Genomic DNA, 228,581 nt, shown 5'->3' on the forward strand with positions numbered 1-228,581 from the left:
TTGCGCGCCTCGATGCGGCGCGACTTGCCCTCGATCGGCGCGTCGGCGGCGTCGCGCTTGCGCTTGCGGTAGGCGGCATAGGCCAGCAGGCCGATGCCCGCCGCCGCCGCGACGGCCACGACCGGGTTGCGGCGGATGAACTTGCCCGCGGTCTTCGCGCCGGTCTTCGCCGCGCCCAACACCACGCCGGTCTGCAGCAGTTTGTCGGCGTTCTTCGGCACCGCCTGCCTGAGGCTGCTGCCGGCCTGGCTGACCAGTTCCAATGCGCGGTCGGTGATGATGGTGAGCTTGCTCATCGTCGTTGTCCTGTGGGAGATGACGGGATCCAGTGTCCATCCACGGATGTTCACGGCCCGTTAGCGGACCACGCGGGCGCCGACCGGTGGCTGAATGGCTGCGACCGCGTTCTTGTGGCCCTGTGGGAGCGACGTGAGTCGCGAAGGGGCTTTCCCGCGAAGTCCATCGCGACTCACATCGCTCCCACAAGCGGGAAAGAGCTGATCTCAGGTCCCGCGCGGCTTGGCGCGATGGGTGGCCTGCGCGGTCCAGGGATCGTCGGGCCAGGGATGCTTGGGGTAGCGGCCCTTCATTTCCTTCTTCACTTCCGGATAGGTGCGTTCCCAGAAGCCGCGCAGATCCTGGGTCACCTGCAGCGGCCGGCCCCCCGGCGACAGCAGATGCAGGGTGAGCGGGACGCGGCCGTCGGCGATGCGCGGTGTCTCCGCCAGACCGAACAGTTCCTGCAGCTTCACCGCCAGCACCGGCGGTTGTCCGTGCGTGTATTCGATGCGCCGCTCCATGCCCGACGGCACGGTGATGCGGGTCGGGGCGAGTGCGTCGACGCGTTGGCGCACCGACCAGTCCAGCGGCGACTTGAGCGCTTCCGCCAGTTCGGATTCGTCGAGCGCGTCCAGCCGGCTCTTGCCGGCGAAGGCGGGCCGCAACCAGCGATCCAGATCCGCCAGCAGGGCCTCGTCGGAAAGATCCGGCAGGCCGAGTTCCGGCATCCATTCGCGCAGGCTGCGCACGCGTTCGCGCCATTGTCCCAGTGATTCGGTCCACGGCAGCGCATCGATTCCCAGTTCGCGCACCGCGTCGGTGAGCGCCTGCGCGGCCTGCGCGGGATCGACACGGCCGGTCGAACGCGCCTCCAGGACGATGCGATCGAAACGGGTTTCACGCTGCGCGCTCAATGCACGCTTGCCGGCGTCCCAGCGCACCGCGTCCTCGGTGACGAAGCGGTCCGGAAATTCCGTGCGCAGGAAACCCTCGTCGACCGGGGCACCCCGCTGGATCAGCGCATCCTTGGCCTCGTAACGCAGTTCGCTGGCGACAATCCAGGGTTCGCCGAACAGGGCGCTGTCGTCGAACAGGCGCGCCATGCGCCCGTTGGCCAGCGCATAGCGGCGCGGATCCTGCGGGTGCCGGTAGCCGATGCGATCGGGATAAGCATGGGCGAGGCGATCGCCCAGCAGGTGCGCTTCGAGGGTCGCTGGCGGCGCGGCGTCCTCGCGCAGGCGGCGGCGCCATTGCTTCGCGGCCGCGTCGATCACGGCCAGCGCGGAGCGATGGGCGTCGCCCGGCGTCCGGCCCTGGCGGAAACCCGCGAGCGCGCGCCAGCGCGCGGCCAGCGCGTCACCGCCTCCACGCAGCGGATCCCGCGCTTCGATCAGCGCCGCCAGATCGCAGACCAACGCGCGGGTCGCACCCGCCGGCGCTGACAGCAGCATCGCCGCCAGTCGTGGATGCGTGCCCAACGCCAGCATGCGCTGGCCCAGCGGGGTCACCCCGCCGCCGTCACCGAGCGCGCCCAGCCGCTGCAGCAGTTCACGCGCCGCGCCGAGCGCGCCGGCGGGCGGCGGATCCACGAAGCGCAATTGATCACTGCCCCAGGCCGCCAGTTCCAGCGCCAGCGCGGCGAGTTCCACCTGGGCGATTTCCGGGCGGCGCTGCGGTTCCAGCCGCTGCGATTGCGGCCACAGCCGATACGCCCAGCCCTCGGCGACACGCCCGGCGCGGCCGGCGCGCTGATCCGCCGACGCCTGCGAGATGGCGACGACTTCCAGCCGCGCGAAACCGCTGTTGGGGTCGTAGCGCGGCTCGCGCGCCAACCCGGCGTCGATCACCACGCGCACGCCCGGCAGGGTCACCGAGGATTCGGCCACGTTGGTCGCCAGCACGACCCGGCGATGGCCCTGTGGATCCGGCTGCAACACCTCGGCCTGTCGCTCCACCGGCAGCTCGCCGTGCAGCGGCAGCACCGCGACATCGCGCGGCAAGCCATCGAGGAGCGATTCCAGCCGTGCGATCTCGCGCTGGCCGGGGAGGAAGACCAGCAGATCGCCCGGATGCGACGCCAGCGCCTGTTCGATCGCGCGCCGCGCCTGTACTTCGGCGGGTTCGTCGCGACGCGCGGGGAAATGCGCCAACGTCACCGGAAAGCTCCGCCCTTCGCTGCTCAGGCGCGGCGCGTCCAGGAAACGCGCCAGGCGTTCGCCGTCCAGGGTCGCCGACATCACCACGATGCGCAGGTCCTCGCGCAACTGCGCCTGCACGTCGAGTGCCAGCGCCAGACCGAGATCGGCCGACAGATGGCGCTCGTGGAATTCGTCGAACAGGATCGCCGCCGCCGATTCGAGCATCGGGTCGTCCTGGATCATCCGGGTCAGGATGCCCTCGGTGACGACCTCGATGCGGGTGCGCGTGGACACCTTGTTCTCGAAGCGGATGCGGTAACCGACGGTCTCGCCGACCGCCTCGCCGCGCTGCTTCGCCATGAAGCCGGCGGCCGCGCGCGCGGCCACCCGGCGCGGTTCCAGCATCAGGATCCGGCGCCCCTGCGTCCACGACTCGTCGAGCAGCGCCAGTGGCACCTGGGTGGTCTTGCCGGCGCCGGGCGGCGCTTCCAGCACCAGCCGCGGATGCGCGGACAGGCTCCGCCGGATCTCCGGCAGCAGCGGGGTGATGGGAAATTCCGGCAAAGGCGCGGGCGACGGCATGGCCCGCTAGGATACCGGCTCCGCGCGCCGGGCCGACTACAATGACGCGCCCTCCGCTCCACGACTTCCGCTCCATGCAACTGATCGACATCGGCGCCAACCTCACCCACGAAAGCTTCGGCCACGATCTGGACGCGGTGATGCAGCGCGCCCGCGCGCACGGCGTGGCGCAGATGGTGGTGACCGGCGCCAGCCGCGAACATTCCCCGCAGGCGCTCGCCCTGGCCCGGGCGCATCCGGGCGAACTGTTCGCCACCGCCGGCGTGCATCCGCATCACGCGATCGAGTACACCGACGAATGCGATGCCGAGATGCGCGCGCTGCACGCGCATCCGGAAGTGGTGGCGGTGGGCGAATGCGGGTTGGACTACTTCCGGGATTTCTCGCCGCGGCCGGCGCAGCGGCGCGCGTTCGAGCGCCAACTGCAGATCGCGGCGGAGAACGGCAAGCCGCTGTTCCTGCACCAGCGCGACGCGCACGCCGATTTCATGGCGATGATGAAGAACTTCGACGGCCGGCTGGGTCCGGCGGTGGTGCACTGCTTCACCGGCAGCCGCGAGGAACTGTTCGACTACCTCGACCAGGACTGGCACATCGGCATCACCGGCTGGCTGTGCGACGAACGCCGCGGCCAGCACCTGCGCGAACTGGTGCCGCACATCCCCGCCGGGCGGCTGATGATCGAGACCGATGCGCCCTACCTGCTGCCGCGCACGGTGCGGCCGCAGCCTTCGCACCGCCGCAACGAACCGATGTACCTGGCCCACATCGTGGAGGAGCTGGCGCGTGACCGGAACGAACCGGTGGACGTCACCGCCACCGCGACCACCGCGACGGCGCGCGCGTTCTTCCGGTTGCCGCCGCGCGAACGTTCCTAGGGCCGTCCGGCCAGGCCGCGCCCAGGCACCTCGGCCGGAGGCGGCATCCTCAGCAGCACCGTCCGGATGCCCGGCTTTTGGCAGGCCCGCCTGACTTCGGCCATCAGCCGCTGGCGCGACGCATAGGCCTGGCCGGCATTCGCCTGGCCCAGCCAGCGGCCGGTTTCATACTGGGGCGGCAGGCGCGGTTGCGCGCACTCCACGCGCAGTTCGGCCGCCGCCTCGGTGGTGCCGGCGTGGGCCGAGGAAATCAGGACCGGCACCAGCAGCAACGCGCGCAGCAGGATCGTGGGCAGGGTGTTCATGGCGGTTTCCTTGATTGGCCGGGGCGCCAGATTCGCGCCGCCGCCGCCGCCGGGTCTTGAGGACGCCGGGAGGAAACTCCGATGAACGGCTTGGGATGCTTGGGAAATGCTTAGGCCGGCACGGCCACCCTTCCGCGTATCCCTAGGATGTACGTGTTTGGCCGGGTTCCTCCTGCGCAGAACGCCATGTCCCTTTCCCGCTCCGCCCGCATCGTCCTGGACGACGTGATCATCGATCTCGCCGGTCGCCAGCTGCTGCGCGACGGCGAAGCGAGGCCGCTGGAGCCCAAGGCCTTCGACGTGCTCGCGCTGCTGGCGTCGGAACCGGGCCGCGCCTTCAGCCGCGACGAGATACTGGATGCCGTCTGGGGTCACCGGCATGTGACTCCCGGCGTACTCAACCGGGTGATCACCCTGTTGCGGCAAGCGCTGGGCGAGGACGCCCACCATCCACGCCGGCTGCATACCCTGCATGGTGTCGGCTACCGGTTCAGCGGTGATCCCGCGCCCGGGGATGCGCCACGCGCCGACGATGCCGCGGCGTCATCGGCCATGTCCGCGACCGCCGTGCGCGGGTGGTCCTGGATCCTGTCCTCGGTGCTCGGCCTGCTGTTGTTGCTGGCCGCGGCGCTCGTTCCACGTGCGCCGGTCGCGTCGGTGGCCGCGACTCCACGCACGCTGATCGTGATGCCGCTGACGGCGGTCGGCGAGGGCGATCGCGATATCGCTTTCGGCCTCAGCGAGGAACTGATCAGCACGCTCTCGCGCATCCACGGACTGCGGGTGATCGCGCGCGATTCGACCCGCCTGGCCACCGCCGATGGCGCCGATCTGTCCCGGCTGGTGCGGCAACTGGGCATCAGCCACGCACTGGAAGGCAGCGCCCGCCAGGCCGGCGAGCGTCTGCGGGTGCACCTGCGGCTGGTGGACGCGGCCAGCGGACGGACGCTGTGGACCCAGGACTACGATCGCGACGTGGCCGACGTGTTGATGTTGGAACGCGACATCGCCCAGGCCGTCGCCGGTACGCTCGCGCTCAATCTGGGGCTCGCGCATCCGATCTCCCCGACGCGTGGCGGCGGCGCGGATTTCTACCGTCGCTATCTCGCGGCCCGGGCCATGCTGCGCGCGCCTCCGCCGGTACCGGCGGAGCGGGTCGAACTGGCCGAAGCGCGCCTGCGCCAACTGGTGGCCGAGCAACCGCGGCACGCGCCTTCGCACGCCGCGCTCGCGGTTGCACTGGATGGGCGCGCCTACCTGCGGCCGGAACTGGCCCTCGAACTGCGCCAGGAGGCCGCGCAACACGCGGCGCGGGCGCGGCGGCTGGATCCCGCTTTGCCGGAACCCTATCTGGTGGAGGCCAGCGCGGCCTGCCGCGAGAACCAATGGGAACGTTGCCTGTCGCTGTATCGCCACACCACCGAACTGTCTCCCAGCGAGATGCGCGCGCAGTTCCAGTACGCCATGGCGCTGGCCTCGCTGGGCTATCTGGATCGGGCCGAGCAGGTGATGCGGCGCGGCACCCGCCGCGATCCGCTCAACCAGGGCTGGCATTTCGGCCATGGCCGCATCCTCGACACGATGGGCAGGCATCGGGAGGCGCATATCCAGTTGCAGCGCGCGGGCGGTTTCGGCCGCTACGGACGCTGGTTCAACGCGGTGTGGCGCGGGGACCACGCCGCGCTACCGATCATCGCCGCCAGCATCGGCGGACCGGATGACACCGCCAGCCGGATCTATGGTCCTCTGTTGCGACAGTCGTATCTGCTGGCCAGCCAGGCCCAGGTGGATCCTTCGGTCTGGCCGCAGACGCGGATCGCGATGAGCGAATTCGAACGACGCACCGGACTGATGAACTTCCTGCGGGTACTGGATCCGCAACGCGACCCGGCTACGGTGATCAACGGCCTGAATCAGGTGCGGCGGCGTTCGTACTCGTCCTGGGATCTGCTGCTGTGGACCCGTGATCTGGCCTATCTGCGCAGGGATCCCGCATTCCAGGACTACCTGCAGCGCAACGGCATCGCCGCATACTGGGAACGGCACGGCCTGCCGGTGCAATGCCGCAGGCAGGGGGAGCGGTATCGGTGCGAATGATCCCGCACGCCGGAGGTGATCACGGTTTGCCGGCGGTGTCCCGCGCGCTCCATTCGCAGATCCCGCGGGTGCGTTCCAGATCGCAGCGCATGTCGACATGGCGGGGTGGCCAGCCAATGGCGCCTTCCCGGAAACCTTCGACCCATCGCCCGTTCTCCTCGATGCAAATGCCCCACGTGTTGATGCGGTCGCCCATGGGGACAATCACCCCGATCTTGCTGTCGCCCTCAATCGTGAACCCGCCCGCGGCATCGGTGATGGTGATGTATCGGGACGGATGGCAACCGGCCTTGAACATGTGCGGCAACACATGGATCCGTACGCCCGCCATCGGTGTCCCGCCCCGGACCAGCCGGCCATCGATCCGCGGGACGATCTGCTCACGGTGCGGAAAACATCCCGCCAGCAGGAACACGCCGGCATACAGCGCCAATGCACGTCCCGCGCGGAAGTCGCGCATTCGCATGCGACGCGGAATCGAGGACGTCGCCCCGGCGGGGAGCGAAGCAGGATGAGGTTGTTTCATGTCCTGGTTACCAGCGCCGAAAAAAGGTTTCGAACCGTCTCAGGCGCACGGCAAGTCGCGAGTGCATGGGAGGGAAAGACCGCCGGGTACCGTAGGATGATCGACATCCCCGCGCCATCGGAGCATTCCGAGCCGACGAGCCTGCGCTCGTCGCGGGGAGCCATCCAGCGGCGGCGCCTCCCGAGTCTTGACCGGGATCGTCAGTGGGTCGGTCGCGACGCCTCGTAGGCCTGCAGATGGCACCAGGCGGTGGACAGCAGGGGTACCGGCAATCCGGACTTCTGCGCACGATGCACCATGTCGCCGACGATCTGCAGGCCTTCCACGCGCTGGCCGGCTTCCAGATCGCGCAGCATCGAGGCCTTGATGTCCGATCCCGATTGCCGCAGCGTCGCCAGCGCGTTGCCCTGGGCGGCCTGCGGAATCGGCTGACCGGATGCCACCGCCACCGCGGCGCATTCGGCGTACAGCGCGGTCATGAAGGCCTCGCCGCCCTCGCCCGCCACGATCCGCCCGATCGGCGCGCGCATCAGGCAGGTGCCGGCGGCCAGCGCGGTGAGGAAGCTGTACTTGATCCATTGCTCGCGGGCGATGTCCGGCGCCAGCAGGTGATCGATGCCCGCCTTCGCGCAGGCATCGGCGAAGGCGTGCAGGCGCGCGCGCGGCGCGGTGCCATCGCGTTCGCCGAAGGTGATCGAGGCGGGCTTGCCCAGGTGCAGGATTTCGCCCTGCGGTCCCTTGGTGGCGCTGATGAAGCACAGGCCGCCGATCACGCGACCATGGCCGAACCGCTCGTCCAGTCGCACGTAGTGCAGCAGGCCGTTGAGCACCGGCAGCACGTCGGCGCCGGCCTCGATCGCCGGTGCGATCGCGTCGATCGAGCTATCCAGGTCGTAGGCCTTGCAGCTGAGCAGGACCAGGTCGAACGGCCGCGACGCGACCAGCCCGGGCAGGGCTTCGGCGGTCACCGTCATCACCGGCAGGTCGGCGTCGCCGAGCGGGCTGCGGATGCGCAGCCCCTCGCGTGCCAGATCCGCGGCGCGCGGTGGACGGACCAAGAAAGTGACGTCGGCACCGGACTGCGCCAGGCGTCCGCCGAAATAGCCGCCGGTGCCGCCGGCGCCCAGGATCAGGATTCGCATCCGCACAACTCCTCGCATCGCGCCGGATCGCGCCGGCGCGAATTCAACTGCGCAGGCCGACACCGCGCTTCAGCAGCCACAGCGCCAGCGAACTGAGCGCCAGCACGAACACCAGCATCAGCGCGTAGGCCACCCACGGCGGCACGTCGCTGCTGCCCAGCAGGCCATAGCGGAACGCGTTGACCATGTAGAAGATCGGGTTGGCGTGGGTCATCGCCTCCGCCCATGGCGGCAGCAGCTTGACCGAATAGAACACGCCGCCCAGGTAGGTCAGCGGGGTCAGGATGAAGGTCGGCACGATCGCCACGTCGTCGAACTTCTTCGCGTAGACCGCGTTTATGAAACCGGCCAGCGAGAAGATCGTCGCGCCCAGCAGCACCGTGGTCAGGGTGACCAGCGGATGCGGGATGCGCACATGGGTGAAGCACATCGCGATTGCCAGCACGATCACGCCGACCATCAGCCCGCGCAGCACCGCGCCGGCCACATAGCCCCACAGGATCACCCAGTTGGGCATCGGGCTGACCAGCAGCTCCTCGATGTGGCGGCCGAACTTGGCGCCGAAGAAGCTGGAGGAGATGTTGCCGTAGCTGTTCTGGATGACGCTCATCATCACCAGGCCCGGCACGATGAACTCCATATAGGTGTAACCCCCCATGTCGCCGATCCGCGAACCGATCAGGCCGCCGAAGATCAGGAAATACAGGGTCATGGTGATGGCCGGCGGCACCAGGGTCTGGCCCCAGATGCGCAGGATGCGCGCGACCTCGCGGCGGACGATGGTGCCCAGGGCGATCAGGTTGGGGTTGCTCACGCCGCCTGCTCCTTGCCGTTGCCGGTCATGCGCACGAACAGTTCCTCCAGCCGGTTGCTCTTGGTGCGCATCGAGCGCACCCGGATGCCGGCTTCATTCAGCGCGGCGAAGATGCGGTTGAGATCCATCGCGCGCGGCATGTCCAGATCCAGCGTATGCGGATCGGTCGCCACCAGCGTCGCGCCTTCGATCACCGGCAGTTGCGCCGGCAGTTCGCCATCGATGTCCAGCAGGAAGCCTTCCACGTCGAGCTTGGCCAGCAGCGCGCGCATCGGGCCCTGTTCGACGATGGTGCCGTGGTCGATGATGGCCAGGTTGCGGCAGAGGCTCTCGGCCTCTTCCAGGTAGTGGGTGGTCAGTATGATGGTGGTACCAGCCGCGTTGATGTCCTTCAGGGTCTTCCACATGCCGCGGCGGATCTCGATGTCCACGCCAGCGGTGGGCTCGTCGAGGATCAGCAGCTTCGGCCGGGTCATCATCGCGCGGGCGATCATCAGCCGGCGCTTCATGCCGCCGGACAGCGTGCGGCTCATCATCTGCGCCTTGTCCCACAGCTGGGCGCGCTTGAGTTCCTCTTCCGCCAGCACCAGCGCCTCGGCGCGCGGCACACCGTAGAAGCCGGCGTAGTTGACCAGGATGTCGATCGGCTTCTCGAACATGTTGAAGTTCAATTCCTGCGGCACCAGTCCGATCAGGCGCAGGGCGTCATCGCGGTGGCGCGACAGGTTGATGCCGAACACCTCGACCTCGCCGCCACTCTTGTTCACCAGCGAACTGACGATGCCGATCAAGGTCGACTTGCCGGCGCCGTTGGGGCCAAGCAGGGCGAAGAAGTCGCCGGGCGCGACCTGCAGCGAGACGCCCTTGAGCGCCTGCACGCCGTTGTCGTAGACCTTGCGGAGATCGGAAATGGCGAGCGCGGGCGCGTTCGCGGAAACCACGGGTTGGGACACGTAGGGACCTTGCGGCGCCGGCATGGGCGCCCGGGGGGACACGAACGCTTATTATAGGCACCCCGCCGGGCCGGCCCCGGCACCACACCGTTCCATCGCCCAGCACCTTGGCCATCGTCCATTTTCCGTTGAAGCTCGTGGGGCGCCGCATGCTGGCCCCCAGCGTCGGCCACTATGTCTTCGTCCGCGACGACGGCCAGCCCCTGGATTTCATCCCGGGCCAGTTCATCCAGGTGCATTTCACCTACGCCGACGGCACCCCGGCCAAGCGCAGCTATTCGCTGGCGACCATCCACGACCACCGGCTGGGGCCGGGCGAGGCGGTGGAGATAGCGGTCAGCTACGTGCCCGGCGGCGCGGCCACGGCCCTGTTCGAAGGCCTGCCCGAGGGCGGCCACGTCGATGCGAGCGGACCCTACGGCCGGTTCTGCCTGATGCCCAACGACCGCAACCGCCGCTATCTGCTGATCGCCACCGGCACCGGCGTCACGCCCTATCGGGCGATGCTGCCGCAGATCGCCGAGCAGATCGCCGGCCGCGACATCGAGGTGGTCCTGCTGTTCGGTGCGCGCACGCCGGCCGAACTGCTGTACGGCGACGATTTCCGCGCCTTCGCCGATCAGCACCCGCAATTCCGCTTCGTGCCCTGCTTCTCGCGCGCGCTGCCGGACCATCCGCATCCGGATGTCCGCCAGGGCTACGTGCAGCAGCATCTGGCCGAGTTCGCTCCGGACGCGGAGGGCGACATCGCCTACCTGTGCGGCAATCCGGACATGGTCGATGCCTGCTTCGAGGCGTTGAAGGCCGCAGGCTTGCCGATTCCGCAGATCCGGCGGGAAAAGTACGTCAGCAGCAAATAGCCGACAGCCGACCCGCTGACGACATCCGGTGGCAGGGCGCCGCCGCCCGGAAACTCCACGCGGGCTGCCCCGCCATGGCTTTGTCGTACATCCGGGTGGACTGAAAAAAAACACCGCACTTTGGTCACATCCGCCGGCCGGTGTCGTCATGGCATCCTGAAACGCATCGCAACCAGGACGAACGCCCATGCGACACCACCGCAAGACCCTGCTGGCCTGTGCCGGCCTGCTCGCGCTCGCCGCCTGCAGCAACGACCCCGCGCCCGACAAGGCCGCCACCGGCCGCCACTATGGCCGCATCACCTTCCAGCCCTGCACGCTGGCCGAGCCCGGAACCGGCGGCAACGTCGAGGCGCAGTGCGCGACCTTCGAAGTACCGGAGAACCGCCAGGCCCCGCAGGGCCGCAAGATCGCCCTCAACCTCGCCTGGCTGCCGGCCACCGACGAAGGCGCGGCCCTCGAGGATCCGGTGTTCTTCCTCGCCGGCGGTCCCGGCCAGGCCGCGACCGAGCATGCGGTACTGGTCGACGCGGCCCTGCGCGAGGTCCGCAAGCAGCGCCACGTGGTGCTGGTGGATCAGCGCGGTACCGGCCGCTCCAATCCACTGGAATGCAAGGGTCCCGAGGACGGGTCGGTCGCCGACATGGATTCGCTGGACGAGGCGGCCCTGCAGGCCATCTCGCGTGACTGCGTGAACGCGCTGTCCGGACACGCCGATCTGCGCTACTACACCACCACCGACGCGATCCGCGATCTGGATGCCGTGCGCGCCGCGATCGGCGCCGCGCGGATCAACCTGATTGGCGTGTCCTACGGCACCCGTGTCGCCCAGCAGTATGCCGGCACCTATCCGCAACACACCCGCGCGATCGTGCTGGACGGCGTGGCGCCGAACACGCTGGTGGTCGGCGGCGAGTTCGCCCGCCGGTTCGACGATGCGCTGGCGCTGCAATCCAAGGCCTGCGCCGCCGACGCCGCCTGCCGCGCGCACTATCCGACCGATCTGCGCACCCGCCTGCTGGCGCTCAAGCAGCGGTTGTCCGCCGCGCCGGTGGAGGTGACTTACCGGGATCCATCCAGCGGCCAGGAGAAGCGGGACAAGCTGTCCGCCTCGACGGTGACCGGACTGACCCACGCGTTCTCCTACATGCCGGCGACCACCTCGCTGCTGCCGCTGGTGCTGGATGAAGCCGATCAGGGCCGCTACGGGCCGCTGATGTCGCTGGCCAAGTTCATGGACGGGCAGGTGTCCGGACAGATGGCGCGCGGCATGCAGCTGTCGGTGATCTGCGCCGAGGACGCGGATCGCTATCAGCCGGATCCGGCCGACGCCGACACGGTGATGGGCGACGATCTGGCGCGGCTGTTCTTCAGTCCCTGCGCGGTCTGGCCGAAGGGCGAGCGTCCGGCCGGCTTCACCCGGCCGCTGGTGTCGAAGGTGCCCGCGCTGCTGATGTCCGGCGAACAGGATCCGGTCACCCCGCCCAGCTACGGCGAGTCCGTGCTCAAGGGACTGTCCAACGGTCGCCACCTGGTCCTGCGTGGCCAGGGCCACAACGTGATCGGCCAGGGCTGCATGCCCAAGCTGGTCAGCCAGTTCATCGAATCGACGGATGCCAAGGCGCTGGACGCCAAGTGCCTGGATGCGATCGACGGCACGCCCGCCTTCACCGGTTTCAACGGATGGGAGCCGTGATGGACTTCCGCATCCCCTTCCCATCCACCGGCGCGATTCCAGGAGAGATTCAATGATCGTTGCACAGGATCTGCACAAGAGCTTCAAGACCAAGACCGGCCTGGTCAACGCGGTGGACGCGGTCAGCTTCCAGGCGCGCGACGGCGAAATCACCGGCCTGCTCGGACCCAACGGCGCCGGCAAGACCACCACCATGCGCATGCTGTACACGCTGATGTCGCCGGATCGCGGCAGCGTGCTGGTCGACGGCATCGACGCCGCCCGCGACCCGGTCGCGGTGCGCCGCGCGCTGGGGGTATTGCCGGACGCCCGCGGCGTCTACAAGCGCCTGACCGCGCGCGAGAACATCGCCTATTTCGGCGAGCTGCACGGCCTGTCGCGCGAACTGATCGCCGAGCGCACCCGCAAGCTGTCGCAGGCGCTGGACATGGACGACATCCTGGATCGGCAGACCGAAGGCTTCTCGCAGGGCCAGCGCACCAAGACCGCGATCGCCCGCGCGCTGGTGCACGACCCGAAGAACGTCATCCTCGACGAGCCCACCAACGGCCTCGACGTGATGACCACGCGCGCCATGCGCGGCTTCCTGCGCCAGCTGCGCGAGGAAGGCCGCTGCGTGATCTTCTCCAGCCACATCATGCAGGAGGTCGCCGCGCTCTGTGATCGCATCGTGGTCATCGCCAAGGGGCGCGTGGTCGCCGCCGGCACCGCCGACGAACTGCGCCAGCAGGTCGGCGAGGACAACCTGGAAGACGCCTTCGTCAAAGTGATCGGGTCCGAGGAGGGACTGCACGCATGAGCCTGTTCGGTACCGTCATCACCGTGATGCGCAAGGAACTCAAGGATCTTTCGCGCGATCGCCGCACGCTTGCCCTGGCCCTGTTCCTCGGCCCGCTGCTGTACCCGGCGCTGATGCTGGGCATGGGTTCGCTGGCCGAGAAGCGCGCCCGCACCCAGATCGACAAGCAGCTGGACATCCCCGTGGTCGGCAAGGAGAACGCGCCCAATCTGGTCGCCTTCCTGGCCAGCTACGGCCTGAAGGCGGTGGATCCGCCGAAGGATCTGTCCGCCGCGATCCGCAACCAGGACATCGACGTCGCCCTGCGCATCAGCCCCGACTACGCCAGGGACTGGCGCGCCGGCAAGCCGGCGCTGGTGGAAATCATCAAGGACAGCACCCGCCGCGACGCCGAGATTCCCAGCCGCCGCCTGGAAACCACGCTGGCGATCTACAGCCAGCAGGCGGGTGCGCTGCGCCTGATGGCGCGCGGGCTCGACGCCTCCGTGGCCAAGCCGGTGAACATCGGCGCGCAGGATCTGGCCACGCCGGAAGCCAAGCGCGGCGTGCTGCTGTCGGTGCTGCTGCCCTACCTGTTGATCCTGACCTCGTTCATCGGTGGCGCCTACCTGATCCTCGACGCCACCGCCGGTGAACGCGAGCGGCAATCGCTGGAGCCGTTGCTGGCCACGCCGGCCTCGCGCGGCGCGGTGGTCAGCGGGAAGATCGCGGCGGCCTGCGCGATCGGCATGGGCACCCTGATCCTGACCCTGCTGGCGTTCCGCTTCAGCGCGCAGATTTCCTCGGGCGTCGGCCGGCAGTTGAACGTGTCGTTCCCGGCGATGGCGCAGATGCTGCTGGTGCTGTTGCCGATGCTGTTCATCGGCACTTCGCTGCTGACCTGGCTGGCCGCCAGCGCCAAGAGCATGAAGGAGGCGCAGAGCCACATGACCTGGCTGCTGCTGCTGCCGATGGTGCCCACCTTCGCGTTGATGGCCAGCCCGGTGAAAAGCCAGCTGTGGCAGTTCGCGGTGCCGTTCCTGGCGCAGAACCAGCTGATCCTCAAGGTCATCCGCAATGAGGCCATCACCCCGCAGATCTGGGGCATCTACCTGGTCAGCGCGTTCGGTCTGGCGGCGCTGCTGTGGTTCGCCGCGGTGCGCCGCTACCACCAGGAGCGGCTGGCGATTTCGGGCTGAGGCGCTTGCGATGCCGGAATGAAGAAGGGGCGGAAATTCCGCCCCTTTTTTTGTTGCCTGGTTCCGCGGATCAACCGCCCGGATTGAAGCCGATGGTGCGGCGGGTGGTGACCGGCTCGCTGACCGGCTGGAACTTCCAGCGCTTGGCCGCGTTGACCGCTTCGCGATCGAACACCCGCGCCGGTGTGGCGCGCACCACCCGCGCGGAGGTGACCGAGCCATCGGTGCCGACGGTGAATTCCACCAGCACTTCGCCAGCGGTACCGGCGCGCAGGGCTTCGGGGGGATAACGTGGCGCCGGCGTGCTGATCGGACGCAGTTGGTTGCTACCAGCCGAAGTCGCCGCGGTACTGGCCGGCGCCGAAGCCGGCGCGGCGGGTGTCTGCGCGGCGGCGGCGCGGGCGGCGGCTTCCCGTTGCTCGGCCTCGCGGCGGGCCGCGGCCTGCCGTTCGGCTTCCTGTCGGGCCGCTTCCTGCTGCTGCACCAGCTGCTGCGCCGCGGCCGCTTCGGTCGCGCGCTGCTGTTCGGCCTGCTGCGCCAACCGCTGCTGTTCCTTCACCCGGTTCTCTTCGGCCGCCTTGGTCTTGGCTTCCGTGTCCTGCGCGCGCTGGGCGACCGCTTCCTGCGCCGCGGCGATGCTCTGCTTCAGACGCGGCAGCGCCGGCGCCTTGGGATCGGCCTTCTCGATGATCGCCGACAGACGCTGCGCCTCGGTGAACTCCTCGCGCGCGATGCTCTGCTCCGCGGCGATCAGCGTGTACGGCATCAGATCGGTCAAGGCGCTGGTCACGCCCGGATCATTGGGCAGCTTGTCGCGCAGGGCCAGGTAGTACTCCATGGCGTTGTTGCCGCCGGGCGCGTAGATGCGGTTCTCGCGCAACGCATTGGTGGCGGCGTCGCGGAGCTGATCCACGTTCATGGCCTGGACTTCCGCCGAAACCGCCGGCGGCGGTGGCGCGGTCTGGCCGGTGGCGGCGGCCTGGCCGGCGGCGGGTGCCGGGGCCGGTTCATCCTTGGAGCATGCGGCGATGGCCAGTACCAGCAATAGCGGTACCGCCAAACGCGACTTGGCGTAGTGCATGTTCGACAGCATCGGTTGTTTCCCCCAGAAACACGAAAGTGAATCAATGGATCCCGCGTGCCCAGCACACGGGATCACGCCCCGTCTGTCAATCTTGTCACCTTATTTGCCGATGCAGAAGGTCGAGAAGATGTACCCCAGCATCTCGTCGGCGGAGATCTTCCCCGTGATCTCCCCAAGCGCGTCGTGCGCCAGCCGCAGCTCCTCGGCGGCCAGCTCCAGCATTTCGTGATTCAGTTCACCGTTTGCCCGTTCAGCATGCGCCGCCGCGCGGCGCAGGGCATCGACATGGCGGGCTCGGGCCGAGAACTCCCCTTCGCTGCCCTCGCCCGTCCCCTGGCCGGCCAGTTCCCGCAGGCGCGCGTGCAGGGCCGGCAGGCCTTGTCCGGTCGCGGCCGAGACCGCCACCACCTCCGGATCGATGTCCTCCGGCGATACGGGCAGCAGATCGATCTTGTTGTGGATCCACAGCCGCCGGGGCACGTCGGCAATCACGTCGGCCACCGCCGCCGCGCCGGCCTGCACGTTCCGCGCATCGACCACGACCAGCGCCAGATCGGCGCGCTGCAGCTCGGCGCGGGCGCGGCGCATGCCCTCGCGTTCGATCGCGTCGCCGCCCTCGCGCAGGCCGGCCGTATCGACCAGATGCAATTCGAGACCGTCCAGGCGGATGGTTTCGTGCAGGGTGTCGCGGGTGGTGCCGGCCACGTCGGTGACGATGGCACGATCGCTGCCCGCCAGCGCGTTCAGCAGAGAACTCTTGCCGGCGTTGGGTGGCCCGACGATCACCGTGTGCAGTCCATCGCGCAGTTTGCGTCCGCGCTCGGCGTCGGCGAGCAATTGGTGCAACTCCGCCTGCGCCGCTTCCAGACCGGCGCGGACTTCGCCGCCACCGAGCGTCTCGATCGATTCGTCGGCGAAATCAATCGCCGCCTCGACATGCACGCGCAGGCGCAGCAGGGCGGTGGCGATCGCATCCACGCGGCGCGAGAACACACCGTCCAGCGAACGCCGGGCGGCGCGGGCGGCGCGGGTGTCCGACGCGGCGATCAGATCGGCGACCGCCTCGGCCTGCGCCAGATCCAGCTTGCCGTTGTGGAAGGCGCGTTCGCTGAATTCGCCGGGACGGGCGCGGCGCGCGCCCAGCGCGCAGGCGCGATCCACCAACGCATGCAACACCACCGGACTGCCATGCGCCTGAAGTTCGGCCACGTCCTCGCCGGTGAAACTGGCCGGACCGGGAAACGCCAGCGCGATGCCGTCGTCCAGGGTGCCGCCTTCGCCGTCGTCGAAGCGCACATGGTGGGCACGCCGGGGCTGCAGTCCGCGTCCGCACATCGCCGCGGCGATGGACAGCGCGCGCGGCCCGGACAGGCGCACGATGCCGACCCCACCCGCTCCGGGCGCGGTGGCGATCGCGGCGATGGTGTCCTGCGGCGCCATCACGTTCATTGCCGCTGCCTGAGCTGCTCGCGCACGGCATCGGCCGAAGCGCCGGTGGGCTGGAGCTCGAGATAGGTGCGGTAGGCCTTCTCCGCTTTGGCGACGTCATCCAGATGACGGTAAGCATCGCCCAGATTGAGATAGGCGACCGCGCGCGAGGGATCGATGCGGACCGTGTTCTCCAGCCACCGCGCCGCCTGCGCGTACTTGCCCTGGCGGTAATAGACGAAACCCAGGTTGTTCGCCGCGAGCGCGAAATCGGGACGCAGCTTCAGCGCCTCGGCAAAGGCTTCCTCGGCTTCGGGATAGCGCTTTTCCTTGTACAGCTGCAGGCCGCGATCATTGGCACGCTGCGCCTGCTGGCGCTCTGATACGCGACCGGCGGCGGCCGGCAGCGCGACCTGGCGCGCGTCACCCTGCAGATCCCGGATCGTCACCTGGCCCGTCCCCGCCTCGGGCGTGGAGGCCTCGACCTTGCCGTTGAGCGCGATGGCCTCGCTCGACAGCTGCTGCGTGCCGGCAGTGAGGAATTCGTCGCCGGCCGGCACTTCGAACACGAACTCGCCACCCTGCGATCCCGGCAGCGATCCGAATGCGGGTGTCTGCGGCGAGATGCCCGATACCGCCGGCGCCACGTAGGCCGCCAGTTCGGTGCCGGTGATCAGGCCGTCCCCGTTGAGATCGCCCTTGCCCGACAGCGCCTGCAACAGCACCCAGGTAAACACCGAATGGCCATTCGGCCCGCTGTCGGCGACCTGCTGGTCGGCGCCGCCGGCGGTCAGCATCTGCCGCGCGATCCGGCGCGCGTTCTCGCGCAGGTAGGCGCTGGCGCCGTTGCCGCCCCGGGTCAGGCCCAGGCCGCTGTAGCAGGCGTCCATCACGAACATCACGTGCTTGGCCTCCAGGCTTTCGGCGATGTTCTGGATGTCGGTCATGGCGATGGCGTCGTTGGCGAACTGCGACGGATCCGAATCGGCCGGAATGATGTAGCCCAGCTCGCGTCCCGATGCCAGCCGGCGGGTCGCGCCATGGCCGGCGAAGAACACGAACACCCGATCGTTCTTGCCGAGCCCGCCATGACCGAGCCGGTCGTGGAAAGCCGCGAGGATGTTGTTGCGGGTCGCTTCCCTGTCCTTGAGCACGATGACCTGCGAGGACGGAAACCCGAACTGTCCGGTCAGGGTATCGGCGATGGCCTGGGCATCGTTGCCGGCATAGCGCAGCTTCGGCCAGCGCGCGTAGTCGTCGATGCCGATGACGATCGCCCAGGAACGCGCGTAGCCGGTGGTGACCGCGGGCTCCTGGCTGCGGGCGGCGCGGGCGACACTGAAGTCGCGACCGTTCCAGGCGGCGAACTGGTAACCCTCGGCGGACAACCGATCCAGGATTTGCGGCAGTGCCTTGACCGTGCGCTCGTGGATGTCATGGAACAGCACGATACCGCGCTGCTCCTTCTGGACCTGGTCCAGCACGCGCTGGACGATCGATTCCGGCACCGGATCGGCCCAGTCCAGCGAGTCGATGTTCCACATCACCGAACGCAGTTTGGCCTCGCCGAGGATGCGCATGCCTTCGGCGTTGCGCGCGCCATAGGGAAAGCGGAACAACGGCGCGCGGCGCGCATCGATATCGCGAAGCAGGGTGTCGGTGTCGAGGATCTGGCTGCGCAAGGCGTCGCCGGTCTGCCTGGACAGCTGCGCGTGGGTCAGGCTGTGGTTGCCGACCGTGTAACCCTGCGCGATCAGATCGCGGGTGACGCCGGCCAGTGGCCCGAGCGCCGCCTGCCCCTTGTCGTCGAGCTTGCCCAGGTTGCGACCGACCTGGAAGAACGTGGCCGGCACGTCGTAGCGCTTGAGGATCGCGATGATGTCCTCGGTGTAGGCGCGATGCGGGCCGTCGTCGAAACTCAACACCACCGTCTTCGGCGGCAGATCGCGGCCGAACACCTCGCGATCGCCATCGGCCATCGACATCGGATAAGGGGCGATCACCCCGTATTCGCGCAGCAGCGCGTCGCGGTCGTGGCGCTTGCGCAGGCTGGCGACATAGTCGTCCCACTTCTCGCGCTTGAGCTCGATCGCCCGGGTGGTGTCGAAGCGGCTGAAGATGCGGGTGATCTCGCGGTTGTAGTTGCGCTCGATTTCCTCCAGCGCCTCCAGGTCCTCGCCGATGCGCTGGTGCAGCTTGATCGCCGGCAGCGAGGAATCCTTGCCGACCAGTGTCTGCAGATCGCGCAGGATTTCGCGGAACGCCAACCGATCGGCGTCATGCAGATCCGGCGCCGATTCGATGTAGTCCAGTCGCCCGCCGAGGGCGGCGAAGCGTTCGGGTTCGGACCGGGCCAGCAACGCGGCGAACAGCCCCTGCAGGCGTACGGCGCGTTCCAGGTTGTCGTGGAACAGGCTCTGGCCGATCGCGCTGGCGCTGGCCCGCGCGGCGGCCGGCAGGGAATCCTCGTCGTCGAGCAGGACGATGATCCGCCGGTGGTTCTCCAGCTGCGCCTTCAGTTCGGCGTCGATCGCGCGGGTGTCCACCGCGCCGGCCGTACCCGCCGAAGCCGGCGTCGACGCGCCCTGTTTTCCGACGTCCGTGCCACCGTCGCCCTTGCCGCAAGCCACCAGCGCGAACCCCGCGGCCAACACGAACAACAGGCAAAGAAAACGGCGGAATGGCATCGCGGCAGGTCCGGAAAAACAGCGGAAGGGGTGGCCGCGCATGTTACCCCGGCAAAGAAAAACCCGCCTTGCGGCGGGTTTTTCTCGGAGTGGCGCGGCTTACTTCTTGGCGGTGGCCGTCGCGGTGGCGGGCTCGCCATGCCGCTTGGTCATCCACCATTGCTGCAACAGGCCGAGCGCGCCGTTGGTGACCCAGTACAGGACCAGGCCGGACGGGAAGAAGGCCATCATGACGCCGAACACCAGCGGCATGAACTGCATCATCTTCTGCTGCATCGGGTCCATGCCCGGCGCAGGCGTCAGCTTCTGGGTCAGCCACATCACCAGCATGTTGAGGACCGGCAGGATGAAGTACGGATCCTGCGCGGTCAGGTCCTGGATCCAGGCGAACCACGGCGCCTGGCGCAGTTCCACCGATTCCACCAGCACCCAGTACAGCGACAGGAAGATCGGCATCTGCACGAGGATCGGCAGGCAGCCGCCCATCGGGTTGATCTTCTCCTTCTTGTACAGCTCCATCATGGCGACCTGGAACTTCTGCTTGTCGTCGCCGTAGCGTTCCTTCAGCTGCTGGATGCGCGGCTGGAACTTGCGCATCTTGGCGAAGCTCTTGTACTGCGCCGCCGACAGCGGATACAGCGCCGCCTTCACCAGCAGCACCAGGCCGATGATCGACCAGCCCCAGTTGCCCAGCAGCGCGTGCAGGTGGGCGAGGATCCAGAACAGGCCCTGGCCGATCAGATCGAAGATCTGGAACTGGCTGTAGTCGACCGCGCGGTGCAGGCCCGGCACCTTCTCGGCCTTGATCTTGTTGACCAGCTTGGGACCGACCCACAGGCGCGCGGTGGTCGCGACGGTCTGGCCCGGCGCGACGTTCAGCGCATCGCCCATGTCGCGGATCAGCGGGCGCGGACCGGTGGCGTACTTCGGCTCATCCAGCGAGATGGTGGTGTGGTCGGCCGCCTGCGGAATCCATGCGGTGAAGAAGTGGTGCTGGAGCATCGCGATCCAGCCGCCAGTGCCACGCCAATCGACGCGGCCATCCGCCACGTAGTCCTCGTCGAACTTGCGGCGCTGGTAGCCACCGTCATACCAGGTGGCGCCGCTGAAGCTGAAGGATTCGGGGTTGGTCATGCCGCGCTTGACCAGCGGCGGGTTGCGGGTCAGCTGGCGGTAGATCGCGCCCTGCCACGGTGTGTTGCCGGCATTGACCACTTCGTCGCGCACCTGCACGGCGTATTCGCCGCGCTTGAGCGTGTAGGTGCGGCGGATGCTGACGCCATCCGGACCACGCCAGATGAAGGGCGCGGAGATTTCATCGCCGCCGGCCGCAAGCGCGAAAGCGGTGCCGGCTTCGGGGACGAAGCCCTTTTCATGGTTCGGCGCGGCGCGCGTGCCGCCGGCCGGCACCCAGCCGCTCTCGGCGACGTAGTAATGCGCGGGATCCTGGTTGAACAGCTTCACCGCCGGGCTGCCGGGGCGCTTGTCCTGCGGGTAATGCAGCAGTTCCGACTCCAGCACGCTGCCACCGTCGAGCACCAGCTTGAGCACGTCGCTGCTGATCGTCACGCGCTGGCCGGTCGAGGGCGTGGCGGAAGCGATTGCCGTCGCGGGCGCGGCAGCGGGCACCTGCGGAACCGTGCTTCCCGGCTGCGCGGTGGGGGCAGCGGTCGGCACGGTGCTGCCCTGCGCCGCGGGGGCGGTCACCGCCGGGGTAACGGACGCGGCGGCGGGCGCATTGAACTTGCCCCACTCCATCCACAACAGGATCGCCACCATCAGCCAGGCGAAAATCAGGAAAACACGGGTCTGGTTCATCGGACAGGCAATCTCAACCGGCGTGGGGTTCCGGTGTCGTGGAGGAAGAAGAAGGGGAATTCAAGGCCGCCGGCATTGTGCCTACCGCCGGAGTCGGCGGCAATGCGCCGGCGCGGACGAGGACACGGACGAAGGTGTCCAGCAGTTGCGCGTTGCTGGCCGTCCTGGCCGGTGGACGCGCCACCACGACGTAGTCGCCGCCGGGCAGCTGGCTACGCAGGCGGCGGAACTGCTCGCGCAGTTGGCGCTTGATTCGGTTGCGGCCCACGGCGCGGGTGTCGACCTTGCGGGAAACGGCCATGCCGAGCCGGGCCGGGTGTTCACCAGCCAGCCAATGCAGGCTCAGCAACGGATCCGAGCAGCGGCGCGACTTCTCGAAGACGCGGGCATACTCCGCGCCCGTACGGACCCGGGCAGGACGTGGAAATGCTGCGCTCATGACAGCAAGAAGCCCGCACCGTTCAGTGCGGGCTCCTGGCAAGGGCATCGCATGATTGATGTCTCGGCCGCGAATTGCGGCAAAGCCATCAGGCGGTGAGGCGCTTGCGGCCCTTGGCGCGGCGACGCGACAGGATCTTGCGACCGTCTGCGGTCTTCATGCGGGCACGGAAGCCGTGGTCGCGCTTGCGCTTGAGATTGCTGGGTTGGTAAGTGCGCTTGGTGGCCATGGGGCCCTCGTGCGGGGTTGCGGATGGAAAGAACCGGAAATTCTATAGGTATCCGCCGGTTACGGTCAACACCGGCGAAGAAGATCGAAATGGGCGACGCAAGGCCGCGCTCCGGTTGGGATCGCCGCCGGTCCATTCATCCACATCTTATGCACAGGAGCCATTGGCGCGGCCGGGTGGCGGTGGTAGTCTGGCCGACCCCTTCTTTACAGGCTCCCGACCGCGCAGGCGCGTGGCGTGGACGCCGTGTTTTCCACACCTTATCAAGAACGAGTTGTTTCACGCGATGGATGCCTGGCCCCGCTGCCTTGAACGCCTGGAAGCCGAATTTCCGGCAGAGGATGTACACACCTGGTTGAAGCCGCTGCAGGCCGAACAGCGCAGCGATGCGGTGGTCCTGTACGCGCCGAACGCCTTCATCGTGGAACAGGTCCGCGAGCGTTACCTGGACCGGATCCGGGAACTGCTGGACTATTTCGCCGGGCATGCCGAGGTTTCGCTGGAAATCGGTTCGCGCGCCCGCGCGCCGGAGCCGGTCAGGCCCGCCGCGCCGGGTCTGTCGATGGCGCCCGTCGCCACGGCCGAGCCCTATGCCGGCAATCTGGATACCCACTACACCTTCGACAACTTCGTCGAGGGCCGCAGCAACCAGCTCGGCCGGGCGGCCGCCTGGCAGGCGGCGCAGAAGCCGGGTGACCGCGCCCACAACCCACTGCTGCTGTACGGCGGCACCGGCCTGGGCAAGACCCACCTGATGTTCGCCGCCGGCAACGAGATGCGCCGGCAGAATCCCAATGCGCGGGTGCTGTACCTGCGTTCGGAGCAGTTCTTCAGCGCGATGACCAAGGCGCTCATCGAGAAATCGATGGATCAGTTCAAGCGTCGCTTCCAGCAGGTCGACGCGCTGTTGATCGACGACATCCAGTTCTTCGCCGGCAAGGATCGCACCCAGGAAGAGTTCTTCCACACCTTCAACGCGCTGTTCGACAGCCGCCAGCAGATCATCCTCACCTGTGATCGCTATCCGCGCGAGGTCGAAGGCCTGGAACCACGGCTGAAGTCGCGCCTGGCCTGGGGCCTGTCGGTGGCGATCGAACCGCCGGATTTCGAGACCCGCGCGGCGATCGTGCTGTCCAAGGCGCGCGATCGTGGCGCCGAGATTCCCGACGAAGTGGCGTTCCTGCTCGCCAAGAAGATGCGCAGCAACGTGCGCGATCTGGAAGGCGCGCTCAACACGCTGGCCGCGCGCGCCAACTTCACCGGCCGCGCGATCACCCCGGAGTTCGCCCAGGAAACCCTGCGCGATCTGTTGCGCGCGCAGCAGCAGGCGATCAGCATCCCGAACATCCAGAAGACCGTGGCCGATTACTACGGCCTGCAGATCAAGGACCTGCTGTCCAAGCGCCGCACCCGCTCGCTGGCGCGGCCCCGCCAGGTCGCGATGGCGCTGGCCAAGGAGCTGACCGAGCACAGCCTGCCGGAAATCGGCGATGCCTTCGCCGGTCGCGATCACACCACCGTGCTGCATGCGTGCCGCCAGATCCGCAGCCTGATGGAGACCGATGGCAAACTCCGCGAGGATTGGGATAAGTTGATCCGTAAACTCAGTGAGTAAGACGCCTGCACCCCTGTGGACAAACTGTGGCTGGAATTTTCGCCAGAATTTATCCACAGGTTTCAGGGTCCCTCCCGAGGGGCTTGTCCACGGGGTTGGATCTGTCGGAAAATCTTTGCGATTCAAATGTTTGTGATGGTTCTCCACTGATTTCGGCGAAACCATCACCACCAGTTTTTAAGATCTTTCACTTCTTTTTAGAAGCACAAGGCACAAGGGGCACCCACCGACATGCGTTTCAGCCTTCAGCGCGAAGCATTCCTCAAGCCGTTGGCCCAGGTGGTCAACGTGGTCGAACGGCGGCAAACCCTGCCGGTCCTGGCGAACTTCCTGGTGCAGGTGCAGAACGGCCAGTTGTCGCTGACCGGCACCGATCTCGAAGTGGAAATGATCGCGCGCAGCGCGGTCGATGACGCCCAGGACGGCGAGACCACGATTCCGGCCCGCAAGCTGTTCGAAATCGTCCGCGCCCTGCCCGACGGCAGCAAGGTCACCGTCAGCCAGTCGGCCGACAAGGTCACCGTGCAGGCCGGACGCAGCCGCTTCACCCTGGCGACCCTGCCGGCCAACGACTTCCCCTCGGTGGATGAAGTCGAGGCCACCGAGCGGGTCGACGTGCCCGAAGCAACGCTGAAGGAACTGATCGAACGCACCGCGTTCGCGATGGCCCAGCAGGACGTGCGCTATTACCTCAACGGCCTGCTGTTCGACCTGGCCGACCGCACCCTGCGCTGTGTGGCCACCGACGGCCACCGGCTGGCGCTGTGCGAGGCCACGCTGGAGGGCGCGCCGCTGTCCAAGCGCCAGATCATCGTGCCGCGCAAGGGCGTGACCGAACTGCAGCGCCTGCTGGAAGGCGGCGATCGCGCGCTGGAGCTGGAAGTCGGCCGCAGCCACATCCGGGTCAAGCGTGACGATGTGACCTTCACCTCCAAGCTGATTGACGGCCGCTTCCCGGACTACGGCGCGGTGATTCCGATTGGCGCGGACCGCGAAGTACTGCTGGATCGCGAGGTGCTGCGCGCGGCCCTGCAGCGTGCGGCCATCCTGTCCAACGAGAAGTATCGCGGCGTGCGGGTGGAAGTCTCTCCCGGCCAGCTGCGGATCAGCGCCCACAACCCGGAGCAGGAAGAAGCCCAGGAAGAGATCGAGGCAGACACCAAGGTCGACGGCCTGGCCATCGGCTTCAACGTCAACTACCTGCTGGACGCCCTCAGTGCGCTGCGCGACGAACAGGTGGTGATCCAGTTGCGGGACGCCAACTCCTCGGCGCTGGTTCGCGAAGCCAGCAGCGAGAAGTCCCGTCACGTGGTCATGCCGCTGCGTCTCTGACGTCTGGTTTCACGTGGAACACGTATTTCGCCCGGCCCATGCCGGGCGATTTCGTTTTGGGGCGGTGCAACTCCACAGAGCTCCGGCACGACGCCGATGCGGGCATGGCTCCCCCACATCTTCGATCCGGCGATCCGGAGACGGATTCACGGGGCGCGCGCCATCCGGAATCCCGTCCATCCCGGCAGGGCGATCCCGTAAGATCCCGCCATGCTCCCCCGCCCGCTTCCACCGTCCCGGGTGGCTTCCCGACTTCTGCCTGCCCTGACCGGAGTCCCCAGCCTGTGCGCGTGACCCGCTTGACCGTGGCGAGACTGCGCCGTTTCGAGCAGGCCAGCCTGCGGCCCGCGCCCGGGTTGAATCTGATTACCGGAGACAATGGGGCCGGCAAGACCAGCCTGCTGGAGGCGCTGCACCTGATGGCGTACGGCCGCAGCTTCCGTGGACGGGTGAGGGATGGACTGGTCCGTACCGGTGCCGAAGCGGTCGAAGTCTTCGTCGAATGGGAGGAAGACGGAACCACCCGGCCCCGTCGCGCCGGACTGCGTCATAGCGGCCAGGCCTGGACCGGGCGTCTGGACGGCGAAACCGTGGCTCAGCTCGGTGAGCTGTGTGCCGCTCTGGCGGTGGTCAGCTTCGAGCCGGGCAGCCATGCCTTGGTCACTGGCGGCGGGGAACCCCGCAGACGCTTCATCGATTGGGGCTTGTTCCACGTGGAACAGGACTTCCTCGGGTTGTGGCGGCGCTATGCCCGTGCCCTGAAGCAACGCAATGCCCTGCTCAAGTCCGGTATCGGCGGCGCCCAACTGGACGCCTGGGACCACGAGCTCGCCGAGGCCGGAGAGCCGCTGACCCAGCGGCGCCTGCAGTACCTGGACCAACTTCAGCCACGTTTGAGCCGGATGGCGGGCGAGCTGGTGCCGGCGCTGGGGCGCGCCAGCCTGGAATTCCAGCCCGGCTGGCGGCGGCACGAAGTCTCCCTGGCCGATGCCTTGTTGCTGGCGCGGGACCGGGACCGTGCGGCCGGCCACACGTCGGTAGGGCCCCACCGCGCCGACTGGCGGGTGGACTATGCCGCCTGCCCCGCCCGGGAAGCCCTGTCGCGTGGCCAGGCCAAGCTCACGGCGCTGGCCTGCCTGTTGACCCAGGCCGAGGATTACGCCGCACGTCGCGGCGAATGGCCGGTGATCGCGCTGGATGATCTGGCTTCCGAACTCGACCGCAGCCACCAGCGGCGGGTACTGGAGCGTCTGCTCGGCAGCGGCGCCCAGGTATTCATCACCGGTACCGAGCTTCCGCCCGCCCTGCTGGAAATGGACGCGCAGCCAACCCGGTTCCACGTGGAACACGGGCAACTGTCCCCTGTCTGACAGCGGCAGCGCATCGGGGGCGCCTGCGCCCGGGATGCTATAATTTCCGCTCGTATCCCTATAGCTTGCGTGCCAGCCCGGCGTTCTCCGGTCTGGCACCAGCGGCTATGCAGCCGACCACGAAGCGAATGACCGACGAAACGATTCCTGCACCGAACGGCAATTACGACTCCAGCAAAATCACCGTCCTCCGGGGCCTGGAAGCGGTCCGCAAGCGCCCCGGCATGTACATCGGCGACGTGCACGACGGCACCGGCCTGCATCACATGGTGTTCGAAGTCGTCGACAACTCGATCGACGAAGCCCTGGCTGGCCACGCCGACGATGTGATCGTGAAGATCCACGAGGACGGCTCGGTGTCGGTGTCGGACAACGGTCGCGGCATCCCGGTCGACATCCACAAGGAAGAAGGCGTTTCAGCGGCCGAAGTCATCATGACCGTGCTGCACGCCGGCGGTAAGTTCGACGACAACAGCTACAAGGTTTCCGGCGGCCTGCACGGCGTCGGCGTGTCGGTGGTCAACGCGTTGTCGAACAAGCTCACCCTCGACATCTGGCGCGATGGTTTCCACCACGAGCAGGAATACCACCTCGGTGAGCCGGTCTATCCGTTGAGGCAGCTGGAAGCGTCGAACAAGCGCGGCACGCTCACGCGTTTCTGGCCGTCGGCCGAAATCTTCACCGATGTCGAGTTCCACTACGACATTCTGGCCCGCCGCCTGCGCGAACTGTCGTTCCTCAACTCGGGCGTGAAGATCACCCTGATCGACGAGCGCGGCGAAGGTCGCCAGGACGTGTTCCAGTACGAAGGCGGCATCCGCAGCTTCGTCGAGCATCTGGCCCAGCTGAAGACCCCGCTGCACCCGAACGTCATTTCGGTGACTGGCGAAACCAATGGCATCACGGTGGACGTCGCCCTGCAGTGGACCGACGCCTACCAGGAAACGATGTTCTGCTTCACCAACAACATCCCGCAGAAGGATGGCGGCACCCACCTGGCCGGTTTCCGCGCGGCCCTGACCCGCACCCTCAGCAACTACATCGAACAGAACGGCATCGCCAAGCAGGCGAAAGTCAATCTATCCGGCGATGACATGCGCGAAGGCATGATCGCCGTGCTGTCGGTGAAGGTGCCGGATCCCAGCTTCTCCTCGCAGACCAAGGAGAAACTGGTCAGTTCCGACGTGAAGCCGGCTGTTGAGGCCGCGTTCGGTGCACGTTTGGAGGAGTTCCTGCAGGAACACCCCAACGAGGCCCGCGCCATCGCGGAAAAGGTGGTCGATGCCGCGCGCGCCCGCGAGGCCGCCCGCAAGGCCCGTGAACTCACCCGCCGCAAGGGCGCGCTGGACATCGCCGGCCTGCCCGGCAAGCTGGCCGACTGCCAGGAGAAGGATCCGGCGCTGTCGGAACTGTTCATCGTCGAGGGTGACTCGGCAGGCGGCTCCGCCAAGCAGGGCCGCAACCGCAAGAACCAGGCGGTGCTGCCGCTGCGAGGCAAGATCCTCAACGTGGAACGCGCGCGCTTCGATCGCATGCTGTCCTCGGCCGAAGTCGGCACGCTGATCACCGCGCTGGGCACCGGCATCGGCAAGGACGAGTACAACCCGGACAAGCTGCGCTACCACCGCATCATCATCATGACCGACGCCGACGTGGACGGGTCCCACATCCGCACGTTGCTGCTGACGTTCTTCTACCGGCAGATGCCGGAACTGATCGAACGCGGCCACGTCTACATCGGCCTGCCGCCGCTGTACAAGCTCAAGCAGGGCAAGCAGGAGCTGTACCTGAAGGACGACGCGGCGTTGAACGTCTATCTGGCCAACAGCGCGGTCGAGGGCGCGGCGCTGATTCCGGCCGCCGGCGAACCGCCGATTCCGAGCGAAGCGCTGGAAAAACTGTTGCTGGCCTACGCCAACGCGCGCGAGGCGATCGCGCGCAACGCGCACCGCTTCGATCCGCAGTTGCTGGAAGCGTTGATCGACGCGGCGCCGCTGGATGCGGAGTTCGTCGCGCGCAACCAGGAACAGCGCGCCGAACTGGATGCGCTGGAAGCCAAGCTCAACCGGGGCGGCCTCGGCAGCCCGCGTTATTCGCTGCAGTTGCAGGCCGCCAACGAACAGCGTCCTGCCGCGCTGCTGTCCACCCGCCGCCACATGGGCGAGGAACTCACCCAGGTGCTGCCGCTGTCGGTGTTCGAGAGCGGTGAACTGCGTGCATTGCGCGAGTCGGCGGATCTGCTGCATGGCCTGGTCCGCGAAGGCGCCAGCGTTGCGCGCGGGAACAAGTCCCAGGTGATCGAGAGCTTCGCGGAAGTGCAGACGTGGTTGCTCGACGAAGCGAAGAAGGGCCGCAGCATCCAGCGCTTCAAGGGCCTGGGTGAAATGAACCCGGAACAGCTGTGGGACACCACGGTCAATCCGGATACGCGTCGTCTGCTGCAGGTCCGCATCGAGGACGTGGTGGCCGCGGATCAGATCTTCAGCACGCTGATGGGCGATGTGGTGGAACCGCGCCGCGATTTCATCGAAGCCAACGCGCTGAAGGTCGCGAACCTCGACGTCTGATCCGATGCAGGCGGCGCCCGACGCGGGACCACCGCCCGTACCGCCGGCGCGGCTGCGGTCGGCACTGGCCGGCTTCGGCATCGATACCGCGCTCGCTCTGGTCATCACCTTCGCGCTGATGATGGGGGCCGGCGTTGTCTGGGGCATCCTGCGTGCGATCCAGCTGGCGGCCGGCGGCGCGGAGGAAGCCGAGATCCTGGCGGGACTGGCGCAGCCCGGCGCGCTCGCGCAGATCCTGATCGCGCTGTTCTCGATGGGCAGCACCGCCCTGCTGCTGTATTTCTGGCGGCGACCCGCCACGGCCCTGGAACGCCAGCATTCGTGGCAGGCCCTGCGCAGGACCGGCACCTGGATCGCGGTGGCGGGCGTGGCGCTGCTCACCTTCCTTTCCAGCAGCGCCGCGGCCTGGCTGGGGGAGCGGCTGGGCGTTCCGCCGAATCCCAGCAACCTCGCACCCATCCGCGAACTGACCAGCACCACGCCGGTCTTCACGATGGCGTTCGCGGTCCTGCTGGCGCCGCTCTACGAGGAACTGCTGTTCCGGCGCGTGCTGTTCGGCGGCCTGTGGCAGGCGGGCTATCCGATTCTTGGCATGCTGCTCAGCGGCCTGGTCTTCGCGCTTGCCCACGAGGCGCCCGGCCTCAACGGCAACGGCCTGGCCCCCACGCTGCTGCTGCTCGCGGTGTACACCGGAATGGGCGCGGCTTTCGCCTGGTTGTACCGCCGCACCGGCACCCTGTGGGCGCCGATTGCCGCCCATGCGCTGAACAACGCCCTGGCCATGGGCGCCCTGCAGCTGACGGCGGCGTCCGGTTGACGGAATGTTAAGACGGTCTTGCCGACACTAAACCCGATTCCGTGCTGGAGTGCGCCGTCATGAAACCGTGGTTGCTTGCCGCCGCCATCGCGGCCCTGCTGGTCGCCTGCGCCACCACCACCTCGCCCACCGGGCGCACCCAGGTGGTTGGCGGTATCTCCCAGCAGCAGCTGGATCAGCTCGGCGCCCAGGCCTTCGCCGAGACCAAGGCCAAGGAACCCGCCAACCGCGACGCGAAGCAGAACAGCTACGTCACCTGCGTGGTCAACGCGCTGGTCCGCCAGCTCCCGCCCCAGCAGCGCGCCGTCGCCTGGGAAACCGCGGTGTTCGTGGACAAGGAACCCAATGCCTTCGCCCTGCCCGGGGGCAAGGTCGGCGTGAATACCGGCATCTTCACGGTGGCGAAGAACCAGGATCAGCTCGCCGCCGTGCTGGGACATGAAATCGGCCATGTCATCAGCCGCCACCACGAGGAGCGCATCACCCGCCAGATGGGCACCCAGACCGGCCTGAGCATCCTCGGCGCGCTGGCCGGCGCCAAGTACGGCCAGACCGGCGTGGACGCGGTCAGCCAGTTCGGCAGCCTCGGCGCCCAGGGCCTGATCCTGCTGCCCAATTCGCGAACCCAGGAAAGCGAGGCGGACGTGGTCGGCCAGCGCCTGATGGCCCAGGCCGGTTTCGACCCGCGCCAGGCGGTCAATCTGTGGGAGAACATGATGGCCGCGGGCGGCGGTCGGCCGCCTCAGTGGCTGTCCACCCACCCCGATCCCACCAACCGCATCCGCGAGCTCCAGCGCGATGCTCCCGCCCTGGTGCCCACCTACGAAGCCGCCCGCAAGGCCGGAAACACCCCCCGCTGCGGCTGAGATCGGTTGCGTATTGCTGCTCCGCAGCAACAAAAACCTTACCTGTTTCACTGGAGTTTCTGATAGCTTTTCCGGCCCCGGAAGGATCCGACCACCCCCTACAGACTTCTGCCGTTCGCTTTGAGGTGACCCCCATGCTGCATCGCAAGTCCAAACATGCCCTGCTTTCCCTCGCCATCATCGGCCTGCTGGGCGCCGGGGTTGCCGCGGATGCCGCGGCCCAGATGAACCGCGACGACAGCAGTTCCATGCGCCGGCAGAAGAAGGAAAAGGTCGAGATCAAGTATCCCGAGGCGACGCGCCAGGAGCCGAAGGAAAAAGCGTCGGCCAAGATGCAGAACCAGCTCAACAAGCTGTTCAAGGCCTACGAGAAGGAAAACAACGAAGACGAGACGATGACGCTCGTCAACGAAATCATCGCCAGCGACAAGGCCAACGCCTACGACAAGTCGGTCGCCGCGCAGATCGGCGCGCAGGCCGCTTACGGCAAGGATGATTCCAAGCTGGCCAAGGACTACGCGAACAAGGTCCTGGAGTTCAACGGCCTGGACAACAACAACCACTACCAGACGATGTTCTTCCTGGCCCAGCTGCAGATGCAGGATGACCAGTACACCGAAGCACTGGCGACGATGGACAAGTTCTTCGCCGAGACCAAGTCGCAGAAGCCGGAGGAACTGGTCGTCAAGGGCAACATCCTGTATCGCGCCGAGCGTTACGCCGATGCGATTCCGTTCCTGAAGCAGGCCATCGAGGCCTCTCCGGAACCGAAGAACGATTGGATGCAGATCCTGATGGCCAGCTACGCCGAAGCCGGCCAGAACGACGCGGCCGTCAAGCTGGCCGAGCAGCTCGCCGCCAAGAACCCGGCCGACAAGAAGGCGCAGATGAATCTCGCCTCGGTCTACCTGCAGGCCGACAAGACCGATCAGGCCGCCGGCGTGCTGGAGAAAATGCGTTCCTCCGGGCAGCTCACCGATGATCGCGAATACCGTCAGCTGTACAGCATGTACGCCAACATGGACGGCCGCGAAAAGGACGTCATCTCGGTCATCAACGAGGGTCTGCAGAAGGGCGTGCTGAAGGACGACTATCAGGTCCAGCTGGCCCTGGCACAGTCCTACTACTATTCCGAACAGATCCCGCAGGCCATCGAGGCCTGGAAAAAGGCCGCGCCACAGTCGCCCAATGGCGAAACCTACCTGAACCTGGCGCGCGTCCTGTGGCAGGAAGACCGGATTCCGGAGGCCAAGCAGGCTGCCAAGTCCGCGTTGGACAAGGGGCTGAAGAAGCCCGAGGACGCCAAGAAGATCTTGGCCCTGCCCTAACGGAAAACCAATATTCGCACGCCCAGAAACATCGAAAAAACGATGGTTTTGGCACCACGGAATGGTATAAGCTGAGAGTTCCCCCTGCCAAAAGTCAGGTGGGGGGAACCTAATACGACGCGGACGTTCCGACGTCCCGCACCAACCTTGAGTTCATTGGCGCATGGCTGAACAACTGGTCATCAATCGGTACCGGGAAGAAGAAGAGGACAAGAGCCTCAACTGGCCCCGTATCATCGGCATAGCTTTCGTGATCGCGTTGCACGCGGCCGCACTGCTGCTGCTGCTCATTCCTGCGGTTGCCCCGCCGGCGGACAAGGAGGAAACGCAACGTACCTCCGTGGTGATCGTTGACGCACCCCCGCCGCCGCCGCCCCCGCCGCCGCCGCCGCCGAAGCAGGACACGCCGCCGCCGCCGGTCAAGAACCTGGCGCCGCCGAAGCAGACTCCGCTGCCGCCGCCGCCGGAAGCGCCGCCGGTCGAAGTGTCCGAACCGCGCCCGACCGACGTCTACCAGCCGCCGGCCCCGCCCGCGCCGCCGGCCCCGGTCGCCGATATCGGCGCCAGCGTGGACATCTCGTCCAAGAACATGAATCCGCCGCGCTACCCGCCGTCGGCTGCCCGCGCCGGCATCGAAGGCACGGTCATCCTGATCATCGACGTGGATGCCAGCGGCAACGTCACCAACGTCTCGGTCGAGAAGTCCAGCCGCAACCGCGACCTGGATCGCGCCGCGATGGAAGCCGCCCGCAAGTGGCGCTTCAATCCGTCCGTCGTCAACGGCCAGAAGGCCGCCGGTCGCGTCCGCGTCCCGGTCGACTTCAAGATGGGCGGCTGACGCCGCCCGTCCCGAGTTACCCCATCCGTTTCGTCACCCGCAACACCCTCAATCAACACACTTAAATAAAGGTAAGCGTCATGCTGCAGGAAACCATCATCGCCGCCGCAGCCGGGGGCAACAACGCCGCGAGTGCCCTCACCAACATGGGCTTCGAGCACCTGATCACCGAAATGGTGCAAAAGCCCGGCGAGTACGCCGTCTCCTGGGCAGTGCTGCTCATCCTGGTCGCCATGTCGGCCATGTCCTGGTACTGGACCGTCATCAACTCGCTCAAGAGCGTTCGCCTGAAAGGTCAGGCCGACCGCGTCGTCAGCACCTTCTGGGAAACCCCGAACGCGCAGGACGCCATCCGCCTGATGGAAGAACAGCCGAAGAACGAGCCGTTCTCCAAGATCGCCCTGGACGCTGCCCAGGCCGCCGCGCACCACCAGCGCGCCGAGGGTTCCAGCACCGGTCTGGGCGAAGCCCTGAGCCGTTCCGAGTTCGTTGACCGCGCCCTGCGCCAGGCCGTCACCCGCGAGAGCTCGAAGCTCCAGAGCGGCATGACCCTGCTCGCCACCGTCGGTGCGACCGCGCCGTTCGTGGGTCTGCTGGGTACGGTGTGGGGCATCTACGGCGCCCTGATCCGCATCGGCGCCACCGGCCAGGCCTCCATCGACGCCGTCGCCGGCCCGGTGGGTGAAGCGCTGATCATGACCGCCATCGGTCTGTTCGTCGCGATCCCGGCCGTGTTCGCGTACAACTTCTTCAGCAAGACGAACAGTTCGACCATCTCCAAGTTCGATACGTTCGCCCACGATCTGCACGACTTCTTCGCCACCGGCTCGCGCGTTCGCTGAGTCAACGGCAACAGCAGTCCCAGGCATATCGACAAGCATTGACGGAGCCCGAAAATGGCTTTCAGTAGTGGTAATAGCAGTGGCCCCATGGCCGAAATCAACGTCACGCCCCTCGTGGACGTGATGTTGGTGCTGCTGATCATCTTCATCATCACCGCGCCGCTGATGTCGCATAAGGTGAAGATCGAACTGCCCGAGGCGAACCTCGTGCAGAGCGAAGACGACAAGAAGGCCCCGCCGGTTCCGCCCATCACCGTCTCGGTGAAGGAGGATGGCTCGCTGTATTGGAACGACGAAGCGATCAGCAAGGAAATCCTGGAGTCGCGCCTGTCCAGCACGGCTCAGCTGCAACCGCAGCCCAAGCTCAATCTGCGTGGTGATCGCACCACCAAGATGCGCACGATCAACGAGGTGACGAAGATCGCGCAGGGCCAGGGCATGCTGGATATCGGCTACGTCGCCACCAAAGAAAAGGGGCAGTGAGCCATGGCATTCAGTAGTGGTGGAAGCAAGGGCCCCATGGCCGACATCAACGTCACGCCCCTCGTGGACGTGATGCTGGTGCTCTTGATCATCTTCATCGTGACCGCGCCGATCATGACCTACCCGATCGACGTGGCCCTGCCGCAGCGTGTGATCAACCCGCCGCCGCAGTTGAAGGAACCGCCGCCGCCGATCGATCTGCGTATCGATGCGGGTGGCTCGGTTTACTGGAACAACTCTCCGGTCAACGTGCGCGATCTGCAGCAGCGCATGGAGCAGGAGATCCAGCGTGATCCGACCAACCAGCCGGAACTGCGCATCGATGCGAACCCGGACGCCCAGTACGACGTGATGGCGAAAGTACTGGCCGCCGCCAAGAACGCACAGATGCTGAAAATCGGTTTCGTGCAGTAAGCACACATAGACGCAAACCTATTGAACGCCGCCCTCGGGCGGCGTTTTTTTTGCATCTTCGCGGTGATTTCCTGTGGGAGCGACGCAAGTCGCGACCGGGAAACATGGTCAGTTGAAAAGCCGGGGCGCGCGAAACGGGGCTCCCGGCGGAGAGGCCGCTCCCGGTCGCGACTCACGTCGCGCTCCCACAAGATTTTCGGCTCCCCCCTTGCCAGGAGGTTGCGGTCGGGCGTAGCGTGGATTCCGACCCGACGCGAAAGGAGTACGCCATGGCTTTCTCCGCAACCGCACGTCCCTCCGCCCTGGCGGAGATGAATGTCACCCCGTTGGTCGATGTCATGCTGGTCCTGCTGATCATCTTCATGGTCACCGCGCCGCTGCTTTCGCGGCCGCTGGATCTGGCCTTGCCGCAGTCGACCCCGCCGATTGATCAGGCCAAGCCCCTGATCCTCAGCCTCGACATATCCGCTGACGGCACACTGATGCTGGACGACCGCGCGCTGTCGGCGTCGGACCTGCGCCAGCGCCTGGACGATGCGTTGCGCAGCGATCCGAAGGCCGTGTTGACCCTGCGCGCTTCGCCGGATGCCAGTTATCAGCAGGTTGTCACCGCCTTGGCGCAGGTACGGGCCAGCGGCATCCAGCAGGTCAGCTGGCGGGAACGCTGAGTCGAACCGCGGGTAGTTCCGGGCGGGCCGCCTTCAGCTGGTTGCCCGCTCGGCGCGGACCGATTCCAGGATGGCCAGGTAGTTCTGCACCGTCCGGTGCAGACCGGCGTACAGGGCTTCGCCGATCAGCGCGTGGCCAATCGACACTTCGAGTACGTCCGGGACCGCTTCCAGGAATTCCTGCAGGTTGGCCTGGCTCAGGTCATGGCCGGCATTGACGCCCATGCCCAGGGAGTGGGCATGCCGGGCGGTCTGGATGCAGCGGGCGAGTTCGGCGTCGGCTTCCCCGGCCGCCATCGCCTCGGCGAACGGACCGGTGTAGATCTCGATGCGATCGGCTCCGATCGCGGCGGCTTTTTCCAGTGATGGACAGCCGGCATCGACGAACACGCTGACCCGGCAGCCATGGGATTTCAGTTCCGCGATCAATGGCTGCAGGCGCCCGGCGTCGCGATCGAAATCGAAGCCGTGGTCCGAGGTGATCTGGCCGTCGCTGTCCGGCACCAGCGTCGCCTGTGCGGGACGCGCCTGTTCGCACAGTGCGAGGAAGCCGGGATAGCCCTCGCGCGGAGGCGCGAACGGATTGCCCTCCAGATTCAGTTCCACGTGGCTGCCGCGGGTGAGTTCGGCGAGTGCGTGGACATCGTCGGCCCGGACATGGCGCTGGTCGGGGCGCGGATGCACGGTGATCCCATGCGCGCCGGCGTACAGGCAGGCGCGCGCCGCGCGCACCACGTCCGGTTCGTCGCCACCACGCGAATTGCGCAGCACGGCGATCTTGTTCACGTTGACGCTCAGGACGGTCATGTCGACCTCCCTGCGAAGCGGAGGGTGGCCCTCACAGCGGAGGGGGTCCCGAGGGCGGCGCCGTCCCCTGCTTGCGTGCCTCCGCCAGCTCGCGCAGGCGGCGCAGTTCGGCAGGATCGATCATCTGCGATTCGTCGCGCTGCGTGTCGCCCATCCGCGCGGCGTACCAGCTGACGATCCATGCGACGAACAGGCCCAGCGACGCGAGCAGGCCGACCACCATCAGCGCGGTCGACGTGGTGCGCATGGACAGCACCAGCGCGCCCACCGCAAACAATAGATAGAGCCAGTGCATGACCGTCCCTCCCCTGGATGGCGGGAGTGTACAACGCCGGGCGATGGCGGGCAGCGGCGCCGATCACAACAGCGGCGACGTCAGCCGCGCCAATGCCTCGGGCAGGCGATGCCGCCACAGCGAGCGCCGACGCTGCAGATGCACGGGGGCGGACGCGGCGAACTCGCCTTCAAGCAGCTGGGCCAGCCGGCCGGCGAGGCCGCGATCGCGGAACAGCATGGAGATTTCGAAGTTCAGGCGGAAGCTGCGGTGATCGAAATTGGCACTGCCGATCAACGCCAGGTTGTCATCGCACAACAGCGCCTTGCTGTGCATCATCCGCGGGCCGTACTCGTACACCTTCACGCCGGCCGCCAGCAGCTCGTCGAAATACGAACGGGCGGCATAGGTGACCAGGCGTGAATCACTCATCTTCGGCACCAGCAGGCGCACGTCCAGGCCGCCCAGGGCGGCCGAGGTCAGCGCCATCCGCGCCGCCTCGCCGGGCACGAAATAGGGTGTCACCAGCCAGACCCGCGACTTCGCTTCGTGGATGGCGGCCACGTGCGTGCGATGGATCGGCTCCCACGACGAATCCGGGCCGGACACCAGGGTCTGCGCCGCGATGCCGCCCTCGATGCCGTTGTCGGTGGCATGCCACAAGCGCGTGCCCTGGAAGTCCTTGCGCTTCTGGCCGGTGGCATACACCCAATCCTCGACGAAGACCTGCTGCACGCTGCGCACGACGTCGCCCTCCATCCGCAGATGCAGATCGCGATAGGCGTCGGGCCGCAGCGATTCGTCCTCCTCGTCGGTGATGTTGATGCCGCCGGTGAAGGCGATGCGACCGTCGACCACCACGATCTTGCGGTGGGTGCGCATGTTGACCCAGGGCCGGGTGAACGGCCGGAATCGGGTCGGATGGAACCAGGCGCTTTCGCCGCCGGCCTCGTGCAGCGGCTGGAGGAAACGCCGGCCTACCCGCGAGGAGCCGACCGCATCGAGCAGGAGCCGCACCTTCACCCCTTCCCGCGCCTTGGCGATCAGCGCCTCCAGCAGGCGCTGGCCGCAGCGATCCGGGTTGTAGATGTAGTACTCCAGGTGGATATGGTTGGTGGCCTGCCGGACCGCGTCGAGGATGGCCTCGTAGGTGGCCGAACCATCCACCAGCAGCTGCACGGACGTGGCCGTGGACGGCGGCAGGCCGGTGGTGGTCTGGGCCAGCATCGCCAGTTCGGTACAGCCCTCGTCCACCGGGCAGAACACCTCGTAGGTGTCCAGACCGGTGCGCGACTGGTGCCGGCGCAATTGCTGGCGCTTGATTTTCTGCGGCCCGAGCAGGAAGTAGATCAGGTAGCCGACGTAGGGCAACAGCGATAGCGACAGCACCCAGCTGAGGGTGGCGACCGGCTCGCGCTTCTGCAGCACGATCCATCCGCACAGCGGAATCAGGTAGAGCAGCCAGGCTGCGGTGAGCCAGCGGCTCAGGTGCGGGATGGACAGGAAGGCATCCCACCAGTGGTTCAGGGTTTCCAGCATGCCCGGATTCTATGCGGTGTCGCCGTCGTTGAGACGACCCCGACGTAATCTGCGCGGATGGGTGATGCGATCAAAGGGCGTGGTTCCACCGGCTACCTGCCGGGCCGTTTCGCCGTGACCGTCGCGCAGACGGCGGATGACGGCTGGCACGAGCGGGATCGCGAGGACGAAATCGAGTCCGCGCCGGCCACCCGGGTAACCGAGGAGCGCGCGCGCAGCATCATCAGCCGCAACCAGTCGCCGGACATCCCGTTCCAGCAATCGCTCAATCCCTATCGCGGTTGCGAGCACGGCTGTTCGTACTGCTTCGCCCGGCCGAGCCACGCCTATCTGGACCTTTCGCCGGGACTGGATTTCGAAACCCGGATTTTCGCCAAGACCAACGCGCCCGAGGTGCTGCGCGCGGAGCTGGCGAAGCCGGGCTACCGTTGCAGCCCGATCGCCCTGGGCATCAATACCGATGCCTACCAACCGACCGAGCGGAAGCTGGGGCTGACCCGGCGCATCATCGAGGTGCTGGCCGAAACCCGGCATCCCTTCTCCCTGATCACCAAGAACGCGCTGGTCGAGCGCGACCTGGATCTGCTGGCGCCGATGGCGCGGGATCACCTGGTGCAGGTGTACTTTTCGATCACCACGCTGGACAACCCTCTGTCGTCGCGGCTGGAGCCACGGGCGTCGGCGCCGCATTCGCGCCTGCGCGCCGTGCGCCGGCTGAGCGAAGCCGGCATCCCGGTCGGGGTGATGTTCGCGCCGGTGATTCCCTGGGTGAACGACAGCGAGCTGGAAGCCGTGCTGGAGGCGGCGCGCGGGGCGGGTGCCGATTCAGCCGGCTATGTGCTGCTGCGCCTGCCGCACGAAGTGTCGCCGCTGTTCCGCGATTGGCTGCAGACCCACCTGCCGCAGCGCGCCGAACACGTGATGAGCACCATCCAGCAACTGCGCGGCGGCAGGGACTACGACGCCCGTTTCGGCAAGCGGTTCAGTGGCGACGGGGTCTACGCGGATCTGCTCGCGCGCCGATTCGATCTGGCCTATCGGCGGCTGGGCTTCGATCGGCGCAGGCATCAGGGACTGGATACAAGCAGGTTCGTGCCGCCACGACCGCCCTCGCCGCAGGGGGAGTTGTTCTGATTTGCTGGCGGGTCTTGTAGGAGCGACGTGAGTCGCGACGCTACCTGGAGCCGGGATGCTTATGGTTGCGACTTGGGTCGCTCCTGCAAGGACGAGGATCAGCGGGTTTCGAGGTGATACCGCGCCGCCGCTTCCACCTCGTTGCGCGAACCCAGGAACACCGGCACGCGCTGGTGCAGGTGGCCCGGTTGCAGGTCCAGGATCGATTCGCGGCCGGTGCTGGCCGCGCCGCCGGCCTGCTCGACCAGCAGGCCCATCGGGTTGGCCTCGTACATCAGCCGCAGCTTGCCCGGTTTGCCGGGATCCTTGCGGTCCCAGGGATAGATGAAGATGCCGCCGCGGGTCAGGATGCGGTGCACGTCGGCGACCATGCTGGCGATCCAGCGCATGTTGAAGTCCTTGCCGCGCGGGCCTTCGCTGCCGGCCAGCAGATCGGCGACGTAGGCCTGCATCGGCGCCTCCCAGTGGCGCTGGTTGGACACGTTGATGGCGAATTCGCGGGTGTCCTCGGGGATGCGCATGTCGCGCTGGGTCAGTACGAACGCGCCCTGTTCGCGGTCCAGGGTGAAGGCGTGGGTACCGTGGCCGGTGGTCAGCACCAGCATCGTGCTGGGCCCGTAGATGCAGTAGCCGGCGGCGACCTGCCGGCGGCCCGGTTGCAGGAAATGTTCGTCGCCCGGGCGGCCGACGCCCTCGGGGCTGCGCAGGACCGAGAAGATGGTGCCGACCGAGACGTTGACGTCGATGTTGGAGCTGCCGTCCAGCGGATCGAACAGCAGCAGGAAGCCACCGCGCGGATAGGCGTCCGGAATCGGCTGGCTGTGCTCCATTTCCTCCGAGGCGCAGGCCGCCAGGTGGCCGCCCCAGGCGTTGGCCTCCAGCAGGATGTCGTTGCTGAGCACGTCCAGCTTCTTCTGCGCCTCGCCCTGGACGTTGCCGGTGCCGGCGTCGCCGAGCACCCCGCCCAGCGCGCCCTTGCTGACCGCGATGGAGATGCTGGTGCAGGCCCGCGCGACCACCGCGATCAGTTGGCGCAGCTCGGCGTCGATGCGGCCGGCGCGCTGCTCCTCGATCAAATAGCGGCTGAGGGAGACGGTATGGGCGGTGGGCGTGGGCATGGCAGGATGGCGGGCGGAAGAACCGCGCATTGTCCGGACATTGCGGACCAATGCAAGACCAATTTCATGGACCTGAGGTCGCGCCTTGATTCCCACGCCCCCGGCGGTATGGCTGTCCCTGTCCTCGGCGCTGGGGCTGGGCCTGTTGATCGGCCTGGTCCGCGAGCGGGCCGGGGGCGAGGCCAGCGCCATCGCCGGCCTGCGCACCCATGCCCTGACCGCGCTGGGCGCGGCGGTCGCCGCCCAGCTCGGCCTGCCGGTGCTGCTGGTGATGCTGGCCGGCGTGGTGGTCCTGGCCGCCCTCGCCTATCTGGGCACGCGCGAACACGATGTCGGCCTGACCAGCGAGGTCGCCCTGCTCCTGACCGCGCTGCTGGGCGCGCTGGCGGTGCGATCGCCGCCGCTGGCGACCGGCCTGGCCGTGGTCGCGGCCCTGCTGCTGTACGCCAAGGAGCCGCTGCATCGCCTGACCCGCCAGGTGCTGAGCGAGCGCGAGGTGTTCGACGGCCTGCTGTTGCTGGCCTCGGCCCTGGTGATCCTGCCGATCCTGCCGGACGAGGCAATCGGCCCGTTCCAGGCCATCAATCCGGCGACCCTGTGGAAGCTGGTGGTGCTGGTGATGGCGGTGAGCGCGCTCGGCCATGTCGCCCTGCGCCTCATCGGCAACCGCTGGGGACTGGCCGTCGCCGGTTTCTTCGCCGGCTACGTCTCGTCCACCGCGGCGGTGATCGGATTCGGCCAGCGCGCCCGTGAAACCCCCGCGCTGCGATCCTCGGCGGTGGCGGCGGCGCTGTTGTCCAACCTGGCTTCACTCAGTCTGTGCGTGCCGATCCTGTGGGCGGTGTCGCCCCCGCTGGTCATCGATCTGTGGCCGGAGCTGGCGGCGATCGGTGCGGTGCTGCTGGTCGGTGGCCTGCTGGGTCTGCGCGCGGGGCGCGATGATCCCGCCGCGCCGCCGACCGCGGAGAGCCGGATGTTCCGATTCGGGCAGGCGTTGGGATTCGCGCTGGTGGTGGCCGTGTTGACCTTCGTGTCGGCCGCGCTGGCGGCGTGGATCGGCCCGCGTGGCGCGATGGCCGCGGCGGTGATCTCGGCGACCGCGGAGCTGCATGCGGCGGTGGCGACGCTGGCCAACCAGTTCGCGCGCGGTGGACTGAGCGACATCGAAGCACGCTGGCTGATGCTGGCGCTGCTGGGCGCGAGCCTGGCGACCAAGTCGGTGATCGCCTGGATCAGCGGCGGTGCCGCCTACGGCGTGCGTGTCGCGGCCGGTCTGCTGGCGGCGCTGGCGGCGGGATTGGCGGTGCTGGTGCTGACCTGAGTGAATGTAATCCCGTACCCCTGTGGGGGCGAGGAGAGTCGCGACCGTCATTCAATCAGATACGGAATCGTCGCGACTTGCGTCGCTCCCACAAGGAGAGACTGATCAGATGATCCGCAGGGTGATCGCCTTGAGGACGGCGCGGGTGCGGTCGCGGGTGTCGAGCTTGTCGAGGATGTTGGATACGTAGTTCTTCACCGTGCCTTCGGCGAGGAACAGCGTGCGCGCGATTTCCTTGTTGGAATAGCCGCCGGCGAGCAGGCGGAGGATGGCGACTTCGCGCTCGCTGAAGCGTTCGCTGGGAGGCGACTCGTCGTGGAACCGATAGCGCGCGCGCACCGGCTCGGTGGAGACCGGCTGCAGCAGCGTGTCGCCTTCGGCCACCCGGCGGATGGCGGTGCGCAGATCCTCCGGCGCGGCGTCCTTGAGCAGGAATCCCTGCGCGCCGGCCTCGGCCGCCCGCAGCAGCAGATCGCCGTCATCGAAAGTGGTCAGCAGCAGCACCGGGGTGCGATCGCCGCGCGCGCGCAGCTGCTGCAGGGCGTCGATGCCGTCCACGCCGGGCATGCGGATGTCGCTGAGGATCACGTCCACCGGGGAGGTGGCGATCCGCGCCAGCAGTTCGGCGCCGCCGTCGGCCTCGAACGCCACCTGGATGCCGTCCGGGCCGTCCAGCAGGGCGCGCAGACCGGCGCGGACCAGGGCCTGATCGTCGGCCAGCGCGATCCGCACGAGGGCGGATCCGGATGCATCGTTCATGCGGGAAACTCCACGGTCAATTCCAGGTTGCCGGCCAGGCCGCGGCCGATGTGCAGCTGTCCACCGACACCGGCGACGCGCTCGCGGATGCCGGCCAGGCCATTGCCTTCGCGCAGCTGGGCGGGGGCCTGGCCGTCGTCGACGATCCGCAGCGCCAATTGACGCGCATCCCGTCGCAGGTCCACCCACAGCGTACTCGCGCCGGCATGGCGGGCCGCGTTGGTCATGGCCTCCTGGACGATGCGCAGCACCGTCTCGGCCAGTTGTGGGTCGCGGATCACGGCATCATCGGCGATGCGCAACTGCATGCGCAGCTGCGGCAACGGCGCGGCCAGCGCCCGCAGCGCGGTCTCCAGATCCAGGCCACGCGAATCGCGCAGCGCCTGCACCACGCTGCGGATGTCCTCGAGCAGTTCGCTGGCCAGTTGTTCGCTCAGGCGGATCTGGGGGCGTTCGGCCAGCGCCGGATCGGCGGCCAGCGCGCGCAGGTTGAGCTTCATCGCGGTGAGCTTGTGTCCGGCGACATCATGCAGTTCGCGCGCGACCCGCAGGCGTTCGGCGTCGCGCGCGCTGTCGGCCAGCAGGGCACGGGTGGCCAGCAGGTCGGCATTGACCAGCGCCAGCCGATCGCGCGCGTTCTCGGCGCTGCGCGCGTAATGGCCGATCAGCGCGGCGAAGGCCTGGAAGCCGGAATAGATCGCCACCATGAACCAGGCCGCGTCGTGCCCGGCGCGGACCATCAACAGGCCGAAGATCAGGTTGGCCCCGAGCATCACCAGCAATGCGTGCAGCGGCCGCCAGGTCATCGCCAGCTGCGCGGCGACCACCACCAGCAGGACCGGCGCGGTGCCGGTGCGCGGAGCCAGTCCGATCATGAGCAGCGCGACCAGCAACTGAAGCCACAGCAGCGCATCGCGCAGGCGCCGGCCCACGCCGGGCTGGTCCAGCAGCAGGAACGCGGCCAGGAACACCAGCAGCGCACCCAGGCGCGCACCGTTCAGGCCGCCCGTTTCGCCGCGCATCGCCAGCATCACCGCGGCCCAGGTCAGGACGCCGGACAGGTTCAGGGGTTGCAGCAGCAGTTTGAGGCGTTCGTGCATGCGGACATGCTGCCTGCCGCGACCTCCGCGCGCCACGGCTGTGGCGAAAGTCGTGACTTCCGGCAGGTCGCGGGCTGCTGACACCACGCTGTCAGCAGCCCCCCGCCAAGATGCATGCCTGCCATTTCAGGAGGAAAGCGCATGAGTCCCCGGAGCTTGACGACCCGTGCACAGGAACTGCTGCCGCGTGCCTTCCAGGCCTACGTCGCGGGGCTGGGCCGCAGCCTGGTCAGCGGTGACCAGATCACCTATCCGGCCTCCCCCGGCCACGCCCTGCCCGCCGAGGGCCGCCACGATTTCGACTTCCTGCATGGCCTCTGGCGCGTGCGCAACGTGCGCCTGAAGGAACGGCTGGCGGGCTGCGACGAATGGGAAAGTTTCGAAGCGCGTCAGCAGTGTGGTCCGGTGCTGGGCGGCGTCGGCAACGTGGACGAGTTCGTCACCGACTGGGCGGGTGGCTACCGCGGCATGACCCTGCGCCTGTACGACCCACTCCAGCGCCAGTGGAGCCTGTACTGGGCCAACAACCAGCAAGGGCTGCTCGAACCACCGGTAACCGGCCGTTTCGAGAATGGCGTGGGTACCTTCCATGGCCGCGATCGCCACAAGGGCCGCGAGATCCAGGTGCGGTTCCGATGGCATGAAATCCAGCCGGACAGCGCGCACTGGGAGCAGGCGTTCTCGCCGGATCGCGGTGGTCACTGGGAAACCAACTGGCATATGTACCTGACCCGGGAGGCCGCGTGAGCGCCACGTCCTCCCTGCGGACCGTCGAAATCCGCAGCTATCGCCTGCGCCCCGGTACCCGGGACGCCTTCCACCGGCTGATCACCACCACGGCCGCGCCGATGTTGCGGCGCTGGCAAACGGATGTCGTGCGGCATGGGCCTTCGCCGCATGACGGCAGTTCCTACCTGCTGATCCGCGCCTATGCCGACCTGGAGGCACGTCAGCGTGAGCAGGACGCTTTCTACGGCGGCGCGGAGTGGCGTGAGGGACCGCGCCAGGCGGTGCTCGACATGATCGAGGAATACCTGTCGGTGGTGCTGGAGATGGATGCCGCCGTCGTCGATACCCTGCGTCAGGAGTGAAGTCATGCTGGAGACCCTTTCCCCATCCGTGATGCGCGCGCCCCGCCGGAGCCCGCTTGCACCGCCGACCGCTTCGCGGGTTCCCGGCGTGATCGAACTGCGCCAATACACCCTGCATCCGGGCCGCCGCGATGATCTGATCACGCTCTTCGAGCGCGAGTTCGTCGAGACCCAGGAAGCCGAAGGCATGATGCTGCTCGGCCAGTTCCGCGATCTGGACGAGCCGGATCGTTTCGTCTGGTTGCGTGGCTTTGCCGACATGGCGGCGCGGCGCGAAGCGTTGGCCCGGTTCTATCAGGGACCGGCCTGGCGCGCCCACCGGGACGCGGCCAACGCGACGATGATCGATTCGGACAACGTGCTGTTGCTGCGGCCGGCGGTATCGGGTCCCGCGCTGCGTGTATCCGCACCGCCGCCGGCCAGGGATGCGGCCGCACCGGAACAGGCGCGTGTCGTCATCTGCCTGCACTACTTCGACGCGCCGGTGAATGCGGAGTGGCTGGCCCACTTCGAGCAGATCCAGCGGCCATGGCTGGAAGGCATGCATGCGCGGGTGCTCGCGACCCTGGTGACCAGCAACACGCCCAACGACTATCCCGCCCTGCCGGTGCGCGAAGGCGAGCATCTGTTTGCCTGCATCCTCCAGTTCGCCGACGAGGCCACCCACGAACGTTGCGACCGGCAACTCCAGGCCGCGTGGCGGATAGGTGCGCAACCCCACCGCACCGAGCTGCTGCGGCTGGCGCCGACCGCGCGTTCGCGGATGGGCCGCGATTTTCCGCATGCGAGGGAGGACTGAGATGCCCATGCCCCTTTGCGCCCGTCGCCGCCGGCAAGGGATGATGCCGGCATGCGCCGCGCCGACCGCCTGTTCCTGATCATCCATGCCCTGCGTGGACGCCGTACCGCCCTGCCCGCCCGCACCCTCGCCGAGACCCTGGCGGTCTCGTTGCGAACGGTCTATCGCGATGTCGCCGACCTGCAACTGTCCGGCGTGCCGATCGAAGGCGAGGCCGGGGTCGGCTACCTGCTGCGCAAGGGCGCGGACATTCCGCCGCTGATGTTCAACGCCGACGAACTCGAAGCCCTGGTGGTCGGCACGCGCTTCGTGCGGGCCTTCGGTGGCCAGCGATTGTCGGTGGGCGCGCGCTCGGCGCTGCTGAAGATCCAGGCGGTGTTGCCGCCCGAATTGCAGGCGCGCGCGCAGCGCACCCGCATCTATGCGCCCGAACTCAAGGACCGCTTCGAATCCACCGGCCTGCTGGATCGCCTGCACGACGCCATCGAGCAGCGCCATGTGCTGCGGCTCCGCTACGCCGATCATTCCGGCGAGGAAACCGGGCGCGACGTGGAGCCATTGTGCCTGGCGTTCTGGGGCGGCAGTTGGACCCTCGGCGCGTGGTGTCGCTACCGTGGCGACTTCCGCAACTTCCGGCCGGACCGCATCTTCCAGCTCGATGAAACCGGCGAAATTTTCGCGGACGATCCGGAACGTGGTCTGGAAGCCTACTTCCGCCGGGTCGGACCGCCGCCGTCGGATGCCTGAGCCGCGGCGTCAGGGGGCTCTGCGCCACTCCAGACCGAGCAGGACGCCGCGATCGGGTCCGGGCTCGTAATAGCGGCCATTGCCTTCGTTGACGATCACCGAGCCGGCATAGCGCTGGTCCAGCACGTTGTCCACGCGCAGGAAAGCACGCAGCGTGTCGTTGCCGAAGCGCCAGCGGCGAGCGGCTTCCAGATGCAGCAGCGCGTAGCCGGGCGCCTGCTCGCTGCCGATGTCGTTCACGCTCACCTGCTCCTGGGCGACGGCCTCGGCGGCGGCGCTCCAGGTGTCCGACTGCCATTCGAGCCGGCTGAAGAACTGCTGGCGCGCGGTGCCGGGAATGGCCGTGCCGGCCCGCACCGGCGTGTCGGGTACCGCGCAGCCGCTGCGTGCGCAGGTCAGGAAACCATCGCGGAATTCCGCGTCCAGCCAGGTCCACGCGGCCTGCCAGTGCCAGTGCTCGCCGAACGCCGCGCGCAGGCTCGCTTCCGCACCCTGCCGGCGTGCCCGGCCGACGTTGCGGTAGGTGCTGCGGCCGCCGAGGTTGCTGGCCACGGACAGTTCGTCGTCGGTGTCCGCGCGGAACAGCGCGACCGCCAGTTCGCCGGCGCCCCAGCGCCATTTGCTGCCCAGTTCCCAATGCCGGCTGATCGCCGGACGCAGGTCCAGCGCCAGGCCGGCGCCACCGTCGGCGCGATAGCCGAGTTCGTTGAAGGTCGGGGTCTCGAAACCGCGCCCGCTCGACAGATAGAGACGCCAATCGGCACCGGCGTCGAACATCACACCCGCGACCGGCGTGGTCTCGGCGTAGCGCACCCGGCCACTGTCATCGGGATTGGAGGCGGTGACGTAGTGATCACGCGAGGCGAACCGCACCGCGCTGTGGCGCGCACCGGCGAGCAGCGACCAGCGATCGGCGAATCGCCACCACGCCTGCGCGTACTGGTCCACGTTCTCCACCCGGTTGCGCTCGTCGCGACGCGGCCGGCCCCGCACGCCCCACTGCGTCCCGATGAAATTCTCGTAGCCGCGCCGGTGCTGGCGCTGGCGATCCGCATTCACGCCCACGGTGGCCTCGAACGGCCGCGTCGCGAGTTCGCCCCGCCACGACCAGCGCGCGTCGACGCCGGCCTGGTCATTGCCCAGATCGATGACGCCGCCGCTGTTGAGCGGATTGCCCTGCGCGCCGACCGGGAGCGGCAGGAACTGCGCCACGTCACGGGTGCCGGCATAGGCCGTCGCGCGCAGGCGATGGCTACCGGCCAGCGGCTGATCCAGCACCAGTCCCAGTTGATCCTGGCGCACCGACTTGCGGGTGTTGAACTGGTGCGCGGCGGCGACCGCCTGCGTTGGATCCGCGCGCCACTGCGCGCGGGTCAGGCCAAGCGGGTCCTGTGCGCGCGGTGAGTCGAAATGATTGAACACCAGATCCAGGGTGCCCTCGCCTGCCAGATCCAGACCCAGCTTGCCGTTGAAGGATTCGCGCCGCGCGGCACTGTGATCCCGGTAGCCGTCGGTATCGAACACGCTGGCCGCGAGGTTGTAGTGCACCCTGCCCTGCGCGCCCGACCAGCGCGCGCCCAGCGTGCGGGTGGCATGGCTGCCGGCCGAGCCCTGCACGCGCAGTTCGCCCGGCGCTTCGCCGCGCGCGCTGAACAACTGCACCACCCCGCCCGAGGAGTTGCCGTACAGCGCCGAGAACGGACCGCGAAGTACTTCCACCCGCTCCGCCCCCATCAGGTTGAAATGCGAAAGCTGGCCCTGCCCGTCCGGCAGCGTGGCCGGAATGCCGTCCGCGTACAGCCGCACGCCGCGCACGCCGAAGGTCGCGCGCGCGCCGAAGCCGCGGATGGACAGCTGGGTGTCCTGCGCGTAGTTCTGCCGGTCACGCGCAAGCAGTCCGGGCACGCCGCCCAGTCGCTCGGACAGATTGACGCCCGCGCTGGCGGCGTCCTCGCGCAGATCGATGAGATCGAGTGACGCCGGTGTGTCGAACGCGGAGACACCATCCAGGCGTGCAGCCTGCACGGTGACACGGTCCAGGGTGCGCGCGGTGTCCTGCGCGGCCGCTGGCAAGGCGACGAGAAGGGCCAGCGCCAGCGTGGCGCGCGGTAAGTGCATCATGCGCGCATTCTAGGGCCTGTCCGCGCAACCGTTGGAATGTCCGGGTATGCGTGTTGTGGGAGCGACGTCAGTCGCGACAGCGATGCAGGTGACCCGCCATGGACTCGACCGCGAGATGGCCGCGAATCGCGACTGACGTCGCTTCCACAGGATGGATCTCAGATGTCGCCGCCGGCCAGCCAGCCTTCGCCGGTGCCATGGGTGAACACCCGGTCGCCCTCGCGCACGTCGCCGGCCGGAATCGCTTCCTGGTGCGCCAGGCGCGCGTAGATCGGAGTGAAGTCCGGCGCGGTGGCGTTCATCAGCTGTTCGAAGCTGTCGATGACGAAATAGGTCTTCTGGTAGGTGTCGATGCGGTAGCGGGTGCGCATCAGCCGCTCCAGATCGAAGCCGATCCGGTTGGGCGCCTCCGATTCCAGCGAGTACAGCGATTCGCCCTTCGACGACACGATGCCGGCACCGTAGATGCGCAGGCCGTCCGGCGTGTTGATCAGGCCGAATTCCACCGTGTACCAGTACAGCCGGGTCAGGTGGACCAGCGCCTCCGGACCGATGCCGTGTGCCTTCACCCCGCCCCTGCCGTAGGCCGCCATGTAGTCGGCGAACACCGGATTCATCAGCAGCGGCACGTGGCCGAACAGATCGTGGAACAGATCCGGTTCTGCGATGTAGTCGATCTGGTCGGGACGGCGGATCCACCAGGTCACCGGGAAGCGCCGGTTGGCCAGGTGATCGAAGAAGTCCAGTTCCGGCAGCAGGCCCTCGACCCCGATCAGGGTCCAGCCGGTGGTCGCCTTCAGTACCCGGTTGAGCTCGCTGAAGCGCGGAATCCGGTCCGGGGTCATACCCATCGCGTCCTGCGCCTGCAGGAACTCGTCGCAGGCGCGACCGACCAGCAATGCGCGCTGGCGGGCGTAGAGCTTGCCCCAGGTGTCGTGGTCGGCGTCCGCGTATTCGGCCGGCTGCTCCACGACGGCGGTCGTATAGACCGGCACGTATCCCTTGTCGGTCTGCTGGCGCTCGACGCGGCGGGGTTCGTTCATGGCGGGCTCCGGGGCGGAAATCGGTCGGTTGCATGCTAGCGCCGGAGCCGCGCAATGGGGTTGCAAAGTTGCGTATGAAAGGGGTTATGGCGCAACCTTGTTGCGTCAAATGATGTTGCGAGGCAACAAATGGCCGAATCCCTCCCCTTGGACCGGACCGACCTGCGGCTATTGGCGCTGCTGCAAAAACAGGGACGCGCGCCCAATTCCGAAATCGCCGCCCAGGTGAACCTGTCCCCGTCGGCCTGCCTGCGCCGGATCCAGCGACTGGAAGCGGCGGGCGTCATCGGGGGCTACGCGGCGCTGGTCGAGCCCAAGAGCGTCGGGCTGGGTTTGCAGGCCTTCGTCCGCGTGCAGCTGGAGAAGCATGGCCAGAGCGGCATCGCGCTGTTCGCCGACAACGTGCAGCGCTGGGACGAAGTGGTCGCCTGCCACGCGCTGACCGGTGACATGGACTATCTGCTGCATGTGGTGGTGCAGGATCTGGAACACTTCTCGCGCTTCCTGCTGGACCGGTTGCTGGACGCCAGTGGCGTGGCCGACGTCAATTCCAGCTTCGTGCTGCGCACGGTGAAGGCCTTCGGCGGCTGGCCGCTGCCGAAGGCATGAGGATTTCCACGGGAGCCGAAATGGATCAGCTGCATATCCGTGCCGCCACGCATGACGACCTCGACGCCATGTGGGCGATCTTCCGCGCGGTGATCGCGCCGGGCGACGCGCTGCCGTTCGACGAGCACTTCGATCGCGACACCTTCCGCGATCATTGGTTCGGCGCGCACGCGGCCTGGGTGGCGGAGCAGGGCGGCCAGGTGATTGGCATGTACAAGCTGGGTGCCAACCACGCGGGGCGGGGCGCGCACATCGCCAGCGCGACGTACGCGGTCGCGCCCGAGGCGCAGGGCAGGGGCGTGGGCAGGCGACTGGTCGAGCACAGTCTGGCCCGCGCGCGTGCCGCCGGGTTCCGCGGCATCCAGTTCAACTACGTCGTCAGTACCAACGCGGCGGCGGTGGAACTGTACCGGCGTCTCGGCTTCGACATCGTCGGCACGCTGCCGGGCGCGTTCCGTCACGAACAAGCCGGGTGGGTGGATGCGTACGTGATGTTCCGGACCCTGGAACCGTCGGAATCCGATCTGGCGCGATGACCTGGATGTCCGACGCCAGTCCGGCGCGCGGATCGCATCCGGTGAGACCGGCCGCGTGATGATGGTGCGTGAATCGATCGCGCCGGTGCGGCAATGAGATGCACCGGTGGCGATCAACCTTCCTGCCTCCGGCGCGGATGGACGCGCCGGGACGAATGAGCGGACACCATGATCGAAATCCAGTTCTCCCCGGAAGAAAAGGCGCTGATCGTCAACCGGATCCAGCTGTATTTCAGTGAGGAGCTGAAACAGTCCATCGGCCGGTTCGACGCCGAGTTCCTGCTCGACTTCTTCTCCCGGGAGGTCGGCGCCTACCACTACAACCGTGGTCTGTACGACGCACAGGTCGCGCTGGCGGCGAAACTGGACGATGTCCAGGACGCCATCCACCAGCTGGAGCGTCCGACCGACTTCAAGCGCTGACGCCGCACGCGCGGCAGGGGAATCCGGCATGGGCATTCCGCTTCGCAACCTGGTCGCCATGGCGCACGTCGCCGACGTGGCACGTTCCATCGCGTTCTATGCACGCCTGGGCTTCGAACTGCGCGATACCCACGTGCCCGAACACGGCGACGCGCCGGTCTGGGCCTGGCTGGAGGGCGGGGCAGGGCAGTTGATGCTGGCGCGGGCCAGCGATCCGGTCATTCCCGGCCAACAGGCGGTGTTGTTCCATCTGTATTTCGACGACATCGCGACGGTGCATGCGCGGTTTAGCGCGGAAGGACTGGCGGTCGGCCCGATGACCCATCCGTTCTACTGTCCGCGGGGCGAGTTCAGGTTGACCGACCCCGACGGCTATTGCCTGATGTTGACCCATACATGAGCCGCCGGGGCCCTTGTCACCCGCCGCGTACTACACTGGCGCTCCGCCGGCGCGAAAGGCCGGAACACAGGACAGGTACGGCATGATCCGCGAAGTCGGTGGTGTTTCCATCCAGCCGACCCATCGCGCGCGCTGCCATTGCGGCGCGGTGGTGCTGGAACTGGATCTGCCCGACGGCATCGTCAGGCCGCGCCGCTGCGATTGCTCGCTGTGCCGGCGCAAGGGCGCCATCGTCGCTTCCGTGCCACTGACCGGTCTGCGGGTGGTGCAGGGCGAGAACGTACTGAGCCTGTATCAGTTCAACACGCGGGTCGCGCGGCACTACTTCTGCTCGCGCTGCGGCATCTACACGCATCACCAGCGCCGCTCCGACCCCAACGAATACGGCTACAACGTCGGTTGCCTGGATGGCGTCAATCCGTTCGCGCTGGGTGACGTACCGGTCGAGGACGGAGTGAACCATCCGTCCGACCGGAAACCAGCGGAGACATGAAATGAAGCGCCGCGATCTGTTGGCCGGAGCGGGCGCGGTGCCGGTGATGATGTCCTCGCCGCTGCCGGCGAACACCCACGGAAAAGGCTCGATGTACGGATTGATTGGCAAGATGAAAGCGGTGAGCGGTCAGCGTGATGCGCTCATCGCCCTGATGCTGGAAGACGTCGGCGCCATGCCCGGCTGCCTGAGCTACATCGTCGCCCGTGATCCGGCCGATACCGACGGCATCTGGATCACCGAGGTCTGGGACAGCGCCGCCAGCCACAAGGCATCGCTGTCGCTGCCGGCGGTGCAGCAGGTGATCGCCCGCGCCAAGCCGCTGATCGCCGGCTTCGGCGAACATTTCGAGACCATGCCCGTAGGTGGCCACGGCCTGGCACGGGCGTCGGTATGAAGCCGCAGCCACTGATCGCGGTGCGGGACATCGCGTCCAGCCGGCGCTGGTACCAGGCCGTGCTTGGTGTGGACAGCGGTCACGGCGGCGACGAGTACGAACAGCTGATGGCCGGCGACGAGATGGTCCTGCAGTTGCATCGCTGGGAAGCACACGCGCACCCGCATCTGGGCCAGGCGGATATCGCCCATGGCAATGGCGTGCTGCTGTGGTTCCTGGCCGGGGATTTCGATGCCGCGCTGCATCGTATCCGGCAGGCGGGCGCGGAGGTGCTGGAAGGACCGAAGGTCAATCCGAATGCGCGGCATCGGGAGATCTGGCTGCGCGATCCCGATGGCTATGTCGTGGTCGTCGCCGGACACTACGGCGATCTCGGCGCATGAGCCGGATTCTCTACAGCGGCACCCGCAATGCCTCCAGCTGGGCGTTCCGCGCCTGGCTGGCGCTCCGCGAGCAGGGCATCGAATTCGAGGAACGCATCGTCGACATCCGCAAGCCGCAGCGATTCGAGAATCTCGCGCGCATCGCCGTGTTCTCGCCACCCGCCGCCGTGCCGGTGCTGGTGGATGGCGGGACGGTCATCCACGACTCGCTCGCGATCATGGAATACGCCAGCGAACTGGGGGCGTCCCCGCTGCTGCCGGCCGACATCCGCGATCGCGCACGGGCGCGCGCGCTGCTGGCCTGGGTGCATTCCGGTCTGTCCGGCCTGTGTGGTCACCTGTCGTTCGAAAGCGCCTTCTATCCCCAGCGGCGGCGCATGACCGCGCAGGAACAGGCCGAGGCGGGGCGCATCCTGGCGGCCTGCCAGCAGGCGCTGATTCACAGCGGTGGGCCTTATCTGTGCGGTGCGCTGTCGCTGGCGGATCTGGCCTTCGTACCGGTCCTGTGGCGACTGTTCGCGCACGATGTCGACGCCAGCGCCTGGCCCCATGCCGTCGACTGGACCGAACGCCTGCTGTCCCGGCCAACCGTGCGCGAATGGCTGCGCGAGGCCGAAGCCTTGCCGCCGGTGTACTTGGACGACTACGAACCGTAGGCGCGCGTCCTACGCTTCCAGCCAGCGCAGGCCGACGATGCCGAGCAGGATCAGCGCCATGCAGCCCAACCGAGCCGGCGAGGGACTGTCGCCATACGCGAAGATGCCGAGCGCGGCGACGCCGATCGCGCCGATGCCGGTCCATATCGCGTAGGCGGTGCCCGTGGGCAGATCGCGGATCGCATGGGTCAGCAGGAAGATGCTGACCAGCGCCGCGACGATACCGATCACGCCGGGCAGGGGACGCGTCCATCCCTGCGCGGATTTCAGTGCGCCGGCCATGACGATCTCCATCAGGCCAGCGAGAATCAAAAGCCACCACGCCATCACGGACTCCGTTGGGTTCACTTGAAGGGCGCCCAGCCTGACCACACACTGTGGGCGGTACAAGTACGCACTTCGAGGTGCCTGTGGACAGTGGTCAGCCGAGCCCGCCCACCATGGTGGAATCCGCAAGCGGCGCCTGCCCGTCGCAGGCCGTGATGGCGTTGCTGGCGGGCAAATGGGCGTTGCCGCTCCTCACCGAACTGGCACGCGGTCCGGTGCGCAACAATGCGTTGCTCCGGCGCATCGACGGGGTATCGCAGAAGGTGCTGACCCAGAACCTGCGCGAACTGGAACGCAACGGCCTGATCGAACGCATCGACCACGGCACGGTGCCGCCGAGCGTGGAGTATCGCCTGACCGCATTGGGGCATTCGCTGGACCGCACCCTGACCGGCCTGGACCGGTGGGCGGAGCAGCACAAGGCGGCACTGATCGAGGCGCAGGCGCAGCATGACCGGCGCCGGGCGGACGCGGAATAATCCGCGGGCCCGATCCCGGGTAAATGAATTAGACACCATGCACCGCAAGGCTACCGATACCACCGAAGCCGTCGATGCCTTCATGGCCGCGCTCGCGCATCCCTGCAAGGCTGAGGTGGAAGCATTGCGCGGGATCGTGACCGGCGTGGATTCTGGCATCGCCGAAGGGATCAAATGGAATGCGCCGAGCTGGCGCCTGGGCGAGTACTTCGCCACGACCCACCTACGCGCCAGACAGGGCATCGGCGTGATTCTCCATCTCGGCGCGAAGACGCGGGCGCCGGGTCAGAGGCCCGCGATCGATGACCCGGACGATCTGCTGGAATGGCTGGGACCGGATCGCGCGCGGGTGGCATTCATCGACATGGATGAGCTGCGCCGTCGGCAGCCGGCGTTCGAAGCCGTGCTGCGGCAGTGGATCCGCCTGCTCTAGTCGGGCGTGTTCCGCGCGATCAGTCGCCGGTGCCCTGAGCGACGGCCTTGCTTCGATGCGCCAATGCCAGTTCGCCCACACGACGCCGGCCGGGGTTGTCGCCGGCGATCCACTCGGTCGGCGGGAACAATTCGAACAGGCCGACCTTGAACAGGGTCGGGATGGCCGCGGCCAGTTCCGTTTCCACCGGGCCGCGTTCGCCCGCGTTGTACAGGGTGATGTTGTGCAGCAGCGTGGCCACCGTGCCGGTCTGCACACGGCTGCCGTCCTTGAGGGTGACGGCGGGCAGCAATTCGCCGTCGGCGACGATCTTGTGGTTGATGGCGGCGAGGTCGGGAGGCGGGGAGGGCGTGGACATGCGGAGGTTCCTGCGACGGGTTCCACCGCAAGGATGTGGGCGGATCACGTGCGGGCAAGAGGCGTAGACTCGCGATCATGAGAGAACACCTGCAACCGTCCTGGCAGCGTGCCTGGCAGGGCATCGGCGCCGTCGGCGACGGATTGGCCTGGTTCGAACAACTGCTGGCCTGCTACCGGGAGCCGCATCGCCATTACCACTCGCTGCAGCATCTCGGCGAATGCCTGGTGGCCTTCGACGGCGCGCGCGGATTGGCCCGGCGCCCCGACGAGATCGCACTGGCGCTGTGGTTCCATGACGCCATCTACGATGTGAAGCGCTCAGACAACGAGGCGCGGAGCGCCGACTGGGCGCGCGAGGCGCTGATGGAGGCGGAGGTCGATGCCGCCGCCGCGGATCGCGTGCATGCGCTGATCATGGCGACCCGTCACGACGCGGTGCCGCAGGACGCCGACGCGCAATTGCTGGTGGATGTGGATCTGGCGATTCTCGGTGCGACGCCGGACCGGTTCGCCGAGTACGAGGGTCAGATCCGGCGCGAGTACGCGTTCGTTCCCGGCTGGCTGTTCCGGCACAAGCGGCGCGAAATCCTGCGCGGATTCCTGGAACGCCCGCGGCTGTACTCGACGCCGCATTTCCACGACCGTCTGGAAGCGCGGGCGCGGGAAAACCTGGTGCGGGCGATCGGTTGATCGCGACGCCGGATCCGTTCCGGCGTCCAGGACATCTCAGCGGGGGAAGCTCCGCACTATTCGCATTTCTTCTTGCCGCCCCACAGCTTGCCCAGGTGGAAGCCTTCGTCGTCGCATTCGGCAGGCTTGGCCGGCGCGACCGGGGCAATCCTGGCGGCATGCGCGGCCAGGCGCTGCCTGCGCAACTGCTCCAGCTTCTCGCGGATCTGCGGCATCACCGCCATCGCCGCGCGCTCGCCTTCCAGGATCGCGTTGTTCTTCTGTTCGAAATCCGCCGGACCGATCTCGCTGACCCGGGGGCGGATGACGACATCCGCGCGCGCCAGTTCCTGCTCGCCGAGCTTCTGGCCCATGATCGTGATCGACTGGTTGACGATGCCCAGCATGCTGCCCGGCCGCGTGCCAGGCGCCTTGCTGGAGATGTCCACCGCGATCACGAAGTCCGCGCCCAGCTGGCGCGCCGCGTCCACCGGCACCGGGCTGACCACGCCGCCATCGATGTAGGTGGCCTTGCCGATCACCACCGGTTCGAACACGCCGGGAATGCTGCTGGAAGCGCGCACCGCCTGGCCGACGTTGCCGCGCACGAACACGGTGCGTTCGCCGGTTTCCAGCTGCGTGGCGACCACGGCGAAGGGCTTTTTCAGTTTCTCGATCGGGCGCTTGCCGAGCAGCTCGTTGACGTAGTCCTGCAAGGCCTGTCCCTGCACCAGCCCGCCGGAGAACAGGCGCACGTCGCGGATCTTGGTTTCATCGAGCGCGAACGCCTGCTTCTGCATCTGGAACGGATCCATGCCGCTGGCGTACAGCGCGCCGACCACGCTGCCGGCGCTGGTGCCGGAAACCACCACCGGCTGGATGCCGTTGGCTTCCAGCATCTTGATCACGCCGATGTGGGCGAAGCCCTTGGCCGCGCCGCCACCGAGGGCAATGCCGACCTTCACCGGTGCCGGTGGGGGCACCGGCGCGACCGGCGTCACCGCAGCGGGCGGTGGCGAGGGCTTGGTATTGCCGCCGCAGGCGACCAGCAGCAACAGCGGCAGCAGCCAGGGAAGGCGGGGGTGTAGCGCATTCATGAATGTGCAGGCGAGCTGGATGGGTCGCGCAGGATACCGCGTGCCGACCCAATGGCTTCCAACCAGGACGGGGCGGCGAAGAGGTTCAGGGCTTCTCGGCGGGTTTCGCACATGGCTGCCGCGCCGCCGGAAAGGCATGGCGATCGGGGAGGCGGGCCCGCAGCATCACCAGTTGCGGCTGCAATCCCTTGAACAGTGGCCCAAGCCCACGCGAGCGAATGTCGCAGCCGGCTTCGAACGAGCGCAACGAAAGCACGGTCATGTCGCCCGCGGTGCCGACCTGGAAGATGGCGTCGACAAACCCGCACCGCGCATCCTCGAACGCGATCTCGAGGCGATCGTCGTAGGCCACGGCCGAGCCGCCCTGCGCCTGGAGCGTGGCCACCAGTGCTTCGGGGACGACAGGGGAAAGATAGGACACGGGCGCCGGCAGCCGTTCCGGCGCGCGGCTGGTGGCGGTAAAGGCGAATACCGAGATCAGGGCGATGACCGGATGCCACGGCCGGGTCACCGGCATCCGGCGGGACTTCTGCGAAGCCCGGCGGAACAGGACGAACGAAAACGGAAGCACCACAAGCGCGATCAGATCGGTCGCGTCCACGGTGCGAGCCATCGCCATGGGCATCCAGGTGTTCCACAGGGTGATGACCGGCTCCGACCCCGGCGATTTCCACCAGGCGAAAGCGCCGGCGATCAGGACATGCGCGAGCCGCGAGGATCGTCCGGTGATCGCGGAGACGAACCACGCGAGCGCGAACAGGCCGGCGAAATCCGACAGCTTCCCGGTCAGCGCGTTGTGCCACAGCGGCTTGAACAGATGATCATTGAGAAGCAGCGTCAACAGCGCGGCCAGGAACGCCGGATGAGACAGCGCCGCCAGGCGCGGCCTCATCCGATGCATGCGTGGTTCCGTCGACACGGCGTCGTCCATGATCGATGGCGGCTCAGAAGCTGTTGTCGCCGTCCAGGATCCGGCCCAGCCCGCCCAGCACCGAGCCCTCGCCGCGCGCCTGCCCGCCGGCCTGCGGCGCGGCCTGCAGCATGCGGCCGGCCAGGCGCGAGAACGGCAGCGACTGCATCCACACCTTGCCCGGACCGGTCAGGGTGGCCAGGAACACGCCCTCGCCACCGAAGAACATGCTCTTGATGCCACTGACTGGACGCACATCCATGTTCACGCTGGCGTGGTAGGCGACCACGCAGCCGGTATCGACGTCGATGCGCTCGCCGGCCTGCAGGTCGCGCTCGACCACCGTGCCACCGGCATGCACGAACACCCAGCCGTCGCCTTCCAGCTTCTGCATGATGAAACCCTCGCCGCCGAACAGGCCGGTGAGGATCTTGCGCTGGAAGTGGATGCCCACGCTGACGCCGCGCGCGCCGGCCAGGAAGCTGTCCTTCTGGCAGATCAAGGTGCCGCCGTGCTCGTCCAGCTTCATCGCCAGCACCGTGCCGGGGTAGGGCGCGGCGAACGCGACCTTGGCCTTGCCGGTGCCGGTGTGGGTGAACACCGTGGTGAACAGGCTCTCGCCGGTGAGCACGCGCTTGCCGGCGGAAAGCAGCTTGTCCATGAAACCACCACCCTGGCCGCTGTGCGAACCATTGCCGAACACGGTGTCCATCTGCACCGTGCCGTCCTTGAACATCAGCGCGCCGGCTTCGGCGATCGCGCTCTCACCCGGATCCAGTTCGACTTCGACGAACTGCATGTCGTGGCCGACGATGCGGAAATCGATCTCGTCGGCGCCGCGGCGACCACCGGAACCCGGCAGCGGCGGCGCGTGCGGCGGGGCGCTGGCGGCACCGCCCAGCTCCGGCACCTCGCGTACCGCCTTCCACTCGCGCATGCCCTCGCGCCAGGCCAGCGCGCCGGGGTTGAGCTGGGCGTGGCGGCGGGCGGCTTCATCGTCCAGCGGACCGACCCGCTGCTGATCATTGGGACTATGGAAATACCACTGGCTCATGAGGGTGTCCGGGGGTGGAAAGAGCCGCGAGTCTAGCCGCGTGGCTCCTGCTGCGACATACCCGGAAGTCCTGCCCGGTATGGTCGGAACGCGACCGTGGTCGCGGCCTGGCGGGATCGCCGTTACCTTCGGCATGAACAGGACTTCCGGCCATTGCCCCGCCTGTTGCTGTAATGCAACATTCGCATGCTAGGCGGCGCCCGCCGCTCCCGACCACCCACCGGAAAGCCATCGCCATGTCCCGACTCCGCTCCACCGCCGTGCGGCCGCACCGCCTTGCCTTCGCCATCGCCGCGTTGCTGCCGTTCGGCAGTGCCCTCGCCCAGGAAGCGACCACCCCCGCTCCCAGGACAGAGGCTTCCACGCTGGACACCGTGCAGGTGACCGCGCAGCGCAAGGTCGAGAACATCCAGGACGTCCCGGTCTCGATCTCCAGCGTCAGCAGCGAGAAGCTGGACGTGCTCGGCTCCGGTGGCAACGACATCCGCTTCCTGTCCGCGCGCGTGCCAAGCCTCAACATCGAATCGTCCTACGGACGCGCGTTCCCGCGCTTCTACATCCGCGGCCTGGGCAACACCGACTTCGATCTCAACGCCTCGCAGCCGGTCTCGCTGGTGTATGACGAGGTGGTCCAGGAAAGCCCGTTGCTGAAGGGCTTCCCGATTTTCGACCTGGAGCGCATCGAAGTGCTGCGCGGTCCGCAGGGCACGCTGTTCGGCCGCAATACCCCGGCCGGCGTGGTCAAGTTCGAGTCGGCCAAGCCGACCCGCGAACTGGACGGTTACGCCCAGCTGTCCTACGGCACGGACAACATGTGGAACTTCGAGGGCGCCATCGGCGGTCCGCTGAGCGAGCGCTGGTCCGCACGCGTGTCGGCGCTGTACCAGCGCAAGGAAGACTGGGTGAAGAACCAGAATCCGGCGGGCCCGGATCGCGGCGCCGAAGGCTACGACGAATCCGCCGCGCGCGTGCAGTTCCTGTACGAGGGCGACGCGTTCGAAGGCCTGTTCAACCTGCACAAGCGCCACCTCAACGGTACCGCCCGCCTGTTCCGCGCCAACATCATCAAGCCGGGCACGAATGATTTCGTGCCGGGCTTCGACAAGGACAAGATGTACACGGACGGCGTGAATTTCTCCGAGCTCGACACCTGGGGCGGCAGCGCGCGCCTGCGCTGGGATCTGGGCGACTACAACCTGTACTCGATCACCGGCTACGAGACCGCCGAATCGCTCAACCGCGGCGACATCGACGGCGGCTATGTGTACACCTTCGACTTCAACCCGGCCGACGGCATCGACGCCGGCCAGCCGCTGATCGGCGCGCGCTTCCCGTCCGAATCGGCCGACGGTCTGCCGCACCACAAGCAGCTCACCCAGGAATTCCGCCTGGAATCGGATTACGCCGGCAAGTTCAACTGGCAGGCCGGCCTGTTCTGGTTCAAGGAAGACATCCGCATCGACAGCTTCAACTACGACTCGCTGGCCTCCGGCAATCCGCTGAGTGGCCACGCGATCCAGGAGCAGGAGAACAAGGCCTGGGCGGTGTTCGCCTCCGGTGAATACCAGGCTACCGACAAGCTGAAGCTGCGCGGCGGCGTGCGCTACACCCAGGACAAGAAGGATTTCAGCGCCAGCGTGCTGCGCGCCGTGCCGGGCGGGTCGCCGGTCGGCGGTCCGTTCCGCGAGCACACCGATGTGGACGACGTCAGCTGGGATGGCAGCGCGGTCTACGCTTTCAACGACAACGTGAACTTCTACGCCCGCGTCGCCAAGGGCTTCCGCGCGCCGTCGATCCAGGGCCGCGTGGCCTTCGGCACCGTGACCAAGGCCGACTCGGAGGAAGTGATCTCCTACGAGGCCGGCGTAAAGGCGGACCTGTGGGACAAGCGTGCGCGCGTGGGTTTCAACGTGTTCCGCTACAACGTCGACGGCCAGCAGCTGATCGCGGTCGGTGGCGGCACCAACCAGGCCAATCTGCTCAATGCCGACAAGACCATCGGTCAGGGTTTCGAGCTGGATCTGGAAGCCTACGTACTGGACAACCTGCTGGTGACCTTTGGCAGCAGCTACAACGACACCGAGATCAAGGACGCCGATCTGGGCGTCGCGCCCTGCGGTGGCGGCTGCACGGTGACCGATCCGATCGTCAATGGCTTTGCCCGCATCAACGGCAATCCGCTGCCGCAGGCGCCGAAGTGGGTACACAACCTGACCGCGCGCTACAGCGTGCCGATGGGTGACGGCGCCGAGCTGTACTTCTACACCGACTGGGCCTACCGCAGCGAAGTGAACTTCTTCCTGTACGAGTCGGTGGAGTTCACCGGCAAGTCCTCGCTGGAGGGCGGCCTGCGCATCGGCTACGGCTGGAACTACGGCGACTACGAGGTGGCGCTGTTCGGCCGCAACATCACCGACCAGACCCGCATCGTCGGCGCGATCGACTTCAACAACCTGACCGGCTTCATCAACGAACCGCGCACCGTCGGTGCCGAATTCACGATGAAGTTCTGAGGCATCGCCTTTCCCACCGGTGCCTCCACCGGTGGGAGAACCAAACTCAATGTGAGTCGCCAAGGTCGGGGCCCCATGCTAGGGTCCCCGCCCTGGCGGGCGGCGCTTGCCCGCGCGCAAGGATCAGCCCGTTGTCCCCATCGCATCGTTTCAAGAGCGGCCTGTCCGCCATCCTGCTCGCATCGGGGCTGGTCGCCCCCTCCGCGGTTCCCACCGCAGCCGCAAGTGATTTCGGCGCCATCATCGAGCACGCGATGCTGGATCGTTTCGCGGTGGATCCGGGCGAGCGCACGCTTGCCCGCTCGTGTGCCGATCGCTGCACCTTCTCGATGGTGGGCACGCGCTGGGGATTCCTCAATCGCTACGACTCCGGTTTCCGCCGCGTATGGCGCTCGCCGCCGATTGCGGTACGGGGTTGCGACCGTGTCGATGAAACCTCGCTGGCCAGTTGGGGGCGTTGGGACAGCGGCTTCAATTACCTCGACCTGGGCCGTTGCAGGGAAGACCAGCCCAACCTGTGGTTGTGGCAGGCCGACAACGGGCTGCTCGCGCTGAAGGTCCAGGAGCGTGATCCGGCAGACGACACGCGCAAGGTGCTGCAGGTGGAACCCGTCATTCACGCCTATCTTCCGCCGCAACGGCCGCTGGCTGATGCGATGGCGGCCATGCAGGCGCAGTGGCAGAAGCAGAGACCCAGCCACGGCAACGCATACCTGGATGTCGCGTCGCCTTCATCGCCGCGCGTTGAAGCGGGACACGAACCCGATGTGTCGGCGTTGCGCGCCGCCCATGCCGAAGCCGGGCGTATCTGGCGCGCGCGTGCCGCCGGCAAGCCGGAAGATCGCGCCATCGCCGCGGTGGCGGCGATGCAACCGGTGCTGGCGACCCTGGATTGGCGGACGCTGCCCGAAAGCGAGCTGGGCCTGCTGAACGATGCCGGCTTCTGGTTGCAGCAGACCCTGCGCTGCGAAGATGCGGTGGATGCGACCGTGCTGCTGGAAGAGGTCGTCCATCGCGCGCCCGCCCGCGCGCCCGCCTGGCTCAACCTCGCGGACGCGCAGGCGTACACGCGATCGCCGGCATGCGAGGCGAGCCTCCGCTGGACGACAGTCGCCAGTGGAATCGCCGTGCAGGAGAACGCCCGTCGCTATTGCACGGCGCAGGGCATCACCCGGATGCCGGCCGACATCTTCATTCGGGTGGCGGGCATGCTCGGGGTGGTAACGCTGGATGCAGCGGTGTGCCGGCCCCGCGGCGATATCATCCGCGCGGTGCAGGCGAGCGACGCGGCCGCGCTGACGCGGGCGCTGCGGGCGCATCCGGAGGACCTGGAGCAGCCTTCCGCACGCGGGTACCTGCCACTGCGCGAAGCCGTCGAACAGGGTTGGCTGGAGGGCGCCCGGCAACTGCTGGCGGCCGGTGCCGATCCCAATCGCTCGCGTCCATCCGACAGGGAATACGACCTGGTTCCGCTGGTGGCGGCGATCTACCGCTACGACCTGGCAATGGTGGATCTGTTGCTCGGGCACGGCGCCAATCCCAATCCCGGCCTCGTGAGCAGCAAGCCCCTGCTGATTGCCGCCAGTCTGTGGAAAAAAAGGGACCGATCGGCCACCGCCAACGCCACCGCGATGGTGCAGGCACTACTGGATACCGGCGCCGATATCCGCCAGAAGAACCAGGATGCCGAAACCGCACTGATGCAGGCCGCCTCCAGCGGCAATCTTTCAACCGTGGATCTGCTGTTGGCGCGCGACGGTGGTGCCTTGCTCAACGCCACCGACCGGTATGGACGCAACGCGCTTCATCACGTGCCGCCGTTCGATAATGATCGCGCCATCGTGTGGAAGCGATTGCTGGACGCGGGTGCCAACATCAATCAGCAGGACAAGAACGGATATACCCCCTTGTCGAGACTGTTCGAGTTCAGTGGCAGCAACCGCGACATCATCGCGGCGATGGTGAAGCAGGCGTTGCGTCATCATGCCGATACGCAGCTGGCGGATACGGAACGCGGCCAGACCGCGCTGCATCGCGCCGCCGCCGCCGGCAACCTTGCCGCCGCGCGCGCGCTGATTTCGGCGGGGGCGCCGCGCTGCCCGCGAGACCGCGAAGGCAAGACCCCCGCGGACTGGACCCGCCAGCGGATTGCGAGCATGGAGGCCGACGGAAGCTGCACGAAAAATCCGTCCTGCTCCCGGCAAATCAAGGACCTGAAAGCCATCGTCAAGCGCCTGAACTGCCCGGTCCGCGAAGGGCCCTGAGCGACCCGTCTTCCAGTGAGGAGAGAACCGGCTACGGCTTCACGGGCGAATCGGTCAACAGGGCTTCGCGCGCCACGTCCAGCAGCTGCTCATCCGGGTCATTGCTCTGTTCCCAGTACATCACGCCGGCCAGGCCCTTTTCTCGCACGTAGGCGACCTTGGCTTTCAGCGCCTGCGGATCCTCGTAGCTGATCATCTTGCGCAGCGTCGGATTCCACAGCCACGCCGCCTGCGCCTGCTCGTCCCAATGGCGGACATAGCCTTCCTTGTTCAGGCGTGAGCGGGCGATCTCCCGCCAGGAAATGAAACCGCCACCGCTGGCGAACGGCTGGTCCAGGCCGTTGTTGCCGTCGGTCACCTCATCGAAGGTGCGGCCGTAGAACGCCAGGCCGACGTGCAGCTTGCGCGGCGGCGTGCCGCCGGCGAGGAACTCCTCCACCGCCTGCACGGTGTTACGGCTGCCCGGCTCGGCCGTGCGCGACGGGCGCAGGCCGGCGTGATGGCCGGTCGTGCGCTTGAGGCTGCCGTAGAAGTCGTAGGTCATCAGGTTGATCCAGTCTAGGATCGCCGAGATGCGGGGAATGTCCAGGCCGCGCGCCGCGTCGCCATCGGCGGCGGCGATGGTCAGCAGGTAATACCGATCCCCCTGGGTCTTGCCGAGCGCGTCGAGTTTCGCGCGCACGGCTTCCAGCATCAGCGGGAAGTTGGCCTTGTCGTCGGCGCTGTAGCTGATGCCCGGGCCCGGATGGCCGGGATACTCCCAATCGATGTCCAGGCCATCCAGATCATGCCGGCGCACCAGTTCCACCGCGGTATCGGCGAAGCGCGCGCGCGCGGCTTCGGTCGAAGCCGCTTCGGAGAAATTCCCCGCGCCCCACCCGCCGATCGACAGCACGATCTTCAGATCCGGATTGTCCTTGCGCAGCGCGGTCAATCCCGCCAGCGAGCGCGCCGCGGTTTCGCGGGGCAGGAACACTTCGTGCTGCGGATTGACGTGGGCGAAGGCGAAGTTGATGACGTCCAGCTTGCGCGCGCTGATGGGCGGCAGCTTCTCGCCATCGGACACGTAGCCAATCACGCGGTAACCGGAATCGTTTTTCGCCTGCGCAGCCTGCGTTTCGACGACGCCGATCGAGAAAGCGAAAGCCAGCGCCAACCACCCTGATCGAATCAATCTGCTCATGTAATCGCGACTCCCAGCGGGGCCGTCACTATACGATTACTTCCACATTGAGGAAGCGACGCGAATCGCGGTGGCGATGAATGTCCGGGACGACGTCATCCCTTCGCGAGGGAAGGTCATGCGATGACTGCCGTACGCCTTCGGATGTCCATTCGGATGACGGCAGGACAGGGAATGGACAGTGGGCGGGATGCGGGCGGCGTTCCGTCCTTCCATTGAACGGCTGTGGCGACTGACGTCGCTCCTGCATGGACGGGCCCGTGGCACCGCTTTCTGCGGGAGCGACGTCAGTCGCGACACTCCCATTTCGTTCGATGGGTCAAAAGCTCGCGACTCACGTCGCTCCCATGGGAAACAGTGCCGCGAATGCCGGCCGTGTGGGAGCGACGTCAGTCGCGATTCCCAACCTGTTCGAACAACTACCGGACCGCGGTTGAATCGCTTCGAAGGAGGCTGACGGCCTACCGCCCCGGCGGATCCCGTGGCGGAAAGCGCAGGACCACCCCGCGCACGCCGTCGTCCTGCGGGCGCACCCACAGCACCGGCACTTCACGCGGCGCCGGCGGTTCCAGTTCGTCGTCGTTCGGCGCGATCGATTCTTCCTCGTCCTCCCAGCTGTAGCGCCTGCGCGGCAGCGGTGGATCCAGCCGGCGGAACAGGAGCGCGGCGATGAAGCCGCCGATGGCGCCGCCCATGTGCGCCTGCCACGACACGCCGGGTTCCTGCGGCAGGATGCTCAGCACCATGCCGCCGTAGAACAGGAAGGCGATCATGCCGGCCGCGATCGCGGCGCGGTCGCGTCGCAGCAGGCCGAGCATGAAGATCATGAACATCAGGCCGTGGGTCAGCCCGCTGGCGCCCAGATGGTGCGAACCCGGATCGCCCAGCAGCCACGGCCCCAGCCCCGCGCCCAGCCACACCAGCGGCACGGCGCAGGCGGTCGCGCGCGGGTACACCGCGCCGGCGAGAGTGCCGAGCATCAGCAGGGCGGTGGCGTTGGCGGCGATGTGTTCGACCGAGCCATGCAGCAGCGGCGCGGTCAGGATGCCGATGAGGCCCTGCACCTGCAGCGGCGCGATGGCGAACGGCGCCCAGTCGAAGCTGGACTGCGCCGAGAACACCACCGCCAGCAACAGCACGAAGGCCAGGCTGAGATTCAACGCCCACAGCAGGCGCCGGCGATCGTGCCGGCGCTGGGTGTCCGGATCGAAGGCCGGGTGATCGGGATGATGCGTGTCCATGGATTCCTGCATGGCGCCCCGCCCGGGGCTTTGCAAGGGCCAAGCGCCGGGGACAGACCATCCCGTGGACGGGATGGCCGTCCGGGGGCGTCAGGCGTGCCGGTCCGGGCTGGCCGGACGCGCCAGGCTCAGGGCGATGGTCACGCCCAGGATCGCGGCCACACCGGCCAGCGACCACAGCACCGGGATCTTGAACACGTCGATCAACAGCATCTTGGTGCCGATGAAGGCCAGCACCACCGCCAGGCCGTAGGGCAGCAGGTGGAAGCGATCGGCCATGCCGGCCAGCAGGAAGAACATCGCGCGCAGGCCCAGCACCGCGAACACGTTGGAGGTCAGCACGATGAACGGATCCGCGGTGATCGCGAAGATCGCCGGGATGCTGTCGACCGCGAAGATCACGTCGGTGACGCCGATCAGCACCAGCACCACGAACAACGGCGTGTACCAGCGCTTGCCGTCGCGGACGACGCTGATGGCCTCGCCGTGATAGTCGGGCGAAAGCGGCAGATGCCCGCGCATCCAGCGCAGCACAGGATTGCGTTCCAGGTCCGGCTCCTTGCCGGCGGCGAACCACATCTTCACGCCGGTCAGCAGCAGGAACGCGCCGAACACGTACAGCAGCCAGTGGAAGTGGGCCAGCAGGGCGGCGCCGGCGAAGATCAGGATGCTGCGCAGGACGATCGCACCGAGGATGCCGATCACCAGCACGCGCTGGCGCTGCTCCTCCGGCACCGCGAAGTAGCTCATCACCATCAGGAACACGAAGATGTTGTCGACCGCCAGCGACTTCTCCACCAGGTAACCGGTGAGGAATTCCAGGCCGACCTTGTTGGCCATCGCCACGCCGGCGGTTTCATTGACGTACCACCACAGGCCGGCGTTGAACAACAGCGCCAGGCCGATCCAGCCCAGGCTCCAGTACAGCGCTTCCTTGAACGTCACCCGGTGCGCGCCGCCATGGCGCATCAGCACCAGATCGACCAGCAGCGCGATCACCACCACCCCGGCGAAGCCGGCCCACAACCATGGATTGCCTATCGTTTGCATCGAATGTCCCGTCGGAAAGAGTCAAGGCCAGGCCGCAGGGCGTCGGGCATGCACGGGATCGAGGGGACTCCGGGGCAGATCTTCGCCGTTGCGGCGAAGGTCTCGCTCACAGCCAGGTTTCTGGCTGCCGTGGGACCGGAGCGTGAATGCTCGAAATGACGGCCGGCACGTTGGGAGCTACTCCCCTTCTGGCGGCGATTTTCAGGGCAAGGGGCCGGGCCGGTCAACGGGAAAGGTAAAATGGCGTTCATGAACAGCCCGCTCCCCGTCGTACGTCTCAAGAACGCCTGGCGCTCCAGCCACCCGTGGATTTTCCAGAAACTGGTGGAAAAGCCCGCCCAGAAGCCCAAGCCGGGCAGCCTCGTCGATGTGGTCGGGGTGGACGGCGAGTGGATTGGCCGGGGCTTCTACAACGGTCATTCACGCATCGCCGTGCGCATCCTGGAGACCCATCCGGAGGTCCCGATCGACGCCGGCTGGTTCTCGCGCAAGATCGCCGAGGCGGTGTCGCTGCGGCGTGACGTGCTGGAGCTGGATGCGACCACCGACGCCTGGCGGGTGGTGCATGCCGAGGGCGATGGCCTGTCGGGTCTGGTGGTGGACCGCTACGGCGACCTGCTGGTGGTCGAGTTCTTCAGCGCCGGCATGTTCCGCCACCGCGAGTGGGTCTACGAGGCCCTGCAGGAACAGTTCCCCGGCGCGCGCTTCTACAGCTTCGCCGAGGAACACATCCAGAAGCAGGAGAGTTTCGACTTCCGCGGCAGCGATCCGGTCCCGCCGGCGGTCATCAGCGAGTACGGGGTGAAGTTCCGCGCCGATCCGGCCGGCGCGCACAAGACCGGCTTCTTCGCCGACCAGCGCGAGAACCGCGAATGGCTCTCGCACCAGTGCGGCGGCAAGCGGGTGCTGGACCTGTGCTGCAACACCGGCGGTTTCGCCGTCTACGCGGCCGCGCGCGGCGCCAGCGAAGTGGTCGGCGTGGACATCGACCAGGACGTGATCGAGATCGCCAAGGGCAATGCGCGGCTGAACGACGTGCGTCCGAAGTTCGTGCAGGCCGATATCTTCCCGTACCTGCGCGACGCCGCGAACCGGGGCGATCAGTACGACGTGGTGATCCTGGATCCGGCCAAGATGACCCGCGACCGCGAGCAGGTCATCGCCGCGCTGAAGAAATACCTGGACATGAACAAGCTGGCGCTGGGCGTGGTCAAGCCGGGCGGCCTGTTCGCGACCTTCTCCTGCACCGGGCTGGTCAGCGAGGAACAGTTCCTCGACATGCTGCGCCGCGCGGCTTATTTCTCCGGCCGCACCATCCAGATCCTCAAGGTGGCCGGCGCCGGCGCCGACCATCCCTTCATGGCGCACGTGCAGGAATCGCGCTACCTGAAGGCGGTGTTCTGCCGGGTGGTGGACTGAGCGGTCGGCGGGACACCCCTACAAAAGCAAATCCCCCTCATTCCCCCTTTTGCAAAGGGGGAGGTCAAAGCAGATCCGGGTGATGAGGCTTTTTTTAGCCCCCTTTTTGAAAAAGGGGGCGGGCGCCGCAGGCGACGGGGGATTGACCAGCCATGCGGCTGTTGAGAAGTGCTTGCTCTTCGCGCAAACAGCAAATCCCCTCAATCCCCCTTCTCCGAAGGGGGAGGCAGAAGCAAAAAGCTCGTTGGCCCCTCAGCCTTCCGGTGACAGCTCGATGCAATCGAACTTCACGTCCGGATCCACGTCGGCGTCGTAATCCACGTCGCTGCGTTCGAAGCCGAACAGCTTGAGGAATTCGTGCTTGTAGTTGGCGTAGTCGGTCAGCGCGAACAGGTTCTCGCTGGTGATCTGCGGCCACAGCGCCTTGGCCTTGGCCTGCACTTCCGGGCGCAGTTCCCAATCGTCCAGACGCAGGCGGTTCTCGTCGTCGGTCTGGGCCGGCTGGCCATCCGCGCGGTACATGCGGTCGCGGAACAGGCGGTCGAGCTGTTCGATGGTGCCTTCGTGCAGACCGAGTTCCTTCATCACCTTGAATACGATGCTGATGTACAGCGGCATTACCGGAATCGCCGAGCTGGACTGGGTCACCACCGACTTCAGCACGGCGACGTTGGCGCCACCACCGGTGGCTTCCAGGCGCTTGTCCAGGCGATGCGCGGTCTGGTCCAGATCGACCTTGGCCCGGCCCAGCGCGCCATGCCAGTAGATCGGCCAGGTGATGTCGGTGCCGATGTAGCTGAAGGCGACCGTGCGCGCGCCGTCGGCGAGCACGCCGGCCTTGGCCAGCGCGTCGATCCACAGTTCCCAGTCCTGGCCGCCCATCACGGTGACGGTGTCCTCGATCTCCTGCTCGGTGGCCGGCTCGATGGTCGCGTGGATGATGGCGTCCTTGTTGGTGTCGATGGCGGTGGAGGTGTAGGCCGCGCCGATCGGCTTGAGCGCGGAGCGCTTTAGTTCGCCGGTCGAGGGCAGCTTGCGTACCGGCGAGGCCAGTGAATAGATCACTAGGTCGACCTGGCCGCCCATTTCGTTCCTGATCAGTTCGATGACCTTGGCGCGGGCTTCGTTGGAGAACGCGTCGCCATTGATCGAGCGGCTGTAGAGGCCGGCTTCCTTGGCGAATTTGTCGAACGCGGCGGTGTTGTACCAGCCGGCGGTGCCGGCCTTCTTCTCGCTGCCCGGCTTCTCGAAGAACACGCCCAGGGTGTCGGCGCCGAAGCCGAACGCGGCGGTGATGCGCGCCGACAGTCCGTAGCCGCTGGAGGCACCGATCACCAGCACTTTCTTCGGGCCATCCGTGCGCACGCCCTGCGCGCGCGTGGCGGCGATCTGGTCGCGCACGTTGAGCTCGCAGCCGAGCGGATGGGTGGTGGTGCAGATGAAGCCGCGGACTTTGGGATGGATGATCAACGTCGTTACCGGGAATGTGCCTGCCCGGCATCTTAATGGCCGCTCCGGCGGGAAAGAAGCCTGAGGACGCTCCGCCGAAAATCCGTTCGCGCCGTTCGCAGGCGTACTGTTCCGGCGGGACAAAGAAAAAGCGGGCTTTCGCCCGCTCTTTCCATGCCGGTTGACCGACGTTGCGCGATCAGGCGTCGCCGCCCTTCGCCAGCAGGCTGCTGCGGCGGCTGTAGAGCAGGTAGACCACCACGCCGATGGCGTTCCAGGCCAGGAACCACAGCTGGGTCGTGCGCGGCAGGCTCCAGAACAGGTACAAACAGCCGCCGATCGCCAGCGGGCCGACCAGCCAGGCCGCCGGTGTGCGGAACACGCGTGGGCGATCGGGATCGCGCTTGCGCAGCACCAGCAGGCACACCGCCACCGCGATGAACGCCGCCAGCGTGCCGGCGTTGGCCAGCGCGGCGATTTCGTCCAGGCGCGCCACGCCGGCCAGCGCGGCCACCAGGATCGCGGTGAACACCGTGATGGCCACCGGCGTGCCGGTGCGCGGGTTGACCTTGGAGAGGCCGCGCGGCAGCAGGCCGTCGCGCGACATCACGAAGAAGATGCGGCTCTGGCCGTACAGGAACGCCAGCAGCACGGTCGGCAGCGCGATCACGGCCGCGCCGGCGATCACCTTGGCGGCGGTGCCCTGGCCGAGTTCGCGCAGGATCAGCGCCAGCGGCTCCGGACTCTGGCCGAACACGGTGTAGCTCATCGCACCGACGGCGGCCGCCGCGACCACGATGTAGATCAGGGTGCAGCCAATCATCGAACCGACGATGCCGATCGACAGATCGCGGCCCGGGTTCTTGGTCTCTTCGGCGGCGGTGGAAATCGCGTCGAATCCGTAGAAGGCGAAGAAGATGATTGCCGCCGCGGCCATCACCCCGCGTTCGACGCCGTCCGCCCCCATCGACTTGACGAAGCCGTAGGGCATGAAAGGTTCCAGGTGGGACGCATCGAACTGCGGCAGCGCGATGGCGACGAACACCGCCAGCGCGATCACCTTCACCACCACCAGGACCGCGTTGAGCGTGGCGCTCTCGCGGGTGCCGGCGATCAGCAGGCCGGCCACCACGAAGGTGATCAGCACCGCCGGCAGGTTGATCAGTCCGCCGGCGTGCGGACCCACCGTCAGCATCGTCGGCATCTCGACGCCCATGCCTTTCAGGAAGCCCACCGCGTAACCCGACCAGCCCACCGCCACCGTGCTGACCACCAGCGAGTACTCGAGAATCAGGCTCCAGCCGACCACCCAGGCGATGGATTCGCCCAGCACGGTGTAGCTGTAGGTATAGGCACTGCCGGCGGCCGGCATCAGTGTCGCCATTTCGGCATAGGCCAGCGCCGCGCAGGCGCAGACCACGCCGGCGACCACGAACGACAGCAGCACGGCGGGACCCGCCAGGTTCGCGCCCACTCCAATCAGGGTGTAGATGCCGGTGCCGACGATCGCGCCGATGCCCAGCGCCACCAGATGAGGCCAGCTCAGCGTGGGTACCAGCCGGCGGCCCTCTTCGTGCACGGTGACGCGATCGATGGACTTGCGCCGGAGCCAGGTCTGCATGGAGTGTCCTTGAATACGGAAGGGACCCGGCAGGCCGGGCGGGTCTCGATGTCAATGCGAGTCGAGGCGCGTGCAGGCTAAAGGCCGGCCGCCCTGCTGGCAATCGGCAGCGCACCACCGGTGTCCGGGTTTGCGGTTGCCGAGGAGCGCCAAGCGCTTGTGCGAAAAGCAGGTGCTTCTCAACCGCCGAATGGCGGGCCAATCCCCCGTCGGCCGCTGACGCGGCCGCCCGCCCCCTTTTCAAACGCCTTTCAACAGCTGCATGGCTGGTCAAGGGGGCATGCAGACGAAGCCCAGCGCCGGGAACTGGCTTTTCCTCCTCCGATAAGGGGACACACAGACCATACCCAGAGCGGAGAACCCGCTTCTCCTCCCCCTTCGCAGAAGGGGGACCGAGGGGGATTTGCTCCCGCTTCCGGCGCCGGAACCCTACCGTCCGTGATGCTTCTTCAGATACTCCGCCAGCGCCACGGCTTGGTTGTGCTCGGGATCGCGCGCACCGTAGACCAGGGTCACCCGACCGTGCCGCAAGGCTTCGCGCAGGGGCGCCAGCGCATCGGGCCGGGCGTCCAGTTCGGCGAAGTAGCGCTCCCGGAATCCGTCCCAACGCGACGGCTCATGGCCATACCAGGTCCGCAGTTCGGTGCTGGGCGCCACCGCCTTCATCCACTCCGCGTCGAGCTTCTCCTTCGACACCCCGCGCGGCCACAGGCGGTCGACCAGGATCCGCTTGCCGTCCGTCCGTGAGGCGGGTTCGTAGGCACGCTTGATCCGCAGGTCCATGGAAACCTCCTCAGCCGGTGCCCAGCCGCACGCCGAAGCCGACCAGGAAAACGCCCGCCAGTGATTGCAGCCAACGCCGCAATCGCGGCTGCTGGCGGACCCGTTGGCTCATCGCATGTCCGGTCAGGATCAGCAGCGAGCAGTACAGCAGGGTGATCACGGCGATCAGCGCGGCCATGGTAGCGAACGTCACCAGGCCCTGGTGATGCGCCGGATCGATGAACAGCGGGAAGAACGCCATGTAGAAAATGATGGCCTTCGGATTCAGCAGCGTGACCAGGATGCCCTGGCGGAAATAACGTCCGGCCTCCATCCGCACCGGGCCGGTACCTTCGCCGCGTTGCCACAACAGCTGCACGCCGATCCAGATCAGATAAGCGGCGCCGGCGTACTTGACCAGCCCGAACAGCACCGGATTGGCCTTCAGCAACGCCGCCACGCCGATCACCGCCAGCCACATCAGGATCTGATCGCCCAGCGCCAGACCGGCCAGGGTCGCGTAACCGGCGCGCGGTCCACCCTTGCCGGTGGCCGTCAGCAGCGAGAAGGTGCCGGGGCCGGGAATGGCGAGAAAGACGATCACGGCCGCCACGAAAGTGCCGAGATCCTGGATGCCCATCCACTGCATGGCGGAATCGTTTCGAAGAGGGGAACCCGGATTCTGCGCCCGAAAATCCGGCGTGTCATGGGCGCGCGCCGCCGGCTCGCCGTGACTTTGGTATCAAGGCCTGAGACGCGCCCGGCTACACTGTCCGCCATGGAAACCCAGACCCTGCTCGTCCTGCTCCTCGTTCTTGCCGCGGTGACCATCGCGCTGCTGGTCGCGCTGCTCCTGCGCCGGCCGGAAGAGCGCCTTGGTGCGGTACTGGAGCGCGCGCTGCGAGACGAGCAGCGCGACGGGCGCGGCGAGCTGCGCGAGCAGCTGGAAGGGCTGTCGCGCCAGCAGGAAGTCCGCATCGAGGGCTTCGGCCGCAGCCTGGCCGATCTGAGCACCCGCACCGACCAGCGCCTGGACATCCTGCGCGAGGCATTGAACGAGGATGCCCGCAAGGGACGACTGGAGGCGGCCGAGTCGCAGCAGCGTTTCGCCGACACCCTGGGACAGCGGCTGGCCGAGCTCACCCAGCGCAACGAGCAACGTATCGGCGAGATGCGAACCACCCTGGAAGCGCGACTGAAGGAGTTGCAGGCCGACAACACCGCCAAGCTCGAGCAGATGCGACAGACGGTGGACGAGAAGTTGCAGACCACGCTGGAAGCGCGCCTGGGGGCGTCGTTCAAGCTGGTGTCCGAGCGACTGGAACAGGTACAGCGCGGTCTGGGCGAAATGCAGCAGTTGGCGACCGGCGTGGGTGATCTCAAGCGCGTGCTCAGCAACGTGAAGGATCGCGGCGGTTGGGGCGAAGTGCAACTGGAGAACCTGCTCGAGCAGGTGTTGACCGGCGAGCAGTTCGCGCGCGGCGTGCGGGTTCGTCCCGACAGCGGCGAAGCGGTCGATTTCGCCATCCGCCTGCCCGGGCGTGGCGAGGACCAGACGCCGGTGTGGCTGCCGATCGACGCGAAGTTCCCGCGCGAGGATTTCGAGCGCCTGCTGGACGCGCAGGAGCGTGGCGATACCGAGGCGATGCGCGGCGCGGGCGCGCAGCTCGAACGCGCGATCAAGGTGCAGGCCAAGTCAATCAACGAAAAATACGTGGTGCCGCCGCATACCACCGATTTCGCGGTGATGTTCCTGGCCACCGAGGGCCTGTACGCCGAAGCGATCCGGCGGCCGGGATTGGTCGACGCGCTGCAGCGCGAGCACCGCGTCGTCGTGGCCGGCCCGACCACGCTCGCCGCACTGCTCAACAGCCTGCAGATGGGGTTCCGCACGCTGGCCATCGAACAGCGCTCCAGCGAGGTCCGTCATCTGCTGGGCGCGGTGAAGACCGAATTCGGCAAGTTCGCCACGGTGCTGGAGAAGGCGCACAGCCAGCTCGACACCGTGCAGAACAGCATCAAGGCCGCCGGTGTGCGCACCCGCGCCATCGAGCGCCAGCTGCGCAACGTCGAAGCGCTGCCCGGCGAGGACAGCCAGAAGCTGCTGGGCGCCGACGAGGCGGAGTAGCGTCGCGCGGGAACCCCAACCTGTGGGAGCGACGTCAGTCGCGATTGTCCCATCGTTCGAAAAGCCAAAAGCTCGCGACTCACGTCGCTCCCGCAGGAAGTCATCCGTAGCCGGTCGGGGCCATCGGTAAACCAGAAGGGAGCCGACAAGAAAAAACCGGCGCATCGCGCCGGTTCTTTCGGGACTTCTCCGAACTTCTCCGATTCGCGACTGACGTCGCTCCTGCAGAAAAGTGGCCTCAGCCGCCCGGAGTGATCTGCGGCATCGGCATCGCGTTGGCCGGAACGGTCGGATCCGGATCCTCGTCGTTGAGATAGTCCGGCAGCGACTTGTCCTCGTCCTGCGAGCGCGTGCCTTCGATCTGGTAGGCGCGGCGCTGCATCCACGAATCGCGGACCAGGGTGTAGTCGTCGACCGCGCCTTCGCGAAGGCTGTCCAGCGACAGCAACTGGGCGCGGGTGTCGACCAGATTCAGACCCTGCAGGAAGATGCGGGTCTTGTCGTTCTCGATGTAGCGGACCGGGCTGAGCGGTATGTCGCCCGCCAGGCCGAACACGTCGCGCACGGTGCGCGGGCCGAAGAACGGCAGTTCCACGTAGCGCGATTTCTTCCAGCCCCAGACACCGAGGGTCTGGCCGAAATCCTCGCTGCGGCGGGGCAGTTTGGCGTCGGAGGCCGGATCGAAGATGCCGCCGATGCCCAGCGTGGAGTTCAACAGGAACCGGCCCAGCGCCTGGCTCGCCTGCACGGGGCGACCCTGCAGCAGGTGATTGATGGCGGCCAGCGGCTGGGTCAGGTTGTCGAAGAAGTTGCTGACGCCCAGGCGCATCGGGCGCGGCACCACGTTCGAGTACGCGCGCGCCAGCGGCCGAGCGACGCCGCGGTCCACCGCGTTGTTGAAGCGATGCACCTTGCGGTTGAACTTCTCCCAAGGGTCGTACACCACCGGCGAGGACACCGCGGCGGGCAGGGTGGGATCGGCGACGCTGCCACCGTAAATGGCGGCAAAATCGTCCTCTGCGCTGGTGGCGGGCGCATCTCCGGCGACGGCGACCGATGCTTCCACCGGTGCAACGTCGGTGGTCGCTGTGTCCGGAGTCGTTCCGGTGGCGACCGGCGCGGTCTCGACCGGAGTCGTGGATGCCGCCACGCCGCCATCGATCACGGTGGATCCGGCGGTGGAATCGGAGGCTGGGGCCACCGGCTTCGGCGCCGACGCGCAGGCCGTGGCCAGCGCGGCGAACAGGAGCACGGTGCAGAGTCGGAAGGTGTTCATCCCGTTTCCTTGGAATCTCGGGGGGAGAGGGTCAGACCGGGAACTCCAGTCCCGGCGTCAGGCGGTACGCGGCGCACAGATCGGTGAAGCCGGCGGGCTGGCCTTCGATGGCCACCGCGCCGCCGGACGCGCGCATCTGCGCGGCCAGTTCGGCCAACAATGCCAAGCCGGCGCTGTCCACGGTAGTGACATTGGTCAGGACGATGCGTTGCACGCCGGTGGTCCTGGCCAGCTGCGGCCACAACGCGACCGCCGCGGCGCGATCCAGCGCGCCGCGGAAGACCAGCGCGTCGCCCTCGCGGGCGACGCCGGCGTCACTTCTTGCCGCTGGCGTTGGCATTGGTCTGCAACTTGCCGGCACGCAGGTCGGCGGCGACCTGGCTGATCGACTTCTGCCGCAACGGGGTATCGAACTGGGTCTTGAAGGTCTGCACGAACGAAACGCCCTCGACCATCACATCGAACACCTTCCACTTGCCGCCGGCCTGGCGCAGCAGGTAGTCGATCGGAATCGGCTCGCCGTCCGGACGCAGCATTTCGCTGGCGACCTTCACGCCACGGCCGCCGGGCAGCGCGGATTCGGACTTCACCCGCACCTTCAGCTGGGTGTTGAAGTCCAGCAGCGCCGAACCGTAGCGGGTCATCAGGCTGTCGCCGAGCGCGTCGGCGAAGGTCTTGATGTCGGCGTCGCTGGCGCCGCGACCGTGGATGCCCAGCACCAGCCGGGCCGCGTACTCGCGGTCGAACAGGTTGTTGAACTCGCCGGACACGTACTGGCGCAGCGTGGCCGGATTGGCCTTGAACTCGGCGCGGCGCTTTTCCAGCGTACCGATGATGCGGGAACTGTTGGTCAGCACCACCTGGCTGGCCGAGCTGGGCGCGGCCTGGGCGGTGGCGGTCTGCGCGCTGGCGATCAACGGCGTCGCGGCAAGCAGCGCGGAGGCCAGGGCGAGCGGGAGGAGGGAGCGTTTGATGATCGTTTTCATGGCTGGGGTTGTTCTTCCGTCGGTTGTGCGGGCGGAGCGATTTCTTCGCCGGCGTTGCTGCCGCCGGCACCGCCGCCGCCGCTGAACATGTATTTGCCGGCCAGCTGGAGCAGATCCACGGCTGGCTGGGTGAAGGCGATTTCCTCGCCCGGTTTCAGTACTTCGGGATCGCCGCCGGGCGAGAGGCCCACGTAGTTCTCGCCCAGCAGGCCGCTGGTGAAGATGCCGGCGGAGGTGTCGGCGGGCAGATCCTTGAACTTGGAATCGAGCGACAGGGTGACGAGGGACTCGAACTTGACCGGATCCAGCTGAATGTCGGCCACCTGGCCGACCACCACGCCGCCGATCTTCACCGGCGCCTGTTTGCGCAGCTGGCCCAGGTTGGTGAAGCGCGCCTTCAGCTCGTAGCTGCCGCCACCGATGCCGAAACGCTTGTTGGTGGAAGCGATCGCCAGCACCAGCAGCGAGGCCAGGGCCAGCAGCAGGAAGGCGCCGACGGCGAATTCGAGACGGGGTCCACGGACGGCCATGGCATCAACTCCGGAAAAGCAGGGCGGAAAGGACGAAATTGAACATCAGCACCAGCAGCGAGGCGTTGACCACCGCGCGGGTGGTCGCCACCGAGGTGCCTTCGATGGTCGGTTCGGCGTGGTAGCCCACGTAGGCCGCGACCAGCGCGCTGGTGCCACCGAACACCGCCGACTTCAGCAGCGCCACGCCGAAGTCGTCCCACAGATCCACGCTGTTCTGCAGCGCGGACCAGAACGTGCCGTTGTCCAGGCCCAGCACGTGCACGGCTTCGAAGTAGCTGGCGCTGATCGCCAGGCTGCAGAAGAAGCCGGTCAGCAGCGGCACGGTCAGCACCGCCGCCCAGAAGCGCGGCGCGACCGCCTTGGCGACCGGATCGATGGCCATCAGTTCCAGCGCCTTGATCTGATCGGTGGCGCGCATCAGCCCCAGCTCGGCGGCGATCGAACTGCCGGCGCGGCCAATGAACAGCAGCGCGGTCAGCACCGGGCCCAGTTCGCGATACAGCGACAAGCCCAACAGCGTCGACAGCGCGTCGGAAGCCCCGAAGGTGGTCAGCGTGCGATAGCCCTGCAGGGTCAGCACCAGGCCCACGAACGCGCCGCCGACCGCGATGATCGGCAGCGAACGACCGCCGATCTTGTAGATCTCGCGGGTCAGTTCGGCGAAGAAATCGCGGGTCGGTGCCGACGCGCGGAACACCGACAGCGAAAACAGTCCCGCGCGGCCGAGCGAACGGGTGGCGGCAACGAACGGCATCAGTGAATCCTCCCCTTGGGCAAAAGTCCCTTCCCCCGCGTGCGGGGGAAGGTGCCCGAAGGGCGGATGGGGGCAAGCGCGAACATCTGGACGAGCACCTTTTCGCCTTCGCCCCCACCCCAACCCTCCCCCGCGTTGCGGGAGAGGGAGCTGTTCATGGGCGCCGCAAACCGGCCGCGCGCGAAGCCGGCTTCGATTCCCGATTCCCGATTCACGACTCCCCGCTTCAAGCCGCTTCCCCCACGCGCTTGATCGCATCGAACGCGATCGGGCCGTCCGGCTCGCCGCGCAGGAACTGGCGCACCAGCGGATCGGCGGTGTTCTCCAGTTCGGCCGGCGTGCCGGTGAACACCAGGCCGCCGTTGGCGATCACCAGCGCCTGATCGGCGATCGGCAGGGTTTCGTGGACGTGGTGGGTGACGATGATGCTGGTCAGCCCCAGGGTGTCGTTGAGGCGCTGGATCAGGCTCATGATCACGCCGCTGGCGATCGGGTCCAGGCCGGTCAGCGGTTCGTCATAGATCATCAGCGGCGGGTCCAGGGCCAGCGCGCGGGCCAGCGCGACGCGGCGGGCCATGCCGCCGGACAGCTCGCGCGGATACAGGTCGGCGGCGGCGCGCAGGCCGACCGCGTTCAATTTGAATTCGACCAGGCGCCGGATCAGCGGCGCGGCCAGCCGGGTGTGGGTGCGCAGCGGCAGCGCCACGTTCTCGGCCACGGTCAGATCGGTGAGCAGGCCATTGCCCTGCAACAGAACGCCGATACCCTTGCGCATCTCCAGCAGCGCGTGGCTGCGGCGCGGCACGGCTTGTCCGAACACTTCGACCTGGCCCGCAGTCGGCGGCAATTCGCCGGTCAGCGCCGCCAGCAGCGTGGACTTGCCGCTGCCGCTGGGGCCGAGCACGGCGGTGATGCTGCCACGCGGCACCGTCAGCGCGATGTCGCGCAGGATGGCGCGTCCGCCGCGATCGAGGCGGACATCGGACAGGCGCACGGCGGGTGTGTCGGCGGATGTCATGGCGGGCGGGCGCTTAACGGAAAAGCAACGAGGAAGCTTCGCGGCTGGCGGCTGAACAAAACCGAACTGGCCGGTACAGGTATTGTGCCGGAAACCCATGCGCAAACGCCGGCCCCGGACGGGAAACACCATCCCGAACCGGCGATGCGTACCGTGCTCGCCTCGGCGACCGCGGCCACGCTGCGGCAAGATAGCCGGATGCCCGACGCCGCCACGCCCGACTTCCGCCTCTATCACTCCAACTCCCTGGATGTCCTGGCGGGCCTGCTGGCGGACGAGCTGCGTCGACCCCTGCCCGACCAATCCCTGCTGACGCCGGAAGTGGTGCTGATCCCGCAGGTGGCGATGCGCCGCTGGCTGCAGGCCACGCTGGCGGCCGAGCATGGCGTGTCCGCCAACCTGGAGTTCCTGACCCCGGGCGAGTTGGTCGCCCGCGCGCTGGCCGCCAACGTGCTGGGCGAGAGTGACGACCTGGACGCCGCCGGTCTGCGCTGGCGGCTGTATGCCGCGCTGACCGACCCCGCGCTGCTGGCGCGACCGGCGCTCGCGTCGCTGCGCGGCTATCTGGCCGGGGGCGACCCGGTCAGGCCGTGGACGCTGGCGACCGAACTGGCCAGCGTGTTCGAGAAGTACCAGGCCTGGCGCCGCGACTGGCTGCTGCGCTGGGAGGCCGGCGCCGACCCGGACGATCCGCAGGCGCTGTTGTGGCGGCACATCGCCGCCGGCAGCGAGCATCGCGCGCGCCGCATCCAGCAATACCTCGACCGCTTCGCCGGGCCGGCGTCCGCCTTGCCGGACGGCCTGCCGAAGCGCCTGTTCGCTTTCGCCACCCTCAACATTTCGCCCGACGTGCTGCGCGTGGTCGCCACCCAGGCGCGGGCGGGCACCCTGCATTTCTACCTGCCCACGCCGACCCGCGCCTATTGGGGCGACCTGCAGACGCTGGGCGAGCGCCTGCGCGGCGGCGACGCCGATCCGTTCGGCGAGGCGTTGGGCGAGAACCCCCTGTTGCAGGCCTGGGGCGCGGCCGGTCGCGATTTCATGGCGGTGCTGGGCAGCTATGAAGTGGTGCATCCGGCGGGCGAGATCGCCGCCTACGCCGATCCCGCCGACGATGCCGCGCCGACCCGGGCCGAAGGCGGACTGTCCGACAGCCTGCTGCGGCACATGCAGCAGGACCTGTTCCATCGCCGCGCCATTCCCTCCGGCCCGGCGCGCGCCGAGCTGGATCGCCACGATCCCGGCCTGCAGGTGCACGCCTGCCACACCCGCCTGCGCGAAGTGCAGGTGCTGCACGACCAGTTGCGTGCGCTGCTCGACGACAAGCGCTTCGACCCGCCGTTGCAGCCGCGCGAAATCGCCGTGCTGGCCCCGGACATCGATCCCTATGTGCCGTACCTGGACGCGGTGTTCGGTGGCGATGGCCATGGCGACGCGCTGCCGTGGGCGCTGGCGGACACCAGCCCGCTGGCCAGCGAGCCGCTGGCCGAAGTGTTCCTGCGCCTGCTGGATCTGCCGGTCTCGCGGTTCGGGCTGGACGAAACCCTCGACCTGCTCGCCAGCGCGCCGGTCGCCGAGGCGGCCGGACTCGACACCGACGCCATCGAGCGCGTGCATGGCTGGCTGCGCGAAGCGGGCGCGCGCTGGGGCCTGGATGCCGCGCATCGCGTCGCCGCCGCCGCGCCGGCCGACGATGCCTACACCTGGCAGTTCGCGCTGGATCGCCTGTTGCTGGGCCACGCCAGCGGCGCCGGGGACGACATCGCGGGGGTCGCGCCGTGGGCGCAACTGGAAGGCGGCGCGCTCGACGCGCTCGACACCCTGATTCGCCTGCTGCGCGAACTGGCCCGCCAGCGCCGCGACCTCGGCCAGCCGCTGCCGCCCGCGCAATGGCGCGAACGGCTGCTGCGCCTCCTTGATGCGCTGTTGCCCGAACGTCCGGCCGCGCCGCGCGCGCAACGCGCCCTGGATCGCCTGCGCACCCTGGTCGATCGCTTCGCCCGCGATGCCGAAACCGCCGGCTACGCCGACGAGGTGCCGGCGGAAGTGGTGCGCGCCTATTTCGCGGATCTGCTGTCACAGGCCGACACCCGCGCGCCGCTGCTCACCGGCGGCATCAGCGTGGGCCGGATGGTGCCGATGCGGTTGCTGCCGTTCCGGGTGACCTGCTTGCTGGGCATGAACGATGGCGATTTCCCGCACCGGGACCCGGCCGCCGGCCTCAACCGCCTGACCGCCGAACTCGGCAGCGAGCGGCGCCGCCATGGCGATCGTTCGACCCGCGAGGACGACCGCTATCTGTTCCTGCAACTGTTCGCCGCCGCCCAGGACGTGTTCTATCTCAGCTACCAGGGCGCGGATCCGCGCGACGGCAGCGTGCGCGAACCGTCCGTGTTGATCAGCGAGCTGCTGGACGCGGCGGCGGCGTGCCACGCGGATCCCGCCGCCGCGCGCAAGGCGCTGGTGGTGCAGCACACGCTGCAGCCGTTCGCGCCCGCCGCGTTCGGTGGCGGAGAAGAGCCGCGCCGCTTCAGCTATCGCGCGCAATGGCGCCCGGCAGCGGATCGCGCCGGCGGCGCGCGCCAGCCGTTGTCTCCGTGGTTCGCCGAGCCGTTGCCTGTGATGGAGCCGGAGGAACCCGATCTGTCGCTGGATGCGCTGCGCCGTTTCTTCGTGGACCCGCAAGGCCAGTTCCTCGCCCGGCGCCTGGGCCTGCGCCTGCCCGAGCCGATCACGGTCGCGGAGGATGTCGAACCGCTGGTCCTGCCCGGAGGCGGACTGGAGCGCGCGGCCCTGCAGCAGGCGGTGGTCGAGGCACTTGATCAGGGCCGGGAAGCCGGGCTGCGCGAACGTCTGCGCGCGCGTGCGCTGTTGCCGTCCGGCGCGCTGGGCGAACGGCAGTTCGAGGCCTTGCTCGCGGAGATCCGTCCATTCGCGCAGGCACGCCGCGAATGGCTGGGAGGAGAGGCCACGACGTCGGAACGCCATGAGGTCGAACTCGACGGCATCCACCTGTACGGACACGTCGCCGATCAGCATCCACGCGGCCTGGTGCGGTTGCGCGCGGATGCGGTCAACGGCAACGCCGCGTTGCGCTGGGGCCTGGACTGGCTGCTGGCCAACGCCGCCGGCGCCCGCTTGCCGCTGGTCCAGTTCCACGACAGCGGCGACGGTCCCGGGCCGCACGTGCTGGAAGCGCTGGACGAAAGCCAGGCGCGCGCCGCGCTGCGCCAGTTGCTTGCCCTGCAGGCGCAGGGCCTGCGCGAACCGCTGTGGTTCGCGCCCTATACCGGCTGGGACATCTGGAACGCCGAACCGGAGAAGCGCCGCACCGTTGGCTGGAAGCGTTGGCACGGCGACGGCAACGGCGGCTGGGCCGAAGGCGAGGGCGAAGCGATCCGGCTGGCGCTGCGCGGCCGCGATCCCTTCGCCAGCCAGGCCGACTACCAGCGGTTGGAGCAGATCAGTCTGCGCATCTACGATCTGGTGCGCCGGGGCCACGCGCGCGCCGATGGCGGGGAAGAAGGGGAAGCCGCATGAGCGCACCCGATCCCGCCGGCAATCCCTACCTGACCCGCGCGCTGGATGGCGTCCAGCTGATCGAGGCCAGCGCGGGCACCGGCAAGACCTACACGCTCGCCACCCTGTTCACCCGCCTGATCGTCGAACAACGCCTGCGCATGGGACAGGTGCTGGCGGTGACCTATACCGAGGCGGCCACCCAGGAACTGCGCAAGCGCATCCGCGAACGGCTTGCGCTGGCCGCGCAACTGGTGGACACCGACGCCGGTGACGGCGACAGCGCCGAAGTCGCGCTGACCCGCCGCATTCTTCAGCGCCACCTCGCCCGGGGCGGGGAAACGCCCGATCAGCTTGCCCGCCGCCTGCGCATCGCGGCGGAGGAAACCGATCTGGCCGCCATCTTCACCATCCACGGCTTCTGCGCCCGCGTGCTGCGCGAGCATGCGCTGGAAACCGGGCAGGGTTTCGATGCGGTCGAACTGCTCGGCAACGCGCGCGAGCTGCATGCGGAAGTCGCCGCCGATCTGTGGCGCGTGCATGCCGCGGGCGCGATCGATGCCGACGCGCTGACACGCCTGTGGAATGGCCCGGATGCGCTCGCCGCGGATCTGCCGGCACTGTGCGGGCCGCTGCCACTGTATCCGCAGCCACCGGTGGAAACGCCGGGCGACGACGCGCTGTCCGGTCTGACCGGCGCCTGCGAGCGCCTGGCGGCCGGCATCGCCACGCAGGGCGATGCGTACTTCGCGGCCGTGCTGGCGGCGGTCGGCGGCGGCGTGCTCAACAAGACCTCGTACAAGCCCGACTGGTTGTCCGCCCTGCAACGCCAGCTGCGCCAATGGAGCGAGCGGCCGGATCCTCTGGCCGAGCTGGACGAACGCATCGCGCGGCTCACCCACGAGGCGTTGGCGGCCAAAACCAACAAGGCCCATGCCGACAAGACCCCGCTTTCGCCGTTGCAGCCGCTGATCGCCGACTACCTGCAGGCGCTCGATCGCTGCGCGCGCTGGCGGCGCGACCAGGCCATCCGCCTGCTGCACCGTCTGCGCGGCGAAGCACGCCAGCGCCTGGACGCGCTCAAGCGCACCCGCCGCGTGCGGACCTACGACGATCTGATCGAAGGCGTCGCCGAGGCGCTGGAGGGTCCGGACCGGCAGACATTGGTGGCGCGGCTGCGCGCGCAGTACCGGGTCGCGCTGGTGGACGAGTTCCAGGACACCGACGAACGCCAATGGCGGATCTTCGCGCGCGTGTTCGGTGATTCCGACGAGGTGCGCGCCATCGGCGATACGCCGGCGTTGTTCCTGATCGGCGATCCCAAGCAAGCCATCTACGGGTTCCGTGGCGGCGACGTGGACACCTATCTGCTTGCGCGCGGCGTGGCAGACGAAGCGCCGCGGCTGGCCCACAACTTCCGCTCGCGCCCGGCGGTGCTGCGCGCCATCCAGGCGATGTACGACGGCGCCGATGCCACCGGCCAGGACGCCTTCGCCCATCCCGGCATCCGTTTCGAACCGGTGCGGCCCGGCGACAAGCGCGCCGATACCGATCACCTGCGCGACAACGCGCCCGCACCCGCGCTGACCCTGCGCCTGCTGCGCAGCGAAGAGGGCCAGCCGCTCGGCGCCGATGGCTCGCGCGACGCCGCCACCGCGGCCTGCGTCGCCGATATCCATCGCGTGCTGGGCGACGCGCGTCAGGGCCGCGCGCTGATCGACGGACATCCCGTGCAGCCGGGCGACATCGCGGTGCTGGTACGCAACCACAAGGACGCCACCCGCATGCAGCAGGCGTTGGCGCGCGCCGGCGTGCCCGCGGTGGCCGCCGGCCGCCAGAGCCTGTTCGAGACCATCGAGGCCGGCGAGTTGCGCACCCTGCTGCTCGCGCTGCTGCAGCCCGCCGACAGCGGTCGCCTGCGCGCCGCGCTGTCCACCGTATTGCTCGGCGAGGACGCCACCGCGATTGCCGCGCTGGAAATCGAAGGTGACGCGCAGCGCCATCACCAGGCCCGGTTGCTGCACTGGCGCGAGCGCTGGCAGCGCAGTGGTCCGCTGGCGCTGGTTTCCGATCTTTGCGCCGAACAGGCCGGACGCCTGCTGGAACTGGTCGACGGCGAACGCCGCATGACCAACTACCTGCAACTGGGCGAACAGTTGCAGGAGGCCGCTGCGCGCACGCTCGGCCTGCACGGCCTGCTTGATTGGTTGCAGGCACGCATCGCCAACGCGGATCCGGACGACGAGACCCAGCTGCTGCGGCTGGAGTCGGATGCGCGCCGCGTGCAGATCGTCACCCTGCACAAGAGCAAGGGCCTGGAATATCCACTGGTGTACCTGCCCTTCACCGGCATCGGCACCCGCCGCCCGGACAGCGGCCGCTATCGCGTGCTGCATGAAGGCGGCCACCGCGTGCTGCTCTGGCGCATCGACAAGGACGACCCCGCGTGGAAGGCCGCCGGCGACATCGCCCGGCAGAACGCCGAAGCCGAGGACGCGCGCCTGCTCTACGTCGGTCTCACCCGCGCCGAACATGCGCTGTGGATCGCGGCCGGCGATCTCGCGGACATCGGCAAAAGCCGGTTGGCGCCGTTGCTGGCCGGCATGGCCGTGCCGGGCGACCACACCGATGTCCGCATCGTCGAAGGCCCGGCCGAACCACCGCCGCCACGCCTGCCGTCCGAGCACGAAACCGCGGTCGCGCCCGCGCGCACCGCCACGCGCCGCATCGCCGCCGACTGGTGGGTCTACAGCTTCACCCAACTGGCGCATGCGGAAGCCGGAGGCGATCCGCTCGCCGCGGCGACCCAGGCCGATCCCGGCGGCGAGGATGAAACCCCGGCGTCGGATCCCGACGCGCCCGCCACCGCATCCGCGCTTCCCGTCGCCGCCGACCCGCGCTTCGCCGGCAGCCGCTTCGGCGTGGTCATGCACGCCGCGCTGGAAAACGCCGACTTCGCCGCCTGGCGCGACTGGCGCCCGGACGACGCCGCGCCCGTCGGGCAGGATCGCGTCATCGCCGATGCGCTGCGCGCAGGCGGTTATGCCGAAGCTGACATCGCCGAGGGCCTCGACGTGCTGGTCCCGCTGATCGGCCACACTCTCGGCACGACGTTGCCGGAAGGCGTGCGCCTGGTGGATCTGCCCGCGGATGCGCGTCGCGCCGAAATCGAGTTCCACTTCGCCATGACCGCCACGCCGGTGCCCGCGCTGCTCGCGCTGCTGCATCGCCATGGCGTACTGCGCACGCGCAGTGCGTTCGGTGCGCGCCAGCGGCTGGAAGGCCTGATGACCGGCCTGATCGATCTGACCTACCACCATGACGGCCGCTGGTACGTGCTCGACTACAAATCCAACCAGCTGCCCGGCTACGACGCCGCGGCCATGCAACAGGCGATGGCGCACAGCGAATACGATCTGCAGGCGTTGATCTACACCCTGGCCCTGCACCGCTGGCTGCGTTTCCGCCTGGGCGACACCTACGACTACGCACGCGATTTCGGCGGCGTGCGCTACCTGTTCTGCCGTGGTCTGGACCTGTTGCAACAGCCTTCGCCCGGTGTCCACGCCCAACGCTTCGATCCGGAACTGGTCCACGCCCTCGATGCGCTGTTCGCCGGTGCCGCCCACCCTGCGCGGGATCCGCTCCCTCGCCCGCCAGCGGGGGAGAGCCGGGGCGGGGGCAACCCGGATACCCACCAGGCCCCGGGTAACCGCGCATGACCACCGCCCACCTTCTCAACGCCCTGTGGCTCGGCGGCCATCTGCGTACCCTCGATCACGCGCTTGCCCAGAGCTTGCGTCGCCTGGATCGCGAGACCCCTGATGACATCCTCGCCGCCGCCGCGCTGGCCTCGCTCGCCGTGTCCAAGGGGCACGCCGGACTCCTGCTGGCGCAACCGCGGGCGCTACTGGAGACGGATGCCGACATCGCCTGGCCGGAAGCGGAAACATGGGCGGCAAGTCTGGCGGCGTCGCGTTGGGTCGCCGCCCCGGATGATCCTGTCGCCGTTGCCGATCCGCACGCGCCCCTGGTGCTGGAACAGGGACTGCTCTACCTGCGCCGCTATCGCGAATACGAGCGCCAGTTGGCTGAGGGGCTGCGGCGTATTGCGGCGCACCGGATCGATGGGGGGGATGTGTCTGCGCTCGATCCCTTGTTTGCCCGACTGTTCCCGGATGCCTCCATCCCAACCCGCCCCGGCCAGGCGCAGCACGCCGGGCGTTCGGATCATCCACGCGGCAGTGCCGCGCAAACGGATGCTCCACACCCCCCGCAGGCGGGGGAAGGGCCCAGGGCGGAGCGGAACCAGACGCTTCCTTTGTTCGCAGAGGAACACTTCAAAACCAGCGCCATCGACGAGTCCCTTCCCCCGTCCGCGGGGGAAGGTGCCCGAAGGGCGGATGGGGGCAACGCGATCCTCGATCACCAGGCACTCGCCGCCATCCTCGCGCTCCAACATTCCCTCCTGCTCGTCACCGGCGGTCCCGGCACCGGCAAGACCACCACCACCGCGCGCCTGCTGGTGCTGCTCGCCGCGCAGGCCCGCGGTGCGGGCCGCGCGCCGCCACGCATCGCCCTGGCCGCACCCACCGGGCGGGCCGCCGAACGCATGGCCGAAAGCGTGCGCCATGCCGTGCAGGCGCTGGCCGCTGCCGGCATCGACGCCGACCTGCTGGCCGCACTGCCCAGCACCGGCACCACCCTGCATCGCCTGCTTGGCACGATTCCCGACTCGCCGCGCTTCCGACACGACGCCGATCACCCGCTGCCGTTCGACGTCGTGGTCGTGGACGAAGCCTCGATGATCGATCTGCCGCTGATGGCCAAGCTGGTCGACGCCGTCGCCGACGGCACGCGGCTGGTGCTGCTGGGTGATCCGGATCAGCTCCCGTCGGTGGAAGCCGGCGACGTCCTGTCCGCCATCCTCGGCGCCGCCATCGACGGCAACCATCCCCCTGAACCCCGTCATCCGCATCCCGATGGCGCCGACGCGGGTTTCGGTTCGGATACCCAGGCCAGCTTCCCCGCCGTCCGCGTCCACCTCCAGCGCGGCTGGCGCCAGAGCGAATCCCTGCAACTGGCCCCGCTTGCCACCGCCGTGCGCGACGGCGACGCCGATACCGCGCTGTCGCTGCTGCGCGCCGGCCAGCTCTCCAACGTCCACTTCCATGAAAACCTGGAAGATCCACTTCAGGGCCAACAGGACAGGCTGCTCACCCATTGGCGCGCACTCGCCACCGCTCGTTCGCCGGCCGAAGCCCTCGCGCTTTCCACCCGCCTGCGCATCCTCACCGCGGTGCGTGAAGGTCCGCAGGGCGCGCGCACGCTCAACGCCCGCATCGAGCGCCTGCTGCTGGAAAGCCAGGGCGCCGGCCTGCCACGCCCCGGGCAATTTCATTTCCACGGCCAGTTGCTCATCGTCACCGAGAACAGCTATCGCCATCGCCTGTTCAACGGCGACATCGGCATCTGCCTGAAGGACGAACAAGGCACGCTCGCCGCCTGGTTCCCCGGCGACGATCCGGAACAGCCACGCGCCTTCCATCCCGCCGCGCTGCCCGCGCACGAGTCCGCCTTCGCCATGACCGTGCACAAGGCCCAGGGCTCGGAATTCGATACCGTCTGGCTGCTGCTTCCCGCACGCGGCAATCGCGTGCTCTCGCGCGAACTGGTCTACACCGGCATCACCCGCGCACGCCGCGAACTGCATCTGGTGGGCGGCGAAACGGTAATCCGCGAAGCGCTGGCGAGGCACGCGAGCCGATGGTCGGGGCTGGGGTGGCGATTGGGGGCGGAGGGACTAACCTGATGGGCGTTTGCAAAGAAGCTTGCACGGAGGTGGCATGAAGTCGCAGGATGCAGAAGGACCCACATCGGAATTGCTGTTGTACCGCACCGAAGACGAGAAAACCCGTATCCAGGTGCGGCTGGACGGGCAATCGGTATGGCTGACGCAACGTCAGATCGCGGATCTTTTCGAGGTGACGGTCCCGACGGTCAACGAGCACTTGTCGGCCATCTACGAAGATGATGAGCTTGAACCTGAACGAACTATTCGGAAATTTCGAATAGTTCAAAACGAAGGACAGCGTCAGGTCCGTCGCCAGGTGGACCATTACCATCTCGAAGCCATCCTCGCGGTCGGTTATCGCGTCCATTCCGCCCGCGGCACCCAGTTTCGCCAATGGGCCACCGCGCAGCTCTCCGAGTATCTGGTCAAAGGCTTCGTCATGGACGACGCCCGCTCAAGGATCCGGGAGGTTGGGACTATTTTGATGAGCTGCTGGCGCGCATCCGCGATATCCGCGCGTCGGAGAAGCGCTTCTACCAGAAGGTTCGCGACCTCTTTGCCCTCAGCGTGGATTACCGCGACAGCGAGCAGCAGGCGTCGCTGTTCTTCCAGCAGGCGTCGCTGTTCTTCGCCGAAGTCCGGAACAAACTGCTGTATGCGGTGACCGGCAAGACGGCCGCCGAACTGATCATCGCGCGTACCGACCCCGGCCAGCCCAACATGGGGCTCAACGCCTGGGAAGGCAATCGCGTCCGCAAGGCCGACGTCATTGTCGCCAAGAACTACCTCACCGCCGACGAGATCGATTCGCTCAATCGCCTGGTGGTGATATTCCTTGAACAGGCGGCACTTCGGGTCAAGGATCGCAAATCGCTCACCCTCGACTACTGGCGCGAGAACATGGACAAGCTGCTGGCCTTCAATGATCGTCCGGTCCTGGAAGGCGCCGGTGCGGTCAGCCATGCTTCAATGAAGACGTTGGCATACGAGCGTTGCGACCAATTCTCCGCCCAACGGCGCAGCACGGAAGCGACGATGGCGGATGCGGAGGATCTGCGGGCACTGGAAGCAGCGGAGAAAGCACTCAAGATCCGTGCAAAAGGAAAGCATCCCTGACAGAGGAAATCCCGATGCGCCTTGAAAAAGTCTTCGCAATGAAATTCTCCAGCGTGTATCCGCTGTACATCGCGAAAGTGGAGTCCAAGGGGCGGACGAAGGAGGAGCTCGATCAGGTCATCCGCTGGTTGACCGGCTACGACGAAGCGGGATTGCGCAAACAGATCGAAACCGATCCCAGTCTCGAATCATTCTTCGCGGACGCGCCGCAGCTGAATCCCAACGTCACGCTGATCACCGGCGTGGTGTGTGGCATCCGGGTGGAGAACGTCGAGGATCCGCTCATGCGGAAAATCCGCTACCTGGACAAGCTGGTCGATGAGCTGGCGAAGGGCAAGGCGATGGAGAAGATCCAGCGGAAGTGAGCCGCGCCGGCATGGCGGCGCGGCGGGTTCCATCGGCGGTCACTCTGCCGCGACGCGCGCCAGATCCGCCCAGTACGGGAACATCGCCATGCTTTCGGACGTCTTGCGCCAGGCGACGATCTCGCCGTCGATCCGGTCGCCACGCAGTTTCAGCGCGAGCGACAGCTGGTCCAGGCGCTCGCGGCGCGTGTCGGGACTGCCGATGTCGCCCTTGACCTCGCCCGACACCAGTCCGTCGATCAGGCCGAAATCGGCGATCGGGTTGGCGGGGCCGTCGCCTACCGAGAGCGTGGCCTTGCCATCGTCCGACACCGTGAGCACGACCGGCAGGCGCTTGCCCTGGGCCAGCAAGGCGCCACGCCAGGTGCCGCGGTAGTCCCGCACGGGTTGCAGCGGCAGCAACGGCGAGTTCGCGGGCCGGGGCAGGGTGGTCCAGTCGGGCACCACCGTCTTCAGCAGCCGGTCGCGCACGTCGCCGATGAAGCCGGGCGCACCGCGCTGATTGCTGAGCACGATCACGCCCGCGTTGGCGGAAGGCACCAGCACGAACTCCGCGTTCACGCCCGACTGTCCGCCGCCGTGATGCAGCACGCCGATGCGTCCGGGTTCGTTGTAGATCTCCCAGCCCATGCCGTAGTGGAAGTGGGGTGCAACGAGCATGGCGGGGCGATGCAGCTCGTCCAGCCGCGCCGGCGAGAGGATGCGCGCGGACGCATCCAGCCCTTCGCCCCCCAGGTGCAGCATGGCGAAGCGCGCCAGATCGTGCGCGCTGGCATACAGCTCGCCGGATCCGGGCGTCGCGGTCAGGTAGAACGGCAACGGCTTGCCGTCGTCGGCGTAGCGGACCGCCATCTCGGCGCGTCGCGACCGATCGGTGTCGAAGAAACTGTCCTTCATGCCCAGTGGCAGCAGAATGCGATCACGCAGGAAGGCACCCAGTTCCTGTTGCGATTGCCGCGCGACGATTTCGCCGAGGATGCCCATCGCCAGGTTGGAATATTCGTAGCGCTCGCCGACCGGCGCGATCAGGTGGCCGTAGTCGCGGACCAGTTCGGGAATGGTCGGCTGCTTTCCGGCCCCCCCGTCCGGATACATCGCGAAGAACGTGGGCAACCCCGACGAATGGGTCGCCAGCCGGCGCACGGTGGCTTCGCGCGAGGGTCCGTTCGCGTCCACGATCTTTTCCGTGCCCAGGTAATCGTTGGCGGGACGATCCAGATCCAGCTTGCCTTCCGCGGCCAGCAACATCAGCGAGGTCGTGGTGAACGGTTTGGTCGTCGATGCCACCGAGAACGCGGTATGCGACGTCGCCGGCGTGCGTGCGCTGCGATCCGCCCAGCCGAAACCCTGCTCCCAGACGATCCTGCCGTCCTTGACCAGCGCCACCGATACGCCGGTGAGCCGGCCGGCGGCGATTTCCTTCTCGATATCGGCGCGGATCGATGTGTAGGCATCCGGCTGCGCGGCGTCGGCGGCGAATGCCGCCGGGACCCACAGCGCGGCGCTGAGAAGGAGGCAGAGCAGGCGAAGCGTGCGTGCTGTTTTCATGGGCGTCTTCCGTATGCGCGATCGTTGACGATGGGATGCGAGGACGACCGTGGAGGTTTAAGCGCGGAGCGATATCGCGCCACCGGCGCACTACCTGAACATGGTCGGGCCTGCTTCGAGATGAGGGGCGCGCGGCCTGGCGCGGAGAACAACGATGCGCAGGCGTGCCGCCACCGCGCCGGCGCCTCCCGGGCACGTCGGCGGCTAACCGGAAGTTTCCTGATCGATGGGTTCGACGATGATGCTTGCGTTTGCCTTGACCAGATCCGCCTGCCCGGAAACGGGAGCGGTTCCGTCGATGGAATAGGACCAGTTGATCCAGTGCCTGCGATCCGGAGTAGGGCATAGGGTCCGGACAAACACGTTGTCCATCGCTCCGGGCCCAAGCGGGACTTCGTAGAGGCGGATGAAGGGCAGGGTGCCGGGACGCCAGGTGCTTTCGGGGGCGAAGTCATCCGGATCGGGCCGTTCGAAGCCCGAACCGTAGAACGACTTGATCAACACGGTGACCGGTTGGTGCGTGTGGTTTTCCACTCGAACCGTCTCTCCGCAACTGGTCGCCTGCGCCGTGCCGCAGACAGCCAGCGCCAACAGGAACGAGATGCCCGCACATCGGGTCCGCAATTCGGTCATGGTGGCAAGCCGTCGGCCGGAAGGCATGAATCCTAAGCCAATCCCCGCCGATGGGGAGCCGTGCCCGGCTCCGCTCGGGTTACGATGCGGCACTTCCCACGTCGCCCGCTGTCGAACCCGTCCATGAAGGCCCGCACCCCCGACGCATCCACGGCGGCATGAGCAAACTGACCCGCGTGAAGACCTGGGCCGCCCCCAGGGTCGAACGCCTGCAATCATGGATCGCCGGGCTCGCCAGCGCGCTGCTGCATCTGCTGATGCTGCTCATCCTGCTGTACTCCTCCAAGCCCACGGTGACGACGCCGCAGAGCGCCGCGGGCGGCAGCCGGGTGCGGGTGGATTTCATCGGCGAGCCGAACCAGTCCGACAACCCCGTGGAAGCGCCGCCGAGCCCGCCGCCCACGCGCCCCCCCGAGCCCATTCCGCCGCCACCCGCCGCCTCGCGCGTCCAGTCCACGCTGGTCGACCGGTCCGACAATCCGTTGCCGCCCGACGGATCCGTCCCCTCGGACAGCCGGAGCGCGCGACGCGTCCCGCGTTTCGCCCAGCGTCCGAGTGAATCGCCGCCGCAGCCTCCCAGTCCCTCGTCCTCGGCGCGGCGCCGCCCCGAAACCTGGACCGGCCGGCCACCGGGCCTGATCGCCGAAGACCTGGCCCCGGAGAACGCGGGACTCAGCAACAGTCCCGCGATCCGCAATGGCCGTGGGCGCGATGCCGCCGCCAACGGGCCGAGCATGGAACTGGGTGGCTACCTGGTCTACTACGACGTACTCAGCGAGGAACGACTGCGTGCATGGGCCGCCCAGGGTATGAAGGAACTTTCCATCCCGCTGCCGGGAACGCGCTACTACATGGTCTGCCCGCTGGAGATCGCGCTCCGGCGCGGCTCCGGCAAATGCCGCGCGCTGGATCCGGACTCGCCGGAAATGCAGGCCATCGGCGATGCCCGCCAGGCCGTCACCATGCTGCAGGTCTACAAGCAGGGCGAGCTGGTCTGGCGGGGGCCGGGGCCGTATCGGTGAATGTCGAGGTGTCGTGACAGGGTTGGCAGGGATTGTACGAAACATATATGATTCGTATACTCCTTCCCGGCCGGACATCCCCATGGGCATCGTCAACATCGATGACGACCTTCACGACCAGCTGCGACGCGCCTGCACGGTGAGCCATCGCTCCATCAATGCGCAGGCAAACTTCTGGATCAAGGTCGGCATGCTCTGCGAAACCAATCCGGAACTCAGCTTTCAGGAAATCGTCGCCAACGAACTCCGTGCCGCGGGAGTGAAGCCACGGCCGCTGCGCGCGACGCGCACGTGATCAAGAGTCACGCCGAGATCGCGTTGATGGCCGAAGCCGGTACGCTGCTGGCCCAGGTATTCGACGCGCTGGGCCGGATGCAGTTGGAGGGCAGGAGCACGCTGGCGATCAACGAATTCGTCGAACGCCTGATCGTCGATGAACTGAAAGCGCGCCCCGCCAGCAAGGGACAGTACGGATTCCCGTACGTGCTCAATGCCTCCATCGATGATGTCGTCTGCCATGGCATGCCGTCGAAGGATGACGTGCTGCGCGCCGGCCAGATCGTCAATCTCGACATCACCCTCGAGAAGAACGGCTACATCGCCGACTCCAGCACCACCTATCTGGTGGGCGAAGTCGCCTATCCGGCGCGGCGGCTGGTTGCGACCGCCTATCGCGCCATGTGGCAGGGCATCGCGGCGGTGCGTCCGGGCGCCCGGCTGGGCGACATCGGCCATGCCATCGCGCGTTGCGCCAAAGCGCATGGCTACAGCGTGGTGAAAGAGTACTGCGGCCACGGTATCGGCCGCGAAATGCACGAAGACCCGCAAGTGCTCCACTACGGCAGGCCGGGAACCGGCCTGGAACTGGAGGAGGGCATGGTGTTCACCATCGAACCCATGCTCAATGCCGGCCGGGCGGCCATTCGCTCCCGTCCGGACGAATGGCCGGTGTACACCCGCGACCGCAAGCTGTCGGCACAGTTCGAACACACCGTGGCGGTGACCCGGACCGGTGTGCGGGTGCTGACCTTGCGTTCCGGAGAGACGCCGCCGTGTGCGGTGGACTAGCCCTTCTCTGGAATCCGTCCGAAACTTCGGCATGGCATGAATTGAACCAACGCACGAACCGGAAGTTGACTGGCCGAATGCTGTGCAGGTGGGTGGCTATACTGGGGCCTTCGAGCACTTGGGGAGCCCGCATGCCAGGCCGACACGCCATGAAAGCAGTTTTCGCAATCCTCTGCTTGCTTCTGGCGAATCCAGGTTTCGCGGGGACCTGGGGCCTCGGTCAGTTCGAGAATGATCAGGCGCTGGACCTTTCTTCCAATTGGGCCGAGTCGGGTTCTGTCGCCGACATAAGGAAGGCGTTGGACGCCGTGCACAAGGCCACCTACATAGACGCATCGGAGGCGGTCACGGCGTTGGTCGCCGCGGAAGTCGTGGCTGCTTCCCTGGGAAAGCCGGGCAAGGATCTTCCTCAAGATCTCGGATCCTGGATAGAACGGCAGCCCGCAAGTGAACTCCAGGCACTTGAGCCACTTGCACGTGCGGCCATCTCCAGAATCACCTCGCCCAGGAATTCCGAGTTGTACGAGCTATGGGGAGAAGAGGATGTCGCAGAGTGGCTGGCAACCGTAGCCGAACTCGATGCGCGGTTGGCACAGCCCTAAAAGGAAATGCACACGTTATCGGCAGAACGCCGACTTCCAGCTCCTAGATCCACCCGCCAGCGGCAGGGAGTTTCCATGAGACGTGCAGGGCGCATCACCGAATGGAATGACGAACGCGGATTCGGCTTCGTCGTGCCCAGTGGCGGCGGCGACCGGGCCTTTGTTCATGTCAGCGAATTCCAGCGTAGTTCGCGGCAGCCGGTGGTCGGCGACTTGATCTCCTATGAAACCACGCGGGACGCGAGGGATCGTCTGAACGCGAGGACCGTTCGCTTTGCCGGACAGAAGATCGCGGCGCCGGTAAACAGCCTGCGGCTCCCGGGTTGGCAGATTGCGCTGGCCTTCTTCTCGCTGTTGGTACTTGCCACTTACTTCGGAAAGACACCCATCCTCGTTGTCCTGATCTACCTCGCGGCCGGTCTGGTGTCATACATGATGTACTTTCTGGACAAGGCCGCCGCGGAAAAGGGCTATCGCCGCACACGAGAGTCGAGCCTGCATCTGATCGACGTGTTGTGCGGCTGGCCCGGTGGCCTTGTTGCCCAGCAGCAGTTCCGGCACAAGACCGCCAAGGCCCCGTTTCAGCGGATGTACTGGCTGACCGTCCTCCTGAATCTGGGAGGTGTCGCCTGGCTGGCCGCGAGCGGCAAGGCGCAATGGTTGTCCGACGTCCTGTTGGGTGGATGATTGACGGTTTTGAGCTTGACGGCTTCAACCATCAGAACGCGATCGAAAGGTTGCGAACGGAAACTATCGACGACAAACGCCTTGCGGTAGCGCACGACGCAGTCTATGGCCTGGACTGTGTCTTCGAATGCCATTCCGTATCCGTGCCAGGCGTGGAACCTGGAATCCCGCCGCATAGCGTCTATCTCGCCTGAGGGCGTCCGGAACAACGGATTCTTGGCGAACAGCGCTTCCTTTCCGGAATCCGCTTGTCGTCCCGCACGTGCCATCCTCACCCCGCCTGCGACGCCTCGAATACCGCCAACTGCGCCGCGAACGCCCGCTGATATGCCGGCCTCGCTTCGCCCCGCGCCACGTAGGCGGCCAGGTTCGGATACTCGTCCACCAGATTCGAACTCCGCAGCCGTTGCAGCACCGAAATCATCAGCAGATCGCCGGCGCTGAAGGCGCCATCCAGCCAGTCGGCTTCGCCCAGACGCGCGGAGAGCTGTTCCAACCGGGTACGGACGCGCTGCTCGATCATGGCGATACGCGGTTCGAACCACGGTTCGCGGCTCTCGAAGATCCTCATCATCCCGTGCTCGACGATGGGCGGTTCCATCGTGCTGACGGCGGTGAACATCCAGGTGATCGCGCGTGCGCGGCCGTCCGCGTCCTCCGGAAACAGGCCGGGATGGCGCTCCGCGATGTGGAGCACGATCGCGCCCGAATCGAACAGCGTCAGCTCGCCTTCCTCGTAGGTCGGAATCTGACCGAACGGCTGCAACGCCAGATGCGCGGGCTGTTTCAGCGCGCCGAACGACAACAGCCGTACGTCATAGGGTTGGCCGGCTTCTTCCAGCGCCCAGCGCACGCGCACGTCGCGCGACAGGCCCTTGCCGCGGTCCGGCGAACTTTCGAAGGCGGTGATGGTGGGGCTCATGGCAGGACTCCGGGTGATTCCGCTGGTGGATGATCGTCCAGGCCAGGTTTCCGGCCTTCATGAAGTAGACGAACGAACAGGCGGGGGATCGACACATCGCTGAAAACAGCCCCGGATACCAGCACCTCATCCCGCCATCGAATGCGCCACCAGATTCCGCCGCCACGCCGCTGGCGGCAGGCCGTACTCGCGCCGGAACGCGCGGCTGAACGAGGTGTCGTTCTGATAGCCGACTTCTTCGGCCACGCGCGCCAGCGGGGTGTTGCCGCAACGCAGGAGATTGGCGGCCATCACCATGCGCCACTGGGTCAGGTACTGCATCGGCGAAGTGCCGACCAGTTGCTGGAAGCGTTCGGCCAGCACCGAGCGCGAGGTGCCGGCGGCGTGCGCCAGCTCGGCCAATGTCCAGTCGTGACACGGCTTCCGGTGCAGCGCGTTCAACGCGGCGCCGACCACGCGATCGCCCAGGCCGGACAACCAACCGGCGTGGTTGTCCGACTGGTGCACGTACTGGCGCAGCACTTCGATGAACAGCAATTCCGCCAGCTTGGCGAGCAGGCCGGCGCCGCCGGGACGCGGCGCCTTCGCCTCGGCCAGCGCGTAGCTCACAGAAGATTCCAGCCATTGCCCGGCGTCCGAATCGCGCAGGCTCACCCGCACCACCGGTGGCAGGCCGTTGAGCAGCAGCTTCGCCAGGCGCGTGTCGCAGGCCAGGTAACCGCAGACGATGCGGGTCGGCGCGCCGCCGCCGCCGTAGGCCAGCCGGCGCGGACGCGCGGACAGCAGCTTCTTCAGATCCACCGCGCCGCGCGGTGGCGGCAGCCCGGCGTGCGAGGTCATGCGATGCGCGCAGCCGGTGGGAAACAGCACCACGTCGCCGGTATGCGCGCGCAGCGGTGCCATGCCATCCATCTCCACCAGGCAATCACCCTCGGTGATCAGATGGAAGATCACGATCTGTTCGGCCGACGGCGCCAGCCATGGCGCGGCCAGCGAGGCCTTCGGCGACTGATAGCACCACGGCGCGCTGAAGCGCGCATTGACGAAGAACGCGCCCGACATCTGCACCACGCGCAGGATTTCCGACAGCGCATCCATCTCAACCGGCCTGGCCTTCGCCCACGCGCACCTCCACCGTCACCGGCGGGTGCCGCAGCAGCGCGTCCATCATCGGCGAACGCTTCATGCCGTCGTCCACCAGCTGTCGCAGCCGCGTGTCGTCCACGCCGTCGGCCTGAATCCGCACCTCCACCCGCAACCCCAGCGGACCCGCCGGAATCGGCGTGCCGTCCACTTCGCGCATGCCCAGCACGCCGCGCGTGTCGGACTCGCTGCCCACCACCACTTCCAACGCATCCAGCGCGATGTCTTCGCTCGCCGCGACCATCGCGATGACGGTCGCCGCGCAGGCCGCGATGCCGGAGCGGAACAGCCAGCCCGGTGAGACACAGTCGCCGCTGCCGCCCAGTTCGGTCGGCATGTCGGTGTCCATGTTCACGCCCAATGCGTGGTGCGAGGTGATGCGGGTGCCACCGCGCCAACTTGCGCGCGCGGAAGCATCGTCGTGCACGCCCCTGTCGGGACGGCGGGTCAGTACCGTCACGGCCCGCTCCATGGCCTGTGCGATAGCGCTGGTGTTGTTCATGTTTGTGTGTTCTCCGGCCACGGCATCGTGGCGACGGGGATTCTGACGAGCTAACGCGGCGCGACAGGCCATGCGGCCACGCGTCCGGACGCACGGCAAGGAATCCCGGCGGCGCGGCGAACCCGCGGCTCGGCACGGCGCACATCCGGACGCCATGGCAATTCGCGCGGACGCGGCGTCAGGACGCCACGCGGCGACGCCCGCAGTCTGGGCGCCCCCTCGCCACGTTTCCGGAACACACCGCATGAATGCCATGACCCACCCCCTCCCCAACACCCCCGACCTGGCCGCGGTCAAGCAGCGCCAGCAGGCCGCATGGTCCAGCGGCAATTACGCCGTGGTCGGCACCACCCTGCAGATCGTCGGCGAGCGCCTCGCCGAAGCCGCCGACCTGCGCTGGGACGAACGCGTGCTGGATGTCGCCGCCGGCAACGGCAACGCCAGCCTGGCCGCCGCGCGTCGCGGCTGCGTGGTCACCTCCACCGACTACGTGCCCGCCCTGCTGGAGCTCGGCCAGCAGCGAGCCCGCGCCGAACAACTGGACATGACCGTCCAGGAAGCCGACGCCGAGGCGCTGCCGTTCGCCGACGCCAGCTTCGACGCGGTGCTTTCCACCTTCGGCGTGATGTTCACCCCCGACCACGCGCGCGCCGCCAATGAAATGCTGCGTGTGTGCCGCCCCGGTGGCCGCATCGCGATGGCCAACTGGACACCGCAAGGATTCATCGGCCAGATGTTCAAGGTGCTGGGCAAACACCTGCCGCCGCCGGCCGGCCTGCAACCGCCGTCGGCGTGGGGCACGCTGGCGCACCTGCAACAGCTGTTCGGCGATCGCGCCGCCGCCATCGCGGTCACGCCGCGCACGTTCAATTTCCGCTACCGCTCGCCCGCGCACCTCATCGATGTGTTCCGCACCTGGTACGGCCCGGTGCAGAAGGCCTTCCAGGCGCTGCCGGCGGACAAGGCGGCGGAACTGGAGCGTGACCTCATCGAACTGCAGGACCGCCTGAATGTCAGCACCGCCCGCCACGGCCGCGACGCCGCGCTGCTGATTCCCAGCGAATACCTGGAAATCGTGATCACCCGCGCATGAGCCTCGAAGCCCGCCTGCAACGCCGCATCCAGCGCTACGGCTGGGACCTGGCCGCCGACGCCTACGAAGGCCTGTGGCAAAACCAGTTGTCGCGCGCGCATCGCCGCCTGCTGCAACTGGCCGCACCCGAGCGTGGTGAACGCGTGCTGGACGTGGCCTGCGGGACGGGCCTGATCGCGCTGGCCGCCGCCGAAAGCGTCGGCCCGCGCGGCCACGTCACCGGCGTGGACATCTCCGAACGCATGGTAGAAGCCGCCGCCCGGCGCGCCGCCGCGCTCGGCTTCGACAACGCCCGCTTCCTGCGCATGGAGGGCGAACGCCTGTCCTGCCCCGACGCCAGCTTCGACCTGCTCTACTGCGCGCTGGGCCTGATGTACATGCCCGAATTCGACCATGCTCTGGGCGAAATGCACCGCGTCCTGCGCCCGGGCGGCCGCATCGCCCTGGCCGTATGGGGCGAACGCGCCCGCTGCGGCTGGTCGGCGATCTTCCCCATCGTCGACGCCGAAGTCGCCAGCGACGTCTGTCCGCTGTTCTTCCAACTCGGCCACTCCGGCATGCTCACCGACCTCTGCAAGGCCGCCGGCTTCGCCGACATCCGCGAAGAACGCATCGACGCGCCGCTCTACTATCCGACCGCCCAACACGCCTGCGACGCCGCCTTCATCGGCGGTCCGGTGGCGATGGCCTGGTCCCGGTTCGATGCGGACACGCGGCGGCGGGTGCAGGCGCGCTATATCGACGCCATTGAACCCTGGCGGGAAGGCGACAGCTATCGCCTGCCGGGCGAGTTCGTGGTGCTGGTCGCGAAGAAGCCGGCGGTCTGGGAGGGACGATTGGAAGCCTGAAAGAAAGCACGCCGCGACAAGAATGGCGTTCCAAGCCATGCATTGTGTATATAGGTGGCACGAATGGATTCCGAAATCCGACCAGTGGGATGGCGAAATGACGGAATTCCGATTCAGGTCTTTGCGGGGTGATCAATGGATATAGATTCGATACGGCCCGCCATCAGCGGCGTGCTGGGTGGAATCATCGCCACCTGGTTGACCGCGAGATTGTCCCGCGGTCTTCCGCATTCATACAACGCGAAGTCCCGTGACCATCTCGCGAAACATCATCGCACCGCGATAGGGATGGCAAATGCCCTGTTCTTTGTTGGGCTCTGCTTCGGCGTCGCGCTTTATCCGATCGGCGGTTTCGCCTCGACCGACCATCGCCCATTGCTGTGGGGATTCGGCCTTGCATCGGTCATGCCCTTGCTGTCGCTTTGGCTGGTTTCGGTCATGTCCGGCCGTGAGACAAAGGAAGCGTTCGTGGCGTTCGCGTGGGGCCAGGGCAGCCCACTGTGGGCCACCTATGGAATATTGGGTGCCGGGGTTGTCGCGTTCCTGTTCGCGCTTGCGAGTCTTCGAGGCTGACCATCGCATCATCAACGACCTTGACCCGGTTCCGGTTGCGGCTGGTCGAACAGCTTCGGGCGCTACCCGCGCCGCCATGTTGTTCTTCTCGCTGAACCCGCATCCGATAGTCATGCACATTGTCCCCGGTGATGCGGGTTTCCCGCCGTATCGATCTTCGCGTCCGAACCGGTCACTGGCTATGTCGACGCCATCGAACCCTGGCGGGAAAGTGACAGCCATCGTCTGCCGGATGAATTCGTGGTGCTGGTGTCGGAGGCGTGTCGATTCCGCGCCCCACCTCACCCCAGCGCATCCCGCCAGTTCAGCCACCACGCCTTGGGCGGACGCGGGATTTGTTCCCACCAGAGGTTCATGGCGTGCACGCTGCCGTGCTGCCAGGCTTCGCGGTGGTCGGGATCGGGCGCAGGTCCATCGAACATCGTGGCCAGCCGGGGATAGATCGGGCCGGACGCGAGGGCCGGATAGCGGGTGAGCAGGGTGAGCAGGGTGAAGCGATCCGATGCCGTCGCGGTGCGGGCGACGACGGCTTCGATGTCGGACATGCGTTGCCCTTCGGACATGCCTTGATCCAGGCGCGCGACGGCGCTTGCGAATCCGCTGGTCGCGGTGGTCGCGAGCGGAATGCCGCTGCGCCGCGCGTTGAAGTCGAGCGTCGAGCCCGCCGGCACCAGGGTCTCCTGGCCGTTCACGCGATGCATGATCCAGCCGCTGGTGACGTGGATGGTTCCTTCGCCGCGTGGATCGCGGCTCATGTCGAACTCGCAACCCAGATCGACGGTTTCGCTGGCGCCCGCCGCGATGCCGAAATGGCCGGGCGGCGCCCAGATGCGCGCACGCACGCGGCCTTCCAGCAGGTCGAGACGATGGTGCCCGGTGCGCGTGTCCGAAAGCGTGATCCGCGTGCCCGGCAGAATCTCCATCCGGCCGATGCGTGCGACCCGGATCGTGGCCGACTGATCGGCGGGAGTCGCCAGCGTCTGGCCGACCGCCCACGTTTGCGGCAACGCCTGGGCGCCCGTTTCGACCGCCCACTGCCGGCGATCACTCCATTGCAGACGCCACGGCAGCCACGTCGCGATGCCGATCGCGCACGCCGCGAGCGCGGCGGCGGCGGCGAAGACGACACGGCGCCTGCGCCGGTCCGCACGTGATGGACGCGGCTTCGACCAGACCACATCGGCCCCGGGTACATGGCGATATGCGCCCAGCGCGGACGCCAGCCGTTCCAGATCCGGATCACCGGGCAGATCCGGATCCCACAGCGGGTCGGGTTTCTCAGTCATCGCTCATCTCCTCTTGCCGGACGATGCCCAGTGCCTTGCGCAGCCGGCCCATGCCGCGATGAAGATTCACCCGCACCGATTGCGGCGTCAGGCCGGTCAGCTGCGCGATCTCCGGGCCGCTCAAGCCTTCGACCAGGCGCAGGATCAGGGTCTCGCGATAGGCCTCGGGCAGTCGCCGGATCGCGCGCAGTGCCTCGCTCGCCTGCGCCATCGATTCGGGTCCCGCGCCGGGCCAGGCCGGATCATCCGCGTCCGCGAGATCCCGTTCCTCGACGGCGATCGCCGGCCGGGTGCGTCGCGCGATCATCGCGATCCAGGGGCCGAAGCGTTCCGGCTCGCGCAGTTGGTCCAGCTTGCCGAAGGCGACGGCGAAGGTTTCCTGCGTCAGTTCCTCCGCCCGCGCCCGCGAGGTCGTGCCCAGATGGATGGCGTGCACCAGCGGCGCGAAGCTGCGGTAAAGCCACGCGAACGCCACCTGTGACCCCCGTTGGGCCGCTTGCACGTGCCGGGCGATGTCCTGGGGCGGTGTCGCGGCCTTCATGTCCTGGCGAATCCGGGCGGTGTGGAAAGAGAGGGCATTCGCGGGCGAAGTGTTAACCGCCGGGATGGCGTTAACGCCGCCACGGGAAATCCGCTCTTCATCAGCGAACCCACCCGGAGCGCACCCATGCCTCATCCCCTGCCGCCCATCTTGAGCCTTGCCGTGGACACCGCGCGAGCCTCGACCCTGTTTCTCCTGCTGGCCGCGTGCGGTCGGGCCGACGCCGGCACCACGCCGGTGGTCGGATTGCCCTGCGAAGACTGCGACGTGCCCATGATCGGCCTGCCCGCCGCGCCACCGACGGAAGTGCGTCTGGCGCCGGAAGCCGAACCCGGCGAGCGCCTGCGCCTGAGCGGGCGGGTGACCGACGCGCAGGGCCGGCCGCGCCAGGGCGTGATCGTGTATGCGCACCAGACCAACCGGCAGGGCGTCTATCCGGGTGAGAAATCGGACCGGGATCCCGGCATCCGCGGGCATGGCCGGCTGCGCGCCTGGGCCAGCACCGATGCCGACGGCCGATACACGTTCCTCACCATCCGTCCCGGCAGCTATCCGGGCACGCGCATGCCGCAGCACATCCACCTGTACGTCATCGAGACCGGCTGCGCGCTGTACTACATCGACGACGTGCTGTTCCGCGACGACCCGCACCTGACCCCGGCGGTGGCGCGCAGGATGGATCAGGGGCGCGGCGGCTCGGGCATCGTCACGCCGGAACGGATCGCGGACGGATGGCGGGCGACCCGCGACATCGTGCTTGGCCGCAACATTCCCGGTTACCCGGACTGCGCGCGATGAGGGTCGAATCCGCCGGGCGGTATCCGCTCGCATTGCGGCTGTTGCACTGGCTGCTCGCGGTGCTGCTGTTGGCGCAGGTGATGCTCGGCTTCGCGGCCGAGCGCTGGACGTCGCGCGCGATCTCCGACGCGCTGTTCCCGCTCCACTTCAAACTGGGTGTCCTCATCCTGTGCCTGATGGCCCTGCGCCTCGGCCTGCGCCTGCGCTTGCCGGTGCCCGATGACAACGACGATGCCCCGCGCTGGCATCGCCGGATTCGATCCTGCATCCACGCGTTGATCTACCTGCTGGTCCTGGCACTGCCGATCAGCGGCCACGTCATCTGGGTATGGATGGGCGCCGATCGCACCCTGCTCGGCGGACTTCAGATACCCGCGTTCTTCGTCCCGCCGGACGACGACGAAACCGGACGCGCGATCGCCTGGTACGTACACGTCTACGGCGCCTGGACCTTGTCGGTGCTGGTCGGTCTGCACGCGGCGGCGGCGGTGTTCCGTCAATGGCGGCGGAAGGATGGCTTCATCGCCCGGCGCATGGGATTCGGCAGGGTCAGGCCGGCCTGAGTGCGCGCTTCGGGCCGGCCCCGCAACGGCGCCCGGCGCCAAATGGCGCCTCCGTCCGGACTTCGCTATCGTGGCGCCACCGCCGCGCGGCGGGAGGGGCAAGGAAATCGGGGAGGCAGGATGCAAGCGAGTCACTGGATGTGCCTGACGGTCATCGTCGCGGCACTGGGGCTGGTGGGTTTCGGCGGCAAGTCGCGGCCGGCGATACCGATGCTCACTCCCGTGCAGATCCAGTATGTCGACGAGCCGCTGAGCGCGATGCAGCTGCCTGCCGATACAGTGCGCGTGCCGGATAGCCAGATGATCGTGGCAGGCCCCCACTACTCCGCCGGATCGATGCTGTTTGGTGGTGCCCTGGGAGCGCTCGTCGACATGGCGCGGAGCAATCGCGAGTCGCAGCGCCTGATGAAAGAAAATCCGGACGTCGCACTACATTTTCAACTGAATGAGCGGGCGCGCGAAATTACCCGGACGCGACTGGCGCAGATGTCACCGGGCAAGGTCAACACATTCGCTGCTGACGGCACGTCGCGCCTTGAGGTGCGGGTGATGGTGGTTCTCAATTTCACCCATGACAATGCTTACGCACGGCCCTACGTTTGGCTCAAAGCAGGCCTGGTTCCGGCAGGGATAAATCATGCGACCTGGCAGACCAACTACTTTGCATCCTGGGGACCGGCCCGGCCGATGCAGGGTGAGGATGGCTGGTCGGCGAAAGGCGGAGCAGAACTCCGCCGCACCGTGGATATCGCGCTCGAAGAGGCCATCCGCGTCATGCTGGCGGATGTGTCCCAACCGTTTCCCCGTGAGGCATCCACGATCCAGATCATCAAGATGGACTACCCGTACGAGCGCGAGGCCATGAGCTCCAAGGTCTATCGTCTGGGCGAGGACGAAAAGTTCGTGTACTTCATGCCCAAGGTGGGTGATGCCTGGGGCAAGGCCGGTGTGCACGCGGTCGACAAGTACATGCTGGAGTACTACACGGGGACCGGTCGCTTCGCACCGAAGGCGACGGAGCCGGCCGGACATTCCGATTGATCCCACCCCCGGCGTTTGGCCGGTTGCCGCAAACCCATCGATCTGGAGGTCTGGATGATCAAGCCCGCATGCATGCTGACACTGTTCCTGTTCGCCGGCACGGCACAGGCCGGAGACGATTTCGATGCGCGCGTTGCCCGCGCGAAAAAGGTGGAGCGCTCATCGCCTGTCGGGCGCGAATACCTGATGCGGTACATGCCGGAGACAAATGCGACGTTCGAAAATATATACCGCGATTGCCGCCAACACGGCATCAAGGGCAAAAAGGAAATCTTCACGGTGGTGTTCGATATTGACGCCGAAGGCCGAATTACCAATATCGCCATCGCGGAGAAGGACCGGGACGAATACGCACAGTGCTATGCGAAAGGCCTTGCCCAGATAAAGGGGCCACCACCACCGGCATCGTTCGCGGAAAAAGGATTCCCGGTCGTGATTCAGGCCTCACACGACATCCGCTGATGCTTCCATCGACAGGCCAGGGTTACCGATAGCCGAAGCGGCCGTCACAGGAGAACGGCTCGGTTGAGACCGCTGCCTGTGCCGAGGATCCATCGAAAGCCGTGACCTATGACGCTTGAGGCGGGAACGGGAATAGCGCCCAATCAGGTCTGCTGAAGCGGAGGCGTTGGGCCATGAAGCGGATCCGGTTCCTGATGACTGCGTTGCTCCTCGTGGCCGCAGCGGCATTGCAGGCCGCCGAGAACGATGAAGCGCAGGTCCGCGCCGCCGACACACGGTTCTGGGCCGCCTACGACGCCTGCGACATGACGAAAATGGGCAACCTGCTCACCGCCGATGTCGAGTTCTATCACGACAAGACGGGATTGACGGTTTCGCGCGAGGCGCTGATTGATTCGTTGCGAAAAGGCGTCTGCGGCACCGCCGGCATGCGGTTGCGGCGTGAGGCGGTGGAAGGAAGCCTCACGTTCCATCCCCTCAAGGACGGCTACGCCATCCTGTCCGGTACGCATCGGTTCCATGTTCATGAAACAGGAAAGCCCGAGCGCCTGGATGGGCAGGCCGAATTCACCACCGTCTGGAAGTTCGCCGACGGCCAATGGCGCATGCATCGCGTACTGAGCTACGGCCATGGCCCGGTCCCTTACACGCCGCCGTCCGTCACGTTCGCGCTCGATCCATCGACGCTCGCCACCTACGCGGGCCGCTATCGCTCAGCGCGGATTGGCGACATTCTCGTTTCCGTCGACGGGGACCACCTCAAACTCACCGCCGGCAGCTTTGTGGCCACGCTCTATCCCGAGACGAAAACCCGCTTCTTCGCCCGGGAGCGCGACCTGCGCTTTGAATTCGAAAGCGACGAGGCGGGCAGGGTGCGCGCGCTGGCGGTGTTCGAGAACGACGCGGCCAGCGAACGGGCCGAACGCGCCGAGCCTAACTAGGACAGGCGGGAAGCGATTCCCGGCCAGCACCCGGCAACGAACCCGGCACCGGAATCGGCCGCATGCCGAGCCCATCCGTCCATTAGAACAACTCATGCGTCACACAAGTTTTGGTGATTTGTGCGCCGGGGCCCGCCGGGGCAATGTCCCGATCCTTCCAGACAGAGGACGGCGGTGGGCATGAACACAGGTCATGGGTTTCGTTCGGTGGTTCGGATTCTTGCGATGGTCATGGCCAGCGTCGTGGCGCTACCGGTCCTGGCGCACGATCCTCCGGAATGGTCGGAACCCATCAAACCCTTCCGCATCGCCGGCAATGTCTACTATGTCGGCACACAAGGGCTGGCCGCCTATCTCATCAAGTCGAATGAAGGCGCCATCCTGCTCGACGCCACGCTGGCGCAGAACGCCAGCCAGATCGAACGCAACATCGAAAGCCTGGGCGTGCCGCTGCGCGAGGTGAAGCTGCTGCTCAGCGACCACGCCCATGCCGATCACGTCGGCGCCATGGCGCAACTCAAGCGGGACACCGGCGCGCGCTTCCTCGCCAGCGAAGGCGACCGCTGGGCGCTGGAGAACGGAAGGAACGAGGGCGACAACAACTACGGCGTCATGCCCTTCGAGCCCATCCCGGTGGACGAGGTCATCCGCGATGGCCAGATCGTCCGCCTGGGCGACGTCGAACTGACCGCCCACCTCACTCCCGGCCACACCCGCGGCTGCACCAGCTGGAGCATGACCGTGGACGATCGCGGCACACCGCGTCGGGTGCTGTTCCTGTGCAGCATCACCGTGGCCGGCAACACCCTGATCGGCAACAAGGCCTATCCCGGCATTGCCGAGGACTACCGCGCCACCTTCGCCAAGCTCGCCGCCATGCGCGCGGACATCGTGCTGACCAGTCACCCCGAGATGGCGGATGTGCTGGAGCGGGCGGTCAAGCGCGATTCTGGGGAGGCGGATGCGTTCATTGAACCCACCTTGCTTCCCACGCTGGTGAAGGATTTCAGCGCGGCGTTCGAGGAGGTGTTGAAGGAACAGGAAGCCGCGAAGCGGCCTTGACTGAGGGGTTCGTGAAGCATTTGGACAAAGCGGCGTGCGGTCCCGGATGCACGTGTGAATGACGGCGCCGGTCCGAAGAGCATGTGGCTATACTCTCCCCACACAATGGGGGTTTGCATGTATGAAGACCGCATTGATTCCGTTTCTCTTCGTTGTCGCCACCTTGACTGGGTGCGGTTCCGCGCCCAATGAAGAAGAACTGGTGGCATTTGCCCAGGCCGCTTCAAAAATATTGAAGACCTCTGGAGAGGGCGAGCTTTCACCGGAGAGTTGGTCGTCTCCACTTTCCGATCTGGAACCCACTCGGGTATACGTTACGAAAGAGGGGCTCTATCTAGTCATCTCATCGTCCTTTGCCGACGAGCGCGGACTTTTCGTACCCCGCAATCCTGACTTTGCTCCGCAGGCTGGAACCGACCCCGCCTATACCCCTGTACGAAGCGGCGTATTCGCCTACCGTATCAAGGGGTAGCCTGGGTCCCCGAAACGCCCGACCGCACGAGGGAAGTAATAGCTCCTCGAGTGATGCTTCTGTTGTGTCCATCCGTTTAAAGGAGTTCAGTTTTGCAATCCTGGGGGCCGATTTCCGTCAGCGAATTGGAAGCGCTCGTAGCAAATCAGCTCAACGAGTGTTCGCAAGCCCAACGGACGTACTTCGATACTTATCGAGTAGTGCCCTATGCGGTGCCATTCCAGCGTCGATATGGGTTGGAGCATGTGCTGGTCGTGGCCAATCTTCCCAATGGGCTTCTGTACTTCGAGGATATCGAAGAAGGTTTCGAGCTGGGAAAGCTGGATGCCAACGGTAGGCTTCACGACAGCGGCTGCAATCAGATTTCCCTGTCCCAGGCATTGGCTCGGTCGGGCATTCAGTAGTTCAAGGTCTCACTTCAAACAGCCGGACCGCCCTTCCGATACGTCGGCAGGTCACCCGATAGACGGCGTGGCCGCACCCTTCAATAGCGCCCAGATTCGCGCTATGGTCCGCCCGGGGTAATGGGGAAGGCCACATGGGACGTGGTAAACGCAATCTCATCGACGCGCTGGCGGGCCTGCCTTGGCCGGTCGGTCTGGTGGTCGGTGCGCTGGGCTATCTCACGCTCGCTCACGGCGTGCCCATGTGGTTCGCCCGTCAGGGCGGGCCCTTCGCGCAGGCGTCCGCCGGTGCGTCCAATCCCTTCGGGCTGCTCGCCTGGCTTTTTCTTGCGCTGTGCACCATCGGCGCGCTTGCCTCATTTTTCAGGGCCCGGCGCACCCGCCGGCTGCTGGATACACGCACCGGTCTGGAAAGCATCGCCGCGCTGGGCTGGCGCGACTTCGAGCGGCTGGTCGGCGAAGCCTTCCGCCGTCGCGGCTACAGCGTCGAGGAAACCGGCCTGGTCGGCGCCGACGGCGGCATCGATCTGATTCTGCATCGCGACGGCCGACGCATCCTGGTGCAGTGCAAGCAATGGCGACGCCAGCGCGTGCCGGTCAATGTGGTGCGGGAAATGTATGGGCTGATGGCCCATCACCGGGCGGATGAGGTGCGGATTGCGGCATTAGGAGGGTTTACGCCGGATGCTGAGCGGTTTGCCGAGGGGAAGCGGATAGAGCTGATCGACGGTTCGACTTTGTTGATGATGATCGAAGAAGGACGTGCTGTGAGCTCGGGGGTAATTGACGCAAGGCATCGGATAGAACCAAAGCTAGTTGCGGCCGAAGAAAAATTGATAGACGTACCGTCATGTCCACGATGTGGCGAAACAATGGTTCACAGAGTTAATCGGCGGAGTGGAAGTGGATTCTGGGGATGCTCAACGTTTCCTACGTGCAAAGGAATTCTTAATTGAGTGCATCGAGTACAGATTGGAGAGTGGAATGACCGCTTTCGACCCGAAGCGGACGTCGAAGCAAGTTCGGAAAATAGCGGAATGCCTTGGAGAAGGGTCTTGGTAGTGTGACTAATGATCGATCCATGACGTACTGGCAGAGCTTCGCACGCCCCATAGAGATAACGCATGTACCCAGAGCTATTCTCATCCGCGACGTCTTCCGCAGTGTTTTATCCAAGCTTGACCTCAGCCTCCTCCAGTAGAAACTGGATAAAGTCGCAGGAGTAAATCGAGATCCAGCCGGCCCAGAAATTCCCTTCGCACTTTTATTGTTTTCGCATTGCTTCGCTGAACGCAGAGGCAAGGATGCCTGTCGGCATGGCGATGAGGCCAATTCCGGATACAGAAACCAAGCCGGCAACAAACTTCCCGGCCGGTGTGATGGGGTAGACATCGCCATAGCCTATCGTCGTGAGGGTAATGACAGCCCACCACAATGCCCGCGGAATGCTGCCGAACTTGTCGGGCTGCACATCACCCTCAATCCAGTACAGCGCCGACGCACCGAAGATCAGCAGGGTGCTCGCGAGACCAAGAGTCACCATCAGTTCGTACTTTCGAGACGAAACTACGCCGTAAAGCAGCCTCAGGGCGCTCGACATCCGACCCAGCTTGGCAAGGCGAAAGATGCGCAACAGTCGCACTAGGCGCAACGCCATGACGTTGATGGCGAAGAAAGGTACCAACGTAATGACGATGATGGATAAGTCCAGCAGGGCACTAGGCCTAAGCGCGAAGCGAAGACGTTCAACGGCGGGACTAACCCCCGGGCTCCTTCGCTCAACTACGCTCCACAGACGGGCGATGTACTCGATCGCGAAGAGGATCCCAAGGCCAAGCTCAAGTGCGCTGAAGGTCTTGGCGAACCTTCTAACTAGGCTGGGTTCGGTTCCAACGATGGCACTAGCCGTGGCCAATATAATCGCGCCCACCAGAATGATGTTGGTAGGAGACAGTCCTCGCGTGGGCCAAGCCCTCGGGTCCAGCTGGACGTGGACCCACTCTCTGAGAGTTTGCCGAGACATACCAGTCGCACCCCTTCTCCATCTTGGTCGTGAGCCAACATTGAGCTAATAGCCTGGTCACGCCTTCCGAAGGGAGAGGCATGGGTACCCCTCCGCGAAGAGGACTCAGACCATCCCACTCATCCTTGAGAACCTAAGGACAGACTCCCGGCTCGAAGCTCAAGACGTCCTTTTGATACCAGCACATCGGCCCGTGCAACTATAGCTGCCTTGAGCTGTGCGCTGGTGGTGCGGTACCCGAGCTTTCTGGAGACATGCAGTGCGACCTCGTCAAGTGTGGCGCCAAGGTTCTCTTTGACCAGACTCAGGATCGCCGCGTCAATCTCCATCGGAGGCAGAAGCTCCGGTCTGCGGAGAGTGTTTGACTCGGCCCCGCTACGATCTCTGGGGATAGCCTCTCGACCTGGCCATAGCAAGAAGTCACCATCGCGCACCACGAGAAGGTCTCGTACAGCCTGCGCGATGCCATCATCAACCGCTGCCTGAATTCTTCCGCCCGTTCGCTGCAGATCCCAGAGCGATCGGATTCTCACCGCGACTTCAGAGCAGTGCACCGGACCCTCTATCTGAACCACGTCTCGAACGATGGTCGCCATGCGTCCGGGCGGGACTAGATGGAGTTCGTACTGGTGCTTGGGAACCGAGAACGAGGCTTCCACATAGGCTTGCGCTGAAGGCGTCTCCAGAGCAACCAATCCGACCTCGACGTAGTCCTCGTGCTCAACAGTCTCAAAGTCGACCGGTACAGCACGAGAGCGCGGCGAATGGTCAGTAGCTAGAGGATCGGGCTCTGACTTCGCTGCCTCGATGATGGCGACAAGCTCATCGAGCTGTGCCTTCGGGCGGCGGAACCACTCAGAGCTCCAAATCCTATGAATGTTCCAGCCTTTATCGCGAAGCGCTTGTTCACGCAAACGATCACGATCTCGCGCGCTCTTAGCCACTCTGTACGAGTCGCCATCGCATTCAATACCAAGAATGTATCGCCCCGGTTCGGCCGGATCATAGATGGCGATATCAACGAAAATGCCAGCCTCACCAACATTCGTATGGAAGTCGTACCCGCGAGAACGGAGAGCGGAGGCCACCTCCTGCTCGAACACGCCGTTCTTGTGTTCCTCTGCGCTCCTGTCGATGTGCATGCGGCCCGTGCGCGCATAGTGCATAAATAGCTTCAGCGCCGCGGTACCCTTGCCCCTACCGCGCTTAAGGTCGATATCCTCGTCGGTGATCGAAGAGAAGACTTCACAACGGGACTTTGCCCGACTGATCAAGACGTTTAGGCGCCGCTCGCCACCCTCGTTGCTCACGGGGCCAAAGTTCATGCTGACGTTACCGTGCGCGTCGCGACCATAACCGATCGAGATCAGGATTACATCGCGCTCATCGCCCTGAATATTTTCCAGGCTCTTCACGAAGAAAGGCTCGTGCGCATGAGCCCCGAAGAAGCCTTCAGTCTCGGGGTGCTGGCGCCGCAGAAGCTCAATCTCGTCAAACACCGCGCGTCGTTGCTGGGTGGAGAAGGCGGCAACACCGAGGGTCAGATTGGGTGTAGTCAGCGCGTGTACGATGACAGCCTGCGCAATCGCCTTTGCTTCCTTCGGATTGGTGCGCGTGTTGCCTCGGTCGTAGACCGCATCGGAGAGGTGGTGAAAACGAAGGCCAACACCGGCTTCGCCTGTATAGGGGCTCGGGACGATGAACAGTTTGTTCTCGTAGAACTGCTGGTTGGAGACGGCGATCAGAGACTGATGGCGACTGCGGTAATGCCATCGCAACATGCGTTCGGGCAGACCCCTGGCCCTGCAAAGGCCCAGAATGCTCTCGACGTCAGCTGCCTGGGCGCCGTCGCTATCTGCACCATCGTTGCCATCACCCAGTGCTTTGGAGAAGAACCGGGTAGGCGGCAGTTGGCGCTCATCACCCACAACCACGATCTGCTTGGCACGTGCGATGGCCCCCAGCGCGTCGATCGGCTGGACCTGGCTAGCTTCGTCGACCACGAGCAGATCAAATTCGATCTTGCCGGGTGGCAGGAACTGTGCGACCGACAGAGGGCTCATCATGAAGACGGGCTTGAGTGCTTGGATCGCTCGCGCCGCGCGCTCCATCAGGACACGGATAGGCCAGTGGGCTCGCTTCTTCGCCATTTCACCCATCAGTACCGCCGTAGGGCCGGCGGCACCACCCCGCTGGGGGATATTCGCACGATGGACCTGACTGACCTGGCGTCGCGCCAGATCGATGCGGTCGCGGTCCAAGGTGGTGAAGCTTTCAACAAGTGCCGTTTGCCGCTTTCCGTCGAACTGACCTAGCTCACGATCTCGAGCGATCATCGCAGCCAACAAGGACTCCATGTAGGCTAGGTCAAAGGTGCCTCGTGTGCGCTCTGGCTCGAGGTTCCCGCTCTGAAGCTCCTTGACGATGGAGCTAAGCCCTTGCCGCTGAGCGCGCTTGGCTTGAGCCAGATAGCCAACCCATTGCGGTAGCCCCTCGGGGTCCGACTCCCAAGCGTTGAGTTGTTTGACGGCCTCGGCGACAGAGGCCTTAGCAGGATCCGCACTTAATAGCTTTGTTCCGGAGAAGGCGAGCGTCGCGAAAAGACCCATCAGCTCGCCCGCCAGGCCCTCACCCTCTGCCAGCAGCTCAAGGCCATGGGCGCGCTTTGCGGCTGGGTCTCGGACGGCGGCGGCCAGACCACGCAGTTCGCCATTCTTATGCATCCACGACAAAGCAGTGCTCAGAGTTGCAGCATCGGACTCGATGTCCAGCCATAAGGGCCCGAATACGGACCGACCGGTAGATGCTATGTCAGCAAGTTGCATACGAGCGGCTTGGTCCTGCTCAAGTAGGCCAAGGCGCTCAGCTACTTGGGAAACTGTCAGCTCGTTGCGATCCGCCAAGTGCTGGACGTCATCGAACAAAGATGCAAAAGGGGCGAGCCGTTTGGTGACAACTGACAGCGGCAACGCCACGAGCGATGTTTCCCCACCCCACAGCTCCTTCTCGCCAGCCAGTAAAGCTTCGTGCACTGGCGCTAGTGACTTCTGGGCACGCTCCAAGATAGGACGAATGCGTAAGGCAAGTTCGACTGCCAAGCGCCTGTCGGAGACGTCCGCGAGCTGTTCGCGAACGCCGGAACCAAGAGGACGCAGAGTGCGCATCCAGGCGACGACGCCACGCATATACGCTGGATTGGAGCGATCCCGCTCCCAACTAGATCCAAATGCCTCGAGGCCCTGGGCATCGCTGTCCTGAACACGCTGAAGCGCGGCCTGGCCGTCAAGCAACTGATCGAGCGTGGCCAGCATCTGTTCAGAAGGGAGCTTTGGATTAGCAAGCTGCGCGCGAACCGAACGATTCGCGTTGCGCCATTGGCCGCTAAGAAACCTCAGCCAGCTCCCGCTCCGGCTCGCCAATTCTTCCCGTGCAGTTTCAAAATCTTTCGACCATGCACTGTCACGGAATACGCCTGCGACTTGCTTGCGGGCGCTCTGCACACGCTCGACGGATTCGACAACCCCTTCCACTGTATCAACGCCCCGCTCCCAGATACGGGCTACCAGAGCGTCGCGATCGAGCTCGGGTATCGTGGCCGCGCGCTCGCCGATGGCCACGAGCCTGCTGGAACTGGCGAAGGTAAGTTCGGCGCGCTCTGATAGAAGTTGGCGCAGGCGCGCCAGATCGGGTGTTATAGAGGTGAGGTCTCGATACGCAGCGGCAAGGCTCTGAAACTCCGATCCAACAGTGAAGGACGGCAGAAGATCTTCAAGGCTAGCTTTCGCTCCAGACCAGTCCAAGTCACGGGCTTCGTCCGCGACCAGCGACCGAGTGCTGTCCCTAAGCGTCTGCGCAAGATTAAGCGCTCGCAGCGCCTCCTCGACGGCAGCAATGTCCTCCCAAGCAGCGTTCCGGAAAGCGGCCGCATCAAGAGGTGGTGCGGTGAGCAGCAGATCACAGCGTGTGACGGCCTGCGTGCAGGAACCTAATTGATCCGGTAAAGGCAACGCTAGTTCGTCGTGAAGGCGCGTGACTGACTCCCGCCATGACTCCAAGCGTTGCTTCAAGGCTCCGATGTCTTTGCCTAGCCGCTCAACGTCGTTGGGCAGAAGCACGTCGTTATCCACGCCCGACCAGGTGTGGTGGGCGGGAACACCCATGGTTCTGATGCGATCACAGATATCTGCCAGCAACTTGCGTCGCGCATCGACTTCGTGAGGTGCCCACTTCAGCGGGTCAGTGAGCGGGAGATGCTCTGTAGTGAAGCCTTCTCTGCGCAGCCTGACGAGCTCGCCGAACACAGTGTAGGGTGTCATTGCGGCAGGCAACAGGACGCGATGCAGCCGCTGTACGTGGGCGTTCAAATCTGCCTGGCGCTCAGCTAACTGCTCGACAATTGCGCCACCTGGGTCCTGCGGCATCTGTGCCAGCTGCCATGTAAGACGAAGGTCCTCGAGGAGGGTTCGCTTATTAGCTTTATTACTATGAAGCTCAAGACAAGCATTACCGATTCTGACTTGGTCGAGTCGACGCTTGACCACTTCCAGAGCGGCCAGCTTCTCGGCTACAAACAGGACTCGCTTGCCGGCAGCCACGGCACCGGCAATGACATTGGCGATCGTTTGGGACTTGCCGGTGCCAGGCGGTCCTTGGACCACCATGCTGTGTCCATTCAGTGCGTCATAGACAACCAGTGATTGCGAACTATCGGCATCGACGACATGCCGCATGCGATCGGGCGTGATCTCCTTATCGATATCGAAGTTATCCCCCGACAGCGCCGCTCCCGGGAAACCATCCGATACGACGCCCCGAAGCATGGGAATGGACTCCATCCCCCCAAACTCAACCCACAGTGACGGATCGAGGTCGCGATACATCATAAACTTGGCAAACGAGAACAAGCCAAGCACAGCGTCGTTGGGGAGCACCTCCCAATCCGGAGTACCCTCAATCAACTTCGCCACCGAGGCCAAGTAAGCATCGATGTCGAGAGACTCGAAATCCTCGATGTCCGGCAGCTTCACGCCGAACTGCCGCTGCAGGAACAATTGGAGCGAGAGGTTGGCTTGGATTTCATCTCCCTGCCAGCGAAGATGAAACTTCTCACCGGCGTTGCTGCGCTCCAGCGCTACCGGAACTAGAACAAGTGGGGCGTAACGATCTACCTTAGGGGCACCTGGCGCACGCCACTTTAGATAGCCGATGGCCAGATAAAGCACGTTGATGCCCTGTTCTTCTTGGAGCGTACGCGCGTCGATGTAGAGATCAAGAAGGCGCTTCTGCAAACCGGTGGGCGTTAACCGCGTGGTGAGATGAGCATCCCACTGGCTAACCACGCGGCCATGCTCGTCTAGTTCGAGATCTGGCTGGGCGAGGAGCTCAGGGTCTTCTGGCGCTTCATGTATCTCGGGGAGCGGTTCGCCGTCGAGCATCACTTCTATCGAGAGCCCGGGCAGTTCTTCATCCACTTTCGTCGGTTCGGCCCGACCTGCGACGAACGTAAACCGCTTACCGTCGATGACCAGGGTCTGATACATCACCTTGGCCAGCTCGTTGATGACTTCGACAGTCTTGGCGCGGCCGCTGCGTGGTGTATTGAGCAGGCGATTACGCGTGGAGAGGTCTAACAACTCGAGCCGTGCCCGGTTGACCTTGTCAACCAGTGGACCTGTTTCTCTTAGGACCGAGCCACTCTCTGGGGCGGGGGTACCCGCCTCCTCTTCAAGTCGTTCCATCGCACTTATCCCCTGCCGCCCCCCGGCGGCCGACATGGCGCTATAGTGCTCCCAAATGAGACTGCCATCCACTATTGGAAGGCCCGGGGAGGGGCGCCATGGAGGGGCTTAAATCAAGTGAGATCCATTGGGTAGTTAACAACTACATCGGTGTATCGGGTGGGTATCTGGGCGACTTTAGTTACGCCTCTCATCGCGAGTTCTACGCGAACTACTGCGACCTTGAGGTGGATGTCGATGCGTTCGCTGAGACTACGACCAGAAAGAAGTTCATCGCCATTCTGGGTGCTTCAGAGGCACGCGACCAAGCCGCCATTCTGATGGGCATCGCCCGTCGATTCCCGGCCGGGTCTGAGATGCAGCGCAGCGCCTCCGCCTATCAGACGCTGCTAGCACTGGCCAGGCGTTGCCAGCGGGTCGCCGCCGTCGACGGAGAAGAGCCGAAGATCACCAGCGACATCGTTCAGCGTGCACTTGCTGAGGCAACGACACTCCTCAAAACACACGGTTCCGTTAGTGCCATCGATCGGCTCCACACCGCGCTACATGGGTATCTGAGGACAGCCTGTCGTGTTGCCAACCTCGACCTCACAGATGCCCCGGCAGATCCTAGGATCGTTTACTACTTCAAAGTGCTTCGACAGCAACATCCAGGCTTCGAGGTTCCGATGGCTCAGCAGGCGGCCATGAAGAACATTCTCAACAGCACGGCAACGTTGCTAGAGCAACTTGATCCAATCCGGAACCGCGCCACTCTTGCTCATGCGAACGAGGAGCTTATCTCTCACGACGAAGCAGTCCTAGTAATAAATCTTGTTAGAAGCTTGATGCAGTACTTCGACGCTAAGTTGCGGCCACAAGAGCATCCACATTGATCGACGCGATCATTAGCACGGCCGAGAACGTAGCGGAATAGTCAGTGCCAACTCGTTGCCGAAGGCTAATGTCCTGATTCGGGTGTCGACTATTGGCCGATAGCCGTAGTACTACAGAGCGCTCCAAAGTCATTTGACGTAACACCATCCCCGTAGCACCATTCCCCCGCTGCCCTAAATCCGGCAGCCGGGTTTAGCAGCCCGAACAACCGAGGCGCACCAGCGCCCATCAACCGATGACCGGCGCTTTTTTCATGCTTGGTCATCGGGGCATGGAAGCGTGCCTGTCATATGGCGGGCGGTGCGCGGAGACCGCAAGGTCTGCCGGTCCTCGGTCCGGTCTGCTAACCGCGTACCGTCCGTCACCTCGTTTAGCAGCGAGGCGACGGATTCCAGACAAACCGAGGAATCCCACATGACCCGTCGCAAGTCACCGGCGCGCACCGCCGCGCCCAAATCCCTCCGCAAGCTCCGCCGCGCCCGCTGCGTCTGGACCATCGCGGAAGATCCGCCCGTCCGGGAAGCCGCACCACCCGAACCGCCGCCGCCCACAAAGCCTCCACGCCCACCCCGCCGTGGCTTCCGCATCCCGCACCGCTGCACCATGGGTTTCCAGTATTACGACGAACGCCACGACGAGCAGGTCGTCAGCCGCCGCGTGCCCAAGCTGCACCTGTCCGGCCGCTGGCTGGAGCAATGCGGCTTTGCCGTCGGCGACGACTTGCAGGTAACGGTCGGACGCGGCGTGTTGCTGGTGAGTCGGCGCAAGCGTGATTGAACGTCCGGGGATTCCGGACCATCGCTCAATCGGTACCTGCGGCAACGTTTCGCCCAATGAGCGCCGCGTTGCCATCGGTCGCCGGAGTCCAGCACTTGCCGGAACAGACTAGGCCGCCAGCAACAGAATCTCCGACGAATCGGATTCAAGCAGCGTGGCCGCTTCCGGCTGCTGGCGGATGAAGGCCACCAGGTTCGCCTGGTACTCCAGCGCGGGCAGCATGTCCTTGCCGCTCTGGAGGAAGGACAGCAGCTGCGGTTCGTGGTCGCTGGCGGCGCGGAAGGCGAAGGCTTCGTCGGACAGCAGGGCGACGCGGGTCTGGTTCAAGGTGGCGACGTCTTCGGCCACCCGGCGCAGCGCGTCTTCCGCATACTTCGGCGCGCCGATGCACAGCTGCACGCGTGACAGGAACAGGCCGAGGTGGACCAGCCGGTTCTGCAGCAGCTGGCCTTCGTCCATCCACTGGAAGGTGCGGTCGGCGTCCGCCGCGAGTTTCTTCAGCACGAGCAGGGTGAACTCGTACTGCTCGCGGAAATGCAGCACCAGCGATTTGAGCTGCTCGACATCGCCGCTTTCGCTGAACTGCTTTGCGCTGTCGACGAGGGCGAGGAAGCGGGCCTCGTCGCGGAAGCGTTCGCGCTGACGGCCTTCCAGCGCCAGATCCAGCAGCTGGTCAAGCCTGGCGGACTGCGCGTCGATCTTGCGCGAGATTTCGCCCAGCTTGTGGCAGACGATGGCGAAGCCGGCGGCGGACACGGCGAGGTTGAGCCCGGACAGCGCCAGATTGGCGGCCTGCAGCGATTGCAGCACGCCCAGGCTGCCCTGGATGGCGTCGAAGCCCGCCTGGGTGGTCTGCATGCCCTGGCCGACCATCTGCCTGAGCGTGTTGAGGCCTTCCTCGATCTGTTGCGGGTCGGACGGAAACTTGAGATGGGCCACGATCTGGCCGGCGTTGTCCGTGCCCTTCACGTGGCGGATGACGCCGCCCCAGATTTGCAAGGTGCCGTTGCGGATGCCTTCGATGATCTCGGGGGCGTTGCCGATGGTCCGGATCAGTTCGTCCATGCTTACAGACATGCGTTGAGTCTCTGGCGGAATTGTTGGAGGTCGTGCGCGATCTGCGCGCGACGGATGCAGGCCACCTGCACCACCAGCGGCACGGTCACCCGGAAGGCGGGTCCGCTGGCTTCGTAGACGGCGCTGGCGGCGGCGCCCACCGCCAGCACGGGATTCAATGCCGCGATGGCACGCCCACCCACGACGCTGGCGCCCGTGCGCACGACCGCACCCACGCCGCTCGAGGACAGCGCGATTCCGGCGGCCAGGCTGGCGGCGCCGGCGCCGCCCAGCGCCTGCATGAGCCGACCGCCGGGGCGGTCGGTATCGGGTGGCGGTGGCGCGAGGTGAAGTCCCTGTCCGCGATGGATGAGGAACGTCCGCTGGCCTTCCTCATCCAGCGGTTGCAGCTCGGCTTTGAGCGCGTGGTGGACGACGGCTTCCTCGATGGTGTGGACATCGCTGGTCTTGTGGAGGCCTTTCAGGCCCAGCTTGCCGGCCACGTCCCGCGCCAGTTCTTCGTAGGCGACGCCGCGCGAACGCACTGCGTTGACGAGCGTGTTGCCGCCGAACCGGCAGATCTCGTCCTCCAGCTCGGCGGCGATCTCCGCGAGCGTGCCCTGCGAGCGGTGATGCAGCAGGCGGGTCTTGACCTCCTCGCCCAGCGACACGCGGCCCTTGCCGTGGTCGGTCAGGATGTCGGCCAGTACGGCCAGTGCTTCCGGTCTGGCGAGCGGGAGCAGCTCCCGCAGCGGCCGGTTTCTTTCCACGATGGTGCGCATGCCTTCATCCCTGCGGGCGGGACCGGGCCGTTCCGGCGCGCGGGACGACACCTTCCCGACGCTGGCGCCGCTGGCGCCGGCCCCATCAAACCGCGTTGTGATTCCCCGACCGGAATCATAGCGCAGTGGCACGCCAGGCTTGCGGCGTCCATGGCCGTGGCAATGGCACGCCACCCTTGGCGACCCGCGACGGAGCGCCGCCGGACATGGCATGCTGCGCGACGGCGGTCGGGTGACGGGACACCCGACACGCGTTCAATCAAGGGAGGGGACATGGCGACGGACAGCAGCGGGGCGTTCGGCAAGGAATTCCTGGAGGCCTATCTGAAACTGGGCCTGGGATCGATGACCAAGTCGGACATCGACGCGCTGGTGATGTGGCTGCTGGATCGGCACGGCTACAACGGCAGCGGTCCGCTGTCGGTCTACAGCAACCAGAGCACCAGCGAGCGGCTGCGGACGCCTGTGGCGAAGGTGAAGAAGCTCCGCTACGAGGCCGCGCTGAAGTTCGGCGCCAGCTTCACCTCCGTCGAGGACATGGCCCGGGCGCGCCTGCTGTATTCGCTCTCCACCGCGACCTTTGAACTGGAGCAGGACAAGATCTGCCTGATCATCGAGGACGCGCTGGTCAAGTACTGGTTGCAGGGCCAGCTGAAGATCAACCGCCAGATCTTCGACCACCCGTTCAACACCGAAATCCTGCGCCTGTCCGCCAGCGCCCTGTTCGACGTGCTGTCGTCGCTGTTCGACGCGAAATCCGTCGCCACCCTCCGTGCGGACTACGATGCGGCCAAGAAGATCAGGGACGATAAGAAGCGCAACGAGAAACTGAAGAAGCTCGCCGAGGACTTCGCCAGCAGCGCCGCCAAGGCGGCCGGCAAGGGTGTGGTGGGGCTGTTCATGCCGGTGCCGACGCCGTGAGATCGCTTTGCGTGGCAGCGTGCAGGGTAAGCCGATGACGAATGTGGTGGTGGTGGGCGGCGTGCCGGGCAGCGGCAAGACGTCATTGGCGCGGCTGCTCGCCTCGGAAGACCCGCAGGGCGTGCATCTGGAGATGGATGGCTTTTTCCGTGCGCTGGCGCACCGGCGCGACCCGTCCCTGCCCGAGGCCGACACGCAGAACCGCACCGTCGTCCGCGCCTGTCTGGCGGCCGTCACCGAATACACGGCGGGCGGTTACATGGCCTATCTGGACGGCGTGATTGGCCCCTGGCTGCTGCCGGCCATCACGGCGGCGGTGCCGACGTTCCAGTACGTCCTGCTGCACGCGCCCCTCGCGACGGCGCTCGCGCGTGCCCGCGAACGCGTCACCCAACCCTCGGCCACGCCGGAGGTGGTGACCCGCATGCACGCGCAGTTCGAGGCCGTGCTGGATGCGCACCGGCGCCACGTCATCGAGACGGACGGCAGAACCGTTCGACAGGTGGCGGACGCGTTTCTTGTTCGCCGCACCAGTGGCATCCATGACCTGCCCGGAAAGGGATAGCGGGACGCGAGACGTGGCGCGCGTCGGGGAAACCCGCTGGAATAACCTGCAGCCGCGCGTCATCGGTGCGCTTGCGTTCTCATATGGCCGGATGGTTTCTTCTCCGTGTCACTATCGATGTAGACGAGGGCGGGATTTCTGGCCGTGCGCCTGCGCTTCGCGGAGGCAAGGGAACGAAAGGGGAATCGCGGGAATGGCATTCGGAGGGAGAGGACCATGAAATCGTTATTCGCACGAATCCTGATGCTTCTGGTGCTGGTGACCCCATCGGTCGTCGCGGCCGACTGGCGAGTGGATCCCGTCGAGTCGAGGGCGGGTATCCATGTGGTGTCGAGTTTCGGAGACGAAGAAGTGTTTTTCTCCGCGGAAATTTCCACACAGGCCATCCGAAGGGCACTCCAGCTTGTGGACTGGGCAGGCGGCTTCCACGCGGTGACAGTGGTGTTGGCACCGGGCGTGTCCATGGACGTCAGCGGAAGCCTCGACCCCCAACATGGACTGTCGGCGATGTACCGGAACCGGCATGAGCATAGGGAAGCGGTCATCCGGGAGGCACCCGAATCGGTCGAACAGATGGAGGCCATCCTCCTCGCCTTCATCGAGCCGGGTGACGGATGGAAAGACAAGTGGACATTCGATTTCGCGGAAGTGCCGATCCGGGATTGATCGCCACGGCATGGCTGCGGATCGCACCCGGAGTCAATCGGCCAACCGGACATTTTTTCAAGGACATGAACATGCCGAAAGGAAACACCCTGCGCGTCGTGATGATCGCGGCGAGCCTCGCGTTGGCCGGCTGCGGAAACGGCACGCCAGCGGTATCAGCGGATGCGCCAATCCATGAAGCCCCCTCCTCGGGCGACCCGGCCGCCGATCTGGTGCGCAACTTCAGGATGGGTGCCAACCTGGAAGAGATGGCGAACGAAGTAGCGGCTTCCACTCATGCCTATGCCACCGTTTCACCGACGGACGTCAAGGCGCAGATAAGCCGGCTGACGCCCAAATACCAGGCCGAATGGGATGCGAACCTCGCCAAGGCCCATGCGGCGCACCTCTCCCCGGAAGAGCTGCGCTCGCTGGCGGCCGAAGGCCGCAGGTCGCCGTTCTATCCGAAACTGGAGCAGCAGCGGCCGGCGATCGCGGCGGACATGAAGGCCGCGTCCGGCGCGCTGCTGCAACGGCTTGTGACCGAGGCACTGGCGAGCGCGGCCAAGCGTTCGTGATCTTTCACGCCGGTCCAACGCGACGGCAGTACGCTCACCCTCCCGAACCCGACTCACGAGGCCCGCCATGATCCCGCGTATCCAGCCCTGCCTGTGTTTCGACGGCAACGCCGAGGAAGCCGCCGACTTCTACGCGGCCACCTTCGCCGATACCCGCATCGACAAGATCAACCGCGCGCCCGGTGACTATCCCGACGGCAAGCAGGGTGGCGTGCTGACCATCGAGATGACGATTCTGGGCAAACCCTTCCTGCTGTTGAACGGTGGCGCCTCGTTTACCTTCAGCGATGCGATGAGCTTCCAGGTGTCGACGGAGGATCAGGCGGAAACCGATCGCTACTGGAAGGCCATCACCGAGGGCGGCGGCCAGGAGATCATGTGCGGCTGGTGCAAGGATCGCTTTGGCCTGTGCTGGCAGATCACGCCGCGCCGGCTGATCGAACTGGTGAGCGGCGGTGGCGAGCAGGCCGAACGTGCGTTCAAGGCGATGATGGAGATGAAGAAGATCGACATCGCGGCACTGGAGAAGGCGGTCGCCGGTTCCGGAACATAGCCATGTCGCGTGGCTGCGGTGAACCTCCTGTGGAAACAGCTTAAAGACCGCATGCCAACGGTCGATATCAAGCCATGTCTTTCCAGCCACGCGGAAGTGAGATGACGAGTCAGCAGGGACAAGCGAACGGAAATGATGATTCCGGCATCAACAATGTAAAGACCGGAGATCAATCCAGGCCACCAAGAATGAAGTTCTTGGAGGGCGTCCTGGAGCTTGGGCGCAACTGGGCGGTTGCGGTTGCCGTTGCGGCCTTCGGTGCAGCCGCCTACCACAGCGAAGCTGTCACAGGACCATGGCAGGAAAAAGGCTGGATGCTTGCCACGACATACATATTCGCGCTGATCTGGGTCTGTATGGCGATACTTAGATTCCTCGATGTTATGGACGTCAAGACAAAGGGCATTCGCCAGACGATGAAAGCACTTCTCATCGCTTCAGTACTGGTCGGAATAGGTCTTGCCTTGGTGATTCAGACGGCAACTTACGCCGATAACGCCATGTTGGTTCGTCTTTGCAAGGATTATCGAGATAAGCCAACGAGTGCGGTTCATAGCGACGCTCGTTGCCAACGCTTGTACAAGCACCTGGCTGAAAGGGAGAGAATCTATCTGGGCCAATAGGGCTCTGCCTTCGTGTTATCTAGCGTTGCAGGATGGGCGTAGAGGAGCAGAACCTGTTGCGTTCGGCGGTGCTTACCCCTCCATGGTCATGATGCTATCTTTCGCTCCCATGAGCACAGCCACCGACACCGTCAAATTCAAGGCGAAGCTGGCTCGCCCGGCGGAGCCGAAAGGGGCGGCCTGGACCTTTCTGGTCCTGCCGGCCGAGGCCAGCGCCAAGCTGCCCACGCGCAGCCAGGTGACCGTGGACGGCAAGCTTGACGGGCACGCCTTCCAGGCCACGCTGGAGCCGGATGGGCAGGGCAGCCACTGGCTCAAGGTGGAAAAGGAACTGCGCGAGGCCGCCGGCGTGTCGGTGGGCGACACCGTGGCGCTGGAAATGGCGCCGGTGGCGGTCGAACCCGAACCCAAGGTGCCGCCCGACATCCGCAAGGCGCTGGCCGAGCATCCGGCCGCCAAGGCGCAATGGGCCACCCTCACCCCGGTCGCGCGCCGCGACTGGATCCAGTGGATGACCTCCGGCAAGAAAGCCGAAACCCGCGCGAAACGCATCGCAACCGCGTGTGATCAGCTGGAGTCCGGCAAGCGCCGTGCCTGCTGCTTTGATCGGTCGGGGATTTACAGCAACGCGTTCTGTGCGCCGGAGGCGGCGGAGTAGGATCTCGCACCACTTCTCGGGCGGGAGCTCATCAATGTGCCGGTGCGGCTTCGATCCGTGTCAGTAGCTTGAAGATCTCATCTAACGAAGAGGGGTTTCCCGTGCGCCGCACACGGGAAAACGAAGGACCGGCTGATGCGGTAGGATCTCCACCCCCGCAAGCAGGTCCAGATGCCATGAGCCATTCCGACGACAAGCCCGGCAAGGTCAGCCAGGAGCAGGCCGAAGACGCGGTCCGCGTGCTGCTGGAGTGGGCCGGCGAGGATCCGTCGCGCGAGGGATTGCTGGATACCCCGAAGCGGGTGGCGAAGGCGTATCGCGACTGGTTCAGCGGCTACCGGATGGACCCGCGCGAGTATCTGGCGCGCACGTTCGAGGAAGTGGCCGGCTACGACGAGATGATCGTGCTGCGCGACATCGAGTTCGAAAGCCACTGCGAGCACCACATGGCGCCGATCATCGGCAAGGCGCACGTGGGCTATCTGCCCAACGGCAAGGTGGTGGGCATCAGCAAGCTGGCGCGGGTGGTGGACGTGTACGCGCGCCGCTTCCAGGTGCAGGAGAAGTTGACCGCGCAGATCGCGCAGTGCATCCAGGATGTGCTGCAGCCGCGCGGCGTGGGCGTGGTGATCGACGGCGCGCACGAGTGCATGACCACGCGCGGCGTGCACAAGCGCGGCGTCAGCATGGTCACCTCCAAGATGCTGGGCGAGTTCCGCGAGGACGCGCGCACCCGCGCCGAGTTCCTGCGTTTCATCGAGACCGGCGGCCGCCGCTGAGCCTGCGGGCCGGCATCGCGCAGGCGGATGCCGGCCCGGGCACGCAACCAGAACACGGACATCCCGCACCGCGCATCGCCACCGGAGGGCCATCGCATGACCGTCAGTACGTCCACCCGTTTCCAGCTGTTCGCCGGCCTGCTGCCCCTGCTCCTGGCGGCCTGCGCATCGCCCACGCCACCGGATTCCGCCAAGCCGCTGGACGTGACGACGCTGTTCGCCGATGCGTTGCATTGCCGCACCGATTTTCCCGATGGCCGTGATCCGGCGCTGGCCGGGCGTCTGCGCGCCAGCGGAGTCGATGTACTGGACCGCGCACCCGGCGAAACGCTGGACCTGCTGTACCGTTTCGCCACGCCGCTGCGCATCGATGGCACCGAAGTGCCGGCCGTGGTGGTGCGCGGCGACAGCGGTACCATCGTGGTGGCGCATGCCCGTGGCGACATGGAGGACTTCGCACGCCGCATGCAGGCCGCGCCGCATGCCCCGGATCGGGCGGCGATCGACGGTTTTGGCGAGTTGGATGTGCAGTACAGCCGGGTCATGCCGGTGCGCGCCGGCGTGGACGAGACCGCGCCACGGCTGGTGATTGGACGCGGCATCGAGGCGGCCGCACAGGCATTCCGCTGGGGTTGCCGCGCTTATGACGGCTGAGCCTGTCCGGCTCCGCAGGTGAAAAAATGAAGTGCGGAATCTGACATTGAAGGCCTTGTCGCTTCGGATCGGCGTGGGCGCGCGCAAAATGGCGCTTTGTTTTCAGGAGATGCCGGTGCCGCATCGTCATGCAAATCCGGGTCGTCATGCGCGCCTTCGCGCCTGCGGGCTTGGCCTGCTGTTGTTGACGGGGGCCGCGATGGCCGCCGACGAACCGTATCTGCAATTGGAGGCGCGCATGTCCGGCGAGCCCTATCAATGGCAGTTGCCCGATGGCGAAGTCATTCGCAAAGGCTTGAGTGACAAAGCCGCGCGGGTCGCGGTGTCGGCGCGCGACGGACACGAAGACTATGTACTGGAGATGGTTTGGGGCCGGTTTCCGGTGAAGGTCCCGGCGGGTTGCTGGCAGCAGCCGGCGGACGCGTTCGAGCGCTGCGTGACCATCCGCCCGCGCGAGGATTCGGCATGGCAGCGGGAACAGCAGGCCGAGAGCGATCGCGAATCGGATCTGCGGCAACGGACGCGGGAAGCCCGCGTCGCCTGGGTGTTCGAGTCCGTCCCCGCGCGCAAGGTGGCGGGTGTCCTGGGTGAAGCGCAGACCTCGCATCGGCGTTGGCTGGCCTCGCCCGAGGGCCGGCAGGATCCGGGCACATTCCGGTGCGCGCGACTGGATGCGAAGCTGGCCAGCGCCCCCTCGCAGCGGACGCTGCCGCGCGCCGGCATGATGCTGGACGATGCCGGGGCGATTGCGGCGTATGTACGCGCCGCGCGCACCGGCAACTGGCGCGCGGCCGGAGGTCTCTTCGACGCGATGATGGCGGACGAGGACTGGGAATCGGCGCAGGCGGTGGTCGCATGGCTGCTGCGCAAGCGTGTTCCGGCGGGCTACAACAAGCTCGCCACGCTGGTACAGGCCATGTCGCAGCATGAAGGGCCGACCTACGACGGCTCGCTTTCCACGGTGGTAAGCCTGCGCTGGCATGCCGCCCAGCTGGGCGACCCCGCCGCGCAGAGCGATCTGGCGGACATGCTGTCGCGCGCCGGCAAGGACGCGGCCGCCGAACGCTTGCGTGCCTGCGCGGTGGCGCAGAATCCGGCGTTGGGGCTCTAGGTGACGAAGGCGGGATTGAACTAGGCTGTTTCTTCCCGCCCCATGACCCTTGATCCGATGAGCTCCCCGGTTGATACCTGTCCCTGCGGTTCCGGCGCGACGTATGCGGCCTGCTGCGGTCGCTACCACGCCGGTGAATCCGCTCCGGATGCGGAAGCGCTGATGCGCTCGCGTTACAGCGCGTTCGTGCGCGGCGATGCGGTCTATCTGCGTGCGACCTGGGATCCGGCGACCCGCCCAGAGGACCTCGGACTGGACGCGCCCGGCGGCGTGCGCACCCGATGGCTGGGCCTGACGGTGAAGCGGCATCGCCCGACGGGCGAGAACGCCGCCGGGGAAAGCACCGCCGAGGTCGAGTTCGTCGCGCGCTACCGCGCGGGAGGCGGTCCGGCGGTGCGGCTGCATGAGCTCAGCCGTTTCGTGCGACGCGACGGACGCTGGTTGTACGTGGACGGCGATCACCCCTGAATTGACGCGTCGGGTTCGGCACTTCGGGCCGTTCAGGCTTGTGGTCGCCAATCGACATCGGGCAGGGCAGAGTAGAAGGCCCCACCGGCCAGGAGGCCCATCGATGAAACCGCTGCTGTTGTGGGCGCTGCTGGCGCCGCAGGATCCGCCGCCGCTTCCTCCGACCGCGCCACCGGTGACGCCGCCGGCGCAGTCGCTGCCCGCGCCCTTGCCGCCGTCCACTCCGCCCGTGCCGGTGCGGCGCGATCCGGTGTTCGACGCCTGCCTGGCGAAACTCCGGCCGCTGGCGACCGCGCGCGGGATCACGGCGGATGGTTTCGATCGGCTGACCGTCGATCTGGCGCCGGATCTGTCGGTGCTGGATCTGCTGGATGCGCAACCGGAATTCACCACGCCGCTGTGGGACTACCTGGCCGGACTGGTCGATGACGAACGCGTGGCCGATGGCCGGAGCCAACTCGACCTGCATCGCGCTCTGCTCGCCACGGTGAGTACGCAGTCGGGCGTGGATCCGGCGACGGTGGTGGCGGTGTGGGGCGTGGAGAGCGACTACGGCCGGGTGTCGGGCAAGCGCCCGCTGCTGGTGTCGCTGTCCACGCTGTCCTGTTTCGGGCGTCGGCAGTCGTTCTTTCGCGGCGAATTCCTGTCGTTGCTCGGCCTGCTGCAATCGGGCGATCTGCGGGATCCGAATCTGACCGGCTCCTGGGCGGGCGCGTTCGGCCATACCCAGTTCATGCCCTCGACCTATGCGCGCATCGCGGTGGATCAGGATGGCGATGGCCGGCGCGATCTGGTCGACAGTATTCCCGACGCATTGGGCTCCACCGCCGCCTACCTGCAGCGCGCCGGCTGGCGCAGCGGCGAACCGTGGGGCTACGAGGTGAAGTTGCCGCCGGGTTTCGACGCCTCGCTGGCGGGTCGCACGAAGCGGCGCCCGCTGGCGGACTGGCTGGCGCGCGGGATCACCCGCGCCGATGGTGGCGGGTTGGCCGCGGCGGATATGCCCGCGGCGCTGCTGTTGCCGACCGGCGCGCAAGGTCCCGCCTTCCTGGTGTTCCGCAACTACGATGCGATCTACGCTTACAACGCCGCCGAGAGCTACGCGCTGGCGATCGCGCTGCTGTCGGATCGCCTGCGCGGGGGCGCGGGATTGCTGACCCCATGGCCCACCGACGATCCGGGCCTGTCGCGCGCGCAACGCCGGCAGTTGCAGACGCTGCTGCTGGCGCGTGGCCACGCGATTGGCGCGGCCGATGGCATGATCGGCACAAACACCCGCCGCGCCCTCCAGGCCGAGCAAGTGCGCCTTGGCCTGCTTCCCGCCGATGGCCGCGCCGGGCAGAAGATTCTCACCGCCCTCGAACGCACCGGCCCGCCGGTCGCACCGCCCGGGAATACCCCATGACTTCGACGTCCGCTTTCGTGAAACCCGGCGACTTCAACGGCATTCCCGCCTGGCGGATCGACACACCCACCGTGCGCGCGGCGGTCAGCATCCATGGCGGGCAGTTGCTGGGGTGGCAACCGGCGGGCTTCGACGAGGTGCTGTGGTGCTCGTCCACCACGCGCCGGCCACCGCAGGCGATTCGCGGCGGCGTGCCGGTGTGCTGGCCGTACTTCGGTCGCGACGGGCAGTCCGCCGAGGCGCCACAGCACGGCCACGCACGCGTTTCGACATGGCAGTTCGTCGATGCCGTGGAGGAGGACGATGCGGTGGTGCTGGATCTGGCGCTGCCGCCGGATCCGCGCACGCCACTGCGCCTGCGCCAGCGGCTGCGTATCGGCGCCGTGCTGGAACAGACGCTCATCACCACCCATGCGGGCGATGCCGGGATCGCGTTCACCCAGGCGCTGCACAGCTACTTCGCGGTCGGCGACGCGCGGCAGGTGTCCGTTTCCGGCGTGGATGGCCTGCGCTATGCCGACAAGTTCGACGGCAACGAGCATGTGCAGGCCGGCGACTGGCGTCTGGACGAGCCGCGTGATCCGGGCCGCAGCGACCGGATCTACGAAGACGCGGGCGCGCGCTTTGTCCTGACCGACGCGGTCGGCCGGCGCCGCATCACGCTGGAAACCCGGGGCAGCCGGTCGCTGGTGATCTGGAACCCGGGCGAGGCCGGCGCCGCCGCCATCGCCGACCTGCCGGCGCAGGGCTGGCGGGAATTCCTGTGCGTGGAAACCGCCAACGCCGGCGCCGATGTCGTCCGGCTGGCGCCGGGCGCGGAACATCGATTGGGACAGCGCCTGTCCGTCTCACCTTTGTAGACGGGAGATCCACTACACTGCGGCACCTTTTTTCCGCCGTGCGTATCCCGTGACCGAAGCCCCGCCTGTCAGCGGCCGCCGCGCCGCGCTGATCTTCATTTTCATCACCGTCCTGATCGACATCCTGTCGTTCGGCGTGATCATTCCCGTGCTGCCCGGCCTGGTGCGCGAGTTCGTCGGCGGCGATTTCGCCAAGGCGGCCTGGTGGGTCGGCATCTTCGGCACCCTGTTCGCGATCATCCAGTTCGTGTCCTCACCCATCCAGGGTGCGCTGTCGGATCGTTTCGGTCGTCGACCGGTGATCCTGCTGTCCTGCCTCGGGCTGGGCGCGGACTTCCTGCTGATGGCGCTGGCGCAATCGCTGCCGTGGCTGCTGATCGCGCGCATCTTTTCGGGGGTGTTTTCGGCCAGCTTCACCACCGCCAACGCCTACATCGCCGACATTACCCCGGCGGAGAAGCGCGCGCAGGCGTTCGGCATGATCGGCGCGGCGTTCGGTCTGGGTTTCATCCTCGGTCCGCTGCTGGGCGGACAGTTGAGCAAGATCGATCCGCGCGCACCGTTCTGGTTCTCGGCCGGACTGGCGCTGCTGAATTTCCTGTACGGCTGGTTCGTGCTGCCGGAATCGCTGCCGAAGGAAAAGCGCACGCCGCGTTTCGACTGGTCGCATGCCAATCCCGTGGGTTCGCTGTTCCTGTTGGGACGCTATCCGCAGGTGTTCGGCCTGGCGGCGGTGGTGCTGATCGCCAACCTGGCGCACTACGTCTATCCGAGCGTATTCGTGCTGTTCGCCGAATACCAATATCGCTGGGATGAGGACCAGGTGGGCATGGTGCTGGCGCTGGTGGGCGTGTTCAGCGTGATCGTGCAGGCAGGGCTGGTGGGCCGGGTGGTGCCGAAGCTGGGCGAGCGCCGCACGCTGCTGTTCGGCCTGGCCTGCGGCGTGGCCGGCTTCTTCATCTACGGCCTGGCCGACGTGGGCTGGATCTTCCTCGCCGGCCTGCCGATCAGCGCGCTGTGGGGACTGGCCGGACCGGCCACCCAGGCGCTGATCACGCGCCAGGTCGGACCGGAAGTGCAGGGCCGCATCCAGGGCGCGCTGATGAGCCTGGTCAGCCTGGCGGGCGTCATCGGGCCGATGATGTACGCCAGCACCTTCGCCCTGTTCATCGGCAAGAACGCGCCGGCGCACCTGCCGGGCGCGCCGTGGATGCTGGCGTCGCTGCTGCTGTTCATTGGTCTGCTGGTGGGCTGGCGCTTCGCCCGGCCGGCGCCGGTGCCGCACGCCTGATCATCCGGACCTGCCGGGAACTCGACCTCCGGCACTGTTCGCCGTGTCCGGGATGGGGGATGCTCGCGCCGGATACATACGGTGAGGTGACCCCATGCGCGGAACGATATTGCTTGCCTTTGCAATGGTGCTGGCCGGCTGCGCCAGCCAGCCCGAGTACTACGACACCAACGCGGCGGTGGACATGAATCCGCTGTGCGCCAGCCGGCCGGACAATCCGAATGATCCGGTATCGAAGGACTGCGAACGCAACAGCGGCGTGCGCTGGTCGCAGGACGACAAGAGCAGTCAGCCGCTGGATCTGAGCGGGGCGAAGAAGACGGACGACTGAGGCACGCGTTCCGGCGGGCGTTCCGCGCCGGGAGGCGGCCTGCCGGCGCACGGGCCGGAGGCCACCTCCCTTCACCGCCGATCACGCCCCGGACGGGAGAGAGAGTTCATTCGTCCGCGGCGGATGCCGGCGGTGCCGCGTCAGTCGTCGTCAGTCGTTCTCGACGTGGACGATCGCGCCGCTGGTGGCGTCCAGATGGATCTCCACGTCGTTGCCGTCGGCGCGCTCGGCCTCGGCCTTCCACATGCCGTCGTCGAAATCGATGTCATGCACCTTGGAGTAGCCGGCGGCGGCCAGTTTCGCCTTGATGTCGTTCTCGCTGAAGTTGGACACCAGCGCCTCGGCCTTGATGTTGCCGTTGGCCGGATTCACGCGCACGTCGACCCGGTTGCCGTCGGCGCTCGTCGCGTCGGTCTCCCACATGCCGTCCTCGAAATCGAGATCGTCCATGCGGGTATAGCCCTTCTCGGTCAGCAGGGCCCGCACCTGCGGTTCGGTCATCGCGGCCTTGGCGGGATCCTGCGCTTGCGCTTGCGCCAGCAGCGGCGTGGCGGCCAGCGCCAGCGACAACAGCCAGAGTTTGCGGGAAGGGCGGATGAAGGAAAGCGTCTGCATGGTTCGCTCCTTGCTGGAGGGAATCCCATCCTGCCGCCGCCGACTTCACCGGCGGATGAACCCGCCGGAAAGACGGCGTGAACCATTCGGCGAAATGAAAACCGCGTGAGCGCGGCGTCCTATCCGCGTCGCCAGATCAGCAGGGTGGCCACGCCGGCGATCAATCCCCAGAACGCCGATCCGATGCCGGCGATGCTCAACCCCGAGGCGGTGACCAGGAAGGTGATCAACGCCGGCTCGCGATGCGATTCCTCGCGCAGCGCCGCCGACAGACTGTTGCCGATCGTGCCGAGCAGCGCGATGCCGGCGATCGCCATGATCAGTTCTTTCGGAAACGCGGCGAACAGGGCTGCGACGGTGGCGCCGAAGATGCCGACCAGCACGTAGAACACGCCCGCCGCGATCGCCGCGACATAGCGCCGATCCGGATCCTCGTGCGCCTCGCGACCCATGCAGATGGCGGCGGTGATCGCGGCGAGGTTGAGCGCGAACGCGCCGAACGGCGCCAGCAGCAGGTTCGCCACGCCGGTCCAGCCCACCGCCGGCGAGATCGGAATGGCATAGCCGGAGGCGCGGATCACCGCCACGCCGGGCACGTTCTGCGAGGCCATCGTCACCACGAACAGCGGCAGCGCGATGCCGAACAGCGCCGGCAGCGAGAAGCTCGGGAAGATGAAGATGGGCTTCGCCAATTCCCAGCTCAGCCCGTCGGTCTTCAGCTGGCCCAGTCCGGCGGCGAAGGCGATGCCGACCAGCAGGGTGAGGATCACCGCGTAGCGCGGCAGCAGCCGGCGCGCGAGCAGGTAGACCGCGAACATGGTCAGCGCCATGCCCAGCTGGGTCTTCATGGCGACGAAGGCGTCCAGGCCGAAGCGCAACAGCACGCCGGCCAGCATGCCGGAGGCCAGCGACACCGGGATGCGGCTGATGGTCTTCTCGAACAGGCCGGAAAAGCCGGCGGCGGTGATCAAGCCCGCCGAAATCAGGAACGCGCCGATGGCATCGGACAGCGGCAGGCCCGCCGCGCTGCTGATCAGCATGGCCGCGCCGGGCGTGGACCATGCGGTCACCACCGGCATGCGGTAGCGCAGCGACAAGCCGATGCAGGTCAGACCCATGCCCAGGCCGAGCGCCCACATCCACGAACTGATTTCCTCCGGCGAGGCGCCCAGCGATTGGGCGGCCTGGAACACGATGACCGCCGAACTGGCGAAGCCGACCAGCACGGTGACGAAACCGGCGGCGATGGCGGACAGGGACAGATCGCGCAACAGGTGGCGTGGCGGGGAAGCGTTGGACATGAAGGGGCTGCTCAACGGAACCGGGGCATTGTCGCCCAGGGATGCGACGAGCAGAAAGCGCTGTGCGGCCCGATGCGTGGAGATGAGTGGAATGCTCGGTTCGCGGTTTGTCTCACTCTGCGGGTGGGGAAAGTGGTAGTGCGCTCGTGCTGCGGGTCGTCATGGCGCGGGGTTCGTCCGCCTGGCCCCCACCCCGACCCTCCCCCGCGGGCGGGGGAGGGGGCGGTGTCCGGGCGCGGCTGGTTGGTTGGTCGGCCGGTTGTTGACCGCCCAATCTTGGTTCGAGGGATATCGACATTCGCGATCCGCCCCTTCCTCCGCCTGCGGGGGAAGGCTGGGATGGGGGCGCTTTCCGCGACAAGCCCCCCGACATCACCCGCTTCAAACAACCGCAAACCCACTCAACGTCTGGATGCGCGCAACTCCACCGCCACCAGCCATCGCCTCGCCACCATCGGCGAGGTCATGCATACCGCCTCATCGGTGACCGTGGTGACCGCGCGCTCCAGCAACTGGATGTCGGCCTCGTGCTGGCGCGCCACATGCGGATCCTCGAAGAAGATCACCCGCTGGCAGCGATGCTCCAGCACGCGATCGGCGATCTGCGCGTCGCCGCCCATCGGGCCGCTCTGGTAGCGCTCGGCCCACGGCTTGTCCTGCGGCCAGCCACGGCTCCAGGCCAGTTCGTTGAGGCGCTGGCCGGTGGTGCCGGTGGCGACGCGATGGGCGAAGCGGGAGAGCAGATCGAAATGCTCGGCGGCGAAAGCCAGCATCTGCGGCTTCATCGCGTCATGCGCGATCAACGCCAGGGTCTGTTCCTCCAGCGCGTGGAAACGGTCGGCGCCCGGATCCGGCGAGAAGCCCGCGTGGATGCGTTCCATCTCCACCCAGTCGCGCGCGGAGGCGACGGTCGACAGGAACGGCTTGCCGTGGATCACGCACTGCCGCTTGAGCGCGATCGCTTCGGGAAAGATGGAAGAAGGATCGACCGGATCGATCAGATAGATCGCGCCATCGAGATTGCGCTCGGCGCCTTCCAGTCCGACCACTTCCGCGACCAGCTTCATCAGCCCGCCTTCGCGGCCATAGGGATAGCGCCGCAGCTGCGGATAGTTCGCCAGCATGCCGGCGGCGGCGATGGCGTCGTGGGTGCGCCCGACCGCGTGCAGGCCGAGCTTCAGTTCGCGGATGCCGGACTCGCAGGCGCGCAGCCAGCGGAACAGCGCGGCATCTTCGTTATGGTGGTGCAGGCGGTTGGCGGCAAGACCCAGGCGCATGGACGGGCGTCGAAGGGGAAAGCGCTAGTCTAGCGATCCCGCGTGCGCGGCACAGGTGGGTTTTGGCCCACCATTGCCATACCAATCCACCGACGTCCGCGCGCGAGTGCGGGATATCGACGCGGAGAACTATTCCGCCAGCATCTCGGCGATGCTCGCCGCCGCGTCGCGCCCTTCGGCCACCGCGGTCACCACCAGATCCGCCCCGCGCACCGCGTCGCCACCGGCGAACAGCTTCGGGTTCGCGGTCTGGAACGGCAGGCGATCGTCGCCACCGGCGACGATGCGTCCATTCGGCGTGCCTTCCACGCCCTGCGCTGCGAGCCATTCCGGCACGCTCGGCGAGAAACCGAACGCGATGATCACCACGTCGGCGTCCAGCAGCGATTCGCTGCCCTCGATCGGCACCGCGCTCTGGCGGCCGCGCGCATCCGGTTCGCCCAACCGGGTTTCGACCACTTCCACGCCGACGACCTTGCCGTCGGCGTCGCCCCGGATCGCCAGCGGCTGTCGGTTGAACAGGAAGCGCACGCCTTCCTCGCGCGCGTTGGCGACTTCGCGCGCCGAGCCCGGCATGTTGGCCTCGTCGCGACGATAGGCGCAGGTGACCTTGGCCGCGCCCAGCCGGATCGCGCTGCGCACGCAGTCCATGCCGGTGTCGCCGCCGCCCAGCACCACCACCCGCTTGCCGGTCAGGTCCGGCAGCGCCAGCTTGTCTTCCCAGCCGGCGATCGGCCGACCCCAGGGGGCGTTGCCGCCGACGATGCGGCCGTTCTGCACCAGGAACGGCAGCGCCGGCAGCACGCCGTCCAGATCCTGCCCTTCCAGCCCGCCATCGGTGTAGCGATAGGCGCCGGTGCCGAGGAACACCGCGTCGTAGTCGGCCAGCAGTTCCTCCAGGCTCACGTCGCGGCCCACTTCCACGCCCAGGCGGAACTCCACGCCCATGCCTTCCAGCACCTCGCGGCGACGGGCGATGACGCTCTTCTCCAGCTTGAAGGTGGGAATGCCGAATTGCAGCAGGCCGCCGATCTGTTCATAGCGGTCATACACCACCGCGTGGATGCCGGCGCGCGCCAGTCGATCCGCGCAGCCGATGCCGGCCGGGCCGGCGCCGATCACCGCCACCCGCTTGCCGGTCGCGACGACGTCGCTGAGATCCGGACGCCAGCCGTTGGCCAGCGCGGTATCGGTGATGAACTTCTCGACCGCGCCGATGGTGACCGCGCCGAATTCCTCCAGCGTGCACGCGCCTTCGCAGAGACGATCCTGCGGGCAGACGCGGCCGCAGACTTCAGGCAGCGGATTGGTCGAATGGCACAGCGCCGCGGCTTCCTCGATGCGGTTCTCCTGCACCAGCTGCAGCCATTGCGGAATCGCGTTGTGGACCGGGCACTTCCAGCTGCAATACGGATTGCCGCAATCGAGACAGCGTCCCGCCTGGTACTGGGCCTCGGGCTTGTCGAATTTCCCGTACAGCTCGCCCCAGTCGCCGGACGTGCGCAGCTCCAGCGGAATGCGCTGCGGCATGGTCCGGGGCAGTTCGAGGAATTGGAAGACGCTTTTCTTGCTCATGGCTGGACTCTCTGCCCCTTCCCCCGCGCGCGGAGGAAGGCCGGGATGGGGGCGCTTTCACTTTCAGCGATACGGGAGCGGGACGTGCACGATGGCCCCCCCCACCCCAGCCCTCCCCCGCAGGCGGGGGAGGGAGCTGTCTCCGTGCGCTGTCGGGTTCCTCCAGAAATGGAGGAAGGGGACGCATGCGTGTTCCGCCCCTTCCCCCGCTTGCGGGGGAAGGTTGGGATGGGGGTGCGTTCGCGCTGCATCAGGCGGCCCTGCGCAGCGAATCCGTCAACGATTCCAGACTGGCGGCCTTCGGCTTCACCAGCCAGAACTTGCCGACGTAATCGCGGAACTCGTCCAGGATCTGCTGGGCCCAGATGCTGCCGGTGAGTTCGCGGTGGCGCTGGATCAGCTTGTGCAGGTGCTGGCGGTGGCTCTCGAAACCTTCCGGCGAGATCCGGTGGATGTCGATCAGTTCGTGGTTGTAGCGATCGACGAAATCGCGATCCAGATCCAGCACGTAGGCGAGGCCGCCGGTGAAGCCGGCGCCGAAGTTCAGGCCGACCCGGCCCAGCACCATCACGATGCCATCGGTCATGTACTCGCAGCAGTGATCGCCGGCGCCCTCGATGACCGCCAGCGCGCCGGAATTGCGCACCGCGAAGCGCTCGCCGGCGCGGCCCGCGGCGAACAGCTCGCCGCCGGTGGCGCCGTACAGGCAGGTGTTGCCGATGATCGGTGTGTTGCGGGCTTCGAAGCGCGCGCCGCGCGGCGGACGCACCACCAGCCGGCCGCCGGCCATGCCCTTGCCGACGTAATCGTTGGCCTCGCCTTCCAGTTCCATCTGCAGGCCGCCGGCGTTGAACGCGCCGAAGCTCTGCCCGGCGCTGCCGCGGAAGCGCAGATTCAACGGCGCGTCGGCCATGCCCTGGTTGCCGTGCGCGCGGGCGATGGCGCCGGACAGGCGGGTACCGATCGAACGGTCGGTGTTGTGGATCAGGAAGCGGTGTTCGCCGCCGGACTTGCGCCGGATCGGTTCGGCCAGCAGGCCATCGAGCTGGGTGGCGAGGCTGTCGGGCGACTCGTACAGGCGCTGGGCCGCGCAGCTTTCGCTGCCGGTCTGCGCACCCTGCAGCAGGCGGGCCAGATCGATGCGCACGCCGGCGCGCGGCGAGACGTCGATCTGTTCCAGCAGGTCGGTGCGGCCGACGATTTCGTCCAGCGAACGCACGCCCAGGTAGGACAGCCACTGGCGCACTTCCTCGCTGAGCAGGCGGAAGAAGTTCTCCACCCGTTCCGGCAGGCCGGTGAAGTACTGCGAACGCAGGCGTTCGTCCTGGGTCGCCACGCCGGTGGCGCAGTTGTTGAGGTGACAGATGCGCAGGTACTTGCAGCCCAGCACGATCATCGGGCCGGTGCCGAAGCCGAAGCTGTCCGCACCCAGCAGCGCGGCCTTGACCACGTCCAGGCCGGTCTTCAGGCCGCCGTCGGTCTGCAGCACGGTGCGCTCGCGCAGCTGGTTGGTGACCAGTGCCTGGTGCGCTTCGGCCACGCCGAGCTCCCACGGTACGCCGGCATAGCGGATCGAACTGATCGGGCTGGCGCCGGTGCCGCCGTCGTGGCCGGAGATGGTGATGAGATCCGCGCCGGCCTTGACCACGCCGGCGGCGATCGTGCCGACGCCCGCGTGCGAGACCAGCTTCACCGAGACCAATGCCTGCGGATTGACCTGCTTGAGGTCGTAGATCAGCTGGGCCAGATCCTCGATGGAGTAGATGTCGTGGTGCGGCGGCGGCGAGATCAGGCCGATGCCCGGGCGCGCGTAACGCAGGCGGGCGATCAGTTCGTTGACCTTGTGGCCGGGCAGCTGGCCACCCTCGCCGGGCTTGGCGCCCTGGGCGACCTTGATCTGCAGCACCTCGGCGTTGACCAGGTACTCGGGGGTGACGCCGAAGCGGCCGGAGGCGACCTGTTTGATCTTGCTGCGCTTCTCGGTGCCGTAGCGCGCCGGATCCTCGCCGCCTTCGCCGGAGTTGCTGCGTCCGCCCAGGCGATTCATCGCGATCGCCAACGCTTCATGCGCTTCCGGCGACAGCGCGCCCAGGCTGATCGCGGCGGTGTCGAAGCGGCGCAGCAGATCGCCGGCATCGGCCACTTCCGACAGCGGGGTCGGCGTTTCCGCCCGCTTGAGCGCCAGCAGATCGCGCAGCGCGGACGGCGGGCGCGAATTCACCGCATCGGCGTATCGCTGCCAGTCGGCGGCATCGCCGGTGCGGGTGGCGCGTTGCAGCGTCGTCACCACGTCCGGGTTGTACATGTGGTACTCACCGCCGTGGACGTACTTGAGCAGCCCGCCGATTTCCGGTTGGCTGCGATCATTCCAGCCGCGGACTTCCAGTTCGCGCGCCTCGGCGTCCAGGCGTTCGAAACCGACGCCGCCGATGCGCGACGGGGTGTCGGCAAAGCACAGCTCGACCACGTCCGGATCCAGGCCGACGATCTCGAACAGCTGCGCGCCGCGGTAGCTGCTGATGGTGCAGATGCCCATCTTGGAGATGATCTTGGACAGGCCCTTGTAGATGCCCTTGCGATAGCTGCGGCCGATCTGGGCCTGCTCGCCACCCTTCTTCAGCTGCAGGATGCCGCGTCGGCCCAGGTCGAACAGGGTCTGGTAGGCCAGGTACGGATACACCGCGGTGGCGCCGTAGCCGATCAGGCAGGCGATGTGGTGGGCGTCGCGCGCGGTGCCCGTCTCGATGATCAGGTTGACGTCGCAGCGCAGGCCTTCGCGGCACAGGTGGTGATGGACCGCGCCGGTCGCCATCAGCGCATGCACCATCGGCCGGCCCTGCTGCGGGCGGCGATCGCTCAGCACCACCATGACCATGCCTTCGCGCGCGGCCTGTTCGACCTCGGCGCAGATGCGCTCGATGGCCGCCTTCAGGCCTTCCTCGACACTGTAGGACAGGTCGACGTAGCGGTGCTTCTGGTCGTAGGGATCCATCTTCAGCAGCTGGCGCAGCTTGCGCTGGCTGAGCACCGGCGAATTGAGGATGACGTGGTTCACCGTCTCCGGACCGGCGTGGAAGATGTTGGTTTCCTTGCCGAGCTGGGTCGCCAGCGACATCACGCAGTCTTCGCGCAAGGGATCGATGGGCGGGTTGGTGACCTGGGCGAAACCCTGGCGGAAGTAGTCGTACAGCGGCCGGGTCTGCCGGCTCAGCACCGCCATCGGGGTGTCGTCGCCCATCGATCCGGTGGCTTCCTGCTCGGTCTCGGCGAGAGGACGCAGCACCTGCTCCACTTCCTCGGTGGTCAGCTGGAACAGCTTGTGGAAGCCGCGCAGGGTCTTCTCGTCGAACGGCGCGTCGGTCAGCGACGGATCGATCAGTTCGGTCTGCAGGTAGGTGACGCCGTGATGCAACCATTGCTTGTACGGCGCGCGGCCGCGGTTGATGCGGTCCACCGCTTCGCTGTCGAGCAGATCGCCGCGCTTCAGATCGATGGCCATCATCTCGCCGGGGCCGAGCTTGCCCTTGCGGGTGACACGCTCGGCGGGCACTTCCCACACGCCGGCTTCGGAGGCGACCAGGAAGTGGCGATCGCTGGTCAGCATCCAGCGCGCCGGGCGCAGGCCGTTGCGATCCAGCATGCAGGCGGCGTAGCGGCCATCGCAGGCGACGATGCCGGCGGGACCGTCCCACGGCTCGGTATTGAGGCCGTAGAACTCGTAGAACGCGGCCAGGTCGGCGTCCTTGAATTCCAGCGACTGGGTGGCCGGCGGCACCAGGATGCGCAGCGCCTGCAGCAGATCCATGCCGCCGGCGACCAGCAGCTCCAGCATGTTGTCCAGGCTCTGCGAGTCGGAGCCGTGCATGGAGATGACCGGATCGAACTCGGCGATGTCGAAGCGCGGCGTCTTCCACACCTTGCTGCGCGCCTGCGCCCAGCGACGATTGCCCTCGATGGTGTTGATTTCGCCGTTGTGCGCCAGCAGCCGGAACGGATGCGCCAGCGGCCAGCGCGGCAGGGTGTTGGTGGAGAAGCGCTGGTGGAACACCACCGCGCTGCTGGTCAGATCGCTGCGTTGCAGGTCCGGGTAGAAGATCGGCAGCTTGTCCGGCAGCACCATGCCCTTGTAGCCGATGGCATGCGGGGACAGGGTGACCACGTAGAAGTCGGTGATGTCCCTGCGCAGCTGCTGTTCGCTGCGGCGGCGGGCGAGGAACAGCGCCAGGCCGAAAGCGTCGTCGTCCTGGCCAGCGCCGGCGTCGACGAAGATCTGTTCGATGCGTGGCAGGGTTTCCTTGGCCAGTACGCCGCAGACGCTGTCGTCGGTCGGCGGCACCCGCCAGCCGCGCGGCACCGCGCCGGCGCGGCGCAGCTCGGCTTCCAGTACGGCGCGACATCGATCCGCCTGCGCGGCGTCGTGCGGCAGGAATACCAGCCCGGCGGCGAAACGCGCGCCGATGGCGATGCCGGCTTCCTCGGCCAGCGCGCGCAGGAAGGCATCGGGTTTGCGGATCAGCAGGCCGCAGCCATCGCCGGTAAGTCCGTCGGCGGCGACACCACCGCGATGGGTCATCCGCGAAAGCGCGGCGATGGCGGTGTCGACCAGCGCGCGTGACGGCTGGTCATCCAACTGCGCGATCATGCCGAAACCGCATGCGTCGCGTTCGTCGTTCGGGTCGTAGAGCCCGTGGCGACTGCGAGGGGCCATTTCTGCCTCAAACTTTGCTGATGGCGACACCGTGCCCTGCCCCGCAGCGGCACTTCGAAATGTCACCGGAGCCCCGACTAAAGCACAGATGTTGCGGTGCCGCAACAGCGTTCCGACGAGGGCGACGATAGTTGCAGAAGCAACTTTTTCAGTGGCTTTTCTTTGGTCTGCTGCGCACGCGGTTCGTGTGCGTGCTCAACCGCAACCGACGCGCGCGACACGTCGCTGCGTGTCCAGATACAGGTTGAGGCGGCCTGCGCGGTAGTCGTGCACGCCGACCTGATCCACACGCACGGCGCGCGCCATGTCGGCGCCGGCGGCCGCGCGCGCTTTCTCGATCACGCCGGCGTCGATCGGCAGGCCGATGACGCCTTGCGCGGCGGAAGGATCGCAACGCGGCGGCAACGGCGCGGGTGCGATCGCGGCCCGCGGCGCGGATTTCGGCGGAGAAGAGGAAGCGCAGCCGGCGAGCGCGGCGGCGAACAGCCATGCGAGAGTACGGAGCTTGCCGGCCATGCGGGATCCTTTCCCGGTGCGTGCCGACGCCGGTGGCGTCGATGCGATGGCGGGGATCTTAAGACGTTTCCGCTGGCGTGCGATCGCGCGGGGGAAGGTGACGGCGCGCGCTCGCCCCAACCCTCCCCCGCAGGCGGGGGGAGGGAGCCGTGTCCGTGTTCCGTTCCTTGTTCCCGCAAGCGGTGAAGGGAGGGGGTGTCCGAGTTCCGCTTCTTTTTCCCGCAAACCGGTGAAGGGGAGGGCATCCTGCTCGCGTGTCTCGCGCCTTCACCGCAATGATCAGGGGAAGGCGTCATGCTCCTACGTTGCCCCTTCCCCCGCTCGCGGGGAAGGTTGGGATGGGGGCGCTTTCAGCAGTACCGCTGAAGGGAGGGAATCCCTGTTCGCGTATTCCGCTCCTTGTCCCCGCAAACGATCGAGGCAAATGAGCTGCGCCCGCGCATCGCCCCTTCCCCCGCCCGCGGGGGAAGGGCGGGATGGGGGCACTCTTCCACTACGGAGAATCGATCAACCGCAGCGAACCGCCGTCACCGCGCCCTTGTCGTCCAGATCGATGTTCAGGCGATCGGGATTGAACTCCATGGTGGCGGCTTCGCCCGGCTTGAGCGTGCGCACCGCGGTGGCTTTTGCATCCTTGCCGGCCTGCTCGGTGTCGGCGGGTGTAGCCGTCTTGCCGATGATCCACTGCGCCTGGGTGTCGTCGCAGCTGCCCGGCGCGGGCGCGGTGCCGGTGGGATCGGCGCCGGGTTCGGCCTGCTCGGCGGCGGCGGCCTGCGATTGTTCCGTGGCGGCGGTCTGTTCGTCGGGCGCGGGCGCCGAACAGGCGGCGAGCGTCAGGGTCAGCAGCAGGGCGGGAATCGCATAACGGGACATGCAGGCTCCAACAGCAAACGGATGATGGGCCAAGCATCGCCCAGCCGGCATTCGCATGTCGTTAACCGACGGGAGCGCCGCCACTCATCGGGCACGCTCGCGCACGTGCTCGATGCATCACGCCACCCGCGACCGACAGTGCCGGTTGCTGGCGCGGCCTTGCGCTGCGCGTTGACGGAGACGATGTCAGCCGCAGGTGACCCGGGTGATCTTGTTGTCCTTGTCCAGGTGTACGTTCACCCGGTCCTGGCGGTAGTCCATGGTGACGGCCTGGTTGGGGCCGATGGGACGGATCAGGCCCGCGCCGCTCTCGCGCCAGACGCGGCCCATGTTGGCCTGGTTCCCTTCCTGGCCGACGGCCCATTGCACGGGTTCGGCGTCGCACTTGCCCGAGCCGGGCTTGGGCGCGGTTCCGGCGCCCGCGTCGGCCGGCGGCGTCGTGGTGGTGCAGGCGGTCATCGCCAGGGCGGCGGTGAGGGTGGCGAAACCCAGCAGGGTGCGCAGGGACATGGCGGCTTCCTTATCGGCGGGTGGATGGCGCGCATGGTATGCCGAACGCGACCGGTATTTCCGGGTGGGCTGTCGCGGGCCGGGTAGGCTTCAAAGGAAAAGCGAAGAGCAAATCCCCCTCAAATGCTTCTCAACCGCCGAATGGCGGGTCATCCCCCTTTTTCGCTTTCAACAGCCGCATGGCGGGTCAAGGGGGAGGAAACGCGGAGTCTTTCAGAAGCAAGGAATAGCCCCCCTTGGAAAAAGGGGGGCGGGCGGCCGCGAGGCGGGCGACGGGGGATTGGCTCTTGGAGGAAAGGCAAAACCTCCCTCGGTCCCCTTCTTCGCCTTCAACAGCCGGATGGCTGGTCAAGGGGAAGCAGGTCGTCAGTCGCGATAGATCCGCGGCGCGCGCTTGAGGCCGCACAGCAGCGAGTAGGCGCTGCCGTTGGCATGGCGGGCCAGTTCGGTGACCGGCACCCGCGCACCCCACAATTCGACCCGGCTGCCGAGGCCCGCCTGTGGCAGGTCGGTGAGGTCGACGGTGAGCATGTCCATCGAGACCCGGCCGATCAGCCGGCTGCGTCGGTCATCGATGGCGACCGGCGTGCCGGCCGGGGCGAAATGCGGATAGCCGTCGGCATAGCCGAAGGCGACCACGCCGACCCGGGTCGGGCGTTCGGTGACGAAACCGCCGCCGTAGCCGATCGGTTCGCCGGCGGCGAGTTCGCGCACGCTGATGATCTTCGATTCGGCGGTCATCACCGGGCGCAGGCGATCGGCCTGCGGGTGCGTGGACGGAAAGGGATTGGCGCCGTACAGCATCAGGCCGGAGCGGCCCCAGTCGCTGCCGATCGCCGGCCAGCCGAGCAGGCCGGGCGAGTTCGACAGGCTGCGTTCGCCGGGCAGATCACCCAGTGTCGCGGCGAAGGCTTCCACCTGCTGCGGGGTGCGTTCGCTGTCCAGTTCGTCGGCGCGGGCGAAATGGGTCATCGCCACCACCGACGCCACCTGCGGCAACGTGGTCAGCCGCTCCCAGGCGGCACGGTAGTCCTGCGGGGCCAGGCCGACCCGGTGCATGCCCGAATCCAGCTTCAGCCAGATCCGCAGCGGCCGTTCCAGCGCCGCCTGTTCCAGCGCGGCGATCTGCCAGTCCGCGTGGATCACGCACCACAGATCATGCGCGGCGATCACCGGCAGTTCGTCGGCTTCGAAGAAACCTTCCAGCAGCAGGATCGGCGAACGGATGCCGGCGCCGCGCAGGGCCAGCGCCTCTTCCAGGCAGGCGACCGCGAAGCCGTCGGCGGCTTCTGCTTCCAGCGCCTGCGCGCAACGGACCGCGCCATGCCCGTAGGCATCGGCCTTGACCACGGCGAGGGACCGGCCGCCGGCGAGTTCGCGGGCGATGCGGTAGTTGTGGCGCAGGGACTGCAGGTCGATCAGCGCGCGGGCTGGGCGCATGGTTCAGGCTGGGAGTCGTGGCCGCCGCGGCGCGCGCCGTAGCGGGAAATGTCGAGGCCTTCGCCGCTGATTTGCGGCATGCGCGAGGCCATCAGGTCGGCCAGGTAGCGGCCCGAGCCGCACGCCATGGTCCAGCCCAGTGTGCCATGTCCGGTGTTGAGGAACAGATTCGAATACGACGTCGCGCCCACCACCGGCGTGCCGTCGGGCGTGGCCGGGCGCAGGCCGGTCCAGAAGCTGGCGCGCGACAGATCGCCGCCACGCGGATACAGATCGCCGACCACCATTTCCAGGGTCGCGCGGCGCTTGGGCGAGAGCGACAGATCGAAGCCGGCCACCTCGGCCATGCCGCCGACGCGGATGCGATCGTCGAAGCGGGTGATCGCGATCTTGTAGGTCTCGTCGAGGATGGTCGACGTCGGCGCCATCGACGCCTCGACGATCGGCAGGGTCAGCGAATAACCCTTGAGCGGATATACCGGCAGGCGGATGCCCAGCGGCGCCAGCAGCTTCGGCGAATAGCTGCCCAGCGCCAGCACGTAGCGGTCGGCGGTTTCCCGCCTGCCGTCGATGCGCACGGCGCGGATGCGGCCGCCTTCGGTTTCCAGCGCTTCGATGGTCTGGCCGTAGCGGAACTCCACGCCCGCCGCCGCGGCCATCGCCGCCAGCCGCTGGGTGAACAGATGGCAGTCGCCGGTCTGATCGTTCGGCAGGCGCAGGGCGCCGACCAGCTTGTCGGAGACGCTCGCCAGCGCCGGTTCGACCCGGGCGATGCCGTCGCGATCCAGCAGTTCGTAGGGCACGCCGTATTCGTCCAGCACCGCGATGTCCTTGGCCGCGCCATCGAGCTGGGCCTGGGTGCGGAACAGCTGGGTGGTGCCGAGCTGGCGGCCTTCGTAGCCGATGCCGGTTTCCGCGCGCAGCTCGTCCAGGCAATCGCGGCTGTATTCGGACAGGCGCACCATGCGCGCCTTGTTGATGGCGTAGCGCTCCTGGGTGCAGTTGCGCAGCATCTGCGCCAGCCACAGGTACTGATTGGGGTCCAGGCCCGGGCGGATCGCCAGCGGCGCGTGCCTGGAGAACAGCCACTTCAGCGCCTTCAGCGGCACGCCGGGCGCGGCCCACGGCGAGGCGTAGCCCGGCGAGATCTGGCCGGCGTTGGCGAAACTGGTCTCGCCGGCCGGGCCGGCCTGCCGATCCACCACGGTCACCTCGAAACCCGCGCGCGCCAGATACCACGCGCTGCTGATGCCGATGACCCCGCCGCCCAGAACCAGAACCCGCATGCCGATGCTCCCGCCAGTGATTCCGGACATTTCCCTGACCTGGAGGCCGGGTTTCCGGAGTTCGGCGAGTATAGGGACGGATGTATAGGGTTATTTTCCGTATTTGGTGGCAACATTGGGTAATTCCACCGAAAAGCCCGGTTTCCTTGGAGCCCGCATGACCCAGCGCCGCCGCGAACTGGACAAGATCGACCGCAACATCCTGCGGGTGCTGCAGGAGGAGGGCCGGATCTCCTTCACCGAACTGGGCGAGCGGGTCGGCCTGTCGACCACGCCCTGCACCGAGCGGGTCCGCCGGCTGGAGCGCGACGGGGTGATCACCGGCTACTACGCCCGGCTGGACCCGCAGTACCTCAAGGCCAACCTGTTGGTGTTCGTGGAAATCAGCCTGGCCTACAAATCCGGCGACATCTTCGAGGAGTTCCGCCGCGCCGCCCTGCGCCTGCCCAACGTGCTGGAATGCCACCTGGTCTCGGGCGACTTCGATTACCTGATCAAGGCGCGGATCTCGGAGATGGCGTCCTACCGCAAGCTGCTCGGCAGCACCCTGCTGACCCTGCCGCACGTGCGCGAGTCCAAGAGCTACATCGTGATGGAAGAGGTCAAGGAAACCCTCAGCCTGCCGGTGCCGGACTGAGCCCCGCCGCGGCGCCGGGCTGAACGGTCCGGGATGACGATGGGCACATGTCGCCCGCGCGCCGGACGGGAGTATCGTGGCCGCCTTTGTCCCATCCCGAGGTCCGTCATGCACGCCCACCGCTGGATCCTGCTGACCGCCGCGCTGTGCGGCGCCAGCGCCTGCAACCGCACCCCCGAACCGGCCGCCGAGTCGCCCAAGGCCGAAGCGCCCGCGGCCGCGCCGGTCATCGGCATCGATCTGGCCGGCCTGGACAAGGCGGTCGCGCCGGGCGACGACTTCGACGAGTACGCCAACGGCGGCTGGCGCAAGAACGCGCAGATCCCGGACGACCGTTCCAGCACCGGCGTGTTCCTGGAGGTGTTCCAGAAGGCCGAGAAGCGCAACGCCGATCTGGTCCAGGGACTGGCCAAGGCCAATCCGGCCGCCGGCACGCCCGAGCGCAAGATCGCCGACTACTACGCCGCCTTCATGGACGAGGCCGGCATCGAGCAGCGCGGTCTGGCGCCGCTGCAGCCGTGGCTGGACAAGGTCGACGCCATCGCCACGCCGGCGGATCTGGCGAGCTACCTCGGCAGCACCGTGCGCGCCGACACCGATCCGCTCAACGCCACCAACTTCGCCACCGACAACCTGTTCGGCCTGTTCGTCGCCCAGGGCCTGGAAGATCCCTCGCAGAACGTGGGCTACCTGATGCAGGGCGGCCTGGGCATGCCGGATCGCGAGTACTACCTGGCCGCCGACAAGGACATGGCCGCCAACCGCGGGAAGTACCAGGCCTACATCGGCCAGGTGCTGAAGCTGGCCGGCGCGAACGACGCCGACGCGGCCGCCAAGGCCAAGGCGATCTTCGATCTGGAAATGAAGATCGCCCAGGCGCACGCCAACATCGTCGACAGCCAGGACGTGCACAAGGCGAACAATCCGTGGGAGACCGCGGCGTTCGCCAGCAAGGCGCCGGGCATCGACTGGAAGGCCTTCCTCGAAGGCGCCGGCCTGACCGGGCAGAAGGTGCTGATCGCCTGGCAGCCCGATGCAATCAAGAAGCTGTCGGCGCTGGTCGCCAGCCAGCCGCTGCAGACCTGGAAGGATTACCTGCGCTTCCACGCCATCGATCACAGTGCCGGCCTGCTGCCGAAGGCCTATGCCGACGCCAGCTTCGAATTCCACGGCAAGACCCTGCAGGGCACGCCCAAGCAGCGGGATCGCTGGAAGCGCGCGATCGGCGCCACCAACGGCGCGCTGGGCGACGCCATCGGCCAGATCTACGTGAAGCAGTACTTCCCGGCCTCGTCGAAGGCGCAGGTCGAGGAGATGGTCAACAACATCCTGGCCGCGTTCCGCGAAGGCGTGGACAAGCTGGAGTGGATGACCCCGGCGACCAAGGAAAAGGCCAAGGCCAAGGCCGCGACCATGCGGGTGGGCGTGGGCTATCCGGAAACCTGGCGCGACTACGCCTCGCTGGAAGTAGAGGCCGACGACCCGCTGGGCAACGCGCGCCGCGCCGAGGAATTCGAGTATCGCCACCAGACCGCCAAGCTGGGCAAGCCGGCCGATCGCGCCGAGTGGTGGATGACGCCGCAGACGGTCAACGCCGTGCAGCTGCCGCTGCAGAACGCGATGAACTTCCCGGCCGCGATCCTGGAAGCGCCGTTCTTCGATCCCAAGGCCGATCCGGCCGCCAATTACGGTGCCATCGGCGCGGTGATCGGCCACGAGATCAGCCACGGCTTCGACAACACCGGCGCCGAGTTCGACGATCAGGGCCGCCTGCGCAACTGGTGGACACCGGAGGATGCCGCGCACTTCAAGGCCGCCGGTGATCGCCTGGTCGCGCAGTACAACGCGTACGAACCGATGCCGGGCCTGCACATCAACGGCGAGCAGACGCTGGGCGAGAACATCGCCGACGTGTCCGGCCTGGCCATCGCCTACACCGCCTACAGGAAGTCGCTGGGCGGCAAGGAAGCGCCGGTCATCGACGGCCTGACCGGCGACCAGCGCTTCTTCATCGCCTACGCGCAGGCGTGGCGCACCAAGACCCGCGACGCGGCGCTGCGCGCGCAGGTGATCGGCGACGGCCACGCACCGGGCCGCTACCGCGCCCAGACCGTGCGCAACGTCGATGCCTGGTACGCCGCGTTCCCGTCCAGGCCGGGCGAGAAGCTGCATCTGGAAGCGAAGGATCGAGTCAAGATCTGGTAATCCGGCGCTCGCGCCGCATCGTCTCGTCGCTGGAAACATCCGCAAACTGTTGCCCCTCCCCCGCTGGCGGGGGAGGGTTGGGTGGGGGCCAGTCGGAAAAACAGGCGCCCTGGCATCCGCCGCCAAGCCTGCACACCGCGAACATCGATCAGACAGTGACCGTGGAAAGCCCCCCCATCCCGGCCTTCCCCCGCCAGCGGGGGAAGGGGCAACCGCCGCATCGCTGCAATCATTCTGCAAGTTGAGAGAGAGGAGAGAAGGGCGGATGGCGGCATCCGCCCTTTTTTCATGTCTCCCTTTCGCCGCATGGCGTGCCGCCGGGTCCGATTGCGGCGGCGTGCGCGGACAGGCATAGTCCGCCGGGCATGCGAAACGACGCAGGAGCGCCATGAAGAACCGACCGGTCTCCCGCCCGGAACCCGATGACGAACAGCGCCGGCTGGCGGTACTGATCGATGCCGACAACGCCCAGCCCGCGGTCATCGAAGGACTGCTGGGCGAGATCGCCAAATACGGCGTCGCCAGCGTCAAGCGCATCTACGGCGATTTCACCAGCACCCGCATGACCCAGTGGAAGCAGGCGCTGCTGAAGCATTCGATCGCGCCGGTGCAGCAGTTCGCCTACACCAGCGGCAAGAACGCCACCGACAGTTCGCTGATCATCGATGCGATGGATCTGCTGTACACCCAGCGTTTCGATGGCTTCTGCCTGGTCTCCAGCGACAGCGACTTCACCCGGCTGGCCCAGCGCCTGCGCGAGGAAGGCCTGATGGTGTACGGCTTCGGCGAGCGCAAGACGCCGGATGCGTTCGTGCAGGCCTGCGACAAGTTCGTTTACACCGAGGTGCTGCGCAGCGAGACGCCGGCCGCGCAACCGCCGCCCGCCAAACCGGCGAAAAAGGCGACGAAGAAAACCGCCGGGCCGAAGACCGGACCGACCCAGGCCGAACCGACCGCCGCGCCGACGCCGGAACCGGCGCGCGGCGAAGCGCTGCCCCTGCGCTTGATCCGCCAGGCCATCGAGGAAGCCTCCGACGACCAGGGCTGGGCCTTCCTGGGTACGGTCGGCAGCTATCTGATCAAGATCCGCCCGGACTTCGATCCGCGCCTGTACGGGCAGAAGAAACTCAGCGATCTGCTGAAGCAGCATCCCCGCCACTTCGAAGTGGAAGAGCGCGGCGGGGATGGCGGCACCAGCCGGCGCTTCTACGTCCGCTGGCGCGACTGACCCCGGGAGCGGCGCGATGATGGAAGACAAGCCCCATGCGCCGGCCTGCGATCGCAACCGCGATCCGATCCTGGCGGTCCTGCGCCATCACTTCGCCGAAGTCCGCCGGGTGCTGGAAATCGGCAGCGGCACCGGCCAGCACGCGGTGTATTTCGCGATGAAGCTGCCACGCCTGATCTGGCAGTGCTCGGACGTTGCCGACCATCTGCCCGGCATCCGCCAGTGGCTGGACGACACGGATCTGCCGAACACGCCGCCGCCGCTGGAACTGGACGTGGATGGCGAATGGCCCGCCCAGCGCTTCGACGCGGTCTTCAGCGCCAATACCCTGCACATCATGGGCTGGGCCTCGGTGCAGGCGTTCTTCGCCGGACTCGGTGGCGTGCTGGGGCCGCGCGCCTCGCTGATCGTCTACGGTCCGTTCAACTACGAAGGCCGCTATACCAGCGAGAGCAACCGCGAGTTCGATGCCTGGCTGAAGGCGCGTGATCCCGCCTCCGGCATCCGCGATTTCGAAGCGGTCGACGCATTGGCGAACGCGCATGGCTTCCTGCTCATCGACGACGTCGCCATGCCGGCCAACAACCGCTGCCTGGTCTGGCGCAAGGCCTGAGTCGCGCCAGAGGTCACGGTGACTTCCGCGTGATGGTGCGGTGGCGATCGCCGGCCAGAATGCGCCATCGTTCCCACCGAGGTCACGTCATGCGCCGTTCGTTGCTGCCGCTCGCCTGCGCCGTCTCCCTGTTCTTCGCCGGTATCGCGGGTGCCGCCGAACCCGCCGGCAAGGCCGAGGTGGAACGCTACGCGCGCCAGTTGATGGAGAAAGCCTATCCGGCGGACGGCCCGGGCGCGGCGATCCTAGTGGCCCGCGGCGACGAGGTGCTGTATCGCGGCGCGCGTGGCCGCGCCAGCATCGAGCTGGGTGTTCCCCTGGATGCCGGGCAGGTGTTCCGGATGGGATCGATCAGCAAGCAGATGGCCGCGGCGGGCCTGCTCACCCTGGTCGAGCAGGGCAAGCTGTCGCTGGACGATCCGCTGTCGAAATTCCTGCCGGACTATCCCGGCGGCGGAAACGTCAGCGTGCGCATGCTGCTCAACCACACTTCCGGCATCAAGAGCTACACCGGCATCCCGGGCGTGATGGAAGGCCCGATCATGCAGGACCGCACGACGGCGCAGATGATCGAGACGTTCAAGGATCTGAAGCCCGACTTCGCGCCGGGCCAGGGCTATGCCTACAACAACTCCGGCTACGTACTGGTCGGCGCGATCATCGAGAAAGTCAGCGGCCAACCGTGGCACGCCTATCTGAAGCAGGCGCTGTTCGAACCACTGGGCATGCGCCATACCGGTTACGGACTGGAGCGCGCGGGCGTGATTCCCGGCATGGTCCAGGGCTATACCGGCGAGCCGGGACATCCGGCCAAGGCCGGTTACCTGAGCATGACCCAGCCGCACGCGGCCGGCGCGCTGGTCACCAGCGTCGACGATCTGCTGCGCTGGAACCGCGCGCTGCACGAAGGCAAGGTGCTGAAGGACGCAACCTACCGGCAGATGATCACGCCGATGGGCAAGGCGACCGGCAGCAGCTACGGTTTCGGCATCCAGTCGCTGACGCTGCGCGGCCAGCCGATGCTGGAACACGGCGGCGGCATCCATGGCTTCGCCACCCGCCTGCTGTACCTGCAAGGCAGCGACATCACCGTGGCCGTCCTGCAGAACACCGACAGCCCGGCCGAGGGCGAGGAGCCGGGCGACGTTTCGCGGCTGCTGGCCGCGTTCGTCCTGGGCGAGCCGTTCCCGGAGCCGATTGCGGTCGCGGTCGATCAGGCGCGCCTGCAATCCGCGCTGGGCACCTATCGCGCCGGCCCGGAACAGGTGTTCGCCCTGCGCCTGGTCGAGGGCAAGCCAGTGCTGCAGGAAGGCGAGCGCCGGCATGCGGTGCTGCCGATCGGTCCGGATGATTTCGTCTACGCGCACCGGCTCACCCGGTTCCGGATCGAACGCGACGGATCCGGCCGCGCGGTGACGATGCGCTACTTCCGGATGGGCGATGGCGAAGGCGAGCGCATTCCGCGCAGCGGCGACCCGCCGCCGCCGTAATGGCGCCACTCCGCCACGCGAACCACGCACCCACGTCGCCGCCATCGCGATGAACGGCTAGGATGGCGGCAACACAAAGCGGGGAATGCGCGCGGAATGTCCAGGTTGCCATTGGGGTTGTTGTGTTCGTTCGGTCTCTGTATCAGCGCTTGCCTCGCCGCACAGCCGATCCCGGTGCCGGCCACGTCCGCGCCGGCCCTCGCCAACCACGACTATCCCGGCGTCCTGCGGCTGGACGTCGACGCCAGCGACATCGACCGGCGCATCCAGCGGGTACGCGAGCGCATCCCGGTCGCCGCGGGACCCCTGACCCTGTGGTATCCGAAATGGATTCCCGGCAACCACGCGCCGACCGGACCGATCAACCAGATCGCCGGGCTGGTGATCACCGGCAACGGCCAGCGCATCGCCTGGCGCCGCGATCCCGGCGACATGTATGCCTTTCATCTGGACGTGCCGGCCGGGGTGACGGAGATCGAGATCGCATTCCAGTACCTGTCACCCACGTCCTCCGCGCAGGGCCGCGTCGCGATGACCCCGCAGATGCTGTCGCTGCAATGGCATCGCGTGCTGCTGTATCCGGCGGGCCATGACGCGCGGCGGATCCGCATCGCCCCGAGCCTGCGCCTGCCGGCGGGTTGGGAGTCTGCGACCGCGCTGGCGGTGGAGGCGCGCGACGGCGCCGAACAGCGCTACGCCGCCACCGATCTGCTGACCCTGATCGATTCGCCGGTCTACGCCGGCCAGCACTTCCGCCGCTTTGATCTGGACACCGGCGCCACGCCGGTGCGCCTCAACGCGATGGCCGATACGGCCGCGCAGCTGGAAGCCTCGCCGGCGATGCTGCAGGCGCATCGCGCGCTGGTGAAGCAGGCCGATCGGGTGTTCGGTCCGCGCCCGTTCGCGCACTACGACTTCCTGCTGGCGCTGTCGGACAGCTTCAGCGGCATCGGCCTGGAGCACCGCCAGTCCAGCGAGAACGGCACCTATGCCGACTACCTGCGCGGCGATGCGGCCTTCATCGACAACGATCTGCTGCCGCACGAATACGTGCATGCGTGGAGCGGCAAGTTCCGCCGCCCGGACACGACCTGGGCGCCGCACTACAACAGCGCCATCGACAACTCGCTGCTGTGGGTCTACGAGGGACAGACCCAGTACTGGGCGGTGGTGCTGGCCGCGCGCGCCGGGCTGTGGACGCCCGAGCAGGCGCGCGCGGTGCTGGCGAACACGCTGGCGACCGCGGCCACCCAGCCGGGCCGCGACTGGCGCGATCTGCAGGACACCGTGCACCAGGGCATCGTCGACTACAACGACGCGCCGCAGGCTTGGTCCAGCTGGCAGCGAGGCTACGACTTCTATTCGGAAGGTTCGCTGCTGTGGCTGGCGGTGGACGCGCGCCTGCGCGAGCAATCGCGCGGCCGTCGCAGCCTGGACGACTTCGCGCACCGCTTCCATGCCGGCGCCAGCGCCGACGCGCCGATTTCGCTGTATGGCTTCGACGACGTGGTGCGGGTGCTCGAAGAAGTGCAGCCCGGTGATTGGCGCGGCTTCCTGCGCGAGCGGCTGGAGGGACGGGGCGCCGCCTCGCCGCTCGATGGGCTGGAGCGTGCCGGCTGGCGGCTGGCCTACGCCGACGAAGCGAATCCGGCCATCACCGACGCGGAGGGCGCGGGCGGCAACGACGACTTCCGTTTCTCGATCGGCTTGAAGATCGCCAGCGACGGCGGCATCGAGGAAGCCATCTGGAATTCGCCGGCCTTCACCGCCGGACTCGCGAAGGACATGACGGTGATCGCGGTGGACGGCCTGGCCTACACCGGCGAGCGCCTCAAGCGCGCCATCGTCGCCGCCAAGGCGTCGTCGCGGCCCATCGAACTGCTGGTCCGCCAGGGCGAGCAGTACCGCGGCGTCCGCATCGACTACCGCGACGGCCTGCGCTATCCGCAACTGCAGCGCCTTCCCGGCACCGAGGATCGGCTGTCGAAGATCCTGGCGCCGCGTTGACGGCCGCCTTCACTGCGGGATCGACGTCGGTCGCGAGCGTGGTGGCCGGCGAGCGGCGGGACGTGATGGACACCGGAATCCACGATCGCGACTGACATTGCTCCCACAAGGACCCGCGGCAGGTAGCGGCAGGTGATACCGGGCGTGGCGCATGGCGTGCACGCGGCGGATCCCGCTTGCCGTCCGGCCCGCCCTCGCGCAGGCTGGCGGCCCCGGAACAGAACCACCCGCATCATGGATCAGGACATCGCCCTCGCCATTCCGCTGCGCATCCTGGGAACGGGGGAATACGTGCCGTCGCGGCGCGTGCCGTCGGAGGATTTCGACCGGCGCTGGGGCAAGCCGGCCGGATGGACCCGCCGCCACGTCGGCATCGATCACCGGTACTTCGCCGATACCGGCGAAACCGCATCGTTCATGGCCGCGCGCGCCGCGCACGAGGCCTTGCGCCGCGCCGGCCTGGAAGCCGGCGGCATGGACGCGATCATCAGCGTGGGCAGCGTGCCCGAGCAGGCGATCCCGTGCACCGCCGCGCTGGTGCAGCGACAACTGGGCCTGTCGGCCAGCACGATTCCGGCATTCGATATCAACGCCACCTGCCTGGGCTTCCTGGTGGCGCTGGATCTGGTCGCCGGCGCGTTCGCCACCGGACGCTTCCGGCGCGTGCTGCTGGTGGCGGGCGAGGTGGCGTCGGCCGGCCTCGACTGGAACGACACCGACACCGCCGCGCTGTTCGGCGACGGTGCGGCCGCGGTGGTGCTGGAGGGCGACGCGCGGATGAGCGATTCCCGTCTGCTGGCCACCCACATGGAAACCCACAGCGAGGGCGCCGGGTTCTGCCAGGTGCGCGCGGGTGGCACCCGGGTCCGTCTGGATGACGGTGTGGACGCGTATGCCGAGGCGTCGAAGTTCGAGATGTCGGGCAAGGCCACCTATCGACTGGCGGCGCAGCGCCTGCCGGACTTCATGCGGCGATTGTTCGCGCGCGCGGGCGTCCCGGTGGAGGAACTGCGCAAACTGGTGCCGCACCAGGCCAGCGCCAAGGCGCTGGACCATCTGGAAGTCGCGCTGCGGTTGCCGCAAGGCGCGCTGGTGCGCATCCTCGCCGACCATGGCAACCAGATGGCCGCGTCCATACCGCTGGCGCTGCATCACGCGATCGATCGCGGCGAGCTGCGGAAGGGCGACCGGTTCGCGATGGTGGGGTCCGGCGCCGGCCTGTCCTTCGCGGGCGCGGTGCTGCGGCTGTGAGCACGCATCGCCTCCTGGTGACCGGCGCCAGCGGCTTCATCGGCCGCCATGTCGTCCGTGAGCTGGCGCTGCGTGGTCATGAGGTGACCGCGAGCGGACGCGAGATGGTGCGGCTGGAAGCGAACCGGGAGAGCGCCCGCCGCATCCTGCGCGCGGATCTGGCCGCCGATCCGCTGGAGCCGCTGCTCGCCGGCTGCGACACGGTCGTGCATTGCGCGGCGCTGTCGGCGCCGTGGGGCCCGCGCGCGGAATTCCAGCGCGCCAACGTGCTGGCGACCCGGCGCCTGCTCGATGCGGCGCGCCGCAGCGGCGTGCGCCGCTTCATCCATCTCGGCTCGCCAAGCATCTACTTCCGCTTCCGGGACCAGTACGACGTCGACGAAGCCTTCGTCCCGCCACGACGCTGGATCACCGAGTACGCGCGCAGCAAATGGGAGTCCGAGGACTGCGTGCGCGAGGCCGGCGACGGTGCATTGCAGACGCTGATCCTGCGACCGCGCGCGGTGTTCGGCGAAGGCGATCGCGCGATCCTGCCGCGCCTGCTGGCGGTGGCGGAGCGCGGCTGGTTTCCGCTGGTGGCCGGTGGCGAGGCACTGATCGACGTGACCTGCGTCGACAACCTGAGCCGCCTGATCGCCGATTGCGTCGGGCAGGGCTGGACCGGTTCCGGGCAGGCCTACAACGTGACCAACGGCGAGCCGCTGCGGGTCGGGGATCTGCTGTCGGCGCTGTTCGCGCGCATGGGCCGCCAAGTCCGATGGGTGCCCCTGCCGCGCGGTCCCGCGCTGGCGGCGGCCTGGATCGCCGAACAGGTCGCGTTGCGGCGTTCGGGACAGCCGGAGCCGAAGCTGACCCGCTACGGCCTGGGCGTGGTCGGTTACGCGCAGACGCTGGACATCCGTCGCGCGCGCGAGGAACTGGGCTACCGCCCGGTGCCGGGCATCGCCGCCGGCCTGGAAGGTTTCGCCAATGCCTGGAGCGGCCATGACCGCGCTTGAGTGGCGTCTCTACGAAGCGGGCCACTGCACGCATCCGGAGCGGGCCACGCGCCGGGACGGACCGCTGCGGGCGTGCGAGTTTCCGGCGTTGGTGGCGTTGCTGCGGCACTCCGTGCATGGCTGGATCCTGTTCGACACCGGCTACTCCGAACATTTCATGGCGGCCACGCAGGCGTTTCCCGAACGCCTGTACCGCTGGGTGACGCCGGTGCGCCTGCAACCGCGCGATGCGCTGCGAGAGCAGTTGCGGCGTGACGGCATCGCCGCGGATGACATCGCCTGGATCCTGCTATCGCACCTGCATGCCGATCACATTGGCGGCCTCGCCGACTTTCCGCATGCGCGGGTGGCGCTGTCGCGGGAAGCCTGGCTAGACCTGCACGCGCGCTCGCGCCTGGGCGCGCTGCGGGTGGGGCTGGTGCCGGCCCTGCTCGGCGCGCGTGACGCGGCGACCCTGCACTGGTTCGAGGACAGCCCCGCGCTCGCGTTGGAAGGATCGCTGTCCGGTTTCGGCATCGCCCATGATCTGTTTGGCGATGGAAGCGCGCGTCTGATCGCGCTGCCGGGACACGCGGCCGGACACTACGGACTCTGGTTCGAGGATGCGCGGGGGCCGGTGTTCCTGGTGGGCGACGCCGCGTGGTCGACCCAGGCGATCCGCGACAACGTCCCGCCGCCGGGCATGGTCACCGATTGGCTGGGTGACACGCCGATCTACCGACGTACGCTGGCGCGGTTGCACGCGCTGCATGCCGCGGATCCACGCATCCGCATCGTGCCGTCGCATTGCCGTGAATGGCGGCCCGCGCGGACAGGGGAGGCGGCATGGCACCCGGCGTCCTGATCCTCGGCGCGCGCGCGCCGGTCGCGCTGGATCATGCGCGGCGCTTCGCCCGGCAGGGCTGGCGCGTGCATGTCGCCGACAGCATTCCGTGCCGGCTGTCGGGCTGGTCGCGATCAGTGGCCGCGAGCCACGCGCTGCGATCTCCGCGCCGGGATCCGGACGGGTTCGCCGCCGATCTCGATGCCATCGCCACCGGCCATCGCATCGACCTGCTGTTGCCCACCTGCGAGGAAGCGTTCCACCTTTCGCATGTGCGTGGACGCCTGCCGAAGGAACTGCATGTGGCGGTGGATGATTTCGACAAGCTCCGCACCCTGCACAGCAAGTGGGAATTCCTCGACCTCGCCCGCCGTCACGGGATGGACGTTCCCGACAGCGCGCGGGTGCGATCGCTGGACGAGGCGCGCGCCTGGGCGGGCGGACGCGGGCTGGTGCTGAAGCCGGAATTCTCCCGCTTCGGGGTCCACGTCCGCCTGCATCCACGGGGTCTGCCCGTCGACGTGCCGCCGTTGCCGGTCCAGGGCCCGTGGGTGGCGCAGGCATACCTGCACGGCAGGGAGCTGTGCTCCTACGGCATCGCCCATGACGGCGAACTGCTGGCGCACGCGGTCTATCATCCCGGCTGGCGATTGCGGCGCAGTTCCAGCTACTACTTCGCGGGCGAGGCGCATCCGCGGCTGCGTGACGCGGTTGCCGGACTGGTGCGCGGGATCCACTACAGCGGACAGATTTCCTTCGACTGGATCCTTGGCGAGGATGGCCGCTATCGGGTACTGGAATGCAACCCCCGCGCGACCAGCGGCCTGCACCTGTTCGCATTCGACGAGGACCTGCCGGCGGCGCTGCGCGGCGAAGGGCCGCTGCGCGAGCCGGCGCCCGGCAGCGCGCGGATGATTGCGGCGTTGATGCGCACCGCCGGCTGGTGGACGGCCCGGCGGGAAGGGCGTCTGGCAACCTGGCGGCAGGATTGGCGTCGCGCCCGCGACGTCATCGCGCTGCCGGGCGATCGAATGCCGGTGATCGGATCAATCGGCGATCTGGGATCGTACGCGCGACTGGCGCTGCGCCAGCGCTGCAACCTGCGCGAAGCGGCGACCCGCGACATCGAATGGGACGGCGAACCCCTGGGGCGGGGTGGACGGTGAGCGTGACGCCGCGCGACCCGGATCGTTTCGCCGAACGCGCGCAGGCCTTCGCCGCACTGCATGCCGGCGCGCGCGTGGACCGGTTCGTGCGCAATCTGTCGGCCCGCATCGAGACCCTCGAAACCGGCGCCGGACTCCTGCCGGTGACGGTGCACGATGCCGAACCGGAAAACGCCTGGGTCTGTTCGCCGCGCACGACCTACGTGGATTGCGCGGGCGAGGAAAGCGAACGCTACCTGCCCCGCTGGGCCGCGCGGGCGCTGCGGCCGGCGCTGGCGGGCACCGGCGCCCTGGTGGCGCGCGCGGGCCTGGATCGCGCGGTCACCGTGAACAACTGGCTGTTGTCGACCAACCTGTATCCGATCGCGCGTTCGGTCGACGTGCCGGTGTTGCTGCGGCAGGCGACCGAGCGCTGGCCGGACCACGCGATCTGGTTCCGCTCGCTCAACGAGACGGACGACGGACCGTGGCTGGATGCGCTGCGGCGCGCCGGCTGCCACTTGATCGCCAGCCGCCAGGTCTACCTGTACGAGGATCTGGACGCGGCCGTGGCCCGCCATCGCGATCTGCGGCGTGATTTGAGGGGACTGACGCGCACCGCGTTGAACGCCTGCGGCGACGCCGACATCACCGACGACGACTACGCGCGGATCGCCGAGCTGTACACCCTGCTCTACCTCGGCAAGTACTCGCGCTTCAGCCCGGCCTATACGGCGGAGTTCCTGCGCGCCTGGCACGCGGCGGGACTGCTGGAGTTCGAGGGCTTCCGCGGCGAGGACGGACGGCTGCTGACGGTGCTGGGCCTGTTCCGCCACGCCGGCACCGCGACCGCGCCGATCGTCGGTTACGACACCGCCCTGCCGCCGAAGCTCGGGCTCTATCGACTGGCGACCGCCTGCGCGTACCGCGCCTGCCGCCACCGGGGCTGGCGACTGAACTTCAGCGCCGGCGCCAGCGAGTTCAAACGCTTCCGCGGCGGCGTGCCGGCGATCGAATACAGCGCGGTGATGGCGGCGCACCTGCCGCGTCCACGACGCGCCGCGATTGGCGTGCTGTCCCAGGCCACGCGCCGGATTGGCGTTCCCCTGCTGCGGAGGTATCGCCTGTGAGCGACTGGCATCCCGCGCTCAATGCGCACTGGTACGCGGTCGCCCGCGCCGCCGCGATCGGTCGCGGGCCGCACGCGGTGTCGTTGCTGGGCACCCACCTGGCGCTGGCGCGGCTGGCGGACGGGCGCTGGGTCGCGCTGGAGGACCGCTGTCCGCACCGGCACGCCCCGCTGTCGGCGGGACGGATCGCGGGCGACCGCATCGTCTGTCCCTACCATGGCTGGTCCTTCGATGCCGACGGGCAGCTGCGCGCGGTCCCCGGCCTGCCGGAATCCGTGTCACCACCGCCGGTCTGCGTGCGGAACTTCCCGGCCTGCGAATACGACGGCTTCATCTGGGTGCGTCCCGGCCCCTCCGGCGAAGCGGCGCCCAGCGAACTCGTGCGTGATACGGATCCGTCCACGCGTCGCTTCCAGTGGCAGACCCGCTGGCCGGCCGGCGTGGTCGATGCGATGGAGAATTTCCTGGACCCGATGCATACCCATTTCGTGCACGCCGGTCTGGTGCGGCGCGAGGGAACGCGCATGCCGGTCACCGCGGTGATGCGGACGACGCCGGGCGGATTCTGCGTCGACTACCAGGGCAGCGGCGCGCAATCCGGCCTGCTGTATCGGTTGTTCGAATCGCGTCGCGTCGCCGAGCGCGCGTACTACGCCGCGCCTGGCAGCACGCGACTGGAATACGTCTACGCCAACGGCAGCCGGGTGTTGATCGATCTGCACTTCACCCCGTACTCGGCGGAAGAAACCGACGTGTTCGTCGCACTCCATGTGGAAGGGCGACGCGCGCCGGCCTGGCTGGTGCGCCTGCTGGTATGGCCGCTGCTGAAGCGGGTGAACGATCAGGACGCGCGCATGTTGCGCCTGCAGCGCGACAACAAGCGCCGCTTCGGCGAGCGGCGTGGCGCGTCCACCCCGCTGGATCTGGTGCGCGGGACGCTGGAACGGTTCTGGGCCGGCGAGGGATTGCCCGCGTCCGCGCAGGATCGCGTGGTCGAACTGCGGGTCTGATGCCGGCTTGCCGCCGACGCGGTCGCGGCTGACGTCGCGCCCACGGGGGAGTTACGGAATGAAGGTCTGCTCGGGGTCGTCGAAGGACTTGAACTCCAGCGCGTTGCCGGAGGGATCGAACAGGAACATGGTCACGTGCTGGCCGGGCTTGCCCTTCAGGCGCAGGTGCGGCTCCTCGTGGAAATCGATCCGCGCGTCCTTCAGTCGCCGGGCCAGCGTTTCCCACGCCGGCCGATCCAGGTTCATGCCGAAATGCGGCACCGGTACCGCTTCGCCGTCGAAGCGACCGTTGTGCAGCGGCTGGCCGTCGCCGCCGATGTGCGCGACCAGGTGATGGCCGAAGAAGTCGAAGTCCTGGTAGGACACGTCGCTGCGGCCCTGCGGGCAACCCATGATGTCGCCGTAGAAATGGCGCGCCTCGTCCAGATCGCGGACCGGGAAGGCGAGGTGGAACTGGGTGATGGCGTTCATGACGCGACTTCCAGCTGCGGGGTGTACGTGTTGAGGATGTTCTGCCAGAACAGGTTCCAGGCCGAGATGCTGCGTTCGTAACCGCGCGCCAGCTCGGGCAGAACGCCGGGATCGTGGCGCAGATACTCATCGATGGCCGCGCGGGTCAATTCGCCGTGGATGATGTCCTCTTCGCCGGTGTGGATGGTCCAGAACTCCCAGTCGATGCGTTCCGCGTTGGCGACCAGGTACGGATTGCGGCGCATGTGCTCGAACATCACCGACAGATAGGTCTGGCACAGGCATTCGCCGCCCATGCCGCGCAGGCCGACGCCGAAGGCGATCGGGTGGTTGGCCATGTCGCGGGTCAGTCCCTTGAGGATGCGCTCGTTGGCCGTCAGTGGTTTGTCCAGTTCTTCCCGCGGTACGTCGATGGTGGCGAGGAAGCGGTCGTACACGGTGGGATGCGCGCGCGCCGGATCGCCTTCGCCCAGTTCCTCGGCCAGGATCTGGCCGAGCAGGCTGCGCAGGCCGCCGAACGGCAGGCGCGCGACCAGCAGCGCGAGATCGCTGATGTAGTCGATGGTGAAGAACCGGTACTGGATGCAGACGTGGCGCAATGCCTCCGGGGACAGATGTTCGAGCACCTGCATGCGCTGCGCGGCCAGTGCTTCGGTGGCTTCCTTGGCCTTGTCGGCGAACTGCCAGAATTGATCGCGGGTCATTGCCTGGGTTTGCATGAATCGTTCCTGGGGGAAAGGAAGACGAGGCCAGCGATGCGTTGCCGTTGACCCCGGTGGGCGATGATGGGTATCCGCGGCGCGAGCAGAACGTGCACGCAAAGAAGAAATCCGCGCGGCTTCACGCGCTTGCGACATGTGCATGCTTATCGCGCGACGATCGCGTATTCATGGATGTGCAGCGATGCCGCCAGGGCACGACAAACATGATCCGTGCATGAAGCATCGGCCATGGCGCGCCTGTTCACCCGGATGGGTGAAGAGAATTGCACGCCGCATTCGCCCACCCGCGCTAGCATCGGAGCGCGCCGCACGGGAGTTTCCGCTCGCCGCTGTGGATGCAACTACCACCTCGCCGAGACGATCGGCATGAAGGCCATGCGCACATGCAGGAAACGAACATCCGGGTCCTCCCTTCCGCCCACGCCATCGTGGGACTTGCCGCACGCGGCGTCCCGCTGCTGTGGACCAGCGGTTGGGATTCCACCTTCCAGTTGTTGCGGTTGTTGCTGAAGCATCGATTGCCGGTGACACCCTATTACCTCGAGGATCCGGCACGCGCATCGACGGCGACCGAACGGAGGAGCATCCAGCGCATCACCGACGCCCTGCACGAAGGCCATCCGGAAACCCGCGCGCTGTTGCGGCCGCTGCGGGTGTTCCGGGTCGCGGACCTGGCGCGCGATCCGGTGGTCGGCGACGCGCTCCGCGAAGTCCGCTCGCGCGTCTACATCGGCAGCCAGTACGAATGGCTGGCGCTGTTCTGTCGCCAGCACGCGCCGGCCGGCATCGAGCTGAGCGTGCACGTGGACGACAAGGTGCAGGCATTGCTGGCCGACCGGGTGGAGTCGTTCGAGACGGTCGGCGGCTATCGCAGCCATCGCGTCGCATCGCGCCACGCGGGCTCCGCCGAGCACATCCTGTTCCAGCACTTCGGTTTCCCGTTGTTCCAGATCGACAAGCGCGCGATGGCGCGCGAGGCGGACGAAGCCGGATGGGGTCCCCTCATGGACATGACCTGGTTCTGCCATCGGCCGCTCAACGGCAAGCCCTGTGGCGCCTGCGCGCCCTGTGTCTACACCATCGAGGAAGGCCTGGCGTGGCGGGTGCCGCGTTCACGCCGGATGCTGTCGTTCTTCTACCGCAAGCTGGCGTTGCCGTTGAAACCGCCGCTGCGCGCCGCGCTCGCATCGGTGCGCCGGCGGTAACCGCGCGCGTCGGTTCCGGGAAAGTAAAAACCCCGCCGAGGCGGGGTTTTTTCTGGTCAGGCGACCTGGACGACGTGCAGCGCCCTGGGGTTGTTCCACCGCGCGAGCAGATCGGCCTCGCGCGCCTTGGCCTCGTGCAGGTGGCGTTCCTTGACGTGGCCGTAGCCGCGGATGTGTTCGGGGATGCTGGCGATGTCCACCGCCAGCCCCAGCCGATCCGCGTCCAGCGCCGCCAGCAGCTGATCCAGCGTGCGTTCGTAGTCGCCGATCAACTGGCGTTCGCCGCGGCGCTCGGCGGTGCGGCCGAACACGTCGAAGGTACCGCCGCGCAGGAAGCGCAGTTTCGCCAGCAACCCGAAGGCCTTGAACACCCACGGGCCGTATTCCTTCTTCATCAGGCGACCCTGCGCGTCCTTTTTGGCGAACAACGGCGGCGCCAGATGGAAACGCACTTCATAGTCGCCCTCGAACTGCTGCTGCAGGCGGCGCTGGAACTCGCCGCTGGTGTACAGCCGCGCCACTTCGTACTCGTCCTTGTACGCCATCAGTTTGAAGAAGTAGCGGGCGACCGCTTCGGTCAGCGCGGTGGAACCCGGCGCCTTCATGTTCTCGGCGCCGCGCACGCGGGTGACCAGATCGCGGTAGCGGGCCGCATACGCGGCGTCCTGGTACTCGGTGAGGAAGGCCACGCGACGCGCGATAAGTTCGTCCAGCGAGCGCGACAGGCGCAGGTCATCCAGCGGCAGGAAGGCCACTTCGCCACCGCTGGTGCCGCCTTCCGGAAGGCCGCGCAGTTCGCTCTCGTTGTCCGGGTTGCGCGGCGCGGCGTTGGCGCCCCACTCGGTGCTTTCCCACTCGCCCGGCGGCAGGATCCGCAGGTTGCGCGGCGTGCGCTCGGATTCGGTCTGGGTGTTGCGGATCAGCCCGGCCGCTTCCTGCACCGCCTGCGGATCGACCACGGCCAGGCGGCCCCAGGCGAACGCGCGCCGGTTCATCTCGATCGCCGCGCCGTTGAGCTCGACCGCGCGCATGATCGCGTCGAACGAAATCGGCACCAGGCCCTGTTGCCAGGCGTAGCCGAGCATGAACAGGTTGGCGGCGATGGCGTCGCCCATCAGCGCGGTCGCCAGCTGGGTGGCGTCGACCAGCATCGGATCGCGGCCGCCCAGCGCGACCTTCACGCCGGTGATGATGTCGGTGGCCGGGAACTGCATGTCCGGACGGGTGGTGAAGGTACCGGGCATCGCCTCGTAGGTGTTGAGCACCACCTGAGAGCGTTCGCCGCGCACCTTGGACAGCACCCAGTAGTCGTTCACCACCACCATGTCGCAACCCAGCACCAGATCGGCCTCGCCGGCGGCGATGCGCACGGCGTGGATGTCCTCCGGCGTGCGCGCGATGCGGATGTGCGTGGTCACCGCGCCGCCCTTCTGGGCCAGGCCGGTCTGGTCCAGCACACTCGCGCCCTTGCCTTCCAGATGGCCGGCCATGCCCAGCAGCGCGCCGATGGTCACCACGCCGGTGCCGCCGACGCCGGTGATCAGGATGTTCCAGGGCTGCGCCAGATCGGACTGGAAGGTCGGTGCCGGCAGGTTCTCCAGCTTCTCGGCCACGGTGGCTTTCTTGCCCTTGCGCGGGTTGCCGCCGTGGACGGTGACGAAGCTCGGGCAGAAGCCGTTGACGCAGGAGAAGTCCTTGTTGCAGTTGGACTGATCGATTTCACGCTTGCGCCCGAACTCGGTTTCCTTCGGCAGCACCGACACGCAGAAGCTCTTCACGCCGCAGTCGCCGCAGCCTTCGCAGACCAGCGTGTTGACCATCGTGCGCTTGGCCGGATCCGGCAGCTTGCCGCGCTTGCGGCGGCGGCGCTTCTCGGTGGCGCAGACCTGATCGTAGATGAGTATGGAAACGCCCTTCACCTTGCGCAGCTGTTTCTGCACCTCTTCCAGTTGCTTGCGATCGTGGAATTCCACGCCGGTCGGGAACAGCTCGCGCCGGCTCCATTTGCGCACGTCGTCGCTGACCACGACGATGGTGTCCACGCCTTCGGCGCGCATCATGTGGGCGATCTGCGGCACGCTCAGGGTGCCGTCGACCGGCTGGCCGCCGGTCATCGCGACCGCGTCGTTGTAGAGGATCTTGTAGGTGATGTTGACGCCGGTGGCGACCGACTGCCGCACCGCCAGCGAACCGGAATGGAAGAACGTGCCGTCGCCGAGGTTCTGGAACACATGCTCGGTCTCGGTGAACGGCGCCTGCCCCGACCAGGTGACGCCTTCGCCACCCATGTGGGTGAAGGTGTCGGTGTCGCGATCCATCCACGTCACCATGTAGTGGCAGCCGATGCCGCCAAGCGCGCGCGAGCCTTCCGGCACCACCGTGGAGGTGTTGTGCGGGCAGCCGCTGCAATAGTGCGGCACGCGCGGGAAGCTGGCGCGCGGCAGCGCGAGCTCGGCTTCCTTTTCCTCCATCCAGCGCAGGCGCTGTTCGATGGACTCATTTGTGAAGAAACGCTGGATGCGCCGGCCGATCACGCCGGCGATGGTGGCCGGCGTGAGTTCGCCGGTGGACGGCAGGATCCACTCGCCGGCCTCGTCGTACTTGCCGACGATGGACGGACGCTGGCCCGCGCTGGCCGGCCAGTTGTAGAAGTACTCCTTCATCTGCCGCTCGATGAAGGCGCGCTTCTCCTCCACCACCACGATGTCTTCCAGCCCGCGCGCGAACTCGGCGATGCCGATCGGTTCCAGCGGCCAGGTCATGCCGACCTTGTAGACGCGGATGCCGATGTCGGCGCAGGCGCGCTCGTCCAGGCCCAGATACTCCAGCGCCTGCAGCACGTCCAGGTAGCTCTTGCCGGTGGTGACGATGCCCAACCGCGCGCGCGGCGAATCCAGCACGATGCGATCGATGCCATTGGCGCGGGCGAACGCCTGCGCGGCCTTGACCGCGTAGCGGTGCAGGCGCATCTCCTGGTCCAGCGGCGGATCCGGCCAGCGGATGTTGAGACCGCCGGCGGGCATGTCGAAATCCTCCGGCAGCAGGATGGTGCGCGCGAACGGATTCACTTCCACCGAGGCCGAGGACTCCACCGTCTCGGCGATCGTCTTGAAGCCGACCCAGCGGCCGGTGTAGCGGCTCATCGCCCAGCCGACTAGGCCCATGTCGAGGATGTCCTGCACGCCGGCCGGATTGAGCACCGGCATCATCGCGCTGACGAACTCGTCTTCCGAGCCGTGCGGCAGGGTCGAGCTGCGGCAGGCGTGATCGTCGGCGGCCAGCGCCAGCACGCCACCGTGCCTCGATGTGCCGGCGGCGTTGCCGTGCTTGAATACGTCGCCGCAGCGATCCACGCCCGGGCCCTTGCCGTACCACATCGAGTACACGCCATCGACCTTGGCGCCGGGGAACAGGTTGGTCTGCTGCGTGCCCCAGACCATCGTCGCGCCGAGATCCTCGTTGAGGCCGGGGGTGAACTTCACCGCCGCCGCTTCCAGATGCTTGCGCGCGCGCCACAGCTCCAGATCGAAGCCGCCCAGCGGCGAACCGCGGTAGCCGCTGATGAAGCCGGCGGTGCTGAGCCCGGCGGCCTGATCGCGCAGCCGCTGCATCAACGGCAACCGGACCAGCGCCTGCACGCCGCTCAGGTAGATGCGGCCATCGGTGCGGGTGTACTTGTGTTCGAGGGTGTAGTCGTTGTCCAGCACGCCGATCTGCGGCGTGTTGGCGGATGACGGCGAGGTCAGTTCGGCGGTGCTGGTCATGGGCTGGCCCCTGGAGCGGCTGGCGTGATCCGGCCAGGAGGCCGGACGCGAAAGGCGCGAATTGTAGCAGCGGGGTCCTGCGGGCCTGGTTCAGGAGCCAATCTCCTTCGGTCCTCCTTTTACGCTTTCAACCGCCGCATGGCTGGTCAAGGGGGAGGCAAAGCAGGAGAGTTCAGGCATCGCGCGCGCCGTTTGGCCCCCTTTGCAAAAGGGGGCGGGCGCCGAAGGCGACGGGGAATTGACCAGCCATGCGGCGGTTGAAAAGCGCTTGCTCCTGGCGCGAAGCACAAATCATCCGTCAAACCCTGCTGATGCAGGGTCAGACGAAGCCGCGAAGCATCAGGAAAGCAGCGAGAAACCGCAGACCGTCAGAGGTCAAACCCCAACAGCAGCGGATCGTGATCCGAGCTGCGCCAGGGCTGGCCGGCGTCGCCGTGGACATAGCCGGCGCTGTCCGCCGAATCGGCGTTGAGATGCCACTCGGCCGCGCCGCGCAGGCGCGCCGACAGCGCGGGCGTGAGCAGGGCGTGATCCAGGCGGCCGGTCAGGCCGCTGTAGACGTAGCTGTAGGGCTGCTCCACCTTGGCCACGGCGAAGGCATCGCGCCAGCCGGCCTCGCGCAGCCAGCGCACCGGATCCTCCATCGCGTAGGCGTTGAAGTCGCCCAGGATGAGCTTCATCGCGCTGCCCTGGCCGGTCGGGTCCTGCTTCAGCCAGGCGTCCAGGCGGCGCGCCGAATCCAGTCGCAGCGCGTTCCAGCAGCCCTGGGTGTCGCCCTGGTCCTGATCGGCGCCGGTGGCTTCCGAGCAGCCCTTGGACTTGAAGTGATTGGCCACGACCACGAACGCCGGTCCTTGCCCGCGCCGGAACGCCTGCGCCAGCGGCACCCGGCTGCGGTCACCGAACGGACCGCCTTCCAGGACGGCGGGCTTGCCGACCGGCGTGACCCGGGAGGCGCGATAGATCAGGCCGACCCGGATGGTGTCCGGTCCCGGCCCCTGGCCGGCGTCGATGAAGCGCCAATCGTCGCCTTTCGCGTTCAGGGCGGCGACGAACTGGGCGAGGCTGGAGTCGGGGCCGTAGCCGTCGTTCTCCAGTTCCATCAGCGCCGCGACGTCGGCGTCCAATGCGCGCACCGTGGCGACCAGCTTGGCCAGCTGCGCCCGCAGTTGCGCGGGTGTCTTCGCGCCGCGCGGGGTCGGGAAGCCGCCGCCCTGGCCGTCGCCGTTGAACAGGTTCTCCAGGTTGAACGCGGCGATCTTCAGTGTGCCCGGCACCCGCGGCGCGACCGGATAGGCGATGGCGGACAGTGCCAGCGGCCGGGTCAGTTGCAGGCGATGGCTGCCGTGACGCTCGTCGACGACGCCTTCCACGTCCTTCAATACGGTGCCGACGCGCGGGATGGGATGTTCGTCCAGCCAGGAGACGGCCTGCGGATCCCGATCGCCACGGCCGTCGTCCAGGGTCAGCCGGCGGTGGGCGTTGTCCTGCAGCACCCGCTTGAACGCATCGCTGCCCGGCGCGGCCACTTCGCTGGGCTGCCAGAGCCGGCCTTCGAAGGCGGTGGTGAGCTCGCCGAAACGCTCGACCTGATCGGTGCCGCTGACGGTCAGCGGCGCGGCGATGCGCACGCGCATGCCCTCCAGCGCTTCCCAGTCCGCGGGCGCGGCGGCCAGCACGACCGGGGCAAGCGCGGATGCCGGTGCGCCGAGCCGCTCGATGTCGATGGGTGTGATCGCGGTCAGCCGGCTGCCCTGCTTGCCGAATTCCAGTTCGGTGACCTCGCCGCGCACGCGATAGCGCTGGCCGACTTTCGGTGTCTCGCCGTCGTCGGCATTGGCATCGAAGGCCAGCGGGACGAACACGGCGTCCGAGGTCGCCGGGTCGCCGTCGCCGGCATCCTGCAGGAAGAAGCCACCCAGTCCCTGTCGGAAATCGGCGGTGACCACGCCTTCGACCGTGACCGTCCGGCCCGCCAGCGGGCTGGCCGCGCCGGTGCCCTGCACCTGGCCGATGGGGATGACCCCCGCTTCTCCGGCGCCGGCCATCGTGGCGCAGGTCAGCAGGGCGGTGGCGAGCAGTGAGCGGCGCAGGGACATGGCATCGGCTGGCAGGTGGTCGAGCCGGACATGATAGCCAGCGGGGATGACGCGCGATGGGCACGGCGCCAACGCTCCCCAACCATCGAATGGCGGGCCAATCCCCCTTGGTCCCTCGTTTGACCGGCCATTCGGTTGCCGGGAAGCGCTTCAAAGGGAGGCAGAGCCGGATCGTGCGGGTGGGAAGACTGTCAGTCCCCTTGACCAGCCGTGCGGCTGCTGAAAGGCGCCGGCTCCCGGCACAGCGTCCAGACCCCCAACGAAAAACGCCGCCCGAAGGCGGCGTTTTCAGTATCGCGGGCAAGCCGGAGGCTTACTTCACGTTGGCCAGCATCCAGTCGACCGTGGCGTGGATCTGCTCTTCGGTCAGGGCCGGGTTGCCGCCCTTCGGGGGCATGATGCCGCCGTCCGGACCGGTGAAACCCTCGATGGCGTGCTTGTACAGGGTGTCCTTGCCCTTGGCGGCGCGCGCGCCCATGCCGGCGGCGGTCAGCATCGGGGCGTTGCCGGTGCCGTTCTTGTGGCAGGCGCCGCACAGGTTGTCGAAGATCACCTGGCCGTCGGTGGTGCCGCCATAGGCGACCTGGGAAGCGGCGGCGGCGACGGCGGCGGCCTGCGCGGCGGCCTGGGCCGCAGCACCGGTGGCGCCGGCGTAGACCGCGCCCGACGGGGCGATGCGGCCCTCGGTGCGCTTGGCGGCCTGCGGGTTCACTTCCGCCGGGATCGAGGAGTGCAGGAAATGCGCACCGATGATCAGGCCGAGGGTGACCACCACCAGGAAGCCGATCACCATCGAGAAATGCTTCAGGAATTCGAGGTCGTAATTACGCACTTTCCACCTTTGGCAGCACGGCCGGAAACCGCGCTTGGCTACGAAAAACGGGGAAGCCGGAAACCATCACCGGACGGATTCGCGGGCAGATGCCGGGCGCGGGCGCCCGAGGCAAGGCGCCCATTATAAGCAGGGTGGCCGGTTTTGCCTCAACCGCCCGGGCTCAGGGACACCAGTACGTGCGCACCGGGGCCGGGGCCTGGCGCAGTACCGCGGCGATCGGCGCCTGCATGGCGGGTTCGGCCAGGGCCGCGTCCAGCACGTCCCGCTTCGCCGCGCCTTCGATGTGCAGGTACAGGTGGCGGGCGGCGAGCAGCACCGGCAGGGTGAGGGTGATGCGGGCCTCGCCGGCACCGGGCGCGCGCATCGGCAGCAGGTGGGCGGCCGAGGCCGGATCCAGCGCAGCCGCCAGATGATCGCCGCCGGGGAAGAACGAGGCGGTATGGCCGTCGGTGCCCATGCCCAGCACGATCGCGTCGAACGCCGCCGGCAGTCCGGCGAAGCGCCGCTCCAGTTCGGGCAGGGCGTCTTCCGGTTCCGGCGTGTCGCGGAACAACGGCAGGAAATGCGCCGCCGCGGCCGCGCCGCGCAGCAGGTGTTCGGCCAGCAGGCGCGCGTTGGAGCGATCGTTGTCCGGCGCCACCCAGCGTTCGTCGACCAGGGTGACGGTGACCTTGTCCCAGTCCAGCGGTTGTTCCGACAGATGTTGCAGGAAGCGGCGCGGGGTGGTGCCGCCGGACAGCGCCAGCAGCGCGCCGCCACGGGCTTCGATGCCCGCGCGCAGATCCGTGGCGACGGCCGCGGCCAGCGCGCCGGCCAGCGCCTCGCTGCCGGAGAAGGTGATCAGATCAGGCGTGACGGGGGAGAGGGGGGAATTCGTCACGCGCTTACACCGTGTCCTCGTGCCAGGTCCGGCCATCGCGCTCGACCAGCGCGACCGCCGCGCTCGGTCCCCACGAACCGGCGGTGTAGGGCTTGGGCGTTTCGCGCTGGTTTTCCCAGGCGCCCAGGATCGGGTCGATCCACTTCCACGCGGCCTCGACCTCGTCGCGGCGCATGAACAGGGTCGGGTTGCCGCGCACCACGTCCATCAGCAGGCGCTCGTAGGCTTCCGGCTGGTGCACGCCGAACGCCTCGGCGAAGCTCATGTCCAGCGGCACGTGCTGCAGGCGCAGGCCACCCGGACCCGGGTCCTTGATCATCAGCCACAGCTTCACGCCCTCGTCCGGCTGCAGGCGCAGGACCAGCTTGTTGCCCATGACCGGGCCGGCGCCGTGCTCGAAGATCGAATGCGGGATCTGCCTGAACGCGATGACGATTTCGGAGACCCGCTCGGGCAAGCGCTTGCCGGTGCGCAGGTAGAACGGCACGCCGGCCCAGCGCCAGTTGTCCACTTCCGCCTTCAGCGCCACGAAGGTCTCGGTGCGCGAATCCTCGCGGCCCAGTTCGTCCAGGTAGCCGGGCACCGCCATGCCGTTGACCGCGCCGGCGCGGTACTGGCCACGCACGGTCATGTGGCTGATCTCGTCGGCGGTGATCGGGCGCAGCGAGCGCAACACCTTCAGCTTTTCGTCGCGCACGGCATCGGCTTCCAGCGCCGCCGGCGGCTCCATCGCCACCATGCAGAGCAGCTGCAGCAGATGGTTCTGGACCATGTCGCGCAGCGCGCCGGAGGTGTCGTAATAGGTCGCGCGCTTCTCCAGGCCGACCGTTTCGGCCACGGTGATCTGCACGTGATCGATGTGGTTGGCGTTCCACAGCGGTTCGAACAGGATGTTGGCGAAGCGCAGCGCCAGCAGGTTCTGCACCGTTTCCTTGCCGAGGTAGTGATCGATGCGGAAGATCTGGCTTTCCGCGAACGCGCTGCCGACCGCGTCGTTGATCACCGTCGCGCTGGCCAGGTCATGGCCGATCGGCTTTTCGATGACCACCCGCGACTGGCCGCCGTTGAGGCCGTGCGCGCGCAGGCGGTCGCACAGGTTCACGAACAGGCTGGGACTGGTCGACAGGTAGAACACCCGGATGCGGTCGCCATGGGCCTTGAGCGCGGCGGCGAAGTCTTCCCAGCCCTCGTCCTTGGTCGCGTCCAGCGCGTGGTAGCCGAGCTTGTCCAGGAACGCCGGCAGCTTGGCCTTGAGCGCCTCGTCGTTGCCGGCCGCGCGCTGCAGGGCTTCGCCCACCTTGGCGCGGTAGTCGGCGTCGGACTGCTTGTCGCGGGCCACGCCGATGATCCGGCTGTCTTCGCGGATCTGACCGTCGGCATAGCGGCGCAGCAGGCCGGGCAGCAGCTTGCGCAGGGCCAGGTCGCCGGTGCCTCCGAAGATCACCAGATCGAAAGGGTCGACGGGCAGGGTCTTGGCGGTCACGTCGGAATCTCGTTTGCTTGTCAGGTTGGAGGGAACAATACCACCGGGCTACCACACTGACCAATGAATCAGGCCAATGTAACCATCTGTCGGCTGATATTGCCTTTATTGGTACGTGAGTGGTATGTTCAGGCCCATGCAAAAAGCCCTGTTCGATGAATACCACCGCCTGCAGACCGGCGAGTCCACTCGCGCGGTGGCTTATCTGCGCCTGCGCCGAGCCCTGCAGAACCTGATGGACGCCGGCGTGCTGCGCTCGGGCCAGGCCCTGCCCAGCGAACGCGATCTTGCCAACCTGCTGGGTCTGTCCCGCGTGACGATCCGCAAGGCGCTGGCCGGACTCATCGAGGCCGGCCTGCTGGTGCAGCGGCAGGGCGCCGGCACCTTCGTCGCCGAGCGCATCCTGCGCCAGTTCTCGCGGCTGACCAGCTTCACCGACGACCTGCGCGAGCGCGGTCTCAATCCGCAGGTGAAGTTCCTGGAGCGCAGCGTCGGCGAAGTGACGCCGGAAGAATCGATGGCGCTCAACCTGTCGCCGGGCAGCGGCGTGGTCCGCATGTACCGCCTGCGCCATGTCGACGGCGCTCCGATCGCGATCGAACGCACCCTGGTGCCGCTGTCGCTGCTGCCGGATCCGGAAACCGTCACCACCTCGCTGTACGAGGCGCTCGACGCGCATGGCAACCGCCCGCGCCGCGCGCTGCAGCGCCTGCGCGCGGTCGCGCTGGACGAGGAAGCCGCGCGCCATCTGGAACTGCCGGTCGGCGCCCCCGGCCTGCTGGTCGAACGCCGAGCCTTCCTTGAAGACGGCCGGGTGGTCGAGTCCACCCGTTCGTACTACCGCGGCGACGCCTACGACTTCGTCGCCGAACTGCAGAGCGAGTAGAGAGCGGGTAGCCGGGCGGACACTTTCCGCACCCGGCGTGCCGCATCACCACCGACCGACCGGATTCGTCGCGCCAGGGCGGGCATGCATCCGCCTTCGCCGGCTTCACGTCGCGGGACTTTGCGGCGGTCACGCGGAAACCGCATCCTGCGTGTGCCGGTAAAGTCGCCGGCGCGCAGGGATCGGAACGGACATGGGGAAGGGAATCCGACGAGCGCTGAAGCTGTCGCTGGCGCTGATGGCGGTGTTGGCCGCATGGCTCGCCTGGGCGATGGCGTTGGCGCAGGTGGAGACGAGCGAGAGCGGCGCGCATCGCCGCCTGCTGGTCCCGCTCGGCGCCAACCGGAGCATCGCGTTGCCCATCTATTCGGGCACCGGTGACGGAGGCGCGATCCACGGATTCCTGGAGGGGCCGGTGGTCCGCCGGGCGTCGGATGGCAGCTGGCGCGCCCGCTGGTTCTGCGAGGATCGCGCCGTTTCACGAACCGGCACGGGCGAACAGTTGTCGATCACCTGCGCCGGGCGGCGGATGCGGTTTGATCTGCGGCAACCGCGGGACGTGCCGGCCAGCGCGCCGATGCCCGCGCGCGTGGCCGTGCTCAGCGATCTGGAGGGTAACGCCGGCTTCCTCGATGCCGCGCTGCCGGCCCTGGGCATCACCGATGCGCGGGGTGAATGGATCTATGGCGACGGGCACCTGATCATTCTGGGCGACGCGGTGGACCGTGGCCGCGACGTGTTCGCGGTGCTCTGGCGCCTGCATGACCTGTCGTTGCAGGCGCAGCGGGCCGGTGGCGAGGTCCATCTCGTGCTGGGCAATCATGAGCAATACATGCTGCGCACCAACGGGTCGCGCGCGCACCCGGAGCATCTGTACGCGCTGCGGCAAATGGGCGAATCCATCGACGCGTTCGATGACGATACCGTGATCGGCGCCTGGCTCCGCCGGCAGCCGGTGGTGTCGAGACTGGGAGCGGTCCTGTTCGCGCACGGCGGGATATCCCCGCAAGCCGCGTCCGTCTCCGCCGACCCCGGGCACTTCAATGCCGCGATGCGTGCCTACTGGGCGGCCGCTTCGGCATCGGCGCGCCCGCGGGCACCCGCGCTGGATGCGGTGCTTGGCCTGGAGGGCATTACCCAGTTCCGCGGCTACCTGATGGCGGTGGACGGACGATATCCCCGCATCGGGCGCAGCGACATGGACGCCATCCTCGACCGCTTCCGGGCCGAACGGATCGTGGTGGGCCACACTCTGGTCGACCGGATCAGCTTCCTGCACGAGGGCCGGATCATTGCCGTCGACGTGAATCAGCCCGGTGCGCGATCGCAGGTGCTGGTCTTCGAGGATGGCCAGCCCCGTGTGATCGAACTGGCCGTGTCGCGGCACCTGGAAGCGCGACCGGTCGTGCGGCTCCGCGACTTCGAACCCTCGCAGGCGGCCGACCGTGCCCTGTTCGTGGCCATGCTGCGCGAGATGCGTCGCCTGTCCGCGCTGCCACACCCGTACTGATGCCACCGGGTTCTTCCCGCGGGGAACGGATTCTCGTCCGCGCGGGAACCGCTTTCACGTCCCTCGTCGGGGCTTTCGTCGCAACACGGACTCCGGGTTCTTGACGGCACGAACGACCCAACCGCACTGTGCGTGCTAGTACAGTTGATTGAGGTGTCCCATGGCGCGTACCCAGGCATTGATGATCCAGATCGCCACCGGCGATCCGCGTCCGATCAGCAAGCAGATCGTCGACGGCGTGCGGATGAAGATCGCCACCGCCGAACTCAAGCCGGGCGCGCAGCTGCCCAGCGTGCGCGGGCTTGCCCAGCAATTGATGATCAATCCCAACACCGTCGCCAAGGCCTATGCCGAACTGACCAGCGAAGGCTGGCTGGAATCGCGCCAGGGTCTGGGCCTGTTCGTGGCCACGCCGCGCCAGCGCCTGAGCGACGCCGAGCGCGAGCGGCGCATGGACGATGCGGTGCAGGCGTTCGTGCATGAGGTCATCGCCCTCGACTACCCGCCTGACCGCGCGCTGGCGCGGCTGGACGAGGAACTGCGCGTCATCGCGCCCAGGAAAAAATCCGCCTGACGCGTCTACGCTCGTTTTTCCCTTCGCATTCCGTCACCCGAACCTGGGACGACCATGAGCACTCCCGATTCCGACCACGTGATCGAAACCATGGCGCTCAGCAAGCGCTACGGGCGCAAGCTGGCGCTGGATCACCTGGACCTGCGCATCCCGCGTGGCCGCATCCACGCCATCGTCGGCGCCAACGGCGCCGGCAAATCCACCCTGTTCCGGATCCTGCTCGGCTTCCTGCCGCCGACGATGGGCCAGGCGCGCATCCTTGGCCGCGACAGCCAGCACCTGCGGCCGGAAGACCGCGCGCGCATCGGCTTCGTCAACGAGGAACACGCGTTGCCGGGCTGGATGAAGGTCACGGCGGTGACCGCGATGCAGCGGCGCCAGTACCCGCGCTGGAACCAGCGTGCCTACGACGAGGTGCTCGGCCATTACAACGTGCTGCCGGAACAGAAGATCAGCCAGCTGTCGCGTGGCGAACGCGCCGGGCTGAACCTCGCGCTGGCGCTGGCGCAGGGCCCGGAGCTGCTGGTGCTCGACGAGCCCACGCTGGGCCTGGACGTGGTGGCCAAGCGCGCATTCCTGGAATCGCTGATGTATTCCAACGCGGGCCAGCAATGCACGGTGATCTACTGCTCGCACCAGATGGAGGAAATCGAGCGCATCGCCGACAACCTGATCATCCTGGAACACGGCCAGCTGAAGAACATGTCGGCGCCGGAGGAGTTCTCTGCGCGGGTCACCCACTGGGTGGCGGACATCCCGTTCAAGGGACCGGATCCGGCGACCGTTCCCGGCCTGCTGCAACTGCAGCGGCTGGATGGCCTGCATCACTATCTGGTGCTGGACCAGGACGAGGACTTCGCCGAATTCCTCCGCGCCAGCGGCGCGCGCTCGATCCAGAGCATGCCGGTCAGCCTGGATCGCGCCGTCAACGGCTTGCTGGCCAAGAACCACGCCGCGCCGGCGCAACCGCAACGGCAGCACTGAGGGCACCGAGAGGACACGATCATGTGGGACATGTTCAAGGCTGAAATACAGCGCTTCCGCATCTGGGCGATCGCCTACGCGGTGCTGCAACTGGTGATCCTCGGGTTCATGACCCGGGTGGTCGACCTGGCCCAGCAACCACGACTGGTCTACGAAGTGCTGGCCGGCGTCTACGCCGTCACCGGCGTGCTGCTGGGGCTGTACCAGATGGGCGGCTACCGCAAGCCCGGTACCTGGCTGAACCTGCTGCACCGGCCGATCCCGCACGGCAAGCTGGCGGCGGTGCTGGTGGGCGCGGGCACACTGCAATTGGCAGTGGCGATCCTGTTGCCGCTGTGGCTGTTGGCCGGCTGGCAGGAGTCCATGACCGCGCGGGTGGTGGATCATCGTCACCTGCTGCTGGGGGTGTCGGCATGGTTGATCGCGGTGTGCGCCTACCTGGCCGGCGCCTACGCGATGCTGGCCAATCGGCGCTACGGCTACAGCGGCATCGCGCTGCTGTCCTGGCTGATGTTCAGCCAGGCCAACGGCCAGGGCGCCATCGCCGTCCAGCTGATCACCCTGGCGATGCTGGCGGGAATGGTGTGGGTCGCCTTCAAGCCGGATCTGGAAACCGCGCCGCGCACTCTGCCGCGTACCTTCTTCACCGCGGTTCCATTGCAGCTGGCGATGTGGCTGGCGCTGGTGATGGTCGGCTTCGGCGTCGAGTTCCTGTGGATCGCGCAGGGCTCACATCCGAACAACGCACCGGTTCCGATGGCCGGTGGCGAGAAGGAGTCCGAGAATGCCGAGGGCAAGGACCTCATGGTGATGGGCCTGCGCGGCAGCCGTGACCCGCAGGCGCCGCTGTGGCGGGAACAGGCGCGGATCTCGGAAGTCTTCTCGTTCGGTCCGGGCCTGCGCGCGACACCGGTGCGCAACGAACTGGCCAACATCGTGCCGATGGAGTTCGACGACGAGCAACATCGCATCCGCTGGGTATTCAGTCACGATCGCATGCGCCTGGAGGGCTACAGCCTGGTGGACTACCGCGGCGCCGGCGAGTTGGGCGTGGAAGGCGACGCGCCTTTCCCGGAGCCGGTGATGCCCGGTCCGGAGAACAGCCTGATCGGCACCACCCGCGTCTATCAGTACGACAGTGATCAGAAGCGGGTGGTACCGCGCCTGCGCCTGCCGGCGGGAGAGCGGATCACCGGTTACGACCGGGTCGGTGACGACCTGGCCCTGCTCAGCGACCGCGCCGTGTACTTCTATGACGGTCGCGGTCTCGCGGCCGGTGACGGCATGCTCACGCCACGCCAGCGCCTGGCCATCCCGGGCAAGGTCGGCGACCTGTATCGTGCGGACGCGCTCGAACTGCTGGATGGTTACCTGGTGTCGTTCCTGTTCAGTCGCAGCGCCCACAACGCCGAAGGCGCGCCGCCGTATCAGCAGATGATGCGGGTCGATGACCAGGGCAAGACCACGGCGATCATGCGGCGGGATCTCAAGAGCGGTTTCCCCGCGTTGTGGCGCCACCAGAACTGGTTCCCCGCGCCGGTGATTTACGAATTGCAGCGTGCCGCCCGCCGCCTGTTCGCGGGTTATCGGATCACCGATGACACCGCGCGGCCACCGGTGCCCCGCCAGGTGGTGATCATCGCCGGCGTGCTCATGCTGCTGTCGTTGCTGGGCGCGGTGTGGTGGACACGGAAGACCGATCTGTCCACGCCCGCGCGGATCGCCTGGATCGTGGCCTGCGGCGTGCTCAGCCTGCCGGCACTGATGAGCCTGCGATTGATCCATCCGCGCCGCGAAATCCTGCAACCGTACCCGGCGGCGCAGCCCGCGCTGGCCTGAGCCCGTAGCTGTCACCCGGCCGTTTCGACGGCCGGATACAGGAAATCGCCGATGAATTTGTCATCGCCGCCGCCCGCGGGAGAGGACGCGATGGAGCAGATCGGACAGCGATGCGTGGCATGGACAGGCGTGCTGGCGTTGTTGATCAGCGCGGGTTTGCCCACGATGGCATCGCCGAAGCGCGAGGACGATGCCGTGCGCGCCCTGCCTCCGCAGGTGCGGGAGGACGTGGAGGAGATCGCCCGGCAACTGCTCAAGGTGCGGGATGCCGACGCGGAACTGTCCTGCGACAGGGCGGTGGAGAACGCGCGCCCGGGCGTGGACACCATGCTGGAGGTCGGCCAGCGCAATCTCGACGGCGGCTACCTGGGGCGCGCCGATCATGACCGCATGGCGGCGCCACTCAACGCGCAGCGGGAACGGTTGACCCTTGTCGATTGCGAGGGCGCGACCGGCGCGCGGCGCGAGTTCTATCGCTGCATGTCCAGCGACTACAACCACGTCATGGCCTGCGCGACGGCCTACGAGTAAACGAATCAACTCCGTGCGTGCGTCTTCGCGCATCGCTTCCCGCGCGAATCCCGCCAGGCGCATCGCGCGGCAGGTTTATACCGATCTAAACCGGCGTGCTTCACCACCAAAGAGATACCAATCAAACGATTGGTGCATCGCACGATGCAAACGTGACATCGTTGCGTAAGCTGACAGCGCTGTCATCTCCGGCCGGTTTTCCGCCGGGCGACGCCGCGATTCCGCCTGTCGTGCCCGGGGTGGATTCCGGGGACGGCCGGTCCGCATCACGCGGCAACCACGCTCCCGGGATCCCGCCGTGCCACGATGCGCCATCCATTACCACGGGAGCCCGTAGTGGAACTGTCCACACTCGATATCGGTATCGTCCTGGTCTATCTGGCCGGCATCTTCATCCTGGCGCAGTGGGTATCGCGCGAAAAGGGCGGTCACCAGAAGGATGCCAAGGACTACTTCCTGGCCAGCAAGTCGCTGCCATGGTGGGCGATTGGCGCATCGTTGATCGCGGCCAACATCTCGGCCGAGCAGATCATCGGCATGTCCGGTTCCGGCTACGCCATCGGCCTGGCCATCGCATCCTATGAGTGGACGGCGGCGCTGGCGCTGCTGATCGTCGGCAAGTTCTTCCTGCCGGTGTTCCTGCGCAACGGCATCTACACCATGCCGCAGTTCCTCGAACAGCGTTACGGCACCCGCATCCGCACCGTGATGGCGGTGTTCTGGTTGCTGCTGTACGTGTTCGTCAACCTGACCTCGATCATGTGGCTCGGTTCGATCGCGGTGAGCCAGGTGACCGGCATGGATCAGATGCTGGCGCTGACCCTGCTGGGCGTGTTCGCGCTGGTCTACCAGTTGTACGGCGGCCTGAAGGCGGTGGCGCTGACCGATATCGTGCAGGTGTCGCTGCTGGTGCTGGGCGGCCTGCTGGTCGCGGGCCTGACCCTCAATCAGCTTGGCGATGGCGCCGGCGTCATCGCCGGCTTCCAGAAGCTGTGGTCGCAGCACCCCGAACACTTCGAAATGATCCTCAGCAAGGACAATCCCTTCTACAAGGATCTGCCGGGTCTCAGCGTCCTGCTCGGCGGCATGTGGGTCATGCATTTCAGCTACTGGGGCTTCAATCAGTACATCATCCAGCGCGCACTGGCCGCCAAGAGCATCGGCGAGGCGCAGAAGGGCATGTTGTTCGCGGCGTTCCTCAAACTGCTGATGCCGGTGATCGTGGTGCTGCCGGGCATCGCCGCGGTGATGCTGGCACCGGGACTGGAGAAGCCCGATCAGGCCTATCCGACCATGATGCGCCTGCTGCCGACCGGCATCCTCGGCCTCGTGTTCGCCGCGCTGGTGGCCGCGATCGTCGCCTCGCTGGCGTCCAAGATCAATTCGGTGGCGACCATCTTCACCCTCGATTTCTATGCCAAGTCGAAGCACCGGCCGAGCGAGGCGCAGCAAGTGAAGGTGGGCCGCATCGCCGCCGCCGTCGCGGTGCTGCTGGGCATCCTCGCCGCCAAGCCGCTGCTGGGCAGCTTCGATCAGGGTTTCCAGTTCATCCAGGAATTCACCGGCTTCTTCACCCCGGGCATCGTGGTGATCTTCGTGCTCGGCCTGTTCTGGAAGCGCGCCAACGAGGCCGGCGCGCTGGCCGCGGCGCTGGGTTCGGTGCTGCTGTCGGCGGCCTTCTTCTGGGCGCAGAAGACCGGCGTGTACCTGTTGCCGTTCATGGACCGCGTCGGCATCGTGTTCCTGGCCGCACTGGTGCTGGCGGTGGTGGTCTCGCTGGCCACCCCGCGCGCCGAGGGCAAGGACTTCATCCGCACCGACGATGTGGAGTACCGCACGCCGGCAGTGTTCAACATCGGCGCGGTGGGCGTGATCATCATCCTGTTCGCCCTGTACACGATCTTCTGGTGAGCCGTGGAGCCGAGCTTGCTCGGCTCGGGGATACGGCGGAAGGAAACTGCGGAGCGAGCTCCGCTCCGTCTCAGCGCTTGCGGCGGGGCGGGGCGATGGATTCGCGCAGTTCCAGGGTGTACTGGATCGGGATCATCCGGCCCGCGCCGGGATCACGGATGCTGTTGAGCAGTTCCAGCGTCGCCATCCGGCCCATGTCGCGGGTCGGCTGGCGGACCGTGGTCAGCGCCGGAAAGATGTGGCGCGAGATCGGCGTGTCATCGAAACCGCACACCGAGAGATCGCGCGGCACGCTCAGGCCGCGCAGGCCCGCGACCCGGATCACGCCGGCGGCGGTGTCATCGTTGGCGGCGAAGATCGCGGTCGGCGGATCCTTCAGATCCAGCAACTGGTTGGCGCCGTGCACACCGGATTCGAAGGTGAACTCGCCGCCCACCACCAGGTCCGGATCGAATTCGATGCCGGCGCGTTCCAGCGCATCGCGGTAGCCGGTGAAACGCCAGGCGCAGGCGCCATGCGCCTTGTGGCCCTTGATGTGGCCGATGCGGCGATGGCCGAGCGCGACCAGTTCGGCCACCAGATCGCAGACCGCGGCATGTTCGTCCACGGTCACGCCGATACGGCCGCGGCGACTGCGCGGAGAGATGCTGGCGAACGGGATTTCGTGCTCATCCAGCTGCGCGAGCAGGGTCTTGTCGTCGGTCAGCGGCGGAATCAGCAGCACGCCGTCCAGACCGAAATGCTCGACCAGCGACGTGATGTCGGCCATGTAGCCGCGTTGGCCGAAGGTCACCGGCGCCAGCACCAGGGTGTAGTGCTGGGCGCGGCAGGCTTCCAGCACGCCGCTCTGGATCTCCATCAGGTAGTTGCGCGACGGGTTGTCGTAGGCCAGCGCCACCACATAGGAACGCTGTCCGGCCAGGCTGCGCGCCGACGGGTTGGGGCGGTACTGCAGCCGGGCGACCACCTCTTCGACCCGCCGGCGGGTTTCCTCGCGCACGTTCGGCTCGTGGTTGAGCACGCGCGACACCGTCTTCATTGAAACGCCGGCGGCGGCGGCCACGTCCTCGATCCGAATGCGCATGGCGCGGGGGTTCCTTCACCTCTTCCAGGGCGTCATTCTGCCAGAGCGCGCGTGGCCGGCCTTGCGCGCTGCGTCACGGCGCCTCCGGCGTCCACACGAACGTGGCCAGGCTGCGCGCCGGCAGGCGGTAGGTGAAGTTCTCGCCATCCTGCCCGACCGAGAAGCGGCGGGCCCGGCGGGCGGAGTTGGTCACCACCAGCACCAGCGAGCCATCGTCCTCGTTGCGGAACGCGACATGGTCCAGGTCGCCACCCTCGCCTTCCGAGGCGATCCGGCGGGCGCCCGGACGGACGAAGCGGCTGGCGTGCGCCAGCGCGTAGTACTCGTCGGTGCGGCTGACCGCGCCGGTACCCGAATCGATGGTCACCACGCCGCGGCAGGTGTCGCAGCCGCCTGCGTGCGGACCGCCATCCTGGTCCAGCGCGAGATTCCAGAACAGCACGCCGCGCGCCCAGTTGCGGGTCGCGCCGATGACCTGTTCGCGCGCCTGCAGGGTCAGGCCACCGCTGATGATCGGTTCCCAGTCGCCGCCGGAACATTCGGTCAGGTAGGCGTCCTTGTCGGGGAACGCTTCGTGGACCGGGGTCTGCGCTTCCACCTCGCCGCCATAGCAATGCCAGGCGATCGCCGACACGTACTTGCCCGCGGCCGGATCGTTGAGCACGCCGAGCGGCTCCTGCGGCTTGTCCCAGTTGTGGTCCCAGTCGAAGATCTGCGGCGCGTCCTTGCGGGTCGCCAGCAGCGGTCCCAGATGATCGCCGATGAAGCGCGCCCGCGCCGGCGCGTTCAGGCGCATGCCGGGGTAGTCCTTGGGTTCGAAATCCGGTTCGTTCTGGACGGTGAGCGCGAAGATCGGAATGCCCTCGGCCGCGTAGGCATCCACGAACTTGAGCAGATAGCGGGCGAAGGCGTCGTAGTACTCCGGACGCAGCGTGCCCTGGATCAGGCTGTTGTTGGATTTCATCCAGGCCGGCGCGCTCCAGGGCGACGCCATGACCTGCAACTGCGGATTGATGGCGAGCGCGGCGCGGGTCACCGGCACCACGTCGCCGCGATTGGGCTCGATGCTGAAATGCTTCAGTTCCGGGTCCGGCTGGTTGCCTGGCGGATCGTCCAGGCTGTAGTGGTGACGCGAGAAGTCCGAGGCGCCGATGGTCAGGCGGGTGAAACTCAGGCCGAGCCCGCCGTTCTCCCGCCCGAACAGTTCGCGCAGCAGCGCGTCGCGCTGTTCCGGCGACATCCGGTGCTGGATCAGCCAGGCGGAGGAATCGGTAATCGAGGCGCCGAAGCCGACCATGCGCTGGTACTGCCGGTCCGGATCGATCTGGATGTGCAGCCTGCGCGCCGAGCGATCGCCGAATGTCACGGCCGGCTGCGCCTGCAGCGCCTGACGATGGTCGCTGGTGGTGACCCAGACCTTCGCCTGTGGTCCAGCCTGCGCGGTTGCAGCCAGGCCGCCGGTGAACATCGCCACGAGCAAAGTGGAACAGGCAAGCGGCTTGCGCCGGATGGTCATCTTCAATGGAGTTCTCCCTCGGTTCGCGGTGGCGAAAAAAGCGCCATGGTTCCGCGCACTTTCAATGCTGCGCTGCAGCGATCCCGCCGCGTGCCGCGCGCCATGCGCCAACAATGACGGCAATTGACGCCAGGTGGCGTAACGCGTTGTTGACAAGGTGCATTGAGCGACAGTATGACAGCGCTGTCAATACAGGCTGGAGAGGGCCGCATGACTCATCACGCACACACATCGGGCGCCGCCGGCGTCCAACGTCGCTTCGCCCCCCGCAGGCACCTGCTCGCCTCCGCCTGTGCGGTGGCGCTGGTTTCCTCGTTTGCGGCCAATGCTCAAGAGGCGCAGCAAGGCCAGACGTCGGAGCAGCAGAATCCGGATGTCAGTACCTTGGGCACTGTGCAGGTCACGGGTATCCGCGCTGCGATCGCCAAGGCAGTCGAAGTCAAGAACGAATCCACTTCGATCGTTGAAGCCATTTCCGCCGAAGACATCGGTAAGTTGCCCGACATCAGTATTGCGGACTCCATTTCGCGTCTGCCCGGTCTGGCCGCGCAACGCGTGGACGGACGTTCCCAGGTCATCAACATCCGTGGCATGTCCGAGCAGTTCTCCTCAACACTGCTGAACGGCCGTGAGCAGGTCAGCACCGGCGACAGTCGCGGAGTGGAGTTCGACCAATATCCCGCCGAGTTGATCAACGCGGTCACGGTTTACAAGACACCGGACGCTGCCCTAATTGGGCAAGGTATTGCCGGCACCGTGGACCTGCAGGCCATCCGGCCTCTCAGTTACGGGCAGCGTCGCATCGTGCTCAATGCCAATGGCGAGTACAACACCCTCGGTAAGCTGACTGCCGGTGCGGACGACAAGGGCTATCGCGCAAGCGCTTCTTATGTCGACCAGTTCGCCAACGACACGATCGGCATCGCCATCGGTGTCGCCCGCCTCGACTCGCCATTCCAGGAAAAGCACTACAAGGCATGGTGGTGGTCGGCTGACGCGCAGGCTGGGCGTCCCGCTGGCGCTATCGGCCTCAACGGTGCCGAGAACTGGATCAAGTCACGCAATCTCACCCGTGATGGCGTCATGGGTGTATTTGAGTTCAAGCCAAACGACACGTATCACAGCGTCCTGGATGTCTACTATTCCAAGTTCGACCAGGACGAGACCATGCGTGGTGTCATGTGGGACAACAGTCCTTGGGCCAATAACGGTACCGTCAACTACACCGGTGCGGGCACCAGCCAGGTGGGTGGTGACACCCTGGTTACCAGTGGCACCATGAACAACGTACGTCCGGTTGTGCGCAACGATAGCAACTTGCGCGACGACAAGATCGTGGCGGCGGGGTGGAACAACGCCTTCAACATTGGAGGATGGGTACTGTCGGCTGACCTCAACTATTCGCGCGCCGAACGGGAACAATCGAATCTCGAGACCTATGCAGGCCTCTTGGGCAATCAGAGCATCGGATTCTCACTGCCGACAACACCGGATTTCGCGTGGTTCTCCGCTCCGAATTTTGCTGATCCGAATGCCGTCTATCTCAGCGATCCGGCCGGCTGGAATCATGACGGCCGCATGGAAAATTCCAAGCAAGTCGATCGCATCCGCGCGGCTAGATTCGATCTTTCCCGTGACCTTGATTCCGACTTTTTCAGCAAGTTCCAAGTGGGCGTAAACTTCAACCGCCGCGAGAAAGAAAAAACGGCCGAAGTATTCTTCGCCGATCTCAAGAACGGACGCGCGCCAGTACTTGTCGATCCAGGTCTGCTGAAAAGCCCGACATCGCTCGGTTTCTCGGGAGTCGGCGGTGTGCTTTCCTATGACCCACGTGCCCTGCTGGGTCGCTACTACGATGTCACGCGACAGATGAGCGACGATGACGTTCGCAAGGATTTCGTCGTAGAAGAGGATGTGGATACCTTCTACATGAAGATGGATATCGACACGGACCTTACCGACCGGATCCGTCTGCGCGGAAACTTTGGCATGCAATGGATCGAATCCAAACAGTCATCCACGGCGTTCAACGTACAAAACGGGAATGCGGACCGCTTCACACGTGGAACAGAGTACGACGATCTGCTGCCGAGCATGAATCTGGTTGCCGACTTCGGGGGCGGCTGGATGGTGCGTCTTGGCGGTGCCAAGACTCTGATGCGTGCACCCATCAACTGGCTCAATGCGGCCAGTGGCGCGGGTGTGGATCCCACGACCCGAGAATGGTCCGGCGGCGGCGGCAATCCCTTGCTTGAGCCTTATCGCGCCCGCGCCGGGGATCTCTCTGTGGAAAAATACTTCGGAACAGCAAGCTACGTCGGCCTCGCCGTGTTCTACAAGCATCTTGAAAGCTACGTCTATCAGCAAGCGATCCAGGGCTGGGATTTTAGTGATTATCCCAATGACTCGGGCGTTACTCCGATATCCAATGTGGGTGTTTTCACCACCTGGGGCAATGGCAAAGGCGGCTACATGCGCGGCGCGGAGCTGAGTACTGCTCTGGAAGGCGAGTTGTTCCATTCGGCCTTGGATGGGTTTGGCGCCCAGTTGAATGTCTCGTACACGGAAACATCCATCAAACCCAACGGCCCCGGCACATCGGAAACCACAACGTTGCCAGGCCTGTCAAAAATCGTCGCCAACGCAACCGTTTACTATGAAAAAAATGGGTTCGGTGCGCGAATCAGCCAGAGATACCGCGATTCCTATCGAGGTGAGTACGCTTACATCCATGGAAACCGCGCAATCATGCGTTCGATGAGCGAACGTCAACTCGATCTTCAGTTGAGCTATGAATTCAGCGAATCATCAGCGCTCAATGGCCTGTCGTTGTTGTTCCAGGTCAACAACCTCAACAACTCGCCTTACCGCACGGTGCAGGATGGTGATTTCCCCGGTGGCGCAATGGCACCGCAGGAGTACAACGAATATGGACGCCAGTACCTGATGGGCGTGAGCTACAAATTCAACTGACGCGAGTCCGGCCGACGGCGTCCCGCAAGGGCGCCGTCGGCTGCCGATGCTGTGCACGGCGGAGCAATCCGCCGTTTTCTTCTTTGAAACATCCGGAGGTAAAGACGTGAGAATCCGCGATATCGCACTCCTGAGCGGGATCTGCTTGGCCATGGGACTGGCAGCCTGCGCCAAGCAGGAGCCCGCCACCGCCGATCAGAAACCCGCCGAGCCGGCGAAGCTGACCGACTGGCCCCGCCTGACCAGCGCCGTGGCGCAGGACCCGGCCCTGGAAGCGCGTATCAAGGAAATCCTGGCGTCGATGACCCTGGCCCAGAAGGTCGGCCAGATGACCCAGGCGGAGATCAAGTCGATCACGCCGGAGGAAGTCCGCAAGTACTACATCGGTTCGGTGCTCAATGGCGGCGGCTCCTGGCCGGCCAAGAACAAGCATGCCGACGTGAAGGATTGGCTGGCCCTGGCCGATGCCTACCACGCGGCCTCGATGTCGACGGACGCGAAGATTCCGGTGCCGATCATCTGGGGCACGGATGCCGTGCATGGTCACAGCAACGTGTTCGGCGCGACCATCTTCCCGCACAACATCGGCCTGGGCGCGGCGCATGACGCGGCATTGATCGAGAAGATCGGCGCGGCCACCGCGCAATCCACCCGCGCCACCGGCATCGGCTGGGCGTTCGCGCCGACCGTGGCGATCGCGCAGAACGCGCGTTGGGGCCGCACCTACGAAAGCTATTCCTCGGAGCCGGCACTTATCCGCGAGTACGGCGCGGCCTACGTCAAGGGCATGCAGGGCACGCTGAAGGGCGATGGCGACGTGGTCGCCACGGCCAAGCATTTCATCGGCGATGGCGCCACCGACAACGGCAAGGACCAGGGCAATTCCACGGTGCCGCTGAGCGACATGATCAACGTCCACGGCCAGGGCTACTACGGCGCCATCGAGGCCGGCGTGCAGACGGTGATGGCGTCCTACAACAGCTGGAACGACGTCGCCGCCGGCAAGGACTACGGCAAGATGCACGGCACGAAGGACCTGCTGACCGGCGCGCTGAAGGACAAGATGGGCTTCGACGGTTTCATCGTGTCCGACTGGAACGGCATCGGTCAGGTGCCGGGCTGCAGCAACGCCAGCTGCGCCGCTTCGATCAATGCCGGCATGGACATGATCATGGTGCCGGACGACTGGAAGGCCTTCATCGCCAACACCCTCCAGCAGGTCGAGAGCGGCGAGATTCCGCTGGCCCGCATCGACGACGCCGTGACCCGCATCCTGCGCGTCAAGCTGCGTGCCGGCCTGTTCGAACACAAGCCATCCGACAGCCCGCACGCCGGCAAGCCGGAATCGCTGCAGCATCGTGAACTGGCCCGCCAGGCGGTGCGTGAATCGCTGGTGCTGCTGAAGAACGAGAACACCGCGCTGCCGCTCAAGCGCAATCAGCGCGTACTGGTCATCGGCAAGAACGCCGACAGCGTGCCGAACCAGGCCGGTGGCTGGTCGCTGACCTGGCAGGGCACCGACAACACCAATGCCGACTATCCGAACGCGGACACGCTGCTGGCCGGCATCCGCGAAGCGGTGGGCGACGCCAACGTGACCGTACGCGAATCGGCCGAAGGCGTGGATCCGGCCAGCTTCGACACCGTCATCGCGGTGATCGGCGAGACCCCGTACGCCGAGATGATGGGCGACATCCTGCCGTACCAGACCGTCGCCCACAGCCAGCGCAATCCCGAGGATCTGGCGGTGCTGAAGTCCGCCGCCGCCACCGGCAAGCCAGTCGTGACGGTGTTCCTGTCCGGCCGTCCGCTGTACGTCAACGATCTGATCAACCTGTCGAGCGCCTTCGTCGCCGCCTGGCTGCCGGGTACCGAAGGCAAGGGCGTGGCCGACGTGCTGTTCGCCGGGGCGGATGGCAAGCCGGCGCATGACTTCCGCGGCCGCCTGACCTTCCCGTGGCCGGGCGACGCGTGCCCGGCGCCGTCGAACCATCCGGATCCGAAGAAGCCCGCGCAGTTCGGACTCGGCTACGGCCTGTCCTACGCCAAGCCCGGCCCGGTCGCCAAGCTGGCCGAAGCCGCGCCCGCGACCTGCGGCGAAGCCACCACGGTGGCGGTCTTCAACCTCGCCGACGCCGCGCCGTACGCGCTGCGCCTGTCGGCGGCGGGCCAGGACCGCGCGCTCGGCGCCGATCTCAACCAGACCATCGAGTGGCCGCAGGACAAGCCGGCGCTGCGCGTGCGCACGGTGCAGGTCAACACCCAGCAGGACGCCAAGGAAGTCACCTGGCTGGCGCCGGCGCGCTTCTATGCGCGCAGCCCTGGCGGCACCAGCATGGCCTCGATCGCGCAGGACAAGGGCGTGCTGCTGTTCGACATCAAGCTCGCGCAAGCCCCGAAGGGCAAGGTGACGTTGCGCTTCGGCTGCACGCAGGGCTGCGGCGACGGCATCGATCTGGCACCGCAGCTGGCCGGCTACAAGCCCGGCGACAAGCACACCGTGAAGGTGCCGCTGTCCTGCTTCGCCGATCGCGGCGCCAACCTGGGCGGCATCGACATGCCGTTCGCGATCGACGCCGACGCCCCGTTCTCGGCCGCCTTCACCAACATCAAGGTGGTGGCCGGCGCGGCGGGTGATGCGGATGCGTTGAAGTGCGGGAAGACGGGCGGTTGATGCGCTGAAGACGGCGGCGGTCCACCGCCTTTGCCGACGCAAGCGGACGGGGCGAACCAACGGTTCGCCCCGTCGTCGTTTCCAGCCCCGAAGCCCCATGGGAACCTTCGCCCGGAGCCATGGTCTTTCGGAGGTCCGTCGCTACGCGGGCGCCATGAAACTGACAAGGAAATGACGATGCGAACCTTCATGCGCGGTGCGATCCTGACGTTGGCTGGCTTGATGGTGGGTGGGTGCTCGCAGCCAGGAAGCGCGGCGGCGACCGAGCATGACGGCGTGCCCCCCGCCGCTCAGGTCACGGTGCTGATGCGCGAAGTGGCCCCGAGCGAACACATGGCCGGCATCACCGCATTGCCCTGGAAAGGCGGCACCATCGCGTTGCTCGATCCGCCATTCGTGCAGACCCGCGATATCGCCTTGATCAACCTGGTCAATGACGCATCGGGCCAGCCCGCGCTGACCGCCCGTTTCACTGACGAGGCCGCGCCCCGCATTGAACAGGCCACGAAGGCAAGGGTGGGGCGTCAGGTCGCACTGACCGTCGATGACCGCGTCATCACGGTCGCAAATATTGCCGGATGGTTTGGCCACAGCATGCAATTCTCCGGCGAGGGGCGCGCGGAAACGCTCGACCTGTACAGGGAAATCACCGGCCAGGCGCCGCCCGTCGCGCATTGAGCGTGACGGGCGGTGAGCCGCGCTTCCTACTGGCGCACACCCCGGAATTCCGCCTCGATCTGCTCCAGCGTCCGTCCCTTGGTCTCGGGCAGCAGAAACGCCGCCACCAGGAAATACAGCACGGTGCAGGCGGACCAGAAGAAGAACATGCTGGCGTAGCCGTAGTGGCCGACGGTGGGCAGGAAGATGGCCGCGATGGTGGTGGAGACGAACTGGTTGATCAGCAGGGCGATGCTCATGCCGTTGGAGCGGATGCGGGTGGGCATGAGTTCCGACAGCGCCAGCCACACGCATACGCCGGGGCCGACCGCGAAGAATGCGACGAACACCAGGATGCAGGCGGCGACCGCCCAGCCGTGGGCCGGTGACGGCACCGCGCCGAGGCTGGCGCGTTCGATCACCAGCGGCGCGTGCGCCGCCTTGGCCGGATCCGGGAACGGGTTCAGGTGCAGCCGGCGGAAGAACGCGCCGATGACGCTGTCGGCCTGCACGGTCTGATCGCGGCGCAGGACCACCTCGGGCGCGCCGGGCGCGTCGCTGCGCAGCGAACGAACGTTGCTGAAGCCACCGTAGGCGTAGGCGATGGTCAGCTGTTGCGGTCCGGTCGCGCCGTCGACGCCGAGGCGGCGCCACTGCGCGGCGTCCAGCTCCAGTTTCAACGCATCGCCGGCGATCTGCGATTGCAGTATCGGCGAGACATCGCGGTCGCCACGCTCGGCGCGGACGAACAGCAACGCGGCGGCGAGCAGCGCCACCGCGATGCCGCCGCTGCCCAGCATCAGCAGGAATTTGCGTCCCTTGCGATCCACCAGCACCAGCGCCACCACCGTCATCACCGCATTGAGTACCTTGATCGCCACGTCGGCGCCGTTGGCGACCGCGCCGGGCAGGCCGGCCTGGTTGAGGATGTTGACCGCGTAGGCCAGCACGGAGTTGATGCCGGTGGCCTGGGTGAAGGCGAGCACCGCGCAGGCCAACAGGAACGGCCAGATGTAGCGGCGGCTGAGCAGGCGGTCACGCGCCCGCGGTCCGTCGGCCTCTTCCGGCGTCTGCATCCGCGCCAGCGTCGTCTCCACCTCGCCGGCCGGAACGGTGCGGCGCAATGCGTCGCGCGCGCGTTCGGTCCGCCCGCGCCGTACCAGCCAGCGTGGCGATTCGCTCAGCAACAGCACGCCGGCGGTGAACACCAGGCCCGGCAGCAGGCAGCTCCAGAAAATCGTCCGCCAAGCATGATCCTTCGCGGCGAACAGCGCGCGCTGCTGTTCGGCGGCGGCCAGTCCCCGCACCGAGGCTTCCGCCGCGTCCACCGCGTGCGCGTGGTACAGACCGATCACCGCCGCCAGCACCAGCCCGATGGTGAGCAGCAGCTGGAACATCGCCGCGCCACGTCCACGTCGTTCCGGCGCGAGCACCTCGGCCAGATACAGCGGCACCACCACGCCGATCAGACCGCCGCTCACGCCCTGCAGCAATCGACCGAGCAACAGCGGCGTATAGCCGGAGGCCAGCGCCATGACCGGAATGCTGAGGGTGAACAGCAGGCCGGCCAGGAACATCGCGCCGCGGCGGCCGATCAAATCCGCGATGGCGCCGGCGAACAGCGAGGAGAGCACGCTGCCCAGCAGCACCGCCGCCACCACGAAGCCGAGTTGCTGGCTGGTGAGGTGCCAGCTGACGGTGGCCGTGGCTTCCAGATACGGCAGCGCGCCGGCGATGATGCCGATGTCGATGCCGTAGAGCAGGCCGCCCATGCCGGCGATGAACAGCAGGTAGCGCACCTGCCAGCGCGGGGACGCATCGAGGGTGGGCGCGGCCAGCGTGGCGGAGGGATCGTTCATTCGGATGCCGGTCCTGTCGATTCATGCGCGCAAGGCGCGGGAAGCGCCGGGTGCGAAGGACACCGGCGCGGAGAACGGAAAGCGGATCAGTCCAGCGGGATCGCGTCGCCTTCGACGAACACCTGCCGCACCTGCAACTGCGGATCCAGCACCACCAGATCCGCCCAGGCCCCGGCCTGCACGCGGCCGCGATCCGCCAGGCCCAGGTAGTCGGCGGGATAGCGGGAGAGGCGGTTGGAGGCGTCGGCGACCTCCAGTCCCAGCGAGACCAGATTGCGCAGCGCCTGATCCATGGTCAGCGCGCTGCCGGCCAGCGAGCCGGCGGCCAGGCGCACGCAGCCCAGGCACTTGAATACACGCTGCGAGCCCAGCGCGTACTCGCCGTCGGGCATGCCGGTGGCGGCGGTGGCGTCGGTGACGCAGTACAGGCGCGGAATCGCCCGCAGCGCGGCGCGGATCGCACCGGGATGCACGTGCTTCAGATCCGGAATCAGCTCGGCGTACTCGGCGTGCGCGAGCGCAGCGGTCGCGATGCCCGGATGGTAGTGATCCACGCCGGTCATGCCGTTGAACAGATGGGTGAACCCGGCCGCGCCGGCTTCCAGCGCGGCTACGCCGTCCTCGTAACTGCCGGCGCTGTGGCCCAGCTGCACGCGGATGCCGAGCGTGTTGAGTTGCGGAATCAACGTCCGGTGCGCGCCGATTTCCGGCGCCAGGGTCAGCACCCGGATCGGTGCCAGCGCGTGCAGGCGACTGACCTGTTCCAACGTCCCCTCGACCACCAGCGGCGGCTGCGCGCCCAGCCGCTCGATGCTGATGTACGGGCCTTCCAGATGCACGCCGAGTACCCGCGCCATGCCTTCGCCACGCTCGGCGATGGCGGGAGCCAGGCCTTCCAGCGCCTGCACGATGTCGTCCTCGTGCGCGGTCATGGTGGTGCCCAGCAGCGCGGTGGTGCCGTGGCGCGCATGCGCGCGGGCCACGGTGCGCGCGGCGTCGCCGCCCTGCATGATGTCCACGCCATCGCCGCCGTGGACGTGCAGGTCGACGAAGCCGGGCAGGATCAGCGGCTCGTCGCTGTTTTCCCCGATATCCGGTGCGGGATGGAGCGCACGCACGCGCTGGTCGAACTCGATGGTTCCGCGCATCCAGCCGTCGGCGGTGAGGATGCGGCCCTGCAGCGTGCGTGTCGCGGTCATGGTGGCGGTGGCTCGGCGATGATGACTTCGATGCCCAGCCGCTGCAGTCCTTCGCGATAGTCGCCGCTGATGCCGTCGTCGGTGATGATGGTGTGGATCTGATCCAGGCGGGCGATGCGGTGCAGGCTGACCCGGCCGAACTTGGAGGCGTCGGTCAGCACCACGATGCGGCGCGCGCGCTCGACCATGCGGTGATTGAGGCTGGCCTCGGCCTCGTGGTGGGTGGTCAGGCCGAACTGCAGATCCAGGCCGTCCACGCCGAGGAATACGGTGTCGAAGCTGTAGGTGTTGAGGCTGGCCTCGGCCTGGCTGCCGTGCAGCGACAGCGACTGCTTGCGCAGCAGGCCGCCGGTCAGCAGCAACTCCACGCCGGGCGCGTTGGCCAGTTCCCAGGCGATGTTCAGGCCGTTGGTCATCACGGTGACGTCGCGATGATCGCGCAGGTGCCGCGCCAGGGTCATCGTGGTCGAACCGGAGTCGATGATGATGTTGTCGCCGGGCTTGACCAGGCGCGCGGCGTGCGTGCCGATGGACTCCTTCAGCGGATGGTTGAGCGCATCCTTCTCGTGGATGTCCTGCTCGGTCGGCGGCGTGCGCACCAGCGTGGCGCCGCCATGGTTGCGGGTGGCCAGGCCCTGCGATTCGATGTGGGTCAGGTCGGCGCGGATGGTCACCGACGACACCTCGAAGCGATCCACCAGATCCGCGACCTGCACGTTGCCGTGCTGGACCAGCAGCTGGAGGATCTGTTGCCGGCGTTGGCGGGTATTGCGCATGGCGGACCTGTGGATGTTCGGAAGCGGAACCGGAAGCTTACCGTTCCGAAAGCGCGCTGGCTGCGGAAGTTTCGTTTCCGGAGCGAGTGCCGGCCCGGTTGCGGGCGCAGGCGCGGGCGTACTCGCCCAGCCGCAGGGCGATCCGGTGCTGGACCAGCGCCAGCGGATCGGCGGTGAGGGTGCCCGCCTCGATCGCGCGCTGTTGCTCGGGCAGGAACTGGCTCAGCAGGATCATCGGCGGCACGTGCCGGCGCAGGTTGGCGACCAGACGATCCACCGCCGCGCGCACCTCCGGCTCGCCCCAGTAGTAGCGGCAGCGGTCGCTGAGCGCGTAGCCGCGCAGCAGGCGCAGTTCGGCCGCATCGCCGCTGTAATGGTTCTGCCAGTGCTTCGGTTTCTCCACCATGCAGCGATCCAGCACCTCGGGCAGATGCGAGCGTTCGGCTTCCGGCAGCAGTTCGTTCTCGATCGCCGCCAGCGCGAACAGCGCTTCGCGGTACGCGAACGTGGCGGCCGGGCCGACCTTGAGGATGGCGAAATGATCCCGCACCAGCGCGTGCAGCGCGGCTTCGGTCTGATAGTCGGTGGAATGCGCCTCGAACACGATGCGCGGCTGGCTTTCGACGAAGTCAGACAGCGCGGTGGCGGCGGCCGGAGCGTAGCCGTGCACCTGGCTGTGATCGAAGTCCACGCCCGGCTGCACCACCAGCGCGATCACCCGTTCCCAGGCGGGCCCCAGATCCGGTGCGGCGAAAGCCTGGCGATGGATTTCCAACGTGCGTGCGGCGGCGGCCGGCGTGGTGACGGCCAGACCGCCTTCCAGCGAGGCCTCACCGCCCGGCACCGGCACTTCCGTTCCGATCACGTACATCGGTGGTAGCAGGCCCGCCTCGGCGGCGGTGCGTTCGGCGATGCGGGCCAGTTCCGCCGAACGTGCGGCGACGATTTCGTCCGGCAGCGGATGCGGATCGCCGGCGCAGGACATGCTGCAGTCCAGGTGGATCTTGTGGAAACCGGCGGCGACGTAGGCGGCGATCAGATCGCGCGCATGCGCCATCGCCTGTTCGGCCGGCAGCTTCTGCCAGGCGTTCGGTCCCAGGTGATCACCACCGAGAATCAGGCGCCCGGCGGGAAAACCGTGCTCCCGCGCCAGCGCTTCCACATAGGCGCGGAACTGCACCGGGTTCATGCCGGTATAGCCGCCGAACTGGTCGACCTGGTTGGAGGTGGCCTCGATCAGCAGCACCGTGTCGTACCACTTCGCCACCTGCATCGAGGCCAGCAATACCTGCTCGTTGCTGGAGCAGATGCTGTACAGGCCGACGTTCTCGCCATCGCGATGCGCGGCAATCAGGGATTGGACAGCGGACACGGAACAGCCTCCGGAAAAAAAAGGAATCAGGAAATCGGGTGGTGCTGGCGCGCCAGCAGCGCCGCGCCACGGGCGCCGCCCGCATCGCCGAACACCGGCGGCAGGATCGGCGGCACCCGCACACCGGTGAACAGGTGGGCGGAGATCGCTGCCGGCAGTTCGCGGTACAGGCGTTCGTCCTTGGACAGGCCGCCACCCAGCACGATGACGTGCGGATCCACGGCCAGGATCAGGCTGGCCAGCGCGTGGCCGAGCAGATCCCGGTGCACGTCGAGCGCGCGCGTGGCGATCGCGTCGCCTTGGGCCGCGCGCCCGATGATCGTCGCGGCATCGATGCCGTCGCCGCCGAGGTGATGATGGGTCATCGCCAGGCCGCCGCCGGAGACGTAGCGCTCCACGCAGCCGCGCAGGCCGCAGGCGCAGTCGATCACCGGCAGGCCGTGTTTAGCCAGCAGGTGCGCGGCGACGCTCCAGTGACCCCATTCGCCGGCGATGCCGTTGTAGCCGTCGATCAACCGGCCCTGTACGCAGTAGCCGCCGCCCGCGCCGGTGCCGAGGATGGCGCCGAACATGCTGGGCTGGCCATCGGCCGCGCCGCCATGGGCTTCGGACAGGGCGAAGCATTGCAGGTCGTTGCCGAAGTGCAGCGGCTGCGCGATCCGCGCCCGCAGATCCCGGCCGACGGTCTGGCCGCTCAGCGCCGGCACGTTGGCGCTGAGCTGGCGGCCGCTGGCGCGATCGACCACGCCGGGCAGGCCGATGCCGATCGCATGCGCCGGTTGGCCGAGTTCGGCGCCGACTTCGCCCACCAGGCCGGCAACCGCGTGCAGGAAGGCCGGATAGTCGCGCGTCGGGGTGTCGATGCGACGGCGATGCAGCACCTCCAGGCGCGCATCGCAGGCGATCAGTTCGATCTTGGTACCGCCGATGTCGATGCCGTAGTAGTGCTGCATGGCCTGCTCCGGATCAGCCGTGGCGGTGGATGACCACGCCCTGCACGACACGGTTGACCGTGCCGTCGGGAAAAGGATTGTCGGGGGTCAGGCCCAGCGCCGACGAGCGTCGCAGCGCATAGCGCTGTGCCAGGGTCAGCCACACCGGCGCCAGCCAGGGATCCGGCAGCGACGGCACCGCGAGCGAGAAGTCTTCCGCCACGCCGGCGCCGTCGTCCGCGCGCGGGCCGACCGACAGCACGCGCCCGGCCACGCCGTCGCGACGCAGTTCGTCCAGCAGGTCCTGTTCGTAGCGGCGCGCCACCGGCTGCGCGCTGCGCATCACCACCACCAGCGTGTCGGCGTCCAGCGTCGACTTCGGTCCATGGCGGAAACCGAGTGGCGTATTGGCCAGCGCCAGCACGCGGCCCGCGGTCAGCTCCAGTACCTTCAGCGCCGCCTCGCGGGCGAGCGCTTCCAGTGGGCCGCTGCCCAGGTAGATCACGCGCGAAAACGCGGCATCGCCGGCCAGCGTGGTGACCGCGCGCTCCCAGTCGGCGAGCGCGCGCCGGCCCAGCGCGGCCACCGTGTGCAGTTGTTCCAGCCGCTGCTCCCAAGGGGTGCGATCGAACACCGCCAGCGCCGCGAGTTGCATGCAGGTCAGGCTGCTGGTCATCGCGAACGCGCGATCGCAGCTGGCCGGCGGCATCAGCAGGGTCAGGGTGTCGTCGCGGCCGCGGCCGCGGCGCGCCAGTTCGCCTTCGCCGTTGCAGGTGATGTCGAGGAAGCGGCTCAGGGCCACGCGCTCGCGCACCAGATCCACGGCGGCGATGCTTTCCGGACTGGAACCGCTGCGGCCGAACGACACCAGCAGGGTGGGGCGTTCGCGCTCAAGATAAAGATCCGGATGGGTCAACAGGTTGGTCGTATGCAATGCGCGCACGTCGGCGGGCCACTGCGCGTTGATGATGTCGGCGACCATTTCGGCGATGAAACCGGAACTGCCGGCGCCGGTGAAGATCACCCGGTTGCCGGGCTGGCGCAGCCAGTCGCCGAGGAAGGCGTCGATGGCGGCCTGCCGGTCGGCCAGAGTGTCCGCCAGCGCATCCCACAACGCGGGCTGCTGGGCGATTTCTTCGGCGGTGTGATGCCCGCCAAGGTGCTGCCAGGCGGACAAGTCGGAAAGCAGAGGAGCGTCCATTCATCGTTCCTGTTGGGCATGCGCACGATCTGTGTTTTCTTTCGAAATGTCAAATATCGAAAGATATTGGAAAGTTTGACGTGATCGGCATTTTCCCGCCTTGGGAAATCGAAATGGCCATGCGGACGCGAATGGATCCGCCTGTTAAGGCTTTTGAAGAGGGCGTGGCGAAAATGAATAGCGGGTTCTGAAAGTATTGCTTCGCAACAACTTTCGATATTCAGTAAATATCCTTCTTTTTTCTTTGCAATTTGTTGACATATTTCGAGACGCTGCCCTAGAGTCGGCCGCAATGGTTTTCGTAATCCCGCTCACGCGGGCTTGGGGAGCAAGTTGGAAACCCACGTTTGGCATCGCCGCAACCGCTTCGTCGCCCTCGCCTTGCTGGCGTTCGCCGCGAGTGCGCCCGCCTTTGCCGAAAACGTCGGCAACGTGCGCACCCTGCAGGCCGCGCCGGCGCGCGATGGCACGCCCGGCTGGGACATCACCACCGACAGCGGCGCGCGGGTGCGGGTGGATCTGCTGCGCGCCGACACGCTGCGCGTGCAGGCCGGCCGCAAGGGCAAGCTGACGCCGGCCGGCGACAAAGCCGCGCCGATCGTGTTGCCGCAATCGGCCGGCAAGGTGGACTTCGCTTTCGAGGAAGACGCGCGGGAAGCGCGCATCCGCACCGGCGCGCTGGTGCTGCATATCCAGCGCCAGCCGTTGCGCCTGTCGCTTGAACGCGTGGCCGGCGATCAGGTCACGCCGCTGTGGCGCGAACTGCAGCCGCTGGATCTGGACACGCAGCAGAGCGTGCAGGTGCTGTCCAGCGAAGCCGGCGAGCATTTCTACGGCGGCGGGCAACAGAACGGACGCTTCGAGTTCAAGGGCCGCGAACTTGAAATCGCCTACTCCGGTGGTTGGGAAGAAGGCGATCGCCCGAGTCCCGCGCCGATGCTGTTGAGTTCGCGCGGCTGGGGCATGCTGCGCAACACCTGGAGCGACGGCAATTACGATCTGCGCCAGCCGGATCAGGCCACCCTGCTGCATCGCGAGGATCGTTTCGACGCCTACTACTTCGTCGGCGCGGGCCTGCATGAACTGCTGGATCGCTACACCGCGCTGACTGGCCGTCCCGGCCTGCTGCCGCGCTGGGCGCTGTCCTATGGCGACGCCGATTGCTACAACGACGGCGACAACAAGAAAAAGCCCGGCACCGTGCCCGAAGGGTGGAGCGACGGCCCGACCGGCACCACGCCGGACGTGATCGACAGCGTCGCGCGCAAGTACCGCGAACACGACATGCCGGGCGGCTGGATCCTGCCCAACGACGGTTACGGCTGCGGCTACACCGATCTGCCGAAGACCGTGCAGGGCCTGGCGCGATATGGCTTCAGGACCGGCCTGTGGACTGAGAACGGCGTCGACAAGATCGCGTGGGAAGTCGGCAAGGCCGGCAGCCGCGTGCAGAAACTGGACGTGGCCTGGACCGGCAAGGGCTACCAGTTCGCGATGGACGCCAACCAGTCCGCCTACAACGGCATCCTCGACAATTCGGATTCGCGCCCGTTCCTATGGACGGTGATGGGCTGGGCCGGCATCCAGCGCTACGCGGTGGCCTGGACCGGCGATCAGAGCGCCAGCTGGGACTACATCCGCTGGCACATCCCGACGCTCATCGGTTCCGGCCTGTCGGGCATGGCCTACGCCACCGGCGACGTGGATGCGATCTTCGGCGGCAGCGCCGAGACCTTCACGCGCGATCTGCAATGGAAGAGCTTCACCCCGGTGCTGATGGGCATGTCCGGCTGGTCGTCGGGCGCGCGCAAGCATCCGTGGTGGTTCGACGAGCCTTATCGCAGCATCAACCGCGACTACCTCAAGTTGAAGATGCGCCTGACGCCGTACATGTACGGGTTGGCGCGCGACGCGGAAACCACGGGCGCGCCGATCGTGCGCGGGCTGATGTGGGATTACCCCGCCGATCCGGAGGCATGGGGCGAGGCGCACAAGTACCAGTTCGTGCTCGGTCGCGAATTGCTGGTCGCGCCGGTGTATCGCAGCCAGGCCGCCAGCCGTGGCTGGCGCCGTGACATCCACTTGCCGCAGGGCCGCTGGATCGACTACTGGGATGGCCGCCAGCTGCAGGCCGACGCGCAGGGCCGACGCATTGACCGCCAGGTCGAACTGGCGACCCTGCCGCTGTTCGTGCGCGCCGGCGCGATCCTGCCGATGTATCCGGAGATGCTCTACGACGGCGAGAAGCCGTTGGACGAACTGACCCTGGATCTGTATCCGCAGGGCGAGTCGAGCTACACCCTGTACGAGGACGACGGCAACACCCGCCGCTACGCCAAGGGCGAGTTCAGCGAACAGGCCATCCGCATGCACGCACCCGCGCAGGGCAGCGGCGAGGTGCGGGTGGAGATCGATCCCGTGCGCGGCCAGTACGCCGGCCAACTGCCGCAGCGCCGCTATGCGCTGCGCGTGCTGAGCCGCACCAAGCCGAACGCGGTGGAACTGGACGGCCGCGCGCTGCCACCGCTGGCCGATCGCGCCGCCTTCGACGCGGGCGCCGAAGGCTGGTACTTCGATGCCGAAGAGCGCCGCGGCACCGTGCATGTGCGCGGCGCGGCCACCGATATCCGCCGCGCGCTGGCGTTCCGGCTGGATGTCCCGGTCGCCGCGGCGCCGGCCGACGATGCCTTCCCGACCGCGCCGGAACTGGGCCGCGCGCTGCCCGCCGACAGCCTGCTGGTGGTCAACCGTCCCACTGAGGAACCCGGGCATCCGCTGGAGAACGCCTTCGACGACGATCCGGCCACCTGGTTCCGCACCGTGCGCAACCAGGCTGTTCGCACCGGCGCGCACGAATGGACGCTCGGCTTCGGCGAGCGCCGTCTGATCGACGGCGTCGAACTGGCGCCGCGCACCGACCAGCACTGGAAGCACGGCCAGGTGCGCGACTATGAAATCTATCTGGCGGACAGCAACGGCGAATGGGGCGAGCCGATCGCCCGTGGCCGCCTGAAGCTGGAACAGGGCACGCAGACGATCAGCTTCGCGCCGCGCGCCGGTCGTCTGCTGCGCTTCCGCGTGCTGAGCACGCAGAACCCCGATGGCGATGGCGCCGCCGGCAGCGATCCGATGGTGACGGCGGCGCAGGCGGGCACCGCGCGCGCGTTCGACGCCTTGCAACCGCGCGAAGTCGGGCCGATCACCCTGTCCACGTTCCGCGTGCTGGAACACCAGGAGGCCGAGCGCCCGGCGCGGCAACGCTATCTCTCCGAACTGGATCTGCCGACCGCGCTGCAATCCGGCGTCGCGCGCGATCGCGCCTTCGGCGGCCAGGCCGAAATGCGCATGAACGGCCTGCACTTCCGTCGCGGGCTGGGCGTGGGTGCCACCAGCCGCATCGATGTCGAACTGAAAGGCGGCTGGCGCCTGCTGCGCGCCGATCTCGGCATCGACGACAGTTGCCGCGAGGCCGGCGGCATCCAGTTCCAGGTCTGGGGCGACGACCACCTGCTGTACGACAGCGGGATGGTGCGCGCGCCGGGCGTGGTCAAACCCGAACTCGACATCCGCGGCGTCCACCGCCTGAGCCTGCGCACCCTCGGCGCGCAGGGCGCGCGGCCGGCGCAGGTCTGCGGCAACTGGGCCAATGCTGTCCTGATGGGACAGGAGGGCGATACCGCCACCATTTCCCCGCCATAACCCGCTCCAGAAAACAGTTTCACGTCGTCTCCCCCGCCTTGTGACTGCGGCCCGTTGGCCGTGGCCCGGGACCGCTGTTGCCTCACGCAAGCCCATCCACCACAGCAGCGCCGCGCGCTGCACCCCGAAACGAGGAGAGAACCCGATGTCGTCCGCAAGCCGCCGCCAACGCTGTATATCCATCACGCCACTGGCCCTAGCGCTGGGCACGGCGCTCGCCATGACCGGCACGGTCTCGGCGCAGACCGCCGATACGCCGCAGGAAGACGGCAAGGCCACCGAACTGGCCCGCATCGAGGTCACCGGTTCCAACATCAAGCGCACCGATGTCGAGACCGCCTCGCCGGTGCAGATCATCAGCCGCCAGGACATCGAGAACATGGGTGCGCGCACCCTGTTGCAGGTGCTGGACAACCTGCCGGCCGCGCGTCCGGCGCAGCAGGACTTCAAGTCGCTGTTCACCGGTTCGGACGGCGCGTCGCAGGCCAACCTGCGTGGCATGGGCGCGCAGGGCACGCTGGTGCTGCTCAATGGCCGCCGCCTGTCGTACTACGGCGCTCCGGCCGGCTTCCAGACCCAGTTCGTCAACATCGACGCGATTCCCGCCGCGGCGATCGAGCGGATGGAAGTGCTGACCGACGGCGCCTCGGCGGTGTACGGCACCGATGCGATCGCCGGCGTGATCAACGTCATCACCAAGAAGTCCTACCAGGGCCTCGAAGTCAACCTGACCACCGACAGTTCCTCGCGCATCACCAGCTATGGCGAGCACCAGGCCAGCATCACCGGCGGCTTCGGCAATCTCGACGAGGATCGCTACAACGTCTACGCCTCGCTGAACCTGTACCGCCGCGATCCGATTCCGCTGAGCGACTGGTACGACAAGAAGCCCGGCCAGTACTACGTCAACAACCCGAACTACATCAATAATTTCCGCTTCGGTACCGGCAGCGCGCCGGGCACGCTCAATCCCGGCAGCTACTTCGCCTTCGATCCGGTCACCGGCAGGCGCGTGCAGGAAGCCGCGCCGGGTTGCCAGAACGTGGCCATCGAAGCCGCCGGTCCCCGTTGCATCTGGCAGACCTGGATGAACAACGAGATCGACGCGGGCGCGAAGTCCGAGCGCATCACCGCCTACGTCAACGCGCACTTCCTGATCGGCGAGACCACCGAGGCGTTCGCCGAGGCGACCTACACCGACATCGATCTGCGCGCCAACGGCGGCACGCCGCGCGCGTTCGGCACCACCACCGGCAACCCGACCAGCTGGTTCGCCCGCAATACCGGCACCAACGTCAACCAGTTCTTCTATCCCTACCTGGGCCCGAACAACGTCTACAACCACGCCAGCCCCGAGCTGCGCGCGCTGATGGGCGGTGTGGTCGGCCTGCAGTACCTGATGCAGGACGTGGGCAAGAACCACTTCGGCCAGCGCAACACCGACAAGAGCTATCGCGGCTTGGCCGGCCTGCGCGGCAGCTTCGGCGACTGGAACTGGGAAACCGCGTTCGCCACCGCCGGCACCCATTCGGTCACCTACCAGACCGTCAACGTCAACCTGGATGGTTTCGCCCGGGCCTTCGGTCCGTTCACCGTCGACCCGGGCACCGGTCGCGTGATCATCTCGGACAATCCGGCGTACAGGTTCGGCGAGATGAGCGAAGCCAATGCGAAGCTGCTGCGCGAGGCGTATCCGACCTTCGACATCCAGTCCTGGACCCGCCTGCACACCCTGGACGGCAAGGTCGAAGGCCCGTTGTTCAACCTGCCCGCCGGTGAAGTGCGCGCGGCCTTCGGCTTCAACGTCAGCCGCGAGACCTTCTACACGCCGGGCAACCTCGACGCGGCCAACGGCAAGATCACCCAGCAGGGCGGTTCGTGGTTCGATGGCCGGCGCACCACCAGCGCGCTGTTCGCCGAAGTCGTCGCCCCGCTCACCGAGAAGCTGGAACTGGACGCGGCGCTGCGCGTGGACAAGTACCCTAACTTCGACGCCAACGTCGCGCCGAAGATCGGCCTGAAGTACCAGGCGCTGCCGACGGTGATGCTGCGCGGCACCTACTCGGAAGGCTTCCGCGCGCCGAGTCTGGCCGAGGCCGGCACCGGTGGTGTATTCGCCCAGCTGGGTGGCTTCGAGGATGACGTCCGCTGCGACGAAACCAACGCGATCGCCAATCTGCTGCTGCAGTCGAATCGCCCGGGCGACGTCGATCTCGGCAATTCGCTGCTCAACGTGGATTGCAGCCGCACCGTGGCGCGCATGACCCGGCCGAACCAGAACCTGCAACCGGAAAAGGCCAAGATCGCCACCCTGGGCGTGGTGCTGGAACCGTTCGACTGGCTGTCGGTGTCGGCCGATTACTGGTTCATCTACCGCCGCAACCAGATCGCCGCGCCGGACTACAGCAAGGAAACCGACATCGTGTCGATGACCCGCAATCCGATCACCGACAGCGACCGCGCCGCGGAGGCCGCGGTGGCCGCGATGTGCGCGGATCCGGCCAGCGGGGTGACCTGTCCGGGCACGCTGCCCACCTACAGCGTGGGCAACGTGGCCAGCGTGGTCGGCCAGTACAAGAACCAGGGCCGCACCCTGATCGACGGCTTCGACGTCGATGCGCGTGGCCATTTCCCGCTGGGCCAGTGGGGCGAGCTGAACGTCGGCGTGGCCGCGACCATCGCGCGCCGCAACGAGGCTTACCTGGACGATGAAACCCGCTGGTACTACGGCAACACGATCGGCTACTACGGCAACCCGCGCCTGCGCGCCACCTTGAACGCCGACTGGACCTACGGCGAGGTGACCACCAGCTTCTTCGTCAACTATGTCGGCAAGACCAAGTGGGCGTGGGACCGCGTCGATGCGCAGGACAATTCGCCGGAAACCTGCACCGCCGGGTCGCTGCCGGTGGATCCGGCCCACTGCGACGGCGTGCCGGCCTGGTGGACCGCCAACCTGGGTCTGTCCTGGCGGCCGGATGATCACTGGCATGCCGGCTTCACCATCAAGAATCTGTTCAATCGCATGCCGTTCTACGATCCGAACAGTTTCCTGGGTGATTCCAGCGACTACGTCAGCATCTTCGGCCGCAGCTATAGCTTCACCGTCGGCTACAAGTTCTGACATAGAATCCGCGCCGGTCCGCCGGCGCCTTGTCACAGGGAGTTTTTCCAGCAATGAAACGTAGAGAGTTCATCCTCGCGGGAGCCGCGCTCGGCGCGGCCACCCTGCTGCCGGCCACGCCGGCCTGGGCCAGCAAGCGAAAGATCCGGCTGGGCATGATCGGCACCGGCATGCGCGGCCAGGTCCTGCTCAAGGAACTGCTGCGCCGCGAGGACGTCGAGGTCGTGGCGTTGTGCGACATCGAACCCATCATGCTCAAGCAGGCGCTGGACATGGCGGCCAAGGCCGGCAAGCCCGCGCCGAAGGCGTACGGGCAGGATGGCGACACGCACGCCTATCGCCGTCTGCTCCAGCAGCGCGGCCTGGACGGCGTGATCATCGCCACGCCGTGGGAATGGCATGCGCCGATGGCGATCGAGGCGATGGAAGCCAAGGTGGTGGTCGGCTGCGAAGTCGTCGCCGGCGTCACCCTGCAGGATCACTGGGACGTGCTGGCCGCGCAGCAGCGCACCGGCACGTCCTACATGCTGCTGGAAAACGTGTGCTACCGCCGCGACGTGATGGCGGCGCTGCAGATGGTGCGGGCTGGCCTGTTCGGCGAGCTGGTCCATCTGCAGGGTGGCTACCAGCACGATCTGCGCGCGGTGAAATTCAACTCCGGCAATCCGGCCGAACCCTACGGCAGCGGCGTGGAATTCGGTCCCAAGGGCTGGTCGGAAGCGCGTTGGCGCACCGAGCATTCGGTCCGCCGCAACGGCGAACTGTATCCCAGCCACGGCATCGGTCCGTGCGCCATGTATACGGGCATCAACCGTGGAAACCGCTTCACCCACATCAACAGTTTCGCCACCAAGGCGCGCGGCCTGCACGAATACACGGTGGCCAGGAGCGGCGGCACGACCCATCCCAGCACGCAGGCGAAGTTCAAGCTGGGCGACGTGGTCACCACCACCCTGGCCTGCGAAAACGGCGAGACCATCCTCCTCCAGCACGACACCTCGCTGCCGCGCCCCTACTCGCTCGGTTTCCGGGTGCAGGGCACCAAGGGCCTGTGGATGGATCTCAACCAGTCCATCCACATCGAGGGCCGCAGTCCCGGGCACAAGTGGGAACCGTTCCAGACCTACCAGGACGAGTTCGATCATCCGTTGTGGCGCAAGTACGCGCAGGATGCGGAAGGTGCCGGCCATGGCGGCATGGACTACTTCGTCATCCACGCTTTCGTCGAGGCGGTGAAGGCGGAGGCGCCGATGCCGATCGACATCTACGACGCGCTCGCCTGGAGCGCGATCACGCCGCTGTCGGAACAGTCCATCGCCGAAGGCTTCAAGACCCTGGAGTTCCCCGACTTCACCCGGGGCCTGTGGAAATCACGCAAACCCATCTTCGCCTTCGACGCGAAGTACTGATCGTGCAGGGCCGGGCTCGCCCGGTTGCGCCCGTCCTCTCCCGGGAGCCGGGCAAGCCCGGGCTCTGCATGCCCGCGCGGGTCAGCGGAAGCGCCGCGCGTAGCCCAGGTAGATCTGCAGATCGGGGCTGTCGTCATTGAGTCCGGCGTTGACGCCCGCATCCCACTGGGCGTCTTCGCCGTGCTGCCAGCCGAACGACAGCCCGGCCAATGCTTCCGTCGCATGCCCTTCCGGATCGCGATCCCGGGTCAGCGAGACTTCGAACGATCCGGACACCGTATCGCTCACGCCGAATCCCAGCCCGGCCACGGTTCCGTAGCTCAGGTGCCGGCCATCGCCGTCGTCGTCCACGGCGGCTTCGACTTGCGGGGTGAAGCCCAGCGACACCGCGCCGAGTTCGAAGCTCATCGGCAGCCGCAGACCGGCGCTCCAATCCTCCGCACCCACCGGCGCGCGGCCGCTGGGCAGGCTCACGTAGGGCATCAGCGCCAGCGAGAAACCGCCGCCGTCGGGATTGCGCAGGTTCTGGCGCAGGGCGAGGCTGGCGTCGCCGAAACGCGAAGCGCGCGTGGTGGTTCCGCTCAGCGTGTCCCGTTCGCGCACACGGCCGTAGGCGGTCCATCCCACCTGCGCTTCCAGCGTGTCGTTCAGGCCGAAGCGCAGCAGCGCGTCGCCGAACAGCCATTGCTCCGAGCGCACTCCGGATGGGTCATCGCGGGTCCAGTCGGCCAGGCCGATCTCGAACACCGCATCGCCGGGTTCCACCGTGCAGGCCGGCGTGCCAAGGCCCGGACGATCGGGACACAGATCGCGCGGTTCCGCGGCGAGCGCGGATGCCGACGCCAGCCATGCGGCGGCGAAAAGAAAACCACGCATCCCTCTCTCCCTCGATCTCCGGTTCCGGCATTGAACCGGGGCGGGCCATGGGAATCAATGCCGCCGCGATCGCGCCATCACTCGTCGTCGTGGTCGGGCAATGGCGATGCCGGCGCGCCCGGCGTGAACGTGCCCGGCTGGACGTAGGCGGCGAAGACGATGTCGATGACTTCGGCGCCATCGCGCATCAGGTCGAACAGCTCCGGTTCCAGCATCGCGCTGTAGAGCACGCCCGACAGGCTGGCATGCAGGATCCGCGATGCGATGGTGACGTCGGTGTTCTCGCGCAGCTGGCCCAGGTCCCGCGCGCGCTGGAAGGCGAGGGCGATGATGTCCAGTTCCTCGCGGGTGCTGTCGCGCTGCAGTTCCTGCATCGCCTGGCTCTCGGCCGAGACATCGTTGCGCAGCATGATCTCCATCATGTTGCGCAGGCGCTCGTCCTCGGCCAGTTCCTGGAAGGACACCAGCAGCGCCGAACGCAGATCGATCACCGGCGTACTGCGTTTGGTGGACGAGGTGCGGCGCAGGCGCTGGATGAAGGGAATGCGGTCCCGGTTGATCAGCGCCTCGAGCACCTCGGTCTTGTTCTTGAAATGCCAGTAGACCGCGCCGCGGGTATAGCCGGCGCGGGCGCCGATCATCGCCAGGGTGGTGCCGGCGACCCCGTGTTCATGGAAGCAGGCCTGGGCGGCGTCGATGATGCCCTCCCGCGTGGCCTGCGCCTCTTCTTTGGTTTTTCTGGCCATCTGCCTTGCGCATTCGCTGGGTGAAACCGGGCTGAATTGTACCGGTTTGCAAACAAACATTCATGCATGTATATTTCGAGGCCCGCATCTGGACCTGATCGGACGTCGCTCTCCCGCGCCGTCCGGGCGAGGCCAGGTTTCCGCCTTTTGATGGTCATTCGGCCCCGATTCGGGGTCTTTTATCTGCCAATCGGCACCAAAATTCCTCCCCGAACCCCACCGCCATGTCCCGAATTTCCGTCCCCCTCCTCGCCCTGTCGCTGGCGATCGGCCTGTCCCTGTCCGCCTGCGGCGGCGGTGAACCGGAGGCGCCCCAAGGCGGCCCCGGCCAGGTCACCGTGACCACCCTGAAGACCGAACAGGTCGGTCTGACCCGGGAACTTCCCGGCCGCACCAGCGCTTTCCTGGTCGCCGAGGTACGTCCGCAGGTCAACGGCATCGTCGCCCGCCGGCTGTACGCCGAAGGCGGCGTGGTCAAGGCCGGACAGGCGCTGTACCAGCTCGACGATGCCACCTATCGCGCCCAGGCCAACACCGCCCGCGCACAACTGGCGCGCGCCGAGGCCACCGCGCATGCCGCCCGCCTGAGCGCGCGCCGCATCGGCGAGCTGGCGAAGATCGACGCGGTGAGCCAGCAGGATCTGGAGAACGCCGTCGCCGCGCAGCAGCAGGCGGATGCCGATGTCGGCGCGGCCCGCGCCTCGCTGGACGCGGCCAACGTCACGCTGGGCCATGCCCGGATCACCGCGCCCATCAGCGGCCGCATCGGCAAGTCCACGGTCACCCAGGGCGCGCTGGTCGCCGCCGGCCAGGCCGAAGCGCTGGCGACGGTGCAGCAACTGGATCCGATCTACGTCGACCTCAGCCAGTCCTCGGCCGAACTGCTGCAGCTGCGTCGCGAACTGGCCGCCGGGCGGTTGCAGGACAACCAGCAATTGCCGGTGAGCATCCTGCTCGAGGACGGCAGCACGTTCGATCACAAGGGCACGCTGGAATTCTCCGAAGTCAGCGTCGATCCCGGCACCGGCAGCTTCGGCCTGCGGGTGAAGGTCGACAATCCCGAGGGTGTGCTGATGCCCGGCATGTACGTGCGCGCGGTGGTCGGCAGTGGCGTACGCAACGACGCGCTGCTGGTGCCGATGCAGGGCATCGCCCGCGATCCGAAGGGCAATACCTCCGCGATGGTGGTCGGCAAGGACGGCAAGGTCGAAGTGCGGCCGGTCAGGGTCAGCCGCGCGCTGGGCGACAAATGGCTGGTCGAGGACGGCCTGAAGGCCGGCGACAGGGTCATCGTCGAAGGCCTGCAGAAGATCGGCCCCGGCATGCCCGTGCAGGCCACCGAGCGGGGCGTCAAACCCGCGCGGACCGCCGCGACGTCCGCGTCGGCTCCCGCTCCGGCCGCAACCAGCGGCGCGCGGTAAGCGGAGAACCCCATGGCACGCTTCTTCATCGACCGACCCATCTTCGCGTGGGTCATCGCCATCATCATCATGCTCGCCGGCGGCCTGGCCCTGTTCAAGCTGCCGGTCTCGATGTATCCCAACGTCGCGCCGCCGGCGGTGGAAATCAGCGCCACCTATCCGGGCGCTTCGGCCAAGGTGGTCGAGGACTCGGTGACCCAGATCATCGAGCAGAACATGAAGGGCCTGGACGGGCTGATCTATTTTTCGTCCAACAGCTCCGCCAACGGCATGGCGACGATTACCCTGACCTTCGAGAGCGGGACCAACCCGGACATCGCCCAGGTGCAGGTGCAGAACAAGCTGCAACTGGCGATGCCGCTGCTGCCGCAGGAAGTGCAGCGGCAGGGCATCAACGTGGCCAAGTCGAGTTCGGGCTTCCTCAACGTGCTCGCCTTCGTCTCCGAAGACGGCAGCATGGACGAGAACGACATCGCCGACTATGTCGGTTCCAACGTCGTCGACCAGCTCAGCCGCGTGCCGGGCGTCGGCAACATCCAGGTGTTCGGCGGCAAGTACGCCATGCGCATCTGGCTGGACCCGAACAAGCTGCACACCTACAACCTGTCAGTGCCGGAGGTGGTCGCCGCGATCCAGGCGCAGAACGCCCAGGTCGCGATCGGCCAGCTCGGCGGTGCGCCGGCGGTGAAGGGCCAGCAGCTCAACGCCACCATCAACGCGCAGTCGCGCCTGCAGACACCCGAACAGTTCCGCGACATCGTCGTGCGCAGCGGAGGGGACGGCTCGGAACTGCGGTTGAGCGACGTGGCCCGGGTCGAACTGGGCGCGGAGTCCTATGACTTCATCACCCGCTACAACGGCCAGCCGGCCAGTGGCCTGGCGATCACGCTCGCCACCGGCGCCAACGCGCTGGATACCGCGGCCGGGGTGCAGAAGACCCTCGACGAACTCACCCCGTTCTTCCCGGCGGGCCTGAAGGCCGAGACGCCTTACGACACCACCCCGTTCGTGCGGGTATCGATCAAGGGCGTGGTGAAGACCCTGCTCGAAGCGATCGTGCTGGTGTTCGTGGTGATGTACCTGTTCCTGCAGAACTTCCGCGCCACCCTGATTCCCACCATCGCCGTGCCGGTGGTGTTGCTGGGCACCTTCGGCGTGCTGGCCGCGCTGGGCTTCTCGGTGAACATGCTGACGATGTTCGCGATGGTGCTGGCAATCGGCCTGCTGGTCGACGACGCCATCGTGGTGGTGGAGAACGTCGAGCGCATCATGTCCGAGGAAGGACTGTCGCCGCTGGAGGCCACCCGCAAGTCGATGGGCCAGATCACCGGCGCGCTGGTCGGCATCGGCCTGGTGCTGTCGGCGGTGTTCGTGCCGATGGCGTTCATGAGCGGCTCCACCGGCGTGATCTACCGCCAGTTCTCAGCGACGATCGTGTCGGCGATGGCATTGTCGGTGCTGGTCGCGATCGTGCTGACCCCGGCGCTGTGCGCGACCCTGCTCAAACCCTTGAAGAAGGGCGAGCACCACGTCGCCCATCGCGGCCCGGCCGATCGCTTCTTCAACGCGTTCAACCGTGGCTTCGACCGTTCCAGCGAAAGCTACCAGCGCGGCGTGCGTGGCATCCTGGCGCGGCCGTGGCGTTTCATGGGCATCGTGCTGGGCATGTTCGTGCTGATGGGCGTGCTGTTCGCGCGCCTGCCCAGCGCGTTCCTGCCCAACGAGGATCAGGGCGTGCTGATGGCGCTGGTGCAGGCGCCGGTCGGCGCCACCCAGGAGCGCACCATGAAATCCATCCAGGCACTGGAGAACCACTTTCTGAAGAACGAGAAGGGCGCGGTGGAGTCGGTGTTCTCGGTGCAGGGTTTCAGCTTCGCCGGCATGGGCCAGAATGCGGGCATGGCCTTCGTCAAGCTCAAGGACTGGGGCGAACGCGGCGACGAGGATGGCGTGATGCCGGTGACCGGCCGCGCGATGGCCGCGCTCGGCGGCATCAAGGACGCCTTCATCTTCGCGTTCCCGCCGCCGGCGATTCCGGAACTGGGCACCGCCTCGGGCTACACCTTCTTCCTCAAGGACAACGGCGGACAGGGCCACGAGGCCCTGCTGGCCGCGCGTGATCAGTTGCTCGGCATGGCCGCCGAGAGCGGCAAGCTGGCCAACGTGCGTCCCAATGGGCAGGAGGACACGCCACAGTTCCGCATCGACATCGATGTGGCCAAGGCCAGCGCGCAGGGCCTGTCGATCGAGCAGATCAACAGCACCCTGGCGACCGCCTGGGGCAGCCAGTACATCGACGATTTCGTCGATCGCGGCCGGGTCAAGCGCGTGTTCGTGCAGGCCGACCAGCCGTTCCGCATGGTGCCGGAGGATTTCGACCTGTGGTCGGTGAAGAACGCCGAGGGCCGGATGGTGCCGTTCAGCGCCTTCGCCTCCAAGCATTGGGACTATGGTTCACCGCGTCTGGAACGCTACAACGGCGTGTCGGCGATGGAGATCCAGGGTGAACTGGCGCCCGGCGTGGCGTCGGGCGACGCGATGGCCGAAATCGAACGGCTGGCCGCGCAGCTGCCACCGGGTTTCGGCATCGAGTGGACCGCGCTGTCCTACCAGGAACGCCAGGCCGGCGCGCAGACGCCGCTGCTGTACACGCTGTCGCTGATGATCGTGTTCCTGTGCCTGGCGGCGATGTACGAGAGCTGGAGCGTGCCGACCGCGGTGTTGCTGGTCGCGCCGCTGGGCATCCTGGGCGCCGTGCTGGCCAATACCTTCCGCGGCATGGAGCGCGACGTCTACTTCCAGGTGGCGATGCTGACGACGGTGGGCCTGACCAGCAAGAACGCGATCCTGATCGTGGAGTTCGCCAAGGAGAACCTGGAGAGAGGCGTCGGCCTCATCGAGGCGACCATGAACGCGGTCCGTGACCGCCTGCGCCCGATCATCATGACCTCGCTGGCGTTCGGTCTCGGCGTGCTGCCGCTGGCCATCGCGGCGGGCGCGGGTTCCGGCGCCCAGCGGGCGATCGGCACCGGCGTGCTCGGCGGCATGATCGTGGGCACCGTGCTGGGTGTGTTCTTCGTGCCGCTGTTCTTCGTGGTGGTGCAGCGCGTCTTCGGTCGCAGGAAACGGGCCGGGGACATCGTTGGCGCCGGTAGTGCGGACAATCAGGGAGAAACCCATGCATAAGCCTTCGACCGCCGGCCTGGCGCTGGCGATGACCCTGGTGCTGTCCGGTTGCGCGACGCTCGCGCCGCGCGGCAGCGAAGTGGCCCCGTCGATTCCGTCGCAATGGCCCGCCGCGCAGGCGACCGGCGCAGCCGGGCAGGTCCCGGTCGTGGCCGATGTCGCCGACATCGGCTGGCGCGAGTTCTTCCCCGACCCACGCCTGCAGGCGCTAATCACCCAGTCGCTGGACAACAACCGCGATCTGCGCGTTGCCGCATTGAACGTGGTACGCGCCCGCGCGCAGTACCGCATCCAGCGCGCCGACCGCGTGCCGTCGCTGAGCGTGCAGGGGCAGATGAGCCGCAGCGGCGGCGATGTTCCGGTCAGCGAACAATTCAGCGCGAACCTTGGCGTGGCCGAATTCGAACTGGATCTGTTCGGTCGCGTGCGCAATCTGAGCGAAGCGGCATTGCAGAGATACTTCGCCGAAACCGCGAATCGGCGCGGCGCGCAGCTGTCGCTCGTGGCCGAGGTCGCCAACGCCTGGCTGACCCTGGGGGCGGATCGGGAACAGTTGCAGATCGCCCAGGCCACCCTGGCGGCGCATGAGGACTCGTTGCGCCTGATCGAAGCGCGCCATCAGCGCGGTGGTTCATCCGCGCTCGACGTGAGCCAGGCCCGCACGCTGGTTGAAACCGCGCGCACCGACGTGGCCCGGTTCACCGGCCAGGTGGCGCAGGATCGCAATGCCCTGCTGCTGCTGGCGGGCGGCCTGGTCGATGAGGACCTGTTGCCGCGGGACAATCTCGCCGATGTCGCCGCGCTGCGGCCACTGCCTGCCGGCCTGCCGGGTGACGTGCTGCTCCGGCGCCCGGACGTGATGGCCGCCGAGCATGTATTGCTGTCGGCGAACGCCAATGTCGGCGCCGCGCGCGCCGCGTTCTTTCCCTCCATCCAGCTGACCGGCACCATCGGCTCGGCCTCGACGGAATTGTCCGGCCTGTTCGACGGCGGCACCCGCGCCTGGAGTTTCATCCCCCGGATCACCCTGCCGATTTTCCAGGGCGGTAGGCTGCGCGCGAACCTGGGCGTGGCCACCGCGGATCAGGACATCGCCCTGGCGCAGTACGAAAAGGCGATCCAGTCCGGATTCCGCGAAGTCGCCGATGCGCTGGCGCTGGGCGACAGCCTGGACGGGCAACTGGCCTCGCAACGCGCGTTGGTGTCCGCCACCGAACAGGCCGAGCGCCTGTCACAGGCGCGCTACGAGGCGGGCCTGGACAGTTTCCTCACCCTGCTCGACGCACGCCGCGCCGCATACGGCGCCCGCCAGTCGCTGGTCAACACCCGGCTGGCGCAGCAGTCCAACCAGGTCGCGCTGTACAAGGTGCTGGGTGGCGGCTGGCGCGAGGGCTGATCGCCTGTCTTCGCCGCGCCGCCGCGCCGCCGCGCTTAGCCGCCGGTTGCCTGCTGGGCGGTGGGCAGCGCCAGACAACGTTCCAGATCCTCGCGCATGCCGACCAGTTCGCCGCTCAGTTGCTTGCGTCGGGCCATGCCTTCGCGATGGATCTCGCGGACTTCCTCGACCGTGCGGATCAGGGTTTCGTTGACGGTGCGCAGGGTGTCCACGTCGATTACCGAGCGCTGATTGGCGCGGGCGGTGCCGACCGCGGTGGAATGGACCAGCTCAGCATTCCTACGCATCAGTTCGTTGCTGGCGTCGTCGATGGCGTTGGCCAGTTCGACCGCGTTGCGCTGGTCAGCCAGTGACAGCTGGATCGCGAACTGGTTGCGCCACATCGGAATGGTGACGTCGCGCACCGCGCCGAACTTCTCGATCAGCTGGATGGCGTTGGCCTGGATCAGCCGGATCATCGGCAAGGTCTGATCGGCGGCGTGCTGCAGCACCTGCAGATCGGAGACGCGCTTGTCGATCAGGCGCAGGGCGGTGTCCACCGCCGACCGCTGCGTGCGGGTGGCCGGATCCTCGCTGCCGGCCAGGCTCGCAAGCTCGGCCTCCAGCTCGGCGATGCGCAGTCTGCCGGCCACCACGTGGACGCCCAGCTCGCGGCGTTCCTCCAGCACGATCGCATGCATCTGGTCGTATTCGCGGACACGCTGCTGCTGGATCTGCTGGGTCTTGCCGACATCGGTCATCAGCTGATCGATCTGGCGGTTGGTCGAGCTATAGCGTTGCACCAGTTCATCGCGGCCGGCGCGCATGCGATCGATCAGCGGTCCGAGAATCGGCAGCTTGGAACGTCCGTGGAAGGACTGCAGGTTCAACGAGCGGGCAATGCGCACCACCTCGCCGAGCTTGTCGCCGCTGCCGTCCAGGTCGGCGTTGCGCACCTTGTCCAGCAATTGGGTGCTGTAGGCACTGGTCTTGCTGGTCGCGTCGCGGCCGTAGCCCTGCAGATTGCCCGGGGCGATGTCCTGCAGCGCCTTGGCGGTCTCCTGGATGCGCGGGATGTCGGAGGTGTCCAGGCCCAGGTCGGCGAGCAGTTGCGGCGACAGCGCGGCGGGAAGCAGTGACTGTTCGGGGTTCGGCGTGGTCATGGGATCTCCTGGGTCTGGTTCGCCGGCTTGGCCGGGGCGGGCAGGTGGTCGATACAGGCTTCCAGCTCATCCAGCGCCTGCCGTGCGGAGGATAACTGCATTCCCTGTCCGTCACCGGACTGCACGCCGCGCTGCTGGGCCAGCAACAGGGCGAGCCTCGGGAGTTGCCGCGCGTGGCGTTCCGCGACCGCCAGCGCGCCAGCGGCGACCAGCCGCAGTTGGCTGGCGGTGATCGCGGTGGTCGCGTGCAGGGTGGTCAGGCGTGCGAGCTGGCGCTGCCGCTGCTCGTCGTTGCCATCCTCGGAGGACGGGCGGCCCAGCGCTTCCATCTCGGCGCGCAGTGCCGAGATGGCCTCGTTCAATCGCTCCGCCCGCAAGGCCAGCGCGGCATGATGCTCGCGCAGTCGCGCCACCTGGCCTTCGGCGCGGATCAGCAGCACACCGCTGCGCTCGCGCAGCATCCGCGCTTCGGCGCGCAGGCGGATGTCGCGTCCGATCAGACGGCCCCAGAAACCGACACTGCGGCGCGCCGCCTCGGGATCCGCGACCAGAAGCAGCGCGCGCAGGTCACGCAGCGTGGCCTGCAGCGCATCGGTGGCATCCAGGCCCAGGGCATGAACGGCGGCCGCGTGCTCCGCCAGCACCCGCGCCTCGGCGCTGTCGCTGGCGCGATCCGGGTTCACGGCTGCCCGTCTCCGTGATCCTGCGGCGAAGGGGACACGTCCAGAGTCGGCGTGGAACGCTCTTCCTTGAATTCGAGATTGGCGATCACCTTGTCGAATTCGGTCTGCCGGGATTTTGGCTTGGTCTTGCGTGCCACCGGGCCGGATTCCGCCGCATTGGCGCGCAGCGCCTGGGCAAGGGCGACGAGTGCGCCGTTCAGCTGATCCTGGCGGCTCAATGTCCGCTGCAGGGCCGCCAGCACAGGTGCCGCATCCGATACCGAAGTCGCCGCCGCCACCGGTGCTGGCGGCGGTGGAGCGGGTTCCGGACGCAGCGTGTGCAGGGCCTCGAGCAATGCTTCCCAGGGAACGGGCGCCGCGGGTGCGTCCACGGCGGCGGGTTCGCCGAGCCGCTGCAATCCCACCGCGATGTCGGCCAACTGCGCCACGACCCGGCCTCCAACATCGGCGTCTTCCGCGCCCATGGCCTTGTTGCGCAGGAAATCGGCCTTGATCTGCTTCCAGCGCGCCTGCGCCTCGGCGCCCAGCGTTCCGCGCAGGTCACCCAGCTTGAGCAGATTCTCCTCGGCGCCGGTGGTCAGCAACTGTGCTTCACCCAGGTAGTGATCGGAAATCAGCTGTTGCAGCTCGGCATCGTTCATCACCGGGGAGATCTTCTCGGCGAGCTTGTTCATGTTGCGGTAGCTGCCCTGCAGCTTGAACGGTGGTTCGACACGGTACTTGTCAGCCTGCGCTGCGCTGGCGATGTATTGCTGATTGACCCGGTAGACCACGTCGCGAACGCTCAGCAGCCTTTGCAGCACGGCGACGATCTCGTTGATCTCGGCTCCACTGTAGGCATGCGAAAGCTGATTGCTGCTGACCTCCTTGCCGCGGGCACGATCCACCAGGAGATAGAGATCGGCCATGTCGCGGGTAGCCAGCGGCGCCAGCACCGGATTGGAAGTCAGGCAGTTCTCCACGTAGCTCAGCAGGAACGCGTCCTCCATCCCGCCCAGCACGTCGCCCAGGTTGTAGATATCGGCCCGGTTGGCGAGCATGTCCGGAATCTTGAAGACCTCGCCGGACTCCGTGTACGGATTGCCGGCCATCACCACCGCGAACTTGCGTCCGCGCATGTCGTAGGTCTTGGTCTGGCCGCGCCAGACGCCCTCGATGCGGCGGGTGCCGTCGCACAGCGAGATGAACTTCTGCAGGAACTCCGGATGGGTATGCTGGATGTCGTCCAGATACAGCATCACGTTGTTGCCCATTTCCAGGGCCAGGTTCAATTTTTCCAGTTCCTGCCGCGAGGTCGCATCCGGCGCCTGCGCCGGATCCAGTGAACGCACCTCGTGCCCCAGCGCGGGGCCATTGATTTTCATGAAGACCAGGCCGAGCCGAGCGGCGACGTACTCCATCAGCGTGGTCTTGCCGTAGCCGGGGGGGGAAATCATCATCAGCAGGCCCATCAGGTCGCTGCGCTTGCCTTCGCCGGCCGTGCCCATCTGTTTGGCGAGGTTGTCGCCGATCACCGGCAGATAGACCTCGTTGATCAGCCGGTTGCGCACGAACGAGGTCAACGGACGCGCCTTGAATTCCTCGAGTCGCATCGATTCGCGCTCGCGCTGCACCACTTCGCCACGCAGGCCCTGGTAACGCCGCCATTGCGGCAGGAAGCCATCGAGATGGGCGTCGAAGCGGGTCTGGAAATCATCCACGGCCAGCGCCAGCCGGCCCTGCCCGATGCGGGGGTGCTCGCCGAGCAGGCCCTGCACCGGGGCCATCAGGCCAACCGGGTCGACGACATGGCGCAGGCGCGCGCCGTACAGGTGCAGGGCAATTGCCTCCGGGGCGTATGCGGCCAGCGGTGCCAGTTCCGCCTGGCTGGTGAGCGCGGCGAACGCCTGCTGCAATAACGCCCAGGCGGCGACAGGGCGATCCTGCAGCCGTCGCAACGTCTGCCTGAGCACTTCGCCCGCATCGCCTTCGGCCAGCTGCCCGGCGAAGGCGCTGGCCAGTTGCTGCGCGTACTGGGTGACGCGGAAGGTTGGCGTGGCCGAATCGACGCTGTCGACCAGGAAGCCGGCCGCGCTTTCGGCCGCACCTGCCGGGAGCGCACCGGCCTGCTGTTGCCGCGCGATCGCGTCGGCGAGTTCGGTGCGCAGCGCCGGCAACGCGGCACCCGCCGGGCTCAGCGCATCGATGACACGCGCGGCCCGGATCCGATCCGCCCATTCGGCCGTGGACTCTTCGCCGGCCTGGCACCAGTACGCCATCGCCAGCGCGCGACCGGCGGGTGGGTGCGCGAGCGCCCCCGCCGCGCGCTGCAGGGGCAGCAGGGCGCGCAGGATCGCGGCGGCGTCGTGATCGTGGATGCCCTTCTCGTAACCTTCGCGATAACGCGGCGCGGCGTAGTCGCGCACAAGGCGCGACAGCGCCTCGGGATCCGGGAGCGCCTGCTCCAGCACCGACAGGGACAAGCCGTTGCCGCCCGCACGCGCATCCGCCAGGAGGCTGCCGGCAAGGTACTCGCCGCGATACAGCTGCGGCGACTCGGATTCGATCGCCACGTCCCAATACGGACGCAGTGCTTCCAGCGCCGGATCGCGCAGCGGCTGCAGATAATCCGTACCGGTCAGGTGCACCGACAGCGTGTCGGTGCGGGGAATCAGGGTGAGATCCAGGGGCTGGGTGTTGACGCTGAAGCGATGGCGCGGACCGATCCTGATGATGTTGCCGCCGTCCTCGAACAGGTCGTTGCGGTCGCGCAGCGCGCGGATGGCCTGATCGCGGGTGGCCTTGATGCGGGCTTCGACATCATCGGCCTTGACCGGATCCTTCAGTTCACGCAGGCGTCCGGCCAGTTCGCGCAGCTTGAGGATCAGGGCGTCGCCGGCGAAGAAGGCGTTGAGTTCGTCCGCGCTGTCGAGGCGTTCGGTGCGTCGACCCAGGCCGTCCAGGATGCGGTTGGCCGCGTCGAGCACGCTCTGCGCTTTGCGCTGGCGCTCGTCCAGCAGGGCCTGCTTGTGCGCCTCGAACGCTTCCAGCACTTCCTCGCGTTTGGTCAGGATGTCGCCGAGGAACTGCTCGTGCTCGCCGAACTGGCTTTCCAGTTCCTCCAGTTGCACGAGCAACCGCGAAGACTGCTCGTCGGCGCGCTCGGGCGTGTTCGCCAGCGCCAGCGCGTTCGTAACGGCCTGGGCGAACAGGGTGAACTGGGCGCCGAACTGGGCCACCGACTCGGCGGAACCCAGTTCGCGACGCTTGGCCGCTGCCCGCGCGCGCGTCTGGTTCAGGCGCGCATAGATCGTCGAAATGGATTCCACCACCCGGGTGCGGCGGGTGGCATCATCGATTTTCAATGTGGCCATCAGCTCGGACAGCATGTCGAGTTCGCCCGACATCGCCTGCATCGCGGTGATGGCCTCTCCCAGTTCCCGCGCGGTGGTCGCGGCGCTGGCCTGCTCATCCAGGGTGGACAGGCGCTGCAGGAACGGCGCCAGCGCCTTCTCGCCGGCGAGGAATTCGCCGGTGGCCAGGCCGACCCGATCCTGCGCTTCCTGCAGCGCGGCGGCCATCGTGTCGATCGCGGCGATGTCGATGTAGCGGTAGTCGCGGATGGTCAGCAGATGGCCGCGCTGGCGGGAAATCGCGCCCAGCGCCTCGACGAACTGGTCGATCCCGTTCCACCCTTCCGGTTGCAGGCGGCCGATCAGGGCGCGATGGTCGCTGCGCGCCTGGGTCATCGCCGCATCGGACTGACGGCGAATCTGCTGGACCTTCTCGTACTCGTCCAGCACCGACTCGCCGGTGTCCGCGATTTCGTGCAGCAGGCCGGCGAGGCCTTCGCACTCGGTGTCGTCGATCCAGTGGTGCAGATCGAACAGCCGGCGGGTGGAATGGGTCAGCAGTTGATAGCGCTGGGCGGAGACGTCTTCGCGTTCGATCTCGCGGGCCAGATCGAGCAGATTGGACACCGCGCGGACCAGTTCCGCGTTGCCGAGCCGGCCCATGAACGAGGTGCCCGGTGCGCGGGTGGCGGCGAATTCGTCGGAACTGAAGGGTGTCTGCCAGACCTGCATCTGGTGGACGCGGGTGGGATCGTCGTTCTCGGCCCGGAACAGCACCATGCGCCCGTCGTGCAGGCGGGCGTAACCGTGCGCCAGCACCGGTGGCTGCAGCTGGCGCTGGATCAGGTTGTACACCAGCAGCGCCGCCTGGCCGGTTTCGCGTTCGTAGAACACATACAGCACGTCCTCGCCGTTGGGCGAGCGGAGGGTGCGCTTGTACTGCATGTCCCGGACGATGGCGTCGAACGCCTTGTGCTCGCCATTCTGCAGGTAGTAACCGCCGGGGAAGATGATGCCGTGGTCTTCCGGCAACTGGATGCAGGCCTGCACGATCGCGTCGACCCGGGTGACCTTGCCGGTCAGCGTGTTGTAGACCAGTCCGCGCCAGGTGCTCTCGCGATAGGGCAGGACCTTGAGGAGGATCAGCGAACCGACCCGGGCGTAGTCGAACTGGGCATCGTCCAGCGACTGGGTGCGATCCTCGACCGGTTCGCTGTAGACGCCGGCGCCCGTCTCGGTGTTGTTCTCGACCTTGATGGTCAGATCGCCGCCGGTGGTCTCGACGAACAGTGTGTCGAGGATGTTCAGATGCGGATGGCGGCCGCTGACCTCCATGTCCTTGGTCGCCCGGATCCACTCGAAATCGAACGGCGGCGGCAGCACGATGTCGCGCTCACCGCGCGCGTCGAGGTAGCTGATGGTGCCGTCGGAAGCGAGCGTCCAGCGGAAAACGCGCACGTCGGTGGACTTCAGGCCGATCTGGAACGCCATCAGCAGGCGGCTGTCGCGGACGATCAGCTGCAGCAGGCGCGCATCCTTGTAGTAGCTGTACAGCTCGCCGAAATCACGCTGGAAGCCGGTGTCCGCGAGGAAGCTCGCGGCGATGTCCACCGGCGCCACGTCGTAGCCCTCGCCGGCTTCGACCAGCCGGTACAGGCCGAACACGTCGGCGATCGACGTGGTCGTCTTCAGGCCCATGTAGACGTTGAAGCCGAACAGCAGCAGGTCGCCGACCTGGACGATGTCGCGGCCGACCGAATTGTGCTCGGTCCGGATGCGAAGGCGGCCTATCGCCTCCATGCGGCTGTCGCCGAACTCCTGCAGGCGGCGTGTGTTGAGCGCTTCGACCAGGCCGCGCAGGCGTGTGCCCTGTTCACCGAGGCGGCGGCGCAGGACTTCGTAGGCGCCGCCCTGGGCGACGGCCTGGTCGACCTGGTTGTCGGCGATGGGTTCGGGATTCACGGTTGCGGACATCGGATCTCATCCTCGCCCGTCCTGGGCGGTCGATGCGAGACATCGGGAACGGCGGATGAGTGCATCCGCCGACCCGGTTCGGTGACGCGGATTCAGGCGTCGGTGGCTTCGGACTGGCGGGCGGTGGCGGGCAGGCCCGCGCCGCCAGCCAGGCGACCCAGCAACTGCGCGGCGATCGGGCTCTCGCCGACGATGCCTTCCAGCGCCTTGCCCAGCGAAACGCCCTTGGTCAGCGCGTTGAACACGCCGCCGTCGCCGCCGATCAACTCGATGTTGGCATTCTTCAGCGCGCCGGCGAGGATCTCGGCGTTCTCGCGCGAGATGGCCTTGCCCGCGTCGAACGAGGCCAGCAACTGGCGCAGCTGGGTTTCCAGCAGCATGCGGTACTCCTCGTGGCTGCGTGCCTCCGGACTCATCTTGCCCATGGCGTCGAACTTGGAGGTCAGGCCCTCGGCTTCGGCCGCCATCTTGCGGCCGATGTTGCTGGCCTCTGCGTCGCCCATGGCCTGGGTGGCGGTGGCGTTGGCGCGGCCGAGTTTTTCGGCGCCCTCGGCTTCGGCGGTCAGGCGTTCGTTGAGCACGCGCGCATCGGCGTTGCCCTGCTTGTAGGTGGCATCCGCCTTGGCTTCCAGCACGCGCGCCTCGGCCAGGCCGGTCTTCTCCATCGCGGCCGCGTTGGCTTCCTGCACCTGCGCGTGGGCCAGGCCCGGCGCGGCGGATTCGGCCCGCGTGCCTTCCGCCAGCACGCGCTTGGCCTCGGCCTGCTTGCCGGCGGCCTGCAGTTCGGCGTCGGCCAGCACCGTCAGCTCGACCGCGCGGTGGCGGGCGGCCTGTTCGGCGGCCTCGGCGGCCTTGACGTCCTTCACCAGCGTTTCCTGCGCGGCGGCTTCGGCGGCCAGCACGGTCACCTGCTTGGCGCGATCGGCCTCGGCGACCTCGCGGGTCTCCTTGATCTTCTCCTCGGCCACGGCGACGGTCTGCTCGATCTGGGTGCGTTCGCGGACGACGTTGGCCACTTCCATCCGGCCCTGCTCGACGACCTTGTCGCGCTCAACTTCCTGCATCTGCACTTCCTTGTTCGTGCTGACGCGCTCCAGTTGTTCGGCGCGGGCGACGCGCTCCAGCTCGATTGCGACCGCACGGCGGCGGTTCTGCTCGGCGACTTCGACCTGGCGCAGCTGTTCCTGCTCGCGGATCTTGATCTGTTCCTCGGTTTCCAGGCGCGCGCGCTCCGACACCTGGCGTTGCTCTTCGATCACCTTGGCGGTCTCGGCGGCTTCACGCGCGCGCACCGTCTCGACTTCGCGCTGCTGACGCGCCTCGGCCTCGGCCTGCTGGCGTTCCAGCGCCAGCATCGCTTCGCGCGCTTCGGTGTTCTTCTTGGTGATCGCCAGCTTTTCGTTCTGCTCCAGTTCGTTGGTGCGCACGTTCTGCAGGGCGGTCAATTCGGTGATCTTGCGGATGCCCTCGGCGTCGAGGATGTTGCTGGGGTCCAGCAGGGACTTCGGCGTCTGTTCGAGGTAGTCGATGGCCACGTCCTCCAGCACGTAGCCATTCAGATCCTGGCCAATCACCGCGACGATCTCGTCACGGAACTCCTGGCGCTTGTCGAACAGGTCGGTGAAATCGAACTTCTTTCCGACCGTCTTCAGCGCTTCGGAGAACTTGGCATTGAACAGCTCGTCGACGGCGTGCCTGTCGGAGGCGCGGTCCGCGCCGATCGCCTTGGCCACGCGCAGGACATCCTGCGGGGTCTCGTTGACGCGCAGGTAGAACGCCACCGCGATGTCGGCGCGCATGTTGTCCCGGCAGACCAGGCCTTCCTTGCCACGGCGATCGACCTGCAGGGTGATCAGGCTGATCTTCATCAGCTCGGCCTTGTACAGCACCGGGATGATCAGCGCGCCGGTGAAGTGCACCTTCGGCTGCGAACTCATGTCGTTGACGATGAGCGCGGTGCCCTGCTCGACCTTCTTGTAGAAGGCCTTGAAGATGCCGATGAAGCCCAGTCCCAGCACCAGCAGGACGCCGAGGCCGAGGAGGAAGGGAAGAATGTTGGCGGTGCTCATGGCGGAACTCCTTGTAGGCGCGGTGCGTTTACTGCTGGTGGAAGGCGGATTCGGAGATGACGCGGTAGGTGTCGGAAGCGGCGAGGTGTTCGATGAGTACGACCCGGTCGCCGCGTGCGAAGTCCTGGCCGGGCATGGCGCGGACCTGCAGAATCAGGCCGGCGCCACCGTCGTCGAACCGGGCGCGGCCGGCGGTTTCATCGACCCTCGGCGAGATCACGCTGCCAATCCGACCCAGCACCGGCGCGGGCGAGGGAGGACGCAGGCGGGTGATCAGCTTGGCCAGCGGCCGCAGCAACAGTGAGGTCGCCAGCACGCCCGGAACCAGCGCGGCCACCAGGACGCCCGCGCCGGCCAGCCAGCGCAGGGTGTCGGGCACGTACTGCAGCAGCCACAGCTGGACGAAATACGTGATCAGCCAGCCGAACCACGACAGCACCGTCAGTACCAGCATCATCGGTACGCCGGACAAGCCCAGGCGGGCGATCATGCCGGCGATCTGGCTGGGTTCGACGCTGTCGCCGTCGCTGCCCAGCCAGCCATCGACCGTATCGAAATCGAGGATGCCGGTGGCGGCCAGCAGCCAGTAGATCACGCAGAACGCCAGCAGTACGCTGTAGATCAGGGTGGGGAAACTGAGGGCGGTGGTGAGGAACTCGGTCATCGGGGCTCCTTGCGATCAGCGCTTTCGCGGGGACGACTTGATGCGTTTTTCGGCCCGCGCCAATACCGCCTCCGCGGGATCCGCCGCGGGCGCCTTGACGCCACCGGTCTGGGGGGCGGTCGCGCCAGCGCCGCGCCGCTTCATCCGTTGCGCGGATGCGAACGCGGGCTCCGGATGCGGCGCCTCGCCGGGTTGCCGCCGCGCCACCGTAGCCTGCGCACGTTGCAGGCTGATGCTGGCGCGAAGGATGTCGATCTGGTGCTTGAGCCTGCGCAACCGGCCTTCGAGCTGCTCCACCGCGTGCGCGAACTGCTGTTCCTGCGAGGCGAGCACGCTTGTCTGTCGATTCCGTTCATTGCGCTGTTCCTGCAACTGCACGACCTGTTCGGCGGTGGCCCGTGCCTGCCCGGTACGCCGCTGGCGCAGTGCGGACTCGACCCGTGCCTCGAAGGCCGCCAGTTGTGCGGTGGATGCCGCGAGGTGCTGCTCGTTGGCGATGCGCCGCGCTTTCGCGGCCGCATGCTCGCCCCGAGCCTGATGCAGGGCATCGTCCACTGTCCGGATCTCGTCGTCGAGCAGGCGCTCGGCGCGTTCGCCGAGGACCGCGTCGGCGAGGCCCTCCATGCCGTCCTGGATGCGCCTGAAGAGGAGTTTGAGCGTTTCCGGCATCAGCGCCCCGCCTTGCGCGGAGCGCGCAGATAGGGCTGGTACGCCTCGGTGGCATGGATGACGTTCTCGGCGAGCGTCTCGATCTCGAACATCAGGTTGGCCAGGCTGGAATGGGTATCCAGGGCGCCGAACATCACGTAGCCGGCGACGCCGCCAATCCGCTGCAGGCCGATGGTCGACAGGGGCAGCAGCACATGGGTGCCGAGCACGTGGGCGTTGAACGCAGCCTGGTCGATCACTTCGCTGACCGGCCAGAGGTAGGCCTCGACCAGGATCTGCTCGCCGCCGACCGCCAGGAACACCGACAGGTCGCCATACTCGTGAAGGATCAGGTGCAGGCTGGGTTCGGCGCCCTCGATGGTCTCCAGGCTCACCAGACCATCGCGCACCACGCTGGTCTGGGCGATCGCATGGCGGATGGCCGGTACCGTCCAACCGGCTTCGGTCGGCTGCGCGGGCAGATAGGGAATGCCCGTGTCGCGCTGGGCTTCGCGCATCGATTTCTCGATCGCCGCCAGCTCGGTCGCGTACTCCGGCCGGATCCACACGTCCTTTTTCACCAGGCCCTGCTCACGCATGCGCTCGCGGTAGTTGCGAACGTGCAGGGTCGAGGCTTTGATGGCCGGCTTCCGAGCTGTCATGTAACCAAGCTATTCGATTACATGTAATTCCGTCAAGGCCATCGGTCGGCACATTGTCCACGCAATCGCGGGCCTGCGACCCGTCGCCGTGAGCAAGGCGTTTTCAGTGGACAAGAGAGGTAAACCAACCCCGTCGACGGGGCCGACGGGATCAGCCGGGCGTGAATTCCGGCCCGACGCTTCAGTAGCGGGCGGCGGTCAGCGGCGCATCCGCCCACTGCCAGGCCGAGGTGTGCCTGCGCGAGGTTTCGCGCGCGGCGTCGGCCTGCCCGAGCTGTTGTTGCGCCTGCGCCAGGCCGTAGAGGGACCAGCCATTGGCCGGATAGGTCTTCAGATCCTGGCCGAATGCTTCCGCGGCACCCTGGGCGTCGCCCGTTTCGAGCAGTGCGGCGCCCAGATAGATCCGCACCGGCAGCGGCCAGTCGGCGGGTTCGTTGTAGGCCAGGGCATCCTCGGCGGCGACGGCCTCGCGCAACGCGGCGATGCCGTCCGCATCCTTGCCCTGCGCGCGCAGGAGTTCGCCGCGCAGCAGGGCGTCGGCGACCCGCAGCACGCCGTCGGCGTGGTTGATGTCGAAGAAGCTCACTTTCGTCATCGCCGGATCAGTCGCGATCGCGTGCAGGGCGTCGGCTTCGCGCGCGGCTTCGGCCACCGTGCCCTTGCGCAGGTGCGCCATGCCGCGGGCGAAGTGCCGGATGGCGGCTGGATAGGGCAGTTCAGGCGGCGCGGAAGCATCCGACAGGATCGCATCCCAATCGCCGAAGCGGACCTGGGTGAGCAGGGGCGTGACCACGAACTGCTGCATGAACTCCATCGGCGCCTGCCCCATCGCGGCGCGGTCCGCGCGCTGGGCGGTCTGCGCGGCCGCCTGCAGTGCCAGGGTGCGGGACCCCGTCAGGCCGGTGGTCATCGTGGCGAAGTGCCAGTTGTGCGGCACGTAGCCCAGCGGGTAGACCCCGTTGCTGCCGCGACACACCGCCAGGAAATCCTTGTCGGCGGTGCTCGCGGCGAAGTTGGTCAGCGTCGCGTCGTGATAGCGGCCGACGCGGATGTAGATGTGCGCGGGCATGTGCACCAGGTGGCCCGAACCGGGCGCCAGCGCGGCCAACGCGTCCGCGTAGCGCTCGGCGCGCTGCGGGGTGGGCGACGCTTCGACGGCATGGATGTAGTAATGCATCGCGCCGATGTGGCGCGGATTGCGTGCCAGCACGCGCTCCAGTTCGCCGAGCAGGCGCGGGGTGAACTCCGCCGGGCTGCCGTCGGCGTTCCAGTACGCCCACGGTGAAAGATCCATCAGGGCCTCGGCGTACAGGGCCGCCGCGTCGTCGTCGTCGGGAAACTGCGCGACCACGCGCGCCATCGCATCGGCGTAGGCCCGATCCAGCGGCTTGCGATCTTCCGGCGCCGGATCGGCGTAGCGCGCCTGCAAGGCCTGGATCAGTGCGCGATCGACAGCACGCGCCGATCGCGCAAGGCTCGCGGCACGCGTGGCGAGGGCGGTGGCGTCCTTCGCCTGCGCAGGATCCATCGGAAGATTGATGTTCGGTCCCAGCACCAGCGCCTGGCCCCACACGCACATCGCGCATTCCGGATCGAGCCGCGCCGCTTCGGCGAATGCGCGCCCGGCCGCTTCGTGGTTGAAGCCGTAGGCCATGCGCAGGCCCTGGTCGAAGTAGCGTTGCGCGGCGGGCACGCGCGTGCCCACGTCGTGATGCAGGTCGCCAAAGGTATCGAACAGGGGCAGGGCGGCGGCTTCGGGAGCGGGGATGGCGTCACCCGCGGCCTTGGGAGCCGGCTCGCAGCCCGCCAGCAGGGCCGCGAGCAGTGAAAGGAGCAAGAAACGACGGATCATCGCGGTCTCCCCGGTGCGGTGTATGAGCCAGTAACGGAGCCGGCGTGCCGAAAGCGGACAGGGAGCCGAGGCCAGCGCGAACTCCGGCGTGACCCAAGGGGAAACCAGAGGCCTCCGCCGGGGCGGCCGGCTAGGAAAACCGGGTTCGGGAGGGGAGTCGAGGCGCGACGCGCTTGGGGGCCGCCGCGGAAGGCGGGAGAAAAATGGCGCGCCCGGAGGGATTCGAACCCCCGACCAATGGCTTCGGAAGCCACTACTCTATCCGGCTGAGCTACGGGCGCGCGGACGGCATAGCTTACCCGAAAGCCGGCGGCCAGCCCAATGGGCGCGCGGGCGTGAAGTAAATCCCGGACCCGGAGACCGGCCCGGATGCGACGTTGCCGCGCGGCCGGGCGGTAAGATCGCCCGCGTGGCATCCTGCCGGTCTCCGCGCAGGGATGCTGCTTCCCGCTTACACCCGGTACTCCTGCTGAAGATGGGTTACGAACGTTTTGAAGCTCCCGCGGCGTCGCGCTGGCGCGAGCGCCTGGGCCAATACTGGAAGCTCACCCGTGGCGACCGTCCCATCGGCGTGCTGCTGCTGCTGTGGCCGACGTGGTGGGCGCTGTGGCTGGCGGCGGGCGGTACGCCGCCGTGGTGGACGCTGTTCGTGTTCACCGCCGGCGTCTGGCTGACCCGTTCGGCCGGTTGCGTGATCAACGACTACGCCGACCGCTGGCTGGACCCGCATGTGGAGCGCACCAAGGCGCGGCCATTGGCAACCGGCGCGGTCAGTGGCCGCGAAGCATTGATGGTGTTCGCGGTACTGATGATCGCCGCGTTCGCGCTGGTGCTGACGATGAACGCGCTGACCATCGGCATGAGTTTCATCGGTCTGTTCCTGGCGGCCAGCTATCCCTATCTCAAGCGCTACACCCATCTGCCGCAGGTATATCTGGGGATGGCGTTCGGCTGGGGCATCCCGATGGCGTTCGCCGCCGTGCAGGGCGAAGTGCCGCCGATTGGCTGGGTGCTGTACGGTGCCAACATCCTGTGGTCGACCGCCTATGACACCTGGTACGCGATGGTCGATCGCGACGATGACATCCGCATGGGATCCAAATCCACCGCGATCCTGTTCGGCGATCTGGATCTGATCATCCAGGGCGTACTGTATGCGCTGGTGTTCCTGGCGCTGGCGCTGGTGGGTCAGCGGGCGGACATGGGAATCGGGTACTGGGCCGGACTGGGCGTGGCGGTCCTGCTGGTGGCCTACGAATTCTTCATCGCGCGCCATCGCGAACGCGGGCCGTGCTTCCGCGCGTTCCTGCACAACAACTGGGTGGGCGCGGCGGTGTTCGCGGGCATCGCCCTGGACTACGCCCTGGGCGCCCGCTGAACACCACCCCCTCACCCGCCGTGACCGCAGGGCCTGCTGGCAGGCCAATGGAGGCCGCATGAAGTGTGTGATCCCGAAGCACGCAATCCCGCTGCTGCTGTGCCTGTCCACGCTGGCGGTTCCCGCGTCCGCGCAGGACGCCGCTCCCACCCGCGAGCATTTCGCCGCCCCCGGCGAAGAAGCCGACTATCACCAGTGGCATTACTCGCCGGTGGTCAAGGTGGGCGACATGGTGATCGTGTCGGGCATCCCGGCTGGTGGCGAGGGGGGGTACGAGGACAAGATCCGGCGCATGTTCGAAGTGCTGAGGACGCGGCTGGCGCTGGCCGGCGCCGATCTGGGCGATGTCGTGGAGCTGACCAGCTACCACCGGCAGCCGACCGACACGGCCGCCTTCCAACAGGAGTTCGAACGCTTCCTGCGCGTGCACCGCGAATTCTTTCCTTCGCACTACCCGGCGTGGAGCGCGGTGGGCACCACCGCGTTGCTCAATGAAAGCGCGCCGGTCGAACTGCGCGCGGTGGCGATGATTGGTTCCGGGCGCGCGCCGAAGGCGGCCATTCCACTTTCGCTGGTACGCTGATGCAGGCTCAGGCCTGCGATCGCAGCCGCCTGAGCCGGAACGCGACGATCAGCTGCAGGACGCCGTAGATCAGCGCGCCAATGGCAATCCACATGGCGATGGTGATGAGGCCGACGCCCGGATTGGCCAGGAACAGCACGCCCAGCAGCATCGCCAGCACGCCGCTGAGCGCGAGCAGCCACTCGCCGTTGATCAGCTTGCGCACCTGGATGGCGAACACGATGCGCGCGATGCCGGCGATGAGCAGCCAGATCGCCAGCAGCCACAGCATGGCCTCGGCCATCTGCGCCGGTTGGGTGATGGCCAGTACGCCAAAGCCGATCGAGACCAGCGCATAGAGAATCAGCAGCCAGTTCGGCAGCGCGATGTCCTTGCGGAAGATGCTGAGCAGGCTGACGATGCCGTCCGCCAGCGACAGCACCCCGAACGCCAGCACCAATGCCAGTACCGAGCGTCCGGGCCAGAGCAGGGTGGCGATGCCGAACACCAGCGCCAGCACGCCATACAACAGGAATACCCACCAGCCACGCGACACGTTCGCCAACGGATTGCTGCCCATGTCCGTCTCCTTTCCCGGGGAAAACCGGGTCACGAATACGCCCCGGGCGGGAGGGCGTCAAGTCGCGGCGTCGCGGTTGCGGCCAATCGCAGGCGACTCATCTTGCGGGCCGACGTTTTCCGCGCCTGCGTACTCCTTCCTGGATTGCCGTGTTCCCGTTGAAAGGCGTCGCAAGGAATGTGTTGGACAGCCATTCGAAGATCGAGGCATGTGCTGTTTGCGCGGAAGGCGGATTCTCTTGGGTTCCCTTCTGCAAAAGGGGACGTGAGGGTGCCGAGGATCAGGGCTTGGCGCGATACGGCACGTAGGTCGTGCTGGCCAGTTTCCACGCGGTGCCTTCGCGGCGGAACTCGAACACCGCGCGCAGCTGCTTCCGCTGTTCGGCGCCCTGGATGCGCAACGTCGCGGTGTTCAGGGCGATGAGTCGTGCATGGTCGCCCTCGATGCGGATCCGCGGATCGCCCAGCGTGGCGGAGATCGGTTCCACTCCCTTGGCCAGCATCTGCTCGCGCGCCTCCGGCGCATAGAAGCCGAGCACGTCGGCGCGCGTATCGACGTCGCCGACCGGCGAGACTTCCACGTAGTCCGAGGCCAGCACCTTCTCGAGGGCGGGGACGTCGAAGCGGATCTGCGCATCGAGCACGGATTGCGCGACCGCGCGGAGGGTCGCGTCGTCATCGGCGGCCAACGCAATGGCGGGCAGGGCGGACCCCATGGACAGGGACAGTGCCAACAGCAGCGAACGAGACTTCATGGGAGACGCCTCTCGGGGGAAGTCCGCATGCTGAAGGCGGACGCGCCGCCGCGCCCCTGCCGGAAGTCGGGTCAGGGCACCCGTGCGCAGATCCAGGCATCGACCCGCGCCACGCCGGCCCGGCGCAGCGCGGTCGCAGCCGCATGCAGGGTCTGCCCGGTGGTCATCACGTCATCCACCAGCGCCACGTGACCCGGGAGGGGCCCGGGCTCCGCCTGGAAAGCGGCGCGCAGGTTGCGGCGGCGTCCGCGGGCATCCAGTTCCGACTGCGGCGCGGTATCGCGGGTGCGCCGCAGCGCCTGCGGCAGCAGTGGCAGGCCGAGCCGGTGCGCCAGTGGCCGCGCCAGTTCCAGCGCCTGATCGTAGCCACGTCGGCGCAGGCGGTCGCGATGCAACGGCACGGGCACCAGCGCCTGCGGGCGAGGCCGGGCTTCCAGCGAGGGAGCCATCAGATCGGCCAGCAGGCGCCCAGCGGCCAGGTCGTGGTGGAACTTGAGGCGGGGCAGCAGCCGGTCGACCGGGGCGGCATAGAGGAACACGGCGCAGGTCATGTCCAGGGGCGGCGGCCGTCGCAGGCAACGGCCACAGCGACCCGGCAGGGGCAGCGGCAGTGCGCAACGATCGCAGGCGGACCGGTGCCAAGGCAGGCAATCGAAGCAGTTTTCACACAAATCGATGCCATTGCCCCCCTTTTCGCGGCAAATCAGGCAGCGGGGCGGGAGCAGCATGTGACCCAGCGAGGTCAGCCAGTTGTCAACTTTCATCGCATCCTTGCGGTTGACAGGGTGGGGCGGGATTTCCAGACTGGCCGACTTTATCCCCGCGAGCCTGCGATGTCCGCTCACATTGAAACGCCCGAACTCCGCCATGACTGGCAGCGCGAAGAGCTGCTGGCCCTGTTCGATCTGCCCTTCCCGGAACTGCTGTTCCGCGCCGCGGCGACGCATCGCGCCCATTTCGACCCGGCCGAGGTGCAGGTCTCGACCCTGCTGTCGGTGAAGACCGGCGGTTGCCCGGAGGATTGCGCCTATTGCCCGCAGGCGCAGCGCTACGACACCGGCGTGAACGCGCAGAAGCTGATGGAAACCGATGAGGTGCTGGCCAGGGCGCGCCAGGCCAAGGCCGCCGGCGCGTCGCGCTTCTGCATGGGCGCGGCCTGGCGTTCGCCGAAGGATCGCGACATCCCGAAGGTCGCCGAGATGATCCGCGAGGTGAAGGCGCTGGGGCTGGAGACCTGCGCGACCCTGGGCATGCTCAGCGGCCCGCAGGCCACCGCGCTGAAGGACGCCGGACTGGACTACTACAACCATAATCTGGACACCGCGCCGGAGTTCTACGGCGACGTCATCCGCACCCGCGAGTACCAGGACCGCCTGGATACCCTGGCGCACGTGCGCGACGCCGGCATGAAGACCTGCTGTGGCGGCATCGTCGGCATGGGCGAATCACGCGATCAGCGCGCTGGTCTGCTGCAGGCGCTGGCCAACCTGCCGGCGCATCCGGACTCGGTGCCGATCAACCGGCTGGTGCAGGTGGCGGGCACGCCGCTGCATGGCACGGTGGAACTGGATCCGTTCGAGTTCGTGCGCACGATCGCGGTCGCCCGCATCGCGATGCCGCGCTCGATGGTGCGGCTGTCGGCGGGCCGCGAATCGATGAGCGACGAGTTGCAGGCGCTGTGTTTCAGCGCCGGCGCCAATTCGATTTTCTACGGCGAGAAACTGCTCACCACCGGCAATCCCGATACGGAGCGCGATCAGGCCCTGTTTGCCCGCCTGGGCCTGCGGCCGATGGCGGTACAG

197 protein-coding genes, 1 tRNA gene and 1 pseudogene (2 of these 199 only partly in view) are annotated in these 228,581 nt (G+C 67.1%); 110 read left to right on the forward strand and 89 right to left on the reverse strand.

Annotated features, from left to right (window positions below):
- Positions 1 to 296, reverse strand: partial view of a hypothetical protein gene (locus AC3DEZ_RS01055; protein ID WP_488386546.1) — the 5' portion only. It extends 67 nt beyond the left edge of the window; the window shows 296 of its 363 coding nt (coding positions 1-296); the start codon lies at positions 294 to 296; its stop codon lies beyond the left edge, outside the window.
- A 207-nt stretch (positions 297 to 503) separates the two neighbouring features.
- The gene (gene hrpB, locus AC3DEZ_RS01060; protein ID WP_488386547.1) at positions 504 to 2,999 is read right to left on the reverse strand and encodes an ATP-dependent helicase HrpB; all 2,496 of its coding nucleotides are present in this window, start codon (positions 2,997 to 2,999) and stop codon (positions 504 to 506) included.
- Between the two features lie 74 nt (positions 3,000 to 3,073).
- On the opposite strand from hrpB, the gene AC3DEZ_RS01065 reads away from it, so the two are divergent.
- Positions 3,074 to 3,877: a TatD family hydrolase gene (locus AC3DEZ_RS01065; protein WP_488386548.1), complete on the forward strand. Its 804-nt coding sequence runs from the start codon at positions 3,074 to 3,076 to the stop codon at positions 3,875 to 3,877.
- Here AC3DEZ_RS01065 and AC3DEZ_RS01070 read toward each other — a convergent pair.
- A complete protein-coding gene (locus tag AC3DEZ_RS01070; RefSeq protein ID WP_488386549.1) occupies positions 3,874 to 4,182 on the reverse strand; it encodes a hypothetical protein in 309 nt (102 codons plus the stop codon). The genes AC3DEZ_RS01065 and AC3DEZ_RS01070 overlap by 4 nt on opposite strands.
- Before the next feature lie 186 nt (positions 4,183 to 4,368).
- On the opposite strand from AC3DEZ_RS01070, the gene AC3DEZ_RS01075 reads away from it, so the two are divergent.
- The gene (locus tag AC3DEZ_RS01075) at positions 4,369 to 6,279 is read left to right on the forward strand and encodes a winged helix-turn-helix domain-containing protein (protein ID WP_488386550.1); all 1,911 of its coding nucleotides are present in this window, start codon (positions 4,369 to 4,371) and stop codon (positions 6,277 to 6,279) included.
- A 19-nt stretch (positions 6,280 to 6,298) separates the two neighbouring features.
- On the opposite strand, the gene AC3DEZ_RS01080 is transcribed toward AC3DEZ_RS01075, so the two are convergent.
- The 4 genes from AC3DEZ_RS01080 to AC3DEZ_RS01095 all read right to left on the reverse strand — a co-directional run bounded on the left by AC3DEZ_RS01080 (position 6,299) and on the right by AC3DEZ_RS01095 (position 9,714).
- A complete protein-coding gene (locus tag AC3DEZ_RS01080) occupies positions 6,299 to 6,694 on the reverse strand; it encodes a hypothetical protein (RefSeq protein ID WP_488386551.1) in 396 nt (131 codons plus the stop codon).
- Positions 6,695 to 7,005: 311 nt separating this feature from the next.
- A complete protein-coding gene (gene panE, locus AC3DEZ_RS01085) occupies positions 7,006 to 7,947 on the reverse strand; it encodes a 2-dehydropantoate 2-reductase (protein WP_488386552.1) in 942 nt (313 codons plus the stop codon).
- A gap of 43 nt (positions 7,948 to 7,990) precedes the next feature.
- A complete protein-coding gene (locus AC3DEZ_RS01090; RefSeq protein ID WP_488386553.1) occupies positions 7,991 to 8,761 on the reverse strand; it encodes an ABC transporter permease in 771 nt (256 codons plus the stop codon).
- Positions 8,758 to 9,714 (reverse strand): ABC transporter ATP-binding protein, encoded by a 957-nt coding sequence (locus AC3DEZ_RS01095; protein WP_488386554.1) that lies wholly within the window; start codon positions 9,712 to 9,714, stop codon positions 8,758 to 8,760. Before AC3DEZ_RS01095 ends, AC3DEZ_RS01090 begins: the two co-directional genes overlap by 4 nt.
- 50 nt (positions 9,715 to 9,764) lie before the next feature.
- Here AC3DEZ_RS01095 and AC3DEZ_RS01100 point away from each other — a divergent pair, with 50 nt between their 5' ends.
- The 4 genes from AC3DEZ_RS01100 (at position 9,765) to AC3DEZ_RS01115 (ending at position 14,247) form a co-directional block, all read left to right on the forward strand.
- Complete coding sequence (locus tag AC3DEZ_RS01100; RefSeq protein WP_488387029.1) at positions 9,765 to 10,574, forward strand: FAD-binding oxidoreductase; 810 nt, start codon at positions 9,765 to 9,767, stop codon at positions 10,572 to 10,574.
- 187 nt (positions 10,575 to 10,761) lie between these two features.
- On the forward strand, positions 10,762 to 12,270 hold the full coding sequence (locus AC3DEZ_RS01105) for an alpha/beta hydrolase (RefSeq protein ID WP_488386555.1): 1,509 nt from the start codon (positions 10,762 to 10,764) through the stop codon (positions 12,268 to 12,270).
- Positions 12,271 to 12,322: 52 nt separating this feature from the next.
- Positions 12,323 to 13,069, forward strand: a complete 747-nt coding sequence (locus tag AC3DEZ_RS01110) for an ABC transporter ATP-binding protein (RefSeq protein ID WP_447103978.1) — start codon at positions 12,323 to 12,325, stop codon at positions 13,067 to 13,069.
- Positions 13,066 to 14,247 carry an ABC transporter permease gene (locus AC3DEZ_RS01115; RefSeq protein ID WP_488386556.1) on the forward strand — a complete coding sequence of 394 codons (1,182 nt, stop codon included), beginning with the start codon at positions 13,066 to 13,068 and terminating at the stop codon, positions 14,245 to 14,247. Before AC3DEZ_RS01110 ends, AC3DEZ_RS01115 begins: the two co-directional genes overlap by 4 nt.
- A 70-nt stretch (positions 14,248 to 14,317) precedes the next feature.
- Here AC3DEZ_RS01115 and AC3DEZ_RS01120 read toward each other — a convergent pair whose 3' ends face one another.
- The 6 genes from AC3DEZ_RS01120 to rpmH all read right to left on the reverse strand — a co-directional run bounded on the left by AC3DEZ_RS01120 (position 14,318) and on the right by rpmH (position 21,932).
- A complete protein-coding gene (locus AC3DEZ_RS01120; protein ID WP_488386557.1) occupies positions 14,318 to 15,340 on the reverse strand; it encodes an energy transducer TonB in 1,023 nt (340 codons plus the stop codon).
- 90 nt (positions 15,341 to 15,430) lie between these two features.
- Entirely contained in the window at positions 15,431 to 16,774 is a 1,344-nt protein-coding gene (mnmE, locus tag AC3DEZ_RS01125; protein WP_488387030.1) for a tRNA uridine-5-carboxymethylaminomethyl(34) synthesis GTPase MnmE, read from the reverse strand.
- A 2-nt stretch (positions 16,775 to 16,776) separates the two neighbouring features.
- Positions 16,777 to 19,446, reverse strand: coding sequence for a polysaccharide deacetylase family protein (locus AC3DEZ_RS01130; RefSeq protein ID WP_488386558.1), 2,670 nt, complete (start codon positions 19,444 to 19,446; stop codon positions 16,777 to 16,779).
- A 99-nt stretch (positions 19,447 to 19,545) separates the two neighbouring features.
- Entirely contained in the window at positions 19,546 to 21,264 is a 1,719-nt protein-coding gene (yidC, locus tag AC3DEZ_RS01135; RefSeq protein WP_488386559.1) for a membrane protein insertase YidC, read from the reverse strand.
- Positions 21,265 to 21,277: 13 nt separating this feature from the next.
- Positions 21,278 to 21,703: a ribonuclease P protein component gene (gene rnpA, locus AC3DEZ_RS01140; protein WP_488386560.1), complete on the reverse strand. Its 426-nt coding sequence runs from the start codon at positions 21,701 to 21,703 to the stop codon at positions 21,278 to 21,280.
- A gap of 88 nt (positions 21,704 to 21,791) precedes the next feature.
- Positions 21,792 to 21,932 (reverse strand): 50S ribosomal protein L34, encoded by a 141-nt coding sequence (gene rpmH / locus AC3DEZ_RS01145; protein ID WP_097123437.1) that lies wholly within the window; start codon positions 21,930 to 21,932, stop codon positions 21,792 to 21,794.
- Between the two features lie 286 nt (positions 21,933 to 22,218).
- On the opposite strand from rpmH, the gene dnaA reads away from it, so the two are divergent.
- The 12 genes from dnaA (at position 22,219) to AC3DEZ_RS01205 (ending at position 35,072) form a co-directional block, all read left to right on the forward strand.
- Positions 22,219 to 23,547 (forward strand): chromosomal replication initiator protein DnaA, encoded by a 1,329-nt coding sequence (gene dnaA, locus AC3DEZ_RS01150; RefSeq protein ID WP_488386561.1) that lies wholly within the window; start codon positions 22,219 to 22,221, stop codon positions 23,545 to 23,547.
- A 231-nt stretch (positions 23,548 to 23,778) separates the two neighbouring features.
- Positions 23,779 to 24,879 (forward strand): DNA polymerase III subunit beta, encoded by a 1,101-nt coding sequence (dnaN, locus tag AC3DEZ_RS01155; RefSeq protein WP_488386562.1) that lies wholly within the window; start codon positions 23,779 to 23,781, stop codon positions 24,877 to 24,879.
- A 284-nt stretch (positions 24,880 to 25,163) separates the two neighbouring features.
- A complete protein-coding gene (gene recF / locus AC3DEZ_RS01160; protein ID WP_488386563.1) occupies positions 25,164 to 26,249 on the forward strand; it encodes a DNA replication/repair protein RecF in 1,086 nt (361 codons plus the stop codon).
- Positions 26,250 to 26,377: 128 nt separating this feature from the next.
- Positions 26,378 to 28,816 carry a DNA topoisomerase (ATP-hydrolyzing) subunit B gene (gene gyrB, locus AC3DEZ_RS01165; protein WP_488386564.1) on the forward strand — a complete coding sequence of 813 codons (2,439 nt, stop codon included), beginning with the start codon at positions 26,378 to 26,380 and terminating at the stop codon, positions 28,814 to 28,816.
- A 4-nt stretch (positions 28,817 to 28,820) separates the two neighbouring features.
- Positions 28,821 to 29,633 carry a CPBP family intramembrane glutamic endopeptidase gene (locus AC3DEZ_RS01170; protein WP_488386565.1) on the forward strand — a complete coding sequence of 271 codons (813 nt, stop codon included), beginning with the start codon at positions 28,821 to 28,823 and terminating at the stop codon, positions 29,631 to 29,633.
- Between the two features lie 59 nt (positions 29,634 to 29,692).
- Entirely contained in the window at positions 29,693 to 30,499 is an 807-nt protein-coding gene (locus AC3DEZ_RS01175) for a M48 family metallopeptidase (protein WP_488386566.1), read from the forward strand.
- Between the two features lie 134 nt (positions 30,500 to 30,633).
- Positions 30,634 to 31,827 (forward strand): tetratricopeptide repeat protein, encoded by a 1,194-nt coding sequence (locus AC3DEZ_RS01180; RefSeq protein ID WP_447103990.1) that lies wholly within the window; start codon positions 30,634 to 30,636, stop codon positions 31,825 to 31,827.
- Between the two features lie 163 nt (positions 31,828 to 31,990).
- Complete coding sequence (locus AC3DEZ_RS01185) at positions 31,991 to 32,665, forward strand: energy transducer TonB (protein ID WP_447103991.1); 675 nt, start codon at positions 31,991 to 31,993, stop codon at positions 32,663 to 32,665.
- 80 nt (positions 32,666 to 32,745) lie between these two features.
- Complete coding sequence (gene exbB / locus AC3DEZ_RS01190; RefSeq protein WP_447103992.1) at positions 32,746 to 33,507, forward strand: TonB-system energizer ExbB; 762 nt, start codon at positions 32,746 to 32,748, stop codon at positions 33,505 to 33,507.
- Positions 33,508 to 33,561: 54 nt separating this feature from the next.
- Entirely contained in the window at positions 33,562 to 33,990 is a 429-nt protein-coding gene (locus AC3DEZ_RS01195) for an ExbD/TolR family protein (RefSeq protein WP_488386567.1), read from the forward strand.
- Positions 33,991 to 33,993: 3 nt separating this feature from the next.
- Entirely contained in the window at positions 33,994 to 34,404 is a 411-nt protein-coding gene (locus AC3DEZ_RS01200; RefSeq protein ID WP_295376711.1) for an ExbD/TolR family protein, read from the forward strand.
- Positions 34,405 to 34,673: 269 nt separating this feature from the next.
- The gene (locus AC3DEZ_RS01205; protein ID WP_488386568.1) at positions 34,674 to 35,072 is read left to right on the forward strand and encodes an ExbD/TolR family protein; all 399 of its coding nucleotides are present in this window, start codon (positions 34,674 to 34,676) and stop codon (positions 35,070 to 35,072) included.
- 33 nt (positions 35,073 to 35,105) lie between these two features.
- On the opposite strand, the gene AC3DEZ_RS01210 is transcribed toward AC3DEZ_RS01205, so the two are convergent.
- From AC3DEZ_RS01210 to cls, 3 genes are all read right to left on the reverse strand, one after another.
- Complete coding sequence (locus AC3DEZ_RS01210) at positions 35,106 to 35,879, reverse strand: pyridoxine 5'-phosphate synthase (RefSeq protein WP_488386569.1); 774 nt, start codon at positions 35,877 to 35,879, stop codon at positions 35,106 to 35,108.
- Between the two features lie 31 nt (positions 35,880 to 35,910).
- Positions 35,911 to 36,174: a hypothetical protein gene (locus AC3DEZ_RS01215; RefSeq protein WP_488386570.1), complete on the reverse strand. Its 264-nt coding sequence runs from the start codon at positions 36,172 to 36,174 to the stop codon at positions 35,911 to 35,913.
- Positions 36,175 to 36,237: 63 nt separating this feature from the next.
- Entirely contained in the window at positions 36,238 to 37,692 is a 1,455-nt protein-coding gene (gene cls, locus AC3DEZ_RS01220) for a cardiolipin synthase (RefSeq protein WP_488386571.1), read from the reverse strand.
- Between the two features lie 57 nt (positions 37,693 to 37,749).
- On the opposite strand from cls, the gene AC3DEZ_RS01225 reads away from it, so the two are divergent.
- Positions 37,750 to 38,826, forward strand: a complete 1,077-nt coding sequence (locus tag AC3DEZ_RS01225) for a PA0069 family radical SAM protein (protein ID WP_488386572.1) — start codon at positions 37,750 to 37,752, stop codon at positions 38,824 to 38,826.
- A 98-nt stretch (positions 38,827 to 38,924) separates the two neighbouring features.
- On the opposite strand, the gene AC3DEZ_RS01230 is transcribed toward AC3DEZ_RS01225, so the two are convergent.
- Complete coding sequence (locus AC3DEZ_RS01230) at positions 38,925 to 39,944, reverse strand: class 1 fructose-bisphosphatase (RefSeq protein WP_488386573.1); 1,020 nt, start codon at positions 39,942 to 39,944, stop codon at positions 38,925 to 38,927.
- 85 nt (positions 39,945 to 40,029) lie between these two features.
- Here AC3DEZ_RS01230 and AC3DEZ_RS01235 point away from each other — a divergent pair, with 85 nt between their 5' ends.
- Positions 40,030 to 41,265 (forward strand): MgtC/SapB family protein, encoded by a 1,236-nt coding sequence (locus tag AC3DEZ_RS01235; protein ID WP_488386574.1) that lies wholly within the window; start codon positions 40,030 to 40,032, stop codon positions 41,263 to 41,265.
- 105 nt (positions 41,266 to 41,370) lie between these two features.
- On the opposite strand, the gene AC3DEZ_RS01240 is transcribed toward AC3DEZ_RS01235, so the two are convergent.
- Positions 41,371 to 42,024 (reverse strand): response regulator transcription factor, encoded by a 654-nt coding sequence (locus AC3DEZ_RS01240; protein WP_447104001.1) that lies wholly within the window; start codon positions 42,022 to 42,024, stop codon positions 41,371 to 41,373.
- On the reverse strand, positions 42,021 to 43,124 hold the full coding sequence (locus AC3DEZ_RS01245) for a sensor histidine kinase (RefSeq protein WP_488386575.1): 1,104 nt from the start codon (positions 43,122 to 43,124) through the stop codon (positions 42,021 to 42,023). The genes AC3DEZ_RS01240 and AC3DEZ_RS01245 overlap by 4 nt, the downstream gene beginning before the upstream one ends.
- A gap of 141 nt (positions 43,125 to 43,265) precedes the next feature.
- Between AC3DEZ_RS01245 and AC3DEZ_RS01250 the strand changes: the two genes are divergently transcribed.
- Genes AC3DEZ_RS01250 through AC3DEZ_RS01265 form a run of 4 tightly spaced genes read left to right on the forward strand, consistent with a single transcriptional unit; the run spans position 43,266 to position 45,761 of the window.
- On the forward strand, positions 43,266 to 43,871 hold the full coding sequence (locus tag AC3DEZ_RS01250) for a hypothetical protein (RefSeq protein ID WP_488386576.1): 606 nt from the start codon (positions 43,266 to 43,268) through the stop codon (positions 43,869 to 43,871).
- Complete coding sequence (locus tag AC3DEZ_RS01255) at positions 43,868 to 44,215, forward strand: NIPSNAP family protein (RefSeq protein ID WP_447104004.1); 348 nt, start codon at positions 43,868 to 43,870, stop codon at positions 44,213 to 44,215. The genes AC3DEZ_RS01250 and AC3DEZ_RS01255 overlap by 4 nt, the downstream gene beginning before the upstream one ends.
- 4 nt (positions 44,216 to 44,219) lie before the next feature.
- On the forward strand, positions 44,220 to 45,014 hold the full coding sequence (locus tag AC3DEZ_RS01260; protein WP_488386577.1) for an NIPSNAP family protein: 795 nt from the start codon (positions 44,220 to 44,222) through the stop codon (positions 45,012 to 45,014).
- 51 nt (positions 45,015 to 45,065) lie between these two features.
- The gene (locus tag AC3DEZ_RS01265; RefSeq protein WP_488386578.1) at positions 45,066 to 45,761 is read left to right on the forward strand and encodes a helix-turn-helix transcriptional regulator; all 696 of its coding nucleotides are present in this window, start codon (positions 45,066 to 45,068) and stop codon (positions 45,759 to 45,761) included.
- Between the two features lie 9 nt (positions 45,762 to 45,770).
- On the opposite strand, the gene AC3DEZ_RS01270 is transcribed toward AC3DEZ_RS01265, so the two are convergent.
- Positions 45,771 to 47,882, reverse strand: coding sequence for a TonB-dependent receptor family protein (locus AC3DEZ_RS01270; RefSeq protein ID WP_488386579.1), 2,112 nt, complete (start codon positions 47,880 to 47,882; stop codon positions 45,771 to 45,773).
- A gap of 158 nt (positions 47,883 to 48,040) precedes the next feature.
- Positions 48,041 to 48,925, reverse strand: coding sequence for a phenylalanine 4-monooxygenase (gene phhA, locus AC3DEZ_RS01275; RefSeq protein WP_488386580.1), 885 nt, complete (start codon positions 48,923 to 48,925; stop codon positions 48,041 to 48,043).
- Positions 48,926 to 49,054: 129 nt separating this feature from the next.
- Here phhA and AC3DEZ_RS01280 point away from each other — a divergent pair, with 129 nt between their 5' ends.
- The 8 genes from AC3DEZ_RS01280 to AC3DEZ_RS01315 all read left to right on the forward strand — a co-directional run bounded on the left by AC3DEZ_RS01280 (position 49,055) and on the right by AC3DEZ_RS01315 (position 52,822).
- Positions 49,055 to 49,534: an Lrp/AsnC family transcriptional regulator gene (locus AC3DEZ_RS01280; protein ID WP_488386581.1), complete on the forward strand. Its 480-nt coding sequence runs from the start codon at positions 49,055 to 49,057 to the stop codon at positions 49,532 to 49,534.
- Positions 49,535 to 49,554: 20 nt separating this feature from the next.
- The gene (locus AC3DEZ_RS01285; protein WP_488386582.1) at positions 49,555 to 50,070 is read left to right on the forward strand and encodes a GNAT family N-acetyltransferase; all 516 of its coding nucleotides are present in this window, start codon (positions 49,555 to 49,557) and stop codon (positions 50,068 to 50,070) included.
- Positions 50,071 to 50,238: 168 nt separating this feature from the next.
- Entirely contained in the window at positions 50,239 to 50,493 is a 255-nt protein-coding gene (locus AC3DEZ_RS01290; RefSeq protein WP_488386583.1) for a DUF2164 domain-containing protein, read from the forward strand.
- Between the two features lie 28 nt (positions 50,494 to 50,521).
- Positions 50,522 to 50,893 carry a VOC family protein gene (locus tag AC3DEZ_RS01295; RefSeq protein WP_488386584.1) on the forward strand — a complete coding sequence of 124 codons (372 nt, stop codon included), beginning with the start codon at positions 50,522 to 50,524 and terminating at the stop codon, positions 50,891 to 50,893.
- Between the two features lie 82 nt (positions 50,894 to 50,975).
- A complete protein-coding gene (locus tag AC3DEZ_RS01300; RefSeq protein WP_488386585.1) occupies positions 50,976 to 51,386 on the forward strand; it encodes a GFA family protein in 411 nt (136 codons plus the stop codon).
- Position 51,387: 1 nt separating this feature from the next.
- Positions 51,388 to 51,783: a putative quinol monooxygenase gene (locus AC3DEZ_RS01305; protein WP_488386586.1), complete on the forward strand. Its 396-nt coding sequence runs from the start codon at positions 51,388 to 51,390 to the stop codon at positions 51,781 to 51,783.
- On the forward strand, positions 51,780 to 52,166 hold the full coding sequence (locus AC3DEZ_RS01310) for a VOC family protein (RefSeq protein ID WP_488386587.1): 387 nt from the start codon (positions 51,780 to 51,782) through the stop codon (positions 52,164 to 52,166). The genes AC3DEZ_RS01305 and AC3DEZ_RS01310 overlap by 4 nt, the downstream gene beginning before the upstream one ends.
- Complete coding sequence (locus tag AC3DEZ_RS01315; RefSeq protein WP_488386588.1) at positions 52,163 to 52,822, forward strand: glutathione S-transferase family protein; 660 nt, start codon at positions 52,163 to 52,165, stop codon at positions 52,820 to 52,822. Before AC3DEZ_RS01310 ends, AC3DEZ_RS01315 begins: the two co-directional genes overlap by 4 nt.
- 9 nt (positions 52,823 to 52,831) lie before the next feature.
- Here AC3DEZ_RS01315 and AC3DEZ_RS01320 read toward each other — a convergent pair whose 3' ends face one another.
- Positions 52,832 to 53,149 (reverse strand): DMT family transporter, encoded by a 318-nt coding sequence (locus tag AC3DEZ_RS01320; protein ID WP_488386589.1) that lies wholly within the window; start codon positions 53,147 to 53,149, stop codon positions 52,832 to 52,834.
- A gap of 113 nt (positions 53,150 to 53,262) precedes the next feature.
- Here AC3DEZ_RS01320 and AC3DEZ_RS01325 point away from each other — a divergent pair, with 113 nt between their 5' ends.
- A complete protein-coding gene (locus tag AC3DEZ_RS01325) occupies positions 53,263 to 53,628 on the forward strand; it encodes a winged helix-turn-helix transcriptional regulator (RefSeq protein WP_488386590.1) in 366 nt (121 codons plus the stop codon).
- Between the two features lie 37 nt (positions 53,629 to 53,665).
- Positions 53,666 to 54,061, forward strand: a complete 396-nt coding sequence (locus tag AC3DEZ_RS01330) for a DUF1801 domain-containing protein (RefSeq protein ID WP_488386591.1) — start codon at positions 53,666 to 53,668, stop codon at positions 54,059 to 54,061.
- Positions 54,062 to 54,080: 19 nt separating this feature from the next.
- Here AC3DEZ_RS01330 and AC3DEZ_RS01335 read toward each other — a convergent pair whose 3' ends face one another.
- Positions 54,081 to 54,419, reverse strand: coding sequence for a DUF7709 family protein (locus AC3DEZ_RS01335; protein ID WP_488386592.1), 339 nt, complete (start codon positions 54,417 to 54,419; stop codon positions 54,081 to 54,083).
- A 77-nt stretch (positions 54,420 to 54,496) separates the two neighbouring features.
- On the opposite strand from AC3DEZ_RS01335, the gene AC3DEZ_RS01340 reads away from it, so the two are divergent.
- On the forward strand, positions 54,497 to 55,111 hold the full coding sequence (locus AC3DEZ_RS01340) for an HD domain-containing protein (RefSeq protein WP_488386593.1): 615 nt from the start codon (positions 54,497 to 54,499) through the stop codon (positions 55,109 to 55,111).
- 56 nt (positions 55,112 to 55,167) lie between these two features.
- Here the strand turns inward: AC3DEZ_RS01340 and AC3DEZ_RS01345 are convergent, their stop codons facing one another.
- The 3 genes from AC3DEZ_RS01345 to AC3DEZ_RS01355 form a co-directional block, all read right to left on the reverse strand.
- On the reverse strand, positions 55,168 to 56,187 hold the full coding sequence (locus AC3DEZ_RS01345) for a patatin-like phospholipase family protein (RefSeq protein ID WP_488386594.1): 1,020 nt from the start codon (positions 56,185 to 56,187) through the stop codon (positions 55,168 to 55,170).
- 85 nt (positions 56,188 to 56,272) lie between these two features.
- Entirely contained in the window at positions 56,273 to 57,088 is an 816-nt protein-coding gene (locus tag AC3DEZ_RS01350) for a hypothetical protein (RefSeq protein WP_488386595.1), read from the reverse strand.
- Between the two features lie 43 nt (positions 57,089 to 57,131).
- Positions 57,132 to 58,151, reverse strand: a complete 1,020-nt coding sequence (locus AC3DEZ_RS01355) for a TIGR00266 family protein (protein ID WP_488386596.1) — start codon at positions 58,149 to 58,151, stop codon at positions 57,132 to 57,134.
- A 236-nt stretch (positions 58,152 to 58,387) separates the two neighbouring features.
- Here AC3DEZ_RS01355 and AC3DEZ_RS01360 point away from each other — a divergent pair, with 236 nt between their 5' ends.
- Positions 58,388 to 60,664, forward strand: a complete 2,277-nt coding sequence (locus tag AC3DEZ_RS01360) for a TonB-dependent receptor (RefSeq protein WP_488386597.1) — start codon at positions 58,388 to 58,390, stop codon at positions 60,662 to 60,664.
- A 131-nt stretch (positions 60,665 to 60,795) separates the two neighbouring features.
- Positions 60,796 to 62,928, forward strand: coding sequence for an ankyrin repeat domain-containing protein (locus tag AC3DEZ_RS01365; RefSeq protein ID WP_488386598.1), 2,133 nt, complete (start codon positions 60,796 to 60,798; stop codon positions 62,926 to 62,928).
- A gap of 31 nt (positions 62,929 to 62,959) precedes the next feature.
- On the opposite strand, the gene AC3DEZ_RS01370 is transcribed toward AC3DEZ_RS01365, so the two are convergent.
- From AC3DEZ_RS01370 to AC3DEZ_RS01380, 3 genes are all read right to left on the reverse strand, one after another.
- On the reverse strand, positions 62,960 to 64,111 hold the full coding sequence (locus AC3DEZ_RS01370; protein ID WP_488386599.1) for a glycoside hydrolase family 18 protein: 1,152 nt from the start codon (positions 64,109 to 64,111) through the stop codon (positions 62,960 to 62,962).
- Between the two features lie 461 nt (positions 64,112 to 64,572).
- Complete coding sequence (locus AC3DEZ_RS01375) at positions 64,573 to 65,352, reverse strand: rhomboid family intramembrane serine protease (RefSeq protein WP_488386600.1); 780 nt, start codon at positions 65,350 to 65,352, stop codon at positions 64,573 to 64,575.
- Positions 65,353 to 65,442: 90 nt separating this feature from the next.
- Entirely contained in the window at positions 65,443 to 66,402 is a 960-nt protein-coding gene (locus AC3DEZ_RS01380; protein ID WP_447104029.1) for a TerC family protein, read from the reverse strand.
- 249 nt (positions 66,403 to 66,651) lie between these two features.
- Here AC3DEZ_RS01380 and AC3DEZ_RS01385 point away from each other — a divergent pair, with 249 nt between their 5' ends.
- Complete coding sequence (locus AC3DEZ_RS01385) at positions 66,652 to 67,821, forward strand: class I SAM-dependent rRNA methyltransferase (protein ID WP_488386601.1); 1,170 nt, start codon at positions 66,652 to 66,654, stop codon at positions 67,819 to 67,821.
- 252 nt (positions 67,822 to 68,073) lie between these two features.
- Here the strand turns inward: AC3DEZ_RS01385 and fabV are convergent, their stop codons facing one another.
- The 4 genes from fabV to leuE all read right to left on the reverse strand — a co-directional run bounded on the left by fabV (position 68,074) and on the right by leuE (position 72,302).
- A complete protein-coding gene (gene fabV / locus AC3DEZ_RS01390) occupies positions 68,074 to 69,291 on the reverse strand; it encodes an enoyl-ACP reductase FabV (protein ID WP_488386602.1) in 1,218 nt (405 codons plus the stop codon).
- Positions 69,292 to 69,469: 178 nt separating this feature from the next.
- Positions 69,470 to 70,891, reverse strand: a complete 1,422-nt coding sequence (locus AC3DEZ_RS01395; protein WP_488386603.1) for an amino acid permease — start codon at positions 70,889 to 70,891, stop codon at positions 69,470 to 69,472.
- Between the two features lie 429 nt (positions 70,892 to 71,320).
- Complete coding sequence (locus tag AC3DEZ_RS01400) at positions 71,321 to 71,674, reverse strand: DUF488 domain-containing protein (protein ID WP_488386604.1); 354 nt, start codon at positions 71,672 to 71,674, stop codon at positions 71,321 to 71,323.
- A 10-nt stretch (positions 71,675 to 71,684) separates the two neighbouring features.
- A complete protein-coding gene (leuE, locus tag AC3DEZ_RS01405) occupies positions 71,685 to 72,302 on the reverse strand; it encodes a leucine efflux protein LeuE (RefSeq protein ID WP_488386605.1) in 618 nt (205 codons plus the stop codon).
- Between the two features lie 129 nt (positions 72,303 to 72,431).
- Between leuE and AC3DEZ_RS01410 the strand changes: the two genes are divergently transcribed.
- A complete protein-coding gene (locus AC3DEZ_RS01410; RefSeq protein WP_488386606.1) occupies positions 72,432 to 73,781 on the forward strand; it encodes a DNA recombination protein RmuC in 1,350 nt (449 codons plus the stop codon).
- A gap of 238 nt (positions 73,782 to 74,019) precedes the next feature.
- Here AC3DEZ_RS01410 and AC3DEZ_RS01415 read toward each other — a convergent pair whose 3' ends face one another.
- The 6 genes from AC3DEZ_RS01415 to AC3DEZ_RS01440 form a co-directional block, all read right to left on the reverse strand.
- The gene (locus AC3DEZ_RS01415) at positions 74,020 to 75,057 is read right to left on the reverse strand and encodes an MlaA family lipoprotein (protein ID WP_488386607.1); all 1,038 of its coding nucleotides are present in this window, start codon (positions 75,055 to 75,057) and stop codon (positions 74,020 to 74,022) included.
- 31 nt (positions 75,058 to 75,088) lie between these two features.
- The gene (locus AC3DEZ_RS01420) at positions 75,089 to 75,397 is read right to left on the reverse strand and encodes an STAS domain-containing protein (protein ID WP_488386608.1); all 309 of its coding nucleotides are present in this window, start codon (positions 75,395 to 75,397) and stop codon (positions 75,089 to 75,091) included.
- A complete protein-coding gene (locus AC3DEZ_RS01425) occupies positions 75,372 to 76,031 on the reverse strand; it encodes an MlaC/ttg2D family ABC transporter substrate-binding protein (RefSeq protein WP_488387031.1) in 660 nt (219 codons plus the stop codon). The genes AC3DEZ_RS01420 and AC3DEZ_RS01425 overlap by 26 nt, the downstream gene beginning before the upstream one ends.
- Positions 76,032 to 76,039: 8 nt before the next feature.
- Positions 76,040 to 76,573, reverse strand: a complete 534-nt coding sequence (gene mlaD, locus AC3DEZ_RS01430; RefSeq protein ID WP_488386609.1) for an outer membrane lipid asymmetry maintenance protein MlaD — start codon at positions 76,571 to 76,573, stop codon at positions 76,040 to 76,042.
- Positions 76,574 to 76,577: 4 nt separating this feature from the next.
- Positions 76,578 to 77,330: an MlaE family lipid ABC transporter permease subunit gene (locus AC3DEZ_RS01435; protein WP_447104040.1), complete on the reverse strand. Its 753-nt coding sequence runs from the start codon at positions 77,328 to 77,330 to the stop codon at positions 76,578 to 76,580.
- Between the two features lie 226 nt (positions 77,331 to 77,556).
- The gene (locus AC3DEZ_RS01440; RefSeq protein ID WP_488386610.1) at positions 77,557 to 78,348 is read right to left on the reverse strand and encodes an ABC transporter ATP-binding protein; all 792 of its coding nucleotides are present in this window, start codon (positions 78,346 to 78,348) and stop codon (positions 77,557 to 77,559) included.
- 198 nt (positions 78,349 to 78,546) lie between these two features.
- Between AC3DEZ_RS01440 and recC the strand changes: the two genes are divergently transcribed.
- The 5 genes and pseudogenes from recC to AC3DEZ_RS01465 all read left to right on the forward strand — a co-directional run bounded on the left by recC (position 78,547) and on the right by AC3DEZ_RS01465 (position 89,142).
- The gene (recC, locus tag AC3DEZ_RS01445) at positions 78,547 to 81,888 is read left to right on the forward strand and encodes an exodeoxyribonuclease V subunit gamma (RefSeq protein WP_488387032.1); all 3,342 of its coding nucleotides are present in this window, start codon (positions 78,547 to 78,549) and stop codon (positions 81,886 to 81,888) included.
- Positions 81,885 to 85,589: an exodeoxyribonuclease V subunit beta gene (gene recB, locus AC3DEZ_RS01450; RefSeq protein ID WP_488386611.1), complete on the forward strand. Its 3,705-nt coding sequence runs from the start codon at positions 81,885 to 81,887 to the stop codon at positions 85,587 to 85,589. The genes recC and recB overlap by 4 nt, the downstream gene beginning before the upstream one ends.
- Positions 85,586 to 87,679, forward strand: coding sequence for an exodeoxyribonuclease V subunit alpha (gene recD, locus AC3DEZ_RS01455; protein WP_488386612.1), 2,094 nt, complete (start codon positions 85,586 to 85,588; stop codon positions 87,677 to 87,679). The genes recB and recD overlap by 4 nt, the downstream gene beginning before the upstream one ends.
- 34 nt (positions 87,680 to 87,713) lie before the next feature.
- A pseudogene (locus AC3DEZ_RS01460) lies at positions 87,714 to 88,777 on the forward strand (virulence RhuM family protein).
- A gap of 14 nt (positions 88,778 to 88,791) precedes the next feature.
- Positions 88,792 to 89,142 (forward strand): DUF2200 domain-containing protein, encoded by a 351-nt coding sequence (locus AC3DEZ_RS01465; RefSeq protein ID WP_488386613.1) that lies wholly within the window; start codon positions 88,792 to 88,794, stop codon positions 89,140 to 89,142.
- A 39-nt stretch (positions 89,143 to 89,181) separates the two neighbouring features.
- Here AC3DEZ_RS01465 and AC3DEZ_RS01470 read toward each other — a convergent pair whose 3' ends face one another.
- Both AC3DEZ_RS01470 and AC3DEZ_RS01475 read right to left on the reverse strand, forming a co-directional pair.
- Positions 89,182 to 90,690, reverse strand: a complete 1,509-nt coding sequence (locus AC3DEZ_RS01470; RefSeq protein ID WP_488386614.1) for a serine hydrolase domain-containing protein — start codon at positions 90,688 to 90,690, stop codon at positions 89,182 to 89,184.
- A 204-nt stretch (positions 90,691 to 90,894) separates the two neighbouring features.
- Positions 90,895 to 91,323 (reverse strand): hypothetical protein, encoded by a 429-nt coding sequence (locus tag AC3DEZ_RS01475; RefSeq protein ID WP_488386615.1) that lies wholly within the window; start codon positions 91,321 to 91,323, stop codon positions 90,895 to 90,897.
- Positions 91,324 to 91,481: 158 nt separating this feature from the next.
- Between AC3DEZ_RS01475 and AC3DEZ_RS01480 the strand changes: the two genes are divergently transcribed.
- The 5 genes from AC3DEZ_RS01480 (at position 91,482) to AC3DEZ_RS01500 (ending at position 94,702) form a co-directional block, all read left to right on the forward strand.
- A complete protein-coding gene (locus tag AC3DEZ_RS01480; RefSeq protein WP_488386616.1) occupies positions 91,482 to 92,345 on the forward strand; it encodes a type II toxin-antitoxin system RelE/ParE family toxin in 864 nt (287 codons plus the stop codon).
- Between the two features lie 82 nt (positions 92,346 to 92,427).
- A complete protein-coding gene (locus tag AC3DEZ_RS01485; RefSeq protein ID WP_488386617.1) occupies positions 92,428 to 92,640 on the forward strand; it encodes a ParD-like family protein in 213 nt (70 codons plus the stop codon).
- Complete coding sequence (gene map, locus AC3DEZ_RS01490; protein WP_488386618.1) at positions 92,637 to 93,413, forward strand: type I methionyl aminopeptidase; 777 nt, start codon at positions 92,637 to 92,639, stop codon at positions 93,411 to 93,413. Before AC3DEZ_RS01485 ends, map begins: the two co-directional genes overlap by 4 nt.
- A 149-nt stretch (positions 93,414 to 93,562) precedes the next feature.
- Positions 93,563 to 94,015 (forward strand): DUF4259 domain-containing protein, encoded by a 453-nt coding sequence (locus tag AC3DEZ_RS01495; protein ID WP_488386619.1) that lies wholly within the window; start codon positions 93,563 to 93,565, stop codon positions 94,013 to 94,015.
- A 75-nt stretch (positions 94,016 to 94,090) separates the two neighbouring features.
- The gene (locus tag AC3DEZ_RS01500) at positions 94,091 to 94,702 is read left to right on the forward strand and encodes a DUF1294 domain-containing protein (protein WP_488386620.1); all 612 of its coding nucleotides are present in this window, start codon (positions 94,091 to 94,093) and stop codon (positions 94,700 to 94,702) included.
- Between the two features lie 271 nt (positions 94,703 to 94,973).
- Here AC3DEZ_RS01500 and AC3DEZ_RS01505 read toward each other — a convergent pair whose 3' ends face one another.
- The 3 genes from AC3DEZ_RS01505 to AC3DEZ_RS01515 form a co-directional block, all read right to left on the reverse strand.
- The gene (locus AC3DEZ_RS01505) at positions 94,974 to 95,624 is read right to left on the reverse strand and encodes a glutathione S-transferase family protein (RefSeq protein WP_488386621.1); all 651 of its coding nucleotides are present in this window, start codon (positions 95,622 to 95,624) and stop codon (positions 94,974 to 94,976) included.
- Between the two features lie 126 nt (positions 95,625 to 95,750).
- Positions 95,751 to 96,722 carry an AraC family transcriptional regulator gene (locus AC3DEZ_RS01510; RefSeq protein WP_488386622.1) on the reverse strand — a complete coding sequence of 324 codons (972 nt, stop codon included), beginning with the start codon at positions 96,720 to 96,722 and terminating at the stop codon, positions 95,751 to 95,753.
- A 1-nt stretch (position 96,723) separates the two neighbouring features.
- Positions 96,724 to 97,269, reverse strand: a complete 546-nt coding sequence (locus AC3DEZ_RS01515; protein WP_488386623.1) for an OsmC family protein — start codon at positions 97,267 to 97,269, stop codon at positions 96,724 to 96,726.
- A 253-nt stretch (positions 97,270 to 97,522) separates the two neighbouring features.
- Here AC3DEZ_RS01515 and AC3DEZ_RS01520 point away from each other — a divergent pair, with 253 nt between their 5' ends.
- The 3 genes from AC3DEZ_RS01520 to AC3DEZ_RS01530 all read left to right on the forward strand — a co-directional run bounded on the left by AC3DEZ_RS01520 (position 97,523) and on the right by AC3DEZ_RS01530 (position 99,783).
- Positions 97,523 to 98,362 carry a class I SAM-dependent methyltransferase gene (locus AC3DEZ_RS01520; RefSeq protein WP_488386624.1) on the forward strand — a complete coding sequence of 280 codons (840 nt, stop codon included), beginning with the start codon at positions 97,523 to 97,525 and terminating at the stop codon, positions 98,360 to 98,362.
- Positions 98,359 to 99,210 carry a class I SAM-dependent methyltransferase gene (locus AC3DEZ_RS01525; protein ID WP_488386625.1) on the forward strand — a complete coding sequence of 284 codons (852 nt, stop codon included), beginning with the start codon at positions 98,359 to 98,361 and terminating at the stop codon, positions 99,208 to 99,210. The genes AC3DEZ_RS01520 and AC3DEZ_RS01525 overlap by 4 nt, the downstream gene beginning before the upstream one ends.
- A 135-nt stretch (positions 99,211 to 99,345) precedes the next feature.
- The gene (locus AC3DEZ_RS01530) at positions 99,346 to 99,783 is read left to right on the forward strand and encodes a hypothetical protein (RefSeq protein ID WP_488386626.1); all 438 of its coding nucleotides are present in this window, start codon (positions 99,346 to 99,348) and stop codon (positions 99,781 to 99,783) included.
- 281 nt (positions 99,784 to 100,064) lie between these two features.
- On the opposite strand, the gene AC3DEZ_RS01535 is transcribed toward AC3DEZ_RS01530, so the two are convergent.
- Together AC3DEZ_RS01535 and AC3DEZ_RS01540 are read right to left on the reverse strand one after the other, a co-directional pair.
- Positions 100,065 to 101,069 (reverse strand): hypothetical protein, encoded by a 1,005-nt coding sequence (locus tag AC3DEZ_RS01535; protein WP_488386627.1) that lies wholly within the window; start codon positions 101,067 to 101,069, stop codon positions 100,065 to 100,067.
- Entirely contained in the window at positions 101,062 to 101,610 is a 549-nt protein-coding gene (locus tag AC3DEZ_RS01540; RefSeq protein WP_488386628.1) for an RNA polymerase sigma factor, read from the reverse strand. The genes AC3DEZ_RS01535 and AC3DEZ_RS01540 overlap by 8 nt, the downstream gene beginning before the upstream one ends.
- A 126-nt stretch (positions 101,611 to 101,736) precedes the next feature.
- On the opposite strand from AC3DEZ_RS01540, the gene AC3DEZ_RS01545 reads away from it, so the two are divergent.
- From AC3DEZ_RS01545 to AC3DEZ_RS01585, 9 genes are all read left to right on the forward strand, one after another.
- A complete protein-coding gene (locus AC3DEZ_RS01545) occupies positions 101,737 to 102,408 on the forward strand; it encodes a dioxygenase family protein (protein WP_488386629.1) in 672 nt (223 codons plus the stop codon).
- Entirely contained in the window at positions 102,405 to 102,971 is a 567-nt protein-coding gene (locus AC3DEZ_RS01550) for a cytochrome b (RefSeq protein WP_488386630.1), read from the forward strand. The genes AC3DEZ_RS01545 and AC3DEZ_RS01550 overlap by 4 nt, the downstream gene beginning before the upstream one ends.
- Before the next feature lie 138 nt (positions 102,972 to 103,109).
- Positions 103,110 to 104,012 (forward strand): hypothetical protein, encoded by a 903-nt coding sequence (locus tag AC3DEZ_RS01555; RefSeq protein WP_488386631.1) that lies wholly within the window; start codon positions 103,110 to 103,112, stop codon positions 104,010 to 104,012.
- 54 nt (positions 104,013 to 104,066) lie between these two features.
- Positions 104,067 to 104,474 carry a hypothetical protein gene (locus AC3DEZ_RS01560; RefSeq protein WP_488386632.1) on the forward strand — a complete coding sequence of 136 codons (408 nt, stop codon included), beginning with the start codon at positions 104,067 to 104,069 and terminating at the stop codon, positions 104,472 to 104,474.
- A 173-nt stretch (positions 104,475 to 104,647) separates the two neighbouring features.
- Entirely contained in the window at positions 104,648 to 105,415 is a 768-nt protein-coding gene (locus tag AC3DEZ_RS01565; RefSeq protein ID WP_488386633.1) for a DUF4440 domain-containing protein, read from the forward strand.
- Positions 105,416 to 105,640: 225 nt separating this feature from the next.
- A complete protein-coding gene (gene bla / locus AC3DEZ_RS01570) occupies positions 105,641 to 106,477 on the forward strand; it encodes a subclass B3 metallo-beta-lactamase (protein ID WP_488386634.1) in 837 nt (278 codons plus the stop codon).
- 121 nt (positions 106,478 to 106,598) lie between these two features.
- The gene (locus AC3DEZ_RS01575; RefSeq protein ID WP_488386635.1) at positions 106,599 to 106,949 is read left to right on the forward strand and encodes a hypothetical protein; all 351 of its coding nucleotides are present in this window, start codon (positions 106,599 to 106,601) and stop codon (positions 106,947 to 106,949) included.
- A gap of 92 nt (positions 106,950 to 107,041) precedes the next feature.
- Positions 107,042 to 107,353 carry a hypothetical protein gene (locus AC3DEZ_RS01580; protein WP_488386636.1) on the forward strand — a complete coding sequence of 104 codons (312 nt, stop codon included), beginning with the start codon at positions 107,042 to 107,044 and terminating at the stop codon, positions 107,351 to 107,353.
- Positions 107,354 to 107,487: 134 nt separating this feature from the next.
- Positions 107,488 to 108,309: a restriction endonuclease gene (locus AC3DEZ_RS01585; protein ID WP_488386637.1), complete on the forward strand. Its 822-nt coding sequence runs from the start codon at positions 107,488 to 107,490 to the stop codon at positions 108,307 to 108,309.
- Positions 108,310 to 108,617: 308 nt separating this feature from the next.
- On the opposite strand, the gene AC3DEZ_RS01590 is transcribed toward AC3DEZ_RS01585, so the two are convergent.
- Positions 108,618 to 109,283 (reverse strand): ion transporter, encoded by a 666-nt coding sequence (locus tag AC3DEZ_RS01590; protein WP_488386638.1) that lies wholly within the window; start codon positions 109,281 to 109,283, stop codon positions 108,618 to 108,620.
- Positions 109,284 to 109,495: 212 nt separating this feature from the next.
- Complete coding sequence (locus tag AC3DEZ_RS01595; RefSeq protein WP_488386639.1) at positions 109,496 to 115,114, reverse strand: DUF3320 domain-containing protein; 5,619 nt, start codon at positions 115,112 to 115,114, stop codon at positions 109,496 to 109,498.
- A 98-nt stretch (positions 115,115 to 115,212) separates the two neighbouring features.
- On the opposite strand from AC3DEZ_RS01595, the gene AC3DEZ_RS01600 reads away from it, so the two are divergent.
- The gene (locus AC3DEZ_RS01600) at positions 115,213 to 115,989 is read left to right on the forward strand and encodes an abortive infection family protein (protein ID WP_488386640.1); all 777 of its coding nucleotides are present in this window, start codon (positions 115,213 to 115,215) and stop codon (positions 115,987 to 115,989) included.
- Positions 115,990 to 116,404: 415 nt separating this feature from the next.
- A complete protein-coding gene (locus tag AC3DEZ_RS01605; RefSeq protein ID WP_488386641.1) occupies positions 116,405 to 116,767 on the forward strand; it encodes a SymE family type I addiction module toxin in 363 nt (120 codons plus the stop codon).
- A 108-nt stretch (positions 116,768 to 116,875) separates the two neighbouring features.
- On the opposite strand, the gene AC3DEZ_RS01610 is transcribed toward AC3DEZ_RS01605, so the two are convergent.
- Together AC3DEZ_RS01610 and AC3DEZ_RS01615 are read right to left on the reverse strand one after the other, a co-directional pair.
- Positions 116,876 to 117,832 carry a hypothetical protein gene (locus AC3DEZ_RS01610; RefSeq protein ID WP_488386642.1) on the reverse strand — a complete coding sequence of 319 codons (957 nt, stop codon included), beginning with the start codon at positions 117,830 to 117,832 and terminating at the stop codon, positions 116,876 to 116,878.
- 2 nt (positions 117,833 to 117,834) lie between these two features.
- Positions 117,835 to 118,605 carry a YaaW family protein gene (locus AC3DEZ_RS01615; protein WP_488386643.1) on the reverse strand — a complete coding sequence of 257 codons (771 nt, stop codon included), beginning with the start codon at positions 118,603 to 118,605 and terminating at the stop codon, positions 117,835 to 117,837.
- A 273-nt stretch (positions 118,606 to 118,878) separates the two neighbouring features.
- Here AC3DEZ_RS01615 and AC3DEZ_RS01620 point away from each other — a divergent pair, with 273 nt between their 5' ends.
- The 15 genes from AC3DEZ_RS01620 to AC3DEZ_RS01690 all read left to right on the forward strand — a co-directional run bounded on the left by AC3DEZ_RS01620 (position 118,879) and on the right by AC3DEZ_RS01690 (position 130,047).
- Positions 118,879 to 119,526, forward strand: a complete 648-nt coding sequence (locus AC3DEZ_RS01620) for a hypothetical protein (RefSeq protein WP_488386644.1) — start codon at positions 118,879 to 118,881, stop codon at positions 119,524 to 119,526.
- 34 nt (positions 119,527 to 119,560) lie between these two features.
- Positions 119,561 to 120,091 carry an AAA family ATPase gene (locus AC3DEZ_RS01625; protein WP_488386645.1) on the forward strand — a complete coding sequence of 177 codons (531 nt, stop codon included), beginning with the start codon at positions 119,561 to 119,563 and terminating at the stop codon, positions 120,089 to 120,091.
- A 216-nt stretch (positions 120,092 to 120,307) separates the two neighbouring features.
- A complete protein-coding gene (locus tag AC3DEZ_RS01630) occupies positions 120,308 to 120,757 on the forward strand; it encodes a hypothetical protein (protein WP_488386646.1) in 450 nt (149 codons plus the stop codon).
- On the forward strand, positions 120,754 to 121,314 hold the full coding sequence (locus tag AC3DEZ_RS01635) for a hypothetical protein (protein WP_488386647.1): 561 nt from the start codon (positions 120,754 to 120,756) through the stop codon (positions 121,312 to 121,314). Before AC3DEZ_RS01630 ends, AC3DEZ_RS01635 begins: the two co-directional genes overlap by 4 nt.
- Before the next feature lie 67 nt (positions 121,315 to 121,381).
- Positions 121,382 to 121,867, forward strand: a complete 486-nt coding sequence (locus AC3DEZ_RS01640) for a VOC family protein (RefSeq protein ID WP_447104073.1) — start codon at positions 121,382 to 121,384, stop codon at positions 121,865 to 121,867.
- Positions 121,868 to 121,968: 101 nt separating this feature from the next.
- Complete coding sequence (locus AC3DEZ_RS01645) at positions 121,969 to 122,490, forward strand: hypothetical protein (RefSeq protein WP_488386648.1); 522 nt, start codon at positions 121,969 to 121,971, stop codon at positions 122,488 to 122,490.
- 109 nt (positions 122,491 to 122,599) lie between these two features.
- Positions 122,600 to 123,148 carry a YdeI/OmpD-associated family protein gene (locus tag AC3DEZ_RS01650; RefSeq protein WP_488386649.1) on the forward strand — a complete coding sequence of 183 codons (549 nt, stop codon included), beginning with the start codon at positions 122,600 to 122,602 and terminating at the stop codon, positions 123,146 to 123,148.
- A gap of 176 nt (positions 123,149 to 123,324) precedes the next feature.
- Positions 123,325 to 123,927, forward strand: coding sequence for a GTP cyclohydrolase I FolE (folE, locus tag AC3DEZ_RS01655; RefSeq protein WP_488386650.1), 603 nt, complete (start codon positions 123,325 to 123,327; stop codon positions 123,925 to 123,927).
- Between the two features lie 96 nt (positions 123,928 to 124,023).
- Positions 124,024 to 124,581: a hypothetical protein gene (locus AC3DEZ_RS01660; RefSeq protein WP_488386651.1), complete on the forward strand. Its 558-nt coding sequence runs from the start codon at positions 124,024 to 124,026 to the stop codon at positions 124,579 to 124,581.
- 115 nt (positions 124,582 to 124,696) lie between these two features.
- Positions 124,697 to 125,692 carry a hypothetical protein gene (locus AC3DEZ_RS01665; protein WP_488386652.1) on the forward strand — a complete coding sequence of 332 codons (996 nt, stop codon included), beginning with the start codon at positions 124,697 to 124,699 and terminating at the stop codon, positions 125,690 to 125,692.
- A 57-nt stretch (positions 125,693 to 125,749) separates the two neighbouring features.
- On the forward strand, positions 125,750 to 126,160 hold the full coding sequence (locus AC3DEZ_RS01670; protein ID WP_488386653.1) for a YchJ family protein: 411 nt from the start codon (positions 125,750 to 125,752) through the stop codon (positions 126,158 to 126,160).
- A gap of 103 nt (positions 126,161 to 126,263) precedes the next feature.
- Positions 126,264 to 127,565: a lytic murein transglycosylase gene (locus AC3DEZ_RS01675; protein WP_488386654.1), complete on the forward strand. Its 1,302-nt coding sequence runs from the start codon at positions 126,264 to 126,266 to the stop codon at positions 127,563 to 127,565.
- Positions 127,562 to 128,425, forward strand: a complete 864-nt coding sequence (locus tag AC3DEZ_RS01680; RefSeq protein ID WP_488386655.1) for a D-hexose-6-phosphate mutarotase — start codon at positions 127,562 to 127,564, stop codon at positions 128,423 to 128,425. Before AC3DEZ_RS01675 ends, AC3DEZ_RS01680 begins: the two co-directional genes overlap by 4 nt.
- A gap of 49 nt (positions 128,426 to 128,474) precedes the next feature.
- Positions 128,475 to 129,716: a TCR/Tet family MFS transporter gene (locus AC3DEZ_RS01685; RefSeq protein WP_488386656.1), complete on the forward strand. Its 1,242-nt coding sequence runs from the start codon at positions 128,475 to 128,477 to the stop codon at positions 129,714 to 129,716.
- Between the two features lie 94 nt (positions 129,717 to 129,810).
- A complete protein-coding gene (locus tag AC3DEZ_RS01690; RefSeq protein ID WP_488386657.1) occupies positions 129,811 to 130,047 on the forward strand; it encodes a hypothetical protein in 237 nt (78 codons plus the stop codon).
- A gap of 150 nt (positions 130,048 to 130,197) precedes the next feature.
- On the opposite strand, the gene AC3DEZ_RS01695 is transcribed toward AC3DEZ_RS01690, so the two are convergent.
- The 10 genes from AC3DEZ_RS01695 to AC3DEZ_RS01740 all read right to left on the reverse strand — a co-directional run bounded on the left by AC3DEZ_RS01695 (position 130,198) and on the right by AC3DEZ_RS01740 (position 144,148).
- Positions 130,198 to 130,662: a PepSY domain-containing protein gene (locus tag AC3DEZ_RS01695; protein WP_488386658.1), complete on the reverse strand. Its 465-nt coding sequence runs from the start codon at positions 130,660 to 130,662 to the stop codon at positions 130,198 to 130,200.
- 119 nt (positions 130,663 to 130,781) lie between these two features.
- Positions 130,782 to 131,963: a benzoate/H(+) symporter BenE family transporter gene (locus AC3DEZ_RS01700; protein WP_488386659.1), complete on the reverse strand. Its 1,182-nt coding sequence runs from the start codon at positions 131,961 to 131,963 to the stop codon at positions 130,782 to 130,784.
- Between the two features lie 401 nt (positions 131,964 to 132,364).
- Entirely contained in the window at positions 132,365 to 133,240 is an 876-nt protein-coding gene (locus tag AC3DEZ_RS01705) for a methylglyoxal synthase (RefSeq protein WP_488386660.1), read from the reverse strand.
- A gap of 129 nt (positions 133,241 to 133,369) precedes the next feature.
- Positions 133,370 to 134,815 (reverse strand): FAD-dependent oxidoreductase, encoded by a 1,446-nt coding sequence (locus AC3DEZ_RS01710; protein WP_488386661.1) that lies wholly within the window; start codon positions 134,813 to 134,815, stop codon positions 133,370 to 133,372.
- A 250-nt stretch (positions 134,816 to 135,065) separates the two neighbouring features.
- Positions 135,066 to 139,523, reverse strand: a complete 4,458-nt coding sequence (gltB, locus tag AC3DEZ_RS01715; protein WP_488386662.1) for a glutamate synthase large subunit — start codon at positions 139,521 to 139,523, stop codon at positions 135,066 to 135,068.
- A gap of 195 nt (positions 139,524 to 139,718) precedes the next feature.
- A complete protein-coding gene (locus AC3DEZ_RS01720) occupies positions 139,719 to 140,039 on the reverse strand; it encodes an I78 family peptidase inhibitor (RefSeq protein WP_488386663.1) in 321 nt (106 codons plus the stop codon).
- Between the two features lie 507 nt (positions 140,040 to 140,546).
- Positions 140,547 to 140,912 carry an I78 family peptidase inhibitor gene (locus tag AC3DEZ_RS01725; RefSeq protein ID WP_488386664.1) on the reverse strand — a complete coding sequence of 122 codons (366 nt, stop codon included), beginning with the start codon at positions 140,910 to 140,912 and terminating at the stop codon, positions 140,547 to 140,549.
- A gap of 186 nt (positions 140,913 to 141,098) precedes the next feature.
- Positions 141,099 to 141,422 (reverse strand): I78 family peptidase inhibitor, encoded by a 324-nt coding sequence (locus AC3DEZ_RS01730; protein WP_488386665.1) that lies wholly within the window; start codon positions 141,420 to 141,422, stop codon positions 141,099 to 141,101.
- 366 nt (positions 141,423 to 141,788) lie between these two features.
- The gene (alr, locus tag AC3DEZ_RS01735) at positions 141,789 to 142,862 is read right to left on the reverse strand and encodes an alanine racemase (RefSeq protein ID WP_488386666.1); all 1,074 of its coding nucleotides are present in this window, start codon (positions 142,860 to 142,862) and stop codon (positions 141,789 to 141,791) included.
- Positions 142,841 to 144,148, reverse strand: coding sequence for a D-amino acid dehydrogenase (locus tag AC3DEZ_RS01740; RefSeq protein WP_488386667.1), 1,308 nt, complete (start codon positions 144,146 to 144,148; stop codon positions 142,841 to 142,843). The genes alr and AC3DEZ_RS01740 overlap by 22 nt, the downstream gene beginning before the upstream one ends.
- 157 nt (positions 144,149 to 144,305) lie before the next feature.
- Between AC3DEZ_RS01740 and AC3DEZ_RS01745 the strand changes: the two genes are divergently transcribed.
- The 12 genes from AC3DEZ_RS01745 to AC3DEZ_RS01800 all read left to right on the forward strand — a co-directional run bounded on the left by AC3DEZ_RS01745 (position 144,306) and on the right by AC3DEZ_RS01800 (position 158,685).
- On the forward strand, positions 144,306 to 144,785 hold the full coding sequence (locus AC3DEZ_RS01745) for an Lrp/AsnC ligand binding domain-containing protein (RefSeq protein WP_141454834.1): 480 nt from the start codon (positions 144,306 to 144,308) through the stop codon (positions 144,783 to 144,785).
- Between the two features lie 108 nt (positions 144,786 to 144,893).
- Entirely contained in the window at positions 144,894 to 146,990 is a 2,097-nt protein-coding gene (locus AC3DEZ_RS01750; protein WP_488386668.1) for a M13 family metallopeptidase, read from the forward strand.
- 388 nt (positions 146,991 to 147,378) lie between these two features.
- Positions 147,379 to 148,218: an NYN domain-containing protein gene (locus tag AC3DEZ_RS01755; protein ID WP_488386669.1), complete on the forward strand. Its 840-nt coding sequence runs from the start codon at positions 147,379 to 147,381 to the stop codon at positions 148,216 to 148,218.
- Positions 148,219 to 148,237: 19 nt separating this feature from the next.
- Entirely contained in the window at positions 148,238 to 148,831 is a 594-nt protein-coding gene (locus tag AC3DEZ_RS01760; protein WP_488386670.1) for a DUF938 domain-containing protein, read from the forward strand.
- 89 nt (positions 148,832 to 148,920) lie between these two features.
- Positions 148,921 to 150,321: a serine hydrolase domain-containing protein gene (locus tag AC3DEZ_RS01765; protein ID WP_488386671.1), complete on the forward strand. Its 1,401-nt coding sequence runs from the start codon at positions 148,921 to 148,923 to the stop codon at positions 150,319 to 150,321.
- A gap of 174 nt (positions 150,322 to 150,495) precedes the next feature.
- Positions 150,496 to 152,328, forward strand: coding sequence for a M61 family metallopeptidase (locus AC3DEZ_RS01770; protein WP_488386672.1), 1,833 nt, complete (start codon positions 150,496 to 150,498; stop codon positions 152,326 to 152,328).
- 234 nt (positions 152,329 to 152,562) lie between these two features.
- The gene (locus tag AC3DEZ_RS01775; RefSeq protein ID WP_488386673.1) at positions 152,563 to 153,579 is read left to right on the forward strand and encodes a beta-ketoacyl-ACP synthase 3; all 1,017 of its coding nucleotides are present in this window, start codon (positions 152,563 to 152,565) and stop codon (positions 153,577 to 153,579) included.
- Positions 153,576 to 154,577: an NAD-dependent epimerase/dehydratase family protein gene (locus AC3DEZ_RS01780; RefSeq protein WP_488386674.1), complete on the forward strand. Its 1,002-nt coding sequence runs from the start codon at positions 153,576 to 153,578 to the stop codon at positions 154,575 to 154,577. Before AC3DEZ_RS01775 ends, AC3DEZ_RS01780 begins: the two co-directional genes overlap by 4 nt.
- The gene (locus AC3DEZ_RS01785) at positions 154,564 to 155,421 is read left to right on the forward strand and encodes an MBL fold metallo-hydrolase (RefSeq protein WP_488386675.1); all 858 of its coding nucleotides are present in this window, start codon (positions 154,564 to 154,566) and stop codon (positions 155,419 to 155,421) included. Before AC3DEZ_RS01780 ends, AC3DEZ_RS01785 begins: the two co-directional genes overlap by 14 nt.
- Positions 155,403 to 156,566 (forward strand): ATP-grasp domain-containing protein, encoded by a 1,164-nt coding sequence (locus AC3DEZ_RS01790; RefSeq protein ID WP_488386676.1) that lies wholly within the window; start codon positions 155,403 to 155,405, stop codon positions 156,564 to 156,566. Before AC3DEZ_RS01785 ends, AC3DEZ_RS01790 begins: the two co-directional genes overlap by 19 nt.
- A complete protein-coding gene (locus AC3DEZ_RS01795; protein WP_488386677.1) occupies positions 156,563 to 157,675 on the forward strand; it encodes a GNAT family N-acetyltransferase in 1,113 nt (370 codons plus the stop codon). The genes AC3DEZ_RS01790 and AC3DEZ_RS01795 overlap by 4 nt, the downstream gene beginning before the upstream one ends.
- Positions 157,672 to 158,685: a Rieske 2Fe-2S domain-containing protein gene (locus AC3DEZ_RS01800; RefSeq protein WP_488386678.1), complete on the forward strand. Its 1,014-nt coding sequence runs from the start codon at positions 157,672 to 157,674 to the stop codon at positions 158,683 to 158,685. The genes AC3DEZ_RS01795 and AC3DEZ_RS01800 overlap by 4 nt, the downstream gene beginning before the upstream one ends.
- A gap of 51 nt (positions 158,686 to 158,736) precedes the next feature.
- Here AC3DEZ_RS01800 and AC3DEZ_RS01805 read toward each other — a convergent pair whose 3' ends face one another.
- A complete protein-coding gene (locus AC3DEZ_RS01805) occupies positions 158,737 to 159,156 on the reverse strand; it encodes a VOC family protein (protein WP_488386679.1) in 420 nt (139 codons plus the stop codon).
- Positions 159,153 to 159,875, reverse strand: coding sequence for an iron-containing redox enzyme family protein (locus AC3DEZ_RS01810; RefSeq protein ID WP_488386680.1), 723 nt, complete (start codon positions 159,873 to 159,875; stop codon positions 159,153 to 159,155). The genes AC3DEZ_RS01805 and AC3DEZ_RS01810 overlap by 4 nt, the downstream gene beginning before the upstream one ends.
- 386 nt (positions 159,876 to 160,261) lie before the next feature.
- On the opposite strand from AC3DEZ_RS01810, the gene AC3DEZ_RS01815 reads away from it, so the two are divergent.
- The gene (locus tag AC3DEZ_RS01815; protein ID WP_488386681.1) at positions 160,262 to 161,083 is read left to right on the forward strand and encodes a hypothetical protein; all 822 of its coding nucleotides are present in this window, start codon (positions 160,262 to 160,264) and stop codon (positions 161,081 to 161,083) included.
- Positions 161,084 to 161,139: 56 nt separating this feature from the next.
- Here AC3DEZ_RS01815 and AC3DEZ_RS01820 read toward each other — a convergent pair whose 3' ends face one another.
- The 5 genes from AC3DEZ_RS01820 to zwf form a co-directional block, all read right to left on the reverse strand.
- On the reverse strand, positions 161,140 to 164,847 hold the full coding sequence (locus AC3DEZ_RS01820) for an indolepyruvate ferredoxin oxidoreductase family protein (RefSeq protein WP_488386682.1): 3,708 nt from the start codon (positions 164,845 to 164,847) through the stop codon (positions 161,140 to 161,142).
- Positions 164,848 to 165,215: 368 nt separating this feature from the next.
- Positions 165,216 to 166,946, reverse strand: a complete 1,731-nt coding sequence (locus AC3DEZ_RS01825) for an ExeM/NucH family extracellular endonuclease (RefSeq protein WP_488386683.1) — start codon at positions 166,944 to 166,946, stop codon at positions 165,216 to 165,218.
- A gap of 313 nt (positions 166,947 to 167,259) precedes the next feature.
- Positions 167,260 to 167,778, reverse strand: coding sequence for a c-type cytochrome (locus AC3DEZ_RS01830; RefSeq protein ID WP_488386684.1), 519 nt, complete (start codon positions 167,776 to 167,778; stop codon positions 167,260 to 167,262).
- Positions 167,779 to 167,941: 163 nt separating this feature from the next.
- Complete coding sequence (pgl, locus tag AC3DEZ_RS01835; RefSeq protein WP_488386685.1) at positions 167,942 to 168,661, reverse strand: 6-phosphogluconolactonase; 720 nt, start codon at positions 168,659 to 168,661, stop codon at positions 167,942 to 167,944.
- Positions 168,662 to 168,665: 4 nt separating this feature from the next.
- Positions 168,666 to 170,144: a glucose-6-phosphate dehydrogenase gene (zwf, locus tag AC3DEZ_RS01840; RefSeq protein ID WP_488386686.1), complete on the reverse strand. Its 1,479-nt coding sequence runs from the start codon at positions 170,142 to 170,144 to the stop codon at positions 168,666 to 168,668.
- 136 nt (positions 170,145 to 170,280) lie between these two features.
- Here zwf and AC3DEZ_RS01845 point away from each other — a divergent pair, with 136 nt between their 5' ends.
- The 7 genes from AC3DEZ_RS01845 (at position 170,281) to AC3DEZ_RS01875 (ending at position 178,379) form a co-directional block, all read left to right on the forward strand.
- Positions 170,281 to 171,030, forward strand: a complete 750-nt coding sequence (locus tag AC3DEZ_RS01845; protein WP_141454827.1) for a GntR family transcriptional regulator — start codon at positions 170,281 to 170,283, stop codon at positions 171,028 to 171,030.
- 193 nt (positions 171,031 to 171,223) lie between these two features.
- Positions 171,224 to 172,540 carry a metallophosphoesterase gene (locus tag AC3DEZ_RS01850; protein ID WP_488386687.1) on the forward strand — a complete coding sequence of 439 codons (1,317 nt, stop codon included), beginning with the start codon at positions 171,224 to 171,226 and terminating at the stop codon, positions 172,538 to 172,540.
- 160 nt (positions 172,541 to 172,700) lie between these two features.
- Complete coding sequence (locus AC3DEZ_RS01855; protein WP_488386688.1) at positions 172,701 to 173,114, forward strand: GntR family transcriptional regulator; 414 nt, start codon at positions 172,701 to 172,703, stop codon at positions 173,112 to 173,114.
- Positions 173,115 to 173,168: 54 nt separating this feature from the next.
- The gene (locus tag AC3DEZ_RS01860) at positions 173,169 to 174,098 is read left to right on the forward strand and encodes an ABC transporter ATP-binding protein (RefSeq protein ID WP_488386689.1); all 930 of its coding nucleotides are present in this window, start codon (positions 173,169 to 173,171) and stop codon (positions 174,096 to 174,098) included.
- Between the two features lie 21 nt (positions 174,099 to 174,119).
- The gene (locus AC3DEZ_RS01865; RefSeq protein WP_488386690.1) at positions 174,120 to 175,937 is read left to right on the forward strand and encodes a hypothetical protein; all 1,818 of its coding nucleotides are present in this window, start codon (positions 174,120 to 174,122) and stop codon (positions 175,935 to 175,937) included.
- 51 nt (positions 175,938 to 175,988) lie between these two features.
- A complete protein-coding gene (locus AC3DEZ_RS01870) occupies positions 175,989 to 176,468 on the forward strand; it encodes a hypothetical protein (protein ID WP_488386691.1) in 480 nt (159 codons plus the stop codon).
- 336 nt (positions 176,469 to 176,804) lie between these two features.
- Positions 176,805 to 178,379: a sodium/sugar symporter gene (locus AC3DEZ_RS01875; protein WP_488386692.1), complete on the forward strand. Its 1,575-nt coding sequence runs from the start codon at positions 176,805 to 176,807 to the stop codon at positions 178,377 to 178,379.
- Between the two features lie 70 nt (positions 178,380 to 178,449).
- Here AC3DEZ_RS01875 and AC3DEZ_RS01880 read toward each other — a convergent pair whose 3' ends face one another.
- A complete protein-coding gene (locus AC3DEZ_RS01880; RefSeq protein WP_488386693.1) occupies positions 178,450 to 179,463 on the reverse strand; it encodes a LacI family DNA-binding transcriptional regulator in 1,014 nt (337 codons plus the stop codon).
- Between the two features lie 73 nt (positions 179,464 to 179,536).
- On the reverse strand, positions 179,537 to 180,979 hold the full coding sequence (locus AC3DEZ_RS01885; protein WP_488387033.1) for a glycoside hydrolase family 30 protein: 1,443 nt from the start codon (positions 180,977 to 180,979) through the stop codon (positions 179,537 to 179,539).
- A gap of 210 nt (positions 180,980 to 181,189) precedes the next feature.
- Between AC3DEZ_RS01885 and AC3DEZ_RS01890 the strand changes: the two genes are divergently transcribed.
- From AC3DEZ_RS01890 to AC3DEZ_RS01900, 3 genes are all read left to right on the forward strand, one after another.
- A complete protein-coding gene (locus tag AC3DEZ_RS01890) occupies positions 181,190 to 183,952 on the forward strand; it encodes a TonB-dependent receptor (protein WP_488386694.1) in 2,763 nt (920 codons plus the stop codon).
- 151 nt (positions 183,953 to 184,103) lie between these two features.
- Positions 184,104 to 186,626 carry a glycoside hydrolase family 3 protein gene (locus AC3DEZ_RS01895; RefSeq protein ID WP_488386695.1) on the forward strand — a complete coding sequence of 841 codons (2,523 nt, stop codon included), beginning with the start codon at positions 184,104 to 184,106 and terminating at the stop codon, positions 186,624 to 186,626.
- A gap of 177 nt (positions 186,627 to 186,803) precedes the next feature.
- Positions 186,804 to 187,304, forward strand: coding sequence for a SecDF P1 head subdomain-containing protein (locus AC3DEZ_RS01900; protein WP_488386696.1), 501 nt, complete (start codon positions 186,804 to 186,806; stop codon positions 187,302 to 187,304).
- Between the two features lie 26 nt (positions 187,305 to 187,330).
- Here AC3DEZ_RS01900 and AC3DEZ_RS01905 read toward each other — a convergent pair whose 3' ends face one another.
- The 6 genes from AC3DEZ_RS01905 to AC3DEZ_RS01930 form a co-directional block, all read right to left on the reverse strand.
- Positions 187,331 to 189,142, reverse strand: a complete 1,812-nt coding sequence (locus AC3DEZ_RS01905) for an MFS transporter (protein ID WP_488386697.1) — start codon at positions 189,140 to 189,142, stop codon at positions 187,331 to 187,333.
- An 86-nt stretch (positions 189,143 to 189,228) separates the two neighbouring features.
- Positions 189,229 to 190,341: an N-acetylglucosamine-6-phosphate deacetylase gene (locus AC3DEZ_RS01910; protein WP_488386698.1), complete on the reverse strand. Its 1,113-nt coding sequence runs from the start codon at positions 190,339 to 190,341 to the stop codon at positions 189,229 to 189,231.
- Positions 190,338 to 191,117, reverse strand: a complete 780-nt coding sequence (locus AC3DEZ_RS01915) for a DeoR family transcriptional regulator (RefSeq protein WP_447104128.1) — start codon at positions 191,115 to 191,117, stop codon at positions 190,338 to 190,340. Before AC3DEZ_RS01915 ends, AC3DEZ_RS01910 begins: the two co-directional genes overlap by 4 nt.
- Positions 191,118 to 191,154: 37 nt before the next feature.
- On the reverse strand, positions 191,155 to 192,489 hold the full coding sequence (locus tag AC3DEZ_RS01920) for a D-tagatose-bisphosphate aldolase, class II, non-catalytic subunit (protein WP_488386699.1): 1,335 nt from the start codon (positions 192,487 to 192,489) through the stop codon (positions 191,155 to 191,157).
- A 26-nt stretch (positions 192,490 to 192,515) separates the two neighbouring features.
- A complete protein-coding gene (locus tag AC3DEZ_RS01925; protein ID WP_488386700.1) occupies positions 192,516 to 193,442 on the reverse strand; it encodes an ROK family protein in 927 nt (308 codons plus the stop codon).
- A gap of 13 nt (positions 193,443 to 193,455) precedes the next feature.
- Positions 193,456 to 194,622 carry an SIS domain-containing protein gene (locus AC3DEZ_RS01930; RefSeq protein ID WP_488386701.1) on the reverse strand — a complete coding sequence of 389 codons (1,167 nt, stop codon included), beginning with the start codon at positions 194,620 to 194,622 and terminating at the stop codon, positions 193,456 to 193,458.
- Between the two features lie 381 nt (positions 194,623 to 195,003).
- On the opposite strand from AC3DEZ_RS01930, the gene AC3DEZ_RS01935 reads away from it, so the two are divergent.
- From AC3DEZ_RS01935 to AC3DEZ_RS01945, 3 genes are all read left to right on the forward strand, one after another.
- Positions 195,004 to 198,321, forward strand: a complete 3,318-nt coding sequence (locus AC3DEZ_RS01935) for a TIM-barrel domain-containing protein (RefSeq protein WP_488387034.1) — start codon at positions 195,004 to 195,006, stop codon at positions 198,319 to 198,321.
- A 220-nt stretch (positions 198,322 to 198,541) separates the two neighbouring features.
- The gene (locus tag AC3DEZ_RS01940) at positions 198,542 to 201,445 is read left to right on the forward strand and encodes a TonB-dependent receptor plug domain-containing protein (protein WP_488387035.1); all 2,904 of its coding nucleotides are present in this window, start codon (positions 198,542 to 198,544) and stop codon (positions 201,443 to 201,445) included.
- 53 nt (positions 201,446 to 201,498) lie between these two features.
- Complete coding sequence (locus AC3DEZ_RS01945; RefSeq protein ID WP_488386702.1) at positions 201,499 to 202,854, forward strand: Gfo/Idh/MocA family protein; 1,356 nt, start codon at positions 201,499 to 201,501, stop codon at positions 202,852 to 202,854.
- Positions 202,855 to 202,935: 81 nt separating this feature from the next.
- On the opposite strand, the gene AC3DEZ_RS01950 is transcribed toward AC3DEZ_RS01945, so the two are convergent.
- Both AC3DEZ_RS01950 and AC3DEZ_RS01955 read right to left on the reverse strand, forming a co-directional pair.
- Positions 202,936 to 203,730: a transporter gene (locus tag AC3DEZ_RS01950; protein ID WP_488386703.1), complete on the reverse strand. Its 795-nt coding sequence runs from the start codon at positions 203,728 to 203,730 to the stop codon at positions 202,936 to 202,938.
- Between the two features lie 77 nt (positions 203,731 to 203,807).
- Positions 203,808 to 204,476 (reverse strand): TetR family transcriptional regulator, encoded by a 669-nt coding sequence (locus AC3DEZ_RS01955; RefSeq protein ID WP_488386704.1) that lies wholly within the window; start codon positions 204,474 to 204,476, stop codon positions 203,808 to 203,810.
- Positions 204,477 to 204,700: 224 nt separating this feature from the next.
- On the opposite strand from AC3DEZ_RS01955, the gene smeD reads away from it, so the two are divergent.
- The 3 genes from smeD to AC3DEZ_RS01970 are packed head-to-tail and all read left to right on the forward strand — an operon-like array spanning position 204,701 to position 210,479.
- Positions 204,701 to 205,897, forward strand: a complete 1,197-nt coding sequence (gene smeD, locus AC3DEZ_RS01960; RefSeq protein WP_488386705.1) for a multidrug efflux RND transporter periplasmic adaptor subunit SmeD — start codon at positions 204,701 to 204,703, stop codon at positions 205,895 to 205,897.
- Positions 205,898 to 205,909: 12 nt separating this feature from the next.
- Positions 205,910 to 209,083 (forward strand): multidrug efflux RND transporter permease subunit SmeE, encoded by a 3,174-nt coding sequence (smeE, locus tag AC3DEZ_RS01965; protein WP_488386706.1) that lies wholly within the window; start codon positions 205,910 to 205,912, stop codon positions 209,081 to 209,083.
- Entirely contained in the window at positions 209,076 to 210,479 is a 1,404-nt protein-coding gene (locus AC3DEZ_RS01970; protein ID WP_488386707.1) for an efflux transporter outer membrane subunit, read from the forward strand. The genes smeE and AC3DEZ_RS01970 overlap by 8 nt, the downstream gene beginning before the upstream one ends.
- A gap of 35 nt (positions 210,480 to 210,514) precedes the next feature.
- Here the strand turns inward: AC3DEZ_RS01970 and AC3DEZ_RS01975 are convergent, their stop codons facing one another.
- From AC3DEZ_RS01975 to AC3DEZ_RS02015, 9 genes are all read right to left on the reverse strand, one after another.
- A complete protein-coding gene (locus AC3DEZ_RS01975; RefSeq protein WP_488386708.1) occupies positions 210,515 to 211,621 on the reverse strand; it encodes a toxic anion resistance protein in 1,107 nt (368 codons plus the stop codon).
- Positions 211,618 to 212,304 carry a hypothetical protein gene (locus AC3DEZ_RS01980; RefSeq protein ID WP_488386709.1) on the reverse strand — a complete coding sequence of 229 codons (687 nt, stop codon included), beginning with the start codon at positions 212,302 to 212,304 and terminating at the stop codon, positions 211,618 to 211,620. Before AC3DEZ_RS01980 ends, AC3DEZ_RS01975 begins: the two co-directional genes overlap by 4 nt.
- Positions 212,301 to 217,610 (reverse strand): DNA repair ATPase, encoded by a 5,310-nt coding sequence (locus AC3DEZ_RS01985; RefSeq protein ID WP_488386710.1) that lies wholly within the window; start codon positions 217,608 to 217,610, stop codon positions 212,301 to 212,303. The genes AC3DEZ_RS01980 and AC3DEZ_RS01985 overlap by 4 nt, the downstream gene beginning before the upstream one ends.
- A 92-nt stretch (positions 217,611 to 217,702) precedes the next feature.
- Entirely contained in the window at positions 217,703 to 219,679 is a 1,977-nt protein-coding gene (locus AC3DEZ_RS01990; protein WP_488386711.1) for a hypothetical protein, read from the reverse strand.
- Positions 219,680 to 219,707: 28 nt separating this feature from the next.
- A complete protein-coding gene (locus tag AC3DEZ_RS01995) occupies positions 219,708 to 220,343 on the reverse strand; it encodes a hypothetical protein (RefSeq protein WP_488386712.1) in 636 nt (211 codons plus the stop codon).
- 15 nt (positions 220,344 to 220,358) lie between these two features.
- Complete coding sequence (locus AC3DEZ_RS02000; RefSeq protein ID WP_488386713.1) at positions 220,359 to 221,012, reverse strand: PspA/IM30 family protein; 654 nt, start codon at positions 221,010 to 221,012, stop codon at positions 220,359 to 220,361.
- Positions 221,012 to 221,653: a YjfI family protein gene (locus AC3DEZ_RS02005; RefSeq protein WP_488386714.1), complete on the reverse strand. Its 642-nt coding sequence runs from the start codon at positions 221,651 to 221,653 to the stop codon at positions 221,012 to 221,014. The genes AC3DEZ_RS02000 and AC3DEZ_RS02005 overlap by 1 nt, the downstream gene beginning before the upstream one ends.
- Before the next feature lie 181 nt (positions 221,654 to 221,834).
- On the reverse strand, positions 221,835 to 223,505 hold the full coding sequence (locus AC3DEZ_RS02010) for a tetratricopeptide repeat protein (RefSeq protein WP_488386715.1): 1,671 nt from the start codon (positions 223,503 to 223,505) through the stop codon (positions 221,835 to 221,837).
- A 204-nt stretch (positions 223,506 to 223,709) separates the two neighbouring features.
- Positions 223,710 to 223,786 (reverse strand) — tRNA-Arg (locus AC3DEZ_RS02015).
- Between the two features lie 194 nt (positions 223,787 to 223,980).
- Here AC3DEZ_RS02015 and ubiA point away from each other — a divergent pair.
- Both ubiA and AC3DEZ_RS02025 read left to right on the forward strand, forming a co-directional pair.
- On the forward strand, positions 223,981 to 224,883 hold the full coding sequence (gene ubiA, locus AC3DEZ_RS02020; protein ID WP_488386716.1) for a 4-hydroxybenzoate octaprenyltransferase: 903 nt from the start codon (positions 223,981 to 223,983) through the stop codon (positions 224,881 to 224,883).
- A gap of 58 nt (positions 224,884 to 224,941) precedes the next feature.
- Positions 224,942 to 225,466, forward strand: coding sequence for a Rid family hydrolase (locus tag AC3DEZ_RS02025; protein ID WP_488386717.1), 525 nt, complete (start codon positions 224,942 to 224,944; stop codon positions 225,464 to 225,466).
- A 7-nt stretch (positions 225,467 to 225,473) separates the two neighbouring features.
- On the opposite strand, the gene AC3DEZ_RS02030 is transcribed toward AC3DEZ_RS02025, so the two are convergent.
- The 3 genes from AC3DEZ_RS02030 to AC3DEZ_RS02040 form a co-directional block, all read right to left on the reverse strand.
- Complete coding sequence (locus tag AC3DEZ_RS02030; RefSeq protein WP_488386718.1) at positions 225,474 to 226,025, reverse strand: HdeD family acid-resistance protein; 552 nt, start codon at positions 226,023 to 226,025, stop codon at positions 225,474 to 225,476.
- A 280-nt stretch (positions 226,026 to 226,305) separates the two neighbouring features.
- A complete protein-coding gene (locus tag AC3DEZ_RS02035) occupies positions 226,306 to 226,779 on the reverse strand; it encodes a nuclear transport factor 2 family protein (RefSeq protein WP_488386719.1) in 474 nt (157 codons plus the stop codon).
- Between the two features lie 71 nt (positions 226,780 to 226,850).
- A complete protein-coding gene (locus tag AC3DEZ_RS02040) occupies positions 226,851 to 227,543 on the reverse strand; it encodes a ComF family protein (RefSeq protein WP_488386720.1) in 693 nt (230 codons plus the stop codon).
- Between the two features lie 69 nt (positions 227,544 to 227,612).
- Here AC3DEZ_RS02040 and bioB point away from each other — a divergent pair, with 69 nt between their 5' ends.
- Positions 227,613 to 228,581: the 5' portion of a biotin synthase BioB gene (gene bioB, locus AC3DEZ_RS02045; protein ID WP_488386721.1), read on the forward strand. Its footprint extends 102 nt past the window's final position; 969 of the gene's 1,071 nt are visible here — the first part of the coding sequence; it begins with the start codon at positions 227,613 to 227,615; its stop codon lies off the right edge, out of view.

This window comes from Pseudoxanthomonas sp. 134C1 (assembly GCF_057773065.1).

Bases quoted from the DNA above. Each gene is read 5' to 3' on its own strand.
- AC3DEZ_RS01350 (WP_488386595.1), bottom strand. From the start codon at position 57,088: ATGCATCGGATGAGGCCGCGCCTGGCGGCGCTGTCTCATCCGGCGTTC.
- AC3DEZ_RS01345 (WP_488386594.1), bottom strand. From the start codon at position 56,187: ATGAATGCGCTACACCCCCGCCTTCCCTGGCTGCTGCCGCTGTTGCTG.
- AC3DEZ_RS01870 (WP_488386691.1), top strand. From the start codon at position 175,989: ATGAATTTGTCATCGCCGCCGCCCGCGGGAGAGGACGCGATGGAGCAG.
- AC3DEZ_RS01295 (WP_488386584.1), top strand. From the start codon at position 50,522: ATGGGCATTCCGCTTCGCAACCTGGTCGCCATGGCGCACGTCGCCGAC.
- ubiA (WP_488386716.1), top strand. From the start codon at position 223,981: ATGGGTTACGAACGTTTTGAAGCTCCCGCGGCGTCGCGCTGGCGCGAG.
- AC3DEZ_RS01360 (WP_488386597.1), top strand. From the start codon at position 58,388: ATGTCCCGACTCCGCTCCACCGCCGTGCGGCCGCACCGCCTTGCCTTC.
- AC3DEZ_RS01195 (WP_488386567.1), top strand. From the start codon at position 33,562: ATGGCTTTCAGTAGTGGTAATAGCAGTGGCCCCATGGCCGAAATCAAC.
- recD (WP_488386612.1), top strand. From the start codon at position 85,586: ATGACCACCGCCCACCTTCTCAACGCCCTGTGGCTCGGCGGCCATCTG.
- AC3DEZ_RS01985 (WP_488386710.1), bottom strand. From the start codon at position 217,610: ATGTCCGCAACCGTGAATCCCGAACCCATCGCCGACAACCAGGTCGAC.
- AC3DEZ_RS02010 (WP_488386715.1), bottom strand. From the start codon at position 223,505: ATGATCCGTCGTTTCTTGCTCCTTTCACTGCTCGCGGCCCTGCTGGCG.
- AC3DEZ_RS01805 (WP_488386679.1), bottom strand. From the start codon at position 159,156: ATGAACGCCATCACCCAGTTCCACCTCGCCTTCCCGGTCCGCGATCTG.
- AC3DEZ_RS01395 (WP_488386603.1), bottom strand. From the start codon at position 70,891: ATGCAGACCTGGCTCCGGCGCAAGTCCATCGATCGCGTCACCGTGCAC.
- AC3DEZ_RS01630 (WP_488386646.1), top strand. From the start codon at position 120,308: ATGAAATCGTTATTCGCACGAATCCTGATGCTTCTGGTGCTGGTGACC.
- AC3DEZ_RS01520 (WP_488386624.1), top strand. From the start codon at position 97,523: ATGACCCACCCCCTCCCCAACACCCCCGACCTGGCCGCGGTCAAGCAG.
- AC3DEZ_RS01300 (WP_488386585.1), top strand. From the start codon at position 50,976: ATGATCCGCGAAGTCGGTGGTGTTTCCATCCAGCCGACCCATCGCGCG.
- AC3DEZ_RS01995 (WP_488386712.1), bottom strand. From the start codon at position 220,343: ATGACCGAGTTCCTCACCACCGCCCTCAGTTTCCCCACCCTGATCTAC.
- AC3DEZ_RS01290 (WP_488386583.1), top strand. From the start codon at position 50,239: ATGATCGAAATCCAGTTCTCCCCGGAAGAAAAGGCGCTGATCGTCAAC.
- AC3DEZ_RS01110 (WP_447103978.1), top strand. From the start codon at position 12,323: ATGATCGTTGCACAGGATCTGCACAAGAGCTTCAAGACCAAGACCGGC.
- AC3DEZ_RS01900 (WP_488386696.1), top strand. From the start codon at position 186,804: ATGCGAACCTTCATGCGCGGTGCGATCCTGACGTTGGCTGGCTTGATG.
- AC3DEZ_RS01925 (WP_488386700.1), bottom strand. From the start codon at position 193,442: ATGCAGCACTACTACGGCATCGACATCGGCGGTACCAAGATCGAACTG.
- AC3DEZ_RS01130 (WP_488386558.1), bottom strand. From the start codon at position 19,446: ATGCCATTCCGCCGTTTTCTTTGCCTGTTGTTCGTGTTGGCCGCGGGG.
- AC3DEZ_RS01260 (WP_488386577.1), top strand. From the start codon at position 44,220: ATGCTGGAGACCCTTTCCCCATCCGTGATGCGCGCGCCCCGCCGGAGC.
- cls (WP_488386571.1), bottom strand. From the start codon at position 37,692: ATGCTGGAAACCCTGAACCACTGGTGGGATGCCTTCCTGTCCATCCCG.
- recB (WP_488386611.1), top strand. From the start codon at position 81,885: ATGAGCGCACCCGATCCCGCCGGCAATCCCTACCTGACCCGCGCGCTG.
- AC3DEZ_RS01355 (WP_488386596.1), bottom strand. From the start codon at position 58,151: ATGAGCCAGTGGTATTTCCATAGTCCCAATGATCAGCAGCGGGTCGGT.
- AC3DEZ_RS01595 (WP_488386639.1), bottom strand. From the start codon at position 115,114: ATGGAACGACTTGAAGAGGAGGCGGGTACCCCCGCCCCAGAGAGTGGC.
- AC3DEZ_RS01065 (WP_488386548.1), top strand. From the start codon at position 3,074: ATGCAACTGATCGACATCGGCGCCAACCTCACCCACGAAAGCTTCGGC.
- AC3DEZ_RS01710 (WP_488386661.1), bottom strand. From the start codon at position 134,815: ATGAGCAAGAAAAGCGTCTTCCAATTCCTCGAACTGCCCCGGACCATG.
- AC3DEZ_RS01740 (WP_488386667.1), bottom strand. From the start codon at position 144,148: ATGCGGGTTCTGGTTCTGGGCGGCGGGGTCATCGGCATCAGCAGCGCG.
- AC3DEZ_RS01185 (WP_447103991.1), top strand. From the start codon at position 31,991: ATGGCTGAACAACTGGTCATCAATCGGTACCGGGAAGAAGAAGAGGAC.
- AC3DEZ_RS01860 (WP_488386689.1), top strand. From the start codon at position 173,169: ATGAGCACTCCCGATTCCGACCACGTGATCGAAACCATGGCGCTCAGC.
- AC3DEZ_RS01650 (WP_488386649.1), top strand. From the start codon at position 122,600: ATGAGCACAGCCACCGACACCGTCAAATTCAAGGCGAAGCTGGCTCGC.
- AC3DEZ_RS01215 (WP_488386570.1), bottom strand. From the start codon at position 36,174: ATGCACTGGCTCTATCTATTGTTTGCGGTGGGCGCGCTGGTGCTGTCC.
- AC3DEZ_RS02005 (WP_488386714.1), bottom strand. From the start codon at position 221,653: ATGACAGCTCGGAAGCCGGCCATCAAAGCCTCGACCCTGCACGTTCGC.
- recC (WP_488387032.1), top strand. From the start codon at position 78,547: ATGCCCGACGCCGCCACGCCCGACTTCCGCCTCTATCACTCCAACTCC.
- AC3DEZ_RS01790 (WP_488386676.1), top strand. From the start codon at position 155,403: ATGGCACCCGGCGTCCTGATCCTCGGCGCGCGCGCGCCGGTCGCGCTG.
- exbB (WP_447103992.1), top strand. From the start codon at position 32,746: ATGCTGCAGGAAACCATCATCGCCGCCGCAGCCGGGGGCAACAACGCC.
- AC3DEZ_RS01170 (WP_488386565.1), top strand. From the start codon at position 28,821: ATGCAGGCGGCGCCCGACGCGGGACCACCGCCCGTACCGCCGGCGCGG.
- AC3DEZ_RS01810 (WP_488386680.1), bottom strand. From the start codon at position 159,875: ATGCAAACCCAGGCAATGACCCGCGATCAATTCTGGCAGTTCGCCGAC.
- AC3DEZ_RS01265 (WP_488386578.1), top strand. From the start codon at position 45,066: ATGCGCCGCGCCGACCGCCTGTTCCTGATCATCCATGCCCTGCGTGGA.
- AC3DEZ_RS01310 (WP_488386587.1), top strand. From the start codon at position 51,780: ATGAAGCCGCAGCCACTGATCGCGGTGCGGGACATCGCGTCCAGCCGG.
- AC3DEZ_RS01725 (WP_488386664.1), bottom strand. From the start codon at position 140,912: ATGTCCCGTTATGCGATTCCCGCCCTGCTGCTGACCCTGACGCTCGCC.
- dnaA (WP_488386561.1), top strand. From the start codon at position 22,219: ATGGATGCCTGGCCCCGCTGCCTTGAACGCCTGGAAGCCGAATTTCCG.
- folE (WP_488386650.1), top strand. From the start codon at position 123,325: ATGAGCCATTCCGACGACAAGCCCGGCAAGGTCAGCCAGGAGCAGGCC.
- AC3DEZ_RS01485 (WP_488386617.1), top strand. From the start codon at position 92,428: ATGGGCATCGTCAACATCGATGACGACCTTCACGACCAGCTGCGACGC.
- AC3DEZ_RS01115 (WP_488386556.1), top strand. From the start codon at position 13,066: ATGAGCCTGTTCGGTACCGTCATCACCGTGATGCGCAAGGAACTCAAG.
- AC3DEZ_RS01575 (WP_488386635.1), top strand. From the start codon at position 106,599: ATGAAGACCGCATTGATTCCGTTTCTCTTCGTTGTCGCCACCTTGACT.
- AC3DEZ_RS01775 (WP_488386673.1), top strand. From the start codon at position 152,563: ATGGATCAGGACATCGCCCTCGCCATTCCGCTGCGCATCCTGGGAACG.
- yidC (WP_488386559.1), bottom strand. From the start codon at position 21,264: ATGAACCAGACCCGTGTTTTCCTGATTTTCGCCTGGCTGATGGTGGCG.
- AC3DEZ_RS01930 (WP_488386701.1), bottom strand. From the start codon at position 194,622: ATGGACGCTCCTCTGCTTTCCGACTTGTCCGCCTGGCAGCACCTTGGC.
- AC3DEZ_RS01545 (WP_488386629.1), top strand. From the start codon at position 101,737: ATGCCTCATCCCCTGCCGCCCATCTTGAGCCTTGCCGTGGACACCGCG.
- AC3DEZ_RS01480 (WP_488386616.1), top strand. From the start codon at position 91,482: ATGAGCAAACTGACCCGCGTGAAGACCTGGGCCGCCCCCAGGGTCGAA.
- AC3DEZ_RS01535 (WP_488386627.1), bottom strand. From the start codon at position 101,069: ATGACTGAGAAACCCGACCCGCTGTGGGATCCGGATCTGCCCGGTGAT.
- AC3DEZ_RS01945 (WP_488386702.1), top strand. From the start codon at position 201,499: ATGAAACGTAGAGAGTTCATCCTCGCGGGAGCCGCGCTCGGCGCGGCC.
- panE (WP_488386552.1), bottom strand. From the start codon at position 7,947: ATGCGAATCCTGATCCTGGGCGCCGGCGGCACCGGCGGCTATTTCGGC.
- AC3DEZ_RS01890 (WP_488386694.1), top strand. From the start codon at position 181,190: ATGACTCATCACGCACACACATCGGGCGCCGCCGGCGTCCAACGTCGC.
- AC3DEZ_RS01315 (WP_488386588.1), top strand. From the start codon at position 52,163: ATGAGCCGGATTCTCTACAGCGGCACCCGCAATGCCTCCAGCTGGGCG.
- AC3DEZ_RS01335 (WP_488386592.1), bottom strand. From the start codon at position 54,419: ATGTCCACGCCCTCCCCGCCTCCCGACCTCGCCGCCATCAACCACAAG.
- leuE (WP_488386605.1), bottom strand. From the start codon at position 72,302: ATGCAGTGGATGGGCATCCAGGATCTCGGCACTTTCGTGGCGGCCGTG.
- hrpB (WP_488386547.1), bottom strand. From the start codon at position 2,999: ATGCCGTCGCCCGCGCCTTTGCCGGAATTTCCCATCACCCCGCTGCTG.
- AC3DEZ_RS01755 (WP_488386669.1), top strand. From the start codon at position 147,379: ATGAAGAACCGACCGGTCTCCCGCCCGGAACCCGATGACGAACAGCGC.
- AC3DEZ_RS01885 (WP_488387033.1), bottom strand. From the start codon at position 180,979: ATGACCATCCGGCGCAAGCCGCTTGCCTGTTCCACTTTGCTCGTGGCG.
- AC3DEZ_RS01845 (WP_141454827.1), top strand. From the start codon at position 170,281: ATGCAAAAAGCCCTGTTCGATGAATACCACCGCCTGCAGACCGGCGAG.
- AC3DEZ_RS01970 (WP_488386707.1), top strand. From the start codon at position 209,076: ATGCATAAGCCTTCGACCGCCGGCCTGGCGCTGGCGATGACCCTGGTG.
- AC3DEZ_RS01600 (WP_488386640.1), top strand. From the start codon at position 115,213: ATGGAGGGGCTTAAATCAAGTGAGATCCATTGGGTAGTTAACAACTAC.
- AC3DEZ_RS01380 (WP_447104029.1), bottom strand. From the start codon at position 66,402: ATGCAAACGATAGGCAATCCATGGTTGTGGGCCGGCTTCGCCGGGGTG.
- AC3DEZ_RS01375 (WP_488386600.1), bottom strand. From the start codon at position 65,352: ATGGACACGCATCATCCCGATCACCCGGCCTTCGATCCGGACACCCAG.
- AC3DEZ_RS01865 (WP_488386690.1), top strand. From the start codon at position 174,120: ATGTGGGACATGTTCAAGGCTGAAATACAGCGCTTCCGCATCTGGGCG.
- AC3DEZ_RS01530 (WP_488386626.1), top strand. From the start codon at position 99,346: ATGGATATAGATTCGATACGGCCCGCCATCAGCGGCGTGCTGGGTGGA.
- AC3DEZ_RS01495 (WP_488386619.1), top strand. From the start codon at position 93,563: ATGAAAGCAGTTTTCGCAATCCTCTGCTTGCTTCTGGCGAATCCAGGT.
- AC3DEZ_RS01615 (WP_488386643.1), bottom strand. From the start codon at position 118,605: ATGCGCACCATCGTGGAAAGAAACCGGCCGCTGCGGGAGCTGCTCCCG.
- AC3DEZ_RS01305 (WP_488386586.1), top strand. From the start codon at position 51,388: ATGAAGCGCCGCGATCTGTTGGCCGGAGCGGGCGCGGTGCCGGTGATG.
- AC3DEZ_RS01555 (WP_488386631.1), top strand. From the start codon at position 103,110: ATGTGCCTGACGGTCATCGTCGCGGCACTGGGGCTGGTGGGTTTCGGC.
- AC3DEZ_RS02035 (WP_488386719.1), bottom strand. From the start codon at position 226,779: ATGAAGTCTCGTTCGCTGCTGTTGGCACTGTCCCTGTCCATGGGGTCC.
- dnaN (WP_488386562.1), top strand. From the start codon at position 23,779: ATGCGTTTCAGCCTTCAGCGCGAAGCATTCCTCAAGCCGTTGGCCCAG.
- AC3DEZ_RS01435 (WP_447104040.1), bottom strand. From the start codon at position 77,330: ATGCCGTTCGTTGCCGCCACCCGTTCGCTCGGCCGCGCGGGACTGTTT.
- AC3DEZ_RS02030 (WP_488386718.1), bottom strand. From the start codon at position 226,025: ATGGGCAGCAATCCGTTGGCGAACGTGTCGCGTGGCTGGTGGGTATTC.
- AC3DEZ_RS01415 (WP_488386607.1), bottom strand. From the start codon at position 75,057: ATGAACACCTTCCGACTCTGCACCGTGCTCCTGTTCGCCGCGCTGGCC.
- AC3DEZ_RS01610 (WP_488386642.1), bottom strand. From the start codon at position 117,832: ATGGACGAACTGATCCGGACCATCGGCAACGCCCCCGAGATCATCGAA.
- AC3DEZ_RS01550 (WP_488386630.1), top strand. From the start codon at position 102,405: ATGAGGGTCGAATCCGCCGGGCGGTATCCGCTCGCATTGCGGCTGTTG.
- AC3DEZ_RS01670 (WP_488386653.1), top strand. From the start codon at position 125,750: ATGAGCTCCCCGGTTGATACCTGTCCCTGCGGTTCCGGCGCGACGTAT.
- AC3DEZ_RS01470 (WP_488386614.1), bottom strand. From the start codon at position 90,690: ATGAAAACAGCACGCACGCTTCGCCTGCTCTGCCTCCTTCTCAGCGCC.
- rnpA (WP_488386560.1), bottom strand. From the start codon at position 21,703: ATGAGCGCAGCATTTCCACGTCCTGCCCGGGTCCGTACGGGCGCGGAG.
- AC3DEZ_RS01585 (WP_488386637.1), top strand. From the start codon at position 107,488: ATGGGACGTGGTAAACGCAATCTCATCGACGCGCTGGCGGGCCTGCCT.
- AC3DEZ_RS01675 (WP_488386654.1), top strand. From the start codon at position 126,264: ATGAAACCGCTGCTGTTGTGGGCGCTGCTGGCGCCGCAGGATCCGCCG.
- AC3DEZ_RS01640 (WP_447104073.1), top strand. From the start codon at position 121,382: ATGATCCCGCGTATCCAGCCCTGCCTGTGTTTCGACGGCAACGCCGAG.
- AC3DEZ_RS01505 (WP_488386621.1), bottom strand. From the start codon at position 95,624: ATGAGCCCCACCATCACCGCCTTCGAAAGTTCGCCGGACCGCGGCAAG.
- AC3DEZ_RS01895 (WP_488386695.1), top strand. From the start codon at position 184,104: ATGGGACTGGCAGCCTGCGCCAAGCAGGAGCCCGCCACCGCCGATCAG.
- AC3DEZ_RS01880 (WP_488386693.1), bottom strand. From the start codon at position 179,463: ATGCGCATTCGGATCGAGGACGTGGCCGCCGCCGCCGGCGTTTCAATG.
- AC3DEZ_RS01730 (WP_488386665.1), bottom strand. From the start codon at position 141,422: ATGTCCCTGCGCACCCTGCTGGGTTTCGCCACCCTCACCGCCGCCCTG.
- smeE (WP_488386706.1), top strand. From the start codon at position 205,910: ATGGCACGCTTCTTCATCGACCGACCCATCTTCGCGTGGGTCATCGCC.
- AC3DEZ_RS01690 (WP_488386657.1), top strand. From the start codon at position 129,811: ATGCGCGGAACGATATTGCTTGCCTTTGCAATGGTGCTGGCCGGCTGC.
- AC3DEZ_RS01475 (WP_488386615.1), bottom strand. From the start codon at position 91,323: ATGACCGAATTGCGGACCCGATGTGCGGGCATCTCGTTCCTGTTGGCG.
- AC3DEZ_RS01525 (WP_488386625.1), top strand. From the start codon at position 98,359: ATGAGCCTCGAAGCCCGCCTGCAACGCCGCATCCAGCGCTACGGCTGG.
- AC3DEZ_RS01915 (WP_447104128.1), bottom strand. From the start codon at position 191,117: ATGCGCAATACCCGCCAACGCCGGCAACAGATCCTCCAGCTGCTGGTC.
- AC3DEZ_RS01280 (WP_488386581.1), top strand. From the start codon at position 49,055: ATGGCCGAATCCCTCCCCTTGGACCGGACCGACCTGCGGCTATTGGCG.
- AC3DEZ_RS01850 (WP_488386687.1), top strand. From the start codon at position 171,224: ATGGGGAAGGGAATCCGACGAGCGCTGAAGCTGTCGCTGGCGCTGATG.
- AC3DEZ_RS01440 (WP_488386610.1), bottom strand. From the start codon at position 78,348: ATGACATCCGCCGACACACCCGCCGTGCGCCTGTCCGATGTCCGCCTC.
- AC3DEZ_RS02025 (WP_488386717.1), top strand. From the start codon at position 224,942: ATGAAGTGTGTGATCCCGAAGCACGCAATCCCGCTGCTGCTGTGCCTG.
- AC3DEZ_RS01560 (WP_488386632.1), top strand. From the start codon at position 104,067: ATGATCAAGCCCGCATGCATGCTGACACTGTTCCTGTTCGCCGGCACG.
- AC3DEZ_RS01500 (WP_488386620.1), top strand. From the start codon at position 94,091: ATGAGACGTGCAGGGCGCATCACCGAATGGAATGACGAACGCGGATTC.
- AC3DEZ_RS01400 (WP_488386604.1), bottom strand. From the start codon at position 71,674: ATGGACCTGCGGATCAAGCGTGCCTACGAACCCGCCTCACGGACGGAC.
- AC3DEZ_RS01620 (WP_488386644.1), top strand. From the start codon at position 118,879: ATGGCGACGGACAGCAGCGGGGCGTTCGGCAAGGAATTCCTGGAGGCC.
- AC3DEZ_RS01320 (WP_488386589.1), bottom strand. From the start codon at position 53,149: ATGGCGTGGTGGCTTTTGATTCTCGCTGGCCTGATGGAGATCGTCATG.
- AC3DEZ_RS01245 (WP_488386575.1), bottom strand. From the start codon at position 43,124: ATGCACGAACGCCTCAAACTGCTGCTGCAACCCCTGAACCTGTCCGGC.
- AC3DEZ_RS01695 (WP_488386658.1), bottom strand. From the start codon at position 130,662: ATGCAGACGCTTTCCTTCATCCGCCCTTCCCGCAAACTCTGGCTGTTG.
- AC3DEZ_RS01820 (WP_488386682.1), bottom strand. From the start codon at position 164,847: ATGACCAGCACCGCCGAACTGACCTCGCCGTCATCCGCCAACACGCCG.
- AC3DEZ_RS01825 (WP_488386683.1), bottom strand. From the start codon at position 166,946: ATGTCCCTGCGCCGCTCACTGCTCGCCACCGCCCTGCTGACCTGCGCC.
- AC3DEZ_RS01270 (WP_488386579.1), bottom strand. From the start codon at position 47,882: ATGATGCACTTACCGCGCGCCACGCTGGCGCTGGCCCTTCTCGTCGCC.
- AC3DEZ_RS01990 (WP_488386711.1), bottom strand. From the start codon at position 219,679: ATGAGCACCGCCAACATTCTTCCCTTCCTCCTCGGCCTCGGCGTCCTG.
- AC3DEZ_RS01940 (WP_488387035.1), top strand. From the start codon at position 198,542: ATGACCGGCACGGTCTCGGCGCAGACCGCCGATACGCCGCAGGAAGAC.
- AC3DEZ_RS01515 (WP_488386623.1), bottom strand. From the start codon at position 97,269: ATGAACAACACCAGCGCTATCGCACAGGCCATGGAGCGGGCCGTGACG.
- AC3DEZ_RS01230 (WP_488386573.1), bottom strand. From the start codon at position 39,944: ATGCCCACGCCCACCGCCCATACCGTCTCCCTCAGCCGCTATTTGATC.
- AC3DEZ_RS01330 (WP_488386591.1), top strand. From the start codon at position 53,666: ATGCACCGCAAGGCTACCGATACCACCGAAGCCGTCGATGCCTTCATG.
- AC3DEZ_RS01750 (WP_488386668.1), top strand. From the start codon at position 144,894: ATGCACGCCCACCGCTGGATCCTGCTGACCGCCGCGCTGTGCGGCGCC.
- AC3DEZ_RS01565 (WP_488386633.1), top strand. From the start codon at position 104,648: ATGAAGCGGATCCGGTTCCTGATGACTGCGTTGCTCCTCGTGGCCGCA.
- AC3DEZ_RS01955 (WP_488386704.1), bottom strand. From the start codon at position 204,476: ATGGCCAGAAAAACCAAAGAAGAGGCGCAGGCCACGCGGGAGGGCATC.
- AC3DEZ_RS01720 (WP_488386663.1), bottom strand. From the start codon at position 140,039: ATGGCCGGCAAGCTCCGTACTCTCGCATGGCTGTTCGCCGCCGCGCTC.
- gyrB (WP_488386564.1), top strand. From the start codon at position 26,378: ATGACCGACGAAACGATTCCTGCACCGAACGGCAATTACGACTCCAGC.
- AC3DEZ_RS01815 (WP_488386681.1), top strand. From the start codon at position 160,262: ATGCAGGAAACGAACATCCGGGTCCTCCCTTCCGCCCACGCCATCGTG.
- phhA (WP_488386580.1), bottom strand. From the start codon at position 48,925: ATGAACGAACCCCGCCGCGTCGAGCGCCAGCAGACCGACAAGGGATAC.
- AC3DEZ_RS01855 (WP_488386688.1), top strand. From the start codon at position 172,701: ATGGCGCGTACCCAGGCATTGATGATCCAGATCGCCACCGGCGATCCG.
- AC3DEZ_RS01760 (WP_488386670.1), top strand. From the start codon at position 148,238: ATGGAAGACAAGCCCCATGCGCCGGCCTGCGATCGCAACCGCGATCCG.
- AC3DEZ_RS01540 (WP_488386628.1), bottom strand. From the start codon at position 101,610: ATGAAGGCCGCGACACCGCCCCAGGACATCGCCCGGCACGTGCAAGCG.
- AC3DEZ_RS01175 (WP_488386566.1), top strand. From the start codon at position 29,693: ATGAAACCGTGGTTGCTTGCCGCCGCCATCGCGGCCCTGCTGGTCGCC.
- AC3DEZ_RS01075 (WP_488386550.1), top strand. From the start codon at position 4,369: ATGTCCCTTTCCCGCTCCGCCCGCATCGTCCTGGACGACGTGATCATC.
- AC3DEZ_RS01700 (WP_488386659.1), bottom strand. From the start codon at position 131,963: ATGTCCAACGCTTCCCCGCCACGCCACCTGTTGCGCGATCTGTCCCTG.
- AC3DEZ_RS01225 (WP_488386572.1), top strand. From the start codon at position 37,750: ATGGGTGATGCGATCAAAGGGCGTGGTTCCACCGGCTACCTGCCGGGC.
- AC3DEZ_RS02000 (WP_488386713.1), bottom strand. From the start codon at position 221,012: ATGCCGGAAACGCTCAAACTCCTCTTCAGGCGCATCCAGGACGGCATG.
- AC3DEZ_RS01070 (WP_488386549.1), bottom strand. From the start codon at position 4,182: ATGAACACCCTGCCCACGATCCTGCTGCGCGCGTTGCTGCTGGTGCCG.
- AC3DEZ_RS01625 (WP_488386645.1), top strand. From the start codon at position 119,561: ATGACGAATGTGGTGGTGGTGGGCGGCGTGCCGGGCAGCGGCAAGACG.
- AC3DEZ_RS01905 (WP_488386697.1), bottom strand. From the start codon at position 189,142: ATGAACGATCCCTCCGCCACGCTGGCCGCGCCCACCCTCGATGCGTCC.
- smeD (WP_488386705.1), top strand. From the start codon at position 204,701: ATGTCCCGAATTTCCGTCCCCCTCCTCGCCCTGTCGCTGGCGATCGGC.
- AC3DEZ_RS01250 (WP_488386576.1), top strand. From the start codon at position 43,266: ATGAGTCCCCGGAGCTTGACGACCCGTGCACAGGAACTGCTGCCGCGT.
- AC3DEZ_RS01910 (WP_488386698.1), bottom strand. From the start codon at position 190,341: ATGACCGCGACACGCACGCTGCAGGGCCGCATCCTCACCGCCGACGGC.
- AC3DEZ_RS01340 (WP_488386593.1), top strand. From the start codon at position 54,497: ATGAGAGAACACCTGCAACCGTCCTGGCAGCGTGCCTGGCAGGGCATC.
- alr (WP_488386666.1), bottom strand. From the start codon at position 142,862: ATGCGCCCAGCCCGCGCGCTGATCGACCTGCAGTCCCTGCGCCACAAC.
- AC3DEZ_RS01105 (WP_488386555.1), top strand. From the start codon at position 10,762: ATGCGACACCACCGCAAGACCCTGCTGGCCTGTGCCGGCCTGCTCGCG.
- AC3DEZ_RS02040 (WP_488386720.1), bottom strand. From the start codon at position 227,543: ATGAAAGTTGACAACTGGCTGACCTCGCTGGGTCACATGCTGCTCCCG.
- AC3DEZ_RS01660 (WP_488386651.1), top strand. From the start codon at position 124,024: ATGACCGTCAGTACGTCCACCCGTTTCCAGCTGTTCGCCGGCCTGCTG.
- AC3DEZ_RS01120 (WP_488386557.1), bottom strand. From the start codon at position 15,340: ATGCTGTCGAACATGCACTACGCCAAGTCGCGTTTGGCGGTACCGCTA.
- AC3DEZ_RS01325 (WP_488386590.1), top strand. From the start codon at position 53,263: ATGGTGGAATCCGCAAGCGGCGCCTGCCCGTCGCAGGCCGTGATGGCG.
- AC3DEZ_RS01285 (WP_488386582.1), top strand. From the start codon at position 49,555: ATGGATCAGCTGCATATCCGTGCCGCCACGCATGACGACCTCGACGCC.
- AC3DEZ_RS01705 (WP_488386660.1), bottom strand. From the start codon at position 133,240: ATGCGCCTGGGTCTTGCCGCCAACCGCCTGCACCACCATAACGAAGAT.
- AC3DEZ_RS01785 (WP_488386675.1), top strand. From the start codon at position 154,564: ATGACCGCGCTTGAGTGGCGTCTCTACGAAGCGGGCCACTGCACGCAT.
- AC3DEZ_RS01180 (WP_447103990.1), top strand. From the start codon at position 30,634: ATGCTGCATCGCAAGTCCAAACATGCCCTGCTTTCCCTCGCCATCATC.
- AC3DEZ_RS01645 (WP_488386648.1), top strand. From the start codon at position 121,969: ATGACGAGTCAGCAGGGACAAGCGAACGGAAATGATGATTCCGGCATC.
- AC3DEZ_RS01510 (WP_488386622.1), bottom strand. From the start codon at position 96,722: ATGGATGCGCTGTCGGAAATCCTGCGCGTGGTGCAGATGTCGGGCGCG.
- mlaD (WP_488386609.1), bottom strand. From the start codon at position 76,573: ATGGCCGTCCGTGGACCCCGTCTCGAATTCGCCGTCGGCGCCTTCCTG.
- AC3DEZ_RS01370 (WP_488386599.1), bottom strand. From the start codon at position 64,111: ATGAGCAGATTGATTCGATCAGGGTGGTTGGCGCTGGCTTTCGCTTTC.
- AC3DEZ_RS01205 (WP_488386568.1), top strand. From the start codon at position 34,674: ATGGCTTTCTCCGCAACCGCACGTCCCTCCGCCCTGGCGGAGATGAAT.
- gltB (WP_488386662.1), bottom strand. From the start codon at position 139,523: ATGGCCCCTCGCAGTCGCCACGGGCTCTACGACCCGAACGACGAACGC.
- AC3DEZ_RS01975 (WP_488386708.1), bottom strand. From the start codon at position 211,621: ATGACCACGCCGAACCCCGAACAGTCACTGCTTCCCGCCGCGCTGTCG.
- AC3DEZ_RS01210 (WP_488386569.1), bottom strand. From the start codon at position 35,879: ATGACCGTCCTGAGCGTCAACGTGAACAAGATCGCCGTGCTGCGCAAT.
- AC3DEZ_RS01765 (WP_488386671.1), top strand. From the start codon at position 148,921: ATGCGCCGTTCGTTGCTGCCGCTCGCCTGCGCCGTCTCCCTGTTCTTC.
- bla (WP_488386634.1), top strand. From the start codon at position 105,641: ATGGTCATGGCCAGCGTCGTGGCGCTACCGGTCCTGGCGCACGATCCT.
- AC3DEZ_RS01200 (WP_295376711.1), top strand. From the start codon at position 33,994: ATGGCATTCAGTAGTGGTGGAAGCAAGGGCCCCATGGCCGACATCAAC.
- AC3DEZ_RS01680 (WP_488386655.1), top strand. From the start codon at position 127,562: ATGACTTCGACGTCCGCTTTCGTGAAACCCGGCGACTTCAACGGCATT.
- AC3DEZ_RS01605 (WP_488386641.1), top strand. From the start codon at position 116,405: ATGACCCGTCGCAAGTCACCGGCGCGCACCGCCGCGCCCAAATCCCTC.
- AC3DEZ_RS01465 (WP_488386613.1), top strand. From the start codon at position 88,792: ATGCGCCTTGAAAAAGTCTTCGCAATGAAATTCTCCAGCGTGTATCCG.
- AC3DEZ_RS01950 (WP_488386703.1), bottom strand. From the start codon at position 203,730: ATGCGTGGTTTTCTTTTCGCCGCCGCATGGCTGGCGTCGGCATCCGCG.
- AC3DEZ_RS01410 (WP_488386606.1), top strand. From the start codon at position 72,432: ATGGAAACCCAGACCCTGCTCGTCCTGCTCCTCGTTCTTGCCGCGGTG.
- AC3DEZ_RS01240 (WP_447104001.1), bottom strand. From the start codon at position 42,024: ATGAACGATGCATCCGGATCCGCCCTCGTGCGGATCGCGCTGGCCGAC.
- AC3DEZ_RS01420 (WP_488386608.1), bottom strand. From the start codon at position 75,397: ATGCCAACGCCAGCGGCAAGAAGTGACGCCGGCGTCGCCCGCGAGGGC.
- AC3DEZ_RS01385 (WP_488386601.1), top strand. From the start codon at position 66,652: ATGAACAGCCCGCTCCCCGTCGTACGTCTCAAGAACGCCTGGCGCTCC.
- AC3DEZ_RS01745 (WP_141454834.1), top strand. From the start codon at position 144,306: ATGACCCAGCGCCGCCGCGAACTGGACAAGATCGACCGCAACATCCTG.
- rpmH (WP_097123437.1), bottom strand. From the start codon at position 21,932: ATGGCCACCAAGCGCACTTACCAACCCAGCAATCTCAAGCGCAAGCGC.